Here is a 165,332-nt window from a genome sequence, read left to right as displayed (position 1 = left end):
TGGAACTTTAACAAGAGTAGCTGGAGAAAACATTGGAAACTATACCATTTCTCAAGGAGACTTAAGCGCAGGTTCTAATTATACTATTACTTATGTAAGCAATGATTTTGCTATTACCGCAAAACCAATTACGGTGACTGCAACTCCATCGCAAACCAAAGTTTATGGTACGTCAGACCCTATCTTTGCTTATACAGTTGCTCCTGATTTAGTAAGTGGTGATGCATTTGCTGGAACATTAACTAGAGTGGCAGGGGAAAATATTGGAAACCATGCTATTAATCAAGGAAGTTTGAGTGCTGGAACGAATTACACTATTACTTATGTAAGCAATGATTTTGCTATCACAGCCAAACCTATTACGGTAACGGCAACTCCATCACAAACGAAAGTTTATGGAGCAATAGATGCTGCTTTTGCTTATACAGTTTCACCAAATTTGGTAGGTAGCGATGCCTTTACAGGAGCTTTAACTAGAGTTGCAGGAGAAAACATTGGAAACTATGCCATTACACAAGGAAATTTAAGTGCAGGTTCTAATTATAACATTACTTATGTAAGTAAGGATTTTGTTATCACCGCCAAACCTATTACAGTAACAGCAACTCCTTTACAAACCAAAATATATGGAACTACAAATCCAATTTACTCCTATACAGTTGCTCCTGATTTAGTAAGTGGTGATGCATTTGCTGGAACATTAACTAGAGTGGCAGGGGAAAATATTGGAAACTATGCTATTAATCAAGGAAGTTTGAGTGCTGGAACGAATTACACTATTACTTATGTAAGCAATGATTTTGCTATCGCAGCCAAACCTATTACGGTAACAGCAACTCCATCACAAACCAAAGTATATGGAACGGCAAATCCAATTTACTCCTATACTGTTGCTCCTGATTTAGTAAGTGGTGATGCATTTACTGGAACATTAACTAGAGCTGCGGGAGAGAACGTGGGCGTTTATGCTATAACACAAGGCTCATTAAGTGCGGGTGGAAATTATACCATTATGTATAGTGGCTCCAATTTTACTATAACCAAAGCAGATCAGTTAATTACTTGGAATCAGACTTTGGGATTAGGTTGTAATGGAGAAACTAGTCTTGTTATGACTGCAGTTGCTACTAGTGGCTTAGTAGTAAATTATGCTTCATCTAATGCTGCCATTACAAGTATATCAAATAATTCATTACTTTTCCAAAATTATGGATCAACAACCATAACAGCCTCGCAACCAGGCAACATGAATTACAATGCGGCTCCAACTGTAGTTATACCTGTAGTAATTAGTCAGCCTAACCTAATTAGAAAACAATTTGAAAATATTATATTCTTTGACAATAGCTCTAAGAGTTTTAAATCGTATAGCTGGTATAAAAATGGAGTTTTAGTTCCAGACCAAACGTCACAATATTTCAAAGAAAATGGCACCTTGAATGGAACGTATTATGCTATAGCAACAAAATTAGACGGAACTGTAATTACCACCTGTTCGCTAACTTTATCGCCATCAGCGGAAGAGGAGTACATAAGAATTGTTCCAAACCCTGTTAGCAGTAATGCGAGTTTCCAATTGATTACTAACGTTAGTTCAAGCAAATTACAAAATGCACGTGTTGAGCTTTATAATTTAACAGGAAACTTGTTAACTACTATAAATACAGGTAAAAACACTATTGACATGATAGCTCCGAGCGTTGAGGGAATTTATATTGTAAAAATGACCTTAACAAATGGTAAATATTTTACTAAAAACCTTTTAGTAAAATATTAAAATAATTTACTGAATAAGACCTCCTCATTTGTAAGGAATGGGGATGGATTATTCTAATAAAAAAAACAGTTTAAAATCACCATTAACAACAAGTTAGCGTGAGCAAAAAACCAATAAATAAAAGGCGACCCGAACGCAGCGAATTGGCGAAGCATAACCTAAAGTAACACTAAAAAAATAAATTTTACATCTATGAAATTCAATAGTAAAAACATAATTGGAACTATAGCTTTCTTAATTTCTAACGGAATAACAGCACAGTTTTACGTAGGTATACAGTCTGGAATAGGGAATATTCAGAGTGATATCGCTGGTATACAAACGGGTAATCGCCTAGGCGGAGCTGTAAAAGCAGGTTATATCTACTCTTTAACTACTCATTTTGGTATTGGTTCAGGGCTAGAATTCTCACAATACAAACAAGAAGTTTCTTTGTCTCAGTCTTCTGCAACTCTTACTAATATTGAAGTTGACGCTTCAACTTCAGCATTTGTTTATAACGTTACCACTAAGAATTACAGAGAAAGGCAAACGTTACATGCTCTGCAAATCCCTCTTTTTGTGCAGTATAAATCAAATAATAACAATGGCATTGCTTTTAATTTTAGAGCCGGAGCTAAATATTTTTTACCCATAAACTATAAAATTAAAGCAACAGCCGATGATGTAAAGGGTAGCGCTTATTATCCAGATGTAAATCTGACTATTGATGATTTACCAGAATATGGCTTTGGTAGTCAGACCAATTATTCTTCCTCAGGAAAGTATAAAACCAAAGGAATTATAATGAGTGTTTTTGAGTTAGGATTTACATTTGATATGGGAAGTAAGCATTCGTTATATACAGCCATGTTTCTAGAAAATGGATATGGTAGCATTTTAGACCAAAACAAGAATGAATCCTATATTAGTTATAACCCTACATCAGCCTCCGATAGAAAAGCTAATGGCTTATACAGTACTAATAAAGATGCTGAAATTAAACCTGTAGCTTTTGGTGTCACCCTTGCATGGAATTTTAAATAAAATTATTTTTTAAACCCAAAATCCGCATTATACTTCGTAGCGAAACGAATCTTTTAAGAAAAGTAATGACTCAAGGACTATTTTGAAGCAGTAACTTATATCTTTTAAATCAACTAGGCATCAAATTGAAGTTCATCAGGTTCAAAATATAAAACCAACCTGATGAACTAAAAAACTCATCAGGATGAAACGATTAATTGACCGCGGTCAATTCAATAATCGACCGCGGTCAATTGATCAATCGACCGCGGTCGATTTAATGGCCCATAAGTATGACTAATTAAAACGTTCCGATTCAGTTATGAAAAAGATAAGGATGAAATGATATCTTGGTAGTATTTGCTCCTAAATATTCATTTACTTGAAAGTATTCTTCTGTCCATCCATATCCACTTAAAAAAAAAGGTCGAAAATAGCGGAAACATAAGAAGATTGTGATTTTTAATTGAAGTAAAAAAAATCACAATCTCCCAAGAAAAAAATCAAAATACGTTAGATACAATACAGCAAATTAAAAGCCTCGTGATGTTAATAAGTAGGAATGTACATTTTGCTTTTGATAAACTCACGAATGTTGTCTGGTCGTTCTACAGTTGCCAAATTTGAATCAAAAATTTCTTCTGTGATTTTTATAGCAACATTTAATGACACCTCAAGTATGTCTGAGATATTGGGATAAATCAAACCTTTTTCAAAATCTTCTGATTTTACTTGTTCCGCTACAGCTTCGGCAGCTACAAGTAATAAATCATCAGTTATACGTTTGGCTTCAGTGGCAAAAATAGCCAAACCTAATGCTGGAAAAATGTAAATATTGTTACCCTGGCCCGGATAAAAAACTTTACCTTCATATGCTACAGGCTCAAACGGACTTCCACTCGCAAAAATAGCCTTCCCTTTACTCCATTGGTAAGCTTGCTCAGCAGTACATTCGGAATGAGTCGTGGGGTTGGAATACGGAAAAATGATAGGCGCTTCATTGATTAACGACATGTTTTCAATGACTTCTTGATTAAAAGCCCCACCAACAGTACTCACCCCGATAATCGCTGTGGGTTTAACTTGAAGAACAGCCTCTGCAAAACTTGTGCATGATGTACCTTCATGTGCAAATTGCAATTGATGATCTAACAAATCCGTACGTTTTGCTATTATTAACCCATTGATATCAAACATCCATATATGCTGCAATGCTTCTTCTCTGGATAGACCGTCTTTCACAAATTTACTAACCAACATGTCTGCAATTCCAAAAGCAGCAGCTCCTGCTCCTAAAAACAAGAATCTTTGTTTTTTAAATTCAGTTTTGGTTAATCGACTAATAGAGATAAAACCAGCAGTGGCTACAGCTGCTGTTCCTTGTATATCATCATTGAAAGTACTGACTTTATTTTTGAATGTATTTAGGATTCGAATTGCATCTACGCCTGGAAAATCCTCCCACTGAATACAAACTTTTGGAAAGACTTCATTGATTGCCTGAACAAAAGCAGCTACAAAATCGTCAAATTCTTTTCCTCTAATGCGTTTACATTTCAAGCCAGGATACAACGGATCGTTTAAAAACGCCTCATTATTCGTCCCCACATCAAGAACTATTGGCAAGGTATGTTCAGGTGGGACCCCACCACAACTGGTATAAAGTATCAACTTCCCGATGGAAATACCAATACCATAAATTCCCAAATCCCCTAAACCTAAAATTCTTCCTCCATCAGTGACCACCGTAAAACGAACATCTTCTTCTGGCCAAGTTCTAAGAATTTCTTTAATATGGTCTTTTTGTTTGATCGAAATATACATACCACGAGGCCTTCTGGAAACTTGTCCGAATTTTTGACAAGCCTCTCCCACTGTCGGCGTATACACTATGGGCAAGAATTTTTTGGGTGCTGTGGAAACCGTTTTAAAAAACAATCGTTCATTATTTTCAAGCAATTGCATCAAAAAAATGTATTGATTAATTGGTTTTTCCAATTTACTTAATTGCTCTAAAACGCGTTCAACATGAATATCTAGAGTCTCTACAGCCTCCGGTAACAATCCAACTAAAGCATACTTTTCTCTTTCTTCAAGCGAAAAAGCGGTTCCTTTATTGAGCTTTGGATTACGCAAAATGTCATAACCAGTTAATTCTCCCATACTATTCCATTTTAAAAATTAAAGTACCAATAATGGAGCAACAAATCCAAGACTTAACAGTCCTGTACTATAATCCTTTACTCCAAATGTAGTTTCTGCATATTTTGTATAATTAAATTTTCTTGCAGTGTAAGCGAGGTAAAATCTAACGTTCAAATCTTTAAAAGGCATATATTGAACGGTTGGAATAATCCCATAACTACTAGACATTTTAGAAGAACCCTTAGGATCTGGATTGCTTTCCCATGAATGATTACTATTCATTACCGTCAACATTAAATTCAATTTTGGATTCACCAAATATTCTGCTCTTAACCAGTTTTCAATATAAAGTGCATCTTGAGCAGCATATTGGTATTGACTACTGATGATATTGGAAATAATCCCTTTACGATCAAGCTTTTCTTTGCTATACTGGAAATCGTAGTATAAAACAAAATTTTTAGCAGAAAATTTATTTCCCAAAGCAATATAATTCATATTCGTGTTTTTAGCTTCATTAAAAAAGCTATAGCTGTAGGTAGTTTCAAATTTCCCATTAAAAAAACTTCCACGCCAATTGGCCACAAAAGCTAGTGGAGCCTTTGAAGCCTCAATGCCAGGAGGAATTGTGGCTCCATATTGCTCTTGGAACGTTTTTGTTCTTGAATTTAATACCTGAAAAGATAAGGAATTTTTTTGATCTGCAAAAGTGTGAGCCACACCAACACCCACTAAAAAGTTATCAGCATTTTCGATAATATCATTATAGGTAAGGATGTCAATTGGGTTGAAATCAAATTCATAACCTCCCCAATCAGCACACATTTTCCCCACCGTTAAATTCGTTCTAGGTGAAAGATCAACTTTAATAAAAGCCATATCTACTGAGCGACTGATGTTATCTAAATTACCCGGAATGGGTTCTCTAGTGTAGCGATCTCTAAATCGAAAAGAAACCTTATCATGTATTTTTCCTTTGATTTCAAGGCGAAGTTGATCGAAGTTGAATTTAGACAAAGAATGACTTCCGTCTTGAAAATAATTATTGAAAGCCATACGTGTATTAAAAATGACATCCACATCCCTTAACAAAGATTGTTTTTTTACAGGAATTAATGATTTTATAGTATCTCGATTTGTAAGTACCCCTTCATTGGTTTGCTTCTCTTGACTAAAACTAGTATTGAAACAAAGACAAACCAATAGTAAAAAAAATATTTTTTTCATCTATTATAATTTTAAAGAATAAATGAGCCAATTAAAAACCCAACAGCAATGGCTACCGCAATAGCTACTACACCGGGCACCATGAAACTATGGTTGACTACATATTTACCAATTTTAGTACTTCCTGTTCTATCAAAGTTAATCGCTGCTAAAAGCGTTGGATACCCTGGCAAAACAAAGTCACTATTAACCGCCGGAAAAATAGCCATCAGCGCTCCAGGAGGTAAGCCTAATGCTAATCCTAACGGCATCATTGTTTTAGTGGTTGCTGCTTGACTAAACATCAAAACACCTAGTGCAAAAACAGCTATTGAAAAGGACCACGGATACTCTTTTACCACGCCACCTAAAACATCCTGAATCAATACTGAATTATGCCCCATAAAAGTAGAACTCATCCAAACTACACCAAAAACCGACACTACTGCAGAAGCCATAGAAGTAAACAAACTCATCTTGGTCACCTCGGCAGCACTTGTTTTGGTAATCAACATCATAGCAGCTGAAGCGGATAACGTAACCACTCCGATAATTGTTACCATAGTTAGTGAGCCTTTTTCGTTTACAGCAAGCGTTTTAGCACCGGCCTCAAATTGAGGAACCAAATCAGGAAAAGCTCCTGCAATTACTATCAATAAAATAGCGATTGAAAAAATTAGTACCGCGGTTTTCGCTCCTGGTTTTAATTCTTTCTGAACTGCAACTTCATCATTATCCAAACTAGCTGCAAAATCAGGATCTTTCATTTTCTCGATAAAAATGGGATCATTGACCAATTCAACTCCTTTTTTGTATACAGAAAAACAGCCAACCGTTAACCCGATAATACAAGCTGGAATACAGACCATCATTACGTCAAGCAAAGCTCCGGGATATCCCAGAACCACAACCAATGCGGCCGTAGCTGCACTCATAGGGCTCCCCGTTATTGCTAAGTGAGAGGCAATAACAGAAATACTCAATGGTCTTTCTGGTCGTATGCGTTTTTTAGCGGCTACTTCAGAAATAATAGGCAGCAATGAGTAAACAATATGCGCCGTACCTGCAAACAAACAAAGAAAAAACACCGTAAAAGGAGCAATAAAAGTGATGTTTGAAGGATTCTTTTTAATGATTTTCTCGGCCAATTGTACTAAATAATCCAATCCCCCAGAGGCTTGGAGCGTGGCTGCAGTAGTTACTATAGCCATAATGATAAGCATAACATCCAAAGGTGGATTAGTAGGCCTCATATGGAAAACCAAAATAAAAATAAGCAACCCCACCATACCCATCACACCAAGACCAATTCCTTTCATTTGTGATCCTATCAGAATCATGGCAATGAGAATACTAAACTCTATCCAAAACATAAGCGCTGTTTTTTGTATTTGTTCCTACTGTTTTAAAACTAGTACTCAAAGAAATTTTGTTGAATTTTAGTTCTATCAGCAGTCTCCGTTAAGGATAACATTAATAAAACTCTTGCTTTTTGTGGATTCAAATCATCAGCTACCACAAAACCAAGCTCGGCATCATTTACTTCATTTTCCAATGTAATTCTTCCTGCGCTAGCTCTTGCAGAACGGCAGACAACGATGCCGTTTTTGGATGCGTTAGCCAACGCCTTTCCTACTGGCTCTCCAAAATTTCCATTCCCCATTCCGGCATATACTAATCCTTTTAAACCAGGAATCGTACTTAAATTAGACACTGTTTCTGGACTAGCATCCGCATAGCCGTAAACAATTTCTACTTTTGGAAGTTCATTTAATTTTGAAACATCAAATTTTTTGGAAGGATTACGTAAAGACTGATAGTAGTAACTCACTTTACCATCATAGATCAAACCAATTGGACCAAAATTGGTAGACCGGAAGGTCTCTAAATTAGTAGTACTGGTTTTGGTCACATCTCTAGCATCAAATACTTTTTCATCCATCGCTACGATAACCCCTTTTCCTTGACTTTTAGGATCTGCAGCAACCATTACAGCATCTAATAAATTTCGATTGCCGTCTTGACTCATCGCAGTGGAAGGACGCATGGCTCCAACTAAAACAACTGGTTTGTCAGACATTACTGTTAAATCTAGAAAGTAAGCCGTTTCTCCTTGGGTATCCGTTCCGTGGGTGACCACTACTGCATCGGCTAAATTGTCTTTAAAGATTTGATTGATTCTTTTAGCTAATTTTAACCAAGTTACCACATTCATATCTTGACTACCGATTTGCGCTACTTGTTCACCGGATATTTTACCATATTTGTGAATATCGGGTACCGCATTTAGCAAATCATCTACAGGCACTTTACCAGCAGTATATGCTGCTTTAGTGGCCGATTCTCCAGAACCAGCAATGGTACCACCTGTAGCAAGAATAATAATTCTTGGCGCAATTTTATTCGTATTTTTTTGAGCTTGTACCGAAGTAGAAAAAACTACTAAGACAACGGTAAGCATTGACATAATTTTCTTCATCATAATAAATTTTATTTGGCACACTTTTTTAAAGGCTTATGCATTGATAAATCTTGGATTAATCAAATTCTCAATGGCATAGATTTCGTCCCATTTGGCTTGAGAAATAACTTTCCTTTCTACCACAGCTATTTCATGAACACTTTTACCAGTTTTTAGGGCTTCTCCGGCAATACTTGCACTCTCTTCATAACCTAAAATTGGATTCAGTTGCGTTACTATACCAATACTATTCATTACCAAATCATAACAGTGTTTTTCGTTGGCTGTAATTCCTACAATACACTTGTCAATTAAGGTATGTATGGCTTTGGTTAAGTAATCTAAAGAGGTAAACATCGCGAAAGCTATAACAGGTTCCATGACATTTAATTGTAATTGACCCGCTTCAGCCGCCATAGTAACCGTTAAGTCTTGACCAATAACATAAAAACAAGTTTGGTTCACCACCTCTGGAATTACTGGATTTACTTTACCGGGCATAATAGAAGATCCGGGTTGTCTTGCAGGCAAATTGATTTCATTAAAACCTGTTCTTGGCCCTGAGCTTAATAATCGTAAGTCATTACAAATTTTGGAAACTTTCACCGCCGTTCTTTTCATAGTTCCCATGATTTGAACATAAGCCCCCGTATCTACAGTAGCTTCAATTAAATCAGGAGATAACGATAACGGAATCCCAACTTCTTTAGCAAGGTAGTTGACACAAATTTCAGGATACCCTTCTGGTGCATTTACTTTAGTACCAATAGCAGTGGCGCCCATATTGATTTCAAGTACTAAGCTTTGGGCTTCTTTTAAGCGTTTGATATCTTCAGAAATAGTAGTTGCATAAGCATGAAACTCTTGACCAAGTGTCATTGGAACAGCATCTTGCAATTGTGTACGTCCCATTTTTAAGACACTATTGAATTCTTTTCCTTTTTCAGTAAATGCTTTTTCAAGTTCCGAAAGTGATGCTATAAAACTTTCCATTTTAAGATATAAAGCTATACGAAAGGCTGATGGATAGGCATCATTGGTAGATTGAGAACAATTCACATGATTGTTTGGATGTAAAAATTGGTATTCGCCCTTTTTATGACCTAAATACTCTAAACCAATATTCGCAATTACCTCATTAGCATTCATATTTACAGAGGTTCCTGCCCCGCCTTGAATCAAATCACTAACAAATTCTTTATCAAATTTACCTGCTATCAATTGATCGCTGGCATAACAAATTGCCTCAACAATTTTTGCGTCTAAGACACCACAATCTTTATTGGCCAAAGCAGCCGCTTTTTTAACATACCCAAGGGCTTTGATAAACAAAGGTTCTTTAGAAATAGGAATTCCTGTTATATTAAAATTTTCAACAGCTCTGAAAGTTTGTACGCCGTAATACACATTATTTGGGATTTCTAATTCGCCCAAAAAATCATGTTCTAATCTTGTTGATTTCATAGTAAATAAGTATTAAGATTACTTAAAATTAAAATGTAAAATTACAAAACAACATTAACAAAAAATCAGTTTTTGGCAGTAAAATTAACAATTTAGCATAATTTAATTATTTTTTAACTTAAATAACCAAAATACATTAATTCCATTAACATATTCTTCTTAAAAAATTTCAAAAAATAAAAAACACAACAAACTGATAATCTTGATATTACAAAATAAAACAAAAAAAGCTAATGTTTTAAAGTAAACACTAGCTTTTTTATTACATGTATTATTTTACCTACTTAAATTAATTATTCATCACCCGAGGTATGATCATGATGAAACACATCTTTAGCATTACCCGTAAAGTAAAAGAAAAGACGAAGCGTATGATTAGCGTCATATTGATAACCACTATACTTTTGTTGTATCACGTTCATGTATCCAAAATCATAACTCCATTTCGGGTTGATATTTTGACGAATCCCGATAAAAATACGGTTTTGATCCATTGAATTATAGACCACTTCTTTCCCAAAATGCATTAAAAGTTCGTCTGCAATAACTAACGAAGGTAATTTTTTATCATTAAATACTGGAATAGTAAAACTTAACAAATATCGAATACGATTAGTAAACCGAGTAGCTACTGCTCTATCATTTACCATTTTATCCTGCCAACGTTGCTCATTACGGATACGTTGCAACATGCTAACGTTGCCTATTTTGGAAGAATATAATACTTGTTGAAAAATTCTGTTTTCATCGGCGAAATTAGACCATTCAGGTTTTGAAGGTGCCAACCACAAATGTGCATATCCTGCCGCAAGTGTTAATTTTGGAATCGGACTGTAAGTAATACCCGTTCTTGCAAAATAGAAATTTTCTTTGTCAGCAAAATCAGTACGTCTGATATGAAAATCATTCATTGTTCCCCAATGATCATTAAATTTTAGTACCGTATTAAGACTTATCCAAGTTTGTGCTTGATGGTTAATTTCTTTTTTTTGTGGAGTTTGTGCTGAATTTATATAGGTGGTAAACAAAAACAGAACTAAAAAAATACGTGACATTTTATAGGTATTTAAGATTAAAATTCAGAACCTATTTTTGCAATAGATTCCTTTACTATTCAAATCCAAATTTAAACAATTTCAAGGCAATTATCCCCAAAATATAACTAAAAAACGAATTCCACTGAGTTATAAGTAATTGATAGTCACTATATCGTTTTCATTTTTAAAGCTCAAATACGCTTTCGGAACTATCACTGAACAACACAAAAAAAGGAGATAAAAAAACGAGCAAGTAAGCATTAAATAAAACGCTCAAAGACAAAAAAAAAATTAGGTTTTCAATTTTTTCTTTTGGGCTGCAGGAAACAACACATTGTTCAAAATCAAGCGATAACCGGGTGAGTTAGGATGCAAATCAAGCACCGTAGCTGGGTCTCCCACTTGATGCTGAAAATCTTCAGGATCATGCCCCCCAAAAAAAGTAAACATGCCTTTTCCTTTTTGACCATGAAGATATCGCACCTCACCATTGAGTTCACAACTACCTAAAACTAATACATTCGATTTAACAAATTCGGCATCAAAAGCAGTCGTTTGCCCCATGAAACCTTTGATTAATTGGGTATGATTTTGACACAACATACTGGGAATAGGATCCCATTTAGCCGAAAACTCTAACAAAGTAAAATAATCTTTTTCCATAGGGATTTTTCTTTTCCCTGTCATGTCGATATTAGAAAACTCATATTGTTCTGCTCGCCTTTCTAAAGTAAAGTTTTTAAAGGCAAATGAGGTGTTAAAATTTAGTAACGACTGATAATTAGGGGTACTAGCATCGCCATCAAACATGGCCTCACAGATATCTATGCCATCCGCAGCTAGAGCTATATCGAAACTATCCGTGGCAGAACACATGGCGAACATAAAACCGCCACCAATAACAAAGTGACTGATCTTCTTAGCAACCGCTCCTTTCTCCTCTGAAACTTTCGCATAGCCTAATTTTGTAGCTAGGAGTTCCGCATCTTTTTTTTGTTCGATATACCAAGGAGTGTTTTTATAGGCACCATAAAATTTCCCATATTGTCCCGTAAAATCCTCATGATGCAAGTGGAGCCAATCATACAAGACCAGTTGATCTGACAATACTTCTTCATCATAAACTGCCGTAAAAGGGATTTCAGCATAGGTCAAAACTAACGTCACAGCATCATCCCAAGGTTGTTTGCCTTTAGGGGTGTAAACCGCAATTTTAGGCGCTTTCTCTAATAAAACTGATTCCATGTTTTGAGAAGGACTACTGATTTGATGCATCAAATCCGTTTCTTCAGTATCAGATAAGAGTTCAAAACTTACGCCACGTATTTGACATTCTTTACGGATTTCAGGAGCGTCAGGAAGCAAAAAAGAACCGCCTCTATAATTGAGCAACCAACTTGCTTTAAACTTTTTATCCAAACACCAATAAGTAATTCCGTAAGCTTTGAGGTGATTCTGTTGGGTAGTTTCATCCATCGGCAACAATATAAAACCGGCCTGTGCTACCCAAGAACACAATAAAAAAACAAGAAAATATAAAAATTTCAGATTCATGAACTACAATTTGCTTTTCAAAGATAAAACGATAAAGAGACAATTACTAGGACTTCAAGTAAAAAAACTTTTTCAAAAACAAATTAGTTTTTTCTAAAAAACAAGTAAAAACACCTAGATACAATTTCCAAAAACATGATAATTTTGAAAAAAAAACCTCGCATGAAATACTTTATTAACTATACCAACTCAACCCCAAATGACGTGGAAAACCCTAGCCTAATGAAAAAATTCGGACTTTGTCTTTTAGTAGCACTATTGATCGCCTTTTACTTCCTATCCTTTCAATTTTTATTAAGTAATTAACTGTTGTGTTTTAATCTAAATGAACTAATTCATTTTGTAACGCATAAACCACTAAACCAGCTACATTTCTAGAATCGGTTTTTAACAATAAATTAGTGCGATGCCCTTCAACAGTTCTAGGGCTTATGAATAAATAATCGCCAATTTCGGCAGCATTTTTTTGTTTGCAAATCAAACGTAACACTTCCAGTTCACGCTCCGTTAAAAGGGTTTTATCTAGAGGACTTTTTGGTTTATTGCCAGAAGACACCACTTCTTTAATTATTTTGAGGACTTCTTCTGAATAGTAAAATCCTTTATGGGCGACTTCTTTCAAAGTAAGAATCAATTCATCGGGTGAGGCATTTTTTAAGAGATAGGAAACAGCCCCTAAGTCAATCATATTGGCGATAAATGATTTTGAATTGTAACTAGTTAAGGCTACAATCTTGATACTCGGATAGTCCCTATGTAGCATTTTGGTTGCTTCTATCCCGTTTACAATAGGCATTTTCAAATCTGTAATCACAATATCCGGCAGTACCGTAGTATTTTTTAGAAACTCAAACAACTCTTGACCATTCGAAGCTTCATGCACAATTGTGAAATGGGATTCACGCTCCAAAATGAAAGCAATTCCTTTTCTAAAAAGTACTTCATCGTCTACTAAAACTATTTTAATGGGTGTATTCATAACTAAAAAATAAATTCAACGTTTACTCCTTTATCTCTTTCAGATTGAAAAGTCAAACTTCCTTTTAAAAATGAAATTCTACTCTCGATATTTTTTAACCCCAACCCTTTCTGATGCATTAGCTTCTTATCATCAAAACCCACACCGTTATCCGTATATAAACATTTGGTGTATGCTCCAAAGGGAACAAAACGAATTGCCATTTTAGTAGCCTTGCCATGACGTAACGAGTTACTCAACAATTCTTGAATGATTCTAAATACGTGTAAGTGCCTGCGTATCTCTTTTTCTTCAAATACGACTTCATTGACGTACATCACGTTTACGTCTTTCGCCGTGCTAAATTCCATACACAATTCTTCAACACCCGCATCTAAACCAAACTTTTCTAAAACGGGCGGCAACAAATCATGTGCAATTTTTCTAGAATTTTCAAGCGCTTTGCCTGTCAATGTAATTACATTCAATTTGATTTCCTGTAATTCTGTTTCGGAAAGATGAGGCATGCTCAATAAGTGCGCATTTAAAGCCACAACATTCAACTTAGAGCTAATGTCATCGTGTAAATCTTGAGCAATTCTTTTACGTTCCGCTTCTTGAGTTTCAATAACCGCTTTGAGTAGTTCTCTTTGATGCTCAATTTCTACATCTTTCTTTTCAATTTCTTTTTGAAGGATTTTTTTTCTTGAATAATAAAAAAAAACGATCAGTACTACGGCCAAAATGATAAAAAAAAAGGAAGTGTACAAAATCACTAGTACAATTTCTTTTTCTGAAACAGAAGTAGGATTCATACAAAAAGTGGTATTAAAAAATTGGGGACTTTTCTAAACTCAAAAATAGTTTATTTTTACGCCTTTTACTATTATTTAACATTAATAGTATATTTATTTCTTTTTATTTACAAAAAAACTTACTTTCCATTCGTACAAAATAAACAAATAAAACAAAATCAACAAAAGAGAGTTAAAAATCCAAAGCAAAAACTTCCATTCACTATCCAATTTAGCATTAATATTTCCTACAATAAAAATCATGGTACTAGACAGTAAATACAAAATTAGCCCAATGGTAACATAATAGTACTTTTTTTCTGAAGTTAACATATTGAACAAATGTAGCATAGCAAATACAATGACACTCAAATTTGTTATAACTATTACCAAAAGATTGTACTTGAAAAATTGTTCATGATCCAAACAACTTTGAATACCAATTGCCATTAAATTGAAAACCATTATAGTATGAATGACTGTTTTTTGACCTTTAGAATTCATCAACGAACTATAAAATAGTCCTAACACTATCATTTGCCCAATAAAATACAAATTCATCAAAAATAGGTTTTGCAAATGCAAAAAATAAAACAGCTCCATACTAAGTTGTATGAAGGTAACAAATAGTAGGTACAATAAAAAAAAGCCATTAACCTTTTCTTTTTTGAAAAAGCTAATGGCATATACTATCAAATTGAGCACTAATATGCCATAAGATAAATAAATAAAAAAATCATCCATTATTATACATTCATAGGACTATTAGGGTCGCCATAAGGAGGGCACGGTCTACTTGCATCATAGACCATTTCAGTATCTGCTAATTTAGCCATATCGGACGCTGAAGGAAAAACATCTACGTAAATCCCAGTTTGTGGATTTAGAACTGTGCCAACTAACATTAGGGTTTCTTCCCCTGCATCGTTAATCCCTTTATAAGCCCGAACGGCGTCAATTTTTTGATCCATTACTTTTTGCAATGATTCGAGCGGAATTAAATAAGCATCCGTTTTTTTGTCCGTTTCTTTAACTTTAGGCTTTTTATATTTTTTTACCCACTCTTGAGCGGTAACCAAAGGAATTGCTACCTTACTCGAAAAATTTTCTTCATTCATTTTTTTAATAAATAATTGGTTAATAATAGTTTAGCGAAGCTACACCATTTTTAGCAGTTATTTATAAAAAAAGGAAGAATTCCCTTTTTAAATGTTTTTAAAAAGGCACATCACTATCATCTTCGGGATCATTGTTAAAGGTACTTCCAAAAGCTTCATGAGGCGAAGGCAGGTTTTTAGTGAAATCGTCTTGATTCATACTTGATGGTAAATCATCATAACCGCTACTAAAATCTTCTAAATTGTCAAATTTACCTAAGTTACCCACAAATTTCAATCGTACATTTTCCAATCCACCATTACGGTGCTTAGCAATAATAAACTCTGCTTGACCCGCGGTTGGTGATTGCTCCTCGTCATCCCATTCTTCAATTTTATAATATTCGGGACGATAAATAAACGATACGATATCAGCATCTTGCTCAATCGCTCCCGATTCACGAAGATCTGAAAGCAACGGGCGCTTACTAGATCCACGCGTTTCCACCGCACGAGACAGCTGTGAAAGTGCAATTACAGGTACATTTAACTCTTTGGCTAAAGCTTTCAAATTTCGCGAGATAGTAGAAATTTCTTGCTCACGGTTTCCGCCTCCTTTGCCTCCTCCTCCGGCAGTCATCAACTGCAAATAATCGACAATAATTAATTTGATGCCGTGTTGAGAGGCCAAACGGCGGCATTTCGCCCGTAAATCAAAAATGGAAAGCGAAGGAGAATCATCGATAAACAAAGGGGCTTTCTCAAGATTTTTTACTTTGGTACTCAATTGTTCCCACTCGTGTTTTTCTAATTTTCCAGTACGCAATTTTTCAGAAGACAGTCCAGTTTCAGAAGAGATCAAACGCGTAATTAATTGCACAGAGGACATCTCTAAGGAAAACACAGCGACGGGTTTTTGAAAATCAATGGCGATATTTCTAGCCATCGACAATACGAAAGCCGTTTTACCCATACCCGGACGAGCCGCAATAATAATTAAATCTGAAGGTTGCCAACCTGAAGTTACTTTATCTAATTTTTCAAAACCAGTAGCTACCCCACTCAATCCTTCTTGACCCGCAATTTCTTCAATACGTTTTTTGGCTTGCAACACCAAACTTTGTGCTGTTTCAGAACTACGTTTTACGTTACCTTGTGTCACCTCGTATAATTTAGATTCTGCTTTATCCAACAAATCAAAAACATCGGTGGTTTCATCATAGGAATCTTCAATAATTTCAGAAGAAATTCGAATTAAACTCCGCTGAATAAATTTTTGAAGAATGATTCTAGAATGAAATTCGATATGCGCTGAGGACGAAATTTTTTGAGTCAATTGAATCAAATACAAATCGCCTCCAGAAAGGTCTAATTTGGCATTTTTTCGAAGCTGAGCCGAAACTGTTAATAAGTCAATCGGTTGTGATTCTGTAAAGAGCTGAACAATAGCTTCAAAGATATGTTTGTGTGCTTCTTTATAAAAAGCATCGGGCTGTAAAATATCAATAACCTCGTCTACTCCCTTCTTATCAATCATCATAGCTCCCAAAACGGCCTCCTCTATTTCAAGGACTTGGGGAGGTAACTTTCCTTTTTCTAGGTTGATAATAGCGGATCGATCCACTTTGACAGGGTTGATTGATTTGAAATTTTCCATAGTGCGAATTTAAATAAAAAATAGCCATGAAGTCTAGCTGAGTTATTACAAAATTATGTTGACAACTCTTTGTTTTTTGTTGATAACCATAAAAAAAGTCCGAGAACCAAAGGCTTCGGACTTTACTTTTTATTGTAAGTTTTTACTCTTTAAAATGTCCCATATTGCTGTATTTATCCATCCTTTGAGTGATTAACTCTGTTGTTGATAAGTCTTTCAACTCATTAAAACCTTTCAAAATATAATGCTCTACGGTTTTAAAAGTAGTGTCTCTATCAAAGTGCGCTCCGCCTAGTGGCTCTGGAACAATATCATCTACTAATTTTTGGCGTTTCATATCGGCAGAAGTCAACTTAAGCGCGTCAGCCGCTTGTTCTTTATATTCCCAACTTTTCCACAATATAGACGAACAAGATTCTGGAGAAATCACAGAATACCAAGTGTTTTCTAGCATAAATACTCGGTCACCAACACCAATTCCTAAAGCGCCACCAGAAGCACCTTCCCCAATAATTACGGTAATGATAGGAACTTTCAAACGAACCATTTCAAGAATATTTCTGGCAATAGCTTCCCCTTGGCCTCTTTCTTCGGCTTCTAAACCTGGATAGGCCCCTGGAGTGTCCACAAGTGTTACCACAGGAATACCAAATTTCTCTGCCATTTTCATCAATCGTAAGGCTTTGCGATACCCTTCTGGATTAGCCATACCAAAATTACGGTATTGACGTGTCTTGGTATTGAATCCTTTTTGTTGTCCGATTAACATAAACGATTGACCTCCAATTTTTCCTAAACCACCTACCATGGCTTTGTCATCTTTAAAACCACGATCTCCGTGCAATTCTAAAAAAGTATCCCCACAAAGAGCTCGAATATAATCTAAAGTATAAGGACGATTGGGGTGTCTTGATAATTGTACACGCTGCCAAGCAGAAAGATTTTTGTAAATGCTTTTTTTGGTCTCAATTAATTTCTTGTTAATCTCTTTACAAGTCGAAGAAACATCTACATCCGATTCTTTACCGATAATGACGCATTTTTCTAATTGCTCCTCTAATTCTTTAATAGGAAGTTCAAAATCTAAATATTCCATAGGATTTTTGCGTTTGTATGAATTTGAAATTCTGGAAGTGCAAATGTAAAAATTTAAAACAGATTCAAAAGATAAATTTATTTTTTTACCCCCAAATTATAGTCTATTCGCTTTTACTGCGAAGGCTTTTCCTTATAATGTTTGATTACTCCATTGAGAATCACAGTAATGACTATTAATAAGGCTCCAAGATAAAACTCAGTACTCATTTTTTCTTTTCCTCCAAGGATAAAATACGCCAAGATGATGCCATAAACGGGTTCCAAATTAGTGGTAAGCATGACCGTATAAGGTGATAAACGTCGCATCACTTTTACCGATGCCGTAAAAGCATAGGCCGTACAAACCGACGCTAACACAAACAACAAGAGCCAATTCTTAGGAGTCAAAATAAAAAAATCTACTGTAAAAGCTCCTTTGTAGAAAAAGTAAAGTGTTATGAAAACAAATCCAGACAAAAACTCATAGAAAGCAATTACCGATGGCTCATGATGCTCAATCAATTTTCCATTAAAAAGGGTAAAAATTACCCCTAAAAAAATGGAAACTAAAGCCAAGAGCATTCCTTGAAGGTAATTGATTTCTACTTGCAATATCAAAGCCAAACCGGCAATGATGACTACTCCAAAAAACACTTCATACCACAGTACTTTTCGTCCGTAAAAAATGGGCTCTAGTAGTGAGGCAATAAAAGCTCCTAGAGAAAAAACTGATAAGGTAATGGATACTGTGGCTACTTTTATGGATTCAAAAAAAGTAATCCAATGCAAAGCAATCAGCAAGCCCACCAAAACTAATTTGAGAATAGCACTAAAGGATACTCGGAAAGAGATCTTTTTGATCCATAAAAAACCTCCTAAAAAAAGGGCCGCCAATAGCATGCGATACCAAACTAAAAAATCAGCATCTATAGTGATTAAAGCCCCTAAAATGGCGGTAAATCCCCAAATAAATACAATTAAATGAAGATTTAAGTAACTATTAAAATTATCGTTTGGCATTGCGAAGTAAATAAATGGCTAAAATTCCAAAGAAGAAGTTGGGCAACCAAACTGCTAGCAAGGGTGAAAAAGTAGATTTTTCGGCTATGGTACCGAAAATTTTATCAAAAAAGACGAAAGAAAAAGCGATAGCGATTCCGATGGCTAAATTGGTTCCCATACCCCCTCTACGTTTCATAGCTGAGACAGATACCGCAATTAAAGTTAAAATAAAAGCAGATACTGGTACGCTATATTTTTTATACAATACTACCAGATAGGTGTTGATATTAGAAGAGCCTCGTTTGCGTTCTTTTTCAATAAATGCATTCAGTTGCGTCAAATTTAAGGTTTCCGCTATGTACACCACAGGAGTTAAATCTTCTAAATCAAAATCAAAATGGAACTTTTTCTCAGGTGCTTTCTCTATTTTGTCCTCCATCGCCCCAACGGTTCGTTTAGTAAAATCGTATAGGGTATAGGTACTATCTTTCGGATTCCATTGGATTCGACTAGCTGTAATTTTAGAAACCAATTGTTCTTTTTTGAACTTTTCAAGCGAAAAATTAAAAGCCATTTTGGATTCTGGATTAAAGCTATTGACATAAATGAACTCATTTTCGTTGATTTGACGATAGACATCCGTATTTTCTCCTCGCATGGCTTCTTTTCCTCCTCCTTTTAAATAAGTGTACCTGAAATTATTAAATCCTTCGCTAGCTGAGGGCACTAGAAAAAAACCCATCAACAATACTAAAACAGACACGATCGAGGCACCTATAATGTAGGGTTTTAAAAATCGAGTAAACGAAATTCCTGAACCCAAAATTGCAATTATCTCTGTATTATTGGCTAATTTGGAGGTGAACCAAATTATGGATAAAAACAGAAAAATTGGAAAAAGAGAATTGGCAAAATAAATGGTGAAATTGTAGTAATACAGCGCAATATCAGCAAAAGGAATCTTATTCTCTAGCATCTTATTGATCTTCTCCGAAACATCAATTACAATTCCAATAGGGATAAACAACAACAACATTACCGCAAAAGTCGCCAAGTAGCGCTTTAGGATGTATTTGTCTATTATAGTCAATTTCATTTCTAAAAGTTAGAGGTTAGAAGTTAGAGGTTAGAAGTTAGAGGTTAGAAGTTAGAGGTTAGAAGTTAGAGGTTAGAAGTTAGAGGTTTTATGCCTTCCATACACTTCTACCCTCTAACTCCTACCCTCTTACTTTATTTTACAATCTCTGGCTCATGTTTTTGACCATCATTTCTTTCCAAGGTCTAAAATCGCCCGCTAAGATATGTTTTCTTGCTTCACGAACCAACCACATATAGAATCCTAAATTGTGAATGGTCGCAATTTGTTTACCAAGCATTTCATTAGAAGCAAACAAATGACGCAAGTAGGCTTTGGTATAAAAAGTATCGACATAGGTAATGCCCATTTCATCAATAGGCGAAAAATCAGCTTCCCACTTTTTATTTTTAATATTGATGGAACCATTGGCGGTAAACAACATTCCGTTTCTAGCGTTACGTGTTGGCATCACACAATCGAACATATCAATCCCTAAAGCAATATTTTCCAAAATATTAATTGGCGTTCCCACTCCCATCAAATAACGGGGCTTGTCTTCGGGTAAGATTTCGCAAACCACTTCGGTCATGGCATACATTTCTTCTGCTGGTTCCCCTACAGAAAGTCCTCCAATGGCATTTCCTTGTTGCCCAGCATTAGCAATGTATTCTGCCGATTGGCGACGCAAATCTTTATAAGTACTCCCTTGTACTATCGGAAAAAATGTTTGCTCGTAACCATATTTATAAGGTAATTTGTCTAAATGATTGATGCAACGATCCAACCAACGGTGTGTCATGTGCATCGAACGCTGCGCATAACGAAAATCACAAGGATAAGGCGTACATTCATCGAAAGCCATGATAATATCAGCCCCAATGGTGCGCTGAATTTCCATTACATTTTCTGGCGTAAAAAAGTGGTAAGAACCATCAATATGTGACTTGAATTTCACCCCTTCCTCTTTGATTTTTCGATTCGCCGACAAAGAATAGACTTGATACCCTCCAGAATCGGTCAAAATATTGCGGTCCCAATTCATGAATTTATGCAAGCCTCCCGCTTTTTCCAAAATATCCGTTTGAGGACGCAAATACAAATGATAGGTGTTTCCTAAAATAATATCGGGATTAATATCGTCTTTCAATTCGCGTTGATGCACTCCTTTTACGGTACCTGCAGTACCCACAGGCATAAAAATTGGGGTTTCAATTACCCCATGATCGGTAGTGATACGCCCCGCTCTTGCCTTAGATTGTGTATCTTTTTGTAATAAATCAAATTTCATTTGTCTCTTTTTTCAGTGCGCAAAGATAATTTATTTCAGATTTACATATTGTGAATTACCATTTTATTTAACACGGACGAAATGTACGGACAGGCATCTGTACGGACAGGTCGCGACCTGTCCCTACGGTTCCGCAAAAAATGCATCGGCATGCCAACGCAATGGATTCGTCTCTATATAATTGAAAATTCTTTCGTATGAAATCGCATTCCTAATAATGTGATCATGAAAAGAACGTTGCCATGCAAAAGAAAACAACCCCTTTAGATGAATATGTTTCGAAGACGTGGTTTTGTATGCTCCAATTAATTCTGATACCGATTTGATTTTAATCTCCTCATCTGAAACCAAACTTCTATCTATCTCTAAAATTACATGAACATGATTAGGCATAATTACAAAACAATGAATTACAACATACGGATATTGCTCCTCTAACCAATGCATCTGATTTTTGGCTATCTGACCATATTCATTCAAATTCATTTGTATTTTATCCACTTCATTTTTTTCTTCTTCATTAAAATGAATCGAATTATTCGAATTATTAGATAGGTCACGACCTGTCCGTACGGGGATGGATCCAAAACAACATATTCTGTTTTGAACACAAATGGTGATGAAATACAAATTATCCTGCGAATAATCAAATCCTTCCTTTCGTATTCTTTTTCTATTTTTTCTTTTCATTCTTTTGAATTTATTTTGGAAAAATGGCTTTGTATGGACAGGTGAAATGTACGGACAGGTGAAATGTACGGACAGGCGAAATGTACGGACAGGCGAAATGTACGGACAGGTCGCGACCTGTCCCTACGCAATATCATTAATAAAAATATAAAAAATCATAGTACTACCCAATCAAATATAAAAATAACATTTAAAATACTACAAATTAATGTGCCTTGTTTGAAATTAAATTTGCAAATGGGAACAGGTCACGAACAAATGAACTGGACAGAACCCAAACAAATGAACTGGACAGGTCACGAACAAATGAACTGGACAGGTCACGACCTGTCCCTACAGTGTAACAATTGTTACACAAAACCTCATTTTGTACCTTTATCTTTGCCTAACTCAATTCAAAAACAACTAAATTGAATTCCTATGACCTTAGAACATTTATTTAAAGAAAAACATAGCACCATTGTAGACGTTAGAACTCATGAAGAGTTTATGGGTGGTCATGTAGCCACGTCTATCAATATTCCTCTGAGTGAAATCCAAGATCGCCTTGAAGAAATGAAAGCCTTACCTAGTCCTCTTATTTTGTGCTGTGCTTCTGGCGGCCGAAGCGGTCAAGCCGAACATTTCCTCTTGCAACATGGTATTGATTGTACAAACGGAGGTTCTTGGTTGAACGTGAATTTTTATCAATCTTTACAAAACAAAATAGATTAACATGATTACTTTTTTAAAACGTATTTTGGGTCTGGGACCTACCACAAATTACAAAGCATTATTGCAACAAGGCGCCATTATTATCGATGTTCGAAGCAAAGGCGAATACAATAGCGACCACATTCAAAATTCTCTAAACATTCCCGTAGACACACTAAGGCAAAATTTAGGAAAACTAAAAGACAAAAACCAGACTATCATTACGTGTTGCGCCTCAGGTATGCGAAGCGCATCGGCCAAAAGCATCTTAAAAGCTAATGGATTTTCAGAAGTATACAACGGTGGTGGATGGGCAAGTTTAAAAAGCAAATTATAAAACAAGAAGTATGGGGTTTGTGGCTCACGATCTATCTTTTTGTCGCACTTCCCCTTCGCAACAACATCCGAAAGATTGGCTATATGCTAATCTTTTTTTGTTTCAGAGGCTTTAAATACAGCCCAAAATTATGGCAGGATGCTATTTTCGAATTATAGGGGAAATTGCACCTGAAATCATTGGTCTTCCCAAAAATAAAAATTACTTTTGCAGCAGTTTAACTTTTACACATAAAATGAAGCCTAACACACAACAATTAAACGATTTAACTATCCAAGTTAGAAGAGATATTCTTCGTATGGTACACGCTGTTAATTCTGGACACCCTGGTGGTTCTCTAGGATGTACAGAATTTTTGGTTACTCTTTATCAATACTTAATGGATCGCAAAGAAGGATTTGACATGGACGGTATTGGAGAAGATGTTTTCTTCTTGTCTAATGGTCACATTTCGCCAGTATTCTATAGCGTATTGGCTAGAAGCGGTTATTTTCCTGTAGCTGAATTAGCTACGTTCCGATTATTAAATTCTCGTTTGCAAGGTCACCCTACTACTCATGAAGGATTACCTGGAATCCGTATGGCTTCTGGTTCATTAGGACAAGGACTTTCTGTAGCGTTGGGAACTGCTCAAGCTAAGAAATTAAATGGGGATGCACATCTCGTTTATACGTTACATGGAGACGGCGAATTGCAAGAAGGTCAAAACTGGGAAGCCATCATGTATGCTTCTGCTAAAAACGTAGACAACCTTATTGCAACTGTTGACGTAAACGGAAAACAAATTGACGGTACTACTGACGAAGTATTAAATATGGGAAGCTTGAAAGCTAAATTTGAAGCTTTTGATTGGGAGGTACTAGAAATCAAAGAAGGAAACAACATCGAAGCAATTATCGCTGGAATGACTGAAGCTAAAGCTAAAACTGGAAAAGGAAAACCTGTTTGTGTGTTGTTGTATACTGAAATGGGGAATGGTGTTGATTTCATGATGCATACCCATGCTTGGCACGGAAAAGCACCAAATGATGCGCAATTAGAAAACGGTCTAGCACAAAATAGTTCAACTTTAGCAGATTACTAGAATTAAGAGGACAGATTAAAAATTTCTGACTTCAGATGTTTTAATCTTTTAATTTTTAAATCCTTCAATTAAAATCAAATAATGAAAAAATATACAAATACTGGTAGTAAAGATACTCGTTCAGGTTTTGGAGCGGGAATGACTGAATTGGGTCAGAAAAACGAAAATGTAGTAGCACTTTGTGCCGATTTAATTGGCTCATTGAAATTTGATGATTTCAAGAAAAACCACCCGGAGCGTTTTTTCCAAATCGGAATAGCAGAAGCTAATATGATTGGAATCGCAGCTGGTTTAACTATTGGAGGGAAAATTCCATTCACAGGAACATTTGCTAACTTTTCTACAGGTCGTGTTTACGATCAAATTCGTCAATCGGTAGCTTATTCTGATAAAAATGTAAAAATTTGTGCATCACACGCAGGTTTAACTCTTGGAGAAGATGGAGCTACACACCAAATTCTAGAAGATATTGGATTAATGAAAATGTTGCCTGGCATGACCGTAATCAACACTTGTGATTACAATCAAACCAAAGCAGCTACGATCGCTTTAGCCGATCACCACGGCCCAGCTTACTTGCGTTTTGGTCGTCCTGTGGTGCCTAACTTTATGCCAGCAGACGAACCTTTCGTTATCGGAAAAGCAATTTTATTAAACGAAGGAACAGATGTTACTATCGTTGCAACAGGTCACTTAGTTTGGGAAGCTTTAATCGCTGCTGAAGCTTTGGAAGGGAAAGGAATTTCTGCCGAAGTAATCAACATTCACACCATTAAACCTTTGGATGAAGAAGCGATTTTAAAATCGGTTGCCAAAACGAAATGCGTGGTAACTGCTGAAGAGCATAACATCTTAGGAGGTTTGGGCGAAAGTGTTTCTAGAGTTTTGGCTTTAAACACTCCTGCACCGCAAGAATTTGTAGCAGTAAATGATAGCTTTGGAGAATCTGGAACTCCAGAACAATTAATGGAAAAATACAAACTAAACAATCAAGCGATTGTTGAAGCTGTAGAAAGAGTATTGGCTAGAAAATAATTTTTTATCCATCCCAAAATCATCCCGCCTTGTGTATACTTGGCGGGATTTTTTTATCTATTAAATAAAACACTGATTTCTCAGATTGACACAGATTAAAAAAAAAAAAAAATTAACCTAAAATAGTTCCGTATAAAAAGAGTCGTAGACTCGACCGATATTGTAAAGCTGGATTTCAATCCAGCGCCTTTTAATCACAGATTTCACAGATTAACACAGATTAAAAAAAAAAACTAAAATAGTTTCGTATGAAAAGAGTCGTAGACTCGAAAAATATTGTAAAGCTAGATTTCAATCCAGTGCCTTTCAAACTCAGATTAAAAAATAACCCAAACATAGTTTCGTACAAAAAGAGTCGTAGACTCGACCGATATTGTAAAGCTGGATTTCAATCCAGCGCCTTTGAAACACAGATTTTTAAAAAAAAAAACCAACTAACTGCACAAAAAAAACCGCTCCAAAAATGGAACGGTTTATTATAGGTTTAAAACTACGTTTTCTTTAATTCTGACATTTTGGGTCCAAGTGCCTTTTTTTGCCATTACCACCAGTACACAAGGGTATATCAGCAAAATCATAATACTTAGTAACTCCATTAGCATCTTTATAAGAACGCTCTAATTTGGTGGTATAATTATCGCCATCATCATCTACATCTAAGAAATCAGGCACACCATCTCCATCGGTATCGTCAGGGTTACTGGCAGGCGGTGTCGGGTATAAAGTAGTATTAGTAAACGAATACATATAACCATCCCCATTTAAATCTTCTAAATAAGAAGGAATACCATCGCCATCATGATCTACTCGTTTTAATTCATACAATTTCACACTAAAAACTAGCGGTGCATAGGAAGGAATTGTACCACTACTACTACTAAAGTATGCCAAACCAGAAGGAAGAAACATTACACCTGCTCCAAAATCTTTGTAAGAAATAGTACCATCACCATTGGAAACATAGGTTCCTGTTTTGAATTTAGGAAAAATCTCCGACCAACCTCTAATTACTGAAGTTAATTGGAAAAACTGCTGTGGTGTCTCTGATCGTTCAAACTCAGTGGCTGTTAACTTGGTCACACCATCGGTAGTTACTTGTTGCAAATAATCACCTTTGTAGGCCGTAAATACATCATCTACATTGCAAGGCGACTGCCCTTTCCCTTCATTTAGAAGCAAATAATATACTTTGTATTTTACACCATGCAAATCTACTTCTCTGAATTTAAGAGGATAAGTAGTTTGTTTCATTACTGAAACTTGATTTCCTCCTTCAGGAATTTTAGTGATTTTAATATCAAAATCTGAGGAAACTGATTCTATATAATAAGTATTCAAATATTCTTCAATGTCTTTGATATCGGTAGCATATTGTACACTGTATTCTCTCGGTGGAGTCACCTCATCTTCTTTATCTTTAGAACATGAAAATAATGCCAACGTTAGCATTGATAAAATAAAATAAAACTTAATTTTGTTCATTAGTACTAGTTTTTGAGTGCGCAAGATACAATTTAGATTGATTTTGATGAAGTATTTAACTTTGATTTTTGAAAAATTATGCGAATAGATAAATTTTTGTGGTGCGTTCGATATTACAAAACCCGAAACATGGTCACCGAAGCCTGCAAAAAAAACCAAGTCACTGTAAATGGTCATGTTGCCAAAGCCTCGAAAGAAGTTTTTCCTACGGATGTCATCACCTTTCGTAAGGATCAAATTACACAAACCATTACTGTTTTAGACATACCCGAGAGCCGATTAGGCGCCAAATTAGTCGATATGTACCGCAGCAACGACACGCCTGCCGAAGTCTATCAGCACCTAGAACTCCTGAAATTATCTAAAGAACATTATCGCAAAAACGGCACGGGTCGCCCTACCAAAAAAGATAGACGCGACATCGATGAGTTTGGCAACGTTGTTGCTACTGACGAGGAAGAATATCTCTAAAAAAAAGCCCCTACTTTATAAATAGTGCATCGAAACCCAAACCTTAAAAAATAAGAATATGAGCCAAAATATCATTTTATCCCATCAGGAAATCGAACATAAAACCAAACGTATTGCGTATCAAATCTATGAAACCTTTGTAGACGAAGACGAAATTGTATTGGCCGGCATTACCAAAAACGGTTTTGTGTTTGCTCAAAAAATTGCAGAAGCATTGGCTTTGATTGCTCCAATACAAGTCTCACTTTGCGAGGTGATACTCAATAAACACCAGCCAGATTTAGCGATTCGTACTTCATTAGCCAAAGAAAACTATACCAATAAAGGCCTAGTACTAGTGGATGATGTATTGAATTCGGGGACAACGCTCATCTATGCGGTACGCCATTTTCTAGACGTTCCCCTCAAAAAATTCAAAACCGCAGTGCTAATTGACCGAAACCACAAAAAATATCCCGTAAAAGCTGATTTTAAAGGCATTTCATTATCCACTTCCTTATTCGAACATGTACAAGTAGTTTTTGAAGATACAGGCGAAAGTTACGCGTATTTAAGCTAACAACAATTCAAGGCTTGCCACTACTTCTGCTATAGTTTTTCCATCAATAGGCAATAGATGTTGCGCTTGATTATAATAATAGCTTCTATCGAACAAATGCTTAGCGATAAACTCTTTTAATTCTTCATCAGTAAGATGGGCAATTATAGGACGTTTACTTCTGTTTTTAGACAATCGCTCAAACAAGGTATCGATAGAAGCTTTTAAGTAGACAGAGATTACGTTTGCCCCCGTTAACAACTCATGATTGTTAGCATAACAGGGCGTTCCTCCTCCCAAACCCAAAATCATCTCATTCGGATCTGCCAATAATTCAACAAAAGCTTGATGCTCTACCTTACGAAAATAGACTTCTCCGTGTCTCTCGAATACCTCTTTAATGGTTAAACGCATCTTTTGCTCTATGTATTGATCCAAATCTAAAAAAGGAATACTTGTTTTTTGAGACAAATGTTGTGCAATGGTTGACTTACCGCACCCCATATACCCTAATAAAATAATTTTCTTCATACCATTAAAGCCTTACTAACTAAGGCATTGTGTTTTTTTATTTAAAAAAGACAAATTTATAATAAAAAAGCTTGGAAACTTCGAAAAAAAGTATGTATATTTGCACCCGCATTCAAGAAACGAAATGACTCGATAGCTCAGTTGGTAGAGCACATCACTTTTAATGATGGGGTCCTGGGTTCGAGCCCCAGTCGGGTCACAAATACTGTGAACTACGCATTAGTTTCTTGAATCATTGACTCGATAGCTCAGTTGGTAGAGCACATCACTTTTAATGATGGGGTCCTGGGTTCGAGCCCCAGTCGGGTCACAAAGGTTATTCGTTGTACGGGTAACCTTTTTTATTTTTGGCCACGTGGAGAAACGGTAGACTTGCCATCTTGAGGGGGTGGTGCTCGTAAGGGCGTGTGGGTTCAAATCCCACCGTGGTCACAAAAAAAAGGTATCAATAATGTTCATTGATACCTTTTTTAATTAGGAAATAGTATAAAATTTAGCTTTCTTTTCATCAGTTAGATAGCAAAACACCTCAATCAGCATTGGTCTTAATTGCCTAATGAACTTAATGGTTTCTTTCCCAATCAGGGAGACTACACTGGATTTTGACCTTTTTTCTTTTTTAATACAACATTCCAAATAGCCATAATGGAATAGTAGTGTCTACACCAAACGCTATATCATCCTGCACTACAAAGGCGTTTTCTAGTCCTTGAATTTGTTTTCTAGTTTTGTTTTTGCCACCTATTTCAAATACATATTTATCGTTTACCACAAAATCACCTTGCTCGGGATAGGTTACACGATGTTGCTGTCGCAATTGATTCAGAAAAAAAGTCTCTCTAACATTGCCAATATTAGGATTTTCGTTCCCCAAAGCATAAATAAAATTGGTGTTTTCTAAATATATTTTTTCAGGTTTTTGCATTGAACTCATCCCAAACTGATCTTTATACACCATGTTCAAAATACCTGCATCCGAGAGGTAAATTAAAGTATCCATCACCGTTTTTCGGGTTACCTGAATCTTATTGGCCAGAGCCGATACATTAGGTTTAAAAGGCACCGACTGACTAACAACATATAATAATTGCTTGATTTTAAAAAGCATGGACGCTTCTGTTTTGCGCAACAAGGGCAACTCAATTTCCAAAATCATGTTGATAATTTCCTGCAATTGCTTGTAGTAAAAAACAGCATTCTCTTGGTAAAATGGATAATATCCCACTTGTAAATAATCTTCAAAATAAACCAAAGGCTTGAAAGCAGCATTCCAGTCTAAAGCAATTTGGGTGTGATTGGTCAATAAATCATCCAATTCGATACTAGGTAAATCGATTTGATGTCTAAATTTTAAAAACTCCCGAAACGACAATCCTTGCAACTCAAATACCAATGCACGCCTACTCAAATCGGCACGCGCATTGAGGATTTCGAGCAAGGAAGACCCCGTAAAAGCCACCTTCAACTGCGGATAACTATCATAAATGTTCTTCAATTCGATCGACCAATTCGGGTATTTATGAACCTCATCTACAAACAAATGTTCACCTCCTTTGTTAACAAATTTTTCAACTACATCACTCAAAACATGTTCTGTAAAATACAAATCATCCAAGGAAACATACAATGCTGTATTTGAAACACCATATTGTTTTTTGATGTATTGCAAAAACAAGGTGGTTTTACCCACACCTCTGCCCCCTTTTATCCCCAACAATCGTTGCTCCCAAGGCAGGCTATGCAACAAATAACGCTCAAAACCCAACTCGGTTTGCGCAAGTAGATTGATGTGCTTTTTGATTAATGTTTCCATAATAATGCATTTTATAAAACACAAATATAATTAATTTTGTGTTTTATAAAATACAAAAAGTAATAAAAATTGCGTTTTTAAAAACACAAAATAAACTTAATAGCTGTTTTTTTACCATTATGATTATAACACACATCAATCATAAATCTTAATTTCAGCAATGAACTTATAGTGCTCCCACTTCACCGAGTGATTTGTGGATTTTTCGTTTATGATGGGTTTGTCGTAAAGAAGGATGTCCGGAAATCATGCTAATAGTGCCATCCATTTCAAGCATAGCTAGCTTGACCTCTTTAAAATAAGCAATTCCATGCTCACGCATCACTTCTTCTAATTCCTCAGAAGTGATTCCTAATTTGGCCACGGTTTCAAATTCAATTTTTCCATTATGAATTAGGATTTCTGGTTTTTCTTGAATCCAATTTTTAATTCTCTCAGACTTGAATACTATTCTTTTAAAAACAAGATTGACTATAAATAATGACAATGCTGCAAGAATCCCTCCGGCAAGCGAAACATTACTACCTACCATGGCATTTTGCACCGCATTACTAATCAACAAGATTAAAATAACATCCGTTGTATTGAGCTGAGACAATTGTTTTTTTCCAAATATTCGAAGGGCAATGATCATGAACAAATAAACACTAACACTTCGAAAAACAATATCAAGATAAGGATTATTCATACTATTGAAGGATTACTGATTAAACTAAAATAAAGCAAAAGGTAGAAAACCAAAGTTACAGCTTTTATGCTTTAGCAGTCCAAAAAACAACTGCATTGAAAATATATTGGCTATTATAATCTAAACAATCACTTGACGAAACAACAATCTCTAAATACAAGACGCTATCATCTCCACAAAAAAAGTGTAACTTGTACCGTCTAACTTTATTTTTTTTGTTATGGTCTCACTCGATATCAATGGTAAAAAATACAATCTCGATGTTGCTCCCGAGATGCCTTTATTATGGGCGATTCGCGACATTATCGGATTAACGGGTACTAAATTTGGCTGCGGAATTGGAGCTTGTGGCGCATGTAAAATCCTACTTAACAATGAAGCTACTTATTCGTGCTTAACCCCTGTAAGCAGTGCAAAGGGGAAAAAAATTATTACTATTGAAGGTAAAAGCCCTAATTTGCAACTGCTGCAAGAAGCTTGGGCGGAATACAACGTACCGCAATGTGGCTATTGTCAACCTGGACAACTGATTGCAGCTACGTCCTTACTCAATTCGAACCCATCGCCTTCTGAGTCAGAAATTGATCAGGCTATGTCAGGCAATTTATGTAGATGTGGTACTTATCAACGAATCAAAAATGCGATTCATCATACAGTTGAACTCAAAAAACAAGGAAAATAATGGAGGCAATTCAAAACTACAGTCGCCGTGATTTTGTAAAAATTATAGGTTTGACATCTGGCGGATTACTTTTAGGAGGCAGCAGTATTGTATTGTCTTGCAACTCCAATGCTACACAAGAAAATACGTTTACACCCAATGTATTTGTCTATTTACAAACCGATGGAACCCTAACTTTGATTGCTTCACGGTCTGAAATGGGCAATGGTGTCCGTACTTCATTACCATCAATTATAGCTGACGAAATGGAAGCCGATTGGTCTAAAGTAGTGGTACAACAAGCTTTGGGAGACGCAAAATATGGCGATCAAAATACTGATGGCTCTCGAAGTATCCTTTACCTTTATGACACTATGCGAAAAATGGGTGCCACAGCCAAGGCTTTACTCATTACTGCTGCCGCTCAAAAATGGAATGTTCCAGAAACGGAGTGTATCGCACAACATCATTTTATAGTACACAGTAGTGGTAAAAAATTAGGATTTGGCGAACTCGCTGCCACTGCCAAAACTTTAGAATTGCCTAAAAACGTTACTTTAAAAAACCCGAAAGACTTTAAATACATTGGTAAAACCTTAAAAAGTGTTGATGTTACTAACTATGCCAACGGAAGTGCTGTCTTTGGTATTGACAAAAGAATCCCCAATATGAAATTCGTGGCCATTGCCCGTTGTCCAGTCACTTTTGGCACTGTAAAATCATTCGATAAAAAAGCAGCGCTCAAAATTCGTGGAGTGATTGATGTCATCGAAATCCCTAGAATTGCTAAACCATTTGGCCCTTTGGGTGGCGTAGCCGTAATTGCTTCTAATACGTGGGCTGCCTTTGAAGGTAAGAAAGCCTTAACTATAGAATGGAACAATGGCCCCAATGCAACCTATACCTCTGCCGATTATCAAAAAACAATCACCGAGGGCGTGTTGCAACCTGGAAAAGTCGCCAAATCGATTGGTGATGTAGATCAAGCTTTTGCTAAAGCGCATCAAATTGTCGAAAGCACCATACAATTGCCTTTATTGGCGCACGCCCCAATGGAAGTACCCAATGCTGTTGCTTGGGTAAATGGCGATTCTTGCGAAGTTTGGGCACCTACTCAAGATCCGCAAACCGCTCGCAAAGAAGTCGCAGACTATTTAAAAATACCTTTAGACAAGGTTTCCGTAAATATTACCTTTCTTGGCGGAGGCTTTGGCCGTAAATCAAAACCCGATTATATAGTAGAAGCGGTAATGGTTTCCAAAGCTATCAATGCACCCGTGCAAGTAGTTTGGACGCGCGAAGACGAAATCAAACACGGTTATTATCATACCGAAAGTGCCCAATATCTCAAAGCTGCTTTGGATGCTCAAGGCAATGTAACCGCTTGGCTGCACCGTTTTGCCTTGCCTTCTATTATGTCTACTTTTGTACCCGGAACCGAATATCCTGCCGAATGGGAAGCTGGAAGCGCCACAGACATCCCCTTAGACGTTCCCAATTTTAAAGTCGAAACAGGGAAAGCGCCCGCTCACGTCCGCATCGGATGGATGCGCTCTGTTATCAATATTCCTCACGGTTTTTCTGTGAATGTTTTTGCCAATGAGTTAGCCTATGCCGCTAAAAAAGACCCTTTGGAATTCCGCTTGAACCTGATCGGGCCTGACCGCATTGAAAACACACAAGACGCCATAAAACACAACACAGCAAGAATGAAACACGTGTTGCGACAAGCCGCTAAAAATGCCAACTACGGAAAAGCTTTACCTCAAGGTCACGCCTTTGGTATCGCGGTTCAATACAGTTTTTATTCCTATGTAGCCTCCGTGGTCGAAGTGTCATTCATCAACAATAAAGTAAAAGTTCACAATGTGTACACTGTTATCGATTGTGGTACCGTCATCAATCGCGATACGGTAAAAGCACAGTTAGAAGGTGCCGCTATTTTCGGGATGTCTTTGACCTATTACGGAAAAATCACCGCCAAAGACGGCGCCATCGAACAAAACAGCTTTAGTGATTATCCTTTAATTCGTATGAACGAAGCGCCAAAAATACACGTAGAAATCGTAGAAAGCACCGAAAATCCAACTGGTGTAGGCGAACCTGGCGTACCGGTAATCGCACCAGCCATCGTCAATGCTTTGTTTCAACTAACTGGAAAAAAATACTATAATTTACCTTTGATTGATTATGAAATCGTAGGATAATTTGTGGGGCGTTCCCCCGAGGCACAGGACTTAACTCAACCACAAGTCACTGCTCCTCGGGGTCGGGCTATCCGTTCCCAAACTTTTTACACCCTTCGCAATGGCTACGGGCATAAAAAGGTTTTTCACTTTTATCCCTAACGCAAAAACATTTCCCATTCCTATATGAACGATTGGATTACACTATTACATACTTTCAAAATCACCAAAACACCGGTTGCCTTGATCACTGTAACTCAAGTATTGGGTTCAGCTCCTTGCAAAATAGGCTCAAAAATGATTGTAACCCATCAAAAAGAGATTTTTGGCACCATTGGCGGAGGGAAACTTGAATTTCATATCATCACTCAAGCCCAAAAAGCCATTCAAGAAAATCAAATTCAATCTACTACTTACACATTAGGGCCCGAATTCGAGCAATGCTGTGGTGGAAAAGTAACTCTTTTAATCGAACCTATGAATCAAAATCCAGAACTGTATCTCTTTGGCGCAGGCCATATTGGCGTTGCCTTATGCGAAGTTTTAGCCAATACCCCGTTTCAAATCAAACTATTGGATACCAGAGAGCAATGGGAAAGCACCTTGTCTCTTCCTTCTTCTGTAACCTATAGTGCTGTGCCTTTTGATTTGTATAAAAGCACTATACATTGGGGACCAAATTGTTATGCTATCATTGTCACCCACGACCATAAATTGGATTTTGAAATCACTGCCTTATGCCTAGCTGAAAGCACAAAATTCATTGGCCTCATTGGTAGCAAAACCAAACGCAATAAATTTCATCATATGCTTAGAGACGAATTGAGTTTTGAAGCAGGTATGAATCCAGTGCATTGCCCTGTAGGTTTGGACTTAGGTGGTCACACTCCAAAAGAAATTGCCATTAGCATTGCTGCCCAATTACTACATGTGTATTATGAAAAATAATGTTGCTTTTGTACTATTGGCAGGAGGAAAATCAGAACGTATGGGGCAACCCAAAGGATTACTATTCGACAAAAAAGAATATTGGCTCGAAACCCAATTAAAAAGCATAGCTTCCTCTGGCGGTAAAGAGGTTTATATCGCATTGGGGTTTCATACGGTCGCTTATTGTGAGGCACTACCTTGGTTAACCTCAGCTTTACAAGCACCTATTACTTACATGCATCTCAACATACGAGCCGTTGAAAATCTTTACCCTGAACGCGGTTCTTTTTCGAGCTTACAAACGGTTCTTTCTCAAATAGAAGAACCTAAAACCATACTACTCTGCCCCATTGATGTTCCGATACCCAAAGACGAAACGCTACAACTGCTTTCAGAAAAACAGCAAGCCATTGTTATCCCTAATTATAAAGGTAAAAACGGACATCCTATCGTGATGACTGCTTCGTTTTGGCAACCACTACTGAAACTGGATCCGAGTAACAGTCGGCTGGATTATTTAATAAAAGCTTGTCCTTCGGCAATGATTAGCATTGTACCCGTTGAAAATCCAGAGGTGAATCTGAATCTGAATACACCTGAGGATTGGGAAACGTATCAACAAAAAAACGGCTAGCAATTCGCCAACCGTTCTTGATGATATTTATCTCAATTACTATTTCTTCATTAATGCTTGTAACGGTTTCAACTGATCCAAATCGATTTTGGATTGTTGCAAAACCGACATCATGTTCATAATATGCGTAGGATTCATGTCTTTACCTAATACCCGAACTACGGCAAAACCGGTTTCTTTTTGGTTGGCAAACAAAACAAACTCTTCAATATGCTCATCCGTTCCCACAAAACTTATCGAAGCACCTTCTTTACCAGAACCAAATTTCATAAGTTGTTGGTATTTTGGATTTTTCATAATACCCGTCAATTTGGCGCACTCTGTTTCGAACTCAGCCGTATTATTTGGATTGCGTTTAAAAGCCAAAATATTTATTTTTTTAAACGATTGTAAGGCTTGTTGCTGCTCTAAAGAGAGTTTCGCTTGATCCAAATTCAAAATAGAAGACGAAATATCAAGCGCTATAAAATTTTTATTTTCAGTATTTTCTACAAAATACTTTTGCAAACTCGGTTCAGAGTTGCAACTGCTCAACCACAGGCATAGGATAATTGCCAAACCAACTATTGCTTTCATTTTTTTACCTTTTTATATTAATAGCATTCTATTTTGAATATTCTTACCTCTAAGTTTATTCCCTTTTTTTAGCTCCCTTTTTTGGCCCTCTAAGATTCTGAAAACATACCTACAAGGTTTTGAAAACCTTGCAGGATTTAGAATGCTTTATTTTAGAATAATGACAGTATTGGATAAAGCTAATTACTAGTAACTAAGTACTAATCACTACTTCTTCCCTTTGGTGGCTTTTTTCAAATCGTCGCCACCAGGAAAACGCATTTTATCGGTCAATACTGAGATTTCATTCAAATCAAAATCGCCTGTCAAAGACATTAACACACTGTCTTCGCCTTTTCCACCATCGATAAACATCAATAATTCTCTGATTTGTGTGTCTTTAGCTCCAGATTTTACTAAAATTTTAATACTACGACCATTATCGTTTACACGCATAAGTTCTTCTAGATTAGCCGTTTTCATATAACGTTCAGCAGTAGCTTTCATTTCGGCCTCAACACGAGCGCTTTTGGTGGTAAACACCTTTAGATTGTCTAATTTTTTGATTAAATGATAATATTGCTGCATCTCTTTATCAGAGGCATCAACTTTTACTTTGCTCATCATTTCGAACATTTTTTTGTTGACAATAACCGACGTAACATCGTCTTGACCATCGAATTTATCGAAGGCGCCTTGTGCAAAAATGGGGTTAGCTACTAGTAAAAATACTAAAGCTAAAAATACTTTTTTCGTTATTGCAGTTAAACGAGTTTTGTTGCTAATTATAACTGTTGATTTCATGTTGTTTTTTGATTTATTGATTAAAAACTTTTCCTTTTGATTTATCGTATTCCTGAATGACCTGCACACTTTCAATGCCGGTGTTTACGTGACCTGATAACAGAGCTAATGCCTTTTGAGTTTCTCTAAACGCTTCTTCGGGAGTATCATAAGTCCCCAATTCGTTGGAAGCCATACTAGTCTTAGTTTCATTGGTCGTGTAAACATACATTCCTATTCCAAGCAAAATCACAACCGAAGCCGCTAATGACCACCAAACGGGTTTTGCACTTTGCCCTTTTTTAGTAGGCAATTCTGGTAATTCAGTAGGGTTTATTTGTTCTTTTGCTAAAGAGAAGTAACCAAATAATGGCTGGTATTGCTCTAAATGCTGCGCAACATTCGAGGAGGAAAAATAGTTCGTCAACTCTTTTTCCTCGGCAATACTGGTTACTCCTTGAAAGTATTTTTCTAAAAGTTCTTCTATTTTATATAGTTCCATAACGGTGTGTTTTTGTCATATGTTCTCTAATGGTTTTTCTTGCTCTAGAGAGTGCCACGCGAATGGCGGTTTCATTCATTTCTAATACTTTGGCGATTTCTTCAAACTCATATTGTTCTACTTCTCTAAGCTGAATAATCATGCGTTGTTGTTCAGGCAACTGATCTATTATTTTGGCTACCCAATTCAAAGTATCATTGTCTTCTACTTTTTGCTGCAAGCTTGGTTCTCTATCCGTGTAATTGTTGTGTACAATTCGCAAATTACTAGAACGTTTCGCTTTCAGCTGATCCAAACAATGATTCTTAGTCATGGTCATGGCCAAGGCTTCGACGCTAGCATAACCAGATAAACTTTCGTTTCTATTCCATAATTTCACCAAAACCTCTTGTGTTGCATCTTCTGCTTCCTCGGTACTCACGAGCAATCGTTTGGCCAATCGAAAGACTTTATCTTTGAAAGGAGTAATCAATTGTACAAACTCATTTTGGTTCATTCTAATGGTGGTTACTAGCGGTTCATAAAAGCAAGACGAACGACAATTATTTTTGTTACAAACAATAAATAAATAATTTTAAAGTTAGTATTTTTACCCAACTAATTATACGTAACCTTTTATGAAAACCAATTTTAAAATTATAGGCTTATTGCTCTGTGGTTTTTTTCTTTTTCAAAGTTGTCAAAAAGACGAAGACGACATAGCAGCACCAAAATCATCAGAAATCCAAAATTTTATTTGGAAAGGAATGAACCAATATTACTTGTGGCAAAGCAGTGTTCCTAATTTAGCTGACAATAAATTTAAAAATCAAACCGAACTGAATGCATTCTTAAATGGATATAGTACGCCGGAAAGTTTGTTCGAAGCCTTACGAGTAGACAAATCTATCGATCGTTTTAGCTGGATTGTGGATGATTATGAAGCTTTAGAGCAATCGTTCCAAGGGACTACCAAAAATGATGGTGTTGATTTCGGATTGAGTTACAAACCCGGAAGTACCACTGAAATTTTTGGGTATGTTCGTTACATCATTCCTGGATCAGATGCAGCTACCAAAGCCATCAAACGTGGCGATATGTTCACGGGAGTAAACGGAACACAATTGACCGTAAACAACTACCAATCATTATTATTGAATGCCGAAAGCTACACGCTGAATTTAGCCGATTATAACGGAACTACTATTGTGAGCAACGGAAAAACAGTAGCCTTAACGAAAACTGTCTTGAACGAAAATCCAATTTTAATCAATAAAGTAATCGAAACGGGAGGAAAAAAAATAGGATACTTGATGTACAATGGTTTTTTTGCTAATTATGATATCCAACTCAACGAAGCTTTTGGAAGTTTAAAGTCACAAGGCATTAAAGACTTAGTTTTAGACTTGCGTTATAATGGCGGAGGTTCAGTACAAACCGCTACTCGATTGGCGAGCATGATTACTGGACAATTTTCAGGAAAAGTATTTGCAAAACAACAATGGAATGAAAAAATCGAGGCTTATTTCAGTACTAATAATCCAGAATCACTAAAAAACTTTTTCCCTGATAAAATTGGCACCACCCCTATTAATAGTTTGAATCTTTCTAAAGTTTACATTCTAACCACAAAAGGTACTGCCTCAGCTAGCGAATTAATCATCAACGGATTAAAACCCTTTATTGATGTCATTCAAATTGGGGATGTAACCACTGGAAAAAACGTAGGCTCTATTACTTTATACGACTCCCCTACTTTTGAAAAAGAAAATGTGAATAAATCACACAAATATGCCATGCAGCCCTTAGTTTTAAAAATAGTTAATGCTAATGGATTCGGAGATTATCAGAGCGGTTTAGTCCCTACATTTGAACTAAAAGAGACCATCAGTACTTTTGGGGTTTTGGGAGATGTTAACGAACCCTTATTAAAGCTTGCGATCGGAAAAATTACGGGTACAACAAAAGCAATCCCTGAGGCTAAAGGGAAAGTATTTGAGTTTTTCAAAGATTCCAAATCAATCAAAGGATTTAGAAACGATATGTATCTAGAAACGATTCCTGAGGGATTATTACAATCTTTGTAAGTACATACTAAAAAACACCATACCAACTCTTTGGAAAGCAATGCTTTGTAAAAAAAATTAAGTAACCACTAATAAAACCATAGTATGAAATTGTATTCAAAAATTGGCATCGGATTTATAGCTTGTGCGTCCTTAGCCTTTATTTCACCTGCATTGAAACCTTTAAAAACCGTCCATGTAGTGATTGATGCTGGACATGGCGGACATGATTTTGGCGCAAAAAATAACGCTGCCATCGAAAAAGAGATCGTTGCTCAAATTGCCAGTAAAATCAAAGCACAGAATACCGATAAAGCTATTGTTTTACATTTTACTAGAAATGAAGATGAATTCGTGGAGTTACATTCTCGTGCAGCCCTTATCAATAGCATACAACCTGATTTGTTCATTTCGCTGCATGTTAATGCTAACGCTAACCATCAAAAATCTGGTTTGGAATTTTTTATCAACGAACAAAATTCTACCACAGTTGAACAATCTAAAGAAATTGCGACACAACTTAACACCAGATTGCCACAACAAACCGCTTTAAAAGGCAATACTATCATAAAAAATGCCCCTTTTATGGTGTTAAAGAAAGCAACTGTTCCTGGTGTTTTGATTGAATTAGGGTATTTGACTAATGAAAACGACAAACGCACCTTGACCAATGAAACAGAACAAACAAAAATTGCCAATACCATTTTAGATGTGGTTTCAACTCTAAAATAACAACGGCAACTACCGTAAAAAAAGGCGTTTTCATTTCGAAAACGCCTTTATATTTTTAAACTACTTCTTTTCTTTTAGTTATTAAAATAGAATCCGTTTGGTCCTACTCCTACTGTTACTTCTTTTTGCAATGTTCCAGTTAAAGAATACACATAAGCCTTACTATTCGAAGCGAAATCCCCTCCATCGGCAATGTAAATTTTATCATTCTCTACCGCAAAACCATACATCACTCCATATTGGGAAGTAGACGAGTAGTTAAAAATAGGTTTATCTGAAGGCTGTGTTGCCGTGATATCCATACTATACACTCCTGTATCTTTTGTAAAATAGATTTTAGAACCATAGATATCCAAATTTCCTGCATCTGTCAAAGCCGTTGGAAACACCACTTCTGTAACCGATTTATCCGATAATTTCACTTTTACAATTTTGCTTGCACTTCCGTAAGGAGCCGCTAACACATACAAAACACCGTTTTTTACTTCCATTGTATTGGCGCTTGACCCAACAGTTATAGGTGTTTCTAAAGCCTTAGTTGTCGTATTTACAACCAAAACTTTGTCGCTATTATAAGGTTCTGTGATGTACAACTTATCACCTTCTAACACAATACGATTGGCGGTAGCATTCAAGTTAATTTTAGATTCCACTTTATTCGTGGCCAAATCGATAACAGCTACAAAATCATCAGTGTTTCCTGATGTTCCTCCATAGGTATTAGCATTGGTTACATAAGCTTTACCATTTTTCACTACTCCATATCTTGGTGTGATTAAACCTGTTTCGATTTTAGCTAATAACTTAAACGTATAGCGATTCACTACATTAATCACATTAGAACCTCCAGCAATTACATACGCCTTATCGCCATCAAAAAAAATCGATTGTACATATAGTCCAAAAAAATCACCTGGATTCTCCGCTCCATATACATCTTGTTTAAAAGTAGTCAAATCCTCTCCTAAAAACGATACGGAACTATTTCCAGAACTATTACCTTCATTTAGAATAAAAACACCATTATCATAATTCCCTTTGGACACATTTTCGTTGTCGTCGTTTGTACAAGATGCCAAAAAGGCAAAAGTAAAGGCTACTAATAAAACTCTAGTTAACTTCATTATATTAAAATTTAAAGATTAGATACAAATTAAAATTACGTCCAGGCATCATTCTATTTTCCAGACTTTCATATTTTTCATTCCAAAGATTAAGGACTTGAGCGCCTATTTTTATTGGATTACGTTTAAAGAATTCATAATCTACGCCCACATTAGCAACCCAATACGAAGGAATGATAGCGCTAGGATTGTTATCGGATTGCGTATAGACAAAACCATTAAATAGGAATTGATAATTGGCACTCCACTTTTTATAACTATAAGCTAAAGCAGCGGTAGCTTTGTGATATGGCACAAAAAACAATTGCTTTTGGGTTTCCTCATTTTTGGAAATGGTGTACGCATACGTCCCATAGATTTGCCAAATACTTTTTCCAAATTGTTGTTTCCAAGCCAATAAAGCTTCTATTCCATAAGCGGCTACGCGATCCGTATTTTGAGGAGACCAAATCCCATTATTCCCCGGAACCCAACGCAGCAAATCTTTAATTTTATTGTAATAGGCCGTTTGCGTCAAACTGATATTTTTATAAGTAAAAACATTGGCTAGTTCGCCTTGGTACGCACTTTCGGGTTTTAAATTGGGATTGCCGCCTTCTTCCCAATACAAATCATTGTAGGTAGGAATTCGGAAATTATGAGAAGCATTGACTTTCAATTGGTACCAAGGCGCGATCCGCAAAGCACTTCCAGCCGAAAAAAGAACAGGCGATTTATAAGTATTGGTAAACTCCTTACGAATCCCCAATTCATTTTGCCATTTCGAATCGATTTCATATTTGACCAACACAGATGCTGCACCAATCTGTCTTTCGTGGTATCCAAATCCAGAGCCTTTACCTTGGGTTGTATTGTATTCTAAAATTGTGTTTACCAAAAAAGAAGGCGTCACTTGAAAACTAACATCCGCTTTGGTAATCCAAGTCTTAGTATCCCCAAAACTGTAGTGTGGTAGCGACTTGTTCGGATAATACTGATAGCCTTCGGTGAGGTAAGCCATCTTACCATTCATCGTCCATTGGTCAAAAACACCATTGTATTCCAACAAATTTCTACTAAAATCATTCTTGTATTTCGTTCTAGACTCCGAGGGCGAAAGTAAAGAAATATTCCTATCGGTATTCGAGGACTGACTGTAAGCTTTTAGTATTTGTTTATCAGAAATTTTAAAACCAATTGCTGCATTGAACCCAATCACTTCATATTCCCCGTTTTCATTAAAACGCTGATTGCCCTTCCAATCAAAAAGACCAGGATAGTCGTAATCGTTATCAGAATAGTTTCTAGAAAAACCAATTTGAGCCGACCATTTTGTGTTTGAAAATTGGCTATCATAATGTATGCCCTGCGTGTTGAAACTTCCATAATCCAGTCGCAATTGATTTGAAAAAGAACGGTCAAATCGCAAGTCATTGTTCAAATGCACTGTGCCACCAATAGCCCCACTGCCATAAATCACACTTCCTCCACCTCCTTTAACAGCAATCGAATTATAATCCGTTCCTGAAATGGTATTAAAATCGGTACTCCCATTCATTTGGGAATTGATGTTGATGCCGTTCCAAATCACCGCAGTTTGCGACGCAGTGGTTCCCCTAAAAGCCACCGTCGAAAGCATCCCACGACCGTATTCTTTAAAATATAAAACCGAATTGTAATTGAGTAAATTTGTCAACAACGCACTATTTTTGGACAAAATAGAGTCGTTCAAACTCAAAATCGTTTGAGAACTAGAAAATTTGCGCAGCTTCGCATCAGCAATGACGACCTCTTTTAAGCGAGTAATCGAATCATTCTGAGCAAACGTCAGTTGACTTGCCAGCAAGAAAAAACAGAGAAAAGATTTAAAATGTGCCATAATTTCCTGAACCTTTTTTCCCGAAAGTTCGCTATTGGTTAAGAAAAAAGGCAGGTCTCCTGGCTTGCGTCTTGTTGTTGACCTTCCCGTTCTAAGTTAGAAGTTAGAGGTTAGCGATTAGAAGTTATACTTCTATTTTCTAATTTCTAATTTCCCACTTTAAAAACAGTGGTTTTGTAGATAACAACAAGCTTGGTAGCTTACAGTTGCGGGTACAGCTTAGGTATTGATCCTAATTCCCTTTTAATACGTTTTCAATAAAAATAAAAACGCAACCTTAATTCGGATACAAATATAGAATTAAAAAAATATCGTCCTAAGGCATTGCCAAAATAATTATCATATTTATAAAATTGACTTAAAAAAACAAGCATTTCCATAAAAACCTTTTAAATTTGTTAGTAAAGTGAATTAAAATGTAAATTTTGAAAAAAATAAGCACCCTTTTTTTGTTGTTAGTGGTCTTTTGCGGTTCGGCCCAAGAGTTGTTGCCCTTTGTAGAAAATTATGATAAATCGAATTTCAAAGGCGACAATCAAGTTTGGGATGTGACGCAAGGCCAAGACAAAGCCATGTATTTTGCGAATAACCATTTTCTTTTAAGATACAACGGGGTGATTTGGGAAAAATACCAATTGCCTAACAAAACCGTAATTCGCTCTGTTTTCGCGGATCAAGATAGAATATATTGTGGTTCTTATAAAGAATTTGGATATTGGAAACGATCCCATGGAAAAATGACCTATTACTCCATCTCTAAAAGGCAGCAGGCCTTTGATGAGCAAGATAATGAGGAAATTTGGAAAATTTTTAAAGCAAAAGAGCGTATCTACTTTCAATCCTTCAATAATTTGTTTTGGACAGAAAAGGGCCAACTGCAAAAAATCACTTTCCCCTTTTTGATCTCCTATTGTTATGTTATCGAAGACCAAATATATGTAGCTACTGTGGGACACGGAATTTTTAAATTAAAAGGAAAACAACTCCAAAAAATTCCAGGCTGGGAAGCACTAGAAAACAATGTCATCCATGGCCTGCAAAAAAAAGACAATCAATGGTTTGTCTTTACCCATAAAAATGGGGTATTTGTAACCCAGAACAACAAACTCGTTCCGTGGAATGCACCGCTTAATGCTGTTTTAAAAGCAGCTAACATCAACAAAGCCAAATTAGTATCCAACGACAAAATGCTCGTAGGCTCTATGACGCAAGGCGTTTTCTTATACGATTTTAAAAGCGAAACCTATCAAAACATGAATCGCAAAAATACCTTGCTAAACAATACTGTTTTGAGTAGCACTTTAGACCAAGAAAACAACCTTTGGCTGGGACTTGACAATGGCATTTCACATGTAGAAATCAACTCCCCAATAGCCATCCTAAATGATAATTCGGGAACTTTAGGATCGGTCTATGCCGCGGTACAAACCCTTCCTTCTAAATATCTTTTAGCTTCTAACCATGGTGTTTTTGAATTTGAGGAAAATAAACTAAAACTCCTCCAAGGAACCAAAGGGCAAGCGTGGCAAATTTCAGCAAGCCCCTCTGGCTTTGTTATTGGTCACAATGACGGCACTTTTCTATATAATCCAGAGGGGCAATTATCTAAAATCAATCCCATCAATGGAGGATGGAACTTTATCAAAAGTAACCTCAACGAGTCCTATTGGCAAGCCACTTATACCGGAATTACGGTCTACCCCAATCCACTAGATCTCAAAGTGAACAAAACGATTCAAGGATTACTAAAACCCATTAAGTATGTAGCACAAATTAGAAAAAATGAAATTTGGGCTGCCGATAACTACCGCGGTCTCTATCGCGTTACCCTAGACGAAAAGTGGAACACTCAAAAAGTAGAAAACATCACCCAAAACAGTGGCCTTAAAAATGATTTTGGGGTCAAATTATTTGAATTTAGAAAAGAGCTGATTTTTTGGATCAACAGCAACTGGTACTCGTTTAACGCCATGACCAATACCCTAGAAAAAAACACTTGGTTTCAAAAAAACTTCAAAGACATTTCGGATATTATCAGCATTGACGATCAGCAATTTTTAGTAGAAAAAAATGGTCAATTGTATCACATTAAGGAAGAAAACAATCATTTCAAATGGAACACCATTCCTGAAAAATACTACAAAGGAAAATTAATCAATGACCATTTAAAAATCAGCAAAACACCACACAATTATCTTTTGAATCTAGAAGATGGCTTCATTACTTTGAAGTTAGATTTCAAGAATACTATCGTCGAAAAAACAAGTATAGAAGCCTTTAGCCTCAATAAAAAAGTAGAAAACGGCGGCGAAATCGACTTTAATTCAGAATTAAAAGTAATGGTCATTTCTGGAAAATATGGTATCGATAAACCCAATCTCTTTTACAAAATGGACCAGTCCAATCACTACCATCCCATTAAAAGAGGAATCATACAGGTGAATAATTGGAATAGCGGCTCGCATACTCTGTCTATTTTTCAATATGATGGACGAAATTTCACCCCTACTCAAAGCTTTCATGTCGTGGTAAAACAGCCTTGGTATTTTTCTTTAGGCATGATTCTATTGTATGTTGCCATGCTCAGTACGCTATTTTGGGGCTATTACAAATGGAATAAAGGGCGCTACATACAACGACTAAAACTTCAGGAAGAGGCTTTAAAACATCAAAACGAATTAAAAGAATTAGAATTAAAAGCGCAAAGTAATGTGCAAATCCAAGCCTATGAAAAGCACATTCTTGAACTAGAATTACAATCCAAATCCTCTGAAGTAGCTGGAAAATCACTTTCAATTGCCAAACAAACCGAAATGATGGATAGCATTCAATCTATTTTAGAATCTGATGCGGACATGAATAAACTTAAAAGTGACATTAGAAAAATAATCAAAATAAACTCCGTTAATAAACACGAATGGGAATCTTTTGAATCCAATTTAAATCAAATCCATAAAGAGTTCATCACTCAATTGAATCATAATTTTCCTCAATTAACTCCAAAAGACATCAAACTTTGCATTTATTTAAAAATGAATTTATCTTCAAAAGAAATTGCGCCTATGATGAATATTTCTTTTAGGGGAGTCGAATTACATCGTTATCGATTAAGAAAAAAATTAGGATTGAAACAAGAAGAAAATTTGACAAAGTTTTTATTGAATTTGGAAGCTCTTCAGTAACTCTTTCAACAAGAACTCATTAAACGAGTCCTAACTAAAACGTTTGACGCTACATCATTACTACATCAATAACGCTATTCATTTGAATCGATTATTTTATAATTACCTGTTTATCAAAACAATTACTACCATACTACACTGTATGATGTAGCTATGTAGTACCCAAGCTACTCAACTACAACGTTGTAATTGTTTAATTTTGCCCAACAACTTTATCTAATTATAATGTTATGAGAAATCTTTATGTAAGTGTATTACTTTTCCTTTTAGCCCCTGCCTATTTTTATGCGCAGACGATAAAAGGACAAGTCCTAGACAACCAGGGACTAGGAATACCAGGAACAATAATTGTGGCTACTACTTCTAACACCTCAACTGAAGCTGATTTTGATGGAAACTTTGAAATTAAAGCCAAAGAAGGGGAAATGCTAAAAATCTCCATGTTAGGATTTACAGCAGCAACCGTTAAAGCTACAGCAGCCTTCATGAAAGTTACCTTGAACGAATCTGATGATACCCTTTTGAAAGACGTAGTCATCATCGGGTATGGCTCCCGTAAAAAAATAGACAATACCACTTCTATTTCGTCTATAAAAGCAGAAGAGATCACCAAAGTTAAAGTGTTGAATGCCTCACAAGCCATTCAAGGGAAAGCCGCCGGGGTGCAAGTAATCGCATCTGATGTACCGGGAAGTTCCCCTTCAGTGGTGATTCGAGGATTAGGTACCGCTTTGGGCGGAAGAACGCCTCTGTATGTAGTAGACGGTATGCCTACGGACAACATCTCCAATATCAACACCAATGATATTACCTCTTACGAAATTTTAAAAGATGCTTCTGCCCTAGCTATCTACGGTACTCGTGCGGCAAATGGGGTAATTATCATCACCACCAAACAAGGAAAAGGAGAAAAATTATCAGTAGAATTTGAACATTTTACAGGGTTTAGAAACACCTTGAAGAAAGTAAAAATGGCTGGATCTAATAAATATGCCCATTACTCGAATGCCGCCTTACAGAATACCACCTTCTCTCAAGACCAACCGGTAAACACCGATTGGTTCGACGAAATTACTAGAACCGGAATTTACAATCAAAATAATGTTTCGCTTTTAGGCTCTTCCGAAAATATCAAATACTTTTTTAGTGTGGGGAACTACGAAGAAAAAGGAATCTTGAACGGATTGGATTATGCAAGAACGACTTTCAGAAATAATAATGAATTTAAGATTTCTAAGAAACTTAAATTAACCCAAAATTTGAGCTTCACTTCAGCCAAATCAGCTCCAAAACCGTTAAGCGCCTTTACTACGGCATACAAACAATCCCCTATCGTTCCTGTTCGTTTTGAGACCGGACAATATGGTGTTTCTTTTGTGGGAGCCAATGGTTTTGCATCCACTTCGGGATCCTCTTTCAACAATGTGGGTAATCCGGTAGCGCAATTGGACTTTTTTAATGAACAACAAAGAAGTATCACCTTACAAGGTGGTTTAAAATTAGACTATGAAGTTAGCAAAGCCTTGAAATTTACTTCTCAATTCAACGGGGAATATTACACTTGGAAAAACTACAACTTTGAAGACCGAAAAAACATTTGGTTAGCGGCAGATCCAACCAGAGTGCCTGAAGCCTATCCTGCGACCGACTTCAATAATGTATTGACTAGAGGAAGAGAGCAGTACTTCAATTGGAACTTTATGAATTATGTGACGTATAACAAAAAATTCAATGATATTCATGACTTAGAAGTAACGGCAGGAATGGAAGCGTCTGTGAAAGGCAATCGAGAAAAGTTAACTATTGCTAGAAAAAATGTAAACCCAAATGAAAATTATTGGGGATTAGCGGGTGTAGAAAATGCCGCCAATGTCATCAGTTACCAAGACGAAATGTTCAATCAGAACCGTTTGGCCTCTTACTTTGGTCGTTTTCAATACAAATTAATGGACAAATACTTGTTTACTGGAACTCTTCGTCGTGATGGTTCCTCCAATTTTGCTAAAGACTACCGTTGGGGTACCTTTCCAGCCGTTGGTTTAGGATGGGTGGTTAGTAAAGAAGATTTTATGGCTAATGTCAGCACCATCAATGTATTGAAATTAAGAGGAGGTTGGGGTAAACTTGGAAACCAAAGCGTACCATTGAACCGTCAAAGCTTTACTTCTGGATTAGACACCTATTTAGGGGGCTCTATTTTGAATCCAGGAACGAGTATTACTTCACAAATTGACCCCAGCTTATCATGGGAAATCACCCAAGAAACGTCCTTTGGTTTGGATATCGAAATGCTAGACAACCGATTAAAAGGTACTTTTGACATCTACGACAAAACAACTACCAATGTTATTTTAAACACAAAACCTTATATAACTTCAGGAATCGATAAAGCTTCTCCAGCGCATGTCGGTGAAGTGTCTAACAAAGGTCTAGAACTCTCTGTACGTTGGGACGACAAAATAACGGAGGATCTTTCGTATTGGGTAGGAGGAAATTACTCGTACAACAAAAACAAATTGAATGGATTAAAAGATATACAGCTTTCAGCAACCACAGGAGGAGATTTAGCTAATGGTCAATACACAAAAATATTAGACAACACTTCGGTTGGCAAAGCCTTAGGAAGCTTCTATATGTATGAATATGCCGGTTTTGATCCAGCCGATGGAAAAATGTTGTACTACACCGCAAACGGACAAAAAGTAACACAAAACGATTTAGCCGAAACCGATAAAAAATATGTAGGCTCTATTTTACCAACTTCAAATTTTGGTTTATCTGTAGGATTAGCGTATAAAAACTGGGATTTCTCAGTAGATGGTTATGGTACTGCAGGAAGCAAAGTCTACAACGGAAAAAAAGCACAACGTTTTGCAGGTGAAAATGTAGAAGACGCCTTGGCTAGCAATTTTTGGACCCCAAACAATCCAGGAGGAACTACCGTAGGACCTTTTAATCAAGTGCCTGTTGCTTCTACATATTATTTAGAATCAGGAGACTTTTTTAGAATCAACAACATCACTTTGGGGTACAAACTCAATTTTGACAACAAAATAGTGAGTGCTTGTCGATTCTACGTTAACGTAATCAACCCTTTTATTTTCCAGAAATTCTCAGGTTTCTCTCCAGAATTAAATGGTGACGGTAACCCTTATGGGTCTCAGGGTATCGAACTTGATGCCTACCCTACTACTAGATCTTTTGTTATTGGAGCAAATATTAAATTTTAAGACTATGAAAAAGATATATATATCCCTGTTTTCACTATCCGTTTTCTTTTTTGCCGGATGTACTAATGATTTCTTAGATATTGATCAAAACGAATCTGTACTTACTGACGATATCGAATCTTTCAATAACAACGAAGGAGCTGCTTCTTTTGTAACAGCAATTTATAGTAAGTTTTTAGACTTCGACATGTCTTCTTTCCCTTGGATAGGACTTACTAGCATTGCTTCTGACGATGCCGATAAAGGCTCGTCGCCTGGAGACACAGGAGGTGACAAAGACCTGTTAGATGCCTTAACTCATAATTCTTCAAGTCCCTCGGTACGCGATGTTTTTAATGCCAATTACGTCGGAATTAACAGATGTAATCAAGCCTTAAACATTATTCCAAAATTAACTAAAGCAGATGAAGCGCTTCGCAACCGTTTAATTGGTGAAGCTAAATTCTTAAGAGCTGTGATGTATTTTACTTTGGTAAAAACCTACGGAGGAGTACCTATTGTTGATCGTTTGCCAAATCCTTCTTCTGAAGAAGATAAATTAATGCTTTTGACACGTAAAAGTAGTGCTGAAGTGTATGCTTATATCGAAAACGACTTAAAAGACGCAATTGCAGCTTTACCAGAGAAATCGGCTTATCCAAGCAACGAAAAAGCAAGAGCTTCAAAAGGTGCTGCTCATGGTGTACTGGCAAAAGTAAGCTTATACCAACAAAAATGGCAAAATGTAATAGACAATTGTAATGCCATAACAGGGTATTCTTTAAGCCCTGATTACGCCAAAATGTTCCGTTTAGAAGGTGAAAACGATGCTGAATCTCTTTTCGAAATTCAAGGAACCTCACTAAATAACTCGAGTCAAGCCAAAGGTATCAAACAATATTCCCAAGTACAAGGTGCTCGTGGTGCCGGAGGTTGGGGATGGGGATTCAACACACCATCACAGAGCTTAATTAACGCCTACGAAACTGGCGATGTGCGTAAAGCAGCAACCATAATTTTTAGAGGCACCACTTTATACGATGGAAGAGTAGTTCCAAATACGGTTGAAAACGCCGCCTACAACTACAAAGCGTTCTCCTCTAAATTTACAGATGCCGATGATTCTGATACCAACATTAAGTACATGCGTTATGCCGAAGTACTCTTGATGAAAGCAGAAGCTTTAAATGAATTGGGACAATCTAGTACAGCTATTCCGCTACTAAATCAAATTAGAAGCCGTGCCGGATTACCTAATACAACAGCGCTTTCGCAAAGCGAAGTTAGACAAGCTATTTGGAAAGAAAGACGCGTTGAACTCGCTTTTGAACACGATCGTTTCTTTGATCTTGTTCGTACTGGACAAGCAGTAAGTGCTTTTGCTAAAGAAGGAAAAACATTTATCAAAGGAAAACATGAAGTGTTCCCAATCCCTTTTGAATTTATCCGTCAAAGTGGTGGCATTACCACTCAAAACCCAAACTACTAATTTTAAGAGAATCAAAATGAAAAAAATACAACCAATTTCTTTCGTAACTGTTGCACTTGCCACACTTTTTCTTTTGGGTTGCGAAGATAGTATCGATACAACGAATAGCCCCATTCCCTACGAACCCGTAGGTGGTTATGAAAATTCAGACGACATAGCTAAAGACAATCTAGTGGCTAAGTTTAGTTTTGACGGCAACCTGAACGACAGTAAAAATAACATTACTAACGTTGAAAACACCAAAGTAACCTTTACGGAAGGAATCAAAGGTAGCGCCTATCAAGGTTCAAATACAGAAGCCCGATACGCCATTGGTAATGGATCCTCCAAAATTACGGGAATCAACAATTATGCGGTGGCCTTTTGGCTGAATACCGCCAATACAGTGCCTGACGCAGGAAGTCCAGGACAAGGGAAAGGCGCCCAAGGTTTATTCTCTATCGTGCGACCTACTGAATTTTGGGGTGGCTTGAATGTGTTTTTGGAGAATCCTGACACGTCATTTCCTGATCGTTTACGCTTAAAACTTTCAGCTGAAAACGGAAGAGCTGGGGTGGTTTGGAAAGGTCAAGGCCTCGTCATCAATATTGATAACAACCTCAACAAATGGGTCCATGTTGTTTTGACGTATGACGCGAAAACAAGTACGATTTCAGCCTATGTCAACGGCGTTTTAAATGCCTCGAATATCTGGTGGGCCAATGATCCAGGTGGAGACACTAATCCAAACAATGCTCCTAAATATGGCAATTTTGAAATGGTAGGTACCAATGGAAAAGTCGTATTCGGAACCCATCAATTTGAAACTACGCCACCATTAAACAATGGAGGTGACGAAGGTTGGGCCACAAGTTATGCCGGCTTAATGGACGAATTCAGATTGTATGACGCAGCGCTTTCTACTAACGAAGTGGCAGCACTTTACAAACTAGAAAAAGACAACAGATAATAAAGAGGTAGTACCCATCAGAATACTCCATTCTGATGGGTATGAAAATCATAAAATAAATAAAAATGAAAAAATACTGGTTTATAGTATTACTAGCTGTAACAGTTAGTGCCTGTACTAAATGCTCTTCTGACAGCAACAACAAAGGAGAAGGAACCCCACTACCTACTCCACCTGGAGCGGTTTTGACCGACAACGAATTGCTTGATTTAGTCCAAAAAGACGCCATCAAATACTTCTGGGACTATGCCGATCCGATCTCAAAATTGGCTAGAGAACGTTATATTACGGACGACCCAAATTTCGATGCCAACATTATTACAACAGGTGGCTCAGGTTTTGGATTAATGACCATTCTAGTTGGAATCGACAGAGGTTTTTTACCAAGAGGCGAAGCCGTTTCCAGACTAACTACTTCATTGAACTTTCTGGAAAAAGCAGATCGTTTTCATGGCGCATGGCCACATTGGATGAACAATAAAGACGGAAAAGTGATTCCTTTTGGAACCAAAGACAACGGAGGAGATTTAGTAGAAACTTCTTTTGTTTGCCAAGCTTTAATCACCATTAGAGAATACTTTAAAAATGGAAATGATACGGAAAAAGCCTTAGCAAAAAAAGCGGACGAACTTTGGAAAGGGGTAGAATGGGATTGGTACACCAAAGGCGAAAATGCGCTGTACTGGCACTGGTCGCCTAACTATGCTTGGGATATGAACTTCAAACTAGAAGGCTACAACGAATGCTTTATCACTTACATCATGGCGGCAGCCTCCCCTACTCACACCATACCTAACAAAGCGTATACCGAAGGTTGGGCGCGAAACGGCGGCATCAAACACGGTGGTTCGCAATACGGCTTACCTGTTGTGTTGAGCTATAACGGTTCGGCGGGTCATGTGGGCCCAATGTTTTGGTCGCATTATTCCTATTTAGGATTAGATCCAAACCAATTGAAAGACCAATATGCCGACTATGGCACTTTGACGCAAAATCACGCCAAAATCATGGTGAAATACAGTCAAGACAACCCTAAAAACTTTAAAGATTACTCTGATAAATGTTGGGGATTAACAGCAAGTTACACCCGTAATCCTGATGGAACCACTGGTTACACCGCCCATGAGCCTAAAAATGATAATGGCGTAATTACTCCAACAGCGGCTTTGTCTTCTTTTCCTTTTACTCCGGTAGAATCCATGAAATTCTTACGTTATGTGTATGATGAAAACAAAGCAAAATATGTAGGAGTGGCTGGACCTTACGATGCGTTTTCACCTCACTACAACTGGGTAACGCCTCGTTATTTGGCCATCGACCAAGGAACCATCGCTCCTATGATCGAGAATTACAGATCCGGATTGTTATGGAAACTATTTATGAACGCTCCAGAAGTAAAAGCGGGCTTGACTAAATTAGGATTTGAATCCCCAAAATACGGCATTAAATAAGCTGTATTTAGCGTAAATAATTACCAATTGTTGCAGCATCAAGCTATAAAACGCCTGATGCTGCAACAAATTTTACCTTTCTTTTGTGATTTCAAAAGAACATAGAATCAATTAAAAAAGACAATGATGATGAACACGACAAGAGTACTAGTCCTACTATTAAGTGTTTCCTGTATTGGCTACAGCCAAAAAAAGGGAACTAAAAACACTGCCAAAATCAAACCGAAAGCCGAATTTGTAGCTGATTTAATTTCCAAAATGACTTTGGATGAAAAAATTGGTCAGTTGAATTTACCAACTTCAGGAGACATTACCACAGGAGCATCAAGTAGTACCAATGTGGGTAAAAATATTGAAGAAGGAAAAGTAGGGGGTTTATTCAACATCAAATCTGTAAAAAAAATCAGAGAAGTGCAAAAAATAGCCGTTGAAAAAAGCCGTCTTAAAATTCCGTTGTTATTCGGAATGGACGTAATTCACGGGTATGAATCGACTTTCCCGATTCCACTTGGTTTATCGAGTACTTGGGATATGGAATTGATCAAAAGAAGTGCACAAATCGCGGCTCAAGAAGCCAGCGCCGATGGTATCAACTGGACGTTCTCGCCTATGGTGGACGTGTCCAGAGACGCCAGATGGGGTAGAGTTTCTGAAGGTTCAGGAGAAGATCCTTATTTAGGTTCCTTAATCGCCGAAGCTATGGTAAAAGGATACCAAGGCGATGATTTGACCAAAAACAATACAATCTTGGCTTGTGTAAAACACTTTGCTTTGTATGGTGCTCCAGAAGCTGGACGTGATTACAACACCGTTGACATGAGTAAAATCAGAATGTACAACGAATATTTTGCTCCTTACAAAGCCGCTATCGACGCGGGAGTTGGGTCGGTTATGGCTGCATTTAACGAAGTCGACGGTGTTCCTGCAACGGGTAACAAATGGTTAATGACTGATGTCTTAAGAAAACAATGGGGTTTCAAAGGATTTGTGGTAACTGATTTTACCGGTATTCCTGAAATGATCGATCACGGTATGGGCGATTTGCAAACGGTTTCAGCTTTGGCCTTGAATGCAGGAGTGGAAATGGACATGGTAGGAGAAGGTTTCTTGAAAACCCTAAAAAAATCTGTAGATGAAAAAAAGGTAACCATCGCACAAATCGACAATGCCGTTCGATTGATGTTGGAAGCCAAATACGACCTAGGATTGTTTCATGATCCTTACAAATATTGTGATGAAAAACGTGCGAAAAACGAAATTTTCACCGAAGCAAATCGTAATGAAGCTAGAACTACAGCAGCACAATCTTTGGTATTATTGAAAAACCAAGGACAAGTTTTACCCTTGAAAAAATCAAGTACGATTGCTTTAATTGGACCGTTGGCAGATGCTAAAGAAAACATGTCAGGAACTTGGAGTGTGGCTACACGATTTGAAAAATCCATTTCATTACTTTCGGGTATGCAAACCGTGGCTGGAAAAAACGCCAACATCTTGTATGCTAAAGGAAGTAACTTAGAATACGACGCTGCTTTGGAAGAAAAAGCGACCATGTTTGGAAAAACTTTACATAGAGACAACCGTACGGACAAAGAATTAGTAGACGAAGCATTAAAAATTGCCAATCAATCGGATGTGATTGTGGCGGCGCTTGGAGAATCTGCAGAGTACAGCGGAGAATCTAGTAGCCGTACCAATCTTGAAATTCCTCAGGTTCAAAAGGATTTATTGGCCGCTTTATTAAAAACAGGAAAACCAGTAGTATTAGTACTTTTCAACGGAAGACCTTTGGTTTTGGTAGATGAAAATGAAAAAGTGCCTGCTATTTTAAATGCTTGGTTTGCGGGTAGTGAAGCAGGATTAGCAATCGCTGATGTGTTGTTTGGTGATGTAAATCCTTCTGGAAAATTAACCGCTACTTTCCCCAGAAGTGTAGGGCAAGTGCCTATTTATTACAACGCAAAAAACACAGGTCGTCCATTGATAAACAAAGAAGGTAAATTTGAAAAATTCCGTTCAAATTATATTGACGAGCGTAACGAGCCTTTATTTGCTTTTGGTTACGGATTGAGTTATACCACTTTCAACTATAGCAATTTGGCAATTTCTTCAAATAAAATGAAAGCCAATGAAACTGTAAAAGTATCGGTCGATGTGAGCAATACCGGAAATTTTGATGGTAAAGAAGTGGTGCAGTTATACATCCGTGATGTGGTAGGAAGCGTAACTAGACCGGTTAGAGAATTGAAAGATTTCAAAAAAATCAGTTTGAAAAAGGGAGAAAAACAAACGGTTACGTTTGAAATTTCAATCGAAAAATTAAAATTCTATAACTCTGATTTGGATTTTGTGGCCGAACCTGGACTCTTCGAAGTTTATGTCGGAACGGATTCCAATGCCGAAAACAAAGTAAGTTTCGAGTTAGTGGACTAAGCTAAAAAACACCCTTCGATACTTCTTTCGGAGGGTGTTTTTTTTGATACAGCTATGGAATGATAATAAAAAAGCACCTTGTAGCTCTTTAACCCCGATAGTAGCGGCATCCTTTGTTTTTTTTTCAAAAAACAAAGATATAGCGGATAGCGGGAACCCCTATTTCCTGAAATGCCTTTTGTTTTTGTTCCTAAAAACTAATACTGTTTTAAATCTTCAAATAATTTGACTACCATGTATTCTTCTATAAAAAAATTAGCTGTGGCTCTTTTGCTGACCTTATTTTTTGGTTCGGCTCAAGCGCAACAAAAAACGTATTGCAACCCCATAAATATTGATTATGGCTACTGCCCTATTCCTAACTTTGTTACCCAAGGCAAACATCGCGCTACGGCCGATCCGGTGATTACTTTTTTCAAAGGCAACTATTATTTATTTGCCACCAATCAGTGGGGCTACTGGCACAGTAAAGACATGCTGGATTGGAAATTTGTGTCGCGTAAATTTTTGCGTCCGGAACATAAAGTGTATGACGAACTTTGTGCGCCTTCGCTCTCTTTTGTGAATGATACGCTACTGGTGGTGGGCTCTACTCATGGGAAAGAATTCCCGATTTGGATGAGTAAAAACCCAACCAAAGATGACTGGAAAGAACTCGTACATAAATCAGAAGCCGGTGCTTGGGATCCTCAAATTTTTTGGGATAAAGAAAAAGACGAGCTGTATGAATACTATGGTTCGAGCAATGTATATCCGTTATATGGTGTAAAATTGAATCGCAAAACCTTTCAGCCCGAAGGCGAAGTCATTCCGTTAATTACCCTTAACGATCACGAACATGGTTGGGAGCGTTTTGGCGAAAACAATGACAATACCTTTATGCAGCCGTTTATGGAAGGGGCTTTTATGACCAAACACAAAGGCACGTACTACTTGCAATACGGTGGTCCTGGTACCGAATTTAGCGGCTATGGTGACGGCGTGTATACGAGTAAAAATCCGTTAGGGCCGTTTGAATACCAATCGCACAACCCGTTTTCGTACAAACCAGGTGGGTATGCCAGAGGTGCTGGACATGGCGCCACATTTGAAGATGCGAATGATGCCTATTGGCATGTTTCGACCATTGTGATTAACACCAAAAACAATTTTGAGCGCCGTTTGGGCATTTGGCCAGCGGGCATTGACAAGGATGGTGTTTTGTATTCCAACACGGCCTATGGCGACTATCCTACCTTTTTACCAGCGCAACAAAAAGAACATGGTAAAGAAAGTTTCTCAGGTTGGATGTTGCTGAATTACAACAAACCAGTAAGCGTTTCCTCAACTTTGGGTGGATTTCAAGCCAATAATGCGGTCAATGAAGACATCAAAACCTATTGGTCAGCCAAAACAGGCAGTAAAGGCGAATGGATCATTTCTGATTTAGGGGTAGTAAGCACCATCAACGCCGTGCAAATCAATTTTGCCGATCAAGACGTGACCTTGATGGGAAAACCAGCAACAACAACAGGACATAAATACATTCTTTCCGTTTCTGACAATCAAAAAAACTGGAAAGTGATCGCTGACAAAAGCAAAAGCACCAAAGATGTTCCGCATGAATACCTCGAATTCGAAAAACCGATCAAAGGGCGTTATTTAAAAATAGAAAACATAGCCATGCCCGACGGGAAATTTGCCCTAAGCGGTTTTAGAGCTTTTGGAAAAGGAAACGGGAAAGCACCGGCTATGGTTAAAAATTTTGTGCCGTTGCGTTCAGGCGTTAGAGTAAAAGGCGAACGCCGCAACGTTTGGTTCAAATGGGAACAAGAACCGCAAGCGGATGGTTACGTGATTTACTTCGGAAAATCGCCTGATAAATTGTATGGTTCCGTAATGGTGTACGGCAAAAACGAATACTATCTGAATGCCTTAGATCGCTCCGATGCGTATTATTTCCAAATCGAAGCCTTTAACAATAATGGTATCGGACCCAGAACTCCAGTGGCAAAAGTGGAGTAATACATTTTGAAATAAAGAGGTAACTAAAAGTGAAAGGTCGAAAAAATGTTTGTTTTTTCGACCTTTTGATTTATGCTTAGATTTTCAAATTCAATGACTAAATGAGCCTTGTTTTTTCATTAGATTCAAAAAAAAAAAACTGAAAAGGCGCAAATTTACGGCTATACTTTTCAACTGAAAGCACATTTTTAAAGCAATAATTTATAGGTCTTGAAATAATGACGTTATAAACTAGATTTTTTTTTAGGATGCCAGTTTTGTTTTAGCTAATTTTGATTGTCTACGGAAGAACCACACAGCGTTTTTTTTGATCCACTACCGCTGTGATAACAAACATTCCGACTGTAGTTCACACTATTTTCAGAAGAAAAAGTGTTTTGAAACCTTATGCATGGACTCACTAAATAAATAGAACAACAATTCAATAAATATAATCGTATGGAGGCTATCAGACAATTTATAGACGTAAAAGATAATGCCATTCAGGTTGCTCTACCCGAAGGATTTACGGCGCGTAGAGTAGAGGTAATCATCTTACCCTCTGAGGTTGCTGTAGAGGATGAATTGCCACAATGGCAAAAAGAGATACTCGATGCTCGACTAGACGATTATTACAAAAACCCCACAGATGTCATGGATTTTGACAAAATGATAGAGGCTATTGAAAAACGGCTGCTATGATTTATGCTATCAAGAACCGTCCGCTTGTAGAGGCTGACATCATTAATGCCATTGAATATTATAAAGAAATCAGTCCCAAACTGGCCCAACACTTTTTGTTACGAGTTAAAGAGGCTAAACAACATATCGCACAGACTCCTTTTGGATTTCAAATAAAATATAATAACGTAAGGACTATTTTACTCCAACAATTTCCGTATCACATCCATTATCTGATTGACGATAACCAAAAACAAATTGTAATCTTAGCAATTATTCATTCGCACAAAGAACCTAAGGATTATTCCAATAGATAAAAAAACAAGACAATGTAAGCTGGTTTTATAGCTACAATTTTAATTGTAGAGAGTATTCTATCATCTAACTAGAAATGAAATTTAACACACAGTGAAATAGTAAAGCCCTCACGCAAACCCTGCTCAACGAGTATACTCCACTTTCACCACCACTCCGTAATCCAAAGGTGCAGCAAAAGCCTCCTGCAAAGGAATGTTATTTATTCTACACATAACACTTCGAATCACTCCAGAATGAGTGACTAAAATCAGTGGTTTTTCATTGGGTTTCTTTAATTCCTCCTCCAAAAAATCCCAAACCCGTTGGTCCAAATCTATAAATGATTCCCCATTAGGTACCGCAACATTCACAAAATCATTCATCCAAGGGTCCAAAACAGTCCTCGGAATAGCATTCCAAGCCTGCAATTCCCAATCCCCAAAATGCATTTCTTTCAGTCTTGGTTCTTCGGCTACTATTGGAATTCTCTTAACTTCTTGAATATGCTGTGCCAAAATCGAACAGCGTTGCAACGGACTGGTATACAAAACGCCTTGCTCTGGCAATTGCTCCAAAATCGATTCAAAAATAGCATCATATGGGGCTCGAATACCCACATCGCTTTGACCATAACAAATGCCTTTTTCACAAACCGTTTCAGTGTGGCGCACTAAATAAATTTCCATATCGTTAGTAAGGTTAGGTAAAAAATAACTTCACACACCTGCTGTGTGGCTCCCAAACAATCACCTGTGTAGCCGTCAATCCATTTCTGGAAATAACGCGCCAAAAAATAACGTGCCAAAAAAACAGGCAATACCACCAACCCAATAATCGCGTGATTCGATAGCAAAGCCAGCAAAGGCAATAGCCCAAAAAATAAGGCGCCCACCACTTCTTTCCAAGAATACTGTTGCGCAATGGGTTTGCTTTTACTCGTAGCATCCTCCCGAGAATATTCGTGAGTAAACACTATCGAAATCGCCGCCAATCGACTCAAAGAATGCCCTGTTATGAAAACCAAGAAAAGAGTGAAGAGTGAAGCGTAATTAGTGAATAGTGCTTCACTTTTTGCCAAAGTAACCAAACTCATATACTTTAGTAAAAAAAGCAATACCAAACCAATCGCACCATAAGCACCAATAGCGCTGTCTTTCATAATGGTCAAAATCTTAGTTTTAGTCCAACCGCCACCAAATCCGTCGCAGACATCGGCAAAACCATCCTCGTGAAAAGCGCCTGTAACCAACACACTCGCCATCATCGAAAGCACCATCCCAATCTCAGCATTCCACAACCAAGAGGCCGCAGCATACACTCCAAAAGTGATTGCCCCAACAATCCAACCAATTAATGGAAAATAACGAGACGCTTTGTTTAAATAATCAGGATTGTGGCCAATGTTCTTCGGACACGGAATTCGAGTATAGAACATCAAAGCGGTAAAAAAGATGTGAACTTGTTTTTTCATTTATTTATATTTTATAGAAGCAGTAACAAAAAGCCTTTATGCCAGCATCGTCCCGCTGTCCTTCCAATCTTTTTTTTACACCTGTCAGGTTTTAAAAACCTGACAGGTGTAAAAAAAAGGATATTCCCTCCCATCGGGGCTAAAAGGTTACATTGTACTTCTATGGTTACATTTCGTTTTTTTTGTTGATTTTATATTTTATTGACTCTCTACTTATAGACTGAGTCTATTGTAAAGAGTTTGTACTACACTATTTTTCGAACTCCTGCAAGGTCTTTTTTTGACCTTGTAGGAGTTTGCATTCTTCCAATCATACCTACTAGATTTTGAAAACCTTGTAGGAATAGTAACAAACCATTTTGTTCTAATCATTTATTCCTTTTTATTATTCACTCCCGCCGATTCAAAACTAGCCATCTCATTCAAAAACGCTACTGCTGATTGTACTAAAGAAAAAGCCAAAGCACAACCCGTTCCTTCCCCCAAGCGCAATTGAAGGTGCAACATTGCTTTTGCTCCTAAATATTCCAAGAGTTGTTGGTGTCCTTTTTCAGCCGAGGCGTGGCAAAAAACAGCATTGCTCAGAATAGCGGGGTTTTTCTTAAAAGCAATCAAAAAGGCTACTGTCGCAATGAATCCATCGACTAAAATTAGCATCTTATTTTTATGTGCTTCGAGCATTCCTCCAGCTATTTGCAGGATTTCAAAGCCTCCAAAATACGCCAAAATCGAGTCTAAATCGGTAGCGCCTTTGTAATGCGCAATGGCAGTTGCTAAAATTTGATGCTTGTTTTGTAGCTTTTCAGCTGTAACTCCCGTTCCTTTTCCGATGCAATCTGCTAAGGGAATTTGAGTCAAAAAATGCATTAATACAGAAGCGGTCGCTGTATTCCCAATCCCCATTTCTCCAAAACCGATGCAATTTGTGCCCGATTGGGCAATTTGTGCCACAACTGTTGCCCCTTTAGAAAAACAAGTCGCTACTTCTAAAGGACTCATAGCAGCGGTGTGCAAAAACGACTGTGTGCCTTTACTAATTTTATTATGAATCAACTTGGTGTTCGTTGGAAAATCATAATTCACCCCCGCATCTACAATCGATAGTTCGATTTGGTTTTGTTTACAAAACACATTGATTGCTGCTCCACCTTCCAGAAAATTAGTTACCATTTGTCGGGTTACTTCTTGTGGATAGGCACTTACGCCGTGATTAGCAATACCGTGGTCGGCAGCAAAAACGACCAAATGTGGTTGTTTAATTTGAGGCGAAGTGGTTTGAAACACCATCCCTATTTGGTGAGCGAGTGCTTCTAAATCCCCCAAAGCTCCTGTGGGCTTGGTTTTGTTATCGATTTTGTACTGCAATTGGTTCGATAAAATCGCGTTGGACTCCGTTATTTTTTCTTCAAAGGAAGAAATTACAGCTTCCTTTGACTGAACCGAATCAATCGCAGTGATAGATGGAAATGGCTCTTTTTTCTTCCATCCTAGTTGTTGCAACATCGGCTGATTCTCATAATTAGAAGCGGGTTTACCTACGCAAAAATAGCCCAAGGGTTCTATATTTTCGGGTAATCCCAAAATAGATTTGAATTCGTGGTAGTTTAGAATCGACACCCATCCCATAGAATAGCCTTGTTCGGTTAAGGATAACCAAATGTTTTGTGCCGCACAAACTGCGCTAAACTTAATCGCTTCGTTGCTCCCCACGGTTCCGATGGTAAAGCTATTCAGCACCGAACGGTCGTAAGCAATTACTAATCCCACAGGAGCTTCTTCTATGGCTTCGAGTTTTAGGGCTTGGTATTGTTGCTTTTGTTGCTCGTTATCGGTGGCATTGGCTGCTTTTTTATCGTAGTCTTCAAACAAAAGTTTGATGGATTTTTTGACTTCGGAGGAACGTATAACGTAATATCGAGTAGCATCGGTAAGTCCAACAGAAGGTGCGTAATGCCCAGCTTGTAATGCTTTTTGCAAGACGTCTTCTGGCACTTCGTTGTTGGTGAAGTGGCGGGTATCGCGACGGGATTGTATGATTTCTTGTAGTGTCATAGTCTTTTTTTTTTGCGTTAGGGATGGTAGTGGCATCCTTTACTGCCGGGGTTCGGCAGTAAAGATATAACGAACAGCCCGGCCCTTGTGGAAACGCCCAAATCTATTGTATTATAGGTTCTAACTCAAATAGTATGGATACAAATTTCAACACGAATTACACGAATTGGCACGAAAACTATTCAAATTAAAATATAATTACACAAATATCTTTGGCGTCACTACATTTATGTATTTAAAATGGTTTCTTTTTGGTGTCAATTCGTGTAATTCGTGTTTATTTTATTATCAATTACAAAACCCAAACAATTGGAGTTGCATCTTTTTTTAAACTTCACCTTTGATTACCATTGGGATTCCCGCTACCATAAAAACTACGGTATCGGCTTTTTGGGCGATGTATTGATTGGTCCAACCTTGCAACTCGGTGAATTTTCGACCGATGTGTGTATCTGCGTGCAAGCCCATCCCGATTTCGTTCGAAACGATGATGATGGTGGTGTTGGGTTGCTGTGAGAGGGCATCGATTTCTTTCTTGGCTTGTGCCAAACACAAATCGATGTCGTTGTTGTTGTCTACAAAAAAATTGGTCAACCACAAGGTCACACAATCGATTACAGCCACACGGTTTTCGAAATTGATCTCGCTCAAGAATTTTTCTTTTTCGATGTTTTCCCAACGTTCGTCACGGTCTTTTTGGTGTCTGTCGATGCGGTTTTTAAAATCGGCATCCCACTGACGAGCTGTGGCAACATACATTGGGTGATCCGACTTTTCTTTGGCTAATTTTTCAGCAAAACCGCTCTTTCCAGAACGTTCTCCTCCAGTAATCAAGTACATCATTTGGGCTAATTTATGGCTTCATTAAAGAGCAAAGATAGTCTTTGTTGAATTTTTTAGTGTTAAAAATAAACAAGAAATTTTAGTTTTTGCGTTACATTTGCAATGGAAATCAATAGGCAAACCACGTAAGTTAGTAATCCATTGATTTCAATTGAGAAGTAAAATTGACCGCAAATTCGCAAATTATTTTTTCGTTTTAGTAGTCTTACGTTTCATTATTTGTGTCCAAAATTGCCTTAAAAAGGTTTCAAAACTTGTTTATGAAAACTAAAATTGTTCTTATTGCCTTGATTAGCTTGTTACTCTCTTTGAGTGCATGCGAGAAAAAAGGAAACACTACTCCTCTATCTGAAACCGCCACCACCAATAGTATTCGCTATGCTTCTGGACTTTCGATACAAAAAAATCAAGGATTTTCGGTGGTAACGGTTCGCAATGCTTGGCCTGACGCGAAACAGAACTTTACCTATGTTTTGAAAGAAAAAAACGGTATCGTTCCAGATAGTTTGCAAAAATATCCTACCATTGCTGTGCCTTTACAAAGTATAGTGGTGACTTCGACTACTAATATTCCTTTTTTAGAAATGTTGGGGGCGGCCCAAAAATTAGTAGGTTTTCCGCATACCGATTATATTTCGTCTACAAAAACACGACAACTAATTGATGCAGGAAAAGTGAAAAATATTGGTCAAAATGAAAAATTAGACACCGAACAATTGATTGATTTAAATCCTGATTTGATTGTCGCTTTTGGCATTGATAATTCGAATCCCACGATTGACAACTTACAAAAAAGCGGTTTGAAAGTACTCATTCAAGCTGATTGGATGGAACAAACGCCACTAGGCAAAGCCGAATGGATTAAATTGTACGGAGCTTTGTTTGGCAAAGAAAAAGAAGCCGAAGTTTTATTTAATGACATCGTAAAAAGTTACAAAGAAACTCTAGCCTTGGTCGCTCAAAAAAAGACAAATCCAACGGTATTTTATGGCTCAATGTACCAAGAACAATGGTTTGTGGCCAAAGGCGACAGCTGGGTGGCACAGTTTTTAAAAGATGGCAAATCTAATTATTTGTGGAGCACTACCAAAGGAACAGGAAGCTTATCATTACCCTTTGAGAAAATTTTAGAAAAAGCCCAAAAGGCTGAGTATTGGATTGCCACAGGTTCCTTCAAAAACTTAGCAGAATTGCAAAATAGCAACCCGCATTACCAACAATTTGACGCTTTGAAAAACAAAAACGTCTATACTTTTGAGAACAAACACGGAGCCACTGGCGGCACCGTTTATTATGAATTGGCAGCAAGTCGACCCGATTTGGTTTTGAAAGATTATATCAAAATTTTCCATCCCGAATTACTTCCGAATTATACGTTTACCTTTGCCGAAAAATTACAATAAATTGAGGTCTTCTCATAAACATAGTATTCTTTTTATTGCCTTAGGCATAGGATTGTTTGGGCTGTTTGTGAGCAATATTTGTTATGGCTCCATCGCTATTCCTGCTAAAGAAGTCTTGAAAAGTTTGCTAGGTCAACCCGCTTCCAAAGACACTTGGGAGTACATTATCTTGAATTATCGTTTACCCAAAGCGATTACGGCTGTATTGGTTGGTATGGGGCTATCGATGAGTGGTCTTTTGATGCAAACGTTGTTTAGAAACCCAATGGCTGGCCCCTATGTGTTGGGATTGAGTTCTGGAGCTAGTTTAGGGGTTGCTTTTGTGATTTTGGGTGCTGGTTTTATGCCTTCCTTTTTAATTCCCTTGTTGCTTTCCAACTATGGTATTGTTTTGGCTTCGACTATTGGAAGTAGCAGTGTTTTATTACTCGTACTCCTTGTATCCCAACGGTTACGAGATACTATGGCGATACTCATTATTGGCCTGATGTTTGGGAGCTTAACCTCGGCTATTGTAGGAACACTGACCTATTTTAGTTCGGCGGAGCAATTGCAAAAATTCACCTTCTGGTCATTGGGAAATTTAGGAAACTTATCTTGGGAATCGGTGTCGATTTTGAGTCTTTGTGTGGGAATTGGACTGATTCTAAGTGCCTTTAGCATCAAACCGCTTAATGCTTTGCTTTTGGGTGAAAACTACGCCAAGAGTATGGGGCTCAACTACAGCAAAGCGCGAATGATTATTATTTTTGCCACTAGTTTACTAGCCGGAAGCATTACCGCTTTTGCAGGTCCGATTGCCTTTGTTGGATTGGCGGTTCCTCATATTGCCAAATTGACTTTCCAAACCAGTAATCACCGCATTCTATTTTGGAGCACGCTCCTTTTTGGTGCAGGCATTATGTTGGTTTGCGATATATTTACTCAAGTACCTGGCACCGAAGTGAGTCTGCCCATTAATGCGGTGACTTCTATTTTAGGGGCTCCTGTGGTGATTTGGTTATTGGTTAGAAAACAAAAAATGATGGGCTAATGGAACACACTATCATCCTTCAAACCCAATCGATACGTATTGGTTATCACAACAAAAAAGTAAACACTCTTGTTGCTAAAGCCGTTTCTATAGCGCTAAAAAAAGGGAAACTAACTGCTTTGATTGGTGCGAATGGCATTGGAAAATCGACACTCTTAAAAACCATTACTGGAATTCAAACGCCTCTTGAGGGTGATGTTTTATTACACGGTAAAAACATAGCAACCTACAGCGCTTCCGATTTGTCACAAGAAATGAGTTTGGTTTTGACCGAAAAATTACCTCCAAGTAATTTGACGGTATATGAATTAGTCGCGTTAGGACGTCAGCCTTACACCAATTGGATTGGCACCTTAACCGAGGAAGATAAAATTCAGGTGAAAAGAGCCTTGTCACTTACTCAAATTAGTCATTTGGCCGATAAAAAGCATTACCAAATTAGTGATGGCCAATTGCAAAAAGTACTCATTGCACGCGCCTTAGCTCAGGATACGCCTTTGATTATTTTGGATGAACCCACGACGCACTTGGATTTGCTACACAAAGTTTCTTTATTGAAATTACTTAAAAAACTCACCTACGAAACGGGAAAATGTATTCTTTTCTCTACTCACGATATCGATATGGCGATTCAATTGAGCGATGAAATGATTATTATGACGCCTGAAACCGTAGTGCAAGACGAACCTTGTAATTTGATTGCAAAAGGAAGTTTCAACACGCTTTTTAAAGATGAGCATATTGTTTTTGATGCTGAAAAAGGGAAGTTTGTTATTAGTGGTTAACACAAAACTTGAAATAAAACATAAAAGTCATCGAAGTTTTTATGAATAGGAATGCTTATTTTGAACCATATAAGGCAAATAAGGGCATAGAAGCTTAGTTTTGAAATCTGTAGCTGAAAAAAATCAAACACAAAGATTCACAAAGTAGGCACGAAGCACACTAACAATTAAACAATTGCTATAAATCCGTTTTATCCGTGGCAAAAAAGTTTAACCGCTAAGTTCGCAAAGGGTTTACGAAAAGGACGCAAAGACAACTTAATAACTTTGTGTTACTTCGTGCCTACTTTGTGTTTCTTTGTGGTAAAAAAATTAACCGCTAAGTCCGCAAATAATACCAGCCTATAAAAACTGAACACTAACAGCTAAAAACTGCCAACTAAATTTTACCCACCGAAAGCTGTCTTCTTGCCTCACCCACTACAAAGGCAACAGAATTGGCAATATTGAAACTGCGAATCAGGGGTGACATTGGTATTTTTAATTGATTTTCTTTAGCGAACAAATCCAATACTTCTTGGCTCAAGCCTACGCTTTCTTTACCGAAAACCAGCCAATCTTCGTCTTGAAATTCGATATTCAAATAGGAATGCTCCGCGTGCGAACTCATCAAAAAGACTCTTGAAGTATCAGGCACCACCTTTAACCATTCGGCTACATTTTGGTATTCGGTCACCTCCAAATGTACCCAATAATCCAGTCCAGAACGTTTGAGGTTTTTGTCATTAATCACAAAACCAAACGGGTGAATTAAATGCAGACGGCTTTCTGTGCCAACACATAAGCGGCCAATGTTTCCGGTATTATTAGGAATTTCGGGTTCGACGAGTACAATGTTTAACATTTTTAAAATTTAGGATTTGGGATTTAGGATTTGGGATTCAGGATTTGGGATTTGGGATTCAGGATTTGGGATTTGGGATTTAGGATTTGAGATTTAGGATTTGAGATTTGGGATTTGAGATTTGGGATTTGGGATTTGAGATTTGGGATTTAGGATTTAGCTATTTCAAAACTCTTTACTTCACGTACTTCTCCGGCTTGTAAATTATTCAAATGTACATTTCCAATTCGAACGCGAACCAAACGCAAGGTTGGAAAACCAACAGCAGCCGTCATTTTGCGCACTTGACGAAATTTTCCCTCATTGACTATAATCGATGCCCACGAAGTGGGGCCGTGCCGTTCGTCTCTAATTTTCTTGCCACGTGGGCCAAAATTAGGGATTTCAGTCAAAATAAAGGCTTCGCAAGGCTTGGTCATATATTTGGTTCCGTTGAAACCTATTTCAACTCCCCTTTTAATCTGTTCAATAGCTTCGGGAGTGATTACACCATCCACTTGAACATAATATTCTTTATCCACTTTTTTGCTTCTAATTTGCTCACTGACTTTACCATCGGTAGTCAAGAGTAATAAGCCTTCTGAATCTTCATCTAGTCGACCGATTGCCATCGTGCCTTCTGGAAAATCGAAGAGCTCCCCTAGTAAACGTTTCTTTCGTTTGAGTTCATAAATAAATTGACTCAGATAGCCGTAAGGTTTGTGAAGAAGGAAATGGTGATGCATATTCAAGTATTAAACAACAAAGATACTTGGTTATCTTATTTTAAAAAAAACAAGTCAAAAAAAACTCCTTTTTCATGTCTTTTTACTCCTGTCTTATATCATTAAAAATCAATATTATAGCAAAATTTAATTTATTTATGTTTTTTTTAAATAACTTTATATCAAGCAATTAAAAAATACCTCAATTTCTACATTTTTAAATAATTATAAACCTAAAACTATACTATTATGGACGAAGAATTAATGGGAACTATCAAACTTTTTACAGGTAATTTTGCTCCAAGAGGATACTACACTTGCGAAGGGCAAACATTGTCAATTAGTCAAAATACCGCATTATTTAGTCTTTTGGGAACCACTTATGGTGGAGATGGGATAAGTACTTTTAAATTGCCTGATTTACGTGGTGCTTTCCCTACACAATGCGCTAACATTGGCGGTCCACATCCCGGAGGCAGTTATGTACTTGGAGAAACTGGTGGAGAACAGGCTGTGACCATTACAGTGGTAAATATGCCTCCTCATACACACAACATTGTAAAAGGCCCTGGAACTAACTTAAGTGGAAATGTAACCGTAAACACCACATTACAAGCCAGCACAGGTGATGGTGTTAGTCCAGCTCCTTCAGCAACTAATAATGCTCTAGGGAAAACGGTTGATACTAGCGGAGCTGGAGACCCTAATTTATATACTAATGCCGCACCAAATCAAAATATCGCTGGAATTAATTCAACAGTTAGTAATAATTTGAATTTTGACCCAACAGGCTTACAATTGACTCCTTGGGGTTCTGGACCAATGCCCTTGCCAACGGTACCCCCTTTTGTTGCTATACAATATATCATTTGTTATGAAGGAATTTACCCTTCTAGACCTTAATAATTTTAGATATAAATGGATTATTACAAAGTAGTCCATTTTTTTTCATATAATTCAAAACCAATAATTATGAGAAAAAAAATACTAGTACTTGGCTTTTTGCTGAGTTTTTTTGCTTCATTACAGTCCCAAACTACTTTATCTGCTGGTGATATTGCTATTATAGGGGTAAATTTTGACAGCTCTCCTAACTATGAATTGACCATTGTGACCCTTGTGCCTATTGCAGCAAATACCCAAATTTACATTAGTGATTATTGGTACAATGAAAGCACACCAAATAAGTTGACCAATGTTCAAGCTTCTACAGGTAATGCTTTGAATTCAGAAGGAGCAATTTTATGGACAACCAACGCCGCTATTCCAGCAGGTACTGTATATAAAATAAGTATCGTACAGGGAGGCAATTCGGTTACTGGCTTACCCGGCACCGTTTCTGTTACTGGATGGTCAACACCTACTGGTACTCCTTCAAGTATAGGAGGTGACAACTGGTTTATCTATCAAGGCACTAGTGTTACCGATGTTACCAATTTTGTTTTTCTTTGGGGAAATGGTTCTCCCAATTCTATAAACACTTTTACAGTAACTCCAGGTCAATTTGTTCCAAGTGGAAGCGGTAATCTAAGCAGTAATGGTGTCACTTACCTACCACCAAGTTTAACCTTAGGCACCTATGCGATTGCGTTAACAGTTGACCCGACACTCGCTCCTGGTGGTCTTCATGCCGATAACAATGTCTACAATGGTATAAGATCGGGTACAAAAGCAGCTATTCTTGCCGCAATTTGTAACAAAAGTAACTGGACTAAAAGTGAGACTACATTTTATGATATAAGCCCTGGGGGCACAAACTTCTCAGGCACTAATCCAATCTTCAATATAACAACACCAAATAACGCACCAACAAATATTACGCTGTCTGCTTCTGCCATTGATGAAAATATAGCTGCCAATTCAACTGTAGGTAGCTTGTCTTCTACGGATGCTGATTCAGGAAATACTTTTACCTATACTTTAGTGGCAGGTACTGGAAGTACTGACAATGCATCGTTCAATATTAGCGGTTCGAATTTAAGAATTAGCGCTAGTCCTGATTTTGAAACCAAGTCTTCCTATTCGGTTCGAATAAGAACCACTGACCAAGGAAGTTTAACTTTCGAAAAAGCATTCACTATCACTATTAATGATTTGAGTGATATAAATCAAGCACCAACAGATATTGCGCTGTCTGCTTCTGCCATTGATGAAAATGTGGTGGCTAACTCAACTGTGGGAGCACTTTCTTCAACCGATGTAGATAGCAGTTCGTTTACGTATTCTTTAGTAGCTGGAGCTGGAGATACCGATAATGCTTCATTTAGTATTTCAGGTTCTGATTTGAAAATTACTGCAAGTCCTGATTTTGAAACGAAAGATTCCTACTCTGTTCGCGTTCGAACTTTCGATGGAACTTCAACTTTTGAAAAAGCATTTACTATTTTCATTAATGATGTGAATGAAGCACCAACGGATATTACTTTGTCTGCTTCTACTATCAATGAAAATGTGCCGGCTAACTCAACTGTGGGAGCACTTTCTTCAACCGATGTAGATACTAGCGCTTTTACCTACTCGCTTGTAGCTGGAGCTGGGGATACTGATAATATTGCGTTTAGCATTTCAGGTTCTGATTTGAGAATTACTGCAAGTCCTAATTTTGAAACCAAGTCTTCCTACTCTGTTCGTGTTCGAACTTTCGATGGAACATCCACTTTCGAAAAAGCCTTTACTATTTCCATTAATGATGTGAATGAAGCGCCAACGGATATTACGTTGTCTGCTGCTGCCATTGATGAGAATGTAGCGGCTAATTCAACCGTGGGAGCACTTTCTACAACCGATGTAGATACTAGCGCTTTTACCTACTCGCTTGTAGCTGGTGCTGGGGATACTGATAATATTGCGTTTAGCATTTCAGGTTCTGATTTGAGAATTACTGCAAGTCCTAATTTTGAAACCAAGTCTTCCTACTCTGTTCGCGTTCGAACTTTCGATGGAACTTCAACTTTTGAAAAAGCATTTACTATTTTCATTAATGATGTGAATGAAGCACCAACGGATATTACTTTGTCTGCTTCTGCTATCAATGAAAATGTGCCGGCTAACTCAACTGTGGGAGCACTTTCTTCAACCGATGTAGATACTAGCGCTTTTACCTACTCGCTTGTAGCTGGAGCTGGGGATACTGATAATATTGCGTTTAGCATTTCAGGTTCTGATTTGAGAATTACTGCAAGTCCTAATTTTGAAACCAAGTCTTCCTACTCTGTTCGTGTTCGAACTTTCGATGGAACATCCACTTTCGAAAAAGCCTTTACTATTTCCATTAATGATGTGAATGAAGCGCCAACGGATATTACTTTGTCTGCTGCTGCCATTGATGAGAATGTAGCGGTTAATTCAACTGTAGGCAGCTTTTCTTCTACCGATGCTGATTCAGGAAATACTTTTACCTATACTTTAGTGGCAGGTACTGGAAGTACTGACAATGCATCGTTCAATATTAGCGGTTCGAATTTAAGAATTACCGCTAGCCCTGATTTTGAAACCAAATCATCCTATTCGGTTCGAATAAGAACCACTGACCAAGGAAGTTTAACTTTCGAAAAAGTATTCACTATCACTATTAATGATTTGAGTGATATAAATCAAGCGCCAACGGATATTTCGCTTTCTGCATCTGCCATTGATGAGAATGTAACGGCTAATTCAACTGTAGGAACTTTGTCTTCAACCGATGTAGATACTAGTGCGTTTACGTATTCTCTTGTGGCTGGAGCTGGAGATACTGATAATGCTTCTTTTTCAATTTCAGGTTCTGATTTGAAAATTACTGCAAGTCCAGATTTTGAAACCAAATCATCCTACTCTGTTCGTGTTCGAACTTTCGATGGAACTTCTACTTTTGAAAAAGCCTTTACTATTTCCATTAATGATATAAATGAAGCGCCAACGGATATTACGTTGTCTGCTTCTGCTATCAACGAAAATGTGGCGGCTAATTCAACCGTGGGAGCGCTTTCTACAACCGATGTAGATACTAGCACATTTACCTACTCACTTGTCGCTGGAACTGGAGACACTGATAATGCTGCGTATAGCATTTCAGGTTCTGATTTGAAAATTACTGCGAGTCCTGATTTTGAAACCAAATCATCCTACTCTGTTCGTGTTCGAACTTTCGATGGAACTTCTACTTTTGAAAAAGCCTTTACTATTTCCATTAATGATATAAATGAAGCGCCAACGGATATTTCGCTTTCTGCTGCTGCCATTGATGAAAATGTAGCGGCTAATTCAACTGTAGGTAGCTTCTCTTCTACCGATGCTGATTCAGGAAATACTTTTAACTATACTTTAGTGGCAGGTACCGGAAGTACTGACAATGCTTCTTTTTCAATTTTAGGTAGCGATTTAAGAATTACCACTAGCCCTGATTTTGAAACCAAGTCTTCCTACTCTGTTCGCGTTCAAACTTTCGATGGAACCTCTACTTTTGAAAAAGCCTTTACTATTTCCATTAATGATGTGAATGAAGCACCAACGGATATTACGTTGTCTGCTGCTGCTATTGATGAAAATGTGGCGGCTAATTCAATTGTAGGTAGCTTTTCTTCTACTGATGCTGATTCAGGAAATACTTTTACCTATACTTTAGTGGCAGGTACTGGAAGTACTGACAATGCATCGTTCAATATTAGTGGTTCGAATTTAAGAATTACCGCTAGCCCTGATTTTGAAACCAAATCATCCTATTCGGTTCGAATAAGAACCACTGATCAAGGAAGTTTAACTTTCGAAAAAGCCTTTACTATTTCTATTAATGATGTGAACGAAGCACCAACGGATATTGCGTTGTCTGCTTTAGTAATTAATGAGAGAGTAGCAACTAACTCGACTGTAGGAGCTTTTACTTCAACGGATTTCGATTCAGGAAATACATTTACTTATTCTCTTGTAAATGGACTTGGAGATGCAGACAATGCTTCATTTAGTATTAGTGGCGCTACTTTACTTATTGCTACTAGCCCTGATTTTGAAACGAAAGCTTCCTATTCCATTCGTGTTAAAGCTACGGATGAAAATGGTCTGTTTTTTGAAAAACAATTTACCATTACCATTAATGATGTATGTGAACTTGACGGTTCTCTAACATTGGCTAATGATACTCTAAATCCTACGCAAACCAATGTGTCTTGTAACGGTGGAACTAATGGTTCAGCTTCCGTTACTCCTCAGGCAGATGCTAGTGGATATACTTATTCTTGGTCGCCATCTGGTGGAACGGCTGCAACAGCTACTGGTCTTGCAGCTGGAAGTTATACCGTAACGATTACAGGTGCCAATTCTTGTACGACTACTCGAAACTTTATCATCACAGAACCAACGGCAATTAATTTCTCAACAACCATTTTGTCTGGTTATGATTATAATACAGGATATAGTCAAGCTATAGTAACTTCTGGAGGAACAGGATCTAAAACGTATGCTGTTACAGCAGGAAGTTTGCCTTCTGGTTTTTCGCTATCATCAGCTGGGCAGATAACGGGTATTTCAACTCAAATTGCTGATAGTAATTTTACAGTTACTGCTACTGATGCTAATAATTGTACTGCTACCTATGATTATGTGCTGAAATTAAATCAAATACCAATTACCGTAACTGCAACACCTTCTCAAACTAAAGTATATGGAGAGAGTGATTCTGTTTTAACTTATACAGTGTCACCAAGTTTACTTGCTGGAGATTCATTTACTGGAGCTTTAACAAGAGTTAGTGGTGAAGATATTGATAATTACACTATTAGTCAAGGTTCACTTTCAGCTGGATCCAAATATCTAATTACTTTCGTTGGCACTAACTTTACCATTACAGCAAAATCAATTATAGTAACTGCAACTCCATCACAAACGAAAATTTATGGAACAGCAGATCCTGTTTTTACTTATACAGTTTCACCAAACTTGGTAGGTAGTGATGCCTTTTCAGGATCTTTAACTAGAGTTGCGGGGGAAAATATAGGAACTTATACTATTAACCAAGGAAGTTTGAGTGCCGGATCAAATTATACGATTAGTTACGCAGATGCTAACTTTACTATTACGGCAAAACCAATTACGGTAACAGCAACTCCATCGCAAACTAAAGTTTACGGAGCAACAGATCCTATTTTTGGTTATACTGTTTCACCAAGTTTAGTAGGTAGTGATGCCTTTTCAGGAGCTTTAACTAGAGTTGCAGGAGAAAACACTGGAAACTATGCCATTACACAAGGAAACTTAAGTGCAGGTTCCAATTATACCATTACTTATGTGAGTAAGGATTTTGCTATAACCGCCAAACCCATTACAGTAACGGCAGATGCCTCACAAACTAAAGTATATGGAACTGCAAATCCAGTATACTCGTATACTGTCTCGCCAAGTTTAGTAAGTGGTGATTCTTTCACTGGAACTTTAACAAGAACAGCTGGAGAGAACATTGGAAACTATGCTATCACACAAGGAAATTTGAGTGCTGGATCTAATTATAACATTACTTATGTAAGCAAAGACTTTACTATTACAGCAAAACCTATCACAGTAACAGCAGATGCTTCCCAAACGAAAGTATATGGAACAACAGATCCTATTTTTGCTTATACGGTTTCTCCAAGTTTAGTAAATGGTGATTCTTTCACTGGAACTTTAACTAGAGCTGCGGGAGAGAACGTGGGTGTTTATGCTATAACACAAGGCTCCTTAAGTGCAGGTGGAAATTATACCATTATGTTCAATGGCGCGAATTTCACTATTACAAAAGCAGATCAGGTAATTACTTGGAATCAGACTTTGGGATTAGGTTGTAATGGAGAAACTAGTCTTGTTTTGACTGCTATTAGTACTAGTGGTTTAGCGGTAAATTATACCTCATCAAATACTACTATTGCTAGCTTATCAAATAATTCATTACTTTTCCAAAATTATGGGGCTGCAACTATAACAGCTTCGCAAACAGGCAATATGAATTACAATGCAGCTCCAAATGTGGTTTTACCGGTAGTAACTAGTCAACCTAACCTGATTAGAAAACAATTTGAAAATATTATATTCTTTGACAATAGTTCTAAGAGTTTTAAATCGTATAGCTGGTATAAAAATGGGGTTTTAGTTCCTAGCCAAACGTCACAATATTTCAAAGAAAGTAGTGCCTTGAATGGAACGTATTATGCTGTAGCAACAAAATTAGATGGAACATTAATTACAACCTGTCCATTAACTTTATCGCCAACAGTGGAAGAAGAATACATAAGAATTGTTCCAAACCCTGTTAGAAGTAATGCGAATTTCCAATTGATTACTAACGTTAGCTCAAGCAAATTACAAAATGCGCGTGTCGAACTTTTTAATTTAATAGGAAACTTGTTAACTACAATAAATACAAGTCAAAACACTATTGACATGATAGCTCCGAGTGTTGAGGGAATTTATATTGTAAAAATGACCTTAGCAAATGGCAAATATTTCACTAAAAACCTTTTAGTGAAATATTAAAATAATTTACCTAATAGGACATCCTCATTTTTAATAAATGGGGATGGATTATTCTAATAAAAAAAAAGAAATCGCCATTATAATCAGATTTGTTGCAAACACGAATAAGAAAAGGCGACACCATATATGACCACAAACAAATAACTTTTACATCTATGAAATTCAATAGTAAAAACATAATTGGAACTATAGCTTTTTTAATTTCTCAAGGAATAACTGCACAGTTTTATGTAGGTTTACAGTCGGGAATAGGAAATATTCAGAGTACTGTTGCTGGCACAAAAGAAGGTAATCGCCTTGGTGGAGCTGTAAAAGCAGGTTATATCTACTCTTTAAATACTAATTTTGGTATTGGTTCTGGTCTTGAATTTTCACAATACAAACAATACGTTTCTTTATCTCAGCCTACAGCCACGCTGGCAAATTTTGAAATTGATGCTTCTACATCAGCATTTGTCTACAATGTTACCACTAAGAATTATATGGAAAAGCAAACATTACACGCTTTGCAAATCCCTCTATTTGTGCAGTATAACACAAATATTGGCACAGGCATTGATTTTATCCTTAGAGCGGGTGCTAAATATTTTTTACCGGTAAACTATAAAATTAAAGCAACAGCCGATTACGTTAATGGTACCGCTTATTATCCTGATGTAAACCTGACTATTGTTAATTTACCAGAATATGGTTTTGGTGGTCAGGATAATTATTCTTCATCAGGAGAGTATAAAACTAAAGGCATTATAATGAGTTCTTTTGAGTTAGGATTTTCATTTGATATGGGAAGTAAGCATTCGTTATATGCGGCTATGTTTCTAGAAAATGGATATGGTACAATTTTAGACCAAAACAAGAATGAATCCTATATTAGTTATAACCCAACATCAATCTCTGACAGAAAACCTAATGGTTTGTATAGTACTGATAAAGATGCTAAAATTAAACCTGTAGCTTTTGGTGTAACGGTAGGATGGAATTTTAAATAAGTCTATTTTTTAAAAATAACACAGAAGGTCTTAACTCAATTAAGGCCTTTTTATTTGCAAAACATTCTCATCTCAAAATATTTATGCTTAATCCTTTATTTTATGTACACTTTCGTAAATAAAAAAACCACCTAATTTCTTAGGTGGTTTTACTGAGAGCCGGCGGAGGGACTCGAACCCACGACCTGCTGATTACAAATCAGCTGCTCTAGCCGACTGAGCTACGCTGGCGTCTTATTTCGGGTGCAAATATAATGACATAAATCATATATACAAAACAATTTTTATAAAGTTTTCAAAAAAAAATAACCCATTAAAAACTGGTCTAAATGAAAAAAACCATCTAATTGCTTAGATGGTTTTACTGAGAGCCGGCGGAGGGACTCGAACCCACGACCTGCTGATTACAAATCAGCTGCTCTAGCCGACTGAGCTACGCTGGCGTCTTATTTCGAGTGCAAATATAAGTCTGAATTTGAATTTTACAAAACAAATTCAGACTTTTTTTTACTTTTTTTGAATTACAATTCGTTGATTTTAGCAATCAATTGATTGGCAACTTGTTCCAACTCTACATTGATTTGTTTGAAATGAGATTTTTTATTTTCTACATTTTTTTGGTTCACTTTCACGATCAATGCATCAAAAGCAGCGATAGCTTCATCAATAAGAGCATTAGTCTCTTCTGTTGGTTTTCCTGTAGTAGTCAGTTCGTATAAATAAACTGCTTCAATAATATCTCCTAAAACGTAGTTGATGTCTTTTTTTAAATTCTTAACGTTTGCCATTTTTATTTAATTTATATAGTGTATTAAAATTTGCGTTTGCAAAAGTACATATAATCTTTTGAATACGAGCTATGAAATGTAAATTTCTAAAAGAGAAGCATTTCCGCTTAAGGTAAACAGCTGTAAGGCAGCAGGAATTAAGATGGTATCCCCGGTCTTATAAGCATGTTGCTCACCATTTGCTTCAATACTACAACTTCCTTCAACCACCATATAGACCGTAAATGAAGCTCCGTTTTTGTCCACCGCAACCTGTCCTTCTAAAGGAATAAAATTGGTGGTAAAATAAGGACAATCCACCATAACATTGGACTCATTTTTGATTTTAGTATACGATTGCTGCGTATCTACTTTTTGGTAATTGATGGCCTCTAAAGCCAAATCTACATGCAACTCTCTGCTGTTACCTTGTGCATCTTTTCGGTCAAAATCATACAAACGATAGGTAATATCAGAGGTTTGTTGAATTTCTGCAATAACTAAACCCGCACCAATAGCATGCACAGTACCCGTCTCCAAAAAGAAAACATCGCCTTTCTGTACTTCCTTGGTATCTAAAATTGACAACAATTCGTTGTTTTTCAATTTTTCAACATATTGCTCTGCATTCGAATCTTCTTTAAATCCAACAATCAATCTCGATTTTGGATCCGCTTGCATTACATACCACATTTCGGTTTTACCAAAAGAATTATGGCGTTCTTTGGCCAAAGCATCATTGGGATGCACTTGTATGGACAAATCTTCACGGGCATCCAAATACTTAAACAGCAAAGGAAATTGCGTTCCGAATTGCTGAAAAACTTTGGTTCCCAAAAAAGCTTCCGGCTGTTGCTCAAGCAAGGATGTTAAGGATTCCCCTTTCAAGGCTCCCTTAGCCACCACGCTAACATCACCTGTTACGGTAGATAATTCCCAACTTTCACCTGTAATTGGTGAGGGTATCGATTTATTTAAAAGTGTTTGTAGTTTTTCGCCTCCCCAAATGCGTTCTTTCAATATAGGGTCAAACTGTAGCGGATAGAAGTTGGTTTGTTTCATTTTTTAAATTCAAATAAGCCGTTTCAGGCCAAAATTATAGTAGTTTTTTGCTTAGTTTTTGTTTTACCGAATTAAGATCCGCTGTACGTCACAAAATTTCGGGGAGTCTCATAGAGCACCACTTCCAAATCCAATTCTTTCTTGATCTTAGCTCTAATTTTATTCCAAATAACCACCACAATATTTTCAGCGGTTGGATTTAACTGTTCGAATTCAGGCACATCCAAATTCAGATTTTTGTGATCCATTTGATCTTCTACTTCCGATTTAATAATGTCCGTCAAAAACTTCACATCCATTACATAGCCGGTTTCTGGATCAATTTCTCCGGTAACACTAACGATTAACTCGTAATTATGTCCGTGAAAATTAGGATTATTACATTTCCCAAATACCGCATCGTTTTGTTCAAAAGTCCAATCCTTTCGATATAAGCGATGGGCGGCGTTAAAATGGGCTTTTCTAGATATAGTGACTCTCATGGTGTATGGGGTTGTGTTTAAAGTATCTGATTACAGGGTATGCGCTTCTAAAAAATGGTAAAATTCATCAAAAATAATTTTAAACCAAACCGTGTAGCTTTCCGGATGCCACATCATATCCTCTTTAACGGCCTCGATTTTCATCCATTTCCAATCTTCCACTTCTTCAGGATTAATAACAGGATCTTCGTTGTAATACCCTACCATTACATGATCTAATTCATGTTCGGTCAAGCCATTATCAAAAGGGGCTTTATAAATAAAATGAAATAATTCTTTAATGTCAGCTTGAAAACCCATTTCTTCAAACAAGCGCCTGCTTCCTGCCTCAATATTCGTCTCGCCTTCCCGTTGATGACTACAACAAGTATTGGTCCATAACAAAGGAGAATGGTATTTGTGTCGCGCCCTTTGTTGCAGCATGATTTCCTTTTTATCATTCAAAATAAAAACAGAAAAGGCCCGATGCAAGATCGCTTTTTGATGCGCCTCTAATTTGGGCATTAGACCGATTGGTTCGTCTAACTCGTTTACTAAGATTACTTTTTCTTCTTCCATAATTACAATAGTGCTCAAAAGTACAAAATTGACAGTACAATCAAACACTTTAACATTGTCTTTATTTTTGTTGATCCTTGCCATCAACGGAAGTTCTTTTTGCTTTTTGACACACTTTTCACATCCTAACTTTTGTATCTTTACTAACAACAAAAACAACCTCAATCACATGAATATCAATTTTTTTAAAAGTATTTTCTTTTGAAAAAAATGGCATAAACTCTAATTTTAACTATATAATACCCGCCGTAAAATAAAGCATAAGCACCTATTTTTAGATATTTTATACATTAAGCTTGTTTGAATTTATTTTTAATTAATAAAACAAAAGTTAAATTTAACACAAAAAAGAAGCCTTGTAAAGCTTACGACAAATAAACATCAAAACTCCTTATACTTTTACATCAACCTATTAAGTACAACTAATGAAAAAACAACTCACCATACTCCTTTTACTGACTTGCCTGATGTTTCAGGCCTGCGCACAGACTACCACTTCAAAAACCTCAAAATCAACAAGTATGAAACCATCTCTTTCAAAACCAGAAAACCCTTATTATTCTAATACAGATACTAAAAAAGTAACGATTCCAAATTCTGAATGGAAAAAAATACTTTCACCCGATTTATACGCTGTGGCAAGAGAAGCTGATACAGAAAGAGCCTTCACAGGAACGATGTGGAATTCGGAAACCAAAGGCACCTATTACTGTGCTGCTTGTGGTAACTTACTTTTCAAATCCAATCAAAAATTTGTAAGTAGTTGTGGTTGGCCGAGTTTTTTCGAACAAGAAAACAAAGAGAGTATCACTTTCAAACCTGATAACTCCTATGGTATGCAGCGAATAGAAGCAAATTGTGGACGCTGTGATAGTCATTTGGGACACCTGTTTGATGACGGCCCTGCGCCAACGGGAAAACGCTATTGTATGAATGCTATTTCTTTAGATTTCGTTCCTGAAACTAATTAAATCAAAAAAAAAAAAAAAAAACAGTAGTTATACCATTTATAAACTGTTATTCATTTTAAAATTATTATTCAATTATGAAAAAGATACTTCTTTTTATGTTTTTGACAACCTCCATTGGTTTCGCTCAAAAAAAAGCAGTTCCACCCTCTCCTTCTTCCTCTTTAGACACTATTGTTTTGGCAGGAGGCTGTTATTGGTGTGTTGAAGCTGTTTACGAAAACCTTAAAGGAGTACAAAAAGTAGTCTCTGGATTTGCTGGAGGTACGGTAAAAAATCCTAGTTATGAGGCGGTTTCTTCAGGTACAACTGGCGCTGCTGAAGTGGTTCAAATTACTTTTAATAAAAATGAAACCAATTTGGATGAAATTTTCAAAGTGTTTTTTACCGTTCACGACCCAACTACATTGAATCGCCAAGGAGCTGATGTAGGAACACAGTACCGCTCAGCCATATTCTTCAAAGATGAAGCACAAAAAAAAGCAGGTCAACAAATCATACAAGCGCTGACCAAGGCAAAAGCTTTTGACCTTCCAATAGTAACTACACTAGAACCTCTTACTTCTTTTTACAAAGCCAAAGACAGTCATCAAGATTATTACGAAAAAAACCAATCTCAACCGTATTGCCAACTCGTGATACAACCCAAATTAGAGAAATTTGAGAAAGTTTTTAAAAACCGACTTAAATCAAAAAATTAAATTAAAACCCAATTTGTATACCTCTTAAGAAGCCGAATTTTTCGGCTTTTTTTTATGAATTGAAGCAGTTCCTTTTTTACTATATTTGTTGGTAACCGAAAACCAAATTCATGAAAAAAACAACAATTACTTCAACCCTTTTGCTTATTGCATTGTGCAGTACTGCCCAAAATCAAGCCCTAAAAACAAAAGTAGCTCAAAAAGCAGCCAGTTTAGAATCGAAAGTAGTTAGTTGGAGACGAGAATTGCATCAAAATCCAGAATTAGGTAATAGAGAGTTTAAAACTTCAGAAAAGATTGCTGCCCACTTACGTTCTTTGGGAATTGAAGTTCAAACAGGAGTGGCAAAAACCGGAGTTGTTGGTATTCTAAAAGGAGGAAAACCTGGACCAGTTGTAGCACTAAGAGCCGATATGGATGCGCTCCCCGTAAAAGAACGAGTAAATCTGCCTTTTACTTCCAAAGTAACAGGAGAATATAACGGACAAGCTGTGGGAGTAATGCATGCATGCGGCCATGATACCCATGTGGCCATGTTAATGGGAACAGCTGAAATTCTAGCCTCGATAAAAAATGAAATAAAGGGAACTGTAAAATTCATTTTCCAACCTGCAGAAGAAGGACCACCAGAAGGCGAAGAAGGTGGCGCTGAATTAATGGTAAAAGAAGGGGTTTTGAATAACCCTAAAGTAGATGTTATTTTTGGCCTTCATATTAATGCACAAACCGAAGTGGGTCAAATCAAATACCGTCCAAAAGGAACGATGGCTTCCTCAGATTGGTTTACCATACAAGTCAACGGTAAGCAATCCCACGGTGCTTATCCCTGGCAATCTGTTGACCCTATCGTTACCGCCTCACAAATTGTTCTCGGCTTACAAACTATTGTAAGTCGCAATGTAAATTTAACCGAAAACGCTGCTGTAGTAAGCGTAGGCCAAATCAATGCTGGAGTTCGAAGCAATATCATCCCTGAGTCGTTGACACTGAGTGGTACGATTCGAACGTTGGATTCCCAAACCCAAGACTTTATTCATAGCAGAATCAAAACCATCGCTACCAATATAGCCGAAAGCGCAGGCGCCAGCTCAGAAGTTACCATTTCTAAAAAAACATTAATAACCTATAATGACCCCTCACTTACAGAACAAATGCTCCCTACTTTACAAGCAGCAGCAGGAAAAGACAACGTGCATTTAACTGAGGCCGTTACTGGAGCCGAAGACTTCTCTTTTTATCAAGCCAAAATCCCAGGATTATTTTACTTTATTGGTGGAATGCCTAAAGGAAAAAAAGCTAGTGAAATGCCTTCACATCATACTCCTGACTTTTATATAGACGAAGGCAGCTTTGTTTTAGGAATGACGAGTATGGCAGATTTGACTTTGGACTATATGGAAATGAATGCTAAAAAGTAGTACATGAAAACCTATCTATTTTCCATTTATATCATTTGCAATTTCTTATTCGCAACAACCGTGATTGCTCAAGAAAAAAAAGTAGCGCCAACTTCACAAGAGTTGTACAATGAAATTGCGACTATGGACACTCAACTTTTTGAGGCCTTCAACGCAAAAGACATGTCCAAATTTAAACCCCTGTTTACCGAAGACTTGGAATGGTACCAAGACAATGGTGGCTTATTGTCGTATGACACTGTTTTTGCCAATTTTGAAAAAATGTTCAAAAACGAAAACAAACTTACTCGAACGCTAGTAAAAGGAAGCCTAGAAGTACATCCTATAAAAGATTTTGGAGCCATCGAAGTAGCCCAACATCAATTCCGACATATGGAGAACGGAAAAGAAGAAGTTGGCACCTTCAAATTTGTTGCCATTTGGAAAAAAATAGGCAATCAATGGAAAGTTTCACGAATGATAAGTTATGACCATTAAAATGTATTTTTCATAAATCAATTTTATTCATATTCGGGGCGTGCCACCATAAAAGAAAGAGGCCAACTCATGCTAGTGGTGAGTCGGCCTCTTTTTTTTATGCTGTCGGGCTATCCGCAGTACTTTGGTACTTGCTCCTATCCCTCACGCAGCTATCCAAAATTTAATTTTTCAATACCTCCGCAATCTTCTGTGCACATTTCTCGCCATCAATCGCTGCCGAAATAATGCCTCCTGCATAACCAGCTCCTTCACCACAAGGATACAATCCTTTAATTTGAAGATGCTCTAAGGTGTAATTGTCTCTTGGAATTCGAACTGGGGAAGAGGTTCTAGATTCGGGAGCGTGCAAAATCGCTTCGTTTGTAGCATAACCTTTCATCGATTTCCCGAATTCTGAAAATCCTTGACGCATAATTTGGGTTAAAAATCCTGGAAAAACTTGTCCCAATTCCACTGATGTTGTCCCTGGAACATAGGACGTTTTGGGAATATCAGAGGACGTTTTACTTTGGGTAAAATCCACTAAACGTTGTGCAGGCACTTTTTGCGTCTGACCCGCCAATTGCCACGCTTTTTGTTCAATGCTTTTTTGAAACTCCATTCCTGCAAGTGCTCCAAACTTGGCAAAGGGTTTAAAATCCTCCAATTTCAATTCTACTACAATTCCTGAATTGGCTGTATACTGATCTCTTTTAGAAGGCGACCAACCATTGGTAACCACTTCACCTGGACTGGTAGCACAAGGCGCAATCACACCTCCCGGACACATACAAAATGAATACATCCCGCGACCATTCACTTGTTTTACTATTGAATATGGCGCTGGTGGCAAATGTTCTCCACGGTAATCACAGCTATATTGTATGGTATCAATTAAAGATTGTGGGTGTTCCGCTCTCACGCCAAGCGCAAAAGGTTTTGCCTCAATTAAAACTTTCTTATTATCTAACAATTCGAAAATATCCCGTGCAGAATGTCCAGTAGCTAAAATTAATTTATTGGCCGATATGACTGCACCATTTTGAGTTGTCACGCCTTGAACTTCATTGTTTTTTATTATGATGTCCGTAACTCTGGTTTCAAAAATAACTTGACCACCGCATTCAATTATTTTTTCACGAATATCTTGAATGATTTGCGGTAGTTTATTTGTACCAATGTGTGGATGAGCGTCGACCAAAATATCAGGTGTCGCTCCAAAAGCTACCAATAATTCTAGTATTCTATTTACGTCACCTCTTTTTTTGGAACGTGTGTATAATTTTCCATCCGAATAGGTTCCTGCTCCACCTTCACCAAAACAATAATTCGAATCTTCGTTTACTATATGGTCTCTGTTGATGGCTTTCAAATCCCTACGTCGGCCGCGAACATCTTTTCCGCGTTCAATAACTATAGGTTTCAAACCCAGTTCGATCAATTGAAGTGCTGCAAAAAGTCCAGCTGGTCCAGCACCTACTACAATCACTTCTTGTGCATTCGCTACGTTTTGATAGTCTGGCAAAGCTATTTTTTGTTCCAAAAAAGGTTCTCCATTTAAGTAAACCATCACTTTTAAATTGATTTTGACCGCTTTTTGACGCGCATCAATAGAACGTTTTACAATAGTTACATCCTGAATTTCTTTGACCGAAATTTTTAATTGTCGAGACAAATAATCGTTTAGTAACGTTTCGTTAGCAGCAATCTCTGGAGCAACTTGTAATAGGAGTTCTTGTGGCATGGTATCTGAATACTTCAATTTTTAGAGTAAAACATCTTTGTTTACTCAGGCTACAAAAGTACTATTTTGAATTCAATTTTTAGAATTAGATTGAAAAACGGCAGGAGGTTCTCAAAAAAAATAAAACATATAAGTCATTGAAGTGTTTAGTTGAAACGGAGTGTTTGTGTTTAAACCATATAAGACATATATGGGCATATAAGGTTAGTTTTGAAATCTGTAGCTGAAAAAATTCAAACACAAAGATTCACAAAGAAAACACGAAGTACACTAACAATTAAACTGTAAAAACCATATAAGACATTTGAGGGCATATAAGGTTAGTTTTGAAATCTGTAGCTGAAAAAATTCAAACACAAAGATTCGCAAAGAAAACACGAAGCACACTAACAATTAAACTGTAAAAACCATGTAAGGCATTTGAGGGCATATAAGTTTTACTAAAATCCTTATCAAAATTAAAAAAAGATTAACCGCAAGGAGTGCAAAGGGTTACGCAAGGGGCGCTAAAAATATAAGACGTTTAAAGGCGTATAAGTTTTGTGATAAAACCCTTCAATCTTATTGCTCTATTTTGAATATCTGTGTAAAAAAAATCAATTGGCATTTTTTTCTTGTGCGGGATTAAAATCCAGCGCTACAATATTGGTCGAGTCTACGACTCTTTTTTTGCACCTCTATTAGTTCCTGCGAAACGAATGGATTTTGTAGTAACGGATTTTAATCCCTTGTAGAATCGGTAGATTTTATACCAACGCTTCGGATAAGTATTTGTAATTTTGGGATTTACTCTTAAATCAAAAAAATGACTAGACAAATAAAATTAATTTGGGATTTTCGAGGTCCTACTTCTGCAAAAACCGCTGAACATCACGAAATACATTTGAAAGAATATATCAAAATCGAAAAGCTACCACTTGGAATTACTGGATTTCAAACCTATGGAGAAATGCATGCTATTGCTTTCATGGTCGTAGAAGAAAGCGATATGATTCCAGTACGCGATGCCTTAAAACCACATCGAGGAGAAGTTTATGAAAGCTAAATTCCAATAAAAAAAATCCAAATTCCAAAACTCAAAAGAGCAACTTGGAATTTGGATTTTTAAAATATTGTAATTTGATTTTAATTAGCTACTTCACTAATAAATTTAATGCGCATCAAACGCAATTCATCAATATCATACTCGCCATCAAATTCTTTTAAAGCTTCTTCAATGTTATCCGAATGGGATTCCATGAAATAATCATGAATTTCTTCTTGTTGGTCTTCATCCAAAAGATCATCGATCCAATATCCTATATTCAATTTAGTACCCGAATATACGATTTGCTCCATCTCTTTGATTAAGGCGCCCATGGTAAGCCCTTTGGCAGAGGCAATATCAGTCAAGGCTAATTTCCGATCTATATTTTGAATGATATACAATTTGTTGGCAGAGTTTACGCCTGTCGATTTGACTACCAAATCATCGGGACGCACAATGTCGTTCTCCTCCACATAACGCTGAATTAAAGCCACGAATGCCTTACCATATTTTCGCGCTTTACCTTCTCCAACTCCATGAATATTAATTAATTCATCCAATGAAATCGGATATTTCAAAGCCATATCTTCCAATGAAGGATCTTGAAAAACCACAAAAGGCGGAACCCCTAATTTTTTGGCTTCCTTTTTTCGCAATTCTTTCAACATTCCCATTAAGGCTTCATCAGCCGTTCCTGTAGATTTGGCTGCTGTCACTATCGCATCGTCTTCTGTTTCGTTATATTCATGATCCTCAGACATTACAAACGAAAAAGGCTTTTCAATAAAATCAAGTCCTTTCGGAGTGATTTTCACCACGCCATACGTTTCGATGTCTTTGGATAAAAAACCATCCACCAAAACTTGACGCAATAACGCCATCCAATATTTCTCGTCATGCGCTTTTCCGCTACCAAAAAAAGATTGTGCATCTGTTTTATGTGCTTTAATCACGGCATTAACGCGACCAATTAGGGTAAAAACGATCTCTTTGGATTTGTAAATATGTTTGGTGCCTTTCACCACTTGAAGCAGTTTCACTACTTCATTCATGGCTTCCACCTTCTTCTTCGGATTCCTAACATTGTCATCCATGGTGCCGCCTTCACCGGTTTCGTTGTCAAATTCTTCTCCAAAATAATGCAACAAGAATTTACGTCTAGACATCGAAGTTTCTGCATAAGCCACTACTTCTTGCAATAAAGCAAAACCTATTTCTTGCTCAGCTACCGGTTTACCTGAAAGGAATTTTTCTAATTTCTCTACATCTTTATAAGAATAATACGCTAAGCAATGTCCCTCGCCTCCATCTCTACCCGCACGTCCGGTTTCTTGATAATAACTTTCTAATGATTTTGGAATATCGTGATGAATTACATAGCGCACATCAGGTTTGTCGATCCCCATCCCAAAAGCGATAGTAGCTACCACCACATCTACATCTTCCATCAAAAACATGTCTTGATGTTTCGCTCTAGTTTTAGCGTCCAATCCAGCGTGATAGGGTACCGCGCTGATGCCGTTTACTTGCAAAACCTCGGCAATGGATTCTACTTTTTTGCGACTCAAACAGTAAATAATACCAGACTTACCTTTATGTTGTCGAATAAACCGAATGATATCCGATTCGATATTTTTAGTTTTGGTACGTACTTCATAAAACAAATTCGGACGATTAAAAGAAGCCTTGAAGGTTTTCGCATCCGACATTTCTAAGTTTTTCAGAATATCCTCTTGAACTTTTGGAGTAGCCGTTGCGGTCAAACCAATAACCGGCACCTTCCCTAATTGCTTAATGATATGTCTCAAATTGCGATACTCAGGCCTAAAATCATGTCCCCATTCTGAGATACAATGCGCTTCATCTATAGCCACAAAAGACAAGGGCACTTGCTGAAGAAATTGAACGTACTCGTCTTTAGTCAACGATTCAGGGGCCACATACAACAACTTGGTGATCCCTTTAGTGATATCCGCCTTAACTTGAGCAATTTCTGTTTTAGTCAAAGAGGAATTTAACACATGAGCCACGCCATTATCAGAAGACAAGCTCCTAATGGCGTCGACTTGATTCTTCATCAAAGCAATAAGAGGAGACACTACTATCGCAGTTCCTCCTAAAACTAAGGCAGGAAGCTGGTAACATAAGGATTTACCACCTCCCGTGGGCATAATAACAAAAGTATTTTCTTTATTCAAAAGAGTCGTAATGACTTGTTCTTGCAATCCTTTGAACTGACTGAAGCCAAAATACTTTTTTAATTCTTTGTGGATATCAATTTCGTTTGAATTCATTCTTTATTATGTGGTATTTTGTATAAATTTGCATCCTTTAAAGATACAAAAATCTTTATTTTTTACAAATTTAAACATTCTGTTTTGATAAGCAACGAAAACCTACTGGCATTAGCCAAAAAAACAATACTTTCTGAGAGTGAGTCTATTGCAAAGTTGACTACTTTTCTAGATGATAATTTCATTGCAACCGTAGAAAAAATTTACCGCTCCAAAGGCCGTGTGGTGATCACTGGAATTGGCAAAAGTGCCATCATTGCTCAAAAAATTGTAGCGTCTTTGAATTCTACCGGAACGCCTGCCTTATTTTTACATGCGTCAGAAGCCATCCATGGCGACTTAGGAATGATTCAAAATGAAGATGTGATTCTCTGTATTTCCAAAAGTGGGAACAGCCCAGAAATTAAGGTTTTGGTGCCGCTACTAAAACGTTTTGGGAATACTTTAATAGGAATATCTGGAAACATGACTTCTTTCTTAGCCAAAGAATCTCATTTTGTGCTCAATACCACTGTAGAAGCAGAATCTTGTACTATGAATTTGGCGCCAACCAATAGTACCACGGCGCAATTGGTCATGGGCGATGCACTTACGGTATGCCTCATGGAAATGAGAGGGTTTCAAGCCGAAGATTTTGCTAAATACCATCCAGGTGGTGCCTTAGGGAAAAAATTATTACTCAAAGTAAAAGACCTTATCGAAAATTCTTTACAACCATTAGTTAGTCCAGAAACATCCATCAAAAAAGCGATTTTTGAAATTTCAGAAAAAAGACTAGGAGTTACGGCAGTAATCGAAAACGAAAAAGTGGTAGGGATCATTACCGATGGCGATATTCGTAGAATGCTAAACGATAGAGATAGCATTGCAGACGTAACGGCTCAAGAGATCATGACCAAAAATCCGAAACAAATTCATTCAGAAGCCATGGCCATTGACGCCTTCAATATGATGGAAGACAATGCCATTACACAACTCATTGTTATTGATAATGGACACTATAAGGGCATTTTACATATTCATGACATTTTAAAAGAAGGAATTGTATAATGGCTAAGAAAAACCTTAATGAAATGTCATTTTTAGACCATCTAGAAGAATTAAGATGGGTACTCGTGCGAAGTACGACAGCAATTCTAATCATGGCTTGTGGCACTTATTTTTTTAGCAGTTTCCTTTTTGATAGTATCATTTTTGGACCTACGCGTCCGAGTTTTTTTACCTATCGCTTTTTTTGTGACCTGCAACAACAACTCGGATTTGCCGATAGCATCTGTATTACCGAACTTCCGTTTATCATTCAAAACACCCAAATGGAAGGACAGGTCAATATGTTTGTTTGGATGTGTTTATTAGCCGGTTTCATCCTAAGTTTTCCCTATATTTTATTTGAAATCTGGAAATTCATCAGTCCGGCTTTGTATGAAAAAGAGAAAAAAGGAGCTAAATTTTTTATCAGTATCTCTTCTTTCCTATTTTTTCTAGGCGTTCTTTTTGGCTATTTTGTCATCATTCCAATGTCGGTAAACTTTGTCGCAACTTTTACGGTTTCAGATATGGTAAAAAACCAATTCACCTTAGAATCCTATATTGGCTTGGTCAAAACTTCTGTTTTAGCAGGAGGATTATTTTTTGAATTGCCAATCATCATTTATTTTTTAACCAAATTAGGACTAGTAACCCCAGAATTTTTAAGAAAATACTGGAAATACGCTGTAGTGATTATTTTAATCGTAGCGGCCATTGTAACACCTCCAGATGTGGTGAGTCAAACGGTAGTGGCTATTCCTATGTTGGTCATTTATGAAGTGAGTATTTTAATTTCCAAAATAGTAACGCGTAATCAAAAAAAACAAAATGGCTAATATTGTAGAAGAATTCAATGAGTACCGTTCTAAAATGAACGAAAAATTGTTAGCAGATAATAACAAAATTGTAAAACGTATTTTCAATCTAGACACCAATGCTTATGCTGCCGGAGCTTTAGATGTAAAAACTAAAGAGCTATTAGGCTTAGTCGCTTCCGCAGTGTTACGTTGTGATGATTGCATCAAATACCATTTGGAAACCAGTCACAAAGAAGGCATTACCAAAGAAGAAATGATGGAAGCTATGGGGATAGCCACTTTGGTAGGCGGCACAATTGTGGTCCCTCATTTACGCAGAGCTTACGAATTCTGGGAAGCTTTAGAGGAGCAAAACTAAAAGCACCTAAAAGCTGGCCATTCGCTAAAAACTTTTCAAATTTAGGAAGAAAATAAACTCTCAGCATCTTAGCAACTAAGACGCTCAGCAACTCAAACAAAATGAAATTAAGAGCAGAAAACCTCATCAAAACCTATAAAGGACGCAGTGTCGTAAAAGGAATTTCCCTAGAAGTCAACCAAGGAGAAATTGTAGGTCTTTTGGGGCCTAACGGCGCGGGTAAAACCACGTCTTTTTATATGATTGTAGGATTGGTAAAACCCAATTCTGGTCATATTTATTTGGATGATTTGGACATTACCCAATATCCGATGTACAAACGAGCACAGCAAGGCGTAGGATACCTCGCACAAGAGGCTTCTGTTTTTAGAAAATTAAGTATCGAAGATAATATTTTGAGTGTCTTGCAATTGACGAATCATACCAAAGAAGAGCAAATAGCCAAAATGGAGAGTCTGATTGCAGAATTCAGTTTAGAACACATTCGTACCAATCGTGGCGACTTGCTCTCGGGAGGTGAACGAAGAAGAACTGAAATTGCGCGTTGTTTGGCTACTGACCCAAAATTCATCTTGTTGGATGAGCCTTTCGCAGGAGTTGATCCCGTTGCGGTAGAAGACATTCAACGCATTGTCGCACAATTAAAAAATAAAAATATTGGTATTTTAATCACCGATCATAACGTACAAGAAACTTTAGCCATCACCGACAAAACCTATTTGATGTTTGAAGGAGGGATTCTAAAAGCGGGAACTCCTGAAGAATTGGTAGAAGATGAAATGGTGCGCCGCGTATATTTGGGACAAAATTTTGAACTACGAAGAACAAAGATCGATTTTAACACCCCAAAAGTAGAATAAATTTAGTCTCTCAAATACAATCCCATCTTTAAAGATAATCAACTATTACACTAAAAAGTAATAGCCTTAATTTATAAAAACCCTTTCTGAATTGATTATTCAGAAAGGGTTTTCTATTAGAAAGAAAGTATTTGTCACCTTAACATTTAAAAAGAAAGATACAAATAGCCTACTTTCTGCTTCACAGTTCCACTAATTGTTTTTTTATATTTGATGACATAGTAATACGTGCCTGGTGAAAGTTGTTCATTCTTACCGATTGCCGTCTTACTATCTGATCGTCCCATAAATACATTCGAAGTATTATCATAACCTCTAACCTCAAAAACTAATTGTCCCCAACGATTGTATATTTCAACACTATTTTCAGGATAACTCTCAATTTTATCAATAATTAATACATCGTTTAATCTATCATTATTAGGTGAAATAGCATTTCTAACTACTATATCACAACTTGAAGAACTGTCATCAAAGTCACAAGGATCTTTTAGTTCAACTGTAATTATTGCAGTTGAACAATTATTAGCATTGAGTTTATCACAAATTGAATACGTTAAAATATAGATTCCTATTGCTGAACCTGCTGGAATGACTACTCTTCCTTGGCTATCCACCGTTACTCCTTGTAAACCATCATTGTCTACAATGGTAAGCACAATACTTTGAGGATTTATTCCTCCATTATTTTCTTTATCATTTGCTAAAACATCCAAAACTTGCTCCTTTGAAGCATCAAAAGGTATCGAAGAAAAATCATCATCAACAGCATCAAGAACAAAATCTAATATGGTAATTGTTTTAGAAACAGTTGTGGTACAACCAGTACCTTTTGTAACTGAATAACTAATAATCACATCTCCTAATGAAAGTCCTGTTACTATTCCAGAGGATGTAATGGTAGCCACAGCAATGTTACTGCTACTCCAAACACCTCCTGATGTATTATTACTCAACTGCGAGACTGCCCCAATATTTAAAGTGTTAAGACCAACAATTGGACCAACAATTGGCAACGAATTAGCAGTAATCAATACCGTATCACTCATCACACTAACACATCCATTTTGTGTTACTTCTACTGTATAAATTCCAGAAGCTGTAGCGGTATAGCTATTGGCAGTAGCACCCGAAATGACCACCGCATCTTTGTACCACTGATTGCCTGTTGCAGCACTGCTTCTTAATACCACTGACCCTGGGGCGCAAAAACTAGTAGCCCCTGAAATACTAACTGTAGGCTGTATCGGTTGAGCTGTTACTGTAAGGGTCTTAGCTACACTCGTCACACAACCACTGCTATTGCTTACGCTATAGGTAATTGTGACCGTACCTGCACTCACGCCTGTGACTACTCCAGAACTATCAATGCTGGCGATTCCTGTATTGCTGCTGCTCCAAACACCTCCCAAGGTGGTGCTCGAAAGCGTGCTACTAGAATTGGCACAAACCCTATCGACTCCAGAGATAGCTCCAACTACTGGATTTGGCGTAACTCCTACTTGTATTGCTGCACTCATTCCACTAACACAACCTGTTGCATTTATTGTTTCTACCATATAACTTCCAGTTGAAGTAGCAAAATACTCATTACCCGTAGCACCTGCTATAGCTAGTCCGTCCTTAAACCATTGGTTACCTGTTGCAGATGAAGTATACAAACGAACACTAGTACCTTCACAAACCGTTGTATTTCTTGAAGAACGTATTATCGGAATACTTAGATTAGTATTAGCTGAAACCAATACCTCTTCACTCATCTCACTTGTACATCCATTTTGAGATACTTCAACCGCATATGAGCCAGATTCCGTTGCCGAAAATGTTTTAGCGGAGGCACCTGCTATCACCACACCATCTTTGTACCACTGATTACCCGTTGTAGCGCTGCTGGTTAAAACCACCGAACCTGGGACACAGAAACTTGTAGCTCCTGAGGGGATAATGCTTGGTTTGTTGGGTAATGCTGTAACTATGATGGTTTTACTCACATTGCTCACACAGCCAAACTTAGTGGTAACGGCAAAAGTAATAGTGGCTGTACCAGCACTCACTCCAGTCACCAAACCAGTACCATCAACATTAGCGATACCTGTATTGCTTGTACTCCAAACTCCTTTAAGAATAGTATTGCTTAGTTGAATACTAGATCCCGCACACACCACTGCCGCACCTGTTATTGGGTCTACCACTGGAGGCATACTAACGGTGACTACCACCGGGGAACTTTCTTCACTGGCACAACCATTTATCGTACTAATTACTGTATAGGAACCTGCATCCGCTGCAGTATAGACTCTAGCGGTAGCACCCGTTATCGCGCTGCCGTCTTTGTACCACTGGTTGCCTGAACTAGCACTACTGATTAGGGTCACCGTTGCAGGGGAACAGAAACTTGTGGCTCCTGAGGCGGCAATAGTAGGCTGTATTGGTTGGGCCGTTACGGTAATGGTTTTGGCCACACTTGTAATACAGCCACTCGTATTGCTTGCGCTATAGGTAATGGTTACTGTACCAGCACTAACTCCTGTTACCACACCAGAACCATCAATACTTGCGATGCCGGTATTGCTGCTACTCCAAACTCCTGCTGTGGTAGTACTTGCAAGGGTGATGCTAGAATTAGCACAAACCCTATCTGCTCCTGTAATAGGTGCTACAATGCGGTTAGGATTTACCGTTACCAGTATTGGTGCGCTCAACCCACTTACACATCCCGTTGAATTACTACTCTCTACGGTATAAGAACCCGTTTCGGTAGCACTGTAATCACTTCCGGTTACTCCTGCTATCTCTATTCCATTTTTAAACCATTTATTGCCTGTTAATGAAGAGGTGTGTAAACGAACACTTGCTCCTTCACAAATTACCGTGTTACCTGTAGCATTCAACGTTGGGATACTCGGAGTGGCATTGGCCGTTACCGTTACCTGATCACTCTCTGCACTCACACAGCTGTTTTGAGTCACTATTACTGTGTACACTCCTGTCGCTGTAGCAGTATAACTGCTTGTTGTTGCTCCGGTTATGGCTACTCCATCTTTGTACCACTGGTTGCCTGAACTAGCGCTGCTGGTCAAAACTACAGAGCCTGGAGAACAGAAACTCGTAGCTCCTGAGGTAGTAATGCTTGGTTTGAGCGGTAATGCTGTTACCGTGATGGTTTTACTCACACTGCTTGAACAACCAAATTTAGTGGTTACGGTAAAGGTTATAGTGGCTGTACCTGCACTTACTCCCGTTAAAAGTCCTGTACCATCTATACTGGCGATGCCTGTATTGCTACTACTCCAAACACCTTTGAGAATAGAATTACTCATTTGGATAGTAGAACCTGCACAAACCACGGCTGCACCTACTATTGGGTCTACCACTGGAGGCATACTAACGGTAACTACCACCGCAGCACTCTCTTCACTAGCACAACCATTTACAGTACTAATTACTGTATAAGAACCTGCATCAGCTGCAGTATAAACCCTAGAGGTAGCTCCCGTTATTGCGATACCGTCTTTGTACCACTGGTTGCCCGTTGTAGCACTACTGCTTAGGGTCACCGTTGCTGGAGAACAGAAAGTAGTCACTCCTGAAGCGCTAATGGTAGGTTGTATCGGCTGGGCTATAACTGTAATGGTTTTGGTTACACTCGTCACGCAACCACTTGTATTGCTTGCGCTATAGGTAATGGTGACTGCACCAGCGCTCACTCCTGTTACCACTCCCGAGCCATCAATACTTGCGATGCCTGTATTGCTGCTGCTCCAAACTCCTCCTGAGGTGGTGCTAGAAAGCGTGCTACTCGAATTGGCACAAACCCTGTCTGAACCTGTTATAGGCGCTACTATGCGGTTAGGGTTTACCGTTACCAGTATTGGTACGCTTATACCGCTCACACATCCTGTTGTATTGATTGTTTCAACAGTGTATGATCCACTGGTGGTAGCGATATAATCACTACCGGTTTCCCCTGGAATTTCTATTCCGTTTTTAAACCATTTATTGCCTGTGAGTGAAGAGGTGTGTAAACGAACACTTGCCCCTTCACAAATAATCGTGTTGCCTGTAGCATTCAACGTTGGAATACTCGGAGTCGCATTGGCTGTTACCGATACTTGATTACTCTCTGCACTCACACAGCTGTTTTGCGTCACAATTACCGTGTACACTCCTGTCGCTGTAGCAGTATAACTGCTTGTTGTTGCTCCGGTTATGGCTACTCCATCTTTGTACCACTGGTTGCCCGTTGTAGCACTGCTTCTCAGTACCACCGAGCCTGGGGCACAGAAGCTTGTACTGCTAGCTGTAGTAACCGAGGGCTTACTAGGTAAAGTAATAACGGTAATCTCTTTGCTAACACTGCTTGAACAACCCGATAATCGACTGGTAAAGGTATAAGTAATCGTTACCCTACCTGCACTGATTCCTGTCAAAAGTCCTGAACCATCAATAGTAGCAATACCTGTATTACTACTACTCCACACTCCTCTAGGAATCGTATTGCTCAGCAAAGTCGTAGTGCTTGTACATACTGCGTCTGCTCCAGTTATTGGGTCTAAGAAAGGTGCACCATTCGCCCGAACCACAACAGCATTACTCTCAGTACTCGAACAACCATTTTGAGTACTAACTACCGTATAAGATCCTGAGTCAGTAGCAGTATAAACACTTGCTGTTGCCCCTACTATTGGTGAATTATCTTTATACCACTGATTTCCTGTGCTTACACTACTACTCAATACCACCGAACCCGGTAAACAAAATGAAGTAGGACCTGAAGTTCCTATAACAGGGGTTGCTGGATCTGGGGTTACCGTAATGATTTTGGTTACACTCGTCACACAACCACTTGAATTGGTAACGCTGTAGGTAATGGTTACCGTACCGCCAATTATTCCTGTAACCTCTCCAGAGCCATCAATAGTCGCGATACCTGTATTGCTGCTGCTCCAAACACCTCCTGCAGTAGCACTGCTTAAGGTACTACTCGTATTGGCACATACCCTGTCCGCTCCTGTTATAGGCGCTACAATTCGGTTGGGGTTTACCGTTACCAGGATTGGTGCGCTTGTGCCACTAACACAACCTGTCGTATTACTAGTTTCTACCGTATAAGTACCCGTTTCGGTAGCGATATAATCACTACCCGTTTCTCCTGGAATCTCTATTCCATCTTTAAACCATTTATTGCCTGTGAGTGAAGAGGTGTGTAAACGAACACTTGCTCCTTCACAAATAATCGTGTTGCCTGTAGCATTGAGTGTTGGGATACTCGGAGTGGCATTGGCCGTAACCGTTACTTGATCACTCTCTGCACTCACACAGCTGTTTTGCGTCACAATTACCGTGTACACTCCTGTCGCTGTAGCAGTATAACTACTTGTTGTTGCTCCGGTTATTACTGCCCCATTTTTGTACCACTGGTTACCTGAACTAGCGCTGCTGGTTAAAACTACAGAGCCTGGAGCACAGAAACTGGTACTACTAGCTGCAGTAACCGAGGGCTTACTAGGTAAAGTAGTAACGGTAACCTCTTTGCTAACACTGCTTGAACAACCCGATAATCGGCTGGTAAAGGTATAAGTAATCGTTACCCTACCTGCACTGATTCCTGTTACCAATCCTGAACCATCAATAGTAGCAATACCTGTATTACTACTACTCCACACTCCTCTAGGAATCGTAGTGCTTAGCAAAGTCGTAGTGCTTGTACAAACTACGTCTGCTCCTGTTATTGGGTCTAAGAAAGGTGCACCATTCGCCCGAACCACAACAGCGTTACTCTCACTACTCGAACAACCATTTTGGGTGCTAATTACCGTATAGGATCCTGAGTCAGTAGCAGTATAAACTCCAGCGGTAGCACCCGTTATTGCACTGCCGTCTTTGTACCACTGATTTCCTGTGGTTGCGCTACTACTCAATACTACCGAACCCGGTAAACAAAATGAAGTAGAACCTGAAGTTCCTATAATAGGTGTTACTGGCTCTGGGGTTACCGTAATGATTTTGCTCACACTCGTCACACAACCACTTGAATTGGTCACGCTATACCTAATAGTTACTGTACCTCCAAATTTTCCTGTAACCACTCCCGATCCATCAATAGTAGCAATACCTGCATTGCTACTGCTCCAAACTCCTCCTGAGGTGGTGCTAGAAAGCGTGATGCTCGAAGTGGCACAAACCGTGTCTGGGCCTGTTATAGGGGCTACTATGCGGTTCGGATCAACAGTTACTAGTACCGGTGTGCTTGTGCCACTCACGCAACCCGTCGAATTGCTAGTCTCTACCGTATAGGATCCACTGGTGGTAACGATATAATCACTGCCCGTTTCCCCTGGAATTTCTATGCCATTTTTAAACCATTTATTACCTGTTAAAGACGACGTATGTAAACGAAGACTTCCGCCTTCACAAATAACAGTATTGCCAGTAGCATTCAATGTAGGAACGCTTGGGGTGGCATTAGCTGATATCGTTACTTGGTCACTCTCTGGACTCACACAGCTGTTTTGCGTCACAATTACCGTGTAAATACCCGAATCGGTGGCGGTATAGTTGCTGGCTGTAGCTCCCACTATTGGGGTACCATCTTTGTACCATTGGTTGCCCGTTGTAGCGCTGCTTCTCAGTACCACCGAGCCTGGGGCACAGAAGCTTGTACTGCTAGCTGTAGTAACCGAGGGCTTACTAGGTAAAGTAGTAACCGTAATCTCTTTGCTAACACTATTTGAACAACCTGATAATCGGTCGGTAAAGGTATAAGTTATCGTTACCCTACCTGCACTGATTCCTGTTAACAATCCTGAACCATCAATAGTAGCAATACCAGTATTACTACTACTCCACACTCCTCCAGGAATCGTATTGCTAAGCAAAGTCGTAGTGCTTGTACATACAACAGCGGCTCCTGTTATTGGGTCTAGCGCAGGTACAGGATTTGCCTGAACCACAACAGCGCTACTCTCAACACTCGAACATCCATTTTGGGTACTAACTACCCTATAGGATCCTGAGGTAGTAGCAGTATAAACACTGGCTGTTGCACCTACTATTGGTGAATTATCTTTATACCACTGATTTCCTGTGGTTGCACTACTACTCAATACCACCGAACCCGGTAAACAAAATATAGTAGGACCTGAAGTTCCTATAACAGGTGTTACTGGATCTGGGGTTACCGTAATGGTTTTGGTTACACTCGTCACACAACCACTTGAATTGGTAACGCTATAACTAATGGTTACCGTACCGCCAATTATTCCTGTAACCTCTCCCGACCCATCAATTGTCGCGATACCTGTGTTGCTGCTGCTCCAAACACCACCTGCAGTAGCACTGCTTAAGGTAGTACTCGTATTGGCACATACCCTGTCCGCTCCTGTTATAGGTGCCACAATTGGGTTAGGGTTTACCGTTACCAGGATTGGCGTACTTAAGCCACTCACACATCCTGTCGTATTGATGGTCTCTACGGTATATGATCCACTGGTGGTAGCACTGTAATCACTTCCGGTTACTCCTGCTATCTCTTGACCATTTTTAAACCATTTATTGCCTGTGAGTGAAGAGGTGTGTAAACGAACACTTGCCCCTTCACAAATAACCGTGTTGCCTGTAGCATTGAGCGTTGGGATACTCGGAGTGGCATTGGCCGTTACCGATACTTGGTTACTCTCTGCACTCACACAGCTGTTTTGCGTCACAATTACCGTGTAAATACCCGAATCGGTGGCAGTATAATTGCTCGCGGTGGCTCCTACTATTGCCACGCCGTCTTTGTACCATTGGTTGCCCGTTGTAGCACTACTTCTAAGTACCACCGAGCCTGGGGCACAGAAGCTTGTACTGCTAGCTGTAGTAACCGAGGGCTTACTAGGCAAAGTAGTAACGGTAATCTCTTTACTAATACTATTTGAACAACCCGATATTCGGCTGGTTATGGTATAAGTAATCGTTACCCTACCTGCACTGATTCCTGTTAACAGTCCTGAACCATCAATAGTAGCAATACCTGTATTACTACTACTCCACAATCCTCTAGGAATCGTATTGCTCAGTAAAGTCGTAGTGCTTGTGCATACTACGTCTGCTCCAGCTATTGGGTCTAAGAAAGGTGCATCATTCGCCTGAACCACAACAGCGCTACTCTTACTACTAGAACAGCCATTTTGGGTACTAACTACCGTATAAGATCCTGAGTCAGTAGCAGTATAAACACTCGCTGTTGCGCCTACTATTGGTGAATTATCTTTATACCACTGATTTCCTGTTGTTGCGCTACTACTCAATACTACCGAACCCGGTAAACAAAATGAAGTAGGACCTGAAGTTCCTATAACAGGTATTGCTGGATCTGGGATTACCGTAATGGTTTTGGTTACACTCGTCACACAACCACTTGAATTAGATACACTGTAGGTAATGGTTACTGTACCGCCAATTATTCCTGTAACCACTCCCGATCCATCAATAGTGGCAATACCTGCATTGCTACTACTCCAAACACCACCTGCAGTAGCACTGCTTAAGGTACTACTTGTATTGGCACATACCCTGTCTGCACCAGTAATAGGGGCTACTATGCGGTTAGGGTTTACCGTTACCAGTATTGGTGTGCTTAAGCCACTAACGCATCCTGTCGTATTAATGCTCTCTACTGTATATGATCCACTGGTGGTCGCGATATAATCACTACCGGTTTCCCCTGGAATCTCAACTCCATTTTTAAACCATTTATTGCCTGTGAGCGAAGAGGTGTGTAAACGAACACTTCCGCCTTCACAAATAATCGTGTTGCCTGTAGCATTCAACGTTGGAATACTCGGAGTGGCATTGGCCGTTACCGCTACTTGATTACTCTCTGGACTCACACAACCGTTTTGCGTAACGATCACGGTATAGGTACCTGTAGTGGTAGCGGTATAACTCGTAGCGGTAGCTCCCACTATCGCTACGCCATCTTTGTACCACTGGTTGCCCGTAGTTGCGCTACCATTCAATACCACCGAGCCTGGTGCACAGAAACTTGTACTGCTTGCTGGGGTAATGATGGGTTGTGTCGGTTGGGGATTGACCGTAATGTCCTTGGTGACACTTGAGGCGCAACCAAACTTAGTGGTCACTGTAAAAGTAATGGTGACACTACCTCTACTTACGCCTGTTACTAAACCAGTACCATCAATTGTAGCGATTCCTGTATTGCTGCTACTCCAAACCCCTTTGAGGATACCATTACTCAATTGAAGCGTCGAACCTGAACAAACCACATCGGGACCTATGATTGGATCTACCACTGGAGGTATATTAACGGTGACTACCACCGCGGCACTTTCTTCACTAGCACAACCATTTATCGTACTAATTACTGTATAAGAACCTGCATCCAAGGCAGTATAGACATTAGCTGTAGCACCCGTTATCGCAACCCCATCTTTGTACCACTGGTTCCCTGTTGCAGCACTACTGGTTAACTCTACCGAATCCGGAGAACAGAAAGTAGTCGCTCCTAAAGCGCTAATGGTAGGTTGTATCGGTTGGGCTATGACCGTAATGGTTTTGGTCACACTCGTCACACAACCAATGCTATTGGATAAGCTGTAAGTAATGGTTACCGTACCAGCACTAACTCCTGTAACCACTCCTGAGCCATCAATACTAGCGATACCGGTATTGTTGCTGTTCCAAACACCTCCTGAGGTGGTGCAAGAAAGTGTGCTACTCGAATTGGCACAAACCGTATCTGGGCCAGTAATAGGTGCCACAATTCGGTTAGGGTTTACCGTTACAACTATCGGTGTACTGAGTCCACTCACACAACCTGTCGTATTGATGGTCTCTACGGTATAAGTACCTGTAGTGGTAGCGATATAATCACTTGAGGTTTCCCCTGGAATTTCTATGCCATTTTTAAACCATTTATTACCTGTTAATGAAGAGGTGTGTAAACGAACACTTGCTCCTTCACAAATAACAGTGTTGCCTGTAGCATTCAACGTTGGGGCACTTGAAGCACTATTCGCCGTTACCGTTACTTGATTGCTCACCTCACTAACGCAGCTGTTTTGCGTCACTATTACCGTGTAAATACCCGAATCGGTGGAAGTATAGGTGCTGGAGGTGGCTCCTCCTATCGCTACTCCATCTTTGTACCATTGATTGCCGGTAGTAGCACTACTGTTTAATACTACAGATCCTGGAGCACAGAAACTTGTAGCTCCTGAAGCAGTAATGCTTGGCTTGAGCGGCAGTGCTGTTACAGTTATCGTTCCTGTCACATTGGCTACTGTTGCGCATTGTGCACTACTGGTTTGAATCGTATAATTGAAAACTCCCGCTGCTGTAGGCGTACCGCTAATGGTTAACGTATTTGCAGCAAAATTAGCACTCACTCCTGCAGGTAGGCCAGTAACAACGGCATTGGTAACCTTAGTAGTGGTATAAACAATGTTGGTCATTGCTGTATTGGCACATAGCGTTTGGGCATCAGTACCCACGGCAGACGTCAATTGAATAGTAGGTGGTGTAGTCAAGAAGGTAAAGACAGCATTGTTAGGCAAATCAAGATTTGAAAAATAAACAACACCATTACTATAAGATACTGCATCAATGGTAGTTGCAGCACTAAAAATACCGTCTCCATCTGCATCTACCACCATTTTGATATCATTAGCACTAGCAATTGATAAACATAACCCTTTTGTATCAAAAGTTAAATTATAGGTACCTGGTGTATTGGTTTTAGCTACTTTCCATTCACGACCCAAGCGTTTTTTACCACTCAAATTGGTAGGTAAATCAGTAGTTTGTTCTGTTAAAGCACCACTATCATTACCTATCATTACAAAATCGCCATCATCTAATGAAGTTGGATCACTCAATACAATATTTCCTTTGCCATCTTGCCCAGTTCCATTTCCGCTTCCTGTATTGATGCTATTGGATTGGGTTTGATTCAACGCACTTTTACTGTCTTTTCCTATTCCAAAAACATCGTGCCAATAGGTTCGATATTCCCAAATTGAAGAACCACTAGAACTAACATAATTATTTACTGACTCATCGAGGGTGATACCATACTTAACTGCCAAGTAACTCTCTACTTTCTTGCGATCAAACTCAGCTAAGGCGGTTGGATAGGTGATAATTTCAGCTACTTCCCCATTGAAATTATAACCATCTAAAATTTTTAAACCTCCAATCAAAGGGGTAACGGAGGGAAGAATTGAATAATCAACTTGAGGACCACCTGCTTGGTTCAAAAATGTTTTTTTTCCATTAGTCCATGCATCTGCAAACCCTGGGGATACGGTAGAAGAAAAATCCAAATCCTGAATAGCAAATTGATCGTAGCCAATACTATTCGGAAATGCTTTATAAGCAGAATACATTCCAACATTTTCAAAGTAAATAAACTCGGAGGTTCGAAAATTATTCAAAAAAATCCCCTTAGATCCTGTAGCATTAGAATTACCAAACAGAGAAGTGACGCGCTTACTTGTTGTGGTAGCATTTCTATAAACTGCAAATGCCTGACCAATATCTATAGCTGTATTTCCATCCAATCGATTGATAGGTTCCACATTTATACTTGCATCATGAGAAAAACTTGCAGTCGGATTAAAATTAATGGAATTATTTTTGTACCCAATAGTTCCTTTCTTGGTAAAGGTATTGATACCTATTTGATCCAACCATTGTGTTAAATTGGCCCCTGAGTTAGTTACCCCTTCGTTCGATTTTAACCAAAGATTCGCTCCACTAACTCCTCCTGGATAGAGTAAGGTCTCACTTTTTACCCACAAACCAAAGCTTACATCGTTAGCCACATTGTCGTCATTATAAAGAATCATTCGTTCCCCAACACTAGGTATCCAAACAATACCATTAACGTTACCACAGGTATGGAATATGTTTTCTTTCAAAGTACTACCTCTATTTGTGTTACAAGTAGCGTCTCCTGTAACATTTAATGCTGCCACTCCTGTCCAAGAATCATTTATGCTATTATCGACTAATCCTCCATGTAATGTTTGCCCCAATTTAACACGAGATACTAAAGTAGCACTTGCACTTGAAACATCTAATAAACCATTACTGGCTCTCACTTTAAGTCTATTGATATCTCCTAAGTTGGCTAAAGTAACGGTATTTAGTATTCCTCTAGTTGCAGTATCTAAAGTCGCTACTTCTTGTAGATTTTGATTAACAGCTGCCCCGATATCATTGGCTACTAATACCCAGCCCTTTTCAACTTTAGTTTCAAATAGATTTCCGTTTAAGTTGAAGGTATAGCTACCATTTGGGGTTGAAGCACTAACTTGTTTTATTTCAGTGAAAGGATTACAACCTGTACCCACTGGTTCAGCTGTATTGAATGTAATCGTGAAATTGTCCGTAGCGGTTGCCACACCGTCTAATGTTGTCACTTGAACCGCACCTGATGCTCCAGCTCCAATCTTTACAATAACATTAGTACTTGTTGTACTAACCACAGTTACAGGAGTACCACCAATAGTAACTGATTGAACAGTGGATAAATTAGTCCCGTTTATGGTTAGATTAGAACCTATACAACCCGTTACATTAGATATACTTGATATTGTTGGTGGTGGTGATGGTTTCACCCATAAACTGAAACTTAACGCATTGGCAACATTACCACTACTATCGCTAATTCTTCTAATTCCTTGGCTTGGAATCCAATTAGTACCAATAAAACTTCCACAAGTGTGAATGATATTTCCTTTCAGAGCATTTCCAAAGGTAGTTGGACAGCTAGCATCATCTTTAATATTAGTTTCTGAAGCGCCCACCCACGATTCGTTAATCGAATTATCCGCTTGACCTTGATGTAGGGTTTGACTTAGTTTAATTCTTTCAATAATAGTAGCATTCGTACTGACTACATTCAAAACCTCATCACTGGACTTTATCCTAACTCGTTCTAAATTTCCTAAATTGGCTAAAGCACTAGTACTTAAAATACCTTTGGTAGTGACATCTAGACTAGTTAATTCAGTTAAATTACCTGATACAATAGCTCCCGAATCATTAAGAACTAATATCCAACCTGCTTCAACTTTCGTTTCAAACAAATTACCATTAAGATTAAAGGTATATAAACCGTCTGGAGTAGCAGGTGTTACTTGATTTGTATTCGAAAACGGATTGCACGCAGTCCCTAAAGGCTGGTTAGTATCAAAAACAATAGTGAAATTATCTGCAGCCGTTGCCACACCATCCAGTGACGTAAGTTGAACAGCTCCCGATGCTCCTATTCCAATTTTTACAATCACACTAGTATTGGTTACACTAACCACATTTACAGGAATACCTCCAATAGTAACTGATTGTGTTGTGGATAAATTAGTCCCGTTTATAGTTAACGTAGAACCTATACAGCCAGTTAAACTAGACAAAGAAGTAATTGTTGGTGGTATGGATAGTTGCACCCATAAACCGAAACTAACCGTATTGGCTACATTACCACTACCATCACTAATTCTTCGAACCCCCTGACTTGGAATCCACGTAGTTCCAATTGAACTGCCGCAGGTGTGTATGATAGTTTCCTTCAAAGTTGTCCCGAATGAAGTAGTACAAAAGGCATCATCTTTTATATTTGCTGCAGACGCGCCTGTCCAAGTTTCATTTATGGCATTGTCATTTACTCCCTGATGCAGCGTTTGACCAAGCCTTATCCTTGATTTTAGGGTTGGATCATTACTCGTAACATCCAATAGTCCATCACTGGATTTAATTTTAATGGAACTAAGAAAACGCAATTCAGACAATATAGAAGGAAGGAGAATACCTCGTACATTGCTATCCAGCGTTTGAACTTCAGCTAAATTCTGATTCACTGGTACTCCTACATCATTAGCTATTAACAAATAGCCTCCTTCTGCCTTTGTTTCAAACAGCGTTCCATTGATATTGAAGGTGTATAATCCATCTGATGTTATCGCACTAGCTTGGCTTATTGCAGTGAAAGGATTACAGCCTGTACCTAAAGGCTCATTTGCATCAAACGTGATTGTGAAATTGTCCGTAGCGGTAGTGACACCGCCTAATGTAGTAACTTGAACAATTCCAGAAGCTCCAACAGCAATCCTAACAGTGACAGCAGTGTCTGTTGTACTGACTATAGTAACAGGTGTGCCTCCAATAGTAACGGATGGAAAACTGGATAAACCAGTTCCATTGATCGTTAAATTTGATCCTATACAACCTGTCAAATTAGACAAAGCATTGATAACCGGAGGAGGAGTCTGCTTTACCCATAATCCAAAACTTATGGTACTGGCTACATTACCACTACCATCACTAATTCTTCGGACCCCTTGAATTGGAAACCAGTTAGTTCCAATAGAACTACCACAGGTGTGAATTATATTTTCCTTCAAGGCTGTTCCGATTACTGTTATACAAGCGGCATCATCTTTTAAATTTGAAGCAGAAGCTCCTACCCAAGAATCATTAATAGCATTATCATTTACACCCTGATGAAGCGTTTGCGATTGTTTAACTCTTGAAATAAGTGTTGCATTATTACTGAAGACATCCAATACTCCATCACTGGATCTTAGGTTTAGGGTATTGAAGTTCCCTAAATTAGATAATATAGTAGGAGTCAAAAGACCTCTAACCGTAGCATCTAATGTAGTTACTTCTTGTAAACTTTGAGAAACGGGTGCTCCTACATCATTAGCCACCAACACCCAACCATTGGCATCAACATACGGACTAAATGTAGTACCGTTGATATTAAATGGATACAATCCTGCTGTAGTCACAGTACTTGCCTCTTCTATCGAAGTAAATGACTGGATTGGGGTAGTAAATGTTTTATCTGCTCCAAAAGTATCTCCTGATGAATTGGTAGCTTTCAAGCGAAAATGGTAGGTTGTATTAGGTTGTAGTCCTGTAATGTCTGCTAAAATTGGTAGCGTTACGTTGTCATTATTACTAGCTGGATTTCCTGCTATCGTTTGACCATAAGCAGTGGTAGTGCCGTATTCAAAAGAAAAGGTAGCATTGGTACCATTTGGATTCGCTTCTCCATTTAAGGTTGCTCCACTTGACGATATTGCCGTGGCATCATTGGTATTTAGTGTTAAAGGTAAAGGTACATTGCTGTACACACATACTTCTCCTGGAAAAGCGCCACCATTGCCGTATAATTGTATTCTAAAATGATATATCTGACCCGGAAGAGTAGTATAGGTAATTTGCTCCAAGCCTGCCCCTTGTGTATTATCCGAACAAGCTATGGAGTTCATATTGGGATCACAATGATCGAACAAATGCAACACCACGTCAATGCCAGTTTGTGTAGATTTATAATTAATAGTGGTTTGGGTTGAAATAGCCGTAAACCAACCCCAGGTATCTTCTACAGTTGAAGACCCGCAATTATTTAGGTTCGTGTTTTGCCAATAAGCTGTTCCATTATTTACACCAAATGATTTATTAAAAGTAACATAGGTACAAGAGTTGCCATTGACTACAACTTCTCCTGCTGGCTCCGTTGTACAAAGATTTGTTTGTGCAAAACTATTTGTTGTTGCCATCAGCAATCCAAAAACCAATAAGACAAATTTGTAGATAGTAACAGAAGTCGAGCCGTTATTAGGAGTAATTCTCACCATAAGGATAAAATGTTTTTATTCTGCATCTAAAAAAAATTATACAATTATTTTTTAAAACAAGTAACAATACCGCTTTAAAGTTAGGTCTTCTGCAAAAGAAATCAAATGTTTTAATTAAAAAAATAAAACATAAGACACTAAAAAACAATAACATAGGACATATAACGACCAAAAAAGACAAAAAAATCCATAATAAATTGTTGCTGTTTTAAATTGACATCAAATCAGCTCAAAATATGTTATCGATAAAACTTTAATAAATACAGTACTTTTCATGAGTTTCGAAGTTTTAGATTGAAGCTGAAAATGTGTTTTTAAACCACATAAGTCATCGAAGCAAATTCCAAAATAAGAAATTCTAAATTCCAATGCTATAAACAGCAAATCGAGTACACTATACCTATAGTAGTTCGTTTTAGATATAGGAAAAAGCTTAACAGCAAAGTTCAATACTATTGCTTTGTGTAGCTTAGTAACTTCTCCATGTTTCTTTGTGGTAAAAAAATTTAACCGCAAAGTTTGCAAAGGTTTACGCAAGGTTCGCAAAGTTCAAAAATAATCTATTGAACTCTTTTAAATCCGTTTCATCTGTGAAATATGTGTCTCAAATTTAACCGCAAAGTTCACTAAGAAGGCACAGAGGACACAATCTTTTAAAAGAATTAAACCCTTTGAAAGGTGTGCAATCTGTGTCTTAAATTTAACCGAAAGGACGCAAAGACGCAAAACTCAATAGTGTTTCTTAGTGGTAAAAACTGAACCGCACACAGTTAAACGGTTAAACAATTAACCAATCTAATTGCAAAACAAACACCCTTTCAAAGCACTGAACTCTGAAAGGTTTTTTTAGTTAAAAAGCTATTTCTTTAGTAAATAATCTTCTTGTTACTGATGGCGCCATTGGCCAAAGTAGTTTTCACAATCAAGGTTTGCTCACTTGAAGACAAAGACGAAATATTCCATTCTTGTGTGTTGATTTTCGATTGATCGTACACTTTTCTGCCCAACAAATCGAAAACTTGCACTTGCGCTATCGCTTCTACCGAAGAGGTAAGCGTGATCTTCTTGTTTTTTACACTTACGATTAGTGACTTGTCTACTACTTCATTATCATCGGCACTCAACGTTTTATTAGTGTATTTCAATACAAATCGGTCGTTCTCCACCCCTTTGATAGCGGTAAAAGTGTACTTGCCTTGGGTCAATTCATGAAGAGTGTTCGTCTTTTTATCTTCCAACCAAATCTCTTGACTGGACATAGCACCACCTCTATTATCAATACTAATATCGAAGTCTCCTACAAGGGTACTTCGATAGCCTAAGGGCACTTCGTCTGTTATTTCAAAAGGCAAGGCTCGTCCTTGTATGGCTAATTTTTTTCCTTGATTGATACTATAAAAATCTACAAACTCTTGACCATCAAAACTCGGCCCGTCATACCCATTGTCCCAATCGTTGGTAGCACCTGCCAGGTACCCTATTAGCAATTGTTTGAAAGCTCCACCACTATTACTCAAATTCAACCAAAGGAGATGTTTGGCAATAGTTGTCTCTTTTTTAGTATTGGACGGTTTAAAAAATTGATCGTTTTCACCAATGATTCGCATACTGTTTTTAAATTGAAAACTACTGTTCGCTGGAATTCCTAAGCCTGTCCCAACAAAAAAAGACTGACCTGCAGCAATTTTTCCAGATGGAATTGAGCCACCAGAAAGAGCAGCTCCTTTTGCAGTTCCCGTTCCGCCTGTACGGTTATAAGTCGCATAATCACCCGCAGCATAAACATTATTTGAAAGCGCCGTATTATGGGTCCAGAAATACAAAGCGCCATAAATAATACCAGCATTGTTCTCATCGGCCATAAACAAATTCGCATCAATTGCCGAAGGATACGGATTACCTATCAAATTATATTGATCACTCGAGACAGAAAAACTATATACTCCATTGTTCGGGATTCCTGAAAAAACAGCTTCATACACCGAAGGGAGTGTGGTAGAAAATGATTGTGGGCCTCTAATAATATAGCCTCTTCCGATGGTCATTACACCAGAGGACAACTCGTTTTTCCATTGTCCCTTTGTCCCATCAAACGAAAAAAACTTGTCTGAAAGTGTCAAAGGAGACAAATCAAATAATGTTTGATTTTGTACCGAACTAGACCAATAGGTAAAATCCATTTTCCGAATGGGAGTCGTATTTCTTTTCATTTTTATCACCCCCAAATTACTAACCTGATCCTCTAATTGATGCAAAGTAGCTCCACTTTCTAAAACCATAAGACCATTACCCTCATATTGATACCGTAAAGACAAGGCAAGATTAGAGGGAATATTAACCGTTACCCCAGCAGCAATAGTACAACTACACGCATAAATATTTTCTGCAAGTGTAAAATTATCTTCAAAAAGCAATTCCTTTCCTGGGGTAGGTGCTGTATTGGTCCAAGCTCCTGCAACTCGTTTCGTACTATCTACACATAAAAGGAGCCTAGCTACTCGATGCTTGGTCACCCCTGAAATCGAATTAAAAGTTCCTCCAATCAATAGTTTTTCATCTGCTGTAAAAGCCATAGCAAACAGACTACCATTCAATTGGGTCAAAAAGCTTCCATCTACACTTCCATCATCTTGAACACGAACCATTCTTTTGACACCTACTCCATTATATGTTCCAGAAAACGTACCTCCAAGCAGCAGTTTACCATTCGGTTGCACCAAAATAGCTCGAACCGTTCCGTTACTAAATCCTGATCCGGTTAAGAAACTAGTATCTAAACCCCCATCAGGATGCAGTCGAACGATTCTTCGTCTTGAAATTCCATTAAAAGTCAGAAAAGAGCCCCCAACCAAAATTTTACCATCAGATTGCAAAGCCAAAGTATAAACGATTTTGTCAAATCCTAACCCAATAGAGAAAGTACTATCAACACTCCCATCCGCAAGCAAACGGACAATCTTTTGAGATGGAATTCCGTTAAAAACTGTAAAATGACCTCCCAAGAGTATCTTTCCATCCGACTGCAAAACTACCGTTTCGACTATACCATCTTCAGCTCCCAAACCCGTACTAAAACTAGGATCTAATGTGCCATCGGGTAATAATCGTGTTATTTTTATCGCGGCTATGCCATTATAGGAAGAAAAATTACCTACAAGAATTATTTTCCCGTCCGACTGAACCGCTACGCCATACACCTGTCCATTGCAACCTGATCCAATATTGAACGAAGTATCTAAACTACCATCGGATAATAAACGAGCGATTCTATTGACCGAAGTCCCTTTATAAGAAGTGAAATTCCCGACAATAATTACTTTCCCATCAGGCTGCAACGCCACATTACGAATAGTAGCATTAGCGCCTTGCCCTGAAGTAGTAAAGGCAACATCCATTTCACCTGCCTCGTTGAGTTTAACGATTCTAGGAGCCACTTGACTATTAAATTGAGTGAAATCCCCAACAACAATTATACTTTTATCGGATAACGGAAGTAGCTTTGAAACGCTGTTATTCAAGCCCACTCCCGAAGTGAGATACCCAATATCTAAGGCTCCTTGGGAATCAATTTTGGCCAACCTTCCTTGATTTTGATCATCAAAAATGGAGAAAGAACCTCCAACATACCAAGAGCTATCCATGAAATTTTCTAAAGTAAAAACACTCGCAGAAGCGGGTCCTTCACCTATATCAAAAGTAGTATTGATCGTCCCATCGGGATGAAAAAGTTGCACTCTATTGACTGCTACTCCGCCATAAGTACCAGAAAACGAACCTCCCATCATAATCGCTCCACTCGAAGTGACACAAATTGTCTCAACTGCCCCCGAACTAAAACCTGAACCAGAAACAAAAGAAGTATCAACAGTTCCATCAGAATGTAGGCGCAAAACTCGACTCGCTAGATTGCCGTTATAGGTGGTAAAAGAACCACCCAAAATAATTTTACCATCTGCTTGAAGAGCTATGGCACGAACACTAGCGTCAAAACCAACTCCCGTTTTAAAACTTGCATCCAAACTTCCATCAAGGTTTAATCGAGCAATTTTACCTATAGAAACACCTTGAAATGCATCAAAATCTCCGCCAATAATAATTTTACCATCCGATTGAAGTTCAATTTTTTGTATCAGTTTAGAAGTCCCTACACCAACATTAAAGCTAGTGTCAACAGCTCCGTTGCTCAAAATTTTTACTATTCTGTTAGCACTACTGCCATTAAAACTCGTAAAACTTCCTACCAAAAAAATACTACCATCGGATTGTAATGCAATATCGTAAATGATATTATTCGAAGCACCAGGCGTTGCAATAAATGACGCATCTCGAGTACCATCAGGAAGTAACCGAACTACTCGACCAACAGCGACACCATTAAAAGTAGTAAAAGAACCAGCAACGAGGATCTTTCCATCGGGCTGAAGCAAACAAGCATAAACTTTGTTGTTAAATCCTGACCCTAAAGCAAAAGAAACATCTTTGGATCCATCAGGCAACAATCGACACAAATAAGGGGTAGCCACACCATTAAAATTTAGAAATTCTCCACCTACAATCAATTTCCCATCAGGTTGAACCGCTAAGGCTCTAACAGTAGCATCGAAACCATCACCCAAAAGGCCATCATCATACGTGTTAAAGGTAGGATCAACTTTTCCTTGTTGGCCAAATACAGTGCAAAAGCTGAGCAAAAAAGTGATAAAAACTGGCAAAAAAAATTTTATTTTCAAAGGAATCCTTAATTAAGTTAGACTTCAACTACTGCTAAAAAAGAAACAAGTAGTATTGAAATAAAAATAAAAAGAGGAAATAAAAATCACAATACCCAGATTTAGTGATATTTACATTTTTTATGAAAAAATATTTACCCTCAAAAATGAAAACTATTGAAACATGTAAGCCATTAAAATTTTAGATTGAAGTGGAAAGTGTTTAAATCATTTGAGGCAAATAAGACCATAGAAGTTTGAAAAAAAAGACCACAATCTTTAAATTAAACGATTAAACAATTACCCTCAAAAATGAAAACTATTGAAACATGTAAGCCATTTAAGTTTTGGGTTGAAGTCGAAAGTGTTTAAATCATTTGAGGCAAATAAGACCATAGAAGTTTGAAAAAAAAGACCACAATCTTTCAATTAAACGATTAAACAATTACCCTCAAAAATGAAAACTATTGAAACATGTAAGCCATTTAAGTTTTGGGTTGAAGTCGAAAGTGTTTAAATCATTTGAGGCAAATAAGACCATAGAAGTTTGAAAAAAAGACCACAATCTTTCAATTAAACGATTAAACAATTTAACCCACTAAATGAGTCCATAACAAACTCACCGCTCTGCCAAACTACTCAACAGTAATAAATTGCAACTGTTGTAAATCGCCGTTGTAAATATTCACATCGACATTTCCCTTTATGCCAGGAACTGCTGCCTTTTCGGTAAATTGCCAAAAAAGCCAATCGTTTTGAATTTCTTCTCGATAAAAATTATAATTGGCAATCCAAAAGAGGTAATCACTGAATTCTTCTTTCAAAAAATCATCATAATATTTTTCCCCCGTGTAAATAATAGGTTTCACTTTATAATAATTTTCGATGGCTTGCAACCATCTCCGCAGTCCTTTTTTGAGATTGGACATGGATTGATTTTTGGGTAACTTTTCAATATCCAATACAGGAGGTAAATCTCCCGTTTGTAAATGAACGGTCTTGATGAACAACGCTGCTTGCTCTAAAGAATTCTCATTCGGACGATAATAATGATAAGCGCCACGAATCATTTTGTTCTTTTTAGCGCCTTCCCAATTGCGCTTAAATTGACGATCAACAGTATTATTGCCCGCAGTAGCTCGGATAAAAACAAAATGCAAAGGGTATTGATTCTCAATTGTATCAACATAGGACCAACTGATTTTTCCTTGATATTCAGAAACATCTATTCCAACGGTTTTGCCTTCATGTTTTTCGAGTACTCGCAAATTTCTGGCTTCCGAAAAAACATCGGTTTTACTTATCTTGTCTGATTTAAAACCCAAATAATAAGCAAAAGCGGTGCGATAATGATACCCTATTAAAAACAAAAAAAGGAGCACTACTCCAGCCCACAAGCCTTTTTTAAGCAAAACCATTCCATTATTCACTTTTTTACTAGAAGAACGTTTGGTATATCTTTTCGTAGTTTTTCTCATGCGCAACAAACTATGGCTTCTGCCATTTATTAGTTACAATTGAAAGCAATACATAGAAAAGAATCACTAATGGGAGACCCAAAAATTGAAGGCCAACCAACAATAAAAGAGAAACGACAAGAAAGAAAAAAGTCAATTTATTTTCTTTGAACGACATTTTTTTAACTTTCAAAGAAAACAAAGGAATTTCGGCATTCAAAATATAAGCACTTCCAATAGCTATGGCCAATAGTACCCAATAATTGGATAGAATTTCAAATAGCATAAACGAATCAACATGTTGGATCACAAGTGGCAGACTCAAAATAAACAAAGCGTTAGCAGGCGTCGGCAAACCAATAAAAGAGTCAGTTTGTCGGGTATCAATATTAAAATTAGCCAATCGGTAGCAGGAACCCAAAGTGACCAAAAAGCCTAAAAAGGCCAAGGCATACTCCACAGTAAAAGGATCACTCAGCTGCAAACCGAAAGCATTGAGCATCATATAGAATAAAGTTAATCCAGGCACGACACCACTGGTAACCATATCGGCCAATGAATCTAATTGTAAACCCAAAGGACTGGAGACTTTAAAAAGTCGCGCAAAAAAACCATCAAAAAAATCCAAAAATATCCCCAAACACACAAAATAAAAAGCCATTTCAGCTTCTTGCTGTACTACAAAAGTCAAGGCGATACATCCACAGAATAAATTCAATAATGTAATGATATTGGGAATGTGTTTCTTAATAGTCATTGGGATTCAGATTAAATTATGTAGACGCAAAAGTAAGATAATAACTGAAAAAGAAATACGTTTTTCGGCAGAGTTTCGGCTTCAACTCGCAAAGAAAACAGAATTCTCCATGAAGTGAAGCATAAGCTCCCTAAAAAATTCTATTTTTGAAGAAAATATTCACCCAACTAGTCCTATTTTACTTTTGAAAAAGATCGTTCCCTTTTTTTTGGTACTCCTCACCTTGTCCTGTGCTGCACAATCGGTTCGAAAGTATTCGAATGAATTTCTCAATATTGGGGTGGATGCCGCCGCCTTGGGAAGGTCCAATACTGCCGTGGCTAGCACCGCTGATGTCAATTCGGGCTATTGGAACCCTGCAGGTTTGATACATCTCAAGGATCATCAAGCTGCCGCTATGCATGCGAATTATTTTGCCAACATCGCTCAATATGACTATTTGGCTTACGCAGCTCCCATTGACGAGGAAAGCGCCTGGGGCATTTCGCTCATTCGTTTTGGGGTCGACGATATCTTGAACACCACCGAATTAATCGATAATCAAGGAAACATCGACTATAATCGGATCTCGTTATTTTCGACTGCCGATTATGGGTTTACCTTTTCCTATGCAAGACAATTGCCTGTGCAAGGCTTCCAATACGGCATCAACGCCAAAGTGGTCCGCCGTATTATAGGTGACTTTGCCAATTCATGGGGCTTTGGTTTTGATGTTGGCTTGCAATTTGAACGCAACAATTGGCAGTTCGGCTTGCTGATTCGCGACATCACGACCACCTACAATGTGTGGAATATTGACGAAGAAAAATACCAATCCATTGCCAATGCCATACCCGGAGAAAACCAAGATTTACCAGAAAGCACCGAAATCACGGCACCAAAAGCTCAACTGGGTCTGGCAAAAAAATTTATTTTTCATTACGACTACAGCCTTTTGGCTGCTGCGAACCTCAACATGCGTTTTGCCAAAACCAATGATATTGTTGCTACTGATTTTATAAGTATTGATCCCGCCTTTGGTTTTGAATTGGGCTACACCGACCTAGTTTTTTTAAGAGCAGGAGTCGGAAATTTTCAAAAAGTCACCCAATTAGACACTAGCACCAAAACCGATTTTCAACCTAATATTGGACTCGGATTTCAATACAAAGGCATTCAAATAGATTATGCTTTAACCAATTTAGGCAGTACTGGCGTGGCTTTGTACTCAAATATTTTTTCGGTAAAAGTTGATTTGGGACAATTTAGAAGGTAATATCAGTTATTCGGTTTTCTGTTATCAGTTTTCTGTTATCAAGTTATGGATCAAGTGTTTTGTCTTCGTGTTGCTTCGTGCCTTCTTTGTGTTGCTTTGTGTTGCTTTGTGGTAAAAATAGTTACCACAAGGAAAACAAAGGTTTACACAAGGAAAGCAAAGTTTAAAACGATTAAACAATAAAACAATTCCCCCTCTTTACGGTACAATACGGAGCTATAACTTAAATATATTTTTCTTTGCGAATACCAACAACTCATCAGAATGCACTATTTTTACACCGCATACTAATCTTATTTTTTTTATGAATTGGACTACATCAGCCGCTACTGCTCTACATAAAATCATAGTAATCATCCTTCTCTTTTGGGGATCATGGACTTCGGCACAACCCTTACCTCTTTCTCCTAAAGCTAACATTAGTATTTTGACCTGTGCCACTGGAAATGAATCCTATTCCTTATTTGGTCATACCGCGATTCGAATTAGTGATCCTGAACAATTCATAGATGTAGTGTACAATTATGGCGCTTTTGATTTTTCGACTCCTAATTTTGTGGCCAAATTTGCCAAAGGCGATTTAAAATATTTTGTAGTAGCCGACTCCTATTCAGATTTCATCAATCGATACCAATACGAGGGACGTAGTGTTTATGAACAAAAATTACAAATCAGTACTCCCGTTAAGCAACGTATTTTTGAAAACCTCAACACAACCTTACAATCAGAGCAACGGTTTTATACCTATAAATTTATTGATAGAAATTGCACCACTATGGTAGTGGATGTAGTAAACGAAGCGCTTGGAAAAAATATCATTACAAAAACAAATCAATCCGAGGCTACTTATAGAAGTGTACTGTACCCTTACTTCGACCACCATTTTTATGAACAATTGGGTACGAGTATTATTTTTGGAACCAAAGTAGATCAAAAAGCATCCACCGTTTTTCTTCCATTTGAATTATTAGAGAGTCTAAAAAAGTCGCGGTATCAAAACCAATCATTAGCAGCACCAGCTGTTAAAATAGTAGATATTGCACCAACAGCCGCCGTATCTTGGTGGAATAATTGGTACACTTATATCGGTTTTTTATTGGTCGTAGCACTTTGGAAAAAAAGAGGGATCATGTTATCTTTTTTGACACTAATGGGAATTTTGGGAGTGTTCTTCCTGTTTATGAGTCTTTATTCCTTGCACCCTGAATTGGCCAACAACTATAATGTGTTATTATTCAATCCCACTTTGCTTCTTTTGGTATTCTTTTCTTTAAGAAAAAACAAAAAAGCGACGCAGTACCTAGGTTACTTCAATTGGGTTTGTTTTGCTTTATACACCCTAGTTATAATAAACAAAGCTCCTTTTTTAATCATTACACCATTGCTTGCGATTACTTCACTTTTAGTATATAGAATACAAGTACGCACCCATTAAATTTTGCTTCTCCTCTACTATTTACTTACATCTTCTTCTCACCTTTTCACTTCTCACCTCTCACTTCTACCCTACTGTCCTCTATAAAAAATCACAGTAGAAATGGTTTTAAAAATAATATTCATATCCATAAAAACCCCCCGGTGTTTGATATAATAAAGATCATATTGCAATTTAACCAAACTTTCCGCGATGGATTCCCCGTAATTATAATTCACTTGAGCCCAACCCGTTAAACCAGGCTTAATAATATGACGGGTTTCATAAAAAGGCATGATAGCAGAAATTTCAGCTACAAAGATCGGTCGTTCGGGGCGAGGACCTATAACCGCCATGTCTCCTTTTAAAATATTAAGAAACTGAGGAAACTCGTCCACACGTGTTTTTCGCAAAAATTTACCAAAAGCCGTAATTCTGCTGTCCCCATTTTGGGAAAACACGGCGCCGTCTTGCTCTGCATTTTCAACCATCGTTCTAAATTTGTAGATTTTGAAAACGACACCATCTTTCCCTACCCGCTCTTGGGTATAAAAAAGAGACCCTTTATTCCAAAACCAATTGGCTACGACCAAAAAAGGAATCAAGAAGAGACAAATTAGCATGCCTAAAACAGAGGTTAACAATTCAAAAAAACGCACTTGATACAAATACAATTGATTGTTATTACTGCGACTAAAAGGAAAAAAACGATAAAAATCATCTGCAATTTGATGTACTGGAATGCGCTTGGTCTTACTTTCATACACTTGCACATATTCTCGGATACTGATACCCGATTCTAACAAATACAACAATTCATGGTATAAATCAGTGGTAATCCCATCGGTTTTTTGAGAAGCAACCACCATTTCGGAGACCTTATAGCGGGACACATATTTGCGTAAGGTAGCGATTGGAATTTCGCGAGGTACAGCTGAAATCAAGACACTTGTATCGGATTGATCTGAATTCACATACCCTATAATACGATACAAAGGATCGGCTTCGTATAAATCCACTACTAATTGCTGCAACTGTGTTTTATCACAAATTAAAATAACATTTTGAGCAAAACGATTGGAAGCCAAGTAGCGCACATAAAAAACACGCCAACTGTATAAAGAAAAGAAGACGGTCGCATAAAAAACAACAAAATCCAATCGGCTTTGAGGCAATTGGGGGGATATAAATGGGGTAAAAAGAAAAAACAAGACCGTCAACGAAGTGGTGAGCAGCGTACTTTTCAAAATTTCAAAAGCATTACTAGCTACTGGCAAGTGATACATTTCAAAAATCCCTCCAAAAAGCAACAAATAAATCGAAAAAACAACCGACCAATAAAACGTGGCTTCGGAAAAAGTAAAATAGGAAACGGTAAAAAAAAGGGTCAGTAAATACAATGCTAATAGCACTACAATAACATCTACTATTCGCAATAACAGCTTTCGTTCAGAAAGCTCAAAATGCATCCTCTTATTATTCATAAACTGCGGTATTGTTTGGCAAGATACTAAATTTCGTAGGGACAAATCTAGTTTATTTTAAAATGCTATGCCAATGAGATTGTACCAATTTCCAATCAAAAGTAGCAACCTTCGCTTTGGCGTTACTTGCTAGTTGCGCATATTGGGCGGGATGCGCAAGTAAGTAAGAGATCGCAGCACTCATGGCCTCGCTATCAGCATCTGGAACCAACCACCCCGACTGCTGATGCTCAATCAAAAAGGGCATACCTCCAACGCTTGTGGAAACCACTACGAGTCCCAATTGCATGGCTTCTATCACGCTGACAGGCGTATTATCAAAATGGCTGGTATTGATAAAAAAATCGAAGTTTTCAGACAAACGAATCCAATCCGTTTTCGCCATTTTTCCCATAAAAGTGATGGGCAATCCCAAGGACATTGCCTTGTTTGTAAGCAGTTGTTCACTACCGTCTTGATCAGGACCTACCATGCAAAGTTCGGCCTCAGGATAGGTTTTACGTAGGGAAGTTAAAACCGTTAACGCCATTGTGGGATTGTAAATTGAGGCAAAAGACCTAACCCATAATAATTTTGGCCTAGGAAGGGGTCTTGCTTTAAAAGTATACTGTTCGCTTAAGGCATTGGGAATCACCATCAAATTAGGACAACCCACTTTTTGAAAAGCAGCTTCCAAATAGGGCGATGGACAAATATTCTGATAAGCTTGACCAAACAAAAGGGCACAATAGCGAGGATGTGTTTCCCAACGCTTAGGTAAATTACCTCCGTGCAAAATCGGGATATAGGGCAATTTTCGCAACCTGCAAAGGCGACTCATCCAAAAGGCATACCAAAAATTCGTCGTACTATAAGTGTCAAGTAGTACATAGTCAAGGCGTGTTAAAAAACTCACTTTAACCAGCATTTCCAAAAATCGGAAGACTTTACTTTTATATGAAGAAGCATAACGCACATGGTACCCTTCGCCAGCCAATAACGGCCCAAGCGTATCAATACCCGTGGGATTATACCCCTGTAGCGCTAATTTATTCCCGAGGTACAAGAGGTGCTTCACGTGAGACTTTTAAAAGAGATAAGGCATAGATAAACGCCGGAGCGGCCAATCGCATCGCGGCATGATTGATGGTCAACAACCAAAAAATATAAAAGGATAACGCCAACACATTTTGTCGATCAACGCTAAACCAATACAAGGGCGTGAGAAATAAAATCAATAAACAAACCACGCCTAACGTACCATGCTCGGCCAACATTCGCGTGATTTCATTATGAGAAGCGGCTTCAATACCCGTTTGAGATTGTCGCAATTCTTTGTTCTTGCCGACACCAATTCCTAAAATAGGGTTTTCAAAAAACATCTTGAGTTCCGACTCAATCAACACCTCTCTTCCGGTCAGCACACTTGATTTTTCGCGACCGGCTGCATCTTGATTCGCATAGCGCTTATCCAACAAACCGCTTGTTTTTACCGAACTATAACTCCAAACCGCCAGTGTAGCCAAAAACGATAAAGCAATAATCCCCGTAATCTTGGGCTTGGTTTGAAAATTGGCTTGAAAATACAAAACAGCTAACAGTAATAGAATCATGGCGCCACCAGTATACACACCTCCCCGGGAAAAGGTAATAAATCCTCGGTAAGCAAAAAACAAGACCAAACCGCCATTGACCAACTGCAACAACGCATTGGAAGAATTCAATAAGAGTTGCACAAAAAACACAAAAATCCCAAACCCTAAAATGGTAGACACCTGATTCGGACCAAAACCGCCAGAGGTCTCGAAATTAGACTGTGTCCCGGTAATCACATCCTGAAGATTGGGGGTGTAAAAAAACAAATACGTACCCAAAACAAGCAAGGGCAAGGAAAAAGCGGTGATTACACCAAGCAATCGCTGAAAGGTAAGCTGACGACGATAACAATAGATGGCCGAAATCCCCAAACACAAGGGCCCCATGATATTGAAGACAATGGCTTTTTTTACATCAGAATTCAAATCTAAAGTGACGGTGGAAAGCACCACACCTGGCACCAAAAAAAACAAAAACACCCAAAAAAGTAAGGCATTTCTAGAAAAACCGGAATAAAGCATGCCCATCCCCATAAAAAGCATAATCAAGTATTTGCCATACTCATTCAAAAAAGCACCACCGGTCATTCGCAAAACGATCTCCGCACTCATGGCATACGCCGCCATGACCAAAGCTTCGTTGTTTCTATTCTTATTTTGGGCAATATAATACATGCCAAAAACCAGAATAAAAAGGCCATAAAGCTTCCCCAATAAAGGAATCGCAAATAACAACCCACCCAACAACGCATGTAAGGTCAACAAATACAAATATACTTTTTCTTCTTTTTTCATGTTATAAAGTTGCGATCCAAGTCAAATAACGGCTTACGATGGACGATGCGGCATAACGATCTTGGACTACAGTTTGAAAAGCTTTCGCTAGTTGCGCTCGTAACGGCAGGTCTTCAATTACGCGCACCAAAGCCTCGTAAAAACCCTGCGCATCACCCGAAGCAACTATAAAGCCCGTTTTTTCAGACGCAATCATATCAGGCAACGCCCCCACTGCAGTAACTACCACGGGCAAGCCATGCATTCCATACTCCAATACCGCCACAGGCAAACCCTCAGAAACCGAAGTCAAAACTCCAATCGTACTTTGTTGTAAAATCGAAGCCACATCCGACTGTGAACCGTACAAAAATACTTGATTTTGGAGATGTAAAGCTACGATTCTGTTTTTTATAGCTTTTGAATAGTCATCTGCGAAATCTTTCCCTACCAAATGAAACGTCCAATCGGGATGCGTGGGCTTAAGCAGATTAGCTACTTCTAACACTAAAAAATGGTTTTTTTGTGGTCTTAAATTGGCCAACAGCAACATTCGCTTCCCTTTTTCTCCCTCTAATCGAGTGATAATTTCACCATTTTGCAATGCATCCAAAGTAAAATTAGCCAAGAACTCCACATTTTTGGAATGCAAGCGGTCTTCATTCCAATGTTTTAATGCCTCATTAACGACAACGACACCACTAAAAAAAGAAGCAGTCAGTCGCAATACAAAATCGGGGCGTTCTTGTAAAAACTCCATATTCCCATAATGATCATGCCGAATAATTTTTAAAGAGGGCAAGCTCAATTTCAAAAGAAAGGCAAGAAAAAAAGACGTACTATGCGCATGAACATGCGTTACTTTGTGCTGTTTTACAAAAGAACGCAATCTGAATAATGCCTTCAGGGCTACTTTTCCTTTTTTATTTAAAAAAAAATAAGAAACTCTAGCATCGATTTGTTCCTTCAATTCACCTTGTTTTCGTGTTGCCACGAGCCCGGAAAATGGAAGACACGCTGCCAATGAATTAGCATAATTGACTGCCATTCGCTCTGCGCCGCCCGATTCTAAAGAATCTATGAGTTGAATAATCCGCATCAGTACAACAATTTTTTAATTTCGCTTTCAAAAGATTCTAAAGTGTAATTTCTTGACCACGCGGAAGCCTTACCCCTGATGGCATCAAAAAGCGAAGGGGAATTGATAATCGCCTCTAATTTTGCAACATCTTTAGTCAAATCTAAATCCAATAGTATCCCTCTTTCACCATTATCCAACATAAACGGAAGGCAAGATATAGGGGTAGCAACAGGAATACACCCCCAAAACATACCTTCAGCAATCGCCTTGGGCCAACCTTCACTCTGAGAAGGCAAAAGTACAAAATGACTTGTTTTGTAGGAACTTGTTACCATAGCTATATTTTGGTTGCCTTGAATTTTGACTACATCATTGAGATGGTTTACATGGATATAATGCGCTAGGCGCGTCCTTTGCTCCCCTTCACCAAATAATTCCAAAGCTACATCATACCCCCTTTGATGTAAGGAGGCTACCAAATGAACCGCATACATTGGGTTTTTACCCGAACTTAATGTACCGACATATACAAATTTTATCTTTTCATTTAAACGCAAACAGGCTAATGGTTTTTGATCATTTATGGAATAAGAAGCGGTAAAAAAAGGCAGGATATTTTTCGTACTCCCCTCCCATTCCCCATACACCAATACTTGCATGTTTCTAGTCAAGAACGTATTCCTCAAAAGCCATTTTTGAACGCGATAACTCCAAGGTTGTTGGGCTTTAGGATCCCAATTCCCAGCATATTTAGCGGTTTTAGGCTTGAAAGGAAATAAAATCTGAACCAAACAGCCTATCAACCCTATATTCCCTGGGCAACGCAAATGAATATGATCCGCTTGGAACATGGCTTTGAAAATTTGCCAAACAATTCTTGGAAGGGCAAAGAAGGTGCTTAGTATGGATTGCCAAGTCAATACATCAATCGCATCAATTTGAAAAAAAGTAATTTTCTTATGATCATAAGAACTCTCAATGGCTGTGGGCTCTTTTTCTTCAAGGGCTCCCACTACGAGGAATTGAGTAACATACTTTCCCCAAACATTCATTTCTCGAATATAAGGAGCATAGGCAAAATAAGCATTGCCCTGCTTTTGGTGAATGACGTGAGTGATGATGGCGAATTTCATGACAACATGCTTTATTATGCTACAATTTTATGATTTTTGTTTAGGATTGAGCAAATGCAATTAATGGATCTATGCGATTTAAATCAGCCATCAAGCGAGAATGTCTTCCATTTCCATTTGGAAAACAATGAATACTAACTAGACGATGTTTTAAACGGATCGCTATTACTTCTGGTTCATATACTTTGTTATCAATCCAAAATAGACAATCTTCTAAAAGTATTTTTAATGTTGTGGATATCAGGTAATAATTCACTCCAATATTCTTTTCTGATTTTCTAAATTTACCCGCCCATTTCCATATGTTTCCATACATCTTCTGATGTAATTTTTTTACAAACGATTCCGAGAGTAATTGTTCTTTCTTTAATTTCTTGTGCAGAGTCCACTCAATTGCACTTTCAATATTTAGCTGTTCAAATTCATCTAGTTCGGCTCTAGTAGTAATTGTAGAAATCAAAAGACCTTCTTTTTCCTCTTCATCTAGCGCGGTTTGCCCTTGTATGTAATTCAAATTTAATCCCATAAAAACTTAGGCATTTGCTCTTTAATAGCTTGTGTCTTTTGCTGAATAGCTTTTTGAATCCGTAACTCAGTGTTTTGCTGCGCTTCTAATTGCATAGATTGATGTGTGCGAAGAACAATTTCTCTTGCAATTTCATGAGCTCTTTTTTCAATCATAGCCTCCAAACTCTCTTGTTTAGGGACAAAACCATAGACCAATTTCATATCTAAGACTCGAGCTACTTCATGCAATGATTTCAATGTTATGGCTCCAGTGCATTCTCTTCCCTCCATTTCTTTCACACTTTGCGCAGAAATGGACAAGCGATTCCCTAATTGGCGCATCGACATTTTTAAGGCAACTCGAAGCGTATGTATCCATCCTTTCGTGGGCACCACAACCGATTGCAACGGTTTAAATACCGCTAATTTTTGATCGGTTTGATCAATTAGCAATTGTTGTTTTTGATTTTTCATAAGGCTATATCCTTATATTTTAGACGCAAATATAAGGCTATACCCTTAAATAAAGAAATAATTGTAAACCCAGAATCCGCATTAGACTTCGTAGCGAAACTGAATTATTCAATAAAAGCAAGAGCTCACGGACTATTTTTGAAGAAGGAAACAACGTTCAGTGAATACCTATAAAAAATATAAACCAATGAGCTAATACTTTCGTATTTTGAATTTAAAAATAGGAGTAAGTTCTTGGTTTTGAAGAAGAATTTAGTTGTAGTAGATTTCTAATGCGGAATCTGGGTTAAAGGTATACACTTAAAAAAATTACTCTTGATTAACTAGAATTGCCCTAGGTAATAGTAAAAAATTATCTTGTTAACTCGTAAAATTCTTTCAGTAACTCAGCTGGATTTAGGCACAAATTAGCTTTACTTACTATTCTTTCGGTTTATTAAAAAACAAACGCCACCACCCCACCGTTCTTCCCAAGGCTTCCGTAAATGCTTCCATGCGCTTTGCAGTAGTAAAGGTATTACTGAATCGAATAAGCGTCAAAAGCAACGTTATTGCGTGCCATTTGAAACGATCTTTTAAAGCGGGATTTGGATTTTTCACACGCCATACATACCAACCATTTCGAACGACCATTTTACCGTATTGGTATTGATTCGGTCTTCCCGAAGCAGCATGATAATGGTTCAAAGTAGCCGCTGTATTCACAAATAATTTACCGGTTTTGGCTACTCTCAAACAAAAATCGGCATCTTCATATAATCCATACCCTTCAAAATAAGCAGAAAATTGAAACGTTTCAAATACAACTTTCTTAAATGAAGAAACACCGCCCATCAATTGTTCTACTTCATAAATTTTTCCACTAGGAGGCAAAAACCCCACACTTCGCCCATGAGAAAACAAAGGTGAAAATCCTGGAGGACAATCGCTGTCTAATCCTAGTTTTTTTCTTAAAACAAAACGACTTCCATCCGTCCTTTTCCAGCCATCAAAATAGAACTCATTTATTTTTGACCGGTAATTCGGTTCAACATTCTCCCATTTTGTTTCATTATGAATATAACCTCCAATGCCCAGCGCCTGCGGAAACTTTTGGTAAGTAATAATCAACTCCTCAAAATAGTTTTTTTCCAAAACCGTATCATCGTCTAAAAAACAAACAATTTCCATGGCCGCACTGACCTTTGCAATCCCATAATTGCGTTGTCGAGTCAATCCACGATCCTCTTGGGGAACCAAAAAATAGTGCAGATTTTGAAAGGGATGTTGTTGAAAAACCAATTGCGTCGCTGCATCGGTAGAGCCATCAATTATAAAAATTTCATCGGGATATAAAGTCTGGCCCTGCACCGATTGCAACAGTTGCAACAAGGACTCAGGGCGTTGGTAGGTACAGATGATAAGGGAGAATTTCATGTTTTTGGGTGGTTGATAGCAACTAATTCGTAAATCTAATTAAATTCAGTGAATGCTATTCACCAAAATAGACCAAATTACGCTATCGTCTTTGTTTTTTCATATTAAAAATCTATAGGCTGCGGAGACATCCCGTTTGCGCCTCCACCAATTGCAATCATGGCAGTATGAACTTTGGGAGTTGGTAGGCACAGATAATCAGAGAGAATTTCATAGATGGTATAAATTATCAACGAATTTATTAGGTAATAGTGCTAAGATAGAAAAGAATAAGGATTTCACTTTATGTTTCATAATATGGTACAAAATTAAAATTATTGTACGACTCTAAAAATTTTATTGGCAGAGGTAGCAACTTCAATGGCTCCCAACGCATCTACATCAAAAGTGATAGTTTCAAAATCCGACCAATAGGCCATCCATTCCTGCAGTGTGGGATTCCATATATCCTGTTCCTTAATTTTTCGCCCCAAGGCTTTGAAATTTTGTGCAACAATAGGGTCAATCGTAGTGGGGGTAGCGAACAGTTTACCCTGATGATAAGGCATGGGAACGGAAAAATAGGTATGGGCTATAAAAACACCTTTTTCTTGAACCAATAAATCAAGGTTGTCAGCACACAACGCCTTTTTAAAATCTACCATTTCAAGGGTTTGAAAAACATAGAACTCCTTTTCAAATAGTTTGTGTTTGAAAAAAACAGGCTGGTACTTGGCTAAAGGGTAAGGTATATTTTTAGTCTTAGGCCAAAGTAAAAAAACTTTAAAAATCTGATGCACTAAACCACTTCCAGTCTTAAATAAGGCAATGAATGAGCCAAAATCGTTTTGGTAGACCACTTTCTTAAAAAGTCCTGCTACTTTTCGATACTGCCGCAATATTTCGGGATTCCCATAAAAATGAAACACGATGTTTTTGAGCATCAAGGCGGCGCTAGCGGTACAGCCCAAGCCTTTGACTCCCCTCCTGAAACTTCCTAAAGTAAAATGTCGGGGATTCAACTGATTAATCACACCTTGAGTCGCGGTCCCAGAATCAATATAATTCCAAAGAATCTGAAGGTGTTTATCCTTCAAATTTGCTTCATAAGCAGCAGAGGCGATCGGCAATTGTTCAAACAACGAAAAATTATAAGGCTGATACCCATGATCAATCCAAGTAGTGAGCTCGGGAAAAGGAGGTTGGAAACTAAAAAACTCCTTTTTACTGTCTTCAGGAGTCCGTAAGGATTGCGTCAACGAATGATAACACAATTCATGGCTATCTTCCCGCCAGAGCGCTAATTCAGCCGCATCCTTTTCAAAGGAGGCATTATCGGCGCGTTTCGAAAAATGATTCAAAAAAAAGCCTTTCGTTACTTTGATGCCATTTTCCTTAAAAAAACGCCGCTGCAGTACTAAATTTTCTGCAGTATCAAAATCGCAATGGTCCGTAAAACAAACAATCGCTGAAAAAGGAAGCTTGGACCGACTAAATTCGATAGCATTTTGTCTAGAAAACAACAAAGATAAAGAGGGTAAGCTCGAAAAATCAACAGACGCCTGTGTTAGAATTCTATCATTACCGGGCTTAGTGTACCGCGTGATCGGGTTCGCATGTTGCGGGTGGAAACGCCACCATACAATCGATTGGTTTTTTTTAGGATGTACTTCCCAAATCCCCTCTACAATATTGGCCTGCACCAATGTCCCATCAGACAATTTGATGATTTTGGGGCAGAACGGATTCGCCACCCAATCAGATTCCGCAGGAATCCACTGATAATCATGGGAACGATAGTGGCTAATCGGGAGCGTAAATTGGATCTCCAAATCAAAAGACATCAGACCAGGAGTCAAAAATGCATCAAGTGATAGGGTCACTTTGAAGGGATGAATAGAATCGAAAAGAAGCTCTTTTCTGCCAGAAGGCAAAATAATAGCAATAGAGCGTATCAAAGTGAGGCAGGATTGTTCCAACAGGGGGTTCATTTAGTTGCATTTTTTTAGGCTCATCAAAGTCATACCTACCTAAATTAAAGGCACAAATATACAAAAGAGTTCAGTGCAGTTGTAATTTTCAAAAAAGCAAAACATTCTTAAAAACTTCAAATTACACTTATAAAGCGATCAGATGTTAAAGCAAAATTACTTTTGGTTGTGCTCCTTTAATCGCTTCGCCCAAAACAAGCTCACTTCCCATTGTTTTTGAAAAGTAACAAAATAGCGAAAAGGATTTTTAATGTTTTGCAAGCGATAATATTTAAAAAAAAGTATGGTTTTATACCCTAAAATTTGCTCTTGGTTATCGTGTTGTTGTTTGACATACATAATAGTTGGCGAAGGTTTGGGCGGAATGGGTGCATCTTGCCATTGTAATTTTGGTTGGGTTCTAAAGCCGCCCATTGGGGCTTTTAGGTGAGTAATTAATGGTTTGGGAAAATAAATCACATCAATACCTAAATTACGCAACTGCAAACCAAAATCAGTATCTTCACCATAACCAAATTCTAAAGCGTTATCAAAGGACACTTGTCGCAACAATTCAGACTTGACAAAACTATTCCCTGAGCCGAAAATACTAGATTGAATTATAAAAGTATCAGACAACTTCTCATTTGGCTGCAAATAGGAATTAGTCACGCATTTTTCACCATACTTTTTAATATTTTCAAATGTTTTTTCAATTAAATCAGCTTCAAATCGATTATCATCATCATTTAAGAAGACCCACTCACTTTCCACCTGCGCCAAAGCTAGGTTTCTGGCATTACAAGCTCCTGTCTGATGCGTAAAAGTGTGTTTTATCAAAAACGGCCAAGAGGCATCGTTTAAATAATCCAATTCGGAAACACTGCCTAACTCAGGATTTTGCTCTACAATAATAACATTTTTTGGCAAATGAGTTTGTAACGCCAAATCTTTCAAAACAGCATACAAATATTTTTTTCGTCCAAGGGTTGGAATAATAACATCTATTGAAGCTTCCTCCACCACCTTTCGTGTCGACTGAACAACGATAGCATCCAAATCAATACCAAGGCTAGTCCGATTGCTATAAAATAGGGCTTTCATAAATGCAAAAAGCGGAAACCTTTTTTCATATAGCATTATATTCAAAAGCAATAAAACAGTCCATCGCGTTTTATAGTGTTGCTTCACAAAACGAAAGGGGCCACTAGTACTTACTTTAGGCACAGTCAAAACAGCGCTTGTTTTTAGTAATCTTGGTTCTGAATAACAGCACAATCCCAAGGGCATTCCAATTTTAGCAATCGAATGTAAAAAATAATCAAAATCACTGTCCATTTTGATTTTTTCTTTAAATTGTAGAAGTATTGAAGCATGCATTCCTCCAATATCACTACTCATTAGCCAAGTAGGATACCGCACTTCTTTATTGATAGTGATAAAGGGAGAATCTTCTACATAGCCTATGGCTCGACCCAAATAAACTGTTGAAGAAGGCGTAAAAGACACCATCATTTTGCGATGATGCAGCAGTTCAGGAAACGCTTCCCAATCGACTACATCCGAATAAACGTCCTGACACCACACTAGTACTTCATCAGAAAATTGAGTAGCCATTTGCATCAATACCGCAGCTATTGATTTTTGAGTTTCAAAGCCAATGATGTCTTGCTTATCGGAGAGTATCCGTGTAACTGTCTTTGTATTATGATAGATTGTAATCAAGACTTTTTTATCAAAGATTCATAAAAAATAATAGTCTCTTGGGCTATTTTTTGAATATCAAACACCGCTTCAACCCGGCTACGAGCGGTGGCGCCCATTTGATGAGCCACATCAACATCTTGTAACAAAGATATTATTGTAGCCGCATAACTTTCATGATCCTTAGGATCGACCAAATAGCCGCTTTCCCCATCCACAATTACCTCTTGTGCCCAACCAAAATGACTATTGACTACGGGTTTTTGCATCGCCATAGCCTCGATAGTCACCATACCAAACGTCTCTGCAAAACTTGGAAAAACACAAACATGGGCTTTCTTAATAACATCCAGTACGTCAGCATAGCTTTTTTTACCCAAATAGCTAACATACTCCAGATCGGCAGCTTCAAATTCTTTTTCCAATAACGCCCAAGTTGAGGGAGATTGGGTTTGAATATCAAAAGAATCACTTCCAATAAGAACCAATCGAGCTTCTGGAACAACTTTTCTGACTTTACTAAAAATGGCAGGAAATTCCAACACTCCTTTTTTGCGAATAAGGGTACCCACATATAAAATCAGTCCGTTTTCATAAACCAAAGGGGTACCATTTTGAAATGCGTGTAAGGCTAATCCGTTATAAATAACCGCTACCTTTTTGCTGGCTAAACCAAACAAGCGCTGCGTCACTTCCCCTGCAAAAGTGGTCGGGGCTATAAAAGCATCAGCGTGTTGTAATGCCCACTTTTCAAACCAAAAATTCTTCTTTTTTTGTTTTCGTTGTTCCAAATGACAAAAATAAGCATCACTGCCGTGAAAGCGAATCACTAAAGGGGCTTTCAACTTCATAAAAGCCGTAATACCTGTCCAATCGGGTGCTTCCACTAGAGCAATCCCTTCCGAAAGTATATAGCGATTTAAATACCGCTCTATATACTTCCGATGCAAAAACCAACCCAACAAAGGGTATTTTTGATTTTCAATTAGATGAATACAAACCCCATGCTCATGAATAATCGCATGTTCTTTTTGACCATATACAAAAACAGTTACTGTAACGCCCCTTGCAGCCAAAGCCGTGGCTAAATTATGAATACTCGTGCCAATACCCGCCGCATGCAACACACGGGAATGAGGATATTCAGGAGTTAGAAAAGCGATATGCATAGATAATATTTATATTACTGTTTTTTATTATCATAATTAATTACATTTCCATTGGCATAAACAGATCTTAGCTTTGGCTCCATAAATAATGAATTAACTATACTAAATTCTTTTTTAAAACCCTCATAATCTATATTTGACATCTCTGCTAAAGTGTAAAAAACATTTGTATTAACTGTTAAACTCTTTTTGTTATTTTTTAAATTATTAATTTTTAACAAATTATCTTTTAAATATTTTTCAGATGTCCAAACAAAAAAAGGAATATGAGTCTCCTTTTCTGTTGGGTTTGATGATCCATATCCAAATAGATTAGTATTTTCATCAAATAGATTACACCCATGGTCGGCTGTAAACATCAAAAATGACGATGAAATGTTTTTTTCTAGTCCACCTATTAACTGACTAAGCACGTAGTCCTGAAGTCTAATCATATTATCATAATCATTAATCAGAGCAGTGGCATTTTCAGCTTTAACAATGTAGTTTTTTAATAAACTATTTGGTTTGAAAAAATTAAAGTCATTGGATAAATTTCCATGCCCTCCTAACATATTTATCACTATAAATTGTTTTTTAAAACTTCTTTCATGAATCTTTTTCAAAAAAACAGGAATTATATCCATATCATCTTGTCCCTTTTTATATAGCTCATAAACTCTATCTACTTCACTTTTATTTTCAATATAATCAAAAACATTTTGATTTGAAATCCAAGTTGTTTCATAACCAGCTTCCTTAAATAGAGAGACAATGGTTTTTTGAGAATATGCTAACTCTGGATTTTGAGGAGTAGCTTGAGTAATAATTAAGGGAATAGAATTTGAAGTAGAATTTGCATTTGAAAAATGATTCTCAAAAGAAATCAAATTTTGGGCTTTAACTAAATTTGGACTTGTCTCTCTTTTATAACCATTTATCGACCAATTACTATAACGCATTCTTTCACCAATAACAAAAACGACAATATCAGGCATCAAATTAGAATTTCTATTTTTTACTCCAAAATTAAACGATTCCTTAACTTTTTTATATTTATTAAATCTGTATTTAATCAGAGAAAATTCGTATGATCGGTAAAAAACATTAAATGGATGCTGTTTCAAATAATATTGTCTAAAAATATATTTTGGCAAATTTTTACCTGAATAAAAAATTGGCGAATTATAAACTAAAACTGTTGGAACTATGATAGATGTCATTAATAATGACATCAACAATAAAAAAAAATAATACCTACTTAGTTCTTTATATTGAAAATTTTTAAACTTTTTAAGACAAAAAACATATGAAATAAAAATCAATATTGACAAAATCAAATAAACATAAAAGCCTCTTGAAAATTCTAACATTTCAGGAAACGAAGTATAAAACAATGCTTTGATATTGTCAAGTGTAATATAATTTCCCAAAATATTAACAACAATAATCTCTATGCAAGACGATAATAAATACAGAATGCCAATTACTAAATAAGTTAAATAAAAGGATTTTAAGATTCTTACAATGAGAAAAAATAAAAAAAGGTATAATGTAATTTTTGAAATCAAAGTAACCAAAAGCAATATAGCTCCTGATCTATTATTCATTACAAAATCAGGTAATATCAAAATTATCATAGAAATGATAAATAATAAAATATTTTTGAAAACCGTTTTTTTAAACTTCATTTTTAAATAGAATTAAGTTACACCTTATATTTAATTAAAAAAATCCTTCAATATTCTCGCCGTAAACAATCTAGCCCCAGCATCGTTCATATGCCCACAAGAAGAAAAATACTGATCCTCTTGCACCACATTTTCGTAGTTATGAATTTCTGGATATAACTTTTTTACCTTATCAAAATAATCCAATCCTTTGGTGTTCTCGCACATGGGAGTCATGACCGCAATAAAGCGAATATTATTTTCTTTACAAAGGCGCTTAATTTCTTCATAGTAGCGGTTCTTTTGCAAAGGATTTAAGTTCGTAATATCGTTTTTCATATTAGCATTCGGTTTTTTTCCTAAAGGATAATACCCTTTAGTAGCTAATAAACTTGTAGGTTTATTTCTAGCAGTATCCCAAACCTCTCGCACCCCAATTTTGGAATCATATTTTACATACCGATAAAAAGGAAGGCAATACAATTCCATAAAATCGGCTTCCTTTTCAAAATGGGTTTTGATGGTTTCAGATTCGTGCATAAACGGCAAAAATTTTGCTGAAATCCCCTCCGCTTGATGCTCGTTGGACAAATTCAAGTCGGCTTCTAAAATCACGTTTTTAATTTGATAGTTGCGTTCAATCATCAATTTCAGCAACAACGAAGCCTCAAACAAATGCCCCCCACTCATCCCGTAATTAAACGTTTTTAGTCCTTTGTCCTCAAACATTGGCGCCACAAAATGATTGTTCGCTCTGGATGATCCTAAAACAACCACATCATACTTTTCGTCTTTCGAATTGAAGACTTTTTCTATTTTTCCTCGATCCGAAGACTGTAAAAAAACTTGGGTATACCCAAAATCCAATACCACAGCGATAAACATTGTAAGTAATCCTATTTTTAAGGTATATAGTAAAAATTGTTTCATTGATGATGCTATCTTATTCCTATGTTATTTTATCCTCTTTGTCAGGTCGAGCGCAGTCGAGACCCTTTTTAAACAACTAATTTTCTTTATAAACTATAATCGCGAATGCGCTCAATTTGAAAACCAAACCTCATGACTCACTCTGTCAGGTCGAGCGCAGTCGAGACCATAATTTTTATTTGTTAGATATATAATTTTAATGTTCATGACCCACACTGTCAGGTCGAGCGCAGTCGAGACCCTTTTACAACCACAAATTCTCTTGACAACCAAACAATCTCGACTGCGCTCGATTTGACATACTCAACTTGTCAATTTCAAAACTAAATGTAATCACTTACACTGTCAGGTCGAGCGCAGTCGAGACCCTTTTTATAATCAAACAATCTCGACTGCGCTCGATTTGACATACCCAACTTGTCAATTTCAAAACTAAATGTAATCACTTACACTGTCAGGTCGAGCGCAGTCGAGACCCTCTTCATAAACAACAATCGCGAATGCACCCGATTTGACAACCAAACCTCATGACCCACATTGTCAGGTCGAGCGCAGTCGAGACCCTCTTTATAAACAACAATCTCGACTGTGCTCGATTTGACAACAAAACCTCTCAACTCAAACTGTCAGGTCGAGCGCAGTCGAGACCCTCTTAATAAACGACAATCGCGAATGCGCTCAATTTAACAACCAAACATCAATACTTACAATGTCAGGTCGAGCGCAGTCGAGACCCTTTGACAACCACAAATTCTCTTGACAACCAAACAATCGCGACTGCGCTCGATTTGACATACCCAACTTGTCAATTTCAAAACTAAATGTAATTACTCACTCTGTCAGGTCGAGCGCAGTCGAGACCCTCTTTATAAAAAACAATCGCGAATGCACTCAATTTAACAACCAAACATCAATACTTACACTGTCAGGTCGAGCGCAGTCGAGACCCTCTTTATAAACAACAATCGCGAATGCGCTCAATTTAACAACCAAACATCAATACTTATACTGTCAGGTCGAGCGCAGTCGAGACCCTTAAAATTGAAAATAAATAAACTCCTTATAATCCGAAAAAGTCCCCAAAGCCATAATGGCCGCAATCGCCAATCCCATTTTCAGCAAACTAAAGCGGCCTGATAAGGGTTCCACTCGGTTTCTGTTGTTCCATTCTACCAATACAAAAGCACCGATTAAAAGGAGTATTTCGTAGTTATAGCGCTCATTCGACAAATATTGTGAGCCAAAATCGCCATTGATAACGATTTGTTTCAAATACAAAACTGCATCCGTAATCGTCTTGGCCCTAAAGAACACCCAAGCAATGCTGCTTAATCCAAACGTCAGAAGAATGTTGCCTATCATTTGTATCCCCTTCCAATCGTAGCTCAATACTAAAGGGCCGGTATTATTCCTGTTTTTATTCAAAAGTAATAAAGGCAAGAAATAGGCGGCATTCAGCAATCCCCAAACGACATACGTCCAATTAGCACCATGCCAAAAACCACTCACCAAGAAAATAATAAAAGTATTGCGCACTTTACCCCACATGCCGCCTTGGCTTCCCCCTAGCGGAATGTACAAATAATCCCTGAACCAAGAGGATAAGGAAATGTGCCAACGTCTCCAGAATTCCGCAATATCCCTCGAAAAATAGGGATAATTGAAGTTTTTCAATAAATCAATGCCGAACAATTTCGACATCCCTAGAGCCATATCCGAATACCCTGAAAAATCACCATAAATCTGGAACGCAAAATAAACGGCCCCCAAAAGCAAAGATAAAGAATTCATGGAAGGATAGTGATCAAAAACTGCATTCGCATACGTCGCGCAGGTATCAGCAATGACGACTTTTTTGACCAAGCCCCAAACAAATTGCGCTAGGCCTTCTTTGGCTTTCTCCAAATCGAAAGTGCGCTTTACTTTCACTTGTGGCAATAAATGGGTGGCGCGTTCGATAGGCCCTGCTACCAACAAGGGAAAATAACTCACAAACAACGAATAATCCACAAAATTATATTCGGCCTTGATGCGTTGATAATAAATATCAATAACATAGGATACCCCATGAAAGGTATAAAAGGAGATGCCTACGGGAAGGATGACATCCAACAAAATAGGACTCACTTTAAAACCAATTGAAGTAAACAATTGGGCAAACGAATCGGCAAAGAAATTGTAATATTTAAACAATCCTAAAAACCCTAAATTGACGCTAATACTGAGCCAAAACCAGAATTTTCGTCCGCTCTCTTTTTGACTTTTTTCAATTCGGATACCCGTATAATAATCCAAAAAAGTAGAGAATACCAACAAAAATAAAAACCGCCAATCCCAGCAGGAATAAAAATAATAACTGGCGATAATGAGTAGGGCATTTTGAGTGCTTTTGGTTTTATTACAAACAAACCAATACAAGAAAAACACTAAAGGCAAAAAAAGCGCAAAGGCCAAGGAGTTGAAAAACATACTTTAAAGTAAAAAAACGAACACGAATTACACTACTTTCCACTAATTTATTAGGTATAGTGTAGCTAATGTAGTACTGCTGATTGGATTTGATTATTGCTTTGCAAAGAAAAGCATTATTATTTAGGAGTCAAAACACTACTGGGTTTAGTGTGGAAAATAAAATAGTTTAACGAATAAGCACTTTCTTTTTGAAAGGGCATAAAATACAACTTACCTTTATGGGACCATTAAGAGTACAAGGTGTAGTAAACTTATTAAATCTTAATTTTCTTAATGTTCTTAATGGTTTATTTTCTTGCTGTTGGTTGGTGAAAGCTGGATTAATTTTATCTATTATGACTATCCGCGAATAGTACCATTTTGGAGAAGGAATTAATTATGGAATGTTTTTCATTGCCCTTTATTCTCTCTATTCTTTGCGTCTCTGCGACTTTGCGTGAAATTTGGCTCGCAAAGGGTATTTTCAATATTTAATCTCTTGGTATGAATTACGGATAGTCTTATTATCTATTTTAGTTTTTTACATAAAATCCAGTAGCACTTTATTTAGAAATAATAGCGTTTATAGCTTGCCAAATGCGTTTTGAAGCCTCTTGAGGGGGGTGCTGGTTAATGACTTCAAACCATTTTTGAGCATTTCCTACTACCTTCGACGGATTCGAGAGCCCTTTTGCAATAATGGCCCCTATTTCGGCTGGACTATTAATCCACAAAACAGCTTCTTTATTAGGCATGGAACGAAAGTGAACGTAGTCGTATATCTTTTTTACCGACCAATTGGTAATTCTTTTTTGGCCAACATCATAATTAACAAAAGCGCAAGGCTTGTGATGGGCTACATAATCAAAAACCATAGAGGAACCTAAATTGACCACTAATTCAGTATGCGCTATGACATTCATTTGCAAATCAATATCCTTTGGAGTGGGCAAAATGGTATTCCAACCTTCTCCAATCCTTTCCCATAATGGAACAATTGGTGTAATTACATCTTTATACTTTTCCAAGACTTGATCATAACGAGTGGAGAAATCAACAGGACAGCGTCTGAAAATAATACCCAATGAATGTCCTTTTTTATTCAATTCGCGAACGGCTAAGGCCACCTCTTCTAAATACTTGGGATCATCTGGACAAGTAGTCACATCATCACCCGAGTAACAGATGTATCTTTTATCTAGATCTAAGTGATGCTGTTTAAAAAAATTTGCTCTAGATAGTATTTTGGTCTTATCAAAATGAGACTCAAACTGTGGAGTGCCCGTTACAAAAACCTGTTCTTTTTTAATATAAGGATAATAGAACAGTAATTCTTTTTGCATCAAATCACTCCAAACAAAATAATAATCCGTTTCAACAACCATAGTCGCTTTAGGCAAATTATCCCATGAAAAAATAAACGTAGCCGTCGGTATTCCCAATTCTTGAGCTGCCAATAAAGGAGCAATAGCCGTCATCGGACGTTGATTGGTGCAAAACACTAGGGCTGGTTGTTCCTTTTGTAAGGTCTCCAGACACTGATGATAATACAAGGTTTTGCGTTCTTCTTGTCTGATTTTTTTTCGAATACGAGCCAATCCAAATGGAGAAGAATGCGTAAAAGTCATTAATTGAGTGACGCTGCTCTTAATCGCCTTTTTTACAGTATTGTACGAAAAAGGGAAGCGATAGGTGTCATAAACGCGGTCTTTAATCCTTCGAATATTCAGGTTTAACTCTATTTGTTTGCGAGCATTCTTATATGTCTCGGTTAGAGGATGGGATTTAGAATTTCCAATTTTAATTTCGGTAAAACCAAGTGTCTTTAAATCAAATGGGGTGTTGTTCCAAAACACGAGATCGAAATTTTCTTTTTCGCCTATGGTATGAAATTCCGAATAGGCAAAGTTTCGTAACCCTATACCATCGGGTAGTAAAATGAATATTTTTGGTTTTGATTTCAAGTAATTTCTGTTTTATATATATGATTCATCTCGTAATTTAAATGCTAACAATTATCATTTTATTTCTCATTGATAATAAAAGAAACTATTTTATTTTGCAATTAATAAACTTATTCACAATAAATTCTTCCGTCATTTCCATAGATTCAATAGTAGCACCAGCAATATGAGGCGTAATAATTACTGGAAATCCTTTTTGAGATAAAGAAACTAATCCATTTTTATCAATCTTATTATCCAATTCATTTCTTAAAACATCTGTAGCAACACCTTTTATTTCTTTATTCCATATCATTTCACAGAGGGTATCCTCATCCCAAATTCCCCCTCTTGATGTATTGATTAATACTGAAGTTTTATTAATATGTGACAACAACTTTTTATCTATGTAATTTTCATTAGATTTATTCTGCGGTATATGAACACTAATAATATCCGCCCATTCAAACAAAGTTATTGGAGAATCAAATTTAAGATAAGGCACATCAACTTCTTTAATATCATAAAATCCAACTTCCATATCAAAACAATTGGCAATTTTAGCTACTTGTTTACCAACTCTTCCCATTCCAAGAATGGCAATTTTCTTATTTTTAAGATTATTTCCTTTAAAAGAATCCCTATTCCAATTGCCTTTCTTAACTTCATCAAATGAAAATGGGATTTTTTTTACTAATGATAAAAGTAAGCCCCAAGTGTGTTCTGCTGTTGATGGTATTTGCTCTAAAAATTCAGTCTCCCCTTTTAGGCAAATTATTTTACCTCCTCGTTTCACAAAAAAGTCTTCATCTATATGATCAGTTCCTGTAGTTGCGGAAAGAATAAACTTCACATTAGGCAATTGTATCAAGACCTCTTTGGTGAATTTAAAGCGCAAACGTACAAAAAGCACGTCAACATTTTTACACCGTTGAATTAACTCTTTAATTGTTTTAAAATCATATTGTTGAACATCAGCTATAGTCTTCAGTTTTTCAAGACCTGTTTTACTGAAATTTTGTGATTCAGTTATGGCTATTTTCATTTTCCCATTCTTCATATATTAAACTGGCAAGCATAAAATCTCTTGGATTATCAATATTCACATGATACTTAGAATCCATGATATACCCTTTTTTTTGAGAAGGCATCACTGTATTTTGAGCTAAAAATGACTCAGTTTTTACTACATAGAAACAACCATTTCTTAAATAAACAGGATTCAAATCTTGCCTTCTAACCGTCTCTTCTTTTGAAGACAAGAAAGGCTTCATTCCAAAATCAGAATTCAAACTATACATTCTAGCAGGATGATTATCTTCAACTGGAACCACACTTATAACACCTTCTAAATTGATATCCTTTTTAAAAAAAGTAATGATTTGATCTAATTGCTCACTCTTTCTAAAAGGAGAAGTAGGCTGTAATAAAACAATTAAATCATAATTACTATTCATTTTTTCTAAAACATGATGAATAACAGGAATCACAGAGCTATCATCTTTAGCAAATTCGGAAGGTCTATCCACATATTTTATATTGTTATCAATACAACATTTTTTAATTTCCTCACTATCTGTAGAAACTACGATATCCATTTCATATTTTGATTGTTTTGCACAATCGCTCGCATGAACTATAAGTGGTTTCCCTCCTAACAATTTAGTGTTTTTCCCAGGAACACCTTTGGAGCCTCCTCGAGCGGGGATGATGGCTAAAATTCGCATCTTAATACATTATCGTTTTATGAAACTGCAACGGCAATTCAGCCAATAATTGGGCTATTTGAACTCCTGCTTTTCCATTACCATAAATGGAAGAAGATTTGACTTTGCCTTTTTGGATTGCGGTTGCAATTGCTATTTCAATTGGGGCTTGTGCATAATCCACATCCATCACATTCGCGCCCCTATCTCTTCTATTTTGACGGGAACCAATATTAATTACTGGTACTCCCAAATAGGCACATTCTCTGATACCAACACTCGAGTTCCCTATCAAACAATCGCTATGCTGTAACAATTGCAAAAAATCTTTGCCTTCCATATTCTTGAAAAAATGGACATTAGGCAAGTCGTGTTGCTCTCGAAAGGCTCGAATACCCGTTGAAGTCCCATCGGCACCCGCATCTACATTGGGCCAAAACCATAAAGTGGGTAGATTTACTTTGTAAATGGCTTCCAAGGTTGCTTCTATATGTTTACGCGAATTTTGGTATTCATTGGTTACGGGATGTTGCATGACCACCAAATAACCCTTCGACAAATCGGGTTTGGCACCTACTCCACCATATTTTTCATAAGGATTAAAGGGTAAAGTAGCACTATTTTCCTTCACCTCTTTGGCCAAATCAATAGAAGGACAACCTGTATTAAAAACGAAATTCGGATTTTCACCCAATTTCACCACTCGTTCTTTGGCTCCTTCTGAAGCTACAAAATGGTAGTCCGCCAATTTGGTAATAGCATGGCGTACTTTTTCGTCAATATTTCCTGTAACCTCGCCACCCTGAATGTGGGCTAGTGGAATGTTCATATATGAAGCCGCTATAGCCGTGGCCATGGTTTCAAAACGATCAGCCACTGTTACGACAATATCCGGTTTTAAATTATCAAAAACCGTTGATAATTCTAAAATCCCAATTCCTGTAGTCTTAGCTGCAGCTGTTAAATTCTCTCCTTCCAAAACATTAAACACCTTGGCTGCAATAGCAAAACCATCTTTCTCAATATAATTTACTGCCGAACCATAGCGGTCCAACAAAGCCGAAGCAGCGACAACCAACTGCAATTCTAAATCTGCATGCTTTTGAATGGCAGACAAAACCGTTTTTACACGGCTATAGGACGGCCTAGCTGTAATAACTACAGCAATTTTTCTTCTACTCATTGTATATCATATTCATTTAAAAAATCCCATTTGTTTTTATCGAAAATAAGAGTTTTACCAACAACTTCTTTAAATTTTGCTGCGTTAATACCATATCCTTTTGGTTTTTTTGCCTCTAAATCTTCAATCGTTATTTTATGACCTTTGGGCAATTTTTTATTTAAAGCCAATGATTTTTCAAAGATTTGTTTTAAGTCTGTAAAATTTTCATTAGAATTTTTATCTACCGGACAATCTAGCGCTCGTTTAATGTTCCGAACAGCTAATACCAACTCTTTGGTTTCTGATATCGTTAAGGATGATTTGGAATCTGGTCCAAACATTTGCCGGTCAAAAACTACATGGAATTCCAAAATTTCTGCCCCAAGAGCCGTTGCAGCAATGCACGTTTCAAGTCTTGCCGAATGGTCTGAAAAACCAATAGGTACCTTATAACGGTTTTTTAATTCCTGAATTACATTCAATCCGTATTGTTCTGGATGTGTAGGATAAGCAGTGGTACATTGCAAAATGGAGAAGACCACATTTCTTTCTCTCAAAAAAGCCACAGTTTGATCTAATTCTTCAAAAGAACTCATGCCGGAAGATAGTATTACAGGTTTCCCAGTTTGAGCTATTTTTTCTAAAATCAAAAAATTATTTACTTCTCCGGAACCAATCTTATATTTTTCGATACCAATTTCTTCCAACCATTCTACTGCCAAATTACTAAAGGGCGAACATATAAAATCTAAGCCAACTGTATCACAATATTTTTTAATCCCCTTCCATTGTTCGATAGTAAACCCCATACGTTTCCAATAATCAAATCGTGTCGTATCCTCAAATGAAAATTGAACTCTAAAAGGTTCTTCTAAACTACTTTCTGCTTCGGCAATGTGCAATTGAAATTTCACAGCATTTACTCCTGTTTCAACTAAAGCATCAATATAAGAATACAATATACCCAAACTACCCTCATGAGCTTGACCTACCTCTGCAATAATATAGGTTTTACCTTCTTTCATTTTTTTATTTTTTTATTATACCCATCAGTTTTACATCTTAATAAAACTAGAACAAACACCCTTTCTTGTAAAATAATGAATCGTAAAAATTATCACAAACCAGACATATACTTATTGTTTTTAAGCAACAATAACAAATCCCTAAATAGAAATTTTCTCATATTTGAAATACTCTTAGAGCCGCCACGAGCGGGTATAATAGCAATGGTTTTCAAATGCAATATTTTTGGCGGTCAAAGATAAGAAAAGCAAACTTTAACTTTGTCAAAGTTCAAAACTTTGACAAAGTTTAGCGTTTCAAAAACTCCGATAATCCACATACCGTAATATTGGGAGCTATTTCATAAGAAACCGGTGCTGGGATAATGACAAACGTTTGTTGGGGTTGCACCACTGCTAGCGCACGATAAAATCCTTTGGTTAACTTAGGTGCCGTCGAGGCCTTACATTCAATAGCGATGCGTTGCGTTCCTTTTTCTAAGACTAAATCCAATTCATCTCCCGTTGCGGTACGATAAAAATAACAATCCCAATCCGGATAATTCACAACTACATTTTCGATCACTACTCCTTCCCAAGAAGCGCCAAAAACGGGATGACCCAGCAGTGCATTAAAATCCGAAATGGCAAGTAATTGATGTAACAACCCTGAATCACGAACAAAAACCTTTGGGGCTTTCACCAAGCGTTTTTTTACATTTACTTCATACGGAGACAAGGTTTTCAAAATAAAGGTCTGTTCCAACAAATCGACATACCGACGAATGGTAGGATGCGTCAATCCTAAGGATTCCCCTAACTTGGAATAATTCATCAATTGTCCTTGCTGATGCGCGCACATCATCAAAAAACGCCTTAACTGCAAGGCGGGAATTTGAAAACCCAACTGCGGAATATCGCGCTCTACAAACGTTTTAATAAAATTATCGCGCCAAATCCCACTAAAATCATCGCTATCCGCTAAATAACTATCTGGAAAACCACCACGCAACCAAAACTTTTTGAGGTCAAAATATTGCAAATCATCCAATTCATTGAGGGTAAAAGGCGATAAATATACCATTCCAATTCTACCTGCTAAACTCTCTGAAGTATGTTGAATCAAATCCCGAGAAGCCGAACCTAACAACACAAACTTGCCATTTTGACGATTTTGATCTACCACGCTTCGCAAGACCGAAAACAATTGTGGAACCAACTGAATTTCATCCAAACAGATAATTTTATCGGCATTGGATTCAAAGAAAAAGGTAGGCTGATCGAGTTTCCCCAAATCAGCATCATATTGCAAATCCAAAAACAACGAAGCCCCCCAATGCTGAGACAAGTTTTTGACCAAGGTAGATTTTCCACATTGTCTAGGCCCTAAAACCGCAACAACCGGAAATATCTTAAGATACTGTTGAATAGTAGCTTCTATCTTTCTTTGGATAAAATCACGCATATTGTAAATCACATTTTCAATTTGCACAAATTTAATCAAAAAAACTATCTAAAAAACAAGAATAACAGTCAAAAAAGACAAGTTTAAAGAATAAAACAACTTTTTATCGAAACAAAAACAATGTCTAATCATTTAATTACCAATACATTAATCATTAAAAAACAAAAAATCATGCAAATTGAAAATAACACTTTCAATTTGCATGATTTTGAATATTAAATTATTTCTTTATCATATTCAATGATGATATTCATAAACTAATTCCACCTTTTATAAGAATAAATCATAAGCAATTATAGATTTGAGAAGCTGATTATTATAGAAATTCTAAAACACTTTCCCAGTTATTTTCCTGATTTTTATTTTAACAAAGGTTGACACCTTTTCTTTCAACCAAAATATTTTCATTTTAAATGTTGGGGTAATGAATATCAATTGACCTCCACCAATATAACTTTTAACACTTCTATCTTCGTGCGCATAGGACGGATTCTTTTTCAATGTAATAACATTAACATGGACGGAATTAGGAAACATCCCTAAGATTTTGGTAGTTTGCTCATGTCTACCCCCTTCAATATAAATCATTGCATGAGCATTGCAAAATGCTCTCAATTTTGACAAACTATCATCTGAACCATCAATTATAATTAAATCATATTTTTTCTTAGGCAAACAGTCTATGTTTGAAAAAATTAAAATTTCATCAAAAAAATCAACATTTTGAGGTAGCATTTTCAAACAAAAGTCATTATTCTCAGTTCCACAATATGTCAGACTAATTTTTTCATTATGAACAAATTTCAGAACTGTATCAGATACAGAACCAATTCCCATCCCAATCTCAAGAATGCTATTAATTTTAAAATTTCTAATTATTGTTAGTAATGTTTCTAGAGCAAACTCACTTGCAATAAAATCACTGCCTTCTAATTCGCAAAATTTTTTATAGTTATTTATTGCAAGCGTTTTAATGTTAGCTTTCATTTTTTATTAAGTATAATGAATGTTTCTGTTAATGAATTTTAAAACAAATTCATGAAATCCCTAAAACTCATTCTTTTTTTAAATTGTAAATCGTTTGCCCTCTCCATTGTGTTTCATCACAAATTTTATAATTGTATTTTTCAAAAATTTTTTCCAGTTCATTTTTGGAATAATCACTTAACCAACCGTTTTTAATTCTTGAAACATTTAGAATATCCGAACAACAATATGACAGCACAATTTGATCAATGTTATTTGAAATTTGACAAAACACTGCGTCTATATTATAAACATACTCTAAAACACCACTAAAAACTGCTGCAGTATATTCTGATAATTCAATAGTGATTGGTTCGTTTAAATTACAAACTAGCATTTTTGGATTCCGTTTTACAATATCAGTTGGGGTATATTTTTTAAAGTGTAAGGTTTCCAAAATCATATTACCGGCTCCAAACTCAATCACTTTACTATCTATTTGAATAAATGAACCTAACAGCAAGGTCCTTTCATTCCAGTCGTTGAATAATTGATCGTTTTCTTTCCAACGTTTAACATCTGACTCTTTTTTTGATCTCAAATTGTAAATTCGAAACGCTTTAATTTTATCTTTTACTAGATTAATTCTTGAAAGAATAAAAGTTTTAATTATTTTTATCATGTCTATTTTATGAATTCAATGTAATTTTAGCATTGGTAATAATCTCATTCATGCCAATATTCCAACTTTTAGAGGAATACAGATCTGAATCAATTCTAATATCCTCTCTCCGATTTTCTATAAAATCTAAAATAGCCTTTTCCCATGCTGTTACAAAATGAGGATTTTCAATCAATCTACCCAATTTACCATACTGCATTACTTCAGGAACACCTCCAATAGCAGAAGCTATACAGTAATTCCCACAATGCAAGGCTTCAATTAAGCTCAACCCAAATCCTTCGTGCCAAAGCGTTGGAAACAAATAACAATCTGAGGTTTGCAAATACCCAGGCAATTCTTGATTCGGTATACGCCCCCAATATACTACCCCGTCTTGAGACGCTTTGATCTCACAACCTATCACCCACAACACAATATCTCGGCGGTTTTTATAAATTCTCTTCCAAGCATCTAAAATAAGATGGAGCCCTTTTTTAGGGCGATTTTGTGAACACCAAACAAAAACCGTTTTATCAGCTACTTGTTTTTTTATTTTTAACTTTAATTTTTCTGTAGCTGAAACTGGAAAAAATCGTGTCGTATCTATTCCGTTATACAACACCGAAAAACGAGTGGGTAAAACGGTGTAATAGCTCTTATGTGCTTTATAAGAATCGTTAGTCAACACCACCATCTCATCAATGGTATCGAAAAAAAATCGGTATCTAAGATCTCCATAAAAAGGAGAAAAACCATGATAAAAAAATTGCAAATACACCTGTTGTCGCATTCCTGTTTGATTTAAAAAATTGGTCAATGGTGCTACTATGCCATAATTATCTACGATTTGAATAATATATTTTTCTCCTTTTTTAAAAATCTTTCGCAATGCCTTAAAATACCCTAAATAAATATTCTTCGAAGCTTTTACTTGTACCCTAGTTATTAAATCATTAACCACACAGCTATAGCCAACGTTATCCCATTTTACTTTTGGTTCGGGACAAACAATGAAATCTATCAAATGTTCTTCTCTTATATAATTTTTATACAAAGTGGTCCAACTTCCAATATTGGAAAATGGCAAAGAAACTTGTGAAATAAGGATAACTTTAGTCATTTTAAGGTTCTATAAATGGACAACATGCCATTAACTGTGATTGTATAGCTTCTATTTTTTCCTTTTTAGGCAAAGTAAACTCTTTGTAAAAATTAACTAAGATTTCATCTAAAGCAAAAAATGTTGTTAAATTTAATGGTTTAGGCGTAACCAAGTTAACAGATTCAAAATAATCCTGGTATTTAACACCATCCCCATAAATTTTATTTGAAAACTCAGCCCAAATAGCAGGTACTCTGTAAGCATGTGCAACAATTAAACCATGAAGAGAAGATGAAATTACATAATTACAAGATGCAATTAATTTTGTAACTTGTTCTACATCATTTGTCATTAAGTCGATTACAACAACATTTTCTATATCTCGATAACGTAATAATACTACTTCATAATCAACATAGTGTGGAATAATTCCTAATTCAAATTTATTAATTACTACGGGCTTAAAAAAAACTGGCATCAATAATGCAGGATCTCCATAAATTTCAGGAACATTGTGCCCTTGTTGTATCAATACTTTTCTAGTTTGAGGTCCTCTAACAGCCAAAAAAGTAGCGTTATTAATTTTATGTTCTCTAGAAATTATTCCGCTGCCCCAAACTATACAATTACCCTCAACTTGACTTAAAATACTACCAACTGTAAAATAAATTTTCGTAAAAGTATTTTTTAGTTTTCTTTTACCAGGATGCACCCAAACTACATTTCTATTGGAAATTTTTTCAACAATGTATTTCCCAATAAGATCACCATAATTCTCTTTAGCCTTTTGTGTTAAATGAATTTCACTCCACCAAAACAACGAAACTTTTTCCTCTGAAAATATCCACATTTACATTTATGTTTTAATCTTAAAAACCAAGGTTTTCAAATCACTACCAACTTGATAACTATAAGGTTGAGCATGATAAAAAGAAACTACATGCTGTAAAATCATATCATTTATAGTTTTTAAATCATAAAATCTATTTGTCTTTTTCCTCATTAATTGTTTTATATTGTGTTTTAATGAATTAACCTCTTGATTTTCCTTGATCTCGATGGCAAGAATTTCATTTTTAGACTTTGGCAATTGATGAAACAAAAAATAATCAATTTTAGTTTTATTATTATCCATCTTCATAACTGCTACTTTATTTAAGTTGTCAAAATCTTCTAAAGAAATACAATTACCCCAATCACAATGGTTTACTTTAGTCACTCTTTTATCTAAATTATTAACCAAATGCAAATGATTATGTTCAACAATACCGGAAAGTTGCAATTCTAAATTTAGTCTTTTTGTTTCTCTCTTTCTATAATTAGGATGCCATTGATGAAGCATCATAATCGCAGTGTCAAAATATGCAATAGTACACCCTAAACTACGCAATCTATTATGCAAATCTGTATCTTCGGCTCCCCAAAAATGAAAAAACTCATCATATCCTTGAACCTCTTTAAGCTTTTTAACAGGCAAAAGAGATATCCCGGTGGCCTCATGATTAGTGTAGAATTTTATCTGATATTTGTTAAACGCTAATGACTTAGAGCTTTCTAACTTTGACAAAAATCCTACTTTAAAATAAGTAATCGTCGTTTCCTCACATTTGGAAATTAGTAAGGAAACCAACTCAGGGTGAAAAATCATATCCACATCTGCCACAAAACAGTAATCCGTGTCACACTTTTTAATAGCAAAGTTTAGAGCCTTACTCTTATTCCAAGGTTGAAATCTTGTATACAAATAAAAATAATTCACAAAAGAATACGATTGTAAAAGACATTCCACATCATTGGCCATTTCTTGCTTAGACCCATAATCCACAAATAGCACTTTAAAACACTGATCCGTTTGCAGTGCCAATGAATCTAAAGATCGTTTAATACGTTCTACTTCTCGGTTGCGATATGGGTATAGAATGGTAATCAATATAATAGTAACTTAAGTTTCAATTAATCATTGTAATTTTAATACAATCCTATTCAAAATACCTAATTTATATTTAATTAATAAATCAGCAATTTTATTTTTTCTATAATATATAATTGGACTCCCCCATTTACCATGAAATTTTAAAAACCCAGATAAATTCCTTTCATTTTCAACCACCCATTTGTATTCACTTTCCAATAAATATTGCGGTAAATGATATTTTTTCAAAAAATCATTTTGCTCTGAAACTGAATTTAAATAACTATTTGATGACTTTTTTTCTAAATGTTTCACATAAGAATTAAAAACCATCGCATGTCTAATATCATACATCTTCAAAGTCATTGCATAATCATTATCAGCAAAGTAAAAATCGAATGTTTCATCCAAATAACCAATTCTCGAAAAAACTTCCCTTTTGGCTACTATACACCAACCCATAATGTGCGTCCTCACTTTGTATCCTATTTCAAATGGCCTTGAAAATGCAAAATCATCAATCTTGCCACTGGGTGAAAATGACTTTATAGAAGGATTCTCCACTTGTACTTTTAAAATTTCCGAAAACCAATTTTTATAAAAAATGAGATCATTATTACATAAGGCCACAAAATCACCTTTTGATGCTTTAATTCCAATATTCAAAAATTTATGAAAATTAAAATCTTCATCTGGAATAATTACATTAACAAAATCAGGATATTTAAAATCTGAACGAAAATATTCTTTATTGGACTCTATAACTAATATCTCCATATCGATATTTTGCTCAGAATCCAATAAAGAGTTAATGCAATTAGAGGTCATACTGAATAACTCTTTTGTAGTGGTCATTGCCAAAATTATCACAGATAAATTCATATTTACATTATAACTTTAGAAACTTATTATTTATCCCAAAATTCAATTTTCCTAAAATACGTTTTAGGAAGGCAGTAACTAATTTAAAAAAACCAACATTAACTAGTACTTGATCATTCTTTTTTCCATAATTTTTTATAAATTCATCAATTGTACTAGCTTTCATAAAATGCAATTCATTCCACAAATTAGAACGCATAGGGTGAAAGTTTTTAAAATTCTTATAATTTGAACTATTTAAACTTTTCCAAAATTCAAAGTAATTTTGTGTATCAAAATCATCCCTATGTCCCCAATTCTTTATCTTAAAAAGCATTTGCTCTTCAGATCTTGCCCATGATTGGTGAATTACTTTAGCTTTCATTAAATGATTACTAATACTATGATTAGTCCTTACCCCTTCGTAGGTATTACAATTTGTAATAAAAGAAAATCTCTCCTTGTTGTCAACATACAAAAAACCATCAGATAATTCTTTGTATAGAGTAATTAATTCGCCTTGAAATACTATTGGAGTAAACTTTGGAAAAACATTAAGATACCAATGACGTTTTAAGAACTTACGCACTTTTTTAAAATCATATAAATATTCATCGCAATCCAATTGAATCAACCACCCCTTTCCCATTTTTTTTAACAACAAGTTCCTTTCTCTAATGTCACATGCAATTGGGGATAATTCAGGAACGTAAAATTCATCAAAATAAAACTCAATTTTATTTTTATAATCATAATGTTTTAGTTCCTCAAAAAAACTTTCCTCTATCACAAATTCATTCCCACTCCATGTTTTAAAATTTTTATCAATTGCAAGATAGATGCCATCAACATGCTCATAAACTTGCTTAAGAGATGTTAAAAACATTTTGTAATCATAGGAAATTAAATAGCCTATTTTTATTTTCATTTTAACCTTTTTTGAGCAATGTAATTTGTGAATAAATAAAACTCATTTAAAATAGACCTTTTTGGAAAATTGGCATGAATATAACTAACAAATTTACTAGTTATTCTAAGTTTGTTATGGTTTCTCATATAGCTATCAACTCTTTTTTCAAATAATTCTCCTCCGTACCTAGGATATCTATTTGAATCAACGTGGGTCTCATTATAAATTTGTTTTTTAAAATCTGATGTTCTGATTAAAAAACATTGGTCTGAGAAACCGTATCCTACGTAAAACCCTTCAACCTCTTCAATAGATTCGTTTTCAGCTTCTTCATATTTGCCATTCCATGTAGGATTGGCAACTAATATATCGTTTCTTTTTTTTAAAATATCTAGAGCTTTATCAATCCAACTAATATCACTTTTTTGAATATATGAATCACTCGAAAAATGCAATAAATAATCAGTTTCACACAAATAAATACTCACCAATTCAGCAATGGAATAATAATACCCTCCTTTAAAAGAACTCTTATTAATATTAAAAAAAGTTAAAGCTTCATCAGCATATTCCTCTACTACATAATAAGCATCAATAACTCCTTCCTTAACTTTAGATTGGGCATACATTCTAACTTTTTCTATGTTCGAAACATTATTTATTAGCACAATTCGTTTATAAAAAGAATAATTGTTTCTCAAAATCATTTCTTTAAGGTAATTCCCTTTTAGAATATACTCCCAATCTTTTTCATAAACTTTAGTTTCGAACGTAACATTATAATTAACTGAATTATTCATCCTTAATTTTGATTAGAATTTATTGAAACCAATTGTTATTGAATAAAAACTTTATCAATAAATTATTTTGGCATAGAAATATCCTTAATATTAAAAAGTCTGATTCCTAGAAATTTCTTTGTAAATAAGTTAATTATTATTTTTTCACTTTGTAAATTGATAATCATATCTTTTCTATTAAAATTTAAAATATCATAATTTGAAAGTATAAAATCAATATGCTTTTTTGATACAAAATCTTTCGAAAACTTTACCTCTTCTTCATTTATTTTTCTAGCCATTGAAACTAATTTTACTCTATAATAAAACCCAACTTCATCTATGCGCTTCACTTCTCCTCCATTTTTTAAAATCGAAATCCAGAATTCCCAATCTTCCAATCCGTATATCATATTCACATCATAGCCGCCAACTCTTTCCCATTCCTCTTTTCTATAAAAAGCAGAACAAAAAATCATATTTTGCCTAGCCAAGTTAAGAAGCGAAAAATCAGGCAAATTCCAACTTCCTATTTCCTCTCCAAATTTTTCTGCTTTACAATACACCAATTTTAACCTTTCATCATCTTTAAAAGCTTGAATAGCCAACAAAATATAATCTTTTCCAATTCGATCATCAGCATCCAACGGAAGAATAAATTCCCCATTTGCAATAGTAATACCCGCATTCCTAGCACTACTCAATCCCCCATTTTCTTTAAACAAATAAATAAATCTAGAATCTTTTTTTACCCATTCTTGAGCGACCTCTTTTGTATTATCTGGACTACCATCGTTTACAATAATACATTCCCAGTTCTCATACGTTTGGTCCAATACTGATTGTAATGCCTCAGGTAAATACTGGGCTTGGTTGTAACAAGGAACAATAATGGAGACTTTGGGGTTATTCATAAAATAGTTGTTGATATTTGGAATTAAATACTCCTATTGAAAAATTCCTTTCGGCGTGATTTCGTGCATTTTTAGAGATATCAAAGTACAACTCTTCATTACTTTTAAGTTCGTTAATAATACCTAATGTATATTCTAAAAACACTTTTTCTTCAACTGGTGCTAAAAAACCATTTTCATAAGAAATCACATGTTCTGAAATACTCCCTACATCAGTTGCTATTACCGGAATTCCAAGTTCCATAGCTTCCATAATTACTAAAGGAAATCCTTCACGTCTAGAAGAAACAATTAAAAGAGAAATATCAGAAAACTGCTCTCTAATCTCTTCTTTATTATTACAATTTTCAAAGTATGTTACATTGGAAAATTCTATTTTAAATTTTTCAAAATCATCCCCAATGACTTTTGCTTTTACCCTATTTTTTTTTATTATTTCAAAAAATAATTCAGGACGTTTTTCAGATGAGTTTCTACCAACAAATCCAACTGTAAAATTATTCCAGCGGGAATTAATCAAACTACTATCAAAATCATATATCTCAATTCCATTGGGTATAATTGTAAATCTTTTTAATAAGTACTGATCTATATTATTTTCAGAATATAATTGTTTATAGTCCTCATAAGTTTTAGCGTTAATAACTATTCTTTTATCTAATAAATTCACAAAGGGTAATGAAGAAATTTCCATACCATAATCAGGAAATGAAAAGGCATGCGTTAAATCAATCGCTTTAATGTTTCTTTTTAATCTTGAAACAAAATTATAAAACGTACCACTATTACATCCAAAAAGAGTGACAGGAAACAAAAAAGTTAAAACTTGTAACAATCTAAATGCATACTTCCTTCTTTTTGCATTAGTTATCAAAAAACAATAGGCATTGTCGCTAAATTCCTTACTTACAGTATTTGTATTTGAAGAATCAAAAAACACAATAGGTTTATAATGTAATGCTTTAATAATATTCAAATGCACTCGCTCTGCTCCGCCTATATGGTGGTGTGGAATGAAGAAGATTATTATTTTAAGTTTTTTTAACATTCCAAAAAAGTATTGATTTTAAAAATATTTTCATCTGAGTCCTAAAGCTCATTTTATTCATTAACTTATGTTTACAAGCAATAAACTGAAAAAATATGTTCGGATTAAAATTATCTCTTTTAATAAAGTATGAATTAATTATTTTATATTCTGTTTGAATTAAATATTCCTCAAATCCATTAGGTTCAAAAAAATCACTTTTGTTTGCTAGCAATAAGTCTTTTTTAAGCTGATTAAAAAACATTATATCTTTATAGGAATATTTATTGTTTCTAAAAATTTTATTTAATAAGCTACTTAGTGATGATTTATCTTTGCCATTATGTATAAACTCTAAAAGTTCTAACTGAGTTTCTATTGAACTTTCAACTTGTAAATTAAACCGTTTTTGAGATACTTGAGAACTATGAACCCTGTAATACAATAAAACTTCCTGAATATTATACAAATTACCATAATTCAATAATTTTACCCATAAATTATAATCTTCAGCAGGCTCTTTATTTGTATCATAAGATATAGAATAAAAATCCAAAATAGATTTTCGAATCATTACAGAAGGATGTACAATACAATTCTGTGAGAGAAATTCCAATTTTATATAATCATTAAATTCAGGATATCTTATAACCCTATCTGAGTCGATAACTTTTGCAGCTGTACCACACAAAACAACTTCAGGATTTGCATCTAAAAAAGCTAATTGTTTTTCAAATCTTTCAGGTAAACTAATATCATCCCCATCCATTCGAGCTATATACTCGCCTTTAGCAACTTTTAATCCGTAATTCAGACTGTTGGTATATCCAGTATTAACAGGCTTTTCAATTAATTGAATTCTAGAGTCTTTGTATTCCTTGATAATACTAACTGTTTTATCAGTAGACGCATCATCAATAATCAAAAATTCAAAATCAGTAAATGTTTGATTTAAGATGCTATCTAACGCTTCTTTGATATATAACTCGCAGTTGTATACAGGCATAACGACTGAAATTTTTGGAGAATTAAATATCATTACTCATTTTTTTTTTAATTTCAAATAACAAATCTAAATTTTCAATAATTTTTTCAGATGTAAGGATATTATAATTCTCTCTAATTGCTTCACTAGACCATTCCCACCATTCTAGTTCTTGTAATTTAAAAATTACATCTTCCGAAAACCTTTTTGACTTAACCTTACCAGGCACGCCAACGGTAATCGAATAGGGCTCGACATCATTAAGAACTACCGAACCAGCCCCAATTACAGCTCCATTCCCTATTTTAACACCATTTTTAACAAAAACATTTGCTCCAATCCAAACATCATTTCCAATTTCTACTTTGGAATGCCCATCATATAGATCAATATCTGGACCTATATCAAAATCAGTTCTCTTAGTATAAAACACTGGTGATGTAGATAAAATGTTAGTTGGATGATTTCCATAGCCAACAACTACGTTTGGGCCAATTGAACAAAACTTACCAATTCTAGTATTATGAATAATTGAATTTCTAGCTATATATGAATAATCTCCTATTTGTGAATTGACAAATTCAACATTAGGAAAAAAAACCTTATTCTTATTCTGTGAATTTTTATTATGTACAATCTTTTTATTGACATAAACTTTAGATAAAATAATTCTTATTAACTTTCTAATTTTTTTCATTCCAATTACAATTAACAAAAACACTTCCGAAGTTCTTATCAAAAAACATATCCGAGCCTGTTTCTAATACTGATATTTGGCATATATCACTAATATAATCATACACAAACCCTCTTGTATTAAATAAAGCAACATCAAAAGAATATAGTCCGGGACAAATCGTTTTTTCAGGGATGACACAAGTTAAAATTAAAATATTTTTTTCTTCACTTTTATTTAATAGATTGTAATGACTCGTAAAAATTTTGTTCTTATTCCTATCTAACATAGCTATTCCAACTTTACAAGATTCAACATTATCACAAAATCCCTTGATAGAAATATGTATTTTATCATTTATACCAAATTGATTAGTTTCAATATTTTTATTTAAAATCTCTACGCTTGAGATATAATTTAAATCATTTTTAATACAAGTATAACTTTTAGAATCAGAATTAGAACTCACATAAGCATCAATAATTTTTGAAATTCCATCCTGCATAATAATTTTACCGTTTTCCATATAAATCCCTGTTTTACACAAACTGGCTATAGACCCCATATTATGACTCACAAACAAGACTGTTCTTCCTTCCCCTTTCGAGATATCCTGCATCTTCCCAATCGCTTTCTTTTGGAATTCGGCATCGCCTACCGCCAAAACTTCATCGATCACCAATATCTCAGGTTCTAGGAAGGCGGCCACGGCAAAGGCCAAACGCACGGTCATTCCGCTGCTGTATCTTTTTACAGGAGTGTCTATATAACGCTCACAACCCGAGAACGCAATGATTTCGTCGAGCTTATCGGTGATTTCTTTTTTGGTCATCCCTAGAATCGCACCGTTTAAAAATACATTCTCGCGTCCGGTTAATTCTCCATTAAATCCGGTGCCCACTTCGAGTAAGGAGGCAATACGCCCTTTCGACTTAATACTCCCCGTGGTAGGTGCGGTTACTTTGGATAAAATCTTCAGCAAAGTGGACTTACCAGCGCCATTCTTTCCAATAATCCCCAACACCTCGCCTCGTTGTACCTCAAAATTGATGTCTTGCAAGGCCCAAACATAATCGCTATTCCCTTTCGTACTGCGATCATTCGTGTCGCCTATTTTCAGATACGGATCTTCTTTTCCTCTAATTCTATGCCACCAACGGTTCAAGTCGTGACTGAGCGTGCCGGTTCCAACAGTACCCAGTCGGTATTGTTTGGAGATGTTTTCGGCTTTTAGGATGATATCACCCCCCCCTGCCCTCGAGGAAGAAGTTGAAGGGACATTATTTATAGGACTTTGTTCTTGCATTATTGAGGTCTAGTATTTGGGGTATTTTGTGTCGTTTTAGGATTGTATTTTGTGACAAGCAACGACTAGTTCCATTTTGGAGAATAAATGAGTTTTGGAATGTTTTTCATTAACTTTCATGCGCTCTATGCTTTGCGTCTCTGCGACTTTGCGTGAAATTTGACTCGCAAAGGCGCAGCGTCGCAAAGGAAATTTTTCAATATTAAATCTCTTGGTAGGCCTTACGGATAGTCATATTTTATTTTGGATTAAAAGTGTAAACGATACCATTTCAAAGAGGTTGCATTTATAATCGAGTAAACCAATTCTCCATTTTGATACCATTCAAGTTTTGAAAATCGGAGGTGTTATCAGTTACTAAAATCAATTTATTTTCAATAGCCGTAACCCCAATTAGTAAATCAAATTATCGTGCATTGGTTTTCCCAAACGACGAAGGCGTACTTTTTCTTTAGCATATTTTTTTATGGAACCAACAATTGGAATTATGGATAATCCATTTACAAATAAGTCAACCGCTTTATGAGATTTAGTTGGGTTCTCACTGTTTTCAGCACCATAGCGAAGTTCAAAAAGGGTGATTTTGGAGATAAAACAGTTTTCCGTCCCCTTTTCTCTAATTATTTTGTCTAATTCAAGTTTCCCTCTCAAAAAGAAAACACAAATTGAGGTGTCCAGTAAATACTGCATCAGAATTTAATTGCTGTACTTCTAAATTTTCTACTCGATTTTATAGCTGCAGTAATTTCCTCAGCGGATTTTTCTGAAGCAAATGCCCCAAAAGATTTAAAAAAAGAACTTTCGGTTGCTTTTTTATTTTTTTTAAGCGATTTACTTAACCTTTCTATCAACTCAATTTTACTCAAAGAAGGTAATCCTTCGAATAATATGGAATAGGCTTCCACTATATTTCTATCAGTATAACTCATCTTGCTTTTATTTATACAAAGTTACAATTAAATTTTCAAACCATTTAGATGCTAAATCACACCCAGGGCGTTCGCTTTTAAAAGTTTCGCCACGAATTACACGAACAAACACTAATTATGACTATTTATATTTCACGAATTTTTAAAAACAAATTGAATTAGTGTAATTCAAATTTAAGTTCGGTAAAAAATTAGTGACAATTGGTGTAATTCGTGGCTAGCTTTTTTAAATGCGAACGCCCTGAATCACACCATTCTTTCCAATGATGCCCAACACTTCGCCGCGTTGCACCTCAAAATTGATGTCTTGCAAGGCCCAAACATAATCGCTATTCCCTTTCGTACTGCGATCATTCGTGTCGCCTATTTTTAAATACGGATCTTCTTTGCCTCGTATTTTGTGCCACCAACGGTTCAAGTCGTGACTGAGTGTACCCGTCCCAACGGTACCCAAGCGGTATTGTTTGGAAATATTTTCGGCTTTTAGGATAGTCCCCCCAGCCCCCAAAGGGGGAGTTGAAAGTATGTTGTTATTGTTTGGTTTATCCATTCTTTGGGGTCGATTTCATAGGTAAAGGCTTGCTACTTTATTACTATTTAAGTGCAAAGTCGCAAAGTTATTTAATTTTTCTTCTTAAATAAACTGAAAGGTCTAATAGGTAAAAAAAAAAAAAAAGGGAAGTGGTAAGTTGTTTAAAAGTTGTAAGGTTTACACGTTTAATGGTAGCAATTGCCGTTTAAATTGTTCGTGTCATTGCAATCAAAATCGTATTTCTATTAGTGCATCATCTACTTAATAACCAATCAATAGCGTTGATCTGTTTCACTCCATTGTGACTCCCTTTTTCATAATCCATCGTAATGAGCCATCTTTCGTTATAATCGGGAATTTTGGCAAAGGGTGCTAGTTCTCTATCCAATGTCTTTTGCTCTTTTACTGTCCATGCTACCTGAAAGTATTTGGTAAAACCATCCTTGCCTCTTGCCACAAAATCGACTTCAAGATGATCTGCTTTGCCCACCCAAACTTGTTCATCCCGTCGTTTCAATTCCAGAAAAATCACATTTTCGAGTAAATGTCCTGCGTCTGACGAAAGTTCTTTACCTAACAAAGAAGAACGCAACCCCAAATCAACAAGATAATACTTCTCTAAGGTGACTAAATGTTGTTTCCCTCTAATATCATATCGATTTACTTTATAAAAAAGATAGGATTCTACTAGGGTATCAATGTATTTTGAAACCGTTTTATTATCAATTTTTTTACCATTTGCCGTAAGAACTTTGGCGATATTTCCTGCAGAAACTGGAGAGCCTATACTGTCTATTAAAAAATGAACCACTTCTCTATAGGAGGTTTCATAATAGATGGTATGTCGTTTCTGTATGTCGTTTTGATAGATATTTTGGAAAACAGTAGTGAGGTATTCATAGGTAAAACTTTCGCTTTCCTGCGCCAGTCCCACAGCTTCAGGGAATCCACCGGTTCGCATAAAATCAGCAAAAGCACGATCGGGATTTACTGATCTACCTATATATTTCAAATATTCAACAAATGAAAATGGCAAAACATTGATTTCAAAAGCTCGACCTGTTAGTAAAGTGGCTAATTCACTCGACAAAAGATAGGCATTGGAACCTGTAACATATAAATCTACATCAGGATGTACAAACAAACCTTCGAGTAGTTTTTCAAATTCGGGTATATTTTGTATTTCGTCAATAAAAACATAGTTCTTCACCCCTTTTTTAAGCAAATTTTGAATATAATCGTATATCGCTGTCCAACTTTTCTCAGCAAGAAAACGAAATTCAGGAAAATCTAAGTTGATAGAAACAATGGATACTTGTGGGTTTTGTTTTCGCAACACGTCTTGAAATTGCAACAATAGTGTCGATTTGCCACAACGCCTTACACCCGTGATTACTTTTATCAAATCTCGGTCTTTCAATACCGAAAGTTTGCCAATCTCCCTCTCTCTTAGAATCTTTTGCATACCAATGCTATTTATTAAGTGCTACAACAAAGCTAACTAAAATTCCTAAAACTTGCTAATTTCACCTTTTTTTAGGAATTTTAATCTCCCAATGTCCTTTTATCCTAGTCCAATTCTATTGTCATCAAAGCAGCGCGACAATTCGTTTTCCGTATTCAGCTCGTTGCTACCCAAAATTTCAAAATTAATGCGATTTCCTATTTTCCAATACTTTTAATTAATGTATAATTTTCTACAGGTAAGTCTATTGTTTTTATTTCAAGGAATACATCCAAAAATTCATCAACTATAACAACTTATCCAAAATCACTTGGCGCTATTTCAAAATTGATGTCTTGCAAGGCCCACTCATAATCGCTATTCCCTTTCGTACTGCGATCATTTGTGTCACCAATCTTCAAATACGGATCTTCTTTGCCTCTTATTCTATGCCACCAACGAAGCATAAGATACTGAAAATCATTTATTTTTTTCTCACTTGCTTCAAAATCAAAAATCAAAAATCAAGAATCGTTAATCTACAATCTAAAATCTCTTAACTTAACTACAGTGCCCTCGAGGAAGAAGTTGAAGGGACATTATTTATAGGACTTTGTTCTTGCATTATTGATGTCTAGGATTTGCGGTATTGTGTATCGTTTTGGGGTTTTATTTTGTGACTATCCGCAACTAGTTCCATTTTGGAGAATAAATGAATTGTGGAATGTTTTTCATTAACTTTCATGCGCTCTATGCTTTGCGTCTCTGCGACTTTGCGTGAAATTTGACTCACAAAGGCGAAATATCGCAAAGGAAATTTTTCAATATTCAATCTCTTGGTAGACATTACGAATAGTTTTATTTTTATTGGGTAGCAAAAGTGTAACCGATACCATTTCAAAAAGATTGCATTTATAATCGAGTAACCTTAAGCGCTAAGATTAGAAGTTTGGCAAAAGCCTAACTCAGCAAACCTTCTTTTTTCAAATAATTCGTAAAATCAGCCACTGTTTTTTGGAACATAGGCGTCAATTGCACTGCTTCTTCGTACAATTCTTGAAAGACAACAGCCGAATATTCGTGTACCGCTTGATTTCTAAAACTTTTTAGCTCCATTAATGTATCAGCACTTTCTATAACACCAATTTTTTCAAGCAAATTTAGTCGGTCAATAAACAGCAAATTATCTTCTCCTTTCAACTTAAAGTATCCTTTTACTAGTTGCTGGAAGAAAACATCCGAATTCCTAGTTAATTTTATAATCAAGGCATCGTAGGCTTCTGTTTCATCAAAAGCATACTTTTCTTTTATACCTATGGCCTGACAATGCTCAAAAGACTTCGCTAGTCCTTCCATTGCAGTGCTAAAAGATTTAAACGATGCAGCAAACGCCATTAAAAATAACTCATTCATTATTTAATAATTTTGCATAACTTAATACATGTTTTTTAAAGGCGCTATCATCATTTTTTGTAAAACTAACCACATCCATTTTTTGTTGACCGAATTTAGAAAAAAACAATTGCTTCATTTTAAATACCTCCGAATGATGTAGCTTTTTATCTGACAATACAAAGATATCAATATCTCCGCCTTTCTTTAAATCATCTACTCTAGATCCAAACAGAAATACTTGACTTGAAGGTATTCTTTCAGTCCAATACTCATAGATGAATTTTTTTTGTGCAGTTGTGATTCTCATGATTTTAATTTATTTTTCAACACTATAGCAAAATTACACTATTTTTTCTCTTGAAAGTGATGGCCCAATGTCATTAAGTTAAGGATTAAATGATAAAATGATTGCTGATTTTTGATTAACGATTTTTGATTGATGTTTAAGATGCTGAAAATCATATAATTTTTACTCACTTGCTCCAAATCTAAAATCAAGAATCGTTAACCTTCAATCTAAAATCTCTTAACTTAATGACATTGAGTGATGGCCCTCTGTAATTAGTAATTGTGATTTTGGATTTTGATTTTGGATGTTCATCAACCCTTTTCACCTCTGCGCCTTTACGAGACACCCCATTCCCAATACCATTTGACTGACCACTTAAACCTGACCCACTGAACACTTTTTTGCGGCCAACTTATATGCCCTTCAATACCTTACATGGTTCAATAACGCCCCCGCTGCATAAAAAACTAACTTGACTTATAGGTTTAAATTTCCTCTTTGCGACTTAGAGTCTTCGCGGTTAAAAACGACACCATCTACCTACACCGTATCAATAAAACTCTTCTCCGTTCTATTAAAAACAAGAAGTCCTGCAAAGAAAACGAAAATAGTAAACACAAAAGTATAAAGAAGGCCTTGTACTGAAATCGAGCCTACGTTCAGCAACATATAACGCGACGTTTCGATGATATAGGCCAAAGGATTATAATGAACGAGCCATCCGTACTTGAGCAGTTTGTCTTCAATCAAAGCCAGGGGATACATCACGGCAGACAGATACATCAACAATTGCACGCCAAAGCCAATCAGATGGGTAAAATCACGGTATTTCGTAACCAAAGAAGAAATCAGCATGCCTAACCCTAACCCCAAAAGTCCCATAATAGCAATAAGTAACGGAAGAAAAACAACCGACCAATGCAGGCCAACAGCGGCACCTTGAAAATAATAAAACGCATAAAAGGCAAAGAAAATGCCAAACTGTATGCCCAGTTTCAATAAATTCGAAATCACGATAGACAAGGGCGTGATGATTCTCGGAAAATACACTTTCCCAAATATATTGGCATTCGCCCGAAACGTATCCGAAGTGCCCGTTAGACAAGCGGTAAAGTAATTCCACACCGTAATCCCTGCCATATTAAACAAAAAAGGCGGTACGGTGCCCGTTTGAATGCCGGCAACCGAATTAAAAATAATTGTAAACGTAATTGAGGTAAAAAGAGGCTGAATCAAATACCAAAGCGGCCCCAACACCGTTTGTTTGTAGACCGTCACGATATCGCGTTGCACGAAAAGCAACAACAAATCACGGTACTGCCAAACCTCCTTGAGGTGTAGCGAAAAAAAACCATTCTTGGGTGTGATTTCAAACAACCAATCGTCGTTTGGAGTAGGTGTGGTATTCATTTTCGGAAATTGTAGCTTTAAAAAAAATCACAAGCAACGGATTTTCTTTGCTGTGCAAATATAACCATAATTTTTAAAAAAGACCTACTTACAGAAGACTGAAGGCGGACTGTAGACGGACAAATCGAGAATAGAGAATAGAGAATAGACAGATAGAGAATAGACAGATAGAGGATAGAGAATAGATAACCGATAACTGCCAACTTTTAACTGCCAACTGATAACATCGAACCGATAACCTACTTCACATCCAAAAACTGATAAATCGAATTCATACTTTTAAATTCAGGCACAATCTTTTTCATTTTGCCCACTATATCTTCACTGCTAAAAAAAGCTGCCATTCCGATAAGCTCCTCAATATCAAGGTGTAGATTTTCAAACTCGTCTTGAATTTCCTCAGCAATCATGATTTTCTCATGGTGGGTGGGAACCGTTTTTGAAGTGTCATTGAGCAATTCTTCATATAATTTTTCACCTGGACGAAGGCCTACGATTTTGATTGGAATATCTTTATCAGGTACAAAACCCGCTAGTTTAATCATTTTGCGAGCCAAATCAATAATTTTCACTGGTTTTCCCATATCAAAAATATAGATTTCGCCCCCTTTACCCATGGAACCTGCTTCTAGTACCAACTGACAGGCCTCGGGAATGGTCATGAAATAACGAATAATATCTTGATGCGTAATCGTCACCGGTCCACCTGCTGCAATCTGCTTAGAAAACAAGGGCACTACCGAACCGTTAGACCCTAAAACATTACCGAAACGAGTAGTGATAAACTTGGTCCCCTTTCCTTGATGATGTTGTTGACTGCGCAATTGCAACGACTGCACATATTTTTCGGCAATGCGCTTACTCGCACCCATGACATTACTCGGATTCACCGCTTTGTCAGTGGACACCATCACAAACTTTTTCACTTGAAATTCACAAGCCAAGTCTGCCAGATTTTTAGTACCCTCGATATTCGTTTGTATGGCTTGCGCAGGATTTTCTTCCATTAACGGCACATGCTTATAAGCCGCGGCATGATAAATTACTTGCGGTTGGTACTGTTGAAAAAGTTTCTTCATGACCTCCTTATTCCGCACATCCGAAATTTTGATGAACAATTGGGTATCGGTAACCACCGCATCCAATTCTAAAGTCAATTGATGCAGCGGGGTTTCCGCTTGGTCTACCAACACAATGGCTTTGGGCTTGAATCGGATCACTTGTCGCACAATCTCGCTACCAATAGAACCCGCAGCACCCGTAATCAAAATAGTCTTGTCCTTCAACTCTTTAGAAATGGATTTCGTATCCAAAATAATGGGATTGCGCTCCAATAAATCCTCAATCTGTATGTTTTTTACCTTATCTGAAATCTCTTTTTGATTTTCCCAATTCGTGATCAAAGGAACAGTAAACACCTTATAATTAAACTCCAAACACTTGTCTACAATAACCAATTGTTCGTCTTTAGTCAAACTCTTATCTGCGATAATAATGGCTTCTGCGCCAACAGATCGCATCAAAGTAGGTAATTTTTTCTTTTGAATCAAAATGGGTAAATCCAACATCCGTTTGTTGGAATTCTGATTGTTCTTATCTACAAAACCAACAATTTTAAAGCGAGTGGGCGTCTCAAATTTCAAGGCATTCGCTACAGAAATCGCATTGGCATCCGTCCCATAAATAATGGTCCGAATCAATTGATTACTTCCTTTTTCAGAAAAATACAACTCAAAAGTTTGCTTCACAATCACACGATAGAGGAACAACCCACAAAAAGACAAAACGATATTGATAAACAAAGCCGTATTCAAAATGGCTTTTTCGCCAGTAAAAATCTCAAAGAAAAAATTACCCAAGATCAGCACAGCCATCACCGCCATTTGAGCAAAAAGCAACTTCACCGCATCAATATAAGACGAATGCCTTATGATGCCGGAGTACGTACGAAACAACCAAAAGAAAAAGATATTCACCAACATTAAAATGGTGATATACACAAAATAATGTGGGGTCACTACATAATCCAAACCGGTACCTTTAAAAATCAACACCGTAAAGAAAAAAGCAACATTTAAAACCATAGTATCCATCAATACTATAATCCAACGTGGCAAATACTTCAAATTATGAAGACTAAATTTCAAATTAGCTCTTGAAAAAAAACTATGGATTAACGGACTCAAAATAGTAATAGTAATTAATTATTAGAAGGTAAAAATAAGAATTATTCGGAAAGCAAGGACTATAAAAATGTTAATAAATCCCCGCCCCCCACATTAAATCCCCCAAACACCAGAAATCCCTTCCTAAAAAACTCATTCACAAGCCTTCCCAATACCCAAGCCCAATGTCATTAAGTCAAGTTAAGACATAAAATGATAAAACAAGGGTTGATTTTTGACCAACGTTTTTTGATTACACCCATACAATTCGACAAAACACTCCCCCACAATTCGATCCTTTGCGCCTTCCTCCCCCTCTTTTCAAAAAATCCGCAACCCGAGCAATCGAACAGACGTAGTAATCTCCACCTAAATTTGAACCACAAAGCAACACAAAGAAGCCACTAAGCCCCACAAAGATTGATAAAAAACTCACCATTAGAATTTTGGAATTTGGAATTTGAATTTTGAATTTTGGATTTTGGATTTTGAATTTTGAATTTTGAATTTTGAATTTTGGAATTTTGAATTTTGGAATTTAGATTTTAAATTTTCTCATTCTCTCATTTTCTCATTCTCTCATTTTCTCATTTTCTCATTCTCTCATTTTCTCATTCTCTCATTTTCTCATTCTCTCATTTTCTCATTCTCTCATTTTCTCATTTTCTCATTCTCCCATTTTCACATCCCTTCCCCAAAACAAAACCCTTCCAGAGTCCAAAACTCAGAAAGGGTTCAAAAATAATTCGAGCATTCGTGGCCATAAAAAAATCCGCGCTCATCCGTTTCATCCGTCTCCATCCGCGTCCCATTACACCCTCTTTTCAAAAAATCTGCGACCCTGCGGCTAAATTAACCACAAAGCAACACAAAGAAGCCAATAAGCCCCACAAAGATTGATGAAGAACTTACCCTTAGGATTTTGGCTTTTGGCTGTTGTTGGATTTTGAATTTTGGATTTTGAATTTTGAATTTTGGAATTTGAATTTTGGATTTTGACTTTTGACTTTTGCCTTTTGACTTTTGCCTTTTGACTTTTGCCTTTTGACTTTTGCCTTTTGCCTTTTGACTTTTGCCTTTTGACTTTTGACTTTTGCCTTTTGCCTTTTGACTTTTGACTTTTGCCTTTTGCCTTTTGCCTTTTGCCTTTTGACTTTTGCCTTTTGACTTTTGACTTTTGCCTTTTGCCTTTTGCCTTTTGCCTTTTGACTTTTGCCTTTTGACTATTGACTTTTGACTTTTGACTTTTGCCTTTTGACTATTCCCTTTCAAAACAATTCGTGCCTTCGTGGCCATCCTCATCCACCCTCTTTTCAAAAAACTACACCCCTTTCTGTTGCAACAACCCCAACAAATAATCCCCGTAACCCGATTTACGCAAAGGCTCAGCTATGGCTTGCAATTGCTCATTCGTAATAAACCCTTGACGCCAAGCGATTTCTTCAATACAGCCCACTTTCAACCCTTGTCTTTCCTCAATAACCTGCACAAATTGTCCGGCTTGCATCAAACTGTTGAAGGTCCCTGTATCCAACCAGGCAGTCCCTCGGCTTAAAATACCCACTTTCAACTTCCCTTGTTCCAAATATACTTTGTTCACATCGGTAATTTCGTATTCCCCTCTGGCGCTGGGTTGAATGTTTTTCGCAATTTCCACTACCGAATTATCGTAAAAATACAGACCAGGAACGGCATAATTCGATTTGGGCTCCAAAGGTTTTTCTTCGATTGAAAGGGCTTTTAGGTCTTTATCAAATTCAACCACCCCATAGCGTTCCGGATCCGAAACATGATAAGCAAAAACCACCCCTCCATCAGGATTTGTATTAGATTGCAACAACTCATGCATGTGCGCCCCAAAGAAGATATTATCCCCTAGTACCAAGGCTACCGAATCCGAACCGATAAAATCTGCACCGATAACAAAGGCCTGCGCCAAACCATTAGGAATCGCTTGTTCCGCATAACTGAACTGGCAACCAATGGCCGATCCGTCCCCTAATAGCTTCTTAAAATTAGGCAAATCGTGAGGTGTAGAAATAATCAAAATCTCATGTATCCCCGCCATCATCAAAGTGGACAAAGGATAATAAATCATTGGTTTATCATAAACCGGCATCATCTGCTTGCTCATTGCAAGCGTCAACGGATGCAAACGCGTACCGGATCCCCCGGCTAGTATTATTCCTTTCATTTCTATTTTAGTATTAAGTACTTTGAATTATGAATTATGAATTAAGTATTGAGAATTAAGTATTAAGAATTAAGACAAACTGACAACCGATGACTGACCACTAAAACCTGGCCACTGACCACTTTTCATCTCCAACTTATATGCCCTCCAATGCCTTACATGGTTCAACAACAACTGCTATTAAAAAAACTAACATGATTTACATGTTTTAATTTCCTCTTTGCGCCCTTGCGTCTTCGCGGTTCCCCTTTTTGGAATTTGGAATTTTAAAAATTGGAATTCCCTTTTTCGCGCCCATCCCTACAATCATCTTTGCGCACTTTGCGTAACCCTTTGCGCCCCTTGCGGTTATACTCCCCACCATATTTTCAAATTAATTCGAGCATTCATGGCTGTTGGCTATTGCCTTCTGGAATTTGGAATTTGGGTATTGAGTATTGGGTATTGGCTTTTCACCATTTTGCGTCTTCTCAGTAAAACTATGTGAACAGTGAAACGGCTATGCCTTCTTTACCACACTATGCATCTATGATACTTCTATGTGGTTAAAAAAAATAAGTCATCCCTCACACAACACTTTGCGCCCCTTGCTGTTAAAACACCCTCTTTTCAAAATAATTCGTACATTCGTGGCTATAAAAATTTGCGAATTTGCGGCCATCACTCCCCACCCTCTTTTCAAAATAATTCGAGCATTCGTGGCTTTCCCTCACAATCTTTTCAAAAAATCTGCGAATCTGAGGCCATCCCTCCCCACCCTCTTTTCAAAATAATTCGAGTATTCGTGGCTGTTGGCTATTGCCATTTGCCTTCTGGGTTTTCACCATTTTGCGTCTTCTCAGTAAAACTATGTGAACAGTGAAACGGCTATGCCTTCTTTACCACACTATGCATCTATGATACTGCTATGTGGTTAAAAAAAATAAGTCCTCCCTCACACAACACTTTGCGCCCCTTGCGGTTAAAACACCCTCTTTTCAAAACAATTCGTGCCTTCGTGGCTTCCCCCACACAACACTTTGCGCCTCTGCGCCTTTGCGAGACCCTTTCACTGCGCAACTTTACTGACCACTAAAAACTGACCACTGACCACTCAACTTATATGCCCTTCAATGCCTTACATGGTTCAACAACAACTGCTATTATAAAAACTTTAATGACTTAAATGTTTTAATTTCCTTTTTACTGTCATCTCGAGCAGTTTATACTGAGCGAAGTCGAAGTAAAGTCGAGAGGCCCTGCGCCTTTGCGAGAC

The 165,332-nt window shown here is 37.0% G+C and carries 128 protein-coding genes, 5 tRNA genes, 1 pseudogene and 1 riboswitch; of the genes and pseudogenes, 44 read left to right on the top strand and 90 right to left on the bottom strand.

All coding sequences use genetic code 11. The features are described from left to right. Both ACSVH7_RS13460 and ACSVH7_RS13455 read left to right on the top strand, forming a co-directional pair. The coding region (locus ACSVH7_RS13460; protein WP_438067212.1) for an MBG domain-containing protein at positions 1-1,777 on the top strand (1,777 nt) is incomplete at its 5' end. Between the two features lie 192 nt (positions 1,778-1,969). Further along, a complete protein-coding gene (locus ACSVH7_RS13455; RefSeq protein ID WP_438067211.1) occupies positions 1,970-2,803 on the top strand; it encodes an outer membrane beta-barrel protein in 834 nt (277 codons plus the stop codon). Positions 2,804-3,331: 528 nt separating this feature from the next. On the opposite strand, the gene ACSVH7_RS13450 is transcribed toward ACSVH7_RS13455, so the two are convergent. The 17 genes from ACSVH7_RS13450 to ACSVH7_RS13370 form a co-directional block, all read right to left on the bottom strand. Beyond that, positions 3,332-4,945, bottom strand: a complete 1,614-nt coding sequence (locus tag ACSVH7_RS13450) for an NAD-dependent malic enzyme (protein ID WP_438067210.1) — start codon at positions 4,943-4,945, stop codon at positions 3,332-3,334. An 18-nt stretch (positions 4,946-4,963) separates the two neighbouring features. After that, positions 4,964-6,154, bottom strand: a complete 1,191-nt coding sequence (locus ACSVH7_RS13445; protein WP_438067209.1) for a porin — start codon at positions 6,152-6,154, stop codon at positions 4,964-4,966. A gap of 11 nt (positions 6,155-6,165) precedes the next feature. Beyond that, positions 6,166-7,506, bottom strand: coding sequence for an anaerobic C4-dicarboxylate transporter family protein (locus tag ACSVH7_RS13440; protein ID WP_438067208.1), 1,341 nt, complete (start codon positions 7,504-7,506; stop codon positions 6,166-6,168). Between the two features lie 38 nt (positions 7,507-7,544). Continuing rightward, complete coding sequence (locus ACSVH7_RS13435) at positions 7,545-8,612, bottom strand: type II asparaginase (RefSeq protein WP_438067218.1); 1,068 nt, start codon at positions 8,610-8,612, stop codon at positions 7,545-7,547. 36 nt (positions 8,613-8,648) lie between these two features. Then, positions 8,649-10,058 (bottom strand): aspartate ammonia-lyase, encoded by a 1,410-nt coding sequence (gene aspA / locus ACSVH7_RS13430; RefSeq protein WP_438067207.1) that lies wholly within the window; start codon positions 10,056-10,058, stop codon positions 8,649-8,651. A 293-nt stretch (positions 10,059-10,351) separates the two neighbouring features. Then, a complete protein-coding gene (locus ACSVH7_RS13425; RefSeq protein WP_438067206.1) occupies positions 10,352-11,113 on the bottom strand; it encodes a DUF2490 domain-containing protein in 762 nt (253 codons plus the stop codon). 273 nt (positions 11,114-11,386) lie between these two features. Then, complete coding sequence (locus ACSVH7_RS13420; protein WP_438067205.1) at positions 11,387-12,649, bottom strand: asparagine synthetase B; 1,263 nt, start codon at positions 12,647-12,649, stop codon at positions 11,387-11,389. 316 nt (positions 12,650-12,965) lie between these two features. Continuing rightward, complete coding sequence (locus tag ACSVH7_RS13415) at positions 12,966-13,628, bottom strand: response regulator transcription factor (protein WP_438067204.1); 663 nt, start codon at positions 13,626-13,628, stop codon at positions 12,966-12,968. Between the two features lie 2 nt (positions 13,629-13,630). Next, entirely contained in the window at positions 13,631-14,422 is a 792-nt protein-coding gene (locus ACSVH7_RS13410) for a sensor histidine kinase (protein WP_438067203.1), read from the bottom strand. A 93-nt stretch (positions 14,423-14,515) separates the two neighbouring features. After that, on the bottom strand, positions 14,516-14,962 hold the full coding sequence (locus tag ACSVH7_RS13405) for a hypothetical protein (RefSeq protein ID WP_438067202.1): 447 nt from the start codon (positions 14,960-14,962) through the stop codon (positions 14,516-14,518). Between the two features lie 185 nt (positions 14,963-15,147). Next, positions 15,148-15,519: a hypothetical protein gene (locus tag ACSVH7_RS13400; protein ID WP_438067201.1), complete on the bottom strand. Its 372-nt coding sequence runs from the start codon at positions 15,517-15,519 to the stop codon at positions 15,148-15,150. 97 nt (positions 15,520-15,616) lie between these two features. Beyond that, positions 15,617-17,155 carry a replicative DNA helicase gene (dnaB, locus tag ACSVH7_RS13395; RefSeq protein ID WP_438067200.1) on the bottom strand — a complete coding sequence of 513 codons (1,539 nt, stop codon included), beginning with the start codon at positions 17,153-17,155 and terminating at the stop codon, positions 15,617-15,619. Positions 17,156-17,297: 142 nt separating this feature from the next. Next, positions 17,298-18,251, bottom strand: a complete 954-nt coding sequence (locus ACSVH7_RS13390; RefSeq protein ID WP_438067199.1) for an acetyl-CoA carboxylase carboxyltransferase subunit alpha — start codon at positions 18,249-18,251, stop codon at positions 17,298-17,300. A 113-nt stretch (positions 18,252-18,364) separates the two neighbouring features. Beyond that, positions 18,365-19,252, bottom strand: a complete 888-nt coding sequence (locus ACSVH7_RS13385; RefSeq protein WP_438067198.1) for a DMT family transporter — start codon at positions 19,250-19,252, stop codon at positions 18,365-18,367. After that, positions 19,239-20,330, bottom strand: coding sequence for an LptF/LptG family permease (locus tag ACSVH7_RS13380; protein ID WP_438067197.1), 1,092 nt, complete (start codon positions 20,328-20,330; stop codon positions 19,239-19,241). The genes ACSVH7_RS13385 and ACSVH7_RS13380 overlap by 14 nt, the downstream gene beginning before the upstream one ends. Before the next feature lie 139 nt (positions 20,331-20,469). Next, entirely contained in the window at positions 20,470-21,600 is a 1,131-nt protein-coding gene (tgt, locus tag ACSVH7_RS13375; protein ID WP_438067196.1) for a tRNA guanosine(34) transglycosylase Tgt, read from the bottom strand. A 123-nt stretch (positions 21,601-21,723) separates the two neighbouring features. Then, positions 21,724-22,290, bottom strand: a complete 567-nt coding sequence (locus ACSVH7_RS13370) for a transposase (protein WP_438067195.1) — start codon at positions 22,288-22,290, stop codon at positions 21,724-21,726. A gap of 219 nt (positions 22,291-22,509) precedes the next feature. Here ACSVH7_RS13370 and ACSVH7_RS13365 point away from each other — a divergent pair, with 219 nt between their 5' ends. The 5 genes from ACSVH7_RS13365 (at position 22,510) to ACSVH7_RS13345 (ending at position 25,439) form a co-directional block, all read left to right on the top strand. Further along, positions 22,510-22,704 carry a hypothetical protein gene (locus tag ACSVH7_RS13365; protein ID WP_438067194.1) on the top strand — a complete coding sequence of 65 codons (195 nt, stop codon included), beginning with the start codon at positions 22,510-22,512 and terminating at the stop codon, positions 22,702-22,704. 6 nt (positions 22,705-22,710) lie between these two features. Continuing rightward, positions 22,711-23,004, top strand: a complete 294-nt coding sequence (locus ACSVH7_RS13360; protein ID WP_438067193.1) for a rhodanese-like domain-containing protein — start codon at positions 22,711-22,713, stop codon at positions 23,002-23,004. 1 nt (position 23,005) lies between these two features. Then, positions 23,006-23,320 (top strand): rhodanese-like domain-containing protein, encoded by a 315-nt coding sequence (locus ACSVH7_RS13355; RefSeq protein WP_438067192.1) that lies wholly within the window; start codon positions 23,006-23,008, stop codon positions 23,318-23,320. A gap of 235 nt (positions 23,321-23,555) precedes the next feature. Further along, a complete protein-coding gene (locus ACSVH7_RS13350) occupies positions 23,556-24,404 on the top strand; it encodes a transketolase (protein ID WP_438067217.1) in 849 nt (282 codons plus the stop codon). A gap of 81 nt (positions 24,405-24,485) precedes the next feature. Continuing rightward, the gene (locus ACSVH7_RS13345; RefSeq protein ID WP_438067191.1) at positions 24,486-25,439 is read left to right on the top strand and encodes a transketolase family protein; all 954 of its coding nucleotides are present in this window, start codon (positions 24,486-24,488) and stop codon (positions 25,437-25,439) included. A 501-nt stretch (positions 25,440-25,940) separates the two neighbouring features. Here ACSVH7_RS13345 and ACSVH7_RS13340 read toward each other — a convergent pair. Continuing rightward, on the bottom strand, positions 25,941-26,921 hold the full coding sequence (locus ACSVH7_RS13340; RefSeq protein WP_438067190.1) for an FKBP-type peptidyl-prolyl cis-trans isomerase: 981 nt from the start codon (positions 26,919-26,921) through the stop codon (positions 25,941-25,943). Between the two features lie 78 nt (positions 26,922-26,999). Between ACSVH7_RS13340 and ACSVH7_RS13335 the strand changes: the two genes are divergently transcribed. Together ACSVH7_RS13335 and ACSVH7_RS13330 are read left to right on the top strand one after the other, a co-directional pair. Then, positions 27,000-27,392 carry an RNA-binding S4 domain-containing protein gene (locus ACSVH7_RS13335; RefSeq protein WP_438067189.1) on the top strand — a complete coding sequence of 131 codons (393 nt, stop codon included), beginning with the start codon at positions 27,000-27,002 and terminating at the stop codon, positions 27,390-27,392. A 58-nt stretch (positions 27,393-27,450) separates the two neighbouring features. Continuing rightward, entirely contained in the window at positions 27,451-27,951 is a 501-nt protein-coding gene (locus ACSVH7_RS13330; protein ID WP_438067188.1) for a phosphoribosyltransferase domain-containing protein, read from the top strand. Here ACSVH7_RS13330 and ACSVH7_RS13325 read toward each other — a convergent pair. Then, complete coding sequence (locus ACSVH7_RS13325; protein WP_438067187.1) at positions 27,943-28,461, bottom strand: shikimate kinase; 519 nt, start codon at positions 28,459-28,461, stop codon at positions 27,943-27,945. The genes ACSVH7_RS13330 and ACSVH7_RS13325 overlap by 9 nt on opposite strands. Positions 28,462-28,587: 126 nt before the next feature. Here ACSVH7_RS13325 and ACSVH7_RS13320 point away from each other — a divergent pair. The 3 genes from ACSVH7_RS13320 to ACSVH7_RS13310 all read left to right on the top strand — a co-directional run bounded on the left by ACSVH7_RS13320 (position 28,588) and on the right by ACSVH7_RS13310 (position 28,893). Then, positions 28,588-28,660, top strand: a tRNA-Lys gene (locus ACSVH7_RS13320). Positions 28,661-28,698: 38 nt separating this feature from the next. Beyond that, a tRNA-Lys gene (locus tag ACSVH7_RS13315) sits at positions 28,699-28,771 on the top strand. 39 nt (positions 28,772-28,810) lie between these two features. Next, positions 28,811-28,893: transfer RNA gene (locus ACSVH7_RS13310), tRNA-Leu, on the top strand. A gap of 187 nt (positions 28,894-29,080) precedes the next feature. Here the strand turns inward: ACSVH7_RS13310 and ACSVH7_RS13305 are convergent. Beyond that, complete coding sequence (locus tag ACSVH7_RS13305) at positions 29,081-30,274, bottom strand: ATP-binding protein (protein ID WP_438067186.1); 1,194 nt, start codon at positions 30,272-30,274, stop codon at positions 29,081-29,083. Positions 30,275-30,440: 166 nt separating this feature from the next. Continuing rightward, positions 30,441-30,962, bottom strand: coding sequence for a DUF421 domain-containing protein (locus tag ACSVH7_RS13300; protein ID WP_438067185.1), 522 nt, complete (start codon positions 30,960-30,962; stop codon positions 30,441-30,443). 220 nt (positions 30,963-31,182) lie between these two features. Here ACSVH7_RS13300 and ACSVH7_RS13295 point away from each other — a divergent pair, with 220 nt between their 5' ends. From ACSVH7_RS13295 to ACSVH7_RS13280, 4 genes are all read left to right on the top strand, one after another. Further along, positions 31,183-31,644, top strand: coding sequence for a (2Fe-2S)-binding protein (locus tag ACSVH7_RS13295; RefSeq protein ID WP_438067184.1), 462 nt, complete (start codon positions 31,183-31,185; stop codon positions 31,642-31,644). Next, entirely contained in the window at positions 31,644-33,830 is a 2,187-nt protein-coding gene (locus tag ACSVH7_RS13290) for a molybdopterin cofactor-binding domain-containing protein (RefSeq protein ID WP_438067183.1), read from the top strand. The genes ACSVH7_RS13295 and ACSVH7_RS13290 overlap by 1 nt, the downstream gene beginning before the upstream one ends. A gap of 165 nt (positions 33,831-33,995) precedes the next feature. After that, a complete protein-coding gene (gene xdhC / locus ACSVH7_RS13285; RefSeq protein WP_438067182.1) occupies positions 33,996-34,757 on the top strand; it encodes a xanthine dehydrogenase accessory protein XdhC in 762 nt (253 codons plus the stop codon). Then, entirely contained in the window at positions 34,747-35,373 is a 627-nt protein-coding gene (locus ACSVH7_RS13280) for a nucleotidyltransferase family protein (protein ID WP_438067181.1), read from the top strand. Before xdhC ends, ACSVH7_RS13280 begins: the two co-directional genes overlap by 11 nt. 39 nt (positions 35,374-35,412) lie before the next feature. Here the strand turns inward: ACSVH7_RS13280 and ACSVH7_RS13275 are convergent, their stop codons facing one another. The 4 genes from ACSVH7_RS13275 to ACSVH7_RS13260 form a co-directional block, all read right to left on the bottom strand. After that, positions 35,413-35,949, bottom strand: a complete 537-nt coding sequence (locus ACSVH7_RS13275; protein WP_438067180.1) for a DUF4252 domain-containing protein — start codon at positions 35,947-35,949, stop codon at positions 35,413-35,415. A gap of 207 nt (positions 35,950-36,156) precedes the next feature. Beyond that, the gene (locus ACSVH7_RS13270; protein ID WP_438067179.1) at positions 36,157-36,732 is read right to left on the bottom strand and encodes a DUF4252 domain-containing protein; all 576 of its coding nucleotides are present in this window, start codon (positions 36,730-36,732) and stop codon (positions 36,157-36,159) included. Between the two features lie 13 nt (positions 36,733-36,745). Continuing rightward, positions 36,746-37,213, bottom strand: coding sequence for a hypothetical protein (locus ACSVH7_RS13265; protein WP_438067178.1), 468 nt, complete (start codon positions 37,211-37,213; stop codon positions 36,746-36,748). Then, the gene (locus ACSVH7_RS13260) at positions 37,200-37,709 is read right to left on the bottom strand and encodes an RNA polymerase sigma factor (RefSeq protein WP_438067177.1); all 510 of its coding nucleotides are present in this window, start codon (positions 37,707-37,709) and stop codon (positions 37,200-37,202) included. Before ACSVH7_RS13260 ends, ACSVH7_RS13265 begins: the two co-directional genes overlap by 14 nt. 121 nt (positions 37,710-37,830) lie before the next feature. On the opposite strand from ACSVH7_RS13260, the gene ACSVH7_RS13255 reads away from it, so the two are divergent. Continuing rightward, positions 37,831-39,279 (top strand): S41 family peptidase, encoded by a 1,449-nt coding sequence (locus ACSVH7_RS13255; RefSeq protein WP_438067176.1) that lies wholly within the window; start codon positions 37,831-37,833, stop codon positions 39,277-39,279. Positions 39,280-39,363: 84 nt separating this feature from the next. After that, positions 39,364-39,990, top strand: coding sequence for an N-acetylmuramoyl-L-alanine amidase family protein (locus ACSVH7_RS13250; protein WP_438067175.1), 627 nt, complete (start codon positions 39,364-39,366; stop codon positions 39,988-39,990). 74 nt (positions 39,991-40,064) lie between these two features. Here the strand turns inward: ACSVH7_RS13250 and ACSVH7_RS13245 are convergent, their stop codons facing one another. Both ACSVH7_RS13245 and ACSVH7_RS13240 read right to left on the bottom strand, forming a co-directional pair. Next, positions 40,065-41,114, bottom strand: coding sequence for a YncE family protein (locus ACSVH7_RS13245; RefSeq protein ID WP_438067174.1), 1,050 nt, complete (start codon positions 41,112-41,114; stop codon positions 40,065-40,067). A gap of 4 nt (positions 41,115-41,118) precedes the next feature. Next, the gene (locus ACSVH7_RS13240; protein ID WP_438067173.1) at positions 41,119-42,972 is read right to left on the bottom strand and encodes a TonB-dependent receptor plug domain-containing protein; all 1,854 of its coding nucleotides are present in this window, start codon (positions 42,970-42,972) and stop codon (positions 41,119-41,121) included. 32 nt (positions 42,973-43,004) lie between these two features. Then, a riboswitch (cobalamin riboswitch) is annotated at positions 43,005-43,267 on the bottom strand. Positions 43,268-43,397: 130 nt separating this feature from the next. Between ACSVH7_RS13240 and ACSVH7_RS13235 the strand changes: the two genes are divergently transcribed. The 9 genes from ACSVH7_RS13235 (at position 43,398) to ACSVH7_RS13195 (ending at position 58,666) form a co-directional block, all read left to right on the top strand. Beyond that, positions 43,398-46,154, top strand: coding sequence for a LuxR C-terminal-related transcriptional regulator (locus ACSVH7_RS13235; RefSeq protein WP_438067172.1), 2,757 nt, complete (start codon positions 43,398-43,400; stop codon positions 46,152-46,154). A 230-nt stretch (positions 46,155-46,384) separates the two neighbouring features. Further along, positions 46,385-49,384 (top strand): SusC/RagA family TonB-linked outer membrane protein, encoded by a 3,000-nt coding sequence (locus tag ACSVH7_RS13230; RefSeq protein ID WP_438067171.1) that lies wholly within the window; start codon positions 46,385-46,387, stop codon positions 49,382-49,384. Positions 49,385-49,388: 4 nt separating this feature from the next. After that, positions 49,389-50,852 (top strand): RagB/SusD family nutrient uptake outer membrane protein, encoded by a 1,464-nt coding sequence (locus tag ACSVH7_RS13225; RefSeq protein ID WP_438067170.1) that lies wholly within the window; start codon positions 49,389-49,391, stop codon positions 50,850-50,852. Positions 50,853-50,868: 16 nt separating this feature from the next. Next, positions 50,869-51,801 (top strand): hypothetical protein, encoded by a 933-nt coding sequence (locus ACSVH7_RS13220; RefSeq protein ID WP_438067169.1) that lies wholly within the window; start codon positions 50,869-50,871, stop codon positions 51,799-51,801. Positions 51,802-51,866: 65 nt separating this feature from the next. Beyond that, positions 51,867-53,252 (top strand): glucoamylase family protein, encoded by a 1,386-nt coding sequence (locus ACSVH7_RS13215; protein WP_438067168.1) that lies wholly within the window; start codon positions 51,867-51,869, stop codon positions 53,250-53,252. Between the two features lie 126 nt (positions 53,253-53,378). Continuing rightward, positions 53,379-55,685, top strand: coding sequence for a beta-glucosidase BglX (bglX, locus tag ACSVH7_RS13210; protein WP_438067216.1), 2,307 nt, complete (start codon positions 53,379-53,381; stop codon positions 55,683-55,685). Positions 55,686-55,919: 234 nt separating this feature from the next. Beyond that, the gene (locus ACSVH7_RS13205; RefSeq protein ID WP_438067167.1) at positions 55,920-57,689 is read left to right on the top strand and encodes a family 43 glycosylhydrolase; all 1,770 of its coding nucleotides are present in this window, start codon (positions 55,920-55,922) and stop codon (positions 57,687-57,689) included. A 438-nt stretch (positions 57,690-58,127) separates the two neighbouring features. Further along, entirely contained in the window at positions 58,128-58,370 is a 243-nt protein-coding gene (locus ACSVH7_RS13200; RefSeq protein ID WP_438067166.1) for an addiction module protein, read from the top strand. Continuing rightward, the gene (locus tag ACSVH7_RS13195; protein WP_438067165.1) at positions 58,367-58,666 is read left to right on the top strand and encodes a type II toxin-antitoxin system RelE/ParE family toxin; all 300 of its coding nucleotides are present in this window, start codon (positions 58,367-58,369) and stop codon (positions 58,664-58,666) included. Before ACSVH7_RS13200 ends, ACSVH7_RS13195 begins: the two co-directional genes overlap by 4 nt. Before the next feature lie 123 nt (positions 58,667-58,789). Here the strand turns inward: ACSVH7_RS13195 and cobC are convergent, their stop codons facing one another. From cobC to ACSVH7_RS13175, 4 genes are all read right to left on the bottom strand, one after another. After that, on the bottom strand, positions 58,790-59,332 hold the full coding sequence (gene cobC, locus ACSVH7_RS13190) for an alpha-ribazole phosphatase (protein WP_438067164.1): 543 nt from the start codon (positions 59,330-59,332) through the stop codon (positions 58,790-58,792). Then, positions 59,317-60,117 (bottom strand): adenosylcobinamide-GDP ribazoletransferase, encoded by an 801-nt coding sequence (locus tag ACSVH7_RS13185; protein ID WP_438067163.1) that lies wholly within the window; start codon positions 60,115-60,117, stop codon positions 59,317-59,319. The genes cobC and ACSVH7_RS13185 overlap by 16 nt, the downstream gene beginning before the upstream one ends. Before the next feature lie 372 nt (positions 60,118-60,489). Next, positions 60,490-62,169, bottom strand: coding sequence for a nicotinate-nucleotide--dimethylbenzimidazole phosphoribosyltransferase (cobT, locus tag ACSVH7_RS13180; protein ID WP_438067162.1), 1,680 nt, complete (start codon positions 62,167-62,169; stop codon positions 60,490-60,492). A 327-nt stretch (positions 62,170-62,496) separates the two neighbouring features. Continuing rightward, the gene (locus ACSVH7_RS13175) at positions 62,497-63,012 is read right to left on the bottom strand and encodes a bifunctional adenosylcobinamide kinase/adenosylcobinamide-phosphate guanylyltransferase (RefSeq protein ID WP_438067161.1); all 516 of its coding nucleotides are present in this window, start codon (positions 63,010-63,012) and stop codon (positions 62,497-62,499) included. Between the two features lie 260 nt (positions 63,013-63,272). Between ACSVH7_RS13175 and ACSVH7_RS13170 the strand changes: the two genes are divergently transcribed. Genes ACSVH7_RS13170 through ACSVH7_RS13160 form a run of 3 tightly spaced genes read left to right on the top strand, consistent with a single transcriptional unit; the run spans position 63,273 to position 66,233 of the window. After that, entirely contained in the window at positions 63,273-64,415 is a 1,143-nt protein-coding gene (locus ACSVH7_RS13170; RefSeq protein ID WP_438067160.1) for an ABC transporter substrate-binding protein, read from the top strand. Position 64,416: 1 nt separating this feature from the next. Further along, positions 64,417-65,448 (top strand): iron chelate uptake ABC transporter family permease subunit, encoded by a 1,032-nt coding sequence (locus tag ACSVH7_RS13165; protein ID WP_438067159.1) that lies wholly within the window; start codon positions 64,417-64,419, stop codon positions 65,446-65,448. After that, on the top strand, positions 65,448-66,233 hold the full coding sequence (locus ACSVH7_RS13160) for an ABC transporter ATP-binding protein (RefSeq protein ID WP_438067158.1): 786 nt from the start codon (positions 65,448-65,450) through the stop codon (positions 66,231-66,233). The genes ACSVH7_RS13165 and ACSVH7_RS13160 overlap by 1 nt, the downstream gene beginning before the upstream one ends. 379 nt (positions 66,234-66,612) lie before the next feature. Here ACSVH7_RS13160 and ACSVH7_RS13155 read toward each other — a convergent pair whose 3' ends face one another. Beyond that, positions 66,613-67,077, bottom strand: a complete 465-nt coding sequence (locus ACSVH7_RS13155) for a tRNA (cytidine(34)-2'-O)-methyltransferase (RefSeq protein WP_438067157.1) — start codon at positions 67,075-67,077, stop codon at positions 66,613-66,615. A gap of 149 nt (positions 67,078-67,226) precedes the next feature. Then, positions 67,227-67,802 carry a pseudouridine synthase gene (locus ACSVH7_RS13150; RefSeq protein WP_438067156.1) on the bottom strand — a complete coding sequence of 192 codons (576 nt, stop codon included), beginning with the start codon at positions 67,800-67,802 and terminating at the stop codon, positions 67,227-67,229. Positions 67,803-68,030: 228 nt separating this feature from the next. Here ACSVH7_RS13150 and ACSVH7_RS13145 point away from each other — a divergent pair, with 228 nt between their 5' ends. From ACSVH7_RS13145 to ACSVH7_RS13135, 3 genes are all read left to right on the top strand, one after another. After that, positions 68,031-68,684 carry a phage tail protein gene (locus ACSVH7_RS13145; protein ID WP_438067155.1) on the top strand — a complete coding sequence of 218 codons (654 nt, stop codon included), beginning with the start codon at positions 68,031-68,033 and terminating at the stop codon, positions 68,682-68,684. Between the two features lie 69 nt (positions 68,685-68,753). After that, positions 68,754-75,260, top strand: coding sequence for an MBG domain-containing protein (locus tag ACSVH7_RS13140; protein ID WP_438067154.1), 6,507 nt, complete (start codon positions 68,754-68,756; stop codon positions 75,258-75,260). A gap of 155 nt (positions 75,261-75,415) precedes the next feature. After that, positions 75,416-76,249 carry a hypothetical protein gene (locus ACSVH7_RS13135; protein ID WP_438067153.1) on the top strand — a complete coding sequence of 278 codons (834 nt, stop codon included), beginning with the start codon at positions 75,416-75,418 and terminating at the stop codon, positions 76,247-76,249. Positions 76,250-76,406: 157 nt separating this feature from the next. Here ACSVH7_RS13135 and ACSVH7_RS13130 read toward each other — a convergent pair. From ACSVH7_RS13130 to idi, 6 genes are all read right to left on the bottom strand, one after another. Next, positions 76,407-76,480: transfer RNA gene (locus ACSVH7_RS13130), tRNA-Thr, on the bottom strand. A gap of 138 nt (positions 76,481-76,618) precedes the next feature. After that, positions 76,619-76,692, bottom strand: a tRNA-Thr gene (locus ACSVH7_RS13125). Between the two features lie 78 nt (positions 76,693-76,770). After that, a complete protein-coding gene (locus ACSVH7_RS13120) occupies positions 76,771-77,037 on the bottom strand; it encodes a hypothetical protein (protein WP_438067152.1) in 267 nt (88 codons plus the stop codon). A 69-nt stretch (positions 77,038-77,106) separates the two neighbouring features. Next, positions 77,107-78,078: a type I phosphomannose isomerase catalytic subunit gene (locus tag ACSVH7_RS13115; RefSeq protein WP_438067151.1), complete on the bottom strand. Its 972-nt coding sequence runs from the start codon at positions 78,076-78,078 to the stop codon at positions 77,107-77,109. Between the two features lie 71 nt (positions 78,079-78,149). Then, positions 78,150-78,560, bottom strand: coding sequence for a 6-pyruvoyl trahydropterin synthase family protein (locus tag ACSVH7_RS13110; protein ID WP_438067150.1), 411 nt, complete (start codon positions 78,558-78,560; stop codon positions 78,150-78,152). A 30-nt stretch (positions 78,561-78,590) separates the two neighbouring features. Then, positions 78,591-79,118, bottom strand: a complete 528-nt coding sequence (gene idi / locus ACSVH7_RS13105; protein ID WP_438067215.1) for an isopentenyl-diphosphate Delta-isomerase — start codon at positions 79,116-79,118, stop codon at positions 78,591-78,593. A gap of 521 nt (positions 79,119-79,639) precedes the next feature. Between idi and msrB the strand changes: the two genes are divergently transcribed. The 4 genes from msrB (at position 79,640) to ACSVH7_RS13085 (ending at position 82,682) form a co-directional block, all read left to right on the top strand. Beyond that, on the top strand, positions 79,640-80,089 hold the full coding sequence (gene msrB, locus ACSVH7_RS13100) for a peptide-methionine (R)-S-oxide reductase MsrB (protein WP_438067149.1): 450 nt from the start codon (positions 79,640-79,642) through the stop codon (positions 80,087-80,089). Positions 80,090-80,163: 74 nt separating this feature from the next. Next, positions 80,164-80,787 (top strand): peptide-methionine (S)-S-oxide reductase MsrA, encoded by a 624-nt coding sequence (gene msrA / locus ACSVH7_RS13095; protein WP_438067148.1) that lies wholly within the window; start codon positions 80,164-80,166, stop codon positions 80,785-80,787. Between the two features lie 110 nt (positions 80,788-80,897). Next, positions 80,898-82,205 (top strand): amidohydrolase, encoded by a 1,308-nt coding sequence (locus ACSVH7_RS13090; RefSeq protein WP_438067147.1) that lies wholly within the window; start codon positions 80,898-80,900, stop codon positions 82,203-82,205. A 3-nt stretch (positions 82,206-82,208) separates the two neighbouring features. Further along, positions 82,209-82,682, top strand: a complete 474-nt coding sequence (locus ACSVH7_RS13085; RefSeq protein ID WP_438067146.1) for a nuclear transport factor 2 family protein — start codon at positions 82,209-82,211, stop codon at positions 82,680-82,682. A 163-nt stretch (positions 82,683-82,845) separates the two neighbouring features. Here ACSVH7_RS13085 and ACSVH7_RS13080 read toward each other — a convergent pair whose 3' ends face one another. Continuing rightward, the gene (locus tag ACSVH7_RS13080) at positions 82,846-84,408 is read right to left on the bottom strand and encodes an NAD(P)/FAD-dependent oxidoreductase (RefSeq protein ID WP_438067214.1); all 1,563 of its coding nucleotides are present in this window, start codon (positions 84,406-84,408) and stop codon (positions 82,846-82,848) included. 805 nt (positions 84,409-85,213) lie between these two features. Between ACSVH7_RS13080 and ACSVH7_RS13075 the strand changes: the two genes are divergently transcribed. Continuing rightward, on the top strand, positions 85,214-85,453 hold the full coding sequence (locus ACSVH7_RS13075; RefSeq protein WP_438067145.1) for a hypothetical protein: 240 nt from the start codon (positions 85,214-85,216) through the stop codon (positions 85,451-85,453). An 80-nt stretch (positions 85,454-85,533) separates the two neighbouring features. Here ACSVH7_RS13075 and recQ read toward each other — a convergent pair whose 3' ends face one another. Next, complete coding sequence (recQ, locus tag ACSVH7_RS13070; RefSeq protein ID WP_438067144.1) at positions 85,534-87,729, bottom strand: DNA helicase RecQ; 2,196 nt, start codon at positions 87,727-87,729, stop codon at positions 85,534-85,536. 84 nt (positions 87,730-87,813) lie between these two features. Between recQ and ACSVH7_RS13065 the strand changes: the two genes are divergently transcribed. From ACSVH7_RS13065 to lptB, 4 genes are all read left to right on the top strand, one after another. Then, on the top strand, positions 87,814-88,779 hold the full coding sequence (locus tag ACSVH7_RS13065) for a KpsF/GutQ family sugar-phosphate isomerase (RefSeq protein ID WP_438067143.1): 966 nt from the start codon (positions 87,814-87,816) through the stop codon (positions 88,777-88,779). Further along, positions 88,779-89,594: a twin-arginine translocase subunit TatC gene (tatC, locus tag ACSVH7_RS13060; protein WP_438067142.1), complete on the top strand. Its 816-nt coding sequence runs from the start codon at positions 88,779-88,781 to the stop codon at positions 89,592-89,594. Before ACSVH7_RS13065 ends, tatC begins: the two co-directional genes overlap by 1 nt. Further along, the gene (locus ACSVH7_RS13055) at positions 89,587-89,934 is read left to right on the top strand and encodes a carboxymuconolactone decarboxylase family protein (protein ID WP_438067141.1); all 348 of its coding nucleotides are present in this window, start codon (positions 89,587-89,589) and stop codon (positions 89,932-89,934) included. The genes tatC and ACSVH7_RS13055 overlap by 8 nt, the downstream gene beginning before the upstream one ends. Positions 89,935-90,035: 101 nt before the next feature. Next, positions 90,036-90,794 carry an LPS export ABC transporter ATP-binding protein gene (lptB, locus tag ACSVH7_RS13050; protein ID WP_438067140.1) on the top strand — a complete coding sequence of 253 codons (759 nt, stop codon included), beginning with the start codon at positions 90,036-90,038 and terminating at the stop codon, positions 90,792-90,794. 146 nt (positions 90,795-90,940) lie between these two features. Here the strand turns inward: lptB and ACSVH7_RS13045 are convergent, their stop codons facing one another. The 4 genes from ACSVH7_RS13045 to ACSVH7_RS13030 all read right to left on the bottom strand — a co-directional run bounded on the left by ACSVH7_RS13045 (position 90,941) and on the right by ACSVH7_RS13030 (position 113,370). Beyond that, entirely contained in the window at positions 90,941-106,447 is a 15,507-nt protein-coding gene (locus tag ACSVH7_RS13045; RefSeq protein ID WP_438067139.1) for an Ig-like domain-containing protein, read from the bottom strand. Positions 106,448-107,313: 866 nt separating this feature from the next. Continuing rightward, positions 107,314-111,159 carry a T9SS sorting signal type C domain-containing protein gene (locus ACSVH7_RS13040; RefSeq protein WP_438067138.1) on the bottom strand — a complete coding sequence of 1,282 codons (3,846 nt, stop codon included), beginning with the start codon at positions 111,157-111,159 and terminating at the stop codon, positions 107,314-107,316. Between the two features lie 632 nt (positions 111,160-111,791). Next, on the bottom strand, positions 111,792-112,634 hold the full coding sequence (locus tag ACSVH7_RS13035) for a glycoside hydrolase family 25 protein (protein WP_438067137.1): 843 nt from the start codon (positions 112,632-112,634) through the stop codon (positions 111,792-111,794). A gap of 10 nt (positions 112,635-112,644) precedes the next feature. Further along, positions 112,645-113,370 carry a CDP-alcohol phosphatidyltransferase family protein gene (locus ACSVH7_RS13030; RefSeq protein WP_438067136.1) on the bottom strand — a complete coding sequence of 242 codons (726 nt, stop codon included), beginning with the start codon at positions 113,368-113,370 and terminating at the stop codon, positions 112,645-112,647. A 208-nt stretch (positions 113,371-113,578) separates the two neighbouring features. Here ACSVH7_RS13030 and ACSVH7_RS13025 point away from each other — a divergent pair, with 208 nt between their 5' ends. Together ACSVH7_RS13025 and ACSVH7_RS13020 are read left to right on the top strand one after the other, a co-directional pair. Further along, positions 113,579-114,625 carry a PorV/PorQ family protein gene (locus ACSVH7_RS13025; protein ID WP_438067135.1) on the top strand — a complete coding sequence of 349 codons (1,047 nt, stop codon included), beginning with the start codon at positions 113,579-113,581 and terminating at the stop codon, positions 114,623-114,625. A gap of 304 nt (positions 114,626-114,929) precedes the next feature. Further along, positions 114,930-116,060, top strand: a complete 1,131-nt coding sequence (locus ACSVH7_RS13020; protein WP_438067134.1) for an Lnb N-terminal periplasmic domain-containing protein — start codon at positions 114,930-114,932, stop codon at positions 116,058-116,060. 71 nt (positions 116,061-116,131) lie between these two features. Here the strand turns inward: ACSVH7_RS13020 and ACSVH7_RS13015 are convergent, their stop codons facing one another. The 45 genes and pseudogenes from ACSVH7_RS13015 to rfbA form a co-directional block, all read right to left on the bottom strand. After that, complete coding sequence (locus ACSVH7_RS13015) at positions 116,132-117,523, bottom strand: exopolysaccharide biosynthesis polyprenyl glycosylphosphotransferase (protein ID WP_438067133.1); 1,392 nt, start codon at positions 117,521-117,523, stop codon at positions 116,132-116,134. Between the two features lie 52 nt (positions 117,524-117,575). Continuing rightward, positions 117,576-118,580, bottom strand: a complete 1,005-nt coding sequence (locus ACSVH7_RS13010; RefSeq protein WP_438067132.1) for a glycosyltransferase family 4 protein — start codon at positions 118,578-118,580, stop codon at positions 117,576-117,578. Continuing rightward, positions 118,552-119,892 (bottom strand): O-antigen ligase family protein, encoded by a 1,341-nt coding sequence (locus tag ACSVH7_RS13005; RefSeq protein WP_438067131.1) that lies wholly within the window; start codon positions 119,890-119,892, stop codon positions 118,552-118,554. Before ACSVH7_RS13005 ends, ACSVH7_RS13010 begins: the two co-directional genes overlap by 29 nt. A 1-nt stretch (position 119,893) precedes the next feature. Further along, positions 119,894-120,970 (bottom strand): glycosyltransferase, encoded by a 1,077-nt coding sequence (locus tag ACSVH7_RS13000; RefSeq protein WP_438067130.1) that lies wholly within the window; start codon positions 120,968-120,970, stop codon positions 119,894-119,896. After that, positions 120,970-122,085, bottom strand: a complete 1,116-nt coding sequence (locus ACSVH7_RS12995) for a glycosyltransferase family 4 protein (protein WP_438067129.1) — start codon at positions 122,083-122,085, stop codon at positions 120,970-120,972. Before ACSVH7_RS12995 ends, ACSVH7_RS13000 begins: the two co-directional genes overlap by 1 nt. 40 nt (positions 122,086-122,125) lie before the next feature. Continuing rightward, positions 122,126-122,599, bottom strand: a complete 474-nt coding sequence (locus tag ACSVH7_RS12990) for a mobile mystery protein B (RefSeq protein ID WP_438067128.1) — start codon at positions 122,597-122,599, stop codon at positions 122,126-122,128. A 2-nt stretch (positions 122,600-122,601) separates the two neighbouring features. Further along, entirely contained in the window at positions 122,602-123,066 is a 465-nt protein-coding gene (locus ACSVH7_RS12985; RefSeq protein WP_438067127.1) for a mobile mystery protein A, read from the bottom strand. 420 nt (positions 123,067-123,486) lie between these two features. Further along, entirely contained in the window at positions 123,487-124,482 is a 996-nt protein-coding gene (locus ACSVH7_RS12980) for a glycosyltransferase family 2 protein (protein ID WP_438067126.1), read from the bottom strand. A 314-nt stretch (positions 124,483-124,796) separates the two neighbouring features. Then, entirely contained in the window at positions 124,797-126,452 is a 1,656-nt protein-coding gene (locus tag ACSVH7_RS12975) for a hypothetical protein (RefSeq protein ID WP_438067125.1), read from the bottom strand. 156 nt (positions 126,453-126,608) lie between these two features. After that, the gene (locus tag ACSVH7_RS12970; RefSeq protein WP_438067124.1) at positions 126,609-128,156 is read right to left on the bottom strand and encodes a glycosyltransferase family 2 protein; all 1,548 of its coding nucleotides are present in this window, start codon (positions 128,154-128,156) and stop codon (positions 126,609-126,611) included. Further along, the gene (locus ACSVH7_RS12965) at positions 128,153-129,304 is read right to left on the bottom strand and encodes a glycosyltransferase family 4 protein (protein ID WP_438067123.1); all 1,152 of its coding nucleotides are present in this window, start codon (positions 129,302-129,304) and stop codon (positions 128,153-128,155) included. The genes ACSVH7_RS12970 and ACSVH7_RS12965 overlap by 4 nt, the downstream gene beginning before the upstream one ends. A gap of 14 nt (positions 129,305-129,318) precedes the next feature. Further along, entirely contained in the window at positions 129,319-130,974 is a 1,656-nt protein-coding gene (locus ACSVH7_RS12960; RefSeq protein WP_438067122.1) for a phosphoethanolamine transferase, read from the bottom strand. A gap of 30 nt (positions 130,975-131,004) precedes the next feature. Continuing rightward, a complete protein-coding gene (locus tag ACSVH7_RS12955) occupies positions 131,005-131,883 on the bottom strand; it encodes a hypothetical protein (protein ID WP_438067121.1) in 879 nt (292 codons plus the stop codon). 1,035 nt (positions 131,884-132,918) lie between these two features. After that, positions 132,919-134,352, bottom strand: a complete 1,434-nt coding sequence (locus ACSVH7_RS12950) for an MBOAT family O-acyltransferase (protein ID WP_438067120.1) — start codon at positions 134,350-134,352, stop codon at positions 132,919-132,921. A gap of 545 nt (positions 134,353-134,897) precedes the next feature. Next, positions 134,898-136,298: a UDP-glycosyltransferase gene (locus ACSVH7_RS12945; protein WP_438067119.1), complete on the bottom strand. Its 1,401-nt coding sequence runs from the start codon at positions 136,296-136,298 to the stop codon at positions 134,898-134,900. Between the two features lie 85 nt (positions 136,299-136,383). After that, positions 136,384-137,322, bottom strand: coding sequence for a 2-hydroxyacid dehydrogenase (locus ACSVH7_RS12940; protein ID WP_438067118.1), 939 nt, complete (start codon positions 137,320-137,322; stop codon positions 136,384-136,386). Beyond that, the gene (locus ACSVH7_RS12935; protein WP_438067117.1) at positions 137,303-138,004 is read right to left on the bottom strand and encodes a cytidylyltransferase domain-containing protein; all 702 of its coding nucleotides are present in this window, start codon (positions 138,002-138,004) and stop codon (positions 137,303-137,305) included. Before ACSVH7_RS12935 ends, ACSVH7_RS12940 begins: the two co-directional genes overlap by 20 nt. Before the next feature lies 1 nt (position 138,005). Beyond that, positions 138,006-139,166, bottom strand: a complete 1,161-nt coding sequence (gene neuC / locus ACSVH7_RS12930) for a UDP-N-acetylglucosamine 2-epimerase (RefSeq protein WP_438067116.1) — start codon at positions 139,164-139,166, stop codon at positions 138,006-138,008. Then, entirely contained in the window at positions 139,163-140,173 is a 1,011-nt protein-coding gene (locus ACSVH7_RS12925; RefSeq protein ID WP_438067115.1) for an N-acetylneuraminate synthase family protein, read from the bottom strand. The genes neuC and ACSVH7_RS12925 overlap by 4 nt, the downstream gene beginning before the upstream one ends. Positions 140,174-140,462: 289 nt before the next feature. Further along, complete coding sequence (locus ACSVH7_RS12920) at positions 140,463-141,617, bottom strand: ATP-binding protein (RefSeq protein ID WP_438067114.1); 1,155 nt, start codon at positions 141,615-141,617, stop codon at positions 140,463-140,465. 327 nt (positions 141,618-141,944) lie between these two features. Beyond that, the gene (locus ACSVH7_RS12915) at positions 141,945-142,604 is read right to left on the bottom strand and encodes a hypothetical protein (protein WP_438067113.1); all 660 of its coding nucleotides are present in this window, start codon (positions 142,602-142,604) and stop codon (positions 141,945-141,947) included. Positions 142,605-142,671: 67 nt separating this feature from the next. Next, on the bottom strand, positions 142,672-143,265 hold the full coding sequence (locus ACSVH7_RS12910) for a hypothetical protein (protein ID WP_438067112.1): 594 nt from the start codon (positions 143,263-143,265) through the stop codon (positions 142,672-142,674). Between the two features lie 7 nt (positions 143,266-143,272). Continuing rightward, positions 143,273-144,367 carry a glycosyltransferase family 4 protein gene (locus tag ACSVH7_RS12905; protein WP_438067111.1) on the bottom strand — a complete coding sequence of 365 codons (1,095 nt, stop codon included), beginning with the start codon at positions 144,365-144,367 and terminating at the stop codon, positions 143,273-143,275. A gap of 1 nt (position 144,368) precedes the next feature. Beyond that, entirely contained in the window at positions 144,369-145,199 is an 831-nt protein-coding gene (locus ACSVH7_RS12900) for a polysaccharide pyruvyl transferase family protein (protein WP_438067110.1), read from the bottom strand. Positions 145,200-145,205: 6 nt separating this feature from the next. Beyond that, positions 145,206-146,279 (bottom strand): glycosyltransferase family 2 protein, encoded by a 1,074-nt coding sequence (locus tag ACSVH7_RS12895; RefSeq protein WP_438067109.1) that lies wholly within the window; start codon positions 146,277-146,279, stop codon positions 145,206-145,208. A 27-nt stretch (positions 146,280-146,306) separates the two neighbouring features. After that, positions 146,307-147,143, bottom strand: a complete 837-nt coding sequence (locus tag ACSVH7_RS12890) for a glycosyltransferase family 2 protein (RefSeq protein ID WP_438067108.1) — start codon at positions 147,141-147,143, stop codon at positions 146,307-146,309. A gap of 7 nt (positions 147,144-147,150) precedes the next feature. Beyond that, positions 147,151-148,050 carry a hypothetical protein gene (locus ACSVH7_RS12885; RefSeq protein ID WP_438067107.1) on the bottom strand — a complete coding sequence of 300 codons (900 nt, stop codon included), beginning with the start codon at positions 148,048-148,050 and terminating at the stop codon, positions 147,151-147,153. After that, on the bottom strand, positions 148,047-148,832 hold the full coding sequence (locus tag ACSVH7_RS12880; RefSeq protein WP_438067106.1) for a hypothetical protein: 786 nt from the start codon (positions 148,830-148,832) through the stop codon (positions 148,047-148,049). The genes ACSVH7_RS12885 and ACSVH7_RS12880 overlap by 4 nt, the downstream gene beginning before the upstream one ends. A 62-nt stretch (positions 148,833-148,894) precedes the next feature. Beyond that, complete coding sequence (locus tag ACSVH7_RS12875; protein ID WP_438067105.1) at positions 148,895-149,725, bottom strand: glycosyltransferase family 2 protein; 831 nt, start codon at positions 149,723-149,725, stop codon at positions 148,895-148,897. Next, positions 149,718-150,773 (bottom strand): glycosyltransferase family 4 protein, encoded by a 1,056-nt coding sequence (locus ACSVH7_RS12870; RefSeq protein ID WP_438067104.1) that lies wholly within the window; start codon positions 150,771-150,773, stop codon positions 149,718-149,720. The genes ACSVH7_RS12875 and ACSVH7_RS12870 overlap by 8 nt, the downstream gene beginning before the upstream one ends. After that, a complete protein-coding gene (locus tag ACSVH7_RS12865; protein WP_438067103.1) occupies positions 150,757-151,791 on the bottom strand; it encodes a glycosyltransferase family 2 protein in 1,035 nt (344 codons plus the stop codon). Before ACSVH7_RS12865 ends, ACSVH7_RS12870 begins: the two co-directional genes overlap by 17 nt. Then, complete coding sequence (locus ACSVH7_RS12860; protein ID WP_438067102.1) at positions 151,781-152,434, bottom strand: CatB-related O-acetyltransferase; 654 nt, start codon at positions 152,432-152,434, stop codon at positions 151,781-151,783. Before ACSVH7_RS12860 ends, ACSVH7_RS12865 begins: the two co-directional genes overlap by 11 nt. Further along, positions 152,421-153,719: an ABC transporter ATP-binding protein gene (locus tag ACSVH7_RS12855; RefSeq protein WP_438067101.1), complete on the bottom strand. Its 1,299-nt coding sequence runs from the start codon at positions 153,717-153,719 to the stop codon at positions 152,421-152,423. The genes ACSVH7_RS12860 and ACSVH7_RS12855 overlap by 14 nt, the downstream gene beginning before the upstream one ends. A gap of 393 nt (positions 153,720-154,112) precedes the next feature. After that, complete coding sequence (locus tag ACSVH7_RS12850; protein WP_438067100.1) at positions 154,113-154,409, bottom strand: PIN domain-containing protein; 297 nt, start codon at positions 154,407-154,409, stop codon at positions 154,113-154,115. After that, on the bottom strand, positions 154,409-154,648 hold the full coding sequence (locus ACSVH7_RS12845) for a hypothetical protein (RefSeq protein WP_438067099.1): 240 nt from the start codon (positions 154,646-154,648) through the stop codon (positions 154,409-154,411). The genes ACSVH7_RS12850 and ACSVH7_RS12845 overlap by 1 nt, the downstream gene beginning before the upstream one ends. Before the next feature lie 250 nt (positions 154,649-154,898). Further along, positions 154,899-155,198: pseudogene (locus ACSVH7_RS12840) on the bottom strand (hypothetical protein); the annotation flags it as partial. A gap of 235 nt (positions 155,199-155,433) precedes the next feature. Then, on the bottom strand, positions 155,434-156,645 hold the full coding sequence (locus ACSVH7_RS12835; protein WP_438067098.1) for an ATP-binding protein: 1,212 nt from the start codon (positions 156,643-156,645) through the stop codon (positions 155,434-155,436). A 296-nt stretch (positions 156,646-156,941) separates the two neighbouring features. After that, positions 156,942-157,145 carry a hypothetical protein gene (locus ACSVH7_RS12830; RefSeq protein WP_438067219.1) on the bottom strand — a complete coding sequence of 68 codons (204 nt, stop codon included), beginning with the start codon at positions 157,143-157,145 and terminating at the stop codon, positions 156,942-156,944. Between the two features lie 113 nt (positions 157,146-157,258). After that, entirely contained in the window at positions 157,259-157,471 is a 213-nt protein-coding gene (locus tag ACSVH7_RS12825; protein ID WP_438067097.1) for a hypothetical protein, read from the bottom strand. A gap of 113 nt (positions 157,472-157,584) precedes the next feature. After that, complete coding sequence (locus ACSVH7_RS12820; RefSeq protein ID WP_438067096.1) at positions 157,585-158,037, bottom strand: hypothetical protein; 453 nt, start codon at positions 158,035-158,037, stop codon at positions 157,585-157,587. Further along, positions 158,030-158,326, bottom strand: a complete 297-nt coding sequence (locus ACSVH7_RS12815) for a nucleotidyltransferase domain-containing protein (protein WP_438067095.1) — start codon at positions 158,324-158,326, stop codon at positions 158,030-158,032. Before ACSVH7_RS12815 ends, ACSVH7_RS12820 begins: the two co-directional genes overlap by 8 nt. A 522-nt stretch (positions 158,327-158,848) precedes the next feature. Further along, the gene (locus tag ACSVH7_RS12810) at positions 158,849-159,718 is read right to left on the bottom strand and encodes an ABC transporter permease (RefSeq protein ID WP_438067094.1); all 870 of its coding nucleotides are present in this window, start codon (positions 159,716-159,718) and stop codon (positions 158,849-158,851) included. 239 nt (positions 159,719-159,957) lie between these two features. After that, positions 159,958-161,811: a polysaccharide biosynthesis protein gene (locus tag ACSVH7_RS12805; RefSeq protein ID WP_438067213.1), complete on the bottom strand. Its 1,854-nt coding sequence runs from the start codon at positions 161,809-161,811 to the stop codon at positions 159,958-159,960. Positions 161,812-162,735: 924 nt separating this feature from the next. Then, entirely contained in the window at positions 162,736-163,179 is a 444-nt protein-coding gene (locus ACSVH7_RS12800) for a hypothetical protein (protein ID WP_438067093.1), read from the bottom strand. 25 nt (positions 163,180-163,204) lie between these two features. Next, positions 163,205-164,077 carry a glucose-1-phosphate thymidylyltransferase RfbA gene (rfbA, locus tag ACSVH7_RS12795; protein WP_438067092.1) on the bottom strand — a complete coding sequence of 291 codons (873 nt, stop codon included), beginning with the start codon at positions 164,075-164,077 and terminating at the stop codon, positions 163,205-163,207. Positions 164,078-165,332 lie beyond the last annotated feature (1,255 nt).

Origin of the sequence: Flavobacterium sp. TSSA_36 (genome assembly GCF_051547165.1) — a bacterium.
Lineage (GTDB): Bacteria > Bacteroidota > Bacteroidia > Flavobacteriales > Flavobacteriaceae > Flavobacterium.
Note: the sequence above shows the minus strand (reverse complement) of the source record. Positions and strands in the feature narration are given on the sequence as shown.

Excerpts from the sequence above, each read along its gene's own strand:
- tatC (WP_438067142.1), top strand. The coding sequence starts at position 88,779 with ATGGCTAAGAAAAACCTTAATGAAATGTCATTTTTAGACCATCTAGAA.
- ACSVH7_RS12815 (WP_438067095.1), bottom strand. The coding sequence starts at position 158,326 with ATGAGAATCACAACTGCACAAAAAAAATTCATCTATGAGTATTGGACT.
- idi (WP_438067215.1), bottom strand. The coding sequence starts at position 79,118 with ATGGAAGAAGAAAAAGTAATCTTAGTAAACGAGTTAGACGAACCAATC.
- recQ (WP_438067144.1), bottom strand. The coding sequence starts at position 87,729 with ATGAATTCAAACGAAATTGATATCCACAAAGAATTAAAAAAGTATTTT.
- ACSVH7_RS12935 (WP_438067117.1), bottom strand. The coding sequence starts at position 138,004 with ATGCGAATTTTAGCCATCATCCCCGCTCGAGGAGGCTCCAAAGGTGTT.
- ACSVH7_RS13185 (WP_438067163.1), bottom strand. The coding sequence starts at position 60,117 with ATGAAAAAACAAGTTCACATCTTTTTTACCGCTTTGATGTTCTATACT.
- ACSVH7_RS13230 (WP_438067171.1), top strand. The coding sequence starts at position 46,385 with ATGAGAAATCTTTATGTAAGTGTATTACTTTTCCTTTTAGCCCCTGCC.
- ACSVH7_RS12940 (WP_438067118.1), bottom strand. The coding sequence starts at position 137,322 with ATGAAAATAGCCATAACTGAATCACAAAATTTCAGTAAAACAGGTCTT.
- ACSVH7_RS12890 (WP_438067108.1), bottom strand. The coding sequence starts at position 147,143 with ATGAATTTATCTGTGATAATTTTGGCAATGACCACTACAAAAGAGTTA.
- ACSVH7_RS13270 (WP_438067179.1), bottom strand. The coding sequence starts at position 36,732 with ATGAAATCAACAGTTATAATTAGCAACAAAACTCGTTTAACTGCAATA.
- ACSVH7_RS12865 (WP_438067103.1), bottom strand. The coding sequence starts at position 151,791 with ATGATATTTAATTCTCCAAAAATTTCAGTCGTTATGCCTGTATACAAC.
- ACSVH7_RS12955 (WP_438067121.1), bottom strand. The coding sequence starts at position 131,883 with ATGAAACAATTTTTACTATATACCTTAAAAATAGGATTACTTACAATG.
- tgt (WP_438067196.1), bottom strand. The coding sequence starts at position 21,600 with ATGAAATTTGATTTATTACAAAAAGATACACAATCTAAGGCAAGAGCG.
- ACSVH7_RS13135 (WP_438067153.1), top strand. The coding sequence starts at position 75,416 with ATGAAATTCAATAGTAAAAACATAATTGGAACTATAGCTTTTTTAATT.
- ACSVH7_RS13045 (WP_438067139.1), bottom strand. The coding sequence starts at position 106,447 with ATGGTGAGAATTACTCCTAATAACGGCTCGACTTCTGTTACTATCTAC.
- ACSVH7_RS13360 (WP_438067193.1), top strand. The coding sequence starts at position 22,711 with ATGACCTTAGAACATTTATTTAAAGAAAAACATAGCACCATTGTAGAC.
- ACSVH7_RS12825 (WP_438067097.1), bottom strand. The coding sequence starts at position 157,471 with ATGTCTACCAAGAGATTGAATATTGAAAAATTTCCTTTGCGATATTTC.
- msrA (WP_438067148.1), top strand. The coding sequence starts at position 80,164 with ATGAAAAAGATACTTCTTTTTATGTTTTTGACAACCTCCATTGGTTTC.
- ACSVH7_RS13445 (WP_438067209.1), bottom strand. The coding sequence starts at position 6,154 with ATGAAAAAAATATTTTTTTTACTATTGGTTTGTCTTTGTTTCAATACT.
- ACSVH7_RS13280 (WP_438067181.1), top strand. The coding sequence starts at position 34,747 with ATGAAAAATAATGTTGCTTTTGTACTATTGGCAGGAGGAAAATCAGAA.
- ACSVH7_RS13245 (WP_438067174.1), bottom strand. The coding sequence starts at position 41,114 with ATGAAGTTAACTAGAGTTTTATTAGTAGCCTTTACTTTTGCCTTTTTG.
- ACSVH7_RS13215 (WP_438067168.1), top strand. The coding sequence starts at position 51,867 with ATGAAAAAATACTGGTTTATAGTATTACTAGCTGTAACAGTTAGTGCC.
- aspA (WP_438067207.1), bottom strand. The coding sequence starts at position 10,058 with ATGAAATCAACAAGATTAGAACATGATTTTTTGGGCGAATTAGAAATC.
- ACSVH7_RS12995 (WP_438067129.1), bottom strand. The coding sequence starts at position 122,085 with ATGAAATTCGCCATCATCACTCACGTCATTCACCAAAAGCAGGGCAAT.
- ACSVH7_RS13255 (WP_438067176.1), top strand. The coding sequence starts at position 37,831 with ATGAAAACCAATTTTAAAATTATAGGCTTATTGCTCTGTGGTTTTTTT.
- ACSVH7_RS13055 (WP_438067141.1), top strand. The coding sequence starts at position 89,587 with ATGGCTAATATTGTAGAAGAATTCAATGAGTACCGTTCTAAAATGAAC.
- ACSVH7_RS13110 (WP_438067150.1), bottom strand. The coding sequence starts at position 78,560 with ATGAGAGTCACTATATCTAGAAAAGCCCATTTTAACGCCGCCCATCGC.
- ACSVH7_RS12855 (WP_438067101.1), bottom strand. The coding sequence starts at position 153,719 with ATGCAAGAACAAAGTCCTATAAATAATGTCCCTTCAACTTCTTCCTCG.
- ACSVH7_RS13160 (WP_438067158.1), top strand. The coding sequence starts at position 65,448 with ATGGAACACACTATCATCCTTCAAACCCAATCGATACGTATTGGTTAT.
- ACSVH7_RS13145 (WP_438067155.1), top strand. The coding sequence starts at position 68,031 with ATGGACGAAGAATTAATGGGAACTATCAAACTTTTTACAGGTAATTTT.
- ACSVH7_RS13140 (WP_438067154.1), top strand. The coding sequence starts at position 68,754 with ATGAGAAAAAAAATACTAGTACTTGGCTTTTTGCTGAGTTTTTTTGCT.
- ACSVH7_RS13435 (WP_438067218.1), bottom strand. The coding sequence starts at position 8,612 with ATGAAGAAAATTATGTCAATGCTTACCGTTGTCTTAGTAGTTTTTTCT.
- ACSVH7_RS13260 (WP_438067177.1), bottom strand. The coding sequence starts at position 37,709 with ATGAACCAAAATGAGTTTGTACAATTGATTACTCCTTTCAAAGATAAA.
- ACSVH7_RS13080 (WP_438067214.1), bottom strand. The coding sequence starts at position 84,408 with ATGCCACAAGAACTCCTATTACAAGTTGCTCCAGAGATTGCTGCTAAC.
- ACSVH7_RS12965 (WP_438067123.1), bottom strand. The coding sequence starts at position 129,304 with ATGCATATCGCTTTTCTAACTCCTGAATATCCTCATTCCCGTGTGTTG.
- ACSVH7_RS13300 (WP_438067185.1), bottom strand. The coding sequence starts at position 30,962 with ATGAATAATCCTTATCTTGATATTGTTTTTCGAAGTGTTAGTGTTTAT.
- ACSVH7_RS13155 (WP_438067157.1), bottom strand. The coding sequence starts at position 67,077 with ATGTTAAACATTGTACTCGTCGAACCCGAAATTCCTAATAATACCGGA.
- ACSVH7_RS13325 (WP_438067187.1), bottom strand. The coding sequence starts at position 28,461 with ATGAAGAAAATTATTTTATTAGGGTATATGGGGTGCGGTAAGTCAACC.
- ACSVH7_RS12920 (WP_438067114.1), bottom strand. The coding sequence starts at position 141,617 with ATGCGTGATTTTATCCAAAGAAAGATAGAAGCTACTATTCAACAGTAT.
- ACSVH7_RS12845 (WP_438067099.1), bottom strand. The coding sequence starts at position 154,648 with ATGAGTTATACTGATAGAAATATAGTGGAAGCCTATTCCATATTATTC.
- ACSVH7_RS13355 (WP_438067192.1), top strand. The coding sequence starts at position 23,006 with ATGATTACTTTTTTAAAACGTATTTTGGGTCTGGGACCTACCACAAAT.
- ACSVH7_RS13290 (WP_438067183.1), top strand. The coding sequence starts at position 31,644 with ATGGAGGCAATTCAAAACTACAGTCGCCGTGATTTTGTAAAAATTATA.
- ACSVH7_RS13455 (WP_438067211.1), top strand. The coding sequence starts at position 1,970 with ATGAAATTCAATAGTAAAAACATAATTGGAACTATAGCTTTCTTAATT.
- ACSVH7_RS13405 (WP_438067202.1), bottom strand. The coding sequence starts at position 14,962 with ATGAATTTGTATTTTATTGGGCAAATGATAGTGTTAGGACTATTTTAT.
- ACSVH7_RS12875 (WP_438067105.1), bottom strand. The coding sequence starts at position 149,725 with ATGAATAACCCCAAAGTCTCCATTATTGTTCCTTGTTACAACCAAGCC.
- ACSVH7_RS13265 (WP_438067178.1), bottom strand. The coding sequence starts at position 37,213 with ATGGAACTATATAAAATAGAAGAACTTTTAGAAAAATACTTTCAAGGA.
- rfbA (WP_438067092.1), bottom strand. The coding sequence starts at position 164,077 with ATGAAAGGAATAATACTAGCCGGGGGATCCGGTACGCGTTTGCATCCG.
- ACSVH7_RS13195 (WP_438067165.1), top strand. The coding sequence starts at position 58,367 with ATGATTTATGCTATCAAGAACCGTCCGCTTGTAGAGGCTGACATCATT.
- ACSVH7_RS12820 (WP_438067096.1), bottom strand. The coding sequence starts at position 158,037 with ATGAATGAGTTATTTTTAATGGCGTTTGCTGCATCGTTTAAATCTTTT.
- ACSVH7_RS13350 (WP_438067217.1), top strand. The coding sequence starts at position 23,556 with ATGAAGCCTAACACACAACAATTAAACGATTTAACTATCCAAGTTAGA.
- bglX (WP_438067216.1), top strand. The coding sequence starts at position 53,379 with ATGATGAACACGACAAGAGTACTAGTCCTACTATTAAGTGTTTCCTGT.
- neuC (WP_438067116.1), bottom strand. The coding sequence starts at position 139,166 with ATGAGTAGAAGAAAAATTGCTGTAGTTATTACAGCTAGGCCGTCCTAT.
- ACSVH7_RS13225 (WP_438067170.1), top strand. The coding sequence starts at position 49,389 with ATGAAAAAGATATATATATCCCTGTTTTCACTATCCGTTTTCTTTTTT.
- ACSVH7_RS13205 (WP_438067167.1), top strand. The coding sequence starts at position 55,920 with ATGTATTCTTCTATAAAAAAATTAGCTGTGGCTCTTTTGCTGACCTTA.
- ACSVH7_RS13415 (WP_438067204.1), bottom strand. The coding sequence starts at position 13,628 with ATGAATACACCCATTAAAATAGTTTTAGTAGACGATGAAGTACTTTTT.
- ACSVH7_RS13400 (WP_438067201.1), bottom strand. The coding sequence starts at position 15,519 with ATGAATGAAGAAAATTTTTCGAGTAAGGTAGCAATTCCTTTGGTTACC.
- ACSVH7_RS13170 (WP_438067160.1), top strand. The coding sequence starts at position 63,273 with ATGAAAACTAAAATTGTTCTTATTGCCTTGATTAGCTTGTTACTCTCT.
- ACSVH7_RS13150 (WP_438067156.1), bottom strand. The coding sequence starts at position 67,802 with ATGCATCACCATTTCCTTCTTCACAAACCTTACGGCTATCTGAGTCAA.
- ACSVH7_RS13005 (WP_438067131.1), bottom strand. The coding sequence starts at position 119,892 with ATGAAAAAAGAAGAAAAAGTATATTTGTATTTGTTGACCTTACATGCG.
- ACSVH7_RS12985 (WP_438067127.1), bottom strand. The coding sequence starts at position 123,066 with ATGAAAAATCAAAAACAACAATTGCTAATTGATCAAACCGATCAAAAA.
- cobT (WP_438067162.1), bottom strand. The coding sequence starts at position 62,169 with ATGACACTACAAGAAATCATACAATCCCGTCGCGATACCCGCCACTTC.
- ACSVH7_RS13340 (WP_438067190.1), bottom strand. The coding sequence starts at position 26,921 with ATGAACAAAATTAAGTTTTATTTTATTTTATCAATGCTAACGTTGGCA.
- ACSVH7_RS13015 (WP_438067133.1), bottom strand. The coding sequence starts at position 117,523 with ATGAATAATAAGAGGATGCATTTTGAGCTTTCTGAACGAAAGCTGTTA.
- xdhC (WP_438067182.1), top strand. The coding sequence starts at position 33,996 with ATGAACGATTGGATTACACTATTACATACTTTCAAAATCACCAAAACA.
- cobC (WP_438067164.1), bottom strand. The coding sequence starts at position 59,332 with ATGGAAATTTATTTAGTGCGCCACACTGAAACGGTTTGTGAAAAAGGC.
- ACSVH7_RS13250 (WP_438067175.1), top strand. The coding sequence starts at position 39,364 with ATGAAATTGTATTCAAAAATTGGCATCGGATTTATAGCTTGTGCGTCC.
- ACSVH7_RS12805 (WP_438067213.1), bottom strand. The coding sequence starts at position 161,811 with ATGGATACTATGGTTTTAAATGTTGCTTTTTTCTTTACGGTGTTGATT.
- ACSVH7_RS13380 (WP_438067197.1), bottom strand. The coding sequence starts at position 20,330 with ATGAAATTGACTATAATAGACAAATACATCCTAAAGCGCTACTTGGCG.
- msrB (WP_438067149.1), top strand. The coding sequence starts at position 79,640 with ATGAAACCATCTCTTTCAAAACCAGAAAACCCTTATTATTCTAATACA.
- ACSVH7_RS12975 (WP_438067125.1), bottom strand. The coding sequence starts at position 126,452 with ATGAACCCCCTGTTGGAACAATCCTGCCTCACTTTGATACGCTCTATT.
- ACSVH7_RS13175 (WP_438067161.1), bottom strand. The coding sequence starts at position 63,012 with ATGATGTACTTGATTACTGGAGGAGAACGTTCTGGAAAGAGCGGTTTT.
- ACSVH7_RS13385 (WP_438067198.1), bottom strand. The coding sequence starts at position 19,252 with ATGCCAAACGATAATTTTAATAGTTACTTAAATCTTCATTTAATTGTA.
- ACSVH7_RS13335 (WP_438067189.1), top strand. The coding sequence starts at position 27,000 with ATGCGAATAGATAAATTTTTGTGGTGCGTTCGATATTACAAAACCCGA.
- ACSVH7_RS13030 (WP_438067136.1), bottom strand. The coding sequence starts at position 113,370 with ATGACTATTAAGAAACACATTCCCAATATCATTACATTATTGAATTTA.
- ACSVH7_RS13420 (WP_438067205.1), bottom strand. The coding sequence starts at position 12,649 with ATGAATCTGAAATTTTTATATTTTCTTGTTTTTTTATTGTGTTCTTGG.
- ACSVH7_RS13090 (WP_438067147.1), top strand. The coding sequence starts at position 80,898 with ATGAAAAAAACAACAATTACTTCAACCCTTTTGCTTATTGCATTGTGC.
- ACSVH7_RS13440 (WP_438067208.1), bottom strand. The coding sequence starts at position 7,506 with ATGTTTTGGATAGAGTTTAGTATTCTCATTGCCATGATTCTGATAGGA.
- ACSVH7_RS12850 (WP_438067100.1), bottom strand. The coding sequence starts at position 154,409 with ATGCAGTATTTACTGGACACCTCAATTTGTGTTTTCTTTTTGAGAGGG.
- dnaB (WP_438067200.1), bottom strand. The coding sequence starts at position 17,155 with ATGGAAAATTTCAAATCAATCAACCCTGTCAAAGTGGATCGATCCGCT.
- ACSVH7_RS13085 (WP_438067146.1), top strand. The coding sequence starts at position 82,209 with ATGAAAACCTATCTATTTTCCATTTATATCATTTGCAATTTCTTATTC.
- ACSVH7_RS13000 (WP_438067130.1), bottom strand. The coding sequence starts at position 120,970 with ATGCGGATTATTCAACTCATAGATTCTTTAGAATCGGGCGGCGCAGAG.
- ACSVH7_RS12900 (WP_438067110.1), bottom strand. The coding sequence starts at position 145,199 with ATGTGGATATTTTCAGAGGAAAAAGTTTCGTTGTTTTGGTGGAGTGAA.
- ACSVH7_RS12960 (WP_438067122.1), bottom strand. The coding sequence starts at position 130,974 with ATGAAGTTTAAAAAAACGGTTTTCAAAAATATTTTATTATTTATCATT.
- ACSVH7_RS13410 (WP_438067203.1), bottom strand. The coding sequence starts at position 14,422 with ATGAATCCTACTTCTGTTTCAGAAAAAGAAATTGTACTAGTGATTTTG.
- ACSVH7_RS12860 (WP_438067102.1), bottom strand. The coding sequence starts at position 152,434 with ATGAAAAAAATTAGAAAGTTAATAAGAATTATTTTATCTAAAGTTTAT.
- ACSVH7_RS13370 (WP_438067195.1), bottom strand. The coding sequence starts at position 22,290 with ATGAAAAGAAAAAATAGAAAAAGAATACGAAAGGAAGGATTTGATTAT.
- ACSVH7_RS12980 (WP_438067126.1), bottom strand. The coding sequence starts at position 124,482 with ATGAAATTCTCCCTTATCATCTGTACCTACCAACGCCCTGAGTCCTTG.
- ACSVH7_RS13425 (WP_438067206.1), bottom strand. The coding sequence starts at position 11,113 with ATGTCACGTATTTTTTTAGTTCTGTTTTTGTTTACCACCTATATAAAT.
- ACSVH7_RS12905 (WP_438067111.1), bottom strand. The coding sequence starts at position 144,367 with ATGACTAAAGTTATCCTTATTTCACAAGTTTCTTTGCCATTTTCCAAT.
- ACSVH7_RS12925 (WP_438067115.1), bottom strand. The coding sequence starts at position 140,173 with ATGAAAGAAGGTAAAACCTATATTATTGCAGAGGTAGGTCAAGCTCAT.
- lptB (WP_438067140.1), top strand. The coding sequence starts at position 90,036 with ATGAAATTAAGAGCAGAAAACCTCATCAAAACCTATAAAGGACGCAGT.
- ACSVH7_RS13020 (WP_438067134.1), top strand. The coding sequence starts at position 114,930 with ATGAATTGGACTACATCAGCCGCTACTGCTCTACATAAAATCATAGTA.
- ACSVH7_RS13240 (WP_438067173.1), bottom strand. The coding sequence starts at position 42,972 with ATGGCACATTTTAAATCTTTTCTCTGTTTTTTCTTGCTGGCAAGTCAA.
- ACSVH7_RS12880 (WP_438067106.1), bottom strand. The coding sequence starts at position 148,832 with ATGAATAATTCAGTTAATTATAATGTTACGTTCGAAACTAAAGTTTAT.
- ACSVH7_RS12835 (WP_438067098.1), bottom strand. The coding sequence starts at position 156,645 with ATGCAAAAGATTCTAAGAGAGAGGGAGATTGGCAAACTTTCGGTATTG.
- ACSVH7_RS13200 (WP_438067166.1), top strand. The coding sequence starts at position 58,128 with ATGGAGGCTATCAGACAATTTATAGACGTAAAAGATAATGCCATTCAG.
- ACSVH7_RS12885 (WP_438067107.1), bottom strand. The coding sequence starts at position 148,050 with ATGAAAATAAAAATAGGCTATTTAATTTCCTATGATTACAAAATGTTT.
- ACSVH7_RS12870 (WP_438067104.1), bottom strand. The coding sequence starts at position 150,773 with ATGTTAAAAAAACTTAAAATAATAATCTTCTTCATTCCACACCACCAT.
- ACSVH7_RS12800 (WP_438067093.1), bottom strand. The coding sequence starts at position 163,179 with ATGGCCACGAAGGCACGAATTGTTTTGAAAGGGAATAGTCAAAAGGCA.
- ACSVH7_RS13450 (WP_438067210.1), bottom strand. The coding sequence starts at position 4,945 with ATGGGAGAATTAACTGGTTATGACATTTTGCGTAATCCAAAGCTCAAT.
- ACSVH7_RS13115 (WP_438067151.1), bottom strand. The coding sequence starts at position 78,078 with ATGAAACAAACCAACTTCTATCCGCTACAGTTTGACCCTATATTGAAA.
- ACSVH7_RS12810 (WP_438067094.1), bottom strand. The coding sequence starts at position 159,718 with ATGAATACCACACCTACTCCAAACGACGATTGGTTGTTTGAAATCACA.
- ACSVH7_RS13220 (WP_438067169.1), top strand. The coding sequence starts at position 50,869 with ATGAAAAAAATACAACCAATTTCTTTCGTAACTGTTGCACTTGCCACA.
- ACSVH7_RS13345 (WP_438067191.1), top strand. The coding sequence starts at position 24,486 with ATGAAAAAATATACAAATACTGGTAGTAAAGATACTCGTTCAGGTTTT.
- ACSVH7_RS13305 (WP_438067186.1), bottom strand. The coding sequence starts at position 30,274 with ATGGAAACATTAATCAAAAAGCACATCAATCTACTTGCGCAAACCGAG.
- ACSVH7_RS13390 (WP_438067199.1), bottom strand. The coding sequence starts at position 18,251 with ATGGAATATTTAGATTTTGAACTTCCTATTAAAGAATTAGAGGAGCAA.
- ACSVH7_RS12910 (WP_438067112.1), bottom strand. The coding sequence starts at position 143,265 with ATGATAAAAATAATTAAAACTTTTATTCTTTCAAGAATTAATCTAGTA.
- ACSVH7_RS13275 (WP_438067180.1), bottom strand. The coding sequence starts at position 35,949 with ATGAAAGCAATAGTTGGTTTGGCAATTATCCTATGCCTGTGGTTGAGC.
- ACSVH7_RS13330 (WP_438067188.1), top strand. The coding sequence starts at position 27,451 with ATGAGCCAAAATATCATTTTATCCCATCAGGAAATCGAACATAAAACC.
- ACSVH7_RS12915 (WP_438067113.1), bottom strand. The coding sequence starts at position 142,604 with ATGAAAGCTAACATTAAAACGCTTGCAATAAATAACTATAAAAAATTT.
- ACSVH7_RS13075 (WP_438067145.1), top strand. The coding sequence starts at position 85,214 with ATGACTAGACAAATAAAATTAATTTGGGATTTTCGAGGTCCTACTTCT.
- ACSVH7_RS12950 (WP_438067120.1), bottom strand. The coding sequence starts at position 134,352 with ATGTTTTTCAACTCCTTGGCCTTTGCGCTTTTTTTGCCTTTAGTGTTT.
- ACSVH7_RS13295 (WP_438067184.1), top strand. The coding sequence starts at position 31,183 with ATGGTCTCACTCGATATCAATGGTAAAAAATACAATCTCGATGTTGCT.
- ACSVH7_RS13035 (WP_438067137.1), bottom strand. The coding sequence starts at position 112,634 with ATGAGAAAAACTACGAAAAGATATACCAAACGTTCTTCTAGTAAAAAA.
- ACSVH7_RS13120 (WP_438067152.1), bottom strand. The coding sequence starts at position 77,037 with ATGGCAAACGTTAAGAATTTAAAAAAAGACATCAACTACGTTTTAGGA.